This window comes from Paenibacillus sp. Soil787 (assembly GCF_001429545.1).
Taxonomy (GTDB): domain Bacteria; phylum Bacillota; class Bacilli; order Paenibacillales; family NBRC-103111; genus Paenibacillus_E.
Window position 1 is genome coordinate 57,672 of record NZ_LMSP01000047.1, and the last position, 200,875, is coordinate 258,546.

The following is a 200,875-nucleotide window of genomic DNA, read 5'->3' on the forward strand; positions in this document are numbered from 1 at the left end:
TCTGGTACATCTTCGGTCTCACTCAATTGTCACAGTCCGTTCCTGCTCCGAATTCCATGGTACAAAACATCGGTCTGATGCAGTTGTACCGGCGGTTTGTTCCCTCTGGGGGAGCGTTATATCCGAATGAATTATACGTGTATCTGAAGCTAGAGGATTTGCCAGCTGGGGTCTATCATTATGATGTGGCGCACCACCGTTTGGTGTTGCTGCGCGAAGGCAACTTCGATTCCTATTTAGCTCGGGTTCTTGGCAATCGCTGTGACGTGTCGACTTGCTTTGGTGCTGTCTTTGTATCGACTATGTTTTGGAAAAACTTCTTTAAATACAATAACTTTTCCTACCGCCTGCAAGGACTGGATGCGGGTGCGTTGATCGGGCAGCTCTTGGAAGTGGCGAAACGGTTCGGCTTTGCGTCGGGCGTATATTTCCAGTTCCTTGATCGGGCGGTGAATCATCTTCTCGGATTATCGGAACAAGAGGAGAGTGTATATGCGGTGATTCCGCTGTCGGTGGAGCCTGCGCCCCCTTGCTTTGCCAATAGAAATGAGGGAGAGGGGGGAAGCACCGCCACCGAATTATGCCGGGAGTTGAGGGCGGTTCAGCATGATCACTACGTCCGGTCTCGGAGGGTCAAGGAGTATCCGATGCTAATCAAGATGAATGAAGCATCCCTATTGGAATCGTATCGGCCGCTGCGGCGAATTGGGGAAGAGAAGATCGTTTACTGCGAGGATCAAGTGGTGGTTCTGCCCCGCGTGAAGCGGTTATTGTATGATTTAGCGTCAGTAAGCCGAGAGCGCTTTTCGCCGGACGGTGATTTTGTTATGGGCAAGGTAAGCCAAGAGCAGCTGGCCTTGCTGCTGCAGGAGGCAACGGCCTCCTTCAGGTATCGTAATGATTTGGATGGAGTACAGGAGAACCCCGTTTCACGTGTCTCACTATATGGCTGCTTCTATAACGTTGATGGCATTCCGGACGGCGCATATCAGTATGACAGCGCTGCTCATACGCTACGGCGGGTACGTCATGGAAATCATCGGCTCAGGCTGCAGCAGGGAATGCCTTCCGACAACGTGAACCTCTTCCAAGTTCCGCTATGCTTTCATGTGGCAGGGGACAAGGATCATCTCACGGCCGCCCTGGGGCTTAGGGGATACCGCATTCAGCAGATGGAAGCGGGGATGCTGGTGCAGCGTTTACTGTTGGCGGCATCTGCACTCGGGATAGGGGGGCATCCGCTCCTCGGATTTGATGCCAAATTGTGTAATGAGATCTACAAGATGACTTCGCAAGGAGTAACCAGCCTGATCCAAATCCCGGTTGGACCTTATCGTCCTTGTCCCCGATTGGGAGGAGGATTGCACGGCTAGAACAGGCATGAGTGAAAGCTCTTATAAACCAAAAAAGGACCGTCAGGATGAACTTTCCTGACGGTTTTGCGCTTCTTTGGGTACGAAAACTTGGAGGATATATTGTACACTTTTCTTTGTGATATAATTATTCTAGTTGTTGAGCATATAAATAGGAGAGACTATATGGAACTGTACACATCATTTTTATTGCTGAGCCTAACTTCATTCTTCACACTCATTAATCCGCTTGCCATTATGCCAATCTTTATGTCGATGACGGCCGACCTTGAATCCCAGAAGAAAGTCCGTACTGCTCGTAAAGCAGTAGTTGTTTCATTTTTTACATTGCTCATTTTTTCAACAACTGGCGAATGGGTATTTCACTTCTTCAACATTTCAATTAACAGTTTAAAGATTGTCGGTGGGGTTATTTTCATTTTAATGGGACAGGACATGCTTCAGGCACGACTTGTTCGTACAAAGGTTGATAAAGCGGATGTCGATGCCTATGTAAATGATATTTCCATTACACCACTGGCTATTCCCATGATTTGTGGTCCTGGTGCAATTACGAATGGAATTGTTCTTATGGAATCTACGACAAATTTTATGGAAAAGATTGTATTAATCGTTGTAATTGCGTTTGTACTTATGCTTACATACATTGTCCTTGTTAACTCAGCTAAAATTTATCGATGGATTGGCCCAACAGGTAATAATGTGCTAATGCGTTTAATGGGTCTAATTGTTATGGTGATTGCCATTGAGTTTATGGTAAGTGGAATTACCCCGATTATCCGGCAAATTCTGAAAATTTCGCCCTAAAGTCACTGAAAAAATCATTCTCTTTTAAGTCATTGAAACGTAGAAAAGCCCTTTTGAAGAATAGGTCATTCCAAAGGCAGGGATCAGCATGTATTGGTTATTTTTAATAATAATATTGATAATCGTTCTAATTTTTTTGTTCCTGTTTGCACGCAAGACTAGAGATAAACTGGAGACAAGAAAAGTAATTCAATTATCACTTAAACAAAAAAAGAATTCGGTGAATAAACAAACGTGTAGTTTTTGTCGCAAAAAAGCAAAACGGCTTTATTTTTATTCATCAGAAAGCGGTCAGGTACTAGGCGTATGTGATCAATGTAAGCCACAAGCGGAGCGACGAGCTTTAATGAGAATATAATCAATTAAATTTAAAGAACGGGTCGGGAGAGCTTTTTCCTGGCCTGTTCGTTTTGTGTTGAATAAAGAAAATGACTGGACAAGTATAAACTTATCCAGCCATTTGTTGTATACCGACACCATTAAATTTTAAGTTGATGTTTTTGGGGAGCCAGGTGGAATGAAGAACGGCGGTAATTTAATCCACCCGCGTTTCATCATTAATTGTTTTAATTTCCCCCCCAACATCACTTTTTCAGCTTGGAATTGAAGAAATATTAAACCGAAATCGGTCCGGATCGATTCTGCATTGGCACCTGCGGCACGGAGAATCAAACTAACGATTTTAAAGGATAATTCGTTGGCAAGCACTTCATCCGTCATTTTAACACCAAGCGGAATACTGTTAGGATCTGATTGCGGCATATCTTCATGAGCAGGCGGTAAAGTTATTCCTTCCTCGAGCATGAAATCATAGAGACGTTCCCGTTGACTAAGGTTGAGTTCCAAATCTTCCTTGAGCACTGCTCTTAGATCTTCATCATTGGTGGTGTTTATACCCGCTTGAACAGTTACTTTGGCTACTTCAAGACCTGCTAAGTAAATCCAACAAGCCATCACCTCACCTACATGAAGAGGGTGGTGTTTTTCTTCATCTGTCAAAGACTTAATTGTAGTAATTGCTGCTTCCAAAATACCAACCATTTGGAGCCCTCCCGAAATTGTTATTTATTTGCATATTGTTTACTTGGTAGTCTTTTTTATTCATACTAAAAGTGCGCCGCTAATCGGAAGGAGAGACAGATGTGCAAACCATTATGATCGTTCGTTATGTCCTGTGATATGGAGTTCGCGTGCAAATAAACCGAAGCACAAATGACGGATAATTTTTTTTCCAAATGATGGGCCATGTATGTTACTATAAAGCATTAGAATTTAAGTTCATGGGTAGCGGATAAAATTTGACCCTTTAAGTAGGTGCGAATCGAAAGATGCAGAATTTAGTCAAAAACGAAAGCTTGCAAATGATCGTAATCGCTATAGCTACGGCCACCGGCGCACAATTCAAGATCAATCCCTTTAGCAACGACTATTTTCGCATTGGTCTTGGGGTTAGCATCTTTTTGTTTTTTTTATTGCTCATGCCGCATCTGCCCTATGTGAAAACAGGTATCCTAACGGGGATTCTTAGCATGATTGTTCAGGCTGGAGATTGGATCACTCACGTTCATTCCTATACGATCCTGGAGAGCTTGCAGAATAATGTGGCTGCCGGTTGTTATTATGTCGTATTTGCGTTCGGCATGAGTAGGCTTCGACAAAGATTGAAAGAACTTCACCCCCTCATCTTAGGTGGATATATCGCGTTAATTGACTTCGCTTCTAATGAAACGGAGTTATTGTTGCGTGGGGTATTCCTCGGTACGAATACCTTTTATTTTGGAGAATGGTTCCTTATAATGGTCATAGCTGTAGTACGCAGTTATTTTGTAATCGGCCTATACAACAGCATTGTGATTAGTCAGATGCGGTTTCTACACGCGGAGCAGGAAAAACGGATGGAGCAGATGCTGAACATCAATTCTGGTTTGTATGGGGAAGCCTTTTATTTGAAAAAAGCCATGGATACCATCGAGGGGATTACCGCGGATAGCTATGATCTCTACCGGAAATTAAATGAGGATAATCTCAAAGGCTATAGTCAGCGTACGTTAGGAATTGCCCAACAAATCCATGAAGTGAAAAAGGATTCCCAACGTATTTTGGCAGGTTTATTGAAATTATTCGATAGTGAAGTTGTTGTTCAAATGAGTCTTTCGGAGATCATGCACTTTGTCGTAAAGGGAAATCAAGAATATAGTGAAATGCTAAAGAAAAAGATTATCATTGAAAAAGAACTGACATTTAATCAGAACACGACGCACTATGTGCCGTTGTTGACGATCATAAATAATTTAGTTGCCAATGCGGTAGAAGCTATAGCGAAGAATGGAACGATACATATTCGGGTCTTTGAAAAAGAAAATGACGTTTATTTTATTATTATAGATTCTGGGAAAGGAATTCCTGATCATAAGAAGGAACTTATTTTCGAACCTGGTTATACAACCAAATACAATGAAGATGGGATTGCAGCAACCGGGATCGGTCTTTCTCATGTGCGCGATATTGTTCTTTCCTTCGGGGGAAGTATCACAGTAGAATCATTAGAGAATGCAAGCGGTACGGAGTTTGTTGTACGTCTCCCGTTAACAAGTCTAATTAAAGAGGGTAGAGTCGATGGCACTTTCCATTATGATCGTTGATGATGATGTCGTTTGTAGAAGTATGCTGCAAGATATTATTGATGAATGCGGCATTGGCGAGGTTATGGGGACGGCGGAAGGTGGTGTGGAGGGGGCTCGAATGATCCTGAAATCGAAACCGGATGTCGTGTTGATTGATTTATTGATGCCTGATCAGGACGGTATTGAGACAATCACGCAATTAAAAAACAGCGGATATGACGGAAAATTTATTATGATTTCACAAATTGAAAATAAGGACATGGTAGGGGAAGCTTATCAAAAAGGAATCGAGTTCTTTATTCATAAGCCGATTAATCGTGTGGAAGTAGAACACGTCTTGAGCAAAGTCAATGAGCAGTGGAAATATGAGCGGTATGTTTCGGAGATCAAGCAATCGTTAGCTAAATTAGATATCGCTGAACCAACCTCTCCCCGTAAAGAACGAAAAGTTCGTGATGTGGTGAAGACTATTCTAATGGATTTGGGAATCATCGGTGAGATTGGCAGTAAAGACATTATAGCTTTAATGGAGAATGCCATCGAACATAGAGAGGCAACGAGTTTCCCTCCTTTAAAAGAATTGTATGAGTCTGTCGCCCACACCTATAAACAAGGCCAGAAAGATATCGAGAAAGAAAGCAAGGCGATTGAACAACGTATTCGACGGACGATTATGGCTGCTTTAAATAATATGGCTTCCATTGGTTTAACCGATTATAGTAATCCTAAGTTCGAATATTATGCGCCGCTGTACTTTGATTTCCAGGATATTCGGATGAGGATGAAAGTCATGGACGAAGATCTGCAACCCGATAAAGGAAAAGTGAACATCAAGAAGTTTTTACAAGTATTTTATATGGAAACGCTAGAAAAATTAAATAATTGAGCAAGGAATTCATCCTCTCAAGTCTGGAGATAGTAAGGACTAGAGGTTTGGATTCCTTTTTTTTATTTTTGCTGTGATATATCATCACATGAAAAAGAGACCAATACAAAATGTAATCGGATACAAATTTTTCTAGTGGAATTATATATCAATCATGTAAACTTTATTTTCATGCCGTGTAATTATTTTTGTAGGATTCTGTATGTTGCTGTAGAGCAGGAAGTAATATGTAAATATAAAGTGATCCAATCAATCGATCTCAAATTTAATAGAAGAAAAGGGGTTCTTACATGAAAAAAGGTTTATCAGTAGTACTTGGAACGGTTATAGCTTTAACACTTAGTGCTTGTGGAAATGGTGCAACTACGGATAATAAGTCTACGCAGACTACACAACCAGCACAAACAGCTGCAGCAGTTAAGAAATACACGTTCGGTACAGATGCGACGTATCCCCCTTTCGAGTTTCAAAAAGATGGCAAGTACATTGGAATAGATATTGATTTAATCAACGCAATTGCCAAAGAAGAGGGATTTGAAGTTGAATTAAAACCAATGAATTTTAAAGGAATTATACCTGCTATTACAGCAAAACAATTGGATGGCGCTATAGCTGGTATCAGTATTACGGACGAACGTAAACAGGTTGTTAGCCTTTCGGATCCGTATTACAAAGCGGGACTTTCGCTTATCGTTCGGGAAGATAATACAACGATTAAAACACCTGAAGACTTAAAGGGAAAAGTTATTGCCATCAAAAAAGGAACATCAGGAGCTAAGCTTGCGGATGAATATGGCAAAAAATATGACGCGACAGTTAAGTATTTCGATGATAGTCCTGCCATGTATCAGGAAGTTGCAAACAAAAACGCTGATGTAACTTTGGAAGACTTTTCATACAAGATTGCAGTTGATCCTAATTCCAAGCTGAAAATCGTTGGGGATCGTTTGAACGGCGATAACTATGGCATCGCGGTCAGTAAAGATAATGAAGAATTGATGAAAAAAATCAATGATGGAATCAAGAAGCTGAAAGATAATGGAAAATATGATGAAATTATCAGCACTTATATGGGGAAATCCACTAAATAGATAATACAAGCGCTAACCTTTTGTCACCCAATGTTCGATGGGCCTCAGAAGGTTAGCGTCATTATGAATTCCATTAAAAAGGAAGGGTTGGGATCCGGTGACTTCCTCGTTGCAGGTTATTTTAGATGCATTACCCATGTTAATGAAAGGCGCTCTAATCACCTTTAAAATTGTTATCATCTCTTTGCCGATCGCTTTTCTTGTAGGTTTAATTACGGGTTTGATGAATGTTTCTTCCAGTAAACTTCTTCGGGTTATTGCATCTTCTTATGTTGATATCATTCGCGGAACACCGCTGTTAGTTCAGGTCTTCTTTGAGTATTTTGGTATACCCGCTTTCTTAGATATTCGGATACCGGCAGAAACCGCAGGTATTATTGCCATCAGTTTGAATGCTGGTGCGTATATAGCGGAGATTTTCCGTGGGGGTATTAACTCTATTAACAGAGGACAAATGGAAGCCGCGCGCTCATTGGGATTAAGTAAATGGTTGACAATGCGATTGGTCATTTTACCACAAGCCATTCGCCGGATGATACCTGCTTTCGTCAATCAATTCATTGTAAGTATTAAGGATACTTCCCTTTTGTCCGTCATCGGAATTAATGAGTTGACACAAAGCGGGGAGATTATTATCTCTGCCAACTATCGTGCTTTTGAGATATGGGGAGTCGTGGGTGTCATTTACTTTATTATCATCTATGCTTTATCCCGCTTAGCTCGCGTATTTGAGAGGAGGTATGCTTCCAAATGATCGTCGTACAAAACTTGAAAAAGAAATTCGGTACGAACGAAGTGCTGAAAGATATTTCGACTACGATCCAAGAGAAAGAAGTGGTTTGCGTGATTGGACCCTCTGGATCAGGAAAGAGTACATTCCTGCGTTGTCTGAATCTTCTTGAGGATGTGACGTCCGGAAAAGTTGTGATTGGCGATGTCGAAGTGACGTCACCTAACACGAATATCGATCATTTACGCCAAAACGTAGGCATGGTTTTTCAGCTCTTTAATTTATTTCCTCATCTGACCGTATTGGAAAATATCATGCTGGCCCCGAAGCACATTAAAAAGGCCGATAAACAGCAAAATGAACAAAAAGCAATGGAACTGCTGAAAAAAGTCGGCTTGGCTGGGAAGCGGGATGCGTACCCTGATCAGTTGTCTGGTGGACAACAGCAGCGCGTAGCTATTGCCCGTGCGCTGGCTATGAATCCGCGTGTGATGTTATTCGATGAACCAACTTCAGCTTTAGACCCCGAGATGGTCGGTGAGGTGTTGCAAGTCATGAAGGATTTGGCCCATGAAGGGATCACCATGATTGTCGTCACGCATGAAATGGGCTTCGCTCGCGAGGTGGCCGATCGTGTCATCTTCATGGATGGGGGATATATCGTAGAAGAAGGGACACCTTCCGTACTATTCGATTCCCCCAAACACGAACGTACCCAAGCATTTCTTAGCAAAATCCTATAGATGGATTTATAATGGTTATATAAAATCACCTCTAGCAGGTCGCTCATCGTTGAACGGCCTTGATAGAGGTTTTCTACATGTTGTTCTTATATGTAGCCGGAAACCACGCGAAAGGAACGTTTCTATGAAAAAGATACTTTTGTTAGCTACGGGGGGAACGATCGCGTCTGTGGTTGGGGAGGATGGATTGACCCCGGGGATGACGGCCGATGAATTGATCAGCTATTTGCCGGCACACAATCACCTTTATCAAGTAGACAGTAAGGTATTGATGGAAATTGACAGCACGAATATGCAGCCAGAATGTTGGGTTGGCATCGCGGAAGCTGTGTATAAGAATTATGATGAGTATGATGGATTTGTGATCACACATGGAACGGATACGATGAGTTATACATCAGCCGCGCTCTCCTATATGCTGCAAAACTTGAGTAAGCCGGTTGTGATTACAGGTTCTCAGGTTCCAATCCACAACAATCATACAGATGCCATCCATAACATGCGTAACGCTGCCCAGTTTGCGTGTGAAAACATCGGCGGTGTATTTATTGTGTTTGACGGCAAGGTGATTAACGGGACAAGAGCCGTGAAAGTGAGAACCCGCAGTTACGATGCCTTTGAAAGCATTAATCATCCGTATGTGGCTTACTTTGAAGGCGATGAAATCAAGTACACGACGCCTGTAGTACCTGTTTTGAATCAAGAGATGAAGCTGGACATATCGCTATGTCCCGATGTTTTTTTGTTAAAGCTGCATCCTGGTACGAAGCCTGAACTTTTTGACTATTTGAAACAGCACTATAGAGGTGTGATCATTGAAGGCTTTGGTTTAGGAGGGGTTCCCACCCAAGGTCGCAACCTTCTTCCGAAAATCATCGAGCTTATAGAAGCTGGAGTCGCTATTGTCATAACGACACAATGTCTGGAAGAGGGCGGCGATCTGACGCTTTATGAAGTTGGGCGAAGAGTAGGCAGAGAACAAATTATTTCGTCGAAGGATATGAATAAAGAAGCGATTGTTCCGAAATTGATGTGGGCATTAGGCAAGAGCAATGACCTCAAAGAGATCAAGGAACTGATGGAAACGTCGATTGCGGATGATACCACGCTATAAATTCAATTTATATCATACAAGTAAAACACATAGTCACTAGGTACACCTGCATGTCCGAGTTGACGGAGCATCGAAGTGATGTTGCCGCGGTGGTAAGTACCATGATTAACGACGTGGTGAATAAGCTCATCGATACTGGCATGCAGGACACCATAAGTTGGATGCGGAAAGTCTTTAATAACTTGCCAATCGGTATCGCTGTTAAGAAAGGTTTTGTAAGCCTCGGCAAGCTCCGAGAAGGCGGCTTCTAATTGTTTCAAGCTTTTCCCTGTAGTCTTCTCTTCAACAGTTACGAGCAGCTCTTGGATTTGCTCGTAGCTGTTTCCCTTCATGCCGGATAACCAGACAGTATCCACTCGGTATATGTGCACAAGTCCTGCATAGATGGTAGGAAATACATTGCTCATCTCCTGCAGTAAAATCTCCTCCGGCAGTTCCTCTAAACGTGCGAAAACCCGCTTATTCGCCCAAACATGATACTCGTAATTTTTGAGAGTTTGCGTAGACATCGGATCAATCCTCCTTCTTTTTTGCTTGATAGAGTTCTATTAATGTGCCATCTGCATCCCGAAAATGGGCAAGTCGTCCATTCCATGTCGGATGATGAAATGGTTCCTTGACGAATTTGATACCTTTATCTGTTAAACGATGGTAGGTATCATCTATATTTTCAACTTCAATATTTAGTACAAAATTCGTTGTATAGCTGCCGCTTTGTCCCAAATCTTCTCCCAGTGCTTCACCCATGGCTTTGCGGGACAGCAGTTCGATACGAGCAGCTCCCGTATTGAACAACGCGTATTCCATCGACTCCTCATACCAGTCCGCTTTCAACTCTAATAGATCCCTATAAAAAGCTGCGCTTTTGTGAAAATCATCTACCAAAATACGAATTTGTAATAAATTCATGATCTTTCCTCCTTAGGTTTCGCCTAAGACCTATTGTAGTCCATCTTCACTGACAGAAACGGTCAGTCAAGCTGCACCGCCGCATAATAATTGTGTAAGTGTTTAGTTACCTCAATCATTTGGTTTTGTAGCAGCTGCGGCTCTTTAATGCGAAGAGTCCCCCCATAAGAGAGAAGAAAGTATGGAAGATCAGACAGGATGTATCGCTCTTCCAGTTTAAAATGAGCTTCAAGCTGCGATCGTTCTACCAACGCATGGGCCAGATACCAATGACCACATAGATCATCTAACGCTTGCTCTCTTCCTGTAATTTTGACAGAGATGAGCTCATCTGGCTTATCCGAATCGGGCAGCACACCTGAAAGGATAAATTTGCGCGCCGAGAAATCAGCAGGCCGTTCAAACGTCTTCTCCGATGTAGCCAACTTTCGAATACGATCGATACGAAAGCTTCGAATTTCTTTACGAAGATGACAATGACCTACCACATACCATTTGCTTTTCCAGCAAACAAGTCCATAAGGATCCAGATGACGAGCTTCTATAACAGATCCGTAGCCTTTTTGATAATGCATAAACAGCGTTACGCTCTGAGCTACCGCAATTTCCACTTCTTGAAGCAAGGATACTTGCGAAGCATCAGCCTGAGGAAGAATGACGTCAAGACCTTGTTCATGCAGATGGATTTGATGGCGTTGTTCTTGATTGGTATACATTTTCAGCTTGGCGACGGCCTGACTTAATTTCTCTCCAAATGGATACCCCGCCTCCTGGGCAAACGCAGCTGCGTGAATCAACGCTTTTTGCTCATCCAGATCAAATACAAGCGGTGCTTCATTGAACTGACCGAGCAAGCTATAACCGCCATTATGCCCAGAATCGGCAATAATCGGGACTCCACTGGCACATAAAGCATCGATGTATCGATAGACGGTTCGGATGTTTATCTCCAGCTTCTCAGCAAGCTGCTTAGCTGTTATTCGCTTCTGAGATTTGAGCAACCATAGGATAGAAAGCATGTGATCTGCTTTTGACATAACTCATATTCCTTTCCTAGGAAATACTTTCCATATGGCTCCATCATACCATTGATAGACCGATGAAAAAAACACCCAATCTCCAAGAGATAGGGCGCTTGGTTTATAAAAAGTTATCGTTAAAATAACGTTATGCCGTACTCCTCAATTTTACGATATAGCGTCGTTCTTCCGATTTTCAATTGCCCGGCGGCCTTGCTAAGGTTCCATTCCGAGGCCTTCAGCGCATTCTTAATCGCCGTGATTTCCGCGTCCTTCAACGTGAGTGGATGATCTTTGCCTGATCCTGCTTGCACAGCCTCATCGGATTCTTCGAAAGATAGATGCTCAGCGTCAATCTCGTGTCCTCCAGCTAAGAAGACCGCTTGCATAAGAATGCCGCTAAGCTCTCTTATATTGCCCGGCCAGCTGTAGGTTAACAGCTTTTGCTGCGCTGCTTCTGTTATGAATGGACATGGCGAAGCATGCTTCTGGAGTAAATGCACGGCTAATGTCAGAATATCGCTTCTTTCTCGTAAGGACGGCAGCGTAATATGGATCCCTTTCAACCGGTAATATAGATCAGCCCGAAATCGGCCTGCCTTAATCTCCGTGGTCAAATCCTTATTCGTTGCTGCAATGACTCTAATGTCAATTGCTTTGCTCTTCGCGCTGCCTACCGGAGTAATCGTGCTTTCCTGGAGTACTCTTAATAAAGCAGCCTGAGCACGAAGAGGCATGTCGCCAATCTCATCGAGAAAAATAGTACCCTTGTGCGCGGCCTCGAATTTCCCGGCATTGCCGTCTTTGTTCGCTCCCGTGAAAGCGCCGCGAGCATATCCGAACAATTCACTCTCGACCAGGCTGTCCGGGATGGCGCTGCAATTCATTGCAATGAATGGCTCCACCGACCGGGGGCTAGCGGTATGAATGGATTGCGCGAACAATTCTTTCCCCACGCCGCTTTCACCCAATAATAAGACAGGAAAATCAGTCGCAGCTGCCTTCTTGGCCAATTCTTTCTTCTGTATGATGGTCGGACACGTGCCGACAATATCTCTAAACGCATACAAATGCTGCTCGTTTGCCGCCTGCTTCTGAATGGAGACGGATTGCCACAGCTTCTGATGCTCATTATGAATGGTTTCAACCGAAAAGCCATCCAACTTCGTAAACACCTTGCCAATTGCGTCGCTTCCAACAATACGGACGGCGGCATGATTAGCGCGAAGGATGCGATGATCCCGGCTTAGAGAGAGCAGCGGCAAAGGATGATGAAGTGAGGAATGCTCGAGTTCTCTGAGGGTAATGAGATGCTCCTTCTTCGACTCTTCCAGCAGAATTTTGTTCTGCAGGGAATGGGCTGCCATACAGGCAAGTGTAAACGTATAGGCGTGGTAATTCTCTTGTTTGCCGCTAATATTGATGATACCGATCAGCTCGCCGATTGAATTGAAGACGGGTGCCGAGGCGCAGGTTAGGAAGTGATTGGAGTTGAAATAATGCTCTTCGGCATGCACACGTACGGGTTTTTTCTCTGCTAGAGCGACACCAATGGCATTGGTTCCTTTTCTTCTCTCGGCCCAATTTGCTCCTACTTGCAGCTGAACCGCTAACGCCCGGCGGGAGAAATCGATATCTCCGACCGTGTGAATAATGGTTCCCTCTGAATCGATAAGCAGCGCCATCTGGCCAGATTGCTTGATGCCTGTGTGCATTTGCTCGAATATTTGCTCTGTATAATGTATGGTTTGCTCGTTTTGCCTTAACAGAGATTGAATGTTGCTTCCGGTTAAGATGTCATCGTCAATGGGGTCGGTGGGCATTAAACCAAGTTCGTGACAGCGCTTCCAAGATGACGCCGCCGCTTCTGATAAAAAGTTATTTTCCACGGATAGCAAAAATATACACCTCCATTGCTGCAATCGGTTTCCTAACCCGATCATATCATAGTTGCTTTTATTAATGGAGAGCTGAAAGAAAGAATGTCCCAAAATGGAACACTTCCGTTGTTTCAGAGCGGAACAAAAACGAATAAGCGCTCACCATATTGCCTTATTTGGCGGCATTCAATAAGTTGGCACGATCCTTGCTTATATATTTAACGTATTCCATTTTAAGGAGGCTGAGCTAAATGATTTATGCACAACCTGGACAAAACGAATCAAAGGTTACATTTAAAAAACGGTATGAAAATTTTATCGGAGGTCAGTGGACTTCGCCTATTAAGGGCCAATACTTTGACAATCCTTCACCTGTAAATAATCGCGTTTTCTGTGAGGTTCCACGCTCTACCTCAGAGGATATCGAGCTGGCTTTAGATGCTGCGCATGCTGCAAAGGACTCATGGGGGCGCACGTCCGCTGCGGAGCGTGCCGTCATTTTAAATAAAATTGCCGATCGCATGGAAGCGAATTTGGAAATGCTCGCAGTTGCCGAGACCTGGGATAACGGGAAGCCGGTTCGGGAAACGCTTGCCGCCGATCTGCCATTGGCGATCGACCATTTTCGCTATTTTGCGGGATGCATTCGCGCCCAGGAGGGTTCGCTCAGCCAATTGGATGATAATATGGTGGCTTACCATTTTAATGAGCCTCTTGGCGTCGTCGGTCAAATTATTCCGTGGAACTTTCCACTGCTTATGGCAACATGGAAGCTTGCTCCGGCACTTGCGGCCGGAAATGCAGTCGTTCTGAAGCCTGCTGAGCAAACGCCGGCCTCCATATTGGTGCTGATAGAGCTTATCCAAGATTTGCTGCCGCCGGGCGTAATCAATATCGTCAACGGCTTCGGACTTGAAGCCGGCAAACCGCTTGCCTCGAGCAGCCGGATCGCGAAAATCGCCTTTACCGGTGAGACGACGACAGGCCGCTTAATTATGCAGTATGCTTCGCAAAACCTGATACCGGTCACCTTGGAGCTGGGTGGCAAGTCGCCGAATATTTTCTTTGAGGATGTAGTTGCTAGTGATGACGCTTTCTTCTATAAAGCGCTCGAAGGCTTTGCGATGTTCGCCCTGAATCAAGGAGAAGTCTGTACCAGCCCGTCACGCGCATTAATTCAGGAATCGATTTATGATCAATTTATGGAAAGAGCCTTGAAGCGAGTCGCTGCTATCAAACAAGGCAACCCTCTGGATACAGAAACGATGATTGGCGCACAAGCCTCTACCGAGCAGGTTGAGAAAATTATGAGCTATATCCATATCGGTGCAGAGGAAGGTGCTGAATGCCTGATCGGCGGAGGTCGGGCAAAGGTGGATGGAGATATTTCCGAAGGCTACTATATTCAGCCGACAGTTCTGAAGGGGCATAACAAAATGAGAATCTTCCAAGAGGAGATTTTCGGTCCGGTTCTTTCCGTTACGACGTTCAAGGATCAGGAAGAGGCGCTGGCCATCGCGAATGACACGCTCTATGGTCTTGGCTCTGGCGTTTGGACGCGCGACATGAACACGGCCTACCGGATGGGGCGCAGCATTCAAGCCGGCCGCGTATGGACGAATTGCTACCATGCGTATCCTGCCCATGCGGCCTTCGGCGGCTATAAGAGCTCGGGCATTGGCCGTGAGAATCACAAAATGATGCTCTCCCATTACCAGCAAACCAAAAATCTACTCGTCAGCTACAGCCCCGACGCACTGGGCTTCTTCTAAAAGGCCGCACGATGACGATAGAAGTGAGCAAGGTTGTTGCTACCGATGCCGCTCTAGAGCTAATCGAATTCGTAAAGGCCAAGCATGGCCCTGTCATGTTCCATCAATCCGGCGGCTGCTGTGACGGCAGCTCTCCGATGTGTTACGCGCAAGAGGAGTTCCTTATCGGCGACAGCGACGTATGGCTAGGGGATATAGGCGGCGCACCCTTCTATATGAGCAAGTCGCAATACGAATATTGGAAGAATACGATGCTTATCATTGACGTAGTGCCTGGCAGAGGCGGGATGTTTTCGCTAGAGGGGCCGGAAGGGCGACGTTTTCTGACTCGCTCGAGGATGTTCTCGGATGAGGAGCGGCGTGTGTTGGGTCTTTAAGCTTTTTGATAGGATAGGATCAAAAGCCCTGTTCTCTTCCTTGACGAAGAGAGCAGGGTTTTTTGAGTAAAGTATAAGTTTCGAGGTAGAGCTAGAGGTACACCCTTTCTAATTTTTTTTGGGAAACGTAGCAGCTGGCTTTATTTCGGTGTATCAATTGTAATTATCTGTTCTACCCGGCACTACACTATGCTCGCGGAAGTAGAGACCTTATTTTGCTCAAAACCGCTTATTTCCAGTTTTGGCGGAACTAGGGGCCGCTATTTCCTGCATTCGTGCTGTAAAAGCTGTGAAAACACCAAAATAGCGCCGCTACGTTCCGCGTGCCAGCGCCATATCGGCATTTTCGCCGAAATAGAGGATCCTCGTTCCCCGTCAACTTCAATCAGCAGCTTATATCCACTATGCTAGCGAACATAGATTCCTTGTTTTGGAGTAATTTAACCTTTTTAGAGGAGGTAGAGCTACTCTTGTGTTAGAATTGCTGTATTTTTTGTAGAATCCACATTCTTGGTCGAATGATGTTGTATAAAGTGCAACAATTNTATCTTGGAGTAATTTAGCCTTTTTAGAGGAGGTAGAGCTACTCTTGTGTTAGAATTGCTGTATTTTTTGTAGAATCCACATTCTTGGTCGAATGATGTTGTATAAAGTGCAACAATTCTGCCTAGAATCGACCTCATATCCCTTCGATGTTGCATAATGTACAACAATTTAGCCCCAAACAGGAGATTTTGCGACAAATGGGCTCGAATTGTTGTACAAACTACAACTTTTACAAGCAAAATAGCCTTTTGGCATGTGAATTGTTGCAGAATCTACAACATTGACGATAGCTCATCGAAATCGAAGTTGCCAATAATGGAGCCATCTTAGAACAGAAGAGGGGTGGGTGTGAGGGTGGAAAGGCGCTTTGCGGTGGGCCTCCTTTGAAATCTTGTTATACCGCTAAATAAATTTAAAGAAGCACGATTTCAAGAAGCGGTTGGAACCCCACATCCCTCCCTCCCCCTGCTCAAAACGTATGGGTTAACACGAAAAAAGACCGTCAGGGTGATCCCTGACGGTTTGTCTAAGTAGATAAGAAAGTATAAGTTTTATACTTTTGCTTCGCATCTACCTTGACAAACGCGCTCGTCCCTGAAGGACGACGGAGTCGTTTATCCTTGCTGCAGGCAGTGTTTTACAAGAAAGGCTCTTCCCATATTCGGCCTATGAACAAGAAGCAAATCGCAGAAAGGCTGCATGTGCATTAACTTAACAGCAAGAGCTGCCCCGTAAATAATGGCATGTTGTACAGCGTACAACAATTTCCTTGATTTCTTCCTAGCTAGCGGTGTTGTATGTTGTACAACAATTTAGCCTCTTTTTATGCTTTAGAGCTACTTTTGGCTGGAATTGATGTATTTTATGCAACATTCGCGTGAAAATGGTTCTATTTGCTGGCCTAAAGTTGTACAGAATACAACATTCCGCGGACAAGTAAGCAAAAGTCTAGACATCTTGGTGTAACTTTCGTTGCAGCAACATTTACAAAAGGTCAGAATACAAGTTTAAACTTTAAAGTTTAAATCTTAACGTTCAAATCGCACAGTTTAAAAGTTAAATCTTGAATCTTAAACTTTAAACTTTAAAGTTCATTCCAGCTAGCTGCTAAAAATACCAATTACTCCAAATACCCTCTCAATTAGCCCTAGTAGCGCGAATCTTTATATAAACTCAAATATGGCTTACGGAGAGGGGAATAGACTTGACAAAGAACGAAGTCTTAACCACTACCATCACGCTGTCTATTGATAATGGCAGCAGTCACGTTAAAGTGATCTATGACCATTTGGACAATAACTTTATTTTTCCTAATGTACTAGCGCAACCGTTTGGTGAACGATTTCTTTTGATGGAACAAGGTGATCCCCTGGATTTCCTCGACGTTCAGATTACATCGCCCTCGATAGAGAGCGATCAGTACCGGCATGTTTACGTGGGTAACTTAGCGATCGGTGACGAAGGGATCATTCATGAAATTGTAGGGGATAAAGCGGTGCAAAAGAAGGCCCAGAGACCCGAAACGATGGTGACTCTCCTTACGGCTGCGGCGTATGCCATTGCCAAGAAACATGAGGATGCCATCAGGCGGGGGAAAAAGCGGATTAAAGCCGCTGTCAACTTAGGTACAGGTCTTCCGATTCGTGAAATAACGAAATTCCGCGAGGAATTTGCTCATAAGATTACAGGAGGCGTACATACCGTTACTTTCGGGACTACCCCCGTATTTAAAGGGATTACAGTGGAAATGGAATTTTCGCTTCCAACCGATATCAGCATAGACGATGTATCCGGTGTTTACGACCTTGAGGCCACTTCCAAATCGCATCTATCCCACAAAGGCTTTGGCATTGCGGATGTAGGTGGCGTCGATATGGATATCGCGTTCTTCAAACCAGGCCTCGATCTGGATCAACGGCACTCTACCGGCGCTAAGATCTACCTCAATGATGCATTAGAGAGTATCCGCAACGAGGTTAACTCACAAGGCGAGGAATTGATCGCAAGCACGGCAGAATTGACCCTCATGCTGGTGAACAAAGAGTATGAGATTTATGCGGAGGGTAAGGTTGTTTTTGACATGACAAGCCTGATTAACCGGCATATGCGCATTTTAGCGGAAAAAGTGCTGAAATACGCCCGTAACTCTTGGAAGCATGTTCGCTATGCCAATGAATTTTGGTTTATCGGCGGTGGAGCGGTCGTTTTGCAGCCTTGGATTGAGAAGCTAAACGCTGAGCTGGGCTTGCCCATTAAGTTTGATACCGTGGAACACAGCCAATTCCGAAATGTGCGAGGCACTTTTCTCATGCTTGACCATGCGCTGAAACATGAGGACGAAACCGCAGCGGCCAGTGCTGATTCTAAAGGAGTATCCGAGAGCGGGAGCGGTTCGGATTGAAAAAGCGGAGATCCACCGTTTACGTTCGCTCCGGTAAGGATGTTACCCTGTATATCCCATCAGATACGCCGCCGGAGGTTATCGACTATTTAAACCAATTGAAAATGGAAGGCATATTCAGTCAAGGGATCATGGATATTTTGACCAGATATGTTCGTGAGGAGCAATCGAATAAGCGACCGGTAGTAGAATTATTTCCCGGGAAAGAAATGATCTCGGGCATGGATGAGGCCGTTTCTCTCGCAGAGAACAACAGTGACATGGAGTCGGCAGAGCCTAATGAACCTGCTCATGAAGCGATTGATGATTTCAATCAGCGAAAGAAGGAGATCCCGGGTGCCAATGATCAGAAAAAATTCAGCTTGGCGCAAATATTCAAGCAGTCTCGGCACAATTCGGGTAAGCTGGTTCAACCCTCGGATCAGGGGAACCATAATGAGTAGGTGAACTCCATGATTAAGAAAAGGAGGACATCAGATGGACAATGGACAAGCTAAGGACGCAGCGCGTCATTTTAATCTTTCAGATGAAGTTTTTCACCATCCCGGGATGGATATTTATACACAAATGACCTTTATCGTCTTGAAATGTTTTTCTTCAGAATCGAACATTCCAGGATTATCTGATATTGCTAAGCTCGGTCGCATGAATCTCAAGCAGGCGACCAAGGCATTGCAGCAACTCGTGGAGATGAGAATTGTCTCGCACAAAATATTTCGCCGTATGGTGGGAGATTTCCAAGACGATCGGCTTTCCTGGGCTGCTAAGGGCTTGCTAACGTTTTGCAAAGAGAACCCGAACATCAACCTAGACGATCTAGTGGAGCTGTCCAGCGAATCGGGTGAGGATGAACACAGCATACGCAAGGCTCTTAAGGAATTGAACGAATATGGGTACTTGGACGAGTATCCTGTATGGAGCAAAATCGCTAACTAAGGTATAGCAGACATAAGAATCAACTAAAAGGCACCCTGTCTAAGGGTGCCTTTTGATCATTTAAAGCAACGCCCTAAGCTCACGCTGATACTTGTTCAAATGGGAGACTGTCGGAATAATCTCTTTGGCCAAACGAATACCGCCAATCCTAATGTTCCGGACTACATGATAAGGAGCAGACAAAAGTGCATGAAGAAGAGTGAGATCAGAAGAGCTCAATGGACGATATCTCTGATAATAATCGATCCAACGAAGCATCTCCGTACCGTCCCAGAGGCAGTTTCGATGAAGAATATGGGATAAATCCTTCATTCTGGTGTGGAGTGACGTGTTGTCAAAATCAATCAAATGCAGCTTCCGCCGTTTGTCTTTCATCAGATTGGGATAATTATAATCGCCATGGACAAAGGCGGAAGCCGTTTGTTCCATATCGATGGCCTCTATCACTTTGGGCTGATGTAAATGGTCAAGTACCTCCTCGCTAAGTGCTGCTAAATGTTCGGTAATTTTGTAAGAGCTGAGCAAGGTTTTATATTCAGTAATTTCATGATTCAGCCTTGAATATCGAATTCTTGCTTCCGGAGCTTCAGCTATAGGAAATCCTTCAGCTATGGCATGGAATTTGGATAAGGTTCGAATCCCTTTCTTTAAGTCTTTCCTCCTCGTAAAGTCCGGCCTTTCACCGTCAACCCAATTCGTTAAGGTGTAGAAAAGGCCATCATAAGACATGTAGGGGGATTGCTCCACCGTAGGAGAAACCTTTTGACTACGAGTAAAACCGCGCTCATCCATATAGGATAGGATTCGGGTAATAAACCTGACTTCCTCTTCCGGGAAAGCGTAGCTTTTTAAACAATAGGTCGCGTTCGTGGTCCGAATCTTATAAATGTCTTTGATCTTAAGGGTTTCTTTTATTTTTAAGCCATATATTTGTTCAACCTGTGACTTCATGGACATCTTCCTGGACATTTTCATGCTAATTCTCCTTGGGGATTGATTTTGTCCATTCATCTAAAAAATCCATTGCTTTTAATCGGGGATGCCAGGTTTGTTCGAAAATATCGAGCATTTCAAGGCTTCTTGATTGATGAGGGAACCGAGTAGCGTGCCAAGCTTCCCGAGGTAATCGATATAATGCCGAAATTAATTTGCGCTCGGTCTCATCTAAAGGACGACGTTCTTCGTACCCCTTTAACAACGCTAGTATAAAATCGGGATTAAATTGTGTGGTGTTCATCAGGGCTTTCGCTAGATCCGCATAGATAGAACCAACCTTAACGCGGTCCCAATCGATAATGAAAAGCTGACCGGTTTCAGAAATAATGACATTAGGGGAAGTAATATCGTTGTGTATCAATGCGGGATGATCCTCTTCTTTCTTCAAAAGATCTTCGATCTCGGGGCTTTTTAAGTGAGCCCATGTCCGATCGGTAAGACGCTTACAGTACTTTCCGTATTTTTTGTACCATTTGCGGTTCTGTCCATGCGTGCGGATAGCGCTTGCCATTCGTCTACGAAAGAGGCGATCTTGCATTTTCCATAATTCGATTTGTTTATTCGTGAAGGGCTCTTTAGTGTCAAGGAGACTACTGGAAGTAGTATGTAGAGTGGCAAGGGCCCGGCCAAGCTCTTCAAAATCCCCGCTGGTTTCCAGACTTCTTCCATTTATCCATTCCGTCATATAGAAGGGGAGACCGCGGTGCATAGTCCATAACCTTCCAGAACGGGCAGTGAGCCATTTGGGCATGTAACTGAACCCGCTATTCATCAAGAGTTCTACATACGCTGCCGTAAATTTCATTTGATGAATGGTACTCGTGCGGAGGAGTGTGTTTCGAAAAAAGGGCTTCATGGCATAGGTGCCCGATTCCGTTTGTACGTGAATAATCGCGTTTTCTCGGTAAAAGGATGCAACCGTGCTTGATCGGAGCGGCCGTAGGCCGAAACGGCGAGTAATTTTGCGAATTCGGTGTTTCGTATAGGGATTCACCATGTGGCAACCTCGCTTTATTTAAGATGGGTGGAGGAGTAGTTATTAGCTAAACTATTCATTCGTGGGTAGGAATGTATGGTCTAATGCCACGGGTGCAGCAAAAAACTTTCCGTTCGAAAGCGAGGGAAACGAAAAAATGACCGGAAGGCTGGGAGCCTTACTCGGTCATTTCTTGAAAAAATTTTTTAATCTTTAATATCCGTCTGTTCGTTTTCCTGAATTCTCAGCTATTTCAGCGCCATCTCTTTCCGAATCGGAGCCGAGGTGTGCCGAATCGACGTTAGCTTGAGAGAGACCTTCAGAAACACGTCGACCGTAATCAGGATCGGCATTTGTGAAATGTTCAATCATTTTACTCTGGATCATTGGCTTACATATCTTCAGCGCATCGACCAAATTCGCAATCAATTCATCGCGTTCCCAACCTTCAAATTTGCGATAGGTATCTCCGGCTTGCTTGAAGTCGTTGGTTCGGCTGATTTTCTCACGGACTAATCTATCTTTATACATGGGCTGATGTTCTTTACCGGAAGGAACTGCTTCTTGTAACCCGCCAAGAGAGGAAGGCTCATAATTCACATGCGGATTTTGCCCGGGTGCCCGATCAACCATAATGGCCATTTGCCCATCCCGTTGGTTCGTGGCTACGCGTGTTTTGGGGGCGTTAATCGGCAGCTGAAGGTAGTTCGTTCCCACGCGGTATCGCTGGGTATCGGAGTAGGAGAATGTTCGGCCCTGCAGCAGCTTGTCATCGGAGAAATCAAGACCATCGACCAGAACACCCGTACCGAAAGCGGCCTGCTCGACTTCGGCAAAGTAATTCTCGGGGTTTTTATTCAGCACCATTTTGCCCACAGGTAAAAAAGGAAATTGTTCATGATCCCAAAGCTTCGTCGGGTCAAGCGGGTCGAAGTCGAGCTCTGGATGCTCGTCATCACTCAAGATTTGAACACAGAGCTCCCACTCCGGATACTCTCCGTGCTCGATGGCTTCATACAAATCCTGCGTGGCATGACTCACGTTTTTACCCTGAATGCCTTCTGCTTCCTTCTGAGTCAGGTTTTTCATTCCTTGCTTCAGAGGTTCCCAGTGATACTTGACTAATACAGCTTGCCCGTCTTGGTTGACCCACTTGTAGGTATTCACACCAGACCCTTGCATTTGTCTATAATTGGCTGGAATCCCCCAAGGAGAGAAGAGGAATGTGATCATGTGAGTGGCCTCAGGAGAGTTCGATACGAAATCGAACATTTTCTCCGGATTTTGCAGGTTGGTGACGGGGTCTGGTTTGAAGGCATGAACCATGTCCGGGAACTTCAACGGATCGCGAATAAAGAAGATCTTCAAGTTGTTGCCGACTAAGTCCCAGTTGCCGTCCTCGGTATAGAATTTGGTGGCGAACCCTCGCGGATCACGAAAGGTTTCCGGAGAGTAATTACCGTGAACGACTGTAGAAAATCGGACAAATACAGGCGTCTGTTTACCTGCCTCTTGAAAAAGCTTGGCGCGAGTATAGGTGGAAATAGGCTCATTACCCACTTTGCCATAGGCCTCAAAATGTCCATGAGCACCGGCACCCCGTGCATGTACAACACGTTCTGGAATGCGCTCCCGATCAAAATGGGATATTTTCTCGATGTAATGATAGTTTTCGAGCGTTGAAGGTCCTCTATTTCCAATGGTTCGTATGTTTTGATTATCTGAAATCGGATGACCTTGCCGATTCGTTAAGGTCATCTCTTGGTTTTCTTTGTCCATTGTCCCCAAACCATCCTTCCTTAAATTGTCAGTAGTACCTTTTGCCATGTATAGGAAAATTATTCATCATCGAAATACTAAACGTGATTTCCGTTTTATCGGCAGGCTCTGTATAATAAATCTATATTTTTTACTAAACCTAGGGGGTGCTCCATGTCAAATAGGAAGTGGACTGTGGGGCTGATAGTCATACCTCTTGTTTTCTGCTATTTTTTATTCCAGTTTGTATCTTCTACGCTTAAGATTGATCATCTGGTCGGGCAAATGGAACAGAGTAAGGTAGAGGATAAACATATTAAGCACGTTGTGCTTATAGCTCAAGAGATCGACAATCCATTCTGGAGAACGGTGGAACAGGGAGCCAAAGAAGCCGCGGCACAGCTGGGCGCGAAGATTGATTACATGGGGCCGATTCGCATAAATCCTGCTGAACAAATGAATCTTCTGGAGAAATCGATTGCTGCCAAGCCGGATGCCATTATCGTCCAAGGGATAAAGGAGCCGCGCTACGATCTTCTGATCGGGAAGGCTATAGATCAAGGCATACCAGTGATCACAGTAGATGCGGATGAGCCAGAGAGCCGGCGACTTGCCTACGTGGGAACAGACAATTGGGAAGCAGGCAAACGCATGGGAGAGCTGGTGGTGAGAGCTGGTGGCGGGAAAGGCCGTATCGGTGTCATAATTGGGAGCGAACTGGCGGATAATCAACAGCTGCGTCTAGAGGGTTTCCGTTCCATTATTCAAAATACGCCAGGATTTGAAATTGTAGCCGTCCGCTCATCGAATATTTCACGGATTCAAGCCGCTAAGCAGACTGAAGCTATGTTGAATCAATACGCAAGTATTCAGACGATGGTGGGGTTTAGCTCCTTAGATGCTGTTGGTATCGTGGAAGGACTGAAGGTAACGAATAGAACAGATGTAAGCGTATACGGATTTGATGACTTAGATGAAACCAGGCAGGGCATCGCCCAAGGAGCAATACTAGCTGCCATCGTTCAGCAGCCCAAAGAGATTGGATTCAAATCCGTTAATTTGTTAGCGGAAATTTTCAAAGGGGGCTCCATTCCGGTCCAGCACTTCACCGCTACGGATATTCTGGATAAAAACCGCTTGAAGGGAAGTGTGGGCAGCCCATGAATATACGTAGAATGCTATTTATTGTCATTCCGGTGCTTTTTATATTGAACAACGCGGTCGCTTATTTCATCTTTGAAAGTGGAAGAACGGTGCAGCAAAGCTATAATGTGATGCTGGATCGGGTATTATTGTACAAGCAAATCGCCGGACAAACGCAAGGGAATCTTAGTGCTCTGAATGTTTATTTAATGGATCGAACGGAGAACAGCCGCAAGGCCTATATAAGTCAGAGGGATGAGCTCAATCATCTGCGGGAAAGCTTGTCTGCACAGGGGACGACTATTCCAACTACAGATCTTACACTTCGCAGCTATCGCCATATGATCGATACTTTTATAGGGCAAGAAGCGGGTGTCATGGAGGCTTTAAATAACCAAGGTTCTCTGGCTTATGCGGCTTTCTATGAAGAGGCAGAGCAGACAGCGGCGTTCATTCAAACAGAAGGACATCAGCTTATTGACCTGGAACTCAGCTATTATCAGCCTTTCTACAGACAAATACTTATTCAAACGGAAGTTATGAATCATTGGGGAGTCGCTATCTTCATCTTAAATACGCTGATAAGCGTCCTGTTTGCTTATTGGATCTCCCTTGGTATTACCCGACCGATCAAACAGTTGGCCTTAACGGCTCAACAAATTTCTGAGGGGAATTTGCAAGCTCCGCCTCCGCAGATTAGCGAGCGAAATGAGTTTGGTATGTTATCTAATGCTTTTGGGCGTATGCAAGAAAATTTGAAAGATCTGATTATGAAAGAGAAAGAAAGTTTAGAAAAGGACAAGCTGGTCAAGGAATTGGAGCTGGAAGTTTTGCAAAATCAGATCAACCCGCACTTTCTCTTTAATTCCTTGAATGTCATATCCAAGCTTGCACTGCTTGAGGGTGCTGAGAAAACAAGCGATCTTACGGTATCTATGTCAAATCTTCTTCGGTATAATCTTCGAAAATTGGATCGTCCAGTGACGCTCAGGGATGAGGTCGAGCATGCTAAAGAGTACTTTACCATCCAACAGGCACGCTTTCGCGACCGGATTCAGTTCGCAACGGATATTGACGAGAGCGGACTGGACGTGTACGTTCCCATGCTAACCCTGCAACCGTTACTAGAGAACGTCTTTGTCCACGGTATTGAGGGAATGGAAGAAGGGGCGGAGATTAAGCTGGTCATTGCATGCGGGCCTAATGAGGTAAGGGTTGCCATATCGGATAATGGGATCGGTATGAGCGAGGAGGTTCGAGAGTCTCTGCTTCACTTCGAATCGGAACCGCTGCTGGGCCAAGAAAAGGGGCAATCTACGGGGCTGGGGACGCGTAATGTATTTAGACGACTTGAATTATTTTATGGGAAAAAGAATCTTGTAGATATTCACAGTGAGCCGGGCCGAGGGACGACTGTCCTCATCCGGATTCCTGCTGCAGGAAAGGAGGATGGGGATGTATCGCCTACTGATCGCAGATGACGAAGCTTTAGAGAGAGAAGGCATTGAGTGGATTGTTACCCGCATGATGCCGAATACGTTTGAAATTATTCATGCAGAGAATGGTCGCGTGGCTATTCAAAAGGCTGATGAATTTCGGCCGCATATTGTCCTGATGGATATCCGGATGCCCGGCATTCAGGGCCTTGAAGCGTTAAAGGAAATTAAATCTCATAGTCCGCAGATCAAGATGATTTTGGTTACAGCCTATGAACATTTTGAATACGCCAAAGAAGCCCTATCCCTAGGGGTGAAGGAATACCTGATAAAACCAGCTAAACGCGATCAAATCGTTGCACTCCTACAGCGGATGGTAGCAGAAATCGATCAGGACCAAAGAAAGCGCGACGAGGAGTTCGCCATGCGCGATAAGTACTTCCAGCTGCTCCCGCTAGCGGAAACGGAAATGGCTCTGGTCTTTATGTCCGATCAGGTGAATGAAACCGAGGTGGGGTATCTGGCTGATATCCTCGAGCTTTCCATAGATAAAGGATGCGCGCTTGTACTCGCCTTGCCGGAATTCGGGCATACATCTGAGCAGGAAGTAAGCATCGAGAAGAAAAAGCTTTACGAAACTGTAAAAAGCTTCGCCAAAGGATTTATCAAGAATAGGGTCGGTTGTGTGGTCAGTTCGATGGTTCATTGGCACATGGTCATTTTTCTACTCGAGAAGGCAGAAACCAAGGATGAGGTATTGCGGGAAGAGGCTCATTTCCTAGGCAATAAACTGGTCGAGATACTCCACCAACAGCGCAGCATAGCCGCTAATGTAGGCATCGGGTCCGTCCAAGTGGATATGGAGGGAATAAGGAGATCGTATTTTGAAGCTGTCTTCGCATCCACGTATCCTAAAAAATGGGGTAACCTTTGCTCTTTTGAGGATCTGAAAATGCTCTCTCTAGAAGGTGAGCGGGAAACGGCTGATAAGTTTATGGCAGATAATACTTCTGAACGTACTTACGTGGAATTGGCCATCAAACGAATCCGTGCGGAACGTGAACAGCGAACATGGAGTGTCCTAGATAACGCAATTACGTTCATTCAAGATAAATTCCGCGAGGAGCTTTCCCTGGAGGATGTGGCAGAGCATGTCCACTTGAACCCGTATTATTTCAGTAAAGTATTCAAGCAGCAAACGGGAGAAACCTTCATCGATTATGTGACAAGGCTGCGGATCGAAAGGGCCAAGGAGTTCATAAGAGACGGGCAATTCAGCTTAAAGGAAGTCTGTTATATGGTGGGTTATAAAGATCCTAACTATTTCAGCCGAGTATTTAAAAAGGTTACAGGAGTTACGCCTACCGAATACCGCAGTCAAGTTTAAAAGAGGGTTCATGCTAAGCGGCATGGACTTTTTTGTTTTTACGGAGCAAGAATATGCTAATCTGCCGCCCTATATGGGGCGGAGAGCTGCAGGCATCAATATTATGCTTGTAAACAACAAATAAGTGAAGGGAATTGGCCCCTGGCTTGAACAAAACACATGGTATAATGAGTCTCGCATTAGACAGATTTTTGATTTTTTCACGATAAAAGACTCGCATTAAGGTGCAGAAAAGTCAGAAGGGATAATCGCTTATGAGCTCTCATATAAACAATCAAGATCAACAAGTAAGCATGAAATTTGTTACACTAGTTTCGATAGTTGCTGCTTTGGGCGGTTTATTATTTGGATTTGATACAGCAGTTGTGTCGGGTGCAATCGGTTTTATGAAAGAACGTTTCGGCCTCAGCGAGGTGGAAGTGGGCTGGGCGGTATCCAGCTTAATCATCGGGTGTATCATTGGAGCAGCAGGAGCCGGTGTGCTGGGGGACCGATTTGGTCGGAAAAAAGTACTGATTACGGCTGCGATCCTGTTCATTATCGGTTCCATCGGTTCCGCTATTCCAGATACGTTCACTGGTTATATTATTGCCCGTATGATTGGCGGACTTGGGATTGGTATTACCTCAACGCTATGTCCTCTTTATAACGCGGAAATAGCGCCTGCCAAGTATCGCGGCCGTCTTGTTGCCTTGAATCAGTTCGCGACGGTGACCGGTATCTTCCTCGTGTATTTCATTAACATGGGCATTGCGGGGTATGGCGACGCCGCGTGGGATATTTCAACAGCTTGGCGGTGGATGTTTGGTTTCGGGGTTCTACCGGGCTTGCTGTTCTTAGTATTGCTTTTCTTTGTGCCTGAAAGTCCGAGATGGTTGATCAAGCAGGGGAGAGCAGCAGAATCTCTACCGATTTTGCTTAAAATTCACGGCGACAAACTGGCCAGACAGGAAGTACTGGATATCAAGGAGTCGTTCAAGCAGGAAAGCGGATCGATCCGCCAACTGTTCAGTCCCGCTTTGCGGCTTGCTTTAATTGTAGGTGTAGGGCTTGCTGTTCTCCAGCAAGTTACGGGGATTAACGCGATTATGTACTATGCTCCGGAGATTTTCAAGGAAACAGGTGCTGGCACGAATGCTGCGCTGATTCAGACCATTTTGGTGGGCTTGATTAATTTTCTCTTCACCATTCTTGCTATCTGGCTGATCGATAAGGTGGGGCGTAAGGCTCTTTTACTCGTTGGATCTGCCTCGATGACATTGTGCCTAGTTGTTATAGGCGCCGCATTTCACACGGGACAACCCTCAGGACCATTGGTGCTAATCTTTATTTTACTTTATGTAGCTTCCTTTGCTGTATCGCTTGGGCCAGTCGTATGGGTGATTATGTCCGAAATTTTCCCGAACCGCATTCGTGGAAAAGCTACGGCTATAGCTTCTATGGCGCTATGGACAGCGGATTATATCGTCTCGCAGACCTTTCCTCCGATGCTTGGCTCTGCAGGGCCAGCGGTGACATTCTGGATATTCGGTTTCATGTCCTTGGTTACATTCTTGTTCACTTGGCGTCTTGTGCCTGAGACAAAGGGGAAATCGCTGGAGGAGATCGAAGCCTTGTGGTCTTCGAAAAGAGCTTCTCATTTGAATACATCCAAAGAAGAAGCGGGTGTCCCAAATATAATTTTACCCGGCACACCCGAATCCTGATTGCTCGTTGAGGAGCGATTTGGCGGTTGTCGAGCCCCTGTTACAAAGGAAAAGGAACGACGATTCGCTATTTTGAGCAAATGTGTGCTAAATAGGCATCTCGCGGAAAGAGGGTACCTTATTTCTTCAAAAACACGCTGCAGACGCGAAAATGGCTCAATTAACGTCTCCTCGTTCCGCCTGAACCGAAATTTGAGCAATTCTCGGAAAATAACGCATTCTCGTTCCCTTTGGATAGATGGGAATAGGAACAGGTCTTACATATGATGCGAAAAGAACCTCAACTCCACAAAAAGGAGCTCGAGGTTCTTTTTATCTTATTTGGCTAAGCATAAACATCGGGTGAATTGTTTGCTGGGTTTTGAGGAGAATTAGAAGGGCAAGTTGTACGGCATACAACAATTTTGGGCGTCCTTTTTGTATAAGATTACGCGTTAGCAGGTTTACGTTCTGCTAAATAGCAAGCAAATCCTAAGATCAGCGCCAGTCCTACAAGCACGGCTCCGACCCAAGGGAGGGCTGTTATGGCGAGATGTGTAATGACCCATCCCCCGATGAAAGCGCCAGATGCATTTCCAAGATTACCGGCAGAATGACTGGAGGTAGAGGCAAGAGCAGGCGCCGCCTGTGCTAGGCTCATAATTCGTACTTGCAGCCCAGGAAACACAGCGAAAGAAGCGGCTCCCCACAGGAAAATAGTCAATACGGCAGCGGTTGGACTATGAATGGTAAAGGTGAAGAGGGTAAGAAGGATACAAATCGAAAGATAAAGTCCAAGTATGGAAGGCATCAGCTTCCAGTCCGCAAGCTTCCCGCCGACGATATTGCCGATGGTTACTCCACAGCCGAAAAGGACTAGAATCCAAGTTACGCTATGTTCAGCAAAACCTGTGACCTGCACCAGCAGTGGCGTAATATAAGTAAATACGGCGAATAGGCCGGCGTTGCCTAGAGCTCCGATCAGCAGGTACAGAAGGAGTTTGGGCTTAGCGAGAGCTCTAATCTGCTTAACGATACTCGCTGGTTTGTCGTGACGAATTTGCGGAATAAAGATAAGAATGCCGATTAATGCAATGATTCCCATGATCGCAATCGCGCCAAATGAGGATCGCCACCCCATATGTTGACCGATGAATGTCCCCAGAGGAACACCGATAATATTGGCAATGGTTAAACCGGCCATCATAATAGAAACAGCCCCGGCGCGCTTATCGGGACGTACGAGATTGGAGGCAATAACAGCCCCGACGCCAAAGAATGTCCCGTGTGTTAATGCGGTTATCATACGCGCTCCCATCAGAATGGCATAGTTTGGAGCGAAAACAGAGATTCCGTTACCGAGAATGAATAAAACCATAAGCAGACATAACAGTTCCTTTTGCGGGATTCGGTGGGTGAGAACTGTCAGAATCGGCGCGCCGATAGCTACCCCGAGGGCATACATCGTAATGAGTTGTCCTGCGGATGAGATGCTGATAAGCAAATCAGTAGCGACATTAGGCAGAAGCCCCATGATGACAAATTCAGTCATTCCAATGGCAAAGGCGCCAACGGTAAGGGAAAGTATAGAGATGGGGAACGGTTCTTTGGTTACTTGTTCCTTGGTAATACGGTGAGATAACTCCATGATGTCAATGTCAACCTTTCTGTTGTGTAGACTAAAGCTCCAATCGTAATCAACTCGTGCCGATCAAGAAGACCTGTTTCATATTATTTAGTTTTCTAATCGTATAATCAAGACATTTCTTTTAAAAAATATGTAAAAAAAAATGAGATGGCAAGGCTGCCTTCTCATTTTTTTGCCTTTTGTCTATTGCTTAGGAAAGCCACCCGACCACTAGTGAGTGGAATGTAGGAGGTGTTATTTCGGGAAAACGGCCCCTTATTCCATATTAGTAAGCTCGAGCATACTGTTTCGGAACATTATTCGGTTCTTTGCGAAGCGTAATGGCTGCATGGGTAGCCCAATACGGATCACGGAGCATGCCCCGGGCGATCGCCACGAAATCTGCATCTTCACTGCCGATAACGGATTCGGCAAGCGCTGGATCTTCGAGCATACCTACTGCAATGACGGGTACATTCAGCGCCCCGCGGATTTTACGTGCGAACGGTACCTGATAGCCTGGGTAATTGCCTGGTTTTCTCTCTCCAGCGGGACCTTCCCCGCCTGAACTTACATGAAAAGCATCGACGCCTGCTGCTTGGTAGGCTTTGGAGAGCTCGATAGCATGATCAATATCATATCCGCCGTCGGCATACTCCACTGCAGAGATGCGGAAGATGAGCGGCATATCAGCAGGCATTTCTTTTTTGACGGCTTGAATGACTTCTACGCCAAAACGGGTAAGGTCTTGACCATAAATATCATCTCGTTTATTCGTTAGAGGTGATTGGAACTGATGGATCAAATAGCCGTGAGCTCCATGAAGCTCGATCGTATCCACACCCGCTAGTACGGCGCGGCGGGCTGCATCACCGAATTTTTGAACCACGTCTTGGACCTCTTCGGTTGTAAGGGCGCGCGGCATTTTGTAAGCCGAGCCTGGAAACTTTATCGCAGATGGGGCAATGGGGACTGCCGCGTCTTCTGCTTTGCGTCCCGCATGAGCGATCTGAATCCCGATTTTTGCATTATGCGCGTGTACACCGTCAATAATTTTGGCGAAGGCGGGAATGTGCTCGTCTGACCATATGCCTAAGTCCAAATCGGTAATGCGGCCATCGGGATCAACACCCGTCATTTCCATGATAATGAGGCCTGTACCGCCAATAGCGCGGCTAAGATAGTGAACGTAGTGCCATTCATTTGGCTTACCGTCTTTGGCCGTAACCGAATATTGACACATTGGCGCCATGACAATGCGGTTATTTACGTGCAAACCTTTCAGATCATATGAATCAAACAATTTATGAGTCACTTTTGTAACCTCCTATTTTAACGCCTTTATGAAGATAACCCTAACGAGGGTTCCTATTTGCAACTAACAGTCACGCTATTTATTATTAAGGCTATTGCAATTAAAAACAAGTACCTACTTTTAAGTACTATAGTATCAAAAAGTATACTAAAGGAGTCATTTATCATGGGGGATCAATGATTTAAGAGCTCGGTAAATTTGGGGATAAGTGGTTATGCTTCAACGCCCGAAGGGTGATTTTGTTCAGGGTTGCGCGATTAAGAGCGTTTTCCGCGCTTATAGAGTGCGGACGCGTAGGATGGTCAGCTGAGAAGTCGATTTCCGACCTCTCAGACACAGTCGACAGGAAAGAAGTGGAAGCGTGCTTGGTTTTTTCTTGTCCGTTTAGGAGATAATGACTGGGAAGGAGGGATTATAAATATGCATGCCTACGTGGAAATTCTGGTTCGGACCGTTGTAGCTATTTTAGTGCTTCTGTTGATAGCTAGAATATTGGGTAAACAGACGATCTCCAATTTGACGTTTCATGATTTTGTGACTGGTATTACATTAGGGGCTATTGCTGCTAACTTGGCATTCAATGAAGCAATAAAACTTACGCATCTGATTTTATCGCTCATTGTTATTACCATTATGTCTTATTTGTTATCCGTCATTGCATTGAAGAACCGCAAAATGAGGAAATGGATATCAGGTTCTCCAACGGTACTTATGGAAGGCGGGAAAATTCTTGAAGATAACATGAGAAAAGTAAGATATACCCTGGATTCATTAGACCAAGCTTTAAGGGAGAAGGGTATTTTTAATATAGAAGAAGTGGACTATGCCGTGCTTGAGGATAATGGCGAGGTATCGGTGTTAAAAAAAGACGAGTACCAATATGTAACGAAAAAGGATATGAAGCTTCATCCTAACGATCAAGTTTTTCCAGTAGAATTAATTATGGATGGCGTAATGATTGAGAAAAACCTGGAGAATAACGGACTGACCAAGGAATGGTTGGAAAGGGAGGTGAGACGCAAGGGGAAAAAGATATCGGATGTGTTCTACGCGGCAAGAGGTACGAAAAAGCAGCTTGTCTTTGATTTTTATGAAGATGGAATCCATCAAACGATTGATAAAGAATAGAGGCATAACTCCAAATTTCTGACGTTGGGAACGTTGTGAAATTTTACAAGGTGACGGGAGAAGGATTCTCCAGTAACATTATTTCATCTATATAATGTTAGGAGTTTATCAATCATTATGAGTAACGATCAGACATCAGGACAAGCAGCAAGCAAGAAAACAGGAACGGTTGAACGGTTTACGTCTACAGGTTTTATTTTGGCCGCGATTGGCAGCTCGGTAGGGCTAGGCAACATGTGGAAGTTTCCCTATATTACAGGTAAACATGGCGGTGCCGCCTTTTTCCTGTTGTTTATCATTTGTTTAATTGTTGTAGGCTTACCTATTTTGCTTGCAGAAATGACGATTGGCCGCGGCGGTAGAGGGAATGCATCGGTATCCTTCTTTAATCTGACGGGCAAAAAATACTGGGGAGCATTTGGGTTATTATCGATTCTAACCGCTTTTATGATCATGTCCTACTACGCGGTAGTCGCGGGATGGACGCTCCATTATACAGTAGAGTCGTTTACTGGCCTTTTGTTCCAAGAAGGCTCCGACTATAAAGGCAAGTTCCTATCGTTCGCTTCGGGCTACTGGCCTATCTTCTGGCAGGCTGTTGTTATGCTGGTTACGGGATGGGTTATTGCTAAAGGGGTTTCCGGTGGTATCGAAAAATTCAACAAAATTCTGATTCCTGGTTTTCTTATTATCCTACTGATTCTTATGGTCCGTTCTCTTACGCTCCCTGGAGCAGCAGCGGGGGTATCCTTCTTCTTAAAACCTGACTTCTCCAAGCTGGACGCGGAGTCTGCACTAGTTGCTTTGGGACATGCGTTCTTCTCCTTATCTTTAGGGATGGGCTGTATGTTAACCTATGGGTCTTATGTGGAAAAAAGGCAATCACTCGGCACAGCGACGCTCGCCATTGGTTTCGGTGATTTGGTCTATGCTTTCATCGCCGGTCTAGTCATTTTCCCTACGGTATTTTCTTATGGGCTTCAGCCTGGCGAAGGCGTAGGTTTGGCGTTCATGGCGCTGCCTGCAGCGTTCTCACAGATGCCATTTGGTTTCTTTTTTGGCGGTTTATTCTTCTTGCTGCTTGCTATTGCGGCGTTGACTTCAGCGATTTCCATCTTAGAAGTTCCAGTCGCTTATGCTATGCACAAATGGCAGTGGAGCCGCAAAAAATCAGCCATTATCTTATCCGTACTTTGCTTCTTAGTAGGTGTTCCTTCAGGGCTTTCTGTTGGAGGCGTGCTAGGGGACTTCCATCCTGGAGGTAAAAGCATCTTTGATTGGATGGACTTCATTACATCCTATGTTCTGATGCCATTCGGTGGGTTAGTCGTTACCCTGTTTACTGGCTATGCGTGGAAAAAGGCTGGAGAAGAAGCGGGTTTGAAGGGTTTTTGGTATAAAGCCTGGATGTTCTTGCTTCGCGTGGTAGCTCCCGTACTCATCGTTTGTGTATTCTTGCATTCGGTAGGTATCATTAAATTTTCATAACCTGTATCAAAATAGCAGTGCTGAGGATACCGCGAGGTATCCTCTTTCTTTTTTCCTTCTTTTTTCAACTATTCGGCAGTGGACATATCATTTTAACATCTTCCATCTCCACCATTTGAGAGCTCTCGACTAGACTGCTCAAAGGGACGCTTTGCTCGTTTTCCGGTTGATCCAAGGGATAGATTCTGGCGGTTTCATTCTTTTCGTCGACATTTTGAATGTAGATTGGCGTCCCATTATAAGTGACATCAACCATGACAGGTGAAACTGCAATCTCTTGAGCGCGTTGATTGTTCATTTTTTTTGGCCTCCTTGATGTAATAGTTACATTATTTGTGGATATGAATGGATGTATGCATAGAAAGGCGCCCCCGGCAATTTTGAGGTGCCTCATTTTAACGGTAGATAAAGGAACGGGTATGCCCTCTCACTCCTCTTGTGTTCATGAAGGATTTTTGGCACAATAATAAATAGATGGTACGCTTCGGCTGCTTAGTAGAATAGGACTGTATGTGAAAGTCTTGAAAAGAGGATAACGATGAATAAAGAATCCATCTATGGATTAACTTTGGATCAATTAATTGCTTGGCTTGAGGAAAATGGACACAAAAAATCGCGCGCGCTGCAAGTCTGGGATTGGCTATATCGGAAGCGAGTAACTGATTTCTCAGAAATGACGGATGTGAAACAGGATTGTATTCAATGTTTGGAAGAGCATTTCGTCATTCAAACTTTGACTGAACATACGAGGCAAGAATCGGCGGACGGCACGATGAAGTTCCTGTTCAAGCTGCAGGATGGTAATTTGATCGAGACCGTGCTCATGAGACATAAGTTCGGTTTATCTGTATGTGTTACGACGCAGGTCGGCTGTAACATTGGGTGCAGCTTCTGTGCGAGCGGGCTTTTGGCTAAAAGTCGCGATCTATCCAGCGCTGAAGTCGTGGAGCAAATTATGAAGGTTCAGTTTAATTTGGACATAGCGGGCAAAGACGAACGTGTCAGCCACATTGTTGTGATGGGCATTGGCGAGCCATTTGATAATTTTGAAAATATGGTTGATTTCATCCGCGTCGTGAAAGATCAAAAAGGTCTAGACATTGCCGCCAGACATATTACGGTATCCACTAGTGGTCTTGCTAATAAAATTATCGAATTCGCGGACTCGGATTTGAAGGTAAATCTCGCAATTTCTCTGCATGCCCCGACGAACGAGCTTCGTACCCGGATCATGAAAATAAACAAAGCGATTCCGATCGAGAAATTGATGCAGGCGATAGAGTACTATTTGGAGAAAACGAACCGGAGAATTACATTGGAGTACATTCTGCTGAAGGACGTTAATGACGGTAAAGAGCATGCTCTGCAATTAGCAGAGCTCATCCAGCATATTCGCCACCTTGCCAATGTGAACTTGATTCCTTACAATCCTGTGGATGAGCACAGTCAATATCAACGGAGCGAGCGGGAATCCGTGCGGGCTTTCTATGATACCTTGAAAAAGCAGGGCATTAGCTGCAGTGTTCGCCTAGAGCATGGGACGGATATTGATGCCGCTTGTGGACAATTAAGAAGCAAACAGATCAAACAGTCCACAGGGGATAACCCTGGTCAGGATAGTTTGGTTGTAGGCTAATAGAGAAGGCGGGACCCCATCAGATACTGATCGGGTTCTTTTTTTCGCATCTACCTTGACAAATTGCGCTCGTCCCTGAAGGACGACGGAGTCGTTTATCCTTGGTTAAGAATAGCATCTTTGATATAAAGGGGAAAATGACTTAAGATCCAACTGACTTAGGGATAGGAGGCGTAGAATGAATGTCAGATTTCAAAGCCGTTATTCTAGAAGAGGAAATTGCACCTTCTCATGCCATCGCATGCCAGCAATGTGAGCTTTCCAAGCAGCGTCAACGTGTGATTTGGGGGGAAGGTAATCCCGAAGCTCCGATTTTTATTATTATGGATAACCCTGGTGCACGTGAAGACAAGGAGGGACAAGCATTCGTATGCGGTACAAGGGAAACTTTACAGATGGGGATGAGGGAAGCGGGGCTGGATTTGGGCTTGGTTTATGTAAGTTATTTATTGAAGTGCCGTCCAATTCGAGCTTATAACAAGCCCGCAGCCAGAGAGGCATGCTCTTCCCATTTAGAGCTTCAACTTAAAGAAAAGAAACCGAGATTGTTGTTTGGACTCGGAAATGTTGTTGTGGAGTCTATGTTTCCGGATGTTGGAGCCGATGTAAAAAGCTACAGGGGGAGTTGGCACACCTTCCAAGGGTTACCTGCCGCTTTCTCATATCATCCACTCGCTGTACGCCGGAGGCCCGTCCTCATGAAATATTTCGTCCAAGATCTCCAGCTTGTTGCTCAAAGGATCAAAGAAATGACATAAATGGAGGTGAATGTTCTGTCTTCCAAACCCGCACCTGCTGCATTTTTTGGGCAACCTACACTGCTCTTGGCTCGCTCGCTGCTCGGCAAACTACTTGTGAAAGAATCGGGAATAGGCCCATCCGCAGGCTGGATTGTAGAAACAGAAGCGTACATAGGCCCTGGGGATCGTGCCGCTCATAGTTATGGGAATCGCAGGACAGCGAGGACGGAAGTCATGTTTGGTCCTCCAGGCTATGTCTATACCTATGTGATGCATACCCATTGTTTAGTGAACATAGTAAGCGGGGAGCCTGGTCACCCGGAAGCTGTCTTAATTAGAGCTGTGGAGCCATGTATAGGAATTGATCTCATGTATGACCGCCGCGGCTACGATAAAAAGCTAAAGGAGCTCACTAACGGCCCCGGCAAACTAACCAAAGCTCTTGGTATTGTGAAAGAGGATTATGGAAGACCCGTTTTTGAGCGTCCTCTCTACATTGCGGAAGGAAGAGCGGTGGAATCCATTGCTGCTGGACCGAGAATTGGTATCGACAATACTGGGGAGGCCAGAGAATATCCGTGGCGATTCTGGGTCGAAGGGAATCCTTTTGTTTCGAAATAGCTTAGGAACTGCATTTTTCGTGTAATCTGCGTCTCTTTTCAGCAAACATTAAGCCTATCCTAGGCTAAATTTCAGGGAATTACTCCCATTCTCATGCTATTCTAGTTATACAAGAGGATGGAATGGGGGGGCGACAATGGAAGAGAAGCAAACGGAGTTGAAATCATCGAGTACGACAATAACGCGTCGTAAGTTCTTGGTATCCAGTATTCTAATGGTTACTAGTGCAGCTTTAGCAGCCTGCGGCATCAATTTGGGCGGTGGAGCAACGACTGGCGGAACAACGGCTCAGCCGGAAGGAAAAGCGGCGAGCGAATCACCGAAAGCTGCGAATCTGGAGCCGACACCTGCGTGCGGTTCGCCGGAGGAGCTGACCCCAGCTGTCACTGAAGGTCCGTATTTTACACCGAACTCACCGGAGAGAAATTCTCTGCTGGAGCAAGGAATGAAGGGAACAAGGCTTACGATTGTAGGCTACGTTGTATCCACGGCATGTAAACCAGTTGCGCATGCGTTATTGGACTTCTGGCAGGCAGATGACGCCGGTCAATACGATAACAAAGGCTTTACCCTTCGGGGGCATCAATATACGGACGATAAAGGCAAGTTTACGTTGGAAACGATTGTGCCAGGCTTATACCCAGGCCGAACACGCCATATCCATGTGAAGGTGCAGGCGCCGAATGGTCAGGTGCTGACGAGTCAGCTTTTTTTCCCGAATGAAGCGGGTAATGCGAAGGATGGCATCTATAATAAGGCACTGCTGATGGATATGAAAAGCAATGCCGATGGCAGCCAGGCGGGCGCCTATCAATTCGTTGTAAAGGTATAAATAAAGAGGAGCCCATGAGAAATCATGAGGCTTCTTTTGGTTTCAGCCTCGGTCTATATACCCCGTCGAAAAGGGGTTCCGTATCCTTGATAAGATTACATTGATTTCCGACTACGCGTAAACATCATCAAGCCGCCTGCTATGATAAGAATGATCGCAATGATCGGTTGGTTGTGGAAAAAGCTGCCGAAGATGGAGCCAATGGAGAAAATCACGAAGAACAAAAGGGACATGACGGTTAGAATGTTAATCGGGATGAGCAACCATTTATTTCGTCCTCCGAACCAATACAGTTCGAATAAACCGACGGCAACGGCTAGCATAAATCCCGGCCACATAAGGTGCCAAATATGGAAAAGCATAGAGATTTGGCAGATGATGCCGGTCGTTAATAGAATCCCGCCTGGGACAAGCACGCCAACACCCCGCCGCTGCAAGATGAAGAAGTATAACCAGTGGAAAAATATGCCGACAGGTATAACAAACAAAGTAGGCCAGAAATACTCGAAAATGGTACCGGTATTAAAAGTACTATCGCCTTTTAGAAACATAAAAATACCTAAGATAATTAATATAGGGCCGAGAAAGGCGCTGCGATTCATATTCAACATGCTCACTCCTAATCTATATTCGATGAAATTTCATTACTTCAAAGATATCATGTCTTTGGGACAGTGTCTTCCGACCTGGGGGGAGAATAGGTATCGGTCGGAAGACTAATTTCATCCCCTCCAACATATGCATCCTTGCCAACAATAGGAGCTAGCGAATGCCTTCTCATGAATGAAAATATTCCACAAGCACACAATAAAAGGACTGTTAATCATGATCAAAAGGAGAAGATGTTGATGCGTGGCAAATTTCTCAAGTTAATGCTGTTGTCGATGTCCATAGCTTTAAGTGTGGCTCCACTCAGCGCAGAGGCAAAGGTGGACGAACGCCCCGCTGTAAAGATGCAGTGCTACAGTCAATCGATGGTCAAATTGAAAGACGACTTAAGAAAACTGTGGATTGATCATGTTATTTGGACCAGAAGCTACGTTGTAAGCGCCCTTGCTGGCTCAGAAGATCAAGAAAAGGTGCTGGCTAGACTGCTCAAGAATCAGAAGGACATCGGAAATGCGATAAAACCGTATTACGGAGAGGCCGCTGGTAATCAACTAGGTGACCTGTTAACTGAGCATATCGTTCTTGCAGGCAAAGTGATAGCCGCAGTCAAAAGCGGTAATTCAGCTGATTTCGAGAAGTACAACAAAGAGTGGCATCGGAATGCCGATGATATCGCCGCATTTCTCAGCAAAGCGAACCCGAATTGGCCCATGAAAACCGCGCAAGATCTAATGTATGGGCACTTGCATTTGCTCACAAACAATGTGTTAGCTAGGCACAAAAAGGATTGGGAAGCGGACATAGCTACGTTCGAACAATACGAGAACCATATTTTTATGCTGGCCGATTTTCTTTCGGACGGGATCATCAAACAATTCCCTAAGAAGTTTAAGTAGTACGAAACGTAGTGAAACTTGACAAAAAAGCCTCAAAGACATTAGTCTTCGAGGCTTTTTTACATACTATTTTTAGAAAAACTTCACCAACTGATCCTTGATCTCATTGTTCGTACCACTAACGACCGTTTGGAACTGCGGCTTGTCAAACAGTGCTTGAATTTGCTGCGGATACGTCTGCTCAATGCTGCGCAAACGGATCGACTCATCGAATTTAGCCGGATGAGCGGTCGAAAGGGCAACTGTTACTTCACCGTCTACGGCTAACTTGTCAGCAGCAGCTACCCCGCAAGCTGTGTGCGGATCAAGCAAATACGCGTATTTCTCATAGTACTCGCTGATTGTATCCAGGCACTCTTCGTTCTGAACGCCATAGGCAGCAAAGTCAGCTTGCACGGCTTGCAGCTTGTCAGCAGGGATAACAACACGGCCTTCGGCCTTGAACTGATCCATGATCGCCGAGACAGCTTGCGCGTCTTCGCCATAGAGGTAGAACAAGTAGCGCTCGAAGTTGCTAGCCACTTGAATGTCCATGGAAGGACTGTATGTTCCGCGGAACGCACCTGGTTGGTAGACACCATCTTGTACGAAACGCTCAAGAATATTGTTTTCGTTCGTAGCGAGAATGAGCTTATGGATGGGAAGACCCATTTTTTGTGCCAAGTAGCCAGCAAAGATATCGCCGAAGTTGCCAGTCGGCACACTGAAATTGACCTTCTCAGCCTGATTATTGTTCGCTAATTGGAAGTAAGCATAGAAGTAATACACCGTTTGCGCCAAGATGCGGGCAATGTTGATGGAGTTAATCGCTCGCAAATGGTAGCGGTGCTTGAACTCGACGTCGGCGAATAGCTCCTTGATAATACGCTGACAGTCGTCGAAAGTGCCTTCAACGGAAAGGTTCAGCACATTCTCATCATCAACTGTGGTCATTTGCAGCTCTTGAACCTTGCTGACCTTCCCGTGAGGGTGAAGAATACAGATCCGGATACCTTCTTTGCCGCGCACACCTTCGATTGCGGAAGCCCCAGTATCCCCAGAAGTGGCTCCAAGAATATGGATAATCGAATTCGTTTTGCGAGAAACGTACGAGTAGAGATTGCCCAAGAACTGCAGAGCGATGTCTTTGAAAGCAAAAGTAGGTCCGTGGAACAATTCCAGCACATACGTACCGTCGTTCAGACGCTTGACTGGTGTCACTGCATCATCCCGGAAGGTTGCGTAGCTAGCGTCAACCAGCTGCTTCAGCTCATTGCGCGGGATTTCGTTATTCACATATAGCGAGAAGATTTCAAGAGCCAACTCCGAGTAGGAGAGCTTTTGCCACTTCTGTAGCGTGTCTGCCGATAATTGCGGGATATGCTTAGGAACAAGTAAACCGCCGTCGTCTGCCAATCCCATCAAGATGGCATCGATGAAGCCGATGGGTTTTACTTTTCCGCGAGTGCTAATGTATTCCATATGAGTCCCCTTACGATTGAATTTTCAGTTATTGTATCAAAAAACAGACCATTTGGACAGTGTAGATCCTTTACAAATGAGCAAAAAACCCTCCAAAGCTGGAAGGTTTCTTTGATATTTTAAAAGAAATAACCTATTCTTGTTTAGCGTCTACAACGATTTTCCATGCATTGCCGATAGGAGGAAGGCTTTCGTCAATGGGAAGGCGGTAGGGAATGAGATTAAGGGCCGTTAACAGGAAACTGGGTTTTTCGTGAGGGTGTGGAATTAATCGTTAATGCTCAGCAGTTGACTGACACCTGATGCATAATCTTTTTTGAATGCGGCAGCGTCATCTTCGCTGACACTTCCAGCAATCACGAAGGCATTCATATTCTCATTCGCTTGAGCTAACAATTTATAGAGCAAGGAATCGGAATCGGTTTGTGCCGCTTGTGCCAAACTCTGACCTTGTGCTAAACGCTTCGTCAAATCAGCAACCTCGACATTCGAAACGGTAGCGACATCATTAATAATACGGTCCAAGCGTTCTGCCAAGTAGCTTTTCACATCTATCGGGACCTTATAGCCTCGTGTACCGATGGCGTCATTCAGCAATGTATAAGCGTCTTGTTTCGTTGCCTCTTTATCACTGGCATTCAACCAGCCATTTTGAACCGCTTGGCTCAAATAGTTATCAACTCTAGATTGCAGAACCCCAAGCAGCTCGCCGTCCGCGAGGTTTGTTGCTTCTACCAGCGTTTTTCCGGAACCTAACGCGGCTTCCAGGTCACCTACAGAAGAACCGATGTACCCGGCGCTATCGCTGATGATGGAGCGTATACTTTCAGCAGCGATTCCTTTGTTGCTGCTGCCGACAATACTCTGTCCGTATCCATTTTGTGTGATAGCGTCGGCTAGTTGTTTGGCAGCACTTTGCTCGAGCTGGCTCGCCAATTTAGCAGATATATTGCCGGCTTGCCATTCGGTTTCAAACCCTTGGTTTATGTTGCTCGTTAATTGGGAGAGCAAGTCGTCATAGGCCAGACCCGACGCTGAAACCAAATTTTGTCCTGAGCTCAAAGCGCTGACCACATCACTATAATCTTTATTTGCGAAGATAGCTGTTCCTTGAATGGTCCAATCCATTTTATCGGCGAGAACAGATTGCCCGTATTTTTCCATCCAGCTCGTTGTTGTTATATCATAGCCTTTCTCCCTGACAATCTGCCCCACAGCCGCAGCTCCGGTTTGCTCGGCTTTATCGAGAAGATCGGCTTGGAGCCCGCCGGTTGTTACAGCCGCCTGCAAGTCACTATTCAGCAAGGCTGTTAAGGAATCCGTTAATGTACCAGCGTCAATTCCGGTAGCTTCGGCTAAGCTCTGACCATTGCGAAGGGCAGCTCTTAGCTCAGAGGAGTTCATGTCTGTTGCAATACTTGCTGTATCGGAGATGATGTTCTGTAGGCGATGATGAATAATAGCAGCTCCATCGTTATGTATAGACGTTGTAGTATAGTCCGTTTTTTTCCAACTGCCGGAAATAAGATCATTAATCTGAGAAGTGAACAGCTGTTGAAGTTGTGTGGATTCTTTCTGCGAAAGGTCGCCTGTTCTAACCTGATAAGCGAGATCCTGTAAGAAGAAATCGGTGAGCTTAGCAGCCAGATCGGACTGTCCCAGCCCGGAAGCGGCTACTAGGCTTTGATTATTTGCAATTGCGTTAAGAACATCGCTACTATCTTTATCTGCTGCTGCGGCGGTATACTGGTCTAGTTTGCTCAGCCACTTGTTTAATACCAAGGTAGGATAATCTACAGGTATTGATGCAGCCTCGTCTGAAGTTGCTACCTCTGGAGTCTGACTGTCAGGCGTAAGAGCATCACTCGCGTACGCTGAATGTACCGGTAATATAAGGCCGCTAGTCGAGGTGGCTAATACAGCTACCCCCATTAATACTACGAAATGTTTTTTCATAAAATAAGCCATCCTTCCGATATGAATTTTCCAGTTTTTTCTTCTGGTTTCTACAATTTGAAGTATAGAATTCCCACCTGAAACTGAAATGAAGGAACACTGAAAATCAGCTTATTTTCCGCTGAATTATTTCTGAGTAAATGCTGAGGAATGGCTGAATGTGAATTCAACCCTAAACGAGCGGGAAGTTTCATTTTAATTTATTTTGGCGTAGACTTGATCATGGGTAATCTATAGAATCAATATGTGCACACTAAAAATGGAAAGGGGTGGAAATCTTGTCTTTTGTAATGAAATTGCGGTGGTTTTTCAAAGAAAGATGGAAATACTACGTGCTTGCTATCAGCTTAATGATTTGTGTGAATTTATTGGCGACAATTCCGCCTAAAATGATAGGGAATACAATCGATCAGATTGGCAGCGGGAAATTAACAGCATCTAGTCTAAGTCAGACTGTCCTTCTGCTTGTAGGCTTGTCTCTCCTATTATATGTAATTACTTATGTTTGGATCACGACCCTATTCGGCAATTCGGCACTCGTTGAGAAAGTACTCAGAGGGCGTTTACTGGCTCATCTGACGAAAATGACACCTGCTTTCTTCCAACGCAACAGCACGGGTCAGTTAATGGCATTAGCCACGAATGACGTGCTCGCTATTGGCCAGACCGCTGGTTACGGCGTTATGACACTCGTTCACACGTTGGTCGGGGCATCCGTCGTCATTATTACGATGATCTCCCTAATTAGCTTCAAATTAATGATTGCGGCGCTGATTCCTCTGCCTTTTCTAGCCTTAGTGATTAGTAAGCTGGGTCAAAAAGTGAGAGTTCGCTTCCTTGCTGCGCAGGCCTCTTTTGGCCAAATGAATGATCACGCACTCGAGTCCATCTCCGGCATTCGTGTGATTCGTTCTTATGTTCAGGAAGATCATGATCTCGTCGCCTTCGATAAAGTGACATCAGAAGTGATGAACAAGAATAGACGCGTGTCCATGTTGAATGCGCTTTTTCAGCCGCTTACCTCATTAATTGTAGGTCTAAGTTACTCGATAGGTATTGGCTATGGCTCTTATATGGTCTTTCATAATGAGATTACGCTGGGTCAGCTGATTTCATTTAATATTTACCTAGGTATGCTGATCTGGCCGATGATTTCTTTCGGCGAGTTCATTAATGTCCTGCAGCGCGGAAGTGCCTCGGCTGATCGTCTGGATACAGCACTGACGCAGAAAGCAGATATTGTGGATGTCGATGCACCGATTGCAGTGAGTGTACCGGAACGTATCGAGATGAAAGAGTTAACCTTTACGTATCCGACAGCAAATCATCCAAGTCTCGTTAACGTTTCTTTCCAATTAGAAAGAGGGCAGACGCTAGGAATTGTAGGCCGGACGGGTAGCGGCAAAAGCACGCTGCTGAAGCAGCTGCTGCGGCAATTCCCGATTGAACCAGGCAAGCTGCTGGTTGCAGGCGTGTCGATTGAGAGAATCGCCTTAGATCAGGTGAAGCGTTGGGTTGCTTACGTTCCGCAGGAGCATCTGCTGCTGTCCAAATCCATTCGCGACAATGTCGCGCTGGGTAAGCACGGTGCATCGCCGGAAGAGATCGCACGGGCTATTGAGATGGCCTCTTTTACCCAGGATATCGAGCAAATGCCGGAAGGCCTAGCGACAATTGTCGGTGAAAATGGCGTCATGCTGTCCGGTGGACAGAAGCAGCGTTTGGCGATTGCTCGAGCCCTTCTGATCGACTCGGAAATCTTGCTGCTCGATGACTCGTTATCCGCTGTCGATGCGCGGACGGAAAGCCGTATTCTCCAGCATATCCGCAAGGAACGCGCGGGCAGAACGACATTGATCAGCACGCACCGACTCTCGGCTGTGAGCCACGCGAATTGGATCCTCGTCCTAGATGAGGGGCGAATCGTCGAAGAGGGTACCCATGAAGAGCTGATGCTGTTCGGCGGCTGGTACCGTGAGCAGTGGGAACGTCAACAAATGGAAGCGAGTCTGGAAGAATGACAAACAGAAGAAGGGAGGACGACACAATGCAGAAACCGTCCACGACGAGAAGGCTGATTTCGTATGCACTCGTCTATAAGTTCAGGATTCTCGGCGCGCTGCTCATTCTTTGCTGCGCAGTAGGCGCCGAGCTGGGCGGACCTTATATAACCAAAACCATTATCGACCAGCATTTGTCTACAGACACACGTGCGATGGCGCCTGTTCTTAAGCTGCTTGGTCTATACATGGGCTTGCTCCTCATAGCAAGCATTTGTAATTTCTCGCAAGCCTATTTGCTCCAATCTACGGCTCTGCAGATTATTAAAAACATGCGCATGGACTTAATGCAGCACATTCAGCGTATTTCGCTGCGCTATTTTGATAATACGCCGATCGGGCAGGTTGTATCCCGAATTGCCAACGATACCGAGGCTATCCGCGACTTATTCATGAGCTTCATGGCAACATTCGTCGTAAGCATGATGCAGCTAACTGGTATCTTCGTAGCTTTATTCATACTGGATTGGCATTTGGCTCTTTTTTGTTTGGTGCTGCCGCCTATCTTTGCGTTAATTATGGTCGTTCACTTAAAATATTCGAAAATCTTCATCACCATTATGCGTGCTCGGCTGAGTGATATGAACGCGATGATTAATGAATCGATCGTGGTTATGCCTATTATTCAAGCTTTTCGCCGAGAGAAAGTGACGCTTGAGGAATTTGAAGTCCTGAACAAGGATCGCTATGTGAATCAGCTTAAGCAGTTCCGCATTTTTTCATTATCCTCTCGTAATATTGTGGGGACCATCGGCAGCTTGGTGACGGCTATGGTTATTTGGTATTTTGGCCGGGAATCGTTGACAACAGTGATTTCATTCGGGGTGTTTTACGCTTTCATCGATTATCTGGGGCGGATCTTTCAGCCGATTATCGGGATCTTCGATCAGTTGACGAATGCGCAGAGAGCCTTTGTTTCCGCGGATAAGGTGTTCACCATCTTAGACATGGAAGGACAAGAAGTAGAGAAGACGGATAAAGTCAGCCGCCCGGAAGGCGTTGTGAAGTTCGAGGACGTAACCTTTGCTTATAAAGCTGGGGAAAACGTACTGAAGCATATTTCGTTCGAAGCTCGTAAAGGGGAAACCGTAGCCTTGGTCGGTCATACAGGCTCAGGCAAAAGCTCGATCATGAACCTGCTGCTCGGTTTTTACGAGCCGGATGAAGGCAGCATCACGATTGATGGACGCGACATCCGGGGGATGTCCAAGCAAGCGCTGCGCAAGCATATGGGCATTGTTTTGCAGGACCCGTTCTTGTTTGCCGGAGATATCAAATTCAATGTGAGCCTCTATAATGAGGAGATTTCGCTGGAACGCGTGAAAAATGCGCTTAGTGATGTAGGCGCGGCCTCCTTCATCGAGCAGCTTCCTAACGGCTACGATGAACAGGTTGTAGAGCGGGGAAGTACGCTGTCTTCCGGCCAGAGACAGCTGATTTCGTTCGCACGAGCGTTGGCCTTCGACCCGTCGATTCTTATCTTGGATGAAGCGACAGCCAGCATCGACAGTGAGACGGAAGGGCTGATCCAGCGAGCGCTGAAAGTGGTCAGCGAAGGGCGAACGACCTTAGTCATCGCGCACAGGCTATCTACGATTCGCGATGCGGATCAGATTCTCGTGCTGCACCGCGGCGAGATTGCCGAGCGCGGCAATCATGAGACGCTGATGGCGCTGGGTGGCCGATACGCGAAGATGTATCAGCTGCAGAAAGGCGAGTCAGCTGTTGTGGGTTGACCTAGACGTATAAAGCCTAGGCCCTAATTGAAGCTAAGGTCGTGTTGCAAAAAGGATAAGCCTTTTCCGAAAGGGAAGGGCTTCTTTTTGCCATTTTTCCGAGATCGTTCATTTGGGTTGGCTATAAGATGATGCAAAAAGTGCATGTATTTTCCGGGGTTAGAACATATTTAATAAGAGAAGCTGCAAAAAGTGCAGCAAAAAGAACGCTTTTTAACCAGATCGACTTGTTTTGGATAGATTAGCTGTAGTTTTTGCAGCAAAACCTGATGCGCACGTTCATTTGAGCCAAATTTGCTGTACTAAATGCATCAACTTGTTCATATACCTCCCCCTTTCCCCACTCCTCAACAATTTTAACGCTACAAAACATCGCTAACTCACCAGCTAACTAGTCAACTCTCACTTTAGTGATGTAAATCATCGCTAAAGTCGCCGGATGTCCCTTTTCCCCACTCCTCAACAACTTTAACGCTACAAAACATCGCTAACTCACTAGCTAACTAGTCAACTCTCACTTTAGTGATGTAAATCATCGCTGTCGCCGGATGTCCTCTTTATCGAGTCCAACAAAAATAGAATCCATCAAATTATACCACCTTAATACGACACGCTTAGCCAAATAAGGCTTACTCACCAACTTTTCTTTCTATCTCGGACTAATTAAGAGGATACAATCGCACTTTATGCAGCATGATAAAAAGGGGAGCACATTATTTTAAAAATAGCCATTGACATCTTTCTCAATTTGCGGTATCTTTAAATCAAGATATTACAAATTAAGATTTCACAGCGCTTCATGGCAAGCCACAGCGAATAACAATGATCACATCACAGCAAAAAAATAAAAGAAATGAGGTGAACCAAATGAGTGAACAGAGAAATGATTCATTAGATCTCTATATTGCACTTTCCAGAGCAAGTGAATGGGTCAATGCCCATGGGGATCGCGATATTCGGAATCATGGTTTGAATCGAACGGAATTCGGAGTTCTTGAGCTGCTTTATCATAAAGGCGCGCAGCCGATTCAACAGATTGGCGGCAAGGTGCTTATGAGCAGCGGGAACATTACCTATGTTGTAGATAAGTTAGAGAAGAAAGAGTACGTAAAGCGAAAGACATCAACCGAAGACCGCAGGCTCATTTTTGCGGAAATTACGGATAAAGGGAAGCAATTTATTGAAGAGGTATTTCCTAAGCATACCGAGGTCATTGAGAAAGCGGTGGCTGGACTTACGGCAGAAGAGAAGAAGATAGCTAGTCAATTGTTGAAGAAGCTTGGTAAGTTTGCTCAGGATGGTTTTAAGTAGTTTGCCCTCCCATAAGAGGTGTTAACTGCTTAACCTTTTAACCAATATCTTAAAATAGAGATTCTTAAAATGGAGGAGAATGAATATGAGTATCGCATTAGGATTATTAATTATTCGTTTGGTTGTTGGATTAAGCTTTGTGGCGCATGGGGCACAGAAGTTGTTTGGTTGGTTCGGAGGCTATGGTCCGAAAGGAACGGGCGGCTGGATGGAATCCATCGGCATTAAACCCGGTGTTGTTATGGCGGTTATGGCAGGGCTCATGGAGTTCTTAGGCGGGGCATTATTTGCCGCTGGATTAGGTACAGTCATTGCTTCATTACTTATCGTCATGACGATGGTCGTTGCGATTGTCAAAGTACACGGTAAGAACGGTTATTGGGCTACCGCGGGCGGCTATGAATATAACTTGCTGCTGATTGCCATTGCGGTAGGAGTAGCATTAACAGGTGCAGGAGCTTACTCCGTCGATGCTTTATTGAAATAATCTTGGATACTTTTAAATCAGGTCTGGACATAATTAAACTAAACTAAAGGAGTTGGATTTAATGACACAACAACAACAACAACAAACAGCAGGTATTCACCACATAACAGCTTTCGTTCAAAATGCACAGGAAACCGTAGATTTTTATGCAGGGATTCTGGGACTTCGGATGATCAAAAAGACAATTAACTTTGACGCACCTGAAGTGTACCATTTGTACTTTGGTAATGAAATGGGAAGTCCGGGGACAATCATCACTTTCTTCCCATGGGCGCACTCTCGTAAAGGACGTATCGGCGGCGGTCAAGTCGGTATCACAACCTATGCTGTGCCTACAGGCAGTCTGTCATTCTGGGAAGAGCGTCTAACGCAGTTTGAAATTCCTTTTGAAAAAACACAAAGATTCACAGAGACATACCTTCAATTCGAAGATCGGGATGGTCTGAAACTTGAAATCGTAGAGCGCGAGCAAGGAGCGCTTAGCCAATGGTCATTCGGCGGCATTCCAACGGATAAAGCGATCAAAGGCTTCGGCGGCGCTGTTCTCTACAGCACGGCTCCTGACAAAACCTCTCAGCTGCTAGAGCAAGTGATGGGGCTTCAAAAAGTAGGGCAAGAGGGAGCTTACGCTCGATTCAAATCCTTTGGAGATTTGGGGAACATCGTCGATCTTAATGTAACCCCAATGGCCTATGGAGCTGGCGGAGCGGGTACCGTCCATCACATTGCATGGCGCGCCAAAGATGATGCAGAGCATGCACTATGGAGAAGCCATGTACAGTCGAATGGGTTCCAACCTACGCCGATCGTGGATCGTCAATATTTTAATGCGATCTACTTCCGTGAAGAAGGCGGCATACTCTTTGAGATTGCAACAGACCCTCCGGGCTTTGCACGTGATGAACAGCCTGAGGTGCTAGGTGAGAAACTGATGCTGCCGGAATGGTTCGAAGAGAGTCGTGAGCAAATCGAGCGTAATCTTCCGCCGATTCAAGTACGTGTATTGGAGGCGAAAAAACAATGAAGCATATCTTTCAAAAGGGAACGGATATAACGGCTCCGGTACTCGTACTCTTTCATGGCACGGGTGGAACCGAACGTGATCTTCTGCCGTTAGCTCAGGCGATTTCACCGACATCGTCGGTGCTGAGCGTTAGAGGTAATGTGCTTGAGAATGGGATGCCGCGGTTCTTCCGCCGGCTGGCTGAGGGAATCTTCGATGAGGAGGATCTCATCTTCCGTACCAAGGAATTGTATGATTTCCTCGATCAAGCTGCCGTAGAACACGGCTTTGATCGTAACAATCTCGTAGCCATTGGCTATTCCAACGGTGCAAACATTGCCGGAAGCCTTTTATTCCACTATCCGGATGCACTGCGAGGAGCGATTCTCCATCATCCGATGGTGCCGCTGAGAGGCATTCAACTGCCGGATCTCTCGGGTATTCCGGTCTTTATCGGAGCGGGTCGGAACGATCCGATCTGCTCCCCGCAGGAGACAGAGGAATTGCAGAAGCTATTAAGCGAAGCAGGATCACCGGTTGTCGTTCACTGGGAACAGGCAGGGCATCAGTTGACCCGTTCGGAGGTAGAAGCGGCAGGGACTTGGTTTAAGACGAATTTGGCATGAGGCCGAGTCTAGTAAAGGTGGAGATGCTTTGTGAGATCTATTGATCCCTCAAGTCAAAGCGAACGGGAAAACTATAAGCTATTAATAGGCAGCATAATTCCTAGGCCGATTGCATTTGTTACCTCCCTATCCTCGGAGGGTGTGCTCAATGCGGCACCGTTTAGTTATTTTACAATTGTGACGGCGAATCCTCCAATGGTTGCTATCTCGGTGCAGAGGAAGCAGGGCATTCGCAAAGACACATCGCGAAACGCCATCGATACTGGAGCTTTCGTCGTTCATATCTCTGACGAATCGTACATCGACCAGATTAATCAAACCGCTGCTCCGCTAGCGCCGAGTGAAAGCGAAGTTGCTTTAGCCGGACTTACACCCGTTGCGAGTGAAAAGATTGCTGTACCGGGGATCGCCGAAGCGAGCATACGTATGGAGTGTGTTCTTGAGCAAGTCGTAACGCTTGGTGGAACAGACGAGGCTCCTGCAGCCGATTTATTAATCGGGAGAGTCGTACAGTTTCATATCGCTGAGTCTTTATATGAGAACGGTCATATTGACCCGAATGGACTTAAGCCCGTCAGCCGGTTGGCCGGCAGCTCGTATGCGAAATTGGGCGAACAATTTGCGATGGATCGTCCCGTTTGAATCTCAAAAAAATAGGTAAGCCCTCGTGTCCATTATCTTTCTTTTAAAAGAAAAAATGGATTGCGGGGGCTTTTTTATTATAACTGCGGAGCTGGCGATCCGGCATGTTATGATGTTCGGCGAATCAATATCTCTCCTACCGCCAGCATTATTAAGTAAGGAACGCATAAATGGGTCATTAACTAGAGATTGAGGAATGAATCCTTATCTCCTGTTGAATGATGTTGTAGAAAATGCAACAATTTCTGCCTAAATCGCGCCTCGCTCCCTTCGTTGTTGCATAATGTACAACAATTGGGCCCGAAACAGGGCCATTTCCCTAAAAAGGGTTCAAAATGTTGTACAAACTACAACTTCAACTAGCAAATTAGCCTTTGGACGAGTGAATTGTTGTAGAGATTACAACATTGGTAGATAGCTATTGCCTTTCTACCCTTACGAAGCTGTTGAATGACTAAATTATTGTATGTTCTGTTTTTTTTCTACGACTGACAAACAACATACTGCTGTTGAGTAAGGAAGTGGGTGCGAAAATCAACTTCAGATTCATCTTTCYCAGCTAAAGGACTGGAGCGACGYTAATCCCCGAAAAAGATTGAATTTGAAAATCTAATGGACTCGACAGCCCTTAATCTACTTCAAATTATGAAAATAARATAGATTGAAACCGAATAACGGCGCTGAAGTCCGTAAGCTCGAAATCATCGCTCCAAATAGGCAGTTAACGGCATGTAGGAGACTGTCTATTCATTGTACGGTGAATAGACAGCCTCCCAGGTCCGTTAAACGTCTATTTCGGGTTGGTTTCATTAAGCTGTGTGCGTTAATTGGTCCGTCGTAGTTAAAAAAAAGAGATGCAAAAAGCACATCAAAACATGGTTGAATGATCGTTTTTTGTAGAACTGATGCATTTTGTGCATCTAATAAGTCCATATTCGATGGAATTTCAATATATTTGTTCAAATATATGCAATTTTTGCATCTATCTTTCGAATACACCGAAATAGTGGGAAATAGATGCACATTTTACACCAAAATTTATTGTTCCTCAGCATTGCAATGGTTACTTTGAATCCCGCATTTCAAATCAACTCATTTCCCGTATGCATGCTGCATAGCACGAATTTGCTCCCGAATCCAATTCACCATCTCCAAGGGTTCTTCAACTAACGCATCCGCACCCAAACTGAGAAAATACTTTGAAAAGTACGTTAAATTACTTCGATGCATGTCTGTATCTAATAGTCCACTGCCATCGTCATTGAGTCTCACATTTGCGTCCTGTCCATTGCTGCGCTCATAGGTTCTAATCCCAGCTGGAGTCAGCTTCACCCGGAGCTTCATTGACATGAGGCCTGCTTCACGCTCTTGCCCTGCTAACAGCCAGTCGCCAATTGTATAGTGTTTGAAATTTTTGCTTGGATGTTCGGATTCGGCTCGTTCCAAGCTTTGTAAGCGATCTGCGCGAAATAAGAGAAATCCCTCTTTTTGAAAGCAGTAGGAGGGGAAATACCAGAAACCATTGGACGCATAAATGCCAATTGGCTGCACGACTCTTTCTGTAGTTCCTTCTTTGGAGGCGTAAGTAATGCGTAAAGGCATTTCATCAATAGAAGCTTCCAATAGCTGCTCCAAGAAGGGGGAACCTTGCGTTCTCGCAGGCGTCCAGAAGGAGACGCGATCTTTAAGCGCATCGATTCTCGCCCTCGTATCTGTCGGGAGGTAGTGGTAGAACTTATTCAGAGCCGAGGTCGATTCCGCTGCAAAAGGGAGCGCGCCATAATATTGGAGCGACTGAAAGGCGAAGAACATCGCAACAGCCTCTTGTTCGGAGAAGAGAATAGGAGGGAGCATCCGCTTCTTTAATAAGCGAAATCCCCCATGTGGGCCAAATTCGGTATACAGCGGCATACCGAGCTCACTCAACTCTTGTAAATCGCGGTGCATCGTACGTTCCGAGACGCCGAATTCATCGGCCATCTCTTTCGTCGTGAACTGCATACGTTCGTTTACTGCCATCATCAGTTGAATTAACCGTTTCGTTTTGTTCATTGCAGGTTATACCTCCTTATGCTAACCGATTGTTCGCATAACCTCTTTCATTGTGGTAACGAAAGCCTCGGCCGCTTTAGAGATGTATCTGCCTTTCCGATAGGCAATGACGAGTGTGCGAGTAGGTCGGCCTTCAAGGGTGAGGTGAATAGGTGATAACTCACTGAAGCTTCTTTTTGAAATTAAAAAAGGGACGAAACCGATTCCCATGCCTGCTGCGACGAGGGACTGAACCGTTTCCATATTGCTTGATTCGAAGACGATATTGGGAGTAATGCCTGCTTTTTGGCATAGTTCCAGTGTTAGCTTGCGAAATCCTTGTCCTTTTTTCAAAGCGATGAAGGCTTCCTTCTCTAATTGTTCGATTCGAATAGGTTCTTTACTTGCTGCTAATGGATGCGTTGGAGGTACCGCGAGGACGATTTCTTCCTCCAGCAAAGTCTCATAAACGAGAGAATCCTCTCGCAAAGGCAAGGAGAGCAAAGAGATATCGGTTTGTCCATTCATTGTAAGCGTCTCTAAGTTAGAGGAGGTCTCTTCAACGAGTGTAATTTCAATATCCGGATAAGCCGCTTGGAAGACAGGAACAACGAAAGGCAGGATTGTTGAGCCCGTTATCGGCATACTGCCAACGACAAGGCGCCCTTTTTTCATTTGCGAAATGTCTTCCATTTCTTTCTTCAGCTGCTCGACCATGTCGAGGATTTTTTGTGATTTTTCAACAAATAGGGACCCAGCATGAGTAAGCTCTACTGAATTGGTGCTGCGCTGGAAAAGAAGGACGCCGATCTCTTTTTCTAGCTTGGATAGCTGCTGGCTTAGGGAAGGCTGTGCAATATGAAGTTTCTCCGCGGCGCGGGAGAAGTTGCGTTCGATAGCGATTTGAATCGCATATTGAAGTTGACGTAATTCCATTGAGGGTTCATCTCCTGATATGTAATAATCATAGCTTGTTTTATTGATGCAGCCTATAAAGCATACAGATAATATACCAGATTTTAAGCTTTTATATAAAAAAACTCGATCGAGTACAATCAATTCGAATCATTCTATAGGAATAATCTATGAAGCTTATAGTTATTATATCTTGGAGCTATGACGATATCCGTGCTAAACTACGTTATGAGGGTAAGACATTAACAATTAGAGCGGATAATGACAAGAGGTGACTGGATATGAGTAAAAAGACAATGTTTCAGAAGATTTGGGATAATCACGTGATTAACCAGGAAGAAGGCAAGCCCAGCGTAATCTATATTGATTTGCAATTGGTGCATGAAGTAACTTCACCGCAAGCTTTCGAAGGCCTTCGTTTATCGGGGCGCAAAGTTCGCAGACCAGATCTAACGTTTGCAACGATGGATCATAACGTACCAACGAAGGATCGTTTCAACATCACAGATCCTATTTCCAAACAACAAATTGATACACTTTCACAAAACTGCCGTGATTTCGGCGTTACTTTGTTCGACCTAGACAGCCTTGACCAAGGTGTTGTACACGTTATGGGACCTGAGCTAGGACTTACACATCCAGGTAAAACAATCGTTTGTGGCGATAGCCATACATCGACACACGGCGCATTCGGCGCACTTGCTTTCGGTATAGGAACTAGTGAAGTGGAGCACGTTCTTGCAACACAAACACTGCAACAGTCCAGAGCTAAATCATTGGAAGTACGCATTACAGGCAATCTGAAACCAGGCGTAACTGCGAAGGATTTGATTCTTGGCGTTATTGCTAAATACGGGACAGATTTTGCAACGGGTTATGTTATTGAGTATACCGGTGAAGCGATTCGTGGTCTTTCCATGGAAGAGCGTATGACGGTTTGTAACATGTCCATTGAAGGTGGAGCTAGAGCAGGTCTTATTGCACCTGACGAAACAACATTTAACTACCTGCGTGGTCGTGAATACGTTCCACAAGGTGCTGACTTTGATGCTGCAGTGGCGCAGTGGTCTAACCTTGTAACAGACGAAGGCGCTGAGTATGACTGGGTGCTGGAGTTTGATGCTGATTCCTTGATTCCGCAAGTGACCTGGGGAACTAGCCCGGGAATGGGGACGAGTATTACAGCACTAGTTCCGGATCCGCAAAGCTTCGAAACAGAAAATGAACGTAAAGCTGCTGAAAAAGCGCTTGAATATATGGATTTAACACCAGGCACTCCGATGACAGAACTGAAAGTTGATTATGTCTTCATCGGTTCTTGTACAAATGGTCGTATCGAGGATCTTCGTGCAGCTGCCAAAATTGCACAAGGCTATACGGTAGATCCAAGCGTTACAGCTATCGTAGTTCCAGGTTCCGGACGTGTTAAAATTCAAGCTGAGAAAGAAGGCTTGGACAAAATCTTTGAGGGCGCTGGCTTCGAATGGCGCGATGCTGGATGCAGTATGTGTTTGGCCATGAATCCAGACGTGCTTCAACCAGGTCAACGCTGTGCATCAACATCCAACCGTAACTTCGAAGGTCGTCAAGGCCGCGGTGGACGTACACATCTCGTTTCACCAGCGATGGCTGTTGCTGCAGCAATCAAAGGTCATTTCTACGACGTTCGTGATTGGGAAATTAAAGAATACCAACAAGCTTAATTTGGGCTGATTAAGGCAATGCTTACGATGCTAGTTTTGCTAAAGCAAAACTTTAAGGAGAATGAAAACATGGAAGCTTTTAAACAACATACAGGCCTAGTCGGTCCTGTAGATCGCGTGAATGTAGATACAGATGCCATTATTCCTAAGCAATTTCTGAAAAGAATTGAGCGTTCCGGTTTCGGTCAATTCCTCTTCTTCGAATGGAGATGGGATGAAGCGGGCAACGTTATCGAGAACTTCCCACTAAACCAAGATCGTTATCAAGGCGCTTCCGTTCTGCTTTCCAGAGCGAACTTCGGCTGCGGATCTTCCCGTGAGCATGCACCTTGGGCTATTCAAGATTTCGGCTTCCGCGTTATTATTGCACCGTCTTATGCGGATATCTTCTACAACAACTGCTTCAAAAACAGCATTCTGCCAATCAAGCTATCGGAAGAGCAAGTTGATGATTTGTTCGCTCGTACAGCGAAGCATGAAGGCTACAAGCTGAATGTCGATCTTGAGAACAAGACCCTCACTGATGAGTACGGCTTGAAAATTCAGTTTGATTTGGATGAGCACCGTCGTCAATTCCTGCTGCAAGGCTTGGATGACATTGGCTTAACACTTCAACATGAAGAGAAAATCACAGCTTATGAGCAAGCACACCAAAAACGTTTGGCTTATAAATAAAAAATGATAATAGAAGACGCAATCAATGAGCTCTTGCATTGGTTGTGTCTTTTTTTTAAAGTTTCGAGGTAGAGCTTAGGGTTCCCCCTTTCTAATTTTTTCGTCAGCTTCTCAATTCGCCTAATGATGAAAGTCGATAGGGGACAAAATAAAGACTGCTTCGAGCAACGTGTCGGAGAGGGGAAATCGTTCGTCCCGTCTCGACTGGGTCCGCCTATGCAGAATCGCTTGTCCGCTGCGGCCAATTGATGTAGTGACTCATTTAGGCGTCAATCACCGAACGGCTGTTCGAACGCGGCAGTTGCTCTGCACGAAAGGATGGTTTTCCGCTGTCACAAGGGCAGCAGGGAAAAACGACGTGCGATACGAACTTCAACGAAATGCAGATCAGCTTTTGTAGAATGGCTGCATTTTTACATCCTTTTTACCTCTTATTTAGCTCGGCAAATAAAATGCCTGCAAAAATACACTTTTTCGCAGCTACTTCTCAGGTACAAGCAGAAATGCTGCAATAATACTGTATATTTGCAGAAATTCTTCTCTAATCGTCGGACTCGATTGAAAAGACTGCACTTATGCATGCTTTTCGGTAGATAAGAGAGAGAGTATAAGTTTTATACTTTTGGCTCGCATCTACCTTGACAAACGCGCTCGTCCCAGAAGGACGACGGAGTCGTTTATCCTTATATGTTTTGGGTTTGGGTAAATCGAAGCTTCCCCCTTATTTATTGGGTTGCCGTTGAATCGGATGTATTCATTACTAAAGTGAGGGGAACACGTGGAAGTGACTTGATCATGACAAAAACAAGCTTAATATTGGAGTATCCGTTCGGACCTCCGTAATGTTTGCTGATACGATGAAATTTATCTCTAAAGTGGGGGAATGGTGCTAGAGCGCAGTGAGAAGCCGTCTCGGAGGCGCGAATGCATCGAAAGTGGTGCGAGACGTCTGAAAAGGACCTCTCAGCTGCTGAGAGCGGGTGAGCTAGCTATTTTTCGTCTGAGAAGGCAGAAAAGGCTGTCTTGGAGGCGCGAATGCATCGAAAGTGGCGCGAGACGTTAGAAAGGGACCCCTCAGCTGCTGAGAGCGGGCGAGTTAGCTGTTTTTCGTCCGGAGAAGGAGAAAAGGCGGTCTCGGGGTGTTCGCGGATATATATATTGGATTGAAGAGCGGTTAAGGAAAAGAGTGGAAGACAGCCCAATGTAGAACAAAAGAGGGATGGGTGTTAGGTTGGAAAGGTGCTTTGCGGTAAACCCTACATCCATCCCTCCCTCAAGTACAAAGGTATGGGTATGCACGCAAAAGGACCGTCAGGATGCCCTGACGGTTTTTCTTAAGAGTTTCTATGTTCTGGGTTGGAGCGAACTTTAATGAGAAGAAGTGACACGTTTGTGGTAAAACTGCAATAATACATGTTTTTTTTCTTTGAATAGCTCCTATTCATAAATACCTGCAATTGTGCAGGCTTTTCTAGTCTTTTTTAATTTCAGGGTGGAAAAGCTAAAAATCCCTGCATAATAGCAGGAGTTTCCTTTATATCAAACGATTTTAGCAAAATACCTGCACTTTCGCATTTATTGTGGGCCTTAATAATAGTTCTCCTCGTCATTGATGAAGCCCTAAGGGGATTCAGCTGCAAACCGCTAAACTCTTCTTGTACATCAGAGAACAGCGAATAGTCCCTTCTAAAGAAATTTGCCAAGTAATATCCACAACCATCCTTTACACCAAAGACCTGAGGCAGAAGCTGCGGTTTTTTCTTGGTTCAAGTTGCAAGTATTCTCAAATATTCAGACCTAGCTTATGGCTAGGTTTTTTTATTCTTCTTTTTTTGCAACTTTTGGCAGTTTCCCACGTCTAATAGATTACTAGATTGTCGATTGGACGGAGGTTTTGCTGTCGGGCATATGATAATTTTGATACATTAGACACGTTGCTGCCAGTTTTTAGAAGATAGAGTTTAAGAGTTTGAGTTTACAATCCCAATCCCGACATTACATAGAGGTGAATGATGAAATTTCCTGCATTTTATATAATGCTGCTAGTTTGCATGCTGCTTCTTCCTTCCTATGCGATGGGAGCTGAATCCACCAGTGGAATTAAGCTTTACATGAATGAAAAAAAGCTGGTATCTAACGAAGTCCAGCCCCGAATAGTAAATGGCAATACGATTGTACCTGTAAGAATTATCGTTGAAGAAATTGGCGCCAAGGTGAGTTGGGATGAACCAACACGCAAGGTAACGATCGTCAAAGACGATATGAACATTCAATTGGTTATCGACAGTAAAACGGCTCTGATTAAAGGCAAGAAGGAGAATTTGGAAGTAGCGCCAATCATCGAAAAAGGCAACACGATGCTTCCACTACGTTTCATTGGTCAACTTATGGGTATTGAATTTAAATGGGACTCTTTAACCTCATCTGTTCATATGTTTAAAAAAGATGATTCCGATTCCAAACCAGTCACAGGACCCATCGATGTTGTAGAAGACCCCAATCATGGCGAAGTAACGCCTCCAAAACCGTCGGTGCCAGGTACAGGTACAGATCCAGGAACGATAAAACCCGATCCTAATGCCCATTTATTGACTTCGATTGTGCTATCTGAGAAGGAGTTAACCGTAACCGCGAAAGACGGCTCTTTAGTTCCGACAATGATGAAATTATCGAACCCGAATCGCATCGTGTTTGACTTTCCTAACACATCTTTAGATCCTTCTCTTCAAAAATTGCTTGTAAATAATGCAGGTGAGCTGCCATCTAAGCATCCTCTAGTTGAGAAAGTGCGCTTTTCTAACTTTTCTGATAACCCGGCTACAGTGAGAATTATTTTGGATTTGAAAGGTTCAGCTGACTATCGCATTCAACCTTCTAAGAATCCAAATCAATGGTCAGCCGCGATTGTGGAGCATCAGTTAACCGTGGTGATTGATGCAGGGCACGGTGATAATGATCCTGGTGCATTATCCATAACTGGCAAGCATGAGAAGGATTTTACACTTGCTACAGCGAAGAAGGTAGAGAAGCTTCTTGTTCAGGACAAGCGTGTTAACGTCCTTATGACTCGCTCTGATGATACGTTTATTCCACTGGATGGCCGGGTTTCTTTTGCGAACGACATTCAAACAGATCTATTCCTATCGATTCACGGGAATAGCGCCAATGCTACGGTATCGGGAACGGAAACGTATTATAACAGACCGGAAAGCTTAGCTTTTGCTAACGTCATCCACAAAAATGTGGTTGCCGCTGCAGGACTTCCTGATCGCAAAGTACGTCAAGCTGATTTCAGGGTCATCACGAAAACGACTATGCCGGCTGTCCTGGTCGAAGTGGGGTATTTGTCTAATAAGAACGATGAATCTGCCATGTTTAAGGAAGCTTTCCAAGACAAAGTAGCAGCTTCTATCGTTGCTGCCTTCAAAGAATACCTGAACCTCAAATAAGACGAAAGCTTTAAGCATATGCTTTCGAAGTTCGTTTTGCTATGCAAAACGCTAAGGAGTGAGTGAGATGACCAAAACAAGTCGCCTATTCTATGGGGTGGTTCTTGTAAGTGCCATCACGTTGTCTGTAACTGCCTGCGGTCAGAAAGGTCAGCTCGTCGGTGGAGCAACACCGCAAGCTACGATTGTGCCGACCCCTACAAAGATGGTACAAAGTCCTGCACCAACCCCAACGGCAACACCAGAACCTTTAAAGCAAAAAAAGGTCAAAGCCTTTTACAGTGATCAGGACGAGATGAAACTTATAGAAAAAGAAGTAACAGTCAGCTACAAGCAGGACGCTGACGTATATGAAGCCACACTAAATGCACTCAAAAAGAGTGATGATCCTAAAGCGATTCCTTTATTTGATGATCTTACATTCACTAGCACTTCGTTTGATAAAGCGAAGGGTGAATTGAAGATTGATCTCAAATTTGGTCCCAAAACGCAATTAGGCGCTCCGGGTGAGGAGTTGTTCTTACAAGCTTTGAAGAAAACCGTGTTTCAATTTCCAGAAGTGAAGTCTTTATATGTACTTAAAAACGGCAAACAAGTGGATAGCTTAATGGGGCATCTAGAGCTTCCGTATCCAATTAAACGACCTAATTAAATGCAGTAGCAGAGGAGTATAAATCAATAATGAGAAACAAGAAATTAGCAAGTGCAATTGTTAGCTCTTTAATTATGACAAGCCTGGCAGGGATGCCAGTTTTGGCGGCAGAGTCAGTAAATACGACATCAACTAGTAATGTAAGGCTTTCTTTCCCTGACGTAAAATCGGACTATTGGGGTATTCGACATATATCCAAACTTGCTTTGGAAGGCATTATTGAAGGCTACGAGGATGGCGCATACCGGGCAGAGAACTCGGTTTCACAGCAAGATGTTCTTATAATGGCAACTCGAATGATGGGTTTGCAAGGCGATGTAGACGCAATGACAACAGCAACGGTGTTTCCCGATTTCATGCTGGTTGATAATTATGCGCGTAATTATGTAGCAATTGCTCTCCAAAAAGGCTTAATCTCCAACGAGGAAGAGAAAGCGAGAAGCCAAGGCGATAAGTCCAAAGATAAATGGGGACAACGCAAGGCAACAAGAGAATGGGTAGCTGAAGTAGTGATTCGCGCGATCGGTAAGGCTGCAACCGCACAAAGCTTATCGACAACACCGACGGCTTTCAAAGATAATAATGATATTAGCAGCACAACGTTGGGATTTGTTAATGCAGCTGTAGCTTTGAAGGTTGTAGACGGCTTTGAAGATGGCACGTTCCAACCTAAAGGGGCAGTCACGCGTGCTCAAATGGCCGCTTTTTTGAGCCGCTCCCAAAAGGAGCTAGCTACATTGCCTTCACGTGCTGTGAAAGGGTACATGACAAGCTTAACGAGCGGCACTATTGGCCTTATGGATAAAGATGGGAATACGAGTACATATAAACTATCGCCGAACACTGTTTTCTTTGGGAATAAAAATGATACCGCAATTACTGCGAAAACGCTGCAAGAAACGTTTGAAGTCTCTCTCGTTCAAGTGAATGGAACAGCCTATTATGTTGAAATCATTAGTGATGAGCTTCAGCTGGATATCCATGAAGGTAAATTATTGAAATTGAATATGAGCAGCCTCAAGGCAACATTGGATGATTTTGAGAGCTATGATTTAGCGCCGGATGTCGCTGTAACAGATGCAGATGGACGCGGGCTAAGCCTAGGAGATATCGTAAATGGCAGTACAATTCAATTGCGTAAAAGCAAGATCGTCAAAAGTGATAAATATACGTCCATCATCGTTCAACAGGTACCCGTTAATAAAACAGCAGACGGCGCGATTCAAACGCTTAACAAAGATGCCATGCAAATTACGCTTCTTGACACCGTATCAGGGCAGCCTGAGACCTATGGTTTCTCAAGCAATTTGATTGCGACTTTACCAGATAACAGCCTCGTAGATATCAATTCTCTTCATGTAGGAGATTCGGTTGAGTATACGGTTAAGAACAGTGAAATTGTGAAGATCGTTATTAAAAAGCAAGCGGATGTCGGTATAAGTGTTGAGGGGACTTTGAAAGCGCTTGGCGATGACAAAACATTTTTAACAATAACCAAATCTGCTGGCGGGACATTAGCATCCTATGTTCTTAGCGATAACGTGCAAGTGAGAATTAATGGTTTAGCTACGGCTGGTATTTATGATATCGCTTCAGGAGATCAGCTTAAGCTGGATGTTTTGAACAACAAAGTAACTTTAATTACGGTAACCAACCGTTCTATTGAGAACTTATACTTTGCCAAAATTATTTCATACGATCAAGCATCGAAATTATTAACCGTTATCGATAATACAGGTAAACCGCATGCTTATATTTTAAAAGATACAGTTTCCATTTCATATGCAGGAGTGAAGCTTCCTTTTGCAAACTTCAGCAGCACATTTACGGCAGGGAAATATGTAGATTTACTTGTGTCTAAAGATAACGTCACTCAAATTCAAATGTCCTCCCAATTGGATGGCGCACTAACGCAATTAAATTTACAAACGAATGATATTACATTGAAAACGGACAGCGGTCAAAGCTTGACGTTCAAGCTTAATTACGCTCCACAGGTTGAGCTTGCGAATAAGCCTAACAGCACACTGTCTGATTTAAAAGTTGGGGACAATGTTAGCCTATTACTAAGCTTCGATCAGGGAATTGTCACGAAAATTGTGACGAGTAAAACAGCACTTTATAAAACAATTTTAACGAATGTGAACAGCAAGCAAATTACCGTTACGGATGAGGCGAACACTTCTTATGTCCTTTCCCTGGATGGTGTTCCAATCGTCAAAGCGGATCAAAGTGTAGGATCTATTACAGACGTTGCTCTTGATGATTATGTAAAGCTTACGTTCAAAGGTCTAGCTGTTGTGAAAGCAGAGCTCATAAGTCCCGTACGCGGTAAGGTTACAGCTGTGAATGCGGCTAGCGCAAGCTTAACCGTTCAAGATTTTTCAGGTAAAAGTCAAGTGATTAACGCAGGCAGCAACTATGACGTTAAACTTAATGGCGGCGTTCCATGGAGTTTCACCTCCATCAAAGTAGGCGATCGTGTTGAAGTGATGAAAGACGCCAATGACAAGATGATTATTCAAGTAGCTGTAGGATCCAAGCGGGAAGTGGATAACTACAATAACGTTGTGAACCAATTTTACTTCAAAGCTACAAGCTCCGGAGAAAAAACGGCTTATAGTATTTTCCCAAGAGCTTATTTCCATAAAGGAACAGATGTTGTGTCGGCATCCTCTTTTGCAGCTGGAGATCAAGTAACGCTTTATGTGTTAGACGATAAAATTGTTGAGATTGAGAAATAATTTTGAACAAAAATAAAGTTCATCCGTCTGTATATTAGGAGCTTGACTTCTAAGGCAGACGGTTTTTTTCTATTTATAAAAAAAATATGGCAATTATTTAGAAAATGTTCGCATTTTGACGCTTTCAAGCATTGATTCTAACGCCACAATTCGCTACACTGGAGATTATTACGACCCTAAGGAAGTAAAGACATGACACAGAAGCTAGTAAGGCATATTTTGGATACAATCGGTGAGCTCTTTCCGGATGCACATTGCGAGCTGCGCCACAGTAATCCGTTTGAATTAACGATTGCTGTATTATTATCGGCTCAATGCACCGATGAAACCGTGAATAAGGTGACATTGGATTTATTTCAGAAATATAAGCGTCCTGAAGATTACTTGGCCGTTCCACTTTCGGAACTGGAGCAAGACATTCGACGGATTGGATTATTTCGAAATAAGGCAAGCAATATTCAAAAATTGTGTCAATTGCTGCTGGACAAGTTTGAAGGCGAAATTCCAGAGAAGCACGAACACTTGGTCGAACTGCCAGGCGTAGGCCGTAAAACGGCAAATGTCGTCGTATCGAACGCTTTCGGGGTTCCTGCAATAGCAGTAGACACCCATGTTGAGCGAGTCTCCAAAAGACTAGGATTAGTTGGCTGGGACGATTCGGTGCTTGAAGTTGAAAAGAAGCTGATGAAGAAGGTTCCGCGTGAAGAGTGGACTCAAACGCATCATCGTCTTATATTCTTCGGTCGGTATCACTGCAAAGCTCAGAATCCGCAGTGCACGATATGCCCATTGCTCAGCAATTGCCGTGAGGGTAAGAAACGTATGAAACCAAGTGCAACTAGGAAAACTATTACAAACAAATGATATGCAGACAAAGGATGGGATTTGAAATGAAATGCATCGCCGTATACACCAATAGCTTTGAACTGTTCTCTGATATTTATGAGCAAGTGATTAACACGCCCCTAGCCGATAATGAGGAAAAAGTCATTGAAGGTGTAACAGTCAGTGAATCCGGTGAAGTTCCTCAGAATTACATAGACAAGATGAAAACGAAATCCGAAGTCGTTGTTATGAAAGTAAAAGACTCCGACATTACGATTTTGCAGCATCGCGATGTCTTTGAGATTTTCTTGCCGGAAAAAGAAAAAGCAGTAATGTCCTAAAACCTAAATCTCCCTTTGGGAGATTTTTTTCTGTAGATAAGAAAGTATAAGTTTTATACTTTTGCTTCGCATCTACCTTGACAAACGCGCTCGTCCCAGAAGGACGACGGAGTCGTTTGTCCTTGGTTATGTTTGGAGAGAAGAACGGATCATAAGGAGCGGAATGGACGTATGACGCAAATGGTGGATATAAGCATCTCGGTCATGCCGGATGCGATCAGGAACATGCAGATTAATCTGCAAGCAAAAGGGGATTACGACAACGCAAGCAAGCTAGGTCAGCTGCTTGATAAAATAGCCGCTGGACGGATGAATATAGCGTTCTGCGGCCATTTCTCAGCGGGGAAATCGACCCTGATTAATCAGCTTTGTGGGCATGCTTTACTGCCGTCCAGCCCAATACCAACAAGTGCAAACATTGTGAGTATTCGTAATGGAGCACCTGGAGCACATGTAACACATCGTATGAAGGATGGCACAACAAACAACCAGGTAAAACCGAAGACGATTGCGCTTGAAGAATTAGAAGCATATTGCGTCAATGGTACAGATATTGAAACGGTAGAGATTACTTATCCGATTCCATTTCTAGACAGTCACACGGCGCTGCTTGATACGCCTGGAATTGATTCTACGGATGATGCCCATCATCAATCTACGGAGTCGGCCTTACATCTAGCCGATGTAGTTTTCTATGTTATGGATTACAATCATGTTCAATCTGAAGTTAATCTTGCGTTCACAAAGAAGATGAAGGAGTGGGGCAAGCCGCTCTATCTGATTGTGAATATGATTGATAAGCACAAAGAATGGGAGCTTCCTTTTGAACAGTATCAGGAGGGGACGAAGCAAGCTTTCTTGAGCTGGGGCATCGAGCCGGATGATTTGCTGTTCGTGACCATGAAGGAGCCGAGCCATCCGCATAATGAGTATGCGAAGCTGCAATGGCTCCTAAGCCGTTTGATTGAGCGCGGGGATGATCTGCGAAGCTTCAGCATCGACGCATCCGCGCGTTATCTTGCAGATGAGCACGGCAAGTGGTTGGCTGATCAGCATGAGCCGCAGAAAGCGGCGCTTATGGAGCAAATCAGCCAGGAAAGTGACGTGCAAGAGGTTCAGGCGCAAGCTGCTGCGAAGCAGGAAGAGCTTGCAGCGGTGAAGGGACGGCCGGAAGCGTTAACGGCGGCGCTCCGTAAGGAAGTTGGCATGATTATCGAGAATGCCAATATAACACCAGCCTTGACCAGGGACCAGGCTCATGCGTATTTGGAGAGCCGTAAACCCGGGTTCAAGGTAGGTTTTTTCTCCAGAGCTGCGCAAACTGCTCTAGAGACGGAGAAACGCCTGGGCGCGTTTCAGGCGGATTTGGCTGAACAGGTAGAAGCGCAGCTGGATTGGCATCTACGAGATGCTTTGAAGAAGGCTTCTCAGGAGCAAGGGCAGCATGATCCTGCCCTGACAGAGCAAATCGAAGCACTGAAGGTTGATGTGACGACACAGTGGCTCGCAGCACAAGTGAATGCTGGCGCAACCTTTGGCGGCGAATATACGCTCAACTTCATGAAGCAGTTGTCAGCTGATATTAAACAGCAGTACCGAAAGCAGGCTTTTGCGGTGATTGATCTAATCGCGGCAGCAGTCCGCGAAGGGGGGGCGCAAGCGGCTGACGCGCTTGCGGCAGAGCTCGAAGCGCTGGGCGTTCGCCTCAGCGCTTGCCGGGAACTGCAGCGCCTCGAGGAAGCCGAGGCGGAGGCGGTGGCCCAGCTGCTGCGCATGGCCAGCTGGCCTAGACCGTCTGCGCCGGCGCTGCCGGCTGCGCAGCAGTACACGGCCATGGAGGAGACGGCAGCCGTCCCGCTGAGCGGGGGGCTTCACGTGACCTCCATGGGCACAATCCTGCAGGCCGCCGCCACAGCGTCGGCGGCCGCAGGCACTGCAGTTGCCCCAGCGGAGGCAGCTGCATCAGCGCCTACCGCGTTCACCTCGGGTGAACACGGTAAGCGCATGGAGCGCAAGGCCGCCGACTTGCAGGCGGCCTCAAGCCTCATCGAAGGCCTGCCGTCGATGAGGTCGATCGCGCGCTCCATGCGCGAGAAATCGGAACGTCTGCGGCAGCGGACGTTCACGATTGCCCTGTTCGGCGCCTTCAGCGCCGGCAAATCCTCTTTCGCCAATGCGTTGATTGGTGAAAGAGTGCTGCCGGTTTCGCCGAACCCAACGACGGCGGCGATCAATAAGATCATGCCGCCGCAGGAAGGTTGGCCGCATGGCACAGCCAAGGTCAGGATGAAGAAGACGGACGCGATTATGCAGGACGTTCTCTATTCTTTGGACATACTTGGCGTGCAGGCGACAGACATGGCTTCAGCCCTCAAACGCATAAGCGCACTTTCTCCGGCGGACGTTACGGCCAAAGGGAAGCCGCACTATTCCTTCCTGAAAGCAGTAGAGAAGGGCTGGGCGTTAGCACAAGATCATTTAGGCACAGAACTAAAAATCACCAAAGACGAATTCCCAAGCTATGTCGCAGACGAATCCAAGTCCTGTTTTGTTGAATTTATCGAATTATATTATTCCAATCCATTGACGGAACAAGGCATTATATTCGTTGATACGCCAGGGGCTGATTCCATTAATGCCCGCCATACCGGGGTAGCTTTTAACTATATTAAAAATGCGGATGCTATTCTTTTCGTTACTTATTACAATCATGCCTTCTCGCAGGCAGACCGCGAATTTCTTTTGCAGCTCGGTCGTGTGAAGGATAGCTTCGAGATGGATAAAATGTTTTTCATCGTCAATGCGGCTGATCTTGCCGCTAGCTCGGAAGAATTAAATGGCGTTATTAAACATGTGGAAACGAATTTACTGCAGCACGGCATTCGAAATCCGCGTATTTATCCAATTTCCAGTTATTTGGCCGCAGAGGGCAAAATAACAGGTAACGATGCGTTGGTTACCCAATCTGGCATTCAGCCATTTGAGCAAGAATTCGTGAAGTTTACGTTCAATGAGCTTAGCGATGTCGCTATCCATGCTGCTAATTTGGAGCTGAATCGCGCGATTGCTACCATGCAGCAATGGCTGGAGCGAGCGCAGTCTGGGGAGGAAGAGCGTAAGCTTCAGTTAACCAAGCTCGGTCAGGCGGAGCATACCGGAACTGAACTGCTAGAAAATACCCTGTATGACGCGGAGCTTAAAGAATTAAAGAAAGAAATTCAGGAGCTTTTGTACTACGTCAAGCAGCGCACGATGTACCGCTTTGGTGAATTGTACAATTATGCTTTTAATCCATCAACCTTCAGGGATGATGCCAGAGATCCGAAGCAAGCTCTGCAATCCGCATGGGGTGAACTGCAGCGGATGATTGGCTACGATTTATCTCAAGAGGTTTTGGCCACAACGCTTCGGGTCGAAAATCGCATGAATTTGATTAGCAAGAGCCGTGTAAAGCGCTGGGAAGAGCAGCTTGGTGAGTTGCTGGAAGGTTTCGAAAGTGGAACATATGAATCAAATAAGTTTGTGACACCTGAAATTACGTCTAACCTTGATGTTCCAGATGTAACCTTGAAGCTGCTCCAAAGTCATTTCAAAAATGCGAAGCAATTTTTCGAAGGCGATGGCAAAAGCAAGCTCAGAGCAGATTTGGAAAACCGGATGAACACGCCGGTTGCAGAATTTATCGAGCAGCAAACATTGGAGCTTGAACAAGCTTATGCGAACCAGTTGGAAAATTGGCTAGCAACACAGAAAAATCTGATGCTTCAGGAGCTGAATGAACATGCTGAAGGGCTTCGCGATGCTCTCGAAATGAAGATTGATTTGAACGAACTTATATCCAAACAGCATCAATTAAAGGCTTTTGTTTAATGATTAAACAAATGGGTTGGTCAGGTTCTATTGAACTTGGCCAACCCTTTTTTGCGTATTGCCATGTAAGGGCTTACATCGATGGGTATCGGGATGATTTTAAAGAATAGGGGGGATTCCTGCAAGTTTTTGTGAAGTTATGGGCATTTAAGCGTTTAAATCCTCGTATCCTCTGATTGCTCGCTAATAGGGATGGTGTTAAGATTCATTAGGTAATAAAACGCTTTCTAAGCTTTTCCAATTTATCCTTCTTGAGGAGGGGGCCCCAGAGTGGAAGTGTTCAGGCAACTGAAGCCGTATTTTTGGCCAGAGAAAAAATTGTTTTTTGGAGCCATTTTATGTTTAGCAGTGGCAACCGCGCTCGGTCTTGTTTATCCGAATTTACTGCGGTATTTAATCGACGACGTAATCACGAAGAAACAATTTGAGCTAGTTCCCAGATTAGCGCTTGTAGTCGTACTGGTCGTTTCAATGAAGGGAATGTTTCAATTTCTTCACGGCTTATGCGGAGGTCGTCTAGGTAACCGCGTCGCGTATCATTTACGTAATGCGCTGTACAACAAGCTTCAGTACTTATCCTTTCAGTACTATGATCAAGCAAGAACTGGGGACTTAATGTCTAGATTGACTGCTGATTTGGAGGCCATTCGACAGTTTATCGGCTTCGGCTTTGCTCAGCTTTTAAACGTGATGTTGATGCTAGTTTTCGGTATGGGGATGATGTTTTCGATTAACTGGAAGCTAGCTTTACTTACGATGATTACGATGCCATTTCTGGCGTTTACTGCCATTCGGTTTGAAGGTAAAATTCATCCAGCTTTTCGGATGGTACGACAATCTCTCAGTACGATGACAACTGCGGTACAAGAAAATATCACAGGTGTTCGAACGGTGAAATCATTTGCTCGCGAACCTCATGAAGTAACGAAGTTTTCAACACGCAATGAGGATTACAAGGCCATGAATATTGAAACCTCAGGGATCTGGGCAAAGTATTTTCCCATCATGGAGATTTTGGCGAATTTAAGTGTCGTCACTTTGCTCGGAGTTGGCGGGTACATGGTGATCGAGAATACCATTACGTTAGGTGAACTTGTTGCCTGTTTCAGTCTCATTTGGTACATTATTGGACCGATGTGGGGTCTTGGATTTCATATCAATAACTTTACACAAACCAAAGCTTCCGGCGAGAAAATTTTGGAAATTTTGAATCATTATATGCATGTGAAAGATCAACAAAATGCAACTGCTTTGAAGAGTGAAAATATTAAAGGTCATGTACAGTTTGATCATGTGACATTTTCATATCCGGATAAACAGCCTGCACTTTATGATTTCTCGGTTGATGCTCCTCCTGGTTCCGTCATAGGGTTATTAGGCAGCACAGGTTCGGGTAAAACGACAGTAATTTCCTTGCTAATGAGAGCTTATAACGTTAAAGAAGGCAAGGTTATGTTAGATGGTCAAGATATTCGATCTTTGCAAGTAGAAAGCTATCGCAATCAGATCGCTACAGTTTTCCAAGAAACATTCTTGTTTTCCTCTTCAATCCGAAACAATATCTCTTATGGACGTAAAGATGTGACAATGGATGACATTATTCGGGCAGCTAAGCTGTCCAAAGCGCATGATTTCATTATGGAGCTTCCGGAAGGTTACGACACGGTAGTTGGTGAACGCGGATTAGGCTTGTCCGGAGGTCAAAAGCAGCGGATTGCCATCGCTCGGGCACTTATTAAGGATCCTAAAATTCTCGTTCTAGATGACGCGACTAGCGCGGTTGATATGGAAACAGAACATGAGATTCAAGCAGGCTTCGGCGAGGTTATGAATGGCCGTACAACCTTCATCATTGCACACCGGATTTCTTCCTTGAAACATGCCGATGAAATTATTGTTCTGGATAAAGGACGGATTGTACAAAGAGGCACACATCAGGATCTGCTTCAGCAGGAAGGGCTATACCGTCAAACCTATGATATTCAGTATGCGGATGGGCCTGAGAAAACGGCTGCAAGCAGCCAGGCTGCGGCAACGAAGGATACGGAATTGGATTTGGATTTGGATGCATTAAACCATTCTCCATCGCATGAAAGAAGGTTAGCACATTGAGTACTAATTCGACGCAAGCCGAGGCATCTGCCAAAATTGAAGATTCCCAAGCGGGGCAACGATTCGTATATCAAGATGATGAACTGATTGAAAAGCCTTTTGATTGGGGTCAGTTAAAACGATTATTTAGTTATATGAAGCCTTATAAGAAGCAGATGTTGCCTATCATCATTATTATGATGTTGGTAGGAGCAATCACCAAGCTGACCATTCCACTGCTCATTCGTGAAGCCATTGATAATTCCATCATTCCGAAGGATAAGAATCTACTTTTCCTAATCGTTGGCATCATGTTTGCCGTATATGTCATTCAATGGTTAGCCAATACATTCCGTATTAAATATACGAATATGATTGGTCAGCGCGTCATCTACGATCTGCGTCATGATTTATTCAGTCATATTCAGAAGCTGTCGTTTCGTTTCTTCGATACACGTCCGGCTGGCTCTGTGCTCGTTCGAGTCACAAACTATGTGAATTCTTTGCAAGATTTGTTCACGAACGGTGTTGTTAACTTATTAATTGATGTGGTGCAGCTCTGTGGCATTATCATTATTTTATTGACCTTTAATTTCAAATTAGGCGCCGCAATTATCGTGACCGTTCCGATTATGTTTCTTATTTCGACTCAGCTTCGGAAAAAAATTCGTCGTGCTTGGCAGGACGTGACGATGAAGCAATCCCGTCTGAATGCGCATTTAAATGAATGCATACAAGGCATCAAAGTTACACAAGCCTATACACAAGAAAAAGAAAATATTCAATTCTTTACCAAAATGAATATGGTCAATCGGTTGTCTTGGAACCGGGCTTCGATGCTCAACCAATCGTTTGGTCCACTCATTGAAATTACGGGAGCTGTTGGCTATTGTATACTGTTTTGGCTAGGCGCTCATTTAATTCAAACGGAAGAGATATCCGTCGGTTTGTTGGTTGCATTTGCTACCTACATAGGCTATTTCTGGGAACCTATTACGCGGTTAGGTCAAATGTATTCCCAATTGCTCATTGCAATGGCTTCAGCGGAGAGGATCTTCGAGTTTATAGATGAGGAACCAACCGTGGCTGAAATCGAAGGCGCTAAAGATCTGCCGAGCATCCAAGGCAAAGTGAAGTTTGAAAATCTCGTATTTGAGTATGAGCCTGGCAGACCAGCTCTCAACGGTATTAATCTAGATGTACAGGCTGGGCAATCCATCGCGCTTGTTGGTCATACAGGTTCGGGTAAAAGTACGATTATGAATTTACTATGTCGTTTCTATGACCCGAATGAAGGCAAGATACTTATCGATGGTCATGATATTCGAAATGTAACCATTCAGAGTTTGCGCTCTCAAATTGGAGTTGTCCTGCAAGATACGTTTATTTTCTCTGGAACGATTAGGGAAAATATCCGCTTCGGTCGTTTGAATGCTACGAATGAAGAGATTGAATTTGTTGCCAAGGCTGTTCATGCACATGACTTTATCATGAGTTTGCCAAGCGGCTATGATACCGAGGTTCAAGAGCGCGGTAACGTACTCTCGATGGGTCAGCGTCAGTTGCTTTCCTTTGCCAGAGCACTGCTTGCGAACCCGCGTGTTCTTATTTTGGATGAAGCAACGGCTAGTATTGATACGGATACGGAGCTCAAAATCCAGGAAGCTCTCAAAACGCTGCTTGCTGGTCGAACCTCCTTCATCGTCGCGCACCGACTTTCCACCATTCGGAATGCTGATAAAATCGTCGTACTCGATCATGGGCGTATGATGGAGATTGGTAATCATGAGGAACTCATGAAACAACAAAAGATTTACTATGGACTTATTCAAGCCCAATATAAATTTTTGCAGGATGCTGTTTAACGTTCTGAGAAAAAGCTGTTTAGCTGCTTTGGCGGTTAAACGGCTTTTTTCGGTGAATAGAGGAAGTTTAGAGCACGGACGTGAGTTGAATGGGCTGATGGAAAACGGCTTCTCAGCCTACATTTTTCGCAACGATTTTCCCTTACAATAGGCTCCGAAACCGAGCCTATTGTAAGCATCGACAAGTGAGAGCTCGGTTTACGAGCTTATATCATAAGATAAGGCTTCCATGCCTCGTTGCGGCATAACTGATGAATGAAAATTTTTAATTTTCAGGGCAGAATTTATATATGATTTTGGTGACAGAGATGTAACCCTTTAATACAGGTGAGAATATACCTTGCTCCCGCGCTGCGTGCAACTTGTAACGATGTTTTTACAATGTTTTTCATCGTTAAAGTGATAATGTTGAGCGGTATCCCGACTTTAACGATGAAATTGGGGCTGTCGATTAATTGTGGACAGTTTTAAAGTGCACGGACACATACAGAGAATGTATATGATTTTTCGGATACATATACAGAATCAGGGCTCAAATCACGTTTTGTATATGAAATTTCGAATAGAATCGACTGATTCTTTGTGGTCTCCCGCAGAATTTCCGAAGTTATGAACAGTTAATCGACAGGCTCATTTTCAGCGTTGCAGATGAAAACAGTGCTGACATCCGCGCTGCGTGTAGCTTGTAACGCATTTTGTTAAAATACAGCCAACTTCTTTGAAAGCAGCATACTTTTTCAAAATAATTGAAACGGGTAACTCACGCTCTCTTGTGGGCCCGATCCATTTTGCAATGTTTGCAAATTTATTCAAGAAGCTATACTCTTAGAGTGAATTATGCCATTTATTCGCAGGAGGGGACTTCACCTTGAGATCTACTCGTCTTATGTGGGGTGCAATTGGCCTTACAGCTTCGATATCTACGATTGTTTTCGCAGTAGGCTTTGCTTACGCGGCGAATCAAATATGGTTTCCTAAAGCATCCGGAGACCTCAATGTTGTAACGACTACACCTAAGAAAGAAACAATGATTGAGAGCAAAAGTAAGCTTCAGATTGTTGCGCTTGGTGATTCATTAACTGCAGGAACTGGTGATAATACTGGCAAAGGATACGTTGGACGTGTCCGCGAAAAGCTGGAGAAGGAAAGCGGAAAACCGGTATTCGTGCTTAATAATCTGGCGATTCCAGGCTATAAGAGTGATCAACTTCTCTCTGATTTAGCATTGAAAAAGACGCAGGACGCACTCGCTCAGGCGGATATCATTTTACTCACGATTGGTGGCAACGATATTTTTGCTGGTGGGGACGGGCTTTTTACAGGAGAAAATCAGACGGAATTTAACCCAGAGGGTGCACTGAAACGTATAGAACCTGCGCTGGCCAAAATGGAGAAGGTTATTAAAGCGATTAATTTGGCCAATCCGAATGCAACTGTGTTGTATGTTGGCTTATATCATCCTTTTCTTGATTTAGATCCCAAAAAAGAAGGTTCGCTTATTATACAGCGATGGAATAACAGTGTATTTGAGATGATGAATCGTTATCCACATATGGTCATTGTCCCAACCTATGATTTGTTTGAACAAAATTTGATCAAATATTTGTCTTCAGCCGATCATTTTCATCCTAACGGGGACGGCTATGAGCGCATTGCCGATAGGATTGTACAAATTCTGAAGTAGGGGAGGTCATACAGATGGCATTAGAAGCAGTTCCAACCACGGTTTTATCTGTGAAAAATTTAAAAAAACGAATTAAAAATAAAGAGATAATTAAAGGAATTTCATTTGATGTATACGCGGGTGAGATCTTTGGTTTCTTAGGACCCAACGGATCGGGAAAAACAACAACGATTCGCATGCTCGTTGATTTAATACGTCCGACTGAAGGGTCTATTCAGATTTGTGGTCACGATGTTCACAAAGAGCATAATCAAGCGATGCGCCATGTTGGTTGTATCGTCGAGAATCCCGAGCTATACTCCTATTTGACAGGTTGGGAAAATCTTGAGCATTTTGCAAGAATGCTGCCGAATGTCGATGAGAAACGAATCCAAGAGGTTGTGGAGATCGTCTCTATGGACCAACGAATTCACGATAAGGTACGTACTTATTCCCTTGGTATGCGTCAACGACTAGGTATTGCACAGGCACTGCTTGGACGGCCTAGTTTATTGATATTGGACGAGCCGACGAATGGTCTTGATCCACAAGGGATTAAGGAAATGAGGGAGTTCATTCAGCGTTTGGCCGCGGGTGGACTTAGCTTGTTCGTGTCCAGTCACTTGCTTAGCGAAATTCAGCAGATGTGCCATCGTGTAGCCATCATTAGTCATGGTGAAGTCATTCAAGTGGGTGCTGTCGATGAGTTGGTCGCTCAAGGCGGCAAAGTAGTGTGGTCCGTGTCTCCGGTCGAGAAGGCCGAGGGGCTTTTAGAGGCGTCGCCGCTCGTGCTCGGCATTGAGGAAATTTCTCAAGAGAGTCCGATAGGCTTACCCTTGGCGGTGAAACAAATCGTTACTCAAATGGATAAGGAAAACGTCCCGCAGGTAAGTCAGCATTTGATGGAAGCAGGAATTAGCCTCTTTGCTGTAGAAATCAAAAATCCAACACTGGAAGATTTGTTCTTGAGCCTAACCGAGGGTGAAAGAATTGAGTAGGGAAGGTGAAAGAATTGCTTAGTTTATATGCCCTTGTTAAGAATGAATGTATTAAAATGATTAAGAAAAAACGCTTTTATGTTATCCTACTTATACTTCTTGCATTAATCCCTATGTTCACTTATGCTCAAATGCGAGTTGCCCAAAATACACAAAAGCAGTTCGGAACGACTGACTGGAAAGCGGACCAACGGCAGAAAATTGCCGACTGGGAAAAGCGATTAAGCTCGGCTCGAACGCCGGATGAGTGGAAGCAACAGCTTAGAGTGCAAATTCAAATCGCTAACTATTATCTTGAAAAAGATGTGGATCCGAGCACGCCGAATGCGGTTACTTTTACACGCGAGTTTGTGAAAAATGCGGTCGGTTTATTCATTCCGCTCATTATCATGGTCATTTCCGCTGACATCGTATCATCTGAGCATTCTACGGGGACTATTAAATTATTGTTGACAAGACCGGTCCGGCGATGGAAAATCCTATTGAGTAAGTTAATTACGGTTGTCTTCTTTACTTCGCTAACCGTATTGTCCACTGGCGTCTTATGTTATTTGATTTCCGGTGTTGTTTTTGGATATAACGGATGGACGATGCCTGTATTTACAGGTATTAAGCTGACAGGCACGGAAGTGGATTTCAGTCTTGTACGTGCAGTTGATCAATGGTTTTTTCTGATCATGGAGTTTGGATTGGTTTGGTTCTCAGCATTAGTCGTAGCACTCATGTCACTAATGCTATCCGTTCTCATTCGTTCCACAGCAGCAGGTATGGGGGTCATGCTTGCCGTATTAATATCAGGAACCATTCTTTCGAACATGGTGTCGTCTTGGGAAACTGCGAAATATTTGTTTATGGTCAATTTGGACTTAACTAAGTATTTAACAGGTGGCCTTCCGCCAATTAAAGGGATGGACTTGACCTTCTCACTAAGCGTTTTAATTGTGTGGGCGATCGCTTCACTCATCGTTTCATTTACGGTGTTTTCACGAAAAGATGTTTTGAATTAACGGTTATATTAGATAAAGGAGGGCTTCAATGTCCGAGCAGCTAGAATTTGCGAAAGCAATAGCCCCAACATCGAATTATGAGGCTGATGATATACAAGTCCTGGAAGGTCTTGTAGCGGTTCGTAAAAGACCAGGGATGTATATTGGTAGTACAAGTGCATCAGGTCTTCATCATCTGATCTGGGAGATCGTGGACAATGCGGTTGACGAGCATCTTGCCAAACATTGTTCGAAGATTAATGTGACGATACATAAAGATCAGTCCATTACGGTTCAGGATAATGGCAGGGGGATTCCAACCGGTATGCATAAGACCGGCGTGCCAACACCGCAGGTTGTATTTACTATTTTACATGCCGGCGGCAAATTTGGTGGATCAGGCTATAAGAAGTCTGGCGGACTCCATGGTGTTGGCGCATCGGTAACGAATGCTTTATCCGAATGGCTGGAAGTAGAAATTTACCGAGATGGCAAGGTGCACAAAATGCGCTTTGAATATTGGGTCGACGATGCAGGAATCGAGCATGTTGGTGAACCGGTTACAGGACTCGAAGTTGTAGGGAATACGAATCGCACGGGAACGAAAGTTACTTTCAAGCCTGACAAACGCGTATTTCAAGGCGGCACAACGATCAACTACGATACTTTAGCTGAACGTCTGCAAGAAATTGCTTTCCTCAACTCAGGGCTGCTTGTAAACTTGAAAGATGAACGGTCGGATAAGCTGGACACTTTTCAATATGAGGGTGGAGCAAGTCAATTCGTTGAATTCCTGAATGAGGAGAAAACTGTTCTTCATCCTGTGATTCACTTTGCTTCTGAAAAAGATGAAATCGAAGTTGAGGTGGCCCTGCAATACAACGATGGCTACACGGAAACGATCGCTTCCTTCGTAAACTCCATCCCTACTCGCGGGGGCGGTACACATGAGACTGGATTTAAGACAGCTTATACGCGAGTCATGAATGATTATGCCCGTAAAGGGGGCATTATCAAAGAAAAAGAAAAAAACCTGGATGGTACCGACCTTCGGGAAGGTATGATGGTTGTTATCAATATCAAGATGGGCGATGTTGAATTCGTTGGTCAAACCAAAGATCAGCTTGGAAGCGCGAATGCTAGAAGCGCAGTGGATGCGGTTGTTTCTGATAAAATGACTGTTTTCTTGGAGGAAAATCCACAAATCGCGCAAATGATGCTGAAGAAAGCTGTACAAGCTTCTAAAGCACGTGAAGCCGCTCGTAAAGCGCGGGAAGAAATTCGCAGCGGTAAAAAAGGAAAGAGTGAAAGCTCGAACCTGAATGGGAAGCTAACCCCTGCACAATCGAAGGATTTGCAGCGCAATGAGTTGTTCATTGTCGAAGGAGATTCCGCCGGCGGTTCAGCGAAGCAAGGGCGTGACTCCAAGCACCAGGCGATATTGCCGCTCAAAGGAAAACCGATGAATCCCGAGAAGTCCAAGCTTCTCGATATTATGAAAAATGACGAATACAAAGCGATCATCGCAGCTATTGGGGCTGGAGTTGGCTCTGAGTTCGAAGCAGAAGAAATGAATTACGGCAAAATTATTATTATGACAGATGCAGACACAGACGGTGCACACATTCAAGTCCTGCTTTTGACCTTCTTTTACCGCTATATGAAGCCATTGATTGATCAGGGGAAAGTGTACATCGCACAGCCTCCGCTTTATAAAGTGACAAGAAAAGGCAAGAATGGTGGACACAAGTACGCTTGGACGGACGATCAACTACAGGTTGTTGTCAAAGAACTTGGTAAGAATACCGAGCTGCAGCGTTATAAAGGTCTTGGCGAGATGAATCCGGAGCAGTTGTGGGAAACGACGATGAACCCGGAAAGCCGTACCTTGCTGCAGGTTCAGATTGAAGATCCCGCTAAAGCAGAACGGCGAGTAACAACATTAATGGGCGATAAGGTAGATCCACGCAAGCGGTGGATTATCGAGAACGTCGATTTTACCGAATATGTAGAGTAGACCAAAAAGAGTGGTGAATGAAAGATGAGCATATTAGAAGAGTTTTTACCTGCCTATCTGGAGGAGATCGTTGGCGATCGATTCGGGCGTTATTCTAAATATATTATTCAGGATCGCGCGATTCCAGATGTAAGGGATGGTTTGAAGCCAGTACAACGACGTGTATTATACGCGATGTATGACTCTGGTAATACCCCTGATAAGCCTTATCGTAAATCGGCGAAAACCGTCGGTGATGTCATGGGGAATTATCATCCGCACGGAGATGCGTCCATTTATGACGGAATGGTTCGTATGGCGCAGCCTTGGAAGATGGGCCACACGCTCGTGGATGGCCATGGAAACTGGGGATCCATGGATGATGATCCGCCGGCAGCTATGCGTTACACAGAGGCGAGACTTTCTGAGATCGCGATGGAACTTCTGCGTGATATCGAGAAACGTACGGTCATGTTCAAGGATAATTTCGATAATTCCACGAAGGAGCCCGTCGTGCTTCCAGCGCGGTATCCGAACTTACTGGTAAATGGTGTTACCGGGATTTCGGCTGGATTCGCAACGGAAATTCCGCCGCATAATTTGCGTGAAATCATTGATGCTTGCACAGCCATGATCGACAAGCCTGAGATCACTGTCGAAGAATTGATGACAATCGTCAAAGGACCCGATTTTCCTACTTCAGGCATTATCATGGGTGAGGAAGGCATTCGCGAAGCTTATCGCACGGGAAAAGGCCGTATTTACATACGTTCCAAAACGGCGATAGAAGATATGCGCGGCGGCAGACAACAAATTGTAATCACGGAGATTCCTTATCAAGTTGTCAAATCTCGTTTGGTTACGGCCATGGAGAATATTCGTCTTGAGAAGAAAATCGAAGGAATTGCCGAAGTACGCGATGAAAGCGGTCGAAATGGGTTGCGAATTGTCGTGGAGCTTAAGAAGGAAGCTGATGCCCAGGGTATTTTGGCTTACTTACTGAAGAAGACAGACTTGCAAGTGACCTACAATTTCAATATGGTTGCGATTGTGAATAAAGCGCCGCGTCAATTGGGTATTCGTGAAATTCTTGAAGCCTATATTGGTCATCAGAAGGAAGTTGTTACGTTCCGCTCCCAATACGAGCTCGAGAAAGCCGAGGACCGTGCACATGTGTTAGAGGGACTTGTCAAAGCTCTTAACATACTGGACGAAGTTATCGCAACGATTAAAGCTTCTAAGAATCGGCAAGATGCGCAAAACAACCTTGTTGAGAAGTTTGGATTCTCTGAGCGTCAAGCAGATGCTATTCTTGTTTTGCAATTATACCGATTAACGAATTTAGAAATCACAACGCTTGAAAAAGAGTTGAAAGATGTAGAGAAAACGATTGCCTATTTACGTGGTATTCTTGGCAGCTTGAAGAAGCTGTTGGGCGTGATCAAGGATGAAATGGGCGAAATCCGTAAGAAGTATGGCATTGACCGCCGCTCGGATATCCAAGGTGAAGTAGAGGAGCTGAAAGTTAATCTTGAGGTACTCGTGAATGCGGAGGACGTCCTGGTTACGTTGTCCAATGAAGGTTACCTGAAACGGACGAGCAAGCTTTCCTTCACACGTTCAGGCGGAGAACTCGAGAATACAGGGCTGAAGGAAGGCGATTACTTGCGCTTCCTGCTCGACGTGAACACGATCGAAAGCTTGCTGATCTTCACGAAGAAAGGTCAATATTATTTGCTGCCTGTCCATCAAGTACCTGAGTACAAGTGGAAAGAGAACGGCACCGCGATTGTGAATGTCATTCCTATTGCCAAGGAAGATCGCATCGTTAACGTTATTCCGGTGAAGGGCTTTGAGGATCCGACCAAGTCGCTTGTGTTCGTCACACGCAAAGGACAAGTAAAGCGTACAGAGCTTAAAGAATATATGACGAACCGCTCAAACGGAATCGTGGCTTGTAAGCTTGGTGAGAATGACGAAGTCCTTCATGTACACTTAAGTGACAATACGAAGGAAATCTTGCTTGTCACGAAGCAGGGCATGAGCATCCGTTTCCGTGAGGAAGAAGTGAACCCGATGGGCCGTGCGGCCGCGGGTGTACGCGGCATCCAGCTCAAGGAAGACGATGAAGTCGTCTCAGCCGAGTGGATTTATGGAGATGAAGGGGAAGTTCTGGTCATCTCGGACCTCGGGTATGCGAAGCGTTCCCTAGTCGTGGACTACCCGATCCAAGGCCGCGGCGGGAAGGGCATACTTACCTTCGAATTTAAAGAAGGCAAGCGTGTGAGACCTAATGGTTCAGCGTTAATACGCACATTTATCGTGAAAATGGATTATCTCATTACGGCTGTCATGAGTAATGGGGAGAAGCTGCGTTTCTCAACAGAGACAGCACCTCTGGAGGATCGAAAAGCACAAGGTAAACAACTTATTCCTGTTTCCAAAACAGATGCGATCGTAGAGATCCTGAGATTCCCTCAATCATAGCTGACTGTAGGTGGATCCAGCTTCTCAATGAGCATAAAAGCTAACTCCAATAGGACCCACAGGGGCATCGGTTCGTCTAATCGATCCAGCCACTGTGGGTCTTTCATTATGCCAGCCTCAAGTGCCTTTTTACCCAGCTCTATTTTCCAAGCGTCCACCTTAAACCACTCCTTTGAGATTTCTTGAAAACTAGACTCGTTAGACTATTTAGACCGTTGATTCATTCAACCCATTTTTTATATATTGGTGTCTATACATGACCTATGCAGTTTCTCTGGATTTAATTGCATTTAAGCTAAGATACCATCAAAATCATTGGAGAAAATCCAATAGAATACTTGTTCGGACGTGGGAAATCGTTCTTCCATTGTAAAAATCCAATGAAATCCCAAAATCCCTATCCTGATTAACATTTAGAAGCAGTTTCATTGGAAAATATCCAACAGAACGTGTCACCTCAATGCGCAAATGAGTAAAACAGTGGATAAATTCCAATGGGCTAGGTGTATTTCCAGAAATTCAATTCAACTGTACAGGTCATGTCTTATTGGAATCATCTCCATTTAGGCTTAATGAAGTTGTCAGATGAATGAATGAATGAATGAATGAATGAATCCACATTCTCGGCCGAATGATGTTGTAGAAAGTGCAACAATTGCTGCCCAGATCCAGCCTCTCGCCCTTCGATGTTGCATAATGTACAACAATTTGGCCCAATATAGAGCATATCGCAACAAATGTGCTCAATATGTTGTACGAAATGCAACTTCAAGCTGGAAAATAGCCTTTTGGTGTGTGAATTGTTGTAGAAAATACAACATTGGTAACCACGATAGCCCATTTATCTTAACGAAGCTGCTGCAACGACTCTAAGAACGCATATTGGAATTATGAATACCAGTTGTGAATCAATCGAAAGTCTCCTTTTTGTGAGGCTGACGAAGCCATAGAAACTGATTTCGTTCGTAAAAACCGTACATACCTGCATCACAGTATATGTAAGTAGTGGGCGAGGTGTTAAAAGAAGTCGAGAAGCTTGGGCGATTTTCTTGTTAATCGGACAAAGTAATGGAAGGATCGACAGCAAGCCACAGCATGTCTCAAACCGTGCAGCTTTTGTCTGAAAATATTAATGGCATTAACCTTTAAACCAAAGAAAAGGCATGCTATACTTGCCTTAGGAGATGTTGGAAGGCGAGTTGATGAGATTGTATTCCGATGAATTTGGGAAGCTATGGTTGAAATTGTCTAAGGAATTGAAAAACCAGATGGAGGTAGGATTAGCCCCTACTATTACTGAAGGACAGCTTAACGTGTTAGAGCTGCTTATGACGAATGAACGGATGAAGCCTTCTGATTTAATCGAATATTTATCCACAACGCCTGCAGCTGTGACAACACTGTTAGATCGGATGGAGAAAGGTGAATTGATCGTAAGGGAGCGGGATGAGAAGGACCGCCGCATCGTTTGGGTCAACGTCACGGACAAAGGAAAGGCGGAATGCGAGCGAGGTATGAGAATCCGGGAACAACTTTTGGATTCATACCTGAGCCGCGTTTCCGCCCATAATCAGAAATTGCTTATTTATTTGCTGGGGAAGGTCGCCAATTAATAGCGACCCAGGGGCTTCAGGCGAATTTACAACTCTGGGAGTGTAAATTCGCTCCAGGGCCGCTGCATCGGCGGCAGCGACCGAAAGCGCAGCGTCTCTTTGAGCGTTGGATGCTCAAAGGCAAGAGCGGTAGCCCACAGCGCAAGCTGCTGGCCGGGCTTGTTGACCGCGCTGCCGTAGCGCTGGTCGCCGTAGAGCGTGCAGCCGATGGCTGCCAGCTGCACGCGGATTTGATGCGGCCGCCCGGTGTGCAGCTTGATCTGGATCAAGCTGAGCCCGTCTTGGCTGCCGAGCAGCTTATAGTCCAGCACGGCCTCCTTGGCGTCCTGCTGGCCTTCTCTGACCACGCTGACGGTATTCGTACGCGTGTCCTTCCAAAGAAAGTGACGCAGCGTAGCGGACGGTTGTGGCGGCTTACCATGTACGACAGCGACGTACGTCTTGTCGAGCTGCCTCGTTCGTACCGCGTCAGATAGTCGGGACGCGGCTTTTGATGTTTTGGCGAAAACCATCACGCCGCCAACGGGCCGATCAAGCCGGTGTACAAGCCCGAGGTACACATTGCCGGGCTTGTTATGACGGTGCTTCAGATCTGCCTTCAATACATTCAGCAGATCAGGATCGCGTGAATCGTCTTCCTGCGTAGGCATGTTGACGGGCTTCTCAACCACAAGAATGTGATTGTCTTCGAACAGTATCGGAATTTGCGATGCTCCCGAGCCATCTCTAGATACTGCCACTGTTACGCCTCCCAGCGTCCCAGAATACCGCAAGGGAGCATCAAGCCGGAGTGGGTGATCGGCAGGCCGATTTCGCCACTGGAGATCGTGCCGCCATGCTTGGCTTTCATCGCCATGCTTAAAATATTCTGAAGCACAGTTGCCGAGATTCCCGTTGTATAAGAGTTGATCAACAGGAACAACGGATTGTCCGTCAGAATCGATTGGCAGGTCTCAATGAAAGGGAAGAGGTCATCTTCCAATTTCCAAGTCTCGCCATTGGGTCCGCGTCCGTAGGAAGGCGGATCCATGATAATCGCATCGTATTTGCTTCCGCGGCGCTGTTCTCTTTGTACGAATTTGAATACGTCATCCGTGATAAAACGAACAGGACGGCTGCCTAGGCCGCTCAGATGCAGATTTTCCTTAGCCCATTGAACGACACCTTTGGAGGCATCCACATGGCATACTTCGGCACCTGCGTAAGCGCAAGCCAGTGAGGCTCCACCTGTATAAGCAAACAGGTTCAGTACCTTGATGGGGCGTCCGGCTCCTTGGATTTTATCCATCATCCATTTCCAGTTGACTGCTTGCTCTGGGAATAAGCCCGTATGCTTGAAGCTGGTCGGCTTAATATAGAAGGACAATTTCTGGTCATAGTTAATCGTCCAGCGTTCAGGCAGCTCAGCGTGCTGCTGCCATTGTCCGCCGCCGCTTGCGCTGCGGTGATAATGGGCGTCAGCTTGACGCCATGCTGATGTTTCTTTTTGTAACGGCCAAATGATTTGCGGGTCTGGTCTTCTTAGGACGATCGTGCCCCAACGCTCGAGCTTTTCGCCGCCGCCTGTATCGAGGAGCTCATAATCAACCCAGTCTTTTGCATAAAACATGCTGCATTCCATCCTTCAACTTGTATACTTTAACAAACATTCATTGTACACCATTTATTGACCTAAATCGATCTTTTCAATCAAACCAGGCAGTTCTTTTTCTGAAAATTGTTGAAATTGCTGCTGTTCAAGCGAAGTTTTCAGCTGCTCTTTCACAGAATCAAAGGATTTAACGGATCTGGCTTCCACTTTAATAACGTGATAACCAAACTCTGTCGCGATGGGATCACTAATCGTTCCAATTGTCTGCTCGATTGCTGCTTTCTTAAACTCAGGAACCCACTGATTTACATCGGCATCCGCATAAAGACCGCCTGTATCCTTGGAACCTGGGTCATCTGAATATTCTTTGGCCAATTTGGCGAAATCTTCACCGTTCTTAAGCTTCTGTTGAACTTCTTTTGCACGTATGAGTGCTTCCTCTTTTGTACGAAGAGCTTTGTTGTCTGAGCTTGCTGGGTCTTTTAATCCAATCAAAATGTGACGCACGGAGGCAATCGTATAAGCATCTTTATCTGCTTTGAGTGTTTCATCATATTTGGCTTTTAACTGGCTATCTGAAATACTGGACTTGATGTAATTTTGTGCGCCGATGCTGCCCACTAGAAAGTACTGAAGATCAGTTGCCGTCGTGTTCACCTTTTTTAAATCGTCCATAAACTTAGCTTCGCCAAATTGGCTTTTCCAAGCAGCGATTTGTTTAACAGCACCGTCTTTGGCGGCGTTCTGGTCGGCCTCAGATGCTTTACCGAAAAGAATTCGGTTTTGAATGAGCTGTGTGATCATGCTTTTTTGGTAAGCAGGGTCATCTTTAGAGGCTGCATGACCTCCATTGAAGAGCGCTTGCAAAGCAAAGAAGGTATCAAATTCACCTTTGGTCACAGTTCCACCCTTGTAAGTTGCAACCACATGCTTAGGATTGTTGCCGATCCAAATGGTTTCATTTTCTTCGTCCCACTCGACTTTTTTCCCGAGTGCTTCACTTACAAATCTAAGAGGTACATAGGTAGAACCTTCATAAATAAATCCTTTTGCTTCGGAAGGGGCTTTCTCAACACCGTCAAACATATACTTAAGACTTCGGAAAGCTACTTCAATTTGACTGTTTGTTGCGAATGCTGCGGTACCGCTTAATACAGAACCGATCGTTAAACCAACGATAAGACCCTTTACTTTATCTTTCATAATTAATGTTCCACCTCTCGATATAATGTCCCTCAATTAATTCACCAAGGGTTGAGTAATTTCCTTTTTTTTTTAAGGTGAAAATGAAGGATTCTTTGTCTGTTTGTTGTATTTGTAACGTAAGGCAATTATAAGTAAAATCCAGTTTTGACGAAATCAGGTTGATCTAAGGAGGGATAACGTGGGGGCAAATGTTGGTATACCTAGCCCAGAAGATTTATTTCTGCTTCATGAAGGATCCCTTTACCACAGTTATCGCATCTTAGGGGCGCATGTTAGCAAAACAATAGGGCAAGAGGGAGTTCGTTTTGCCGTATGGGCACCTCATGCCAAACAGATTTACTTGCTTGGTGATTTCAACAGTTGGCAATCCGGGACTCATCGTATGGAGAAGTTTAGTACGCTTGGCTTATGGATATTGTTCGTTCCAGAAGCAAGTGAAGGCGACTATTACAAGTTTGAAATTCATAGCGAGACGGGCCAGATTTTGTTGAAAGCAGACCCGTATGCCTTTTATTCGGAATTACGTCCGGGTACCGCATCGCGTGTCGTTGATCTAGAAGGTTACGAATGGAAGGATCAGGTATGGCAGCAGCAGAAAAAGGAAATACCCGCTTACAATAAGCCATTATCTATTTATGAGGTTCATCTGGGTACGTGGCGCAAAAAGGACCGACATAGTGAAGACTTATATACCTATGATCAGCTTGCTGATGAGCTAGTCGATTACGCAGTTGAGATGGGGTATACACACATTGAATTAATGCCGCTCGCAGAACATCCGTTTGACCGTTCTTGGGGCTATCAAGCAACTGGTTATTACTCCGTAACTAGCCGTCACGGTTCCCCGAAGGAATTCATGCATTTCGTTGACCGATGCCATCAGAAGGGTATTGGGGTCATTATGGACTGGGTTCCTGGTCATTTCGTTAAGGACAGTCATGGACTCAGGCAGTTTGATGGGAAGCCGCTGTATGAATACCAAGACCCTCGCAAAGCCGAGAAACAGGAGTGGGGTACTCTTACTTTCGATTTTGGCCGACCGGAGGTTCAAAGCTTCTTAATCTCAAATGCTGTATTTTGGATGGACATGTATCATATTGATGGGATTCGAGTGGATGCTGTGGCTTCCATGCTGCATTTGAATTTTGGCAGATGGAGCGAGGAACCGATCAAGAATCAATGGGGTGGGGATGAGAATCCCGAAGCGATCGCATTCCTGCGTAAGCTGAATCAGGCAATCTTCTCCTTCTACCCTGATGCGCTGATGATGGCTGAGGATTCTACGGATTGGCCGCTCGTTACTGCGCCTGTCCACGATGGAGGACTCGGATTTAATTATAAGTGGAACATGGGCTGGATGAACGATATGCTGCGTTATATGAAATTAGATCCTATTAATCGCAAGTATCATCACAAGCTGATCACGTTCTCATTCATGTATGCTTTTAGTGAAAATTATGTATTGCCGCTTTCGCACGATGAAGTGGTGCATGGCAAACGTTCGCTCCTTCATAAGATGCCAGGCGATTATTGGCAGAAATTTGCTAATCTACGCGTTCTATATGGGTATATGACGGGTCACCCTGGTAAAAAGCTGCTGTTTATGGGCAGTGAATTCGGTCAATTCGACGAATGGAAAGATCTTGAAGAACTCGATTGGTTTTTACTTGAAGGATATGAAAAACATAGTCAAATGCATCATTATGTCAAGGCGCTTAATCAATTTTATTTGGACCAACCAGCGTTGTGGCAGTTGGATCATCATCCAGATGGGTTCCAGTGGATTAACCCTCATGATGAGAGCCAGAGCGTTGTAACTTTTATGCGCAAAGGGAAATTGCCTGAGGATGACTTGATTCTCATATGTAATTTCACTCCTGTGGTACATCCGGATTACCGAATCGGCGTTCCGCAGCATGGTGTGTACGAAGTCGTATTTAACAGCGATGCAGCCGAGTTTGGAGGTTCTGGTCAAGGTAACACAGAGCCAATATCTAGTGAAAAGCGTACATGGCACGGGCTGCCTAATAGTATAGCGTTGTGTATTCCGCCGCTTGCGGCTGTTTATATAAAATGTGTGAGTGAATTCCAAACTGTGATTGACGAAGTTGAAGGGGGAAATCAGATATGCGCAGTAAAGAATGTGTTGCCATGCTCCTCGCTGGAGGAGAAGGACGAAGATTAGGCGTTCTGACGAACAATTTAGCCAAGCCAGCCGTTCATTTTGGCGGGAAGTACCGTATTATTGATTTTACCCTCAGCAATTGTACGAATTCAGGGATCGACACCGTTGGTGTTCTTACCCAGTATCAGCCTCTCGTACTCAATACGTACATTGGGATTGGAAGCTCGTGGGATCTTGACCGCAAATATGGCGGTGTGACGGTCTTGCCGCCGTTCATGGAACAAAAAGGCGGGGATTGGTATAAAGGAACAGCGAATGCCATTTATCGCAATATCGGCTTTATTGAGCAATATGATCCCGAATATGTTCTGGTCATCTCGGGTGATCACATCTATAAAATGGACTACGATTTGATGTTGTCTTACCACAAAGAGAAGAAAGCCGACGCAACGATTGCTGTCATTGAAGTGAAGTGGGAGGAAACGAACCGATTCGGCATCATGAGTGTCAATGACAAACAAGAAATAACTGAATTTGCAGAAAAACCGAAAGAAGCGAACAGTAATTTGGCTTCGATGGGTATTTATATTTTTAATTGGAGTGTATTGAAAGCTTATCTAACCGAGGATGAGGAAAATCCTAACTCGAGTAAAGATTTCGGCAAAGATATTATTCCAATGATGCTGAAAGATGAAGCGAGAATGTTCGCTTATCCATTTGAAGGCTACTGGAAAGATGTCGGTACGATCGATAGTCTGTGGGAAGCGAACATGGACCTGCTGGACGACAATAATGAGCTTAATTTAAATGATAAGGACTGGCGGGTATACTCCCAGAATCCTTACCAACCGGCTCAGTATGTGGCGCCAACTGCGAATATCAAACGTTCACTTGTCAATGAAGGCTGTGCGATATTCGGGGATGTCGATCATTCTGTTTTATTCTTCGGTGTACAGGTTGGCGAAGGAAGCCAGATTCGCGACTCCGTCATTATGCCTAATGCCAAAATTGGTAATAACGTAACGATTAACAAAGCGATTATCGGCGAAAACACGGTCGTTGAAGACGGTGCTGTGGTAGATGGCAAAGGAGAAATTGTACTTATTGGTGGCAATGAACGGATATCAGCGAATGCCAATCAGAAGGGATGATGTCGAGTGAAACATGTAATGGGTGTCATTAATTTAGTGAATGAACCGGATGATTTGGAGGAACTGACCTACTTTCGTTGCCCGGCATCTGTGCCTTTCGGAGGCCGTTATCGATTAATTGATTTTACATTGTCCAATATGGTGAATTCAGATATTGATAATGTTGCTGTATTCACTCAACATAAATATCGTTCGCTCATGGATCATTTGGGTTCTGGGAAGGAATGGGACTTGGACCGGAAGCGGGGGGGCTTGTTCGTGCTCCCGTCTGTGCTGAATGAACCAACAGGCATTTCACGTGGTGATTTATACCAGTTCTATAGCCATAGGGATTATTTCTATCGTGGTAAAGAAGAGCTTGTCATTATTTCACGAAGCCATATGGTATGCAACCTCGATCTGCGTGACGCTGTGCGTTACCATGAGGATACACAAGCAGACATTACGGTTATCTATAAGCAAACAGATGAGGATATTCAAGGGAAATTCCGTCGTCTAGCCGTCAAGGATAGCGGACAAGTGACTCTCATGGAGGATCACACAGGCAGATTGCGCACAAACAACATTTCAATGGAAATGTACATCATGAGCAAAGCGCTGCTGCTGGATATGGTTGAATCTTGCTTAGCGCAAGGTTACGATCATTTGGTCCGCGATGGTATTATGAAAAACATTGATAAGCTGAGTGTGTATGGCTACAAATTTGAAGGCCATGTAGGGATTGTGAATTCGATTCAAGGCTATTACAAGCACAGTATGCAGCTGCTTAACCCGGCAATCTGGAGAGAGCTATTCTTCCAGAAAAACCTGATTTACACGAAGGTAAAGGATGAACCGCCAGCGAAGTACTTGGATACCGCAGCAGCTAAAAACGCACTCATCGCCAACGGCTGTGTCATCGAAGGTAAAGTGGAAAATAGTATTCTGTTCCGTGGTGTTAAAATCCGGAAAGGCGCTTACGTGAAGAACAGCATCATTCTCCAAAACTGTGAGATTGAGGAGAACGTTATCATTGAGAACGCAATCCTGGATAAGGATGTCTTCATTAGTCGTGGACGTGTCTTAACGGGAGATAACAAAGCACCGTTCATTGCTGCGAAAACGAAAGTGATCTAGATCAAATAAAGGAGTAGGAAGATGAAAGTTTTATTTGCTGCATCTGAGGCTGTACCTTTTATTAAAACAGGCGGTCTAGCTGACGTAATTGGCTCGTTACCTAAGGAGCTTATTCGTCAAGGACTGGATGTGCGGGTTATTTTACCTAAGTATGGCGATATCCCTGCTGTATATCGGAATGCAATGACGAAGGTAATCGCTTTTGATGTGTACATCGGTTGGAGAAAGCAATACATCGGGATAGAGATGCTTCAGCATGATGGAGTCACCTTTTATTTCGTGGATAATGAATTTTACTACAAGCGTCCAGGCATTTATGGGTATGGCGACGAGGCGGAGCGTTTTGGGTTCTTCTGCAGAGGTGTAATTGAGGCGCTCCCGTTGCTTGATTTCCAGCCAGATGTGATTCATTGCCATGATTGGCAGACGGGTATGATTCCTGTACTGCTAAAAGCGCATTATCAACATCTCCCTTTCTATAGCGAGATGAAGACGATGTCTACCGTTCATAATTTGAAATACCAAGGTGTGTTTGGTCAATCCCTATTCAAAGATTTGTTCGGTTTAACAGACGATCATTTCACAGGAACTGCCCTTGAATTGCATGGTGGCGCAAGCTTCCTCAAAGGCGGGCTCCTCTATTCGGATCGGATAACAACGGTAAGTCAGACCTATGCGGAGGAAATTCAAACTCCTTTTTATGGTGAGGCTTTGGACAGCCTGCTGCGTCATCGCAAAGATCAGTTAACGGGCATCGTGAATGGCATTGATTATGATGTGTTCGATCCAATGACCGATTCGCATCTGGTTATGAATTATCGAGATTCCTTACCGAAAAAGCAGCAGAATAAGCTAGCTCTGCAAGAGCGCTTGGGACTGCCTGTGAATGCCGATGTACCAATGATTGCGTTGGTCACTCGCTTGGTGCAGCAAAAAGGGCTTGATCTCATCCAGCATGTCCTTTCAGAGATTCTCGCTTTAGACATTCAACTCGTCGTTCTCGGTACGGGCGATTATGGTTATGAGCAAATGTTCCGATATGCGGCTCAGACGCATCCAAATAAGGTATCTGCTCAAATCTACTTCGATGAATCATTAGCCCATCAAATCTATGCCGCATCTGACTTATTCTTGATGCCGTCACAGTTCGAGCCTTGTGGGATTGGACAGTTGGTAGCCCTTCGTTATCGATCTGTACCCATTGTCAGAGAAACTGGCGGACTGAAGGATACGGTGCAGCCTTACAATGAGTTTACGGGTGAAGGAACCGGGTTCACATTCAACAACTATAACGCGCATGACATGCTGCATATCATTCGACGTGCTGTTTTTTTCTACAAGAATGATAGAGAGGCATGGCTGAAAATTCAGCAAAATATGAAAAAAGGCGATTTCAGCTGGAAAAAGTCAGCGCAGCAGTATATCGCACTTTATAAAGCGATGGTTAATACCAACGCTTAAAAGGAGACTGGAGGCATTCCGCTTCCAGTCTCTTCTGTCATTCCTCTTCATTTTATCTTTGATCGTGTCGATAAAGACATTACTGTGCCTAATTAAGAAAATAGCATAAATGGTTAGCTTGTAAATGACCTCTTACTCACGATGTGAATAGGGGGTCTTTTCCTAATTTGTCGAAATTCAGGTATAATAGTGAAGAGCTGATATAAATGGTTTGGAGTGGTGTTATGGACTGGTTATCACATGTACTAACTGTCGTCTTTGTGATCAATATTTTACTCGCCATAACGGTTGTGTTCTTGGAACGTCGAAACGTGGCGGCTACATGGTCATGGCTCATGGTGCTCTTATTCATTCCGATTCTCGGCTTCCTGCTCTATGTGATGCTAGGGCAAAATTTGAGCCGCAGAAAACTGTATAAATGGAATCGCCGTATGCTGGAAAGAGTGCAGACCGTCATTTCAGAACAGCGGGAACAGCTGATCGACGGGACGCTGCCCTATATTGATCCGATGGTAAGTCAGTATCGAGATTTGATTTATCTGAATGTCGCAACGAATGATGCGTTCCTTACGCAGGATAATGGTGTACATATTTTCACAGACGGTGTGGCTAAATTCAATGATTTACTGATGAAAATTGAAGCTGCGGAGTCCCATATACATATGCAATATTATATCGTTAAGAATGATTCGTTGGGTCACAAGATCATAGAAGCTCTCACGAGGAAAGCGGAGCAGGGGGTCCACGTTAAATTCTTATATGACGATATTGGCTCAAGGTCGTTGAAGGATTCCTTTTTTCGAGATTTCCTAAAGGCAGGCGGGCAAAAAGCGGCATTTTTCCCATCGCGAATACCATTTCTGAACTATCGGGTAAATTACCGCAATCATCGTAAATTGGTTATCATTGATGGTCAGATTGGGTACATAGGTGGATTCAATATCGGTAATGAATATCTGGGTTTAGATCCGCGATTTGGGTATTGGCGAGATACGCATCTTCGTTTGACTGGAAGCGTCGTTCGCGCTTTGCAATCGAGATTTATTCTGGACTGGAACTTAGCATCCGTACAGCAAATGGAAGTTGCGCCTGAGTATTTTCCCGATACTATGGTGGAGGCCAATAGCCTGGAACACGTACCTATGCAGATTGTGGCAAGTGGACCTAATGAAGTATGGCCGCATTTCGTCTTTACATTCCTAAAAATGATTCACATGGCCAAGTACAGAATCCTCCTGCAGACTCCTTATTTTATCCCTGAAGAGAGTATGTTGAATGCGCTGCGTATTGCCGCTCTATCGGGCATTGACGTTAGAATCATGATTCCTGAGAAAGCAGACCATATGTTTGTTCATTGGGCTTCCTTGTATTATGTAGGTGAATTGCTGCGAGCTGGCGTGAAATGCTACTTATATGATCAAGGCTTTCTTCATGCGAAAACGATCATCGTCGATGGGCAGGTAGCCTCAGTAGGGACGGCCAACTTCGATATTCGCAGCCTCCGGCTGAATTTCGAGACTAACGCCTTGATGTATCATGCAGAAACGGCGAAGAAGCTGGAAAACACGTTCTGGAAGGATATGGATGGCTGTATGGAACTGACGTTGGAGGAATATGATAAGCGTTCATTAAGGATTCGGTTTCTGGAGTCCATCTCGAAATTGGTTTCTCCGATATTGTAAACAAAAGTATTGTCTATGTAAAAAAGGATATCCAATCCTTTCTTGAGAAAGAAAGATTGAATATCCTTTTTGTTTGGTGAAAAGATTAATTAATAAACCATTTCACCGTTGTCGTAATTAAACTGCCAATGAATACCGAATTTATCTTCTAAGTTGCCGTAGCATTTGCTCCACCATGTACACTTATGTAAGCTCGTGATACAATGGGTTTATAGAGTTCATATGGAGGAAACATGATGAAAAAATCAGTCGCAATTTTTAACCGAAAGTCCCGTTCTGACGGGGATAATGATACAACACTTGCCAACCATAGGACGATAACCAGAGAACTTTGTGCCCGTGCTGATTACCACTATACCGAGTACGAAGAGATATTGTCAGGGGCTACAAAATTCGAAGACAGAACCGAACTCCTCAGAATGCTTGCCGATGTTAAACAAGGTCTCTACTATGGAGTCGTGGTGGTGGAATTGCAAAGGTTGGCGAGATCGGGACAATACTCTCAAATGATCGCTGACACGTTGGAACAATTTGACGTTAAGATTATCACCCCGACAATGGTTTACAATCTCAGGGACAGTACACACAGATTGATGTTCGATATGATGTCCGCGATGGGTGTCAACGAATTGAAAACCACGGACAACCGTATGAGAAACGGGTTGATCACCAAGGCAAAATCTGGTCACTATGTCTCTGCTCAGTCACCCTACGGTTATGATGCACTTTGGGACGATCCTATCAAACGGAAGACCAGAACACTAGTCCCGAATGATAAGGCAGAGTATGCCAAGCTTATGTTCGACCTTGCTGATCAAGGATACTCCCTTAGAGATATTGTACATGAACTGAATCAACGTGGTATAGGTACGATCAACGGGAAAGCGTGGTATATCCGAACAGTACAACACATTTTAAACAACCGAGCCTACACTGGGACACTGATCGTACAGCTTTATGACAAATACACCAAGAAGCCATCCGAGAAAATAGAAGTCCCTGACGCGTTCCCTGCCCTTATAACAGAGAAACAATACCATAGAGTACAGCTTGCCGTTAAAGCCCGTCTTAGTGGCGATATGGAGACAAGAACACGTTCTAGGGGCATGGTACGGACTGTCTTGAAAGATCTTGTTTTCTGTAATGTCTGCAATAGCAAGACAGGCTATACATCGAGTGCGAAACGTCCTGATGTTCTCGTAGTCAAAAAGTGCGAGTGTGGTAACAAGGGTGTGATAGAAGCGACCCTGCGAGAAAGGTTTTTTCAGCAGTTGAAATATACTGAACAATTTTGGAGAGAAGAATGGGAAAGGGTTCTCAGTGGTACAACGCAGAACGCTACAAGTAACCTAGAGGACAAGTTAAACGATTTGGAAGCCAACAAGGGCAAGTACGCCAACCGCTTGAAACGGAGCAGAGAAGCCTTCTTAGATGGTGACGTAACAAGGGAAGAATATCTGGCAGACAAAGCTGACTATGAGGAAAAGATTGCCGATCTGGACAAGTCGATTGCAGATATAAAGTCCCAGATGGTGAAAGTGGACGTCGACTCCATAAACAAACAGATGAAAGATCGGTTCGCGATATTAGAGAAATTACGCAAGTCCAAAGATACCAAAGAGGTCAACCGTCTGCTGAAACTGATCATACAAAAGGTGCTTTACCAGAGAAGTGACGAGGGCATTAAGCTAATGATTCTCCCAAAGTGACGTAAATATGCAAAAGGGTGTATAAGCCTAGTCCAATAGTGGATTGGGCTTTTTTATTTTGGCTCCAGTTAGCATTGAAGTTACTACATAGGATGCGTTGAGCAGGAGTAGAAACTAGAATATAGGTCAACATATATGGGCATATTTGGTGTGGGTGTATCACCACTAGGCAAGTGCTTTACTTTATTTTGAACTAAGGGCAAGGCTATCGTTTTTAAGGGGTATAATTGCCATTCTAAGCCACGCTTATGGGCGTACCGATGTATTTACCATGGTACAGGGTGGCATATTGGTGGGCACAGTGTGGGTGTGTGCGTGGTCTATCATTGTATGTATTGGTACAGTGTGGGTGGTGTGGGTGTGGTGTGGTCTTTGTTTTATCTGGGCACACAGTGGGCAAAGCATGGGCAAGGCAGGGAAATGCATGGGATTTGATGACAATGAGTGCATTTTTTAATACAATATTTCCTTTTTGCAGACTGCTTAACCATACTTTTTCATTGACAACCCCCCCCGCCCATTTTTTTACATTTTTTCGGTTTTTGCTGGACACCGCACTCTGTAATTGATTCAAAAAATGTTCCCTTAATGGTAATTTACATTTTGTTATATACTATAAAATAGTAAGTAATTGAACAAAAAGAAAGCCCCAGTTCGGGGGTACAATGGAGTCCACAGTGTGAGCAGGATCGGAGCGTTACAGACCACCTGCTTCCTTGATAGCTGACACCATTGCACTAATCCAATATAACTCGACGGACGAACAATCTTCGCCATACTTGACATTGTCTTGGGCAATCTGTTCAGCGGTGCGTGGGTTTTGTTCACACCAGTTGACATACCGCTCAAATTCGGTAAGCGACATGTTTGAATACCATGCCAGATACTGTGCTAATACGTTGAAGCTGTCTTTCTCATCTTCTGAACGCTGTTTAACCCATTTAAAGGGGTTGGTTTTACCCATTGATATATTCAGATAACCCTGTAGCGGATAAACATTGCCTTTGACAGTCCCCGAATGTCCCCAACTCAATGGAATGAAGTGCTCAAAGTGTCCTCCTGCTTCTTCAGTCAGCGGGCAAGCACCGTCCTCAAAAAAGTACAGCGTATTTTGCCATTGTTCAACCGTCAACGTTGCAGGGAGTCCAAGTTTTTTTGCTCGGCGGTTATGGCAATTGACAGTATCGGCTATATGGTCACGTTCACGAATCTCAGCATCATAGCGTCTCTGATTCTCCAAGTATTTTTCACGATTCTCTTTATGCCAACGCTTGGCATGTGCATTGTTGCAAGTCTTGCAATAGCTGTGCACTCCGTCTTTACTTGTTGACTGTTTATAGAAGTCTGTTAACGCTTTGGTCTCGCCACATTTGCGACATTGTTTTACTTGAGTCATAATCATTATTTCAGTCTCCTTAAGTTTGTTTTTTACATCGCTTCTGAGTAATCAATCTCGCCAAGAAACTTGTCCAAGCGTTTGATCAAGTATTGAAGTTTGCCCCGAGTGAATCCCAGGTCTTCCTGAATGTGCTTCAGCGTTCCACGGTCACGGTTATTGTCCTCATAGATCAAGATTGCATCGATCTCAAGTTGCGTGAATCCTGCTTCAGAGAATTTGTCATAAAGCATCTGACGTTCTTCCTGAGCAAGGAACAATTCTTCTGGGTTCATGTAGCTACGGTCATTGAACTGCAAACCGTCAGAACGTGCTTTCCGATTCTCTCCACGATTGTACAAATCGGATTTTGGTCTTTGGGCAATGCTCTTATCAATCCAGTCCCCATATGTGTACCCATTGGGGCAATAGACCAGTTCTGCCCCCTTTGTTTTGTTCTTCCCAACATCAGGTGAGAAAGAACGTTTCCTATACGAGTCCACCATGGTCAAAGGTGTTGCCAGATCGTTCCCCATGTGTGCCAAACGAGCATCCCTAGCCTTTGCCACGACCTCATCTGATAAGACTTCGATTGGCTTGAGTAATGCGTCTACGTACATATCCTTCAGTTTATTGGACTTACAGAACCACTCTGAAAACGTCTCGGATGCGGTGGGGTAAGCTTCGCAAAAAGCTTGTTCGAATCGGGCAAGAGATTCTGAAACTCGAACAATGCGAGCCTCTACGCTCATTGGAACTGGGATGTAGTCGGGATGTCTTACTCCTTGGAATGTCTTGCCTGTTAATCGGGAAATCTCCTCTTTGATAAATTTGTTCACGTTGCTTCCCCCTAGTTGTCTCCGTCTCTTTGTATGTCTCTGAAGAATCCCGATAACCATAAAAACGATTGAAAAAAGCGTTGATCTTGAAAACTAGAGCATAGTAAACGCTCATTACAATCAATGTGCAAAACATGTTCACGACAATTGCCATCTTTGATAGCCCCCTCTATAAATTTGGAATTTAGTGGATGATTAAATAGAAAACCCCACCGATGGGCAGGGATTGGTCTAGGCTTTCAGCTCTCCGTACATCTTGGCAATCAGCGTCTCAAGGTATTGTTTCATATTCCTGCGATCCGCTTTTGCCAGAACTTGAAGCTTTGCGTGACTGGCTTTGTCCATGCATACCAACTTCGTGTCGCTCATGTGTTCATCTCCTATAAATAGATTTGGAATATATCCCACCTTTATGGATCTTTGTTACCCACTTTCGTGCATCAGGAGGAATATTTTTAAATTTTTCTCCAAAGCTTTTTCCTTTCGTCTTGAGCTGCACACTGAACAATGCCGTAATTAGATCAAGAAATTCACAAAACCAAACGCAAAAAAGCCCGCTCCAAAGTTTGGAAGCGAGTTGAACAGGATGGGTCAGTGATGGGTCAGGGAACATGCCCTATTTGGCAATCTCGGACAGCTTCCGAGCAATCTGGGACAACTACCTTACCCAACTATCACAGGGGTTCGAAATATGCAATATACGGCGATTTTTGGGGTACAGAACCCGATTCAAAGATGGAGACAAGATCGGAGACAGGAAAACAGGAAGCGAATAGCCAGTTTCGGTTGCTTACTGCAAAATCTAGTGACCATTTGGCAACCGCTGAAGTCCGCGTGGCTCTAAGACAAAAGGCTTCGGTTGCCGAGTTGCCTCTTATACTTTAAAAATTTATATATTATATAGAGACTTAGAAAGAGAGACTGCTATACAGAAAAACTTTGTAGAACGAAAAAGAAACGGTGATTCTGGCAACTTCCGCAACCGTTTTTGCCCCATCCCTGCCCTTGCTCCATTCCTGCCCCGCATCCTGCCCAATGCTTTGCAAGACCCCGATACGAGCCTGTATAAGGCATTTCACAGCATCGAGAAGGGAAGTGTACCAAGTGTACCCAAGGACAACAAACCTCTCTCAGAATGATCCACCATCGTTTCTACCCTCTCAGAAATGTCCCTATATTGCGATCTCAGACCCCCATGGGTTTGTACCTCTTTTGCACAGAACGTTCCCTGATAATTGAAGTAACACGACATTACCAAACTCAAAAAGGTAATGGTATGAAAGAGAAACCGCTGAAACCCTTGCCCCGTTTGCGTTTAACCCTCCCTTACCGAATTACCCTGAAATGCGCCCAAAGTTTTTCTGTATAGGCTATACCTCTTGAAAATGTTTTCAACTTTTTTCTGTTTTTGATGCACAACGGCACATCTAGCGATCTTTATATTATGAGGGGGAGCAAAGGAGTCAGGAACGGTGAGCCTTGGGTGGGAAACGCTTTGGTCAGCAGTAGTCCCATCCCCTATGCTTCTCTCTCAGATTGTACATATTAAACTTTCACATAATGGGGTTGGGGTGCCCGAACTGGCACTGAAAAGGCAAACTGCTTGTAGTAATGGGCAAGTAAGAGGAAACAGCCAACCGTCATATTCGATTCATGTACTGGAAGCGTGAGTCGATCTCAAGGTGTTTGTGTGTAGCTTCTGCTCGTTGACCTTTCTTGGAGAGGGTGGTCAGCGAGTGGACTGGTATACACAAAACTAAGTGTGTACTGTTGTTGCGTCGATGAATGCAACGCGTTTTTCGGTCATTGTCTTTCATTTGTTCTCCTTTGAGGTGCTGATCATTACCTACTTTTGGTCACACCAACTGCCCTCAGTGGACACGCCCCATTGTCAATCGATGGGGTATTTCTTTTTTACAACATTATCAATTATAAAGGAGAGTTTAAATATGGCAGGATGTAGACTAGCACGACCAACCAAGGCGAATTGTACCAATCGGTACGGCAAGCGAGTTCATCTCTCGTCATTTAATCGCTTCGTTATCGAACATAACAAGGATATGGGTCAGGTATGGGAACAAGATCGTGACCGTTCACACAAACCTTTACACTACAAGCCCAAGCCCTTTGACAAACCCAGTAAATTCGTGGACTTTGCTCCACCATCGTTTGATTAAAACGAAAGGAGGTATAACGAATGGAAAAGGAAATTCGCATCATCAACGTTGATGATCAGGAAAAATCGTTTCTGGAGAAGGCACAAACGCTTCGTCAACAGGCGGTCGAGGGTTTGAAGCAATTGGACGAACTGGAAGCAGAAATCGCTTATCTGAAGAGAACGAAAGTAGGTGACAAATGATGCGTAAAGAAACTCGTGTTATGGAGAACAAAATCGTTAAGATAGAAAAGTTTATCGTTAAACGCGATGGCAAGGTTGGTATCAAGACAGTTGAAACAGACGTTAAAGGTCTGACATATACGACTAGCGATTTCTGCAAACCTGCGCAGCTTGAAGCCCGTACTTACTTGAACAAGTCTAGTTCAGAGTCAGAGCGTTGGAAGCGAACAAGAGAACTTGAAGCAGAAATCGCTCGATTGAAGAAATCGAAGTGGAAGTAATAGCAATAGTTTGACAGAAATGTACTACGCTCCTATGAGATGACGGAGCAACCCAAAATCTAAAACTATGGAGCGTGTATATACTATGGCAATATTGAAATCTAAAAAAACGTCTTTCGATGAACTACAATCCAAGACAATTGATCGTATCGTAAATTTCAACAAGAAGAAGTCAGACGCTAATTTTGCTGTATCCGAATTTCAAGTTGAATTGACTGAGATCAACAACCAGATCGCTCAGAAGAAAGCAGAGTACAAAGACACACTTGATTCCCAACTCTTACGAGATATTGCTACTCTCGATGACAAGAAGGCTTCCGTTCAACGATTAATGGAAATTCAACGTCAAGCATTTGGCAACGGTAATACCAAGTACGAAATGACGGACTCAGATCGCAAAGATTTGACCTCCACGTTTGCGCCTTATCGAAAACAGGAGCATGAGTTAACCGAGAAGTTGAACAAGCAGATTGCCGAACTTGAAAAGACGCTTGAAGCCTTGCATGACGTTCGTTCAGAGTACTGGAACGATTTTTATGCACCAATATACGGTCTGGCTTTACAAGTCACTGGAGATCAGTTTGCCGTTCACTTCCTTCGTGCTAACCAACCTCTGGGAGAAGCTAGTCAAAAGCTATTGACACTTGCTCACCACAAAGCATTTCCACAATCGTATATGGACTAAAAACAACAAGGGCATTGGAAGGGATTACTCCCAACCTTTGCCCTTTTATTTTGTCCTGATTTGTCAATGCGATACGCTTCTTCTCTATTCTATACCGACTCCTCATTCCTTGTTCTAGGTGTCACAACTTATAAGTATTGACACCAGTGCGCCAGCAACGTAGAATCAAGGTGTAAAACGGTGTCATAACTTAGGTTCATAATCAAAGGGGAAATTACATATGATTTACGGGTATGCAAGGGTGTCAACTGTGGGGCAAGATCTAGAAGCACAGATCCAACAGCTTGAAGCTAACGGGGCACAGAAGATTTATGCAGAGAAGTTCACGGGTACCAAGAAGGATAGACCCGAATTCACTAGGCTACTGGCTGAACTGAAGTCAGGTGATACGTTGATTATAACGAAACTAGACCGCCTAGCACGTTCTGCAGTTATTGCTATAACGACTGTGAAGGATTTGTATAACCGCGGTGTACGGGTAAATGTCCTGAACATGGGGACGGTAGAAGATACCACTACAGGCAGACTAATGCTGACCATCCTATCAGGCTTTGCTGAGTTTGAGCGGGATATGATTGTGGAACGTACGCAGGAAGGCAAGGCGATTGCTAAACAAAAGGAAGGATTCAAAGAGGGTAGACCAAAAGCCTACACAGAAAAGCAGTTGAACCACGCGGTAGGATTACTAGATAAGCATTCGTATACAGAAGTAGCAGCGATAACTGGAATCAGTAAATCGACATTGATCCGCGAAGTCAAAAGAAGGAAATAGACGAGGAATTGTTTAGACAATACTTTGACTGTCCTTTACCATACATAGTTTAGCATCCCCTATTCCTACAAAAGGGTTAGGTTTTTTTGTTTCCGTGCGTGTGAGTTTTAGTTCCCAATTACGGCAATGTCTGTAGAAGTCAACAAGGGGGAACAGAAGAATGAGCAAGGGAAACGAGATTATACTAAATAGGAATTTTGAGACGATAAACCAGTTGAACCAAACTATACAAGCACTTTGGCAAGATTATCGAGAAGCTGTAAAAGTTCATGGGTACGATTCGGCTGAAACCAAGCAAGTATTGATCAAAATTTACGACTTAGAAGATACGTGGCATAAACACCAAGCCTTGACACTCACTGGTTAGGGCTTTTTCTTTTGCTCAATTTAGAACGCGTGTTTGATGTCTGTAAATTTATTTGCTCCAGAAAGTTTCTTGAAGCTCCATGCCTACTTTGCCGCCTTCTTTCAACTTATGAAAGGCTGACTTCACTTCTTCGATATCCTTACTAACTAAAGAAAGGCTAATGTTGTTACCGGCAACAAAAGGCATGCCTGGGAAAACATCGGAGAACATAACTGTACTTCCAGAAATGCTAAGGCGCGCATGCATAACTAAATCTTTGGCTTCTTCAGGAAGAGGAAAGGATGGGTCTGATGGTGTATCTCCAAAGGTCATGATTTGTGGCTTGTCCAGTCCAAATACTTCTGCGTAATACTCAATGACTTCACGAGTGTTTCCATTAAAATTAAGATATACATCAATAGCCATTAATTTCACTCCTCAGGTTTAATTGTCTATCATTTCCATATTGTATCATTTAACCGTTCTAAAACCAATATACCATCCCATGAACAAATATAAAGGTTATATGAATGTCAGTGATACGTACTCATTCCTATGGAAAATGAACCGACTTGACATATTGCTTTAATTTGGGATAATATAATGATGTATTTTGCGCAATTCAATTTGATGAAATCGAATAAAAGGCATAAAAATTCTAAATGGAAGAGAGGTGGAGATGACAGCCATGTCTATGAATGAATCCAATCGAGCATTTGGTGAAGCACTTGTGAAATCATTAGTAGGAGAGCGTGGGCATATTCCAATATCCAAAGCATTGCTTGGTATTACTGCTGAGCTTTCAGGCACTCGCACCGCGGGTGCGCCATACACCATATATCAGTTGTTGAAGCATATGAGCTACTGGCAGGAATTTTTGTTGACTTACCTTGAGGGAGGCAAGCCTGAATTGCCTTCTAGCGTCATGGACAGTTGGCCTACAGCGGAACGTCCGGAGAGTGAGGAGGAATGGGAGACGATTGTTCAATCTTTTCTGCAAGGAGTTGAGAGAGCTTGTGAGTTTGCTCGAACGTTACAACTGGATGAAACTCTTGAAAAGTTTCCGACTGAGACGAAAGCGGGAATTTTGCGCAACATTGCCTCTCACAATTCCTATCACTTGGGAGAAATTGTTTTGCTCCGCCGAATGAGTGGAGCTTGGCCGCCGCCTGGCGGAGGTTACCCCGCATAACACCGCTTGGAGAGATGCGGGCTTTGATGTTGAATAGTTGAAAATGGATAAATAACCCCCCTTGCAAGGGGGGTTATTTTATTTGTCAAACCGTTATTTCAGGTGTAATCGCCATGTAATAGTTACCGGTGGCCTTATTCCTGGCTGAAAGCCTTATCGTACATCTCTCTGGCCTGTTCAACCAGCGAGTAATTTGCTCTCGTCCATTGCTTCAGTTCTCTCATGGGTCGAAGCAATGTCTCCCCGAGTGGGGTTAGCGAATACTCAACAATTGGGGGAACGGACGGTGTAATATCGCGCTGGACTAATCCGTCCCGTTCCAGCTGCCGCAGCGTTTGGGTCAGCATCTTTTACAAACTCCAGAATGGGATAAGGCTGTTCTTGAACAGACGGATGGCAGTGGAGCGGACCACATCGTCGATCTGGGTGGATCGGCTACATTGAACAGGTCGATCTCGGCACTGCGAGTAGGCGGACAGATCAGTATGGTTGGCGTTCTATCGGGCTTCCGTGTGGAAGGATTCGATATCATCCCTGCGATTCTGAGGAAAGCGCGCCTTCAAGCCATCAACGTCGGTAGTCGCGACATGTTTGAGACGATGAATCATGCCATCGAACAGAGCGGGTTCCGCCCGGTCATTGACCGAGTGTTCCCATTCGAGCGTGCTGTCGATGCGCTGTATCACTTCGCGAAAGGTTCGCATTTTGGTAAGATTTGCATCACGTTCTAATTCGTCATTTGAAGTAATTAAAAATAAACGACTCCGAGCATTAAAAAAGCTCGGAGTCGTTTATTTTTAATTGGATTCGCTTGAATGACCAAGTGAATTCACTTATGCGATGGAGGCTTCATAAATGTCACGAATGGTTTTGGACAGCATCGTGTTGAATTCATCGTCTGTTTGCTCGGCGGTTAGTCCCTGCGATAAGGCACGTGAGAAACTAGCGATCAATCCATGATTATGTGTCAGCTTTTCATTTGCTTCCGCTTGCGTGTAGCCGCCTGATAAAGCCACAACCCGTACAACATGAGGATCCTCCATTAAATCGCGGTAGAAATTGTTTTTCGTCGGTATGGAGAGTTTTAACATGACTTTGACGTCTTTGCCAAGTTTGGTTAATTGATCGAAAATCTCATCTTTTAATAGTTTTTCCGATGTTTCCTTATCTGCGCTGTGGATATCTACTTCCGGTTCAATAATCGGAACCAGCCCCATCTGGGCGATTTGGTTACCGATGGCAAACTGTTGCTCTACGACTTTTTTGATTCCTGCAGGATGGGCTTCCTTAATGAGCGAGCGCATTTTCGTCCCAAAAATGTTTCGCTCAGCCGCCCGCTTCAGAAGGTCGTTTAAACCCGAAATGGGCTTCATGAGCTGAACCCCGTTTTCAAGGTCGGCGAGTCCTTGATCGACTTTTAGAAAAGGCACAACGCCTTTCTTCTCCCAAAGATAATCGGCTGTAAATTGCCCGTCAATGGAACGATCCATTGTGTTCTCGAATAAAATCGCACCCAAAATGTACTGGGAATCAAACGCGGAACTCTTAATAATACGCGTTCTCATCTCATGCACCAATGTATACATCTCTTCTTCATTTGAATAGCTGTCTTGCTTAATGCCATACTGCAGCAGAGCTTTAGGCGTACTTCCGCCGCTTTGATCCAAGGCTGCTATAAAGCCCTTTCCCGTACGGATACGATCTAATTGCATTGTATTCATTAGTGTTTCTCCTTCCCTTTCGTGGACTGAACTACATCTTGAATCTTACTAATTATAGCACTTTTACTTGCAGGGAACATTCTAGGTTGAAACTTGGTTTGACATAATAGGGGAATTATGTATATATTTTTTTTATTCCGACTGTACGGTATAAAAAAATGGATGAACTAGGAGGATAAAAATGTCTAAAGTAGGAATGGAGCCAAAGCGTCACTTATTATTTTAAGAATAAAGATAACTTGATTATTGAAGCTTTTAAGTCGTTCTTAGCCTACTATGGTTTGAAAATCCAATCAGATATTCAGAAAACAATGGCAGCAGAGGAAATGATCGATATCACGTTGAAGCACATCCTCCCGCCATATAGCGATGATAGGCAAAAGAAGGTCAATGTTTCGGAACTTTATGGGATTGATAAGATGTTTATCCCGCATGAAGATCAAGCCAAGCTTTTTCTTCAGTTCTTCTCCAAAGCTGTATTGGATCGCAATTTACAAGATGTTGTATCCAAGAGTTATACGGAAGACCTTCAAGGCATTGCGAGGATCTTTGAGTACGGCAATATGTCAGGGCAAATGAAGGTGGACGATTCTAATAGTGCCGCTTACGGTCTTCTGGCGATGGTGGTTGGACTAAGCTTCTTTAGAGTAGCGAATATTACTCCGTTGAATAATGAGGATAATCGATATATCTGTGAGGATTATGTCAGAAGATTAGTTAAAGGATGAATGACGGATGGAGGACAGCAGTTAACACAAGATAGACTTGGGGGAAGATGGAGTGTCAAATGTATTACAACATCTTGTTGAATATCCGATGGTAAAAGTTCCTGGTGGAGAAATAGATTTGAGGGACGATCGAACAAGCTCTAAATGGAAGGTTAACATACAACCGTTTCTACTTGCCCGGTATCCTGTCATTAAGGAACTTTATTATGCCATTTCACAAAAATCATCTATTTCTTATGAAGGAGATCAAAATCCAGTTGTTAATATATCATGGAACGATGCCATTTCTTTTTGTAATCTACTTTCTCAGAAAGTTGGTTTGAAGGAGTGTTATTCAATAAGTGATGATGGTGAAACTATCATTTGTGATTGGGAATCAGATGGCTATCGCCTCCCTTCCGAGGCGGAATGGCAGTACGCATGTAAAGCAGGAACTATAGGATATAGATACGGAGAGCTCGATGAGATCGCCTGGTATAATGAAAATTCAGCTGGCACGACCCATGAAGTAGGTAGAAAAGAACCGAATTCGTGGGGGCTGTATGATATGTTAGGGAATGTTTGGGAGTGGTGTTGGGATGTATATGATCAGAACGTATACGGCTCCTACCGAATTTTCCGCGGTGGCAGCTGGGCTGAAGAGGCCAGAGGTTGTGGAGCTACGTGTCGTCGTCGCAGTCACCCGACATTTACCATCGATGACCTTGGATTTCGACTTGCCAGGTCAATGTAGGTCAAATGAGGGAGAGCGAGCGAAGGCAGCGATGAGGTCTGAAGATGTCCCAACCCAAGGTACGCCCAAATCGCAACCAAAACAGAAGAGATGGGTTGTTAAGCTCATAATAAAAACTTATGTCAACAGACATGAGTTTTTCATTTTATTGTTGTGTATGCTAAGCTCTTTATATCTTAAAAATCCAGAAACCTAGGAGGTGATGCCTCATGACAAAGAGCAGTAAACCCAATAGATTAATCGCTGAGAAATCACCTTATTTGCTGCAGCATGCTCACAATCCAGTCAACTGGTTCCCTTGGAGCGAAGAAGCATTTGACCAAGCGAGACGAGAAAATAAGCCTATTTTTCTAAGTATCGGATATTCTACCTGTCATTGGTGTCACGTCATGGCACATGAATCATTCGAAGATCAAACGGTCGCGGACATGCTGAATAAGGATTTCATCTCGATCAAGGTAGACCGCGAAGAGCGCCCCGATGTTGACCATATTTACATGGCTGTTTGTCAGGCGATGACAGGGCAGGGTGGCTGGCCTCTTACGGTATTCTTGACGCCTGAGAAGAAGCCTTTCTTCGCTGGGACATATTTCCCGCGCAGCCGGAAGTATAATCGGGCCGGGATGGTGGAGATCGTAGCCCAGATGGCAGCGAAGTGGAAAGAAGACGAGGATCGCATTCGCGAGGTTGGCGAGCAGGTTATCCAAGAAACGACGAGTCGATTGCTTGCGCATCGAACAGGTGGTGAGGTGTCCGAGGAGACTTTGCATGAAGCATTCCGAATCTATGAAAGCATGTTCGATCCTCAATATGGTGGATTCGGTCATTCACCAAAGTTTCCAACCTCTCATAATCTATCTTTCCTATTGAGATACTACCAAAAAACGGGCAATGCGCGTGCGCTCGAAATTGTTGAAAAGACACTGGATGCTATGCACCGCGGTGGCATGTATGACCACATCGGATTCGGTTTTTCTCGCTATTCAGTTGACGAGAAATGGTTAGTGCCGCATTTTGAAAAGATGCTTTACGATAATGCGCTATTAATTATGACTTACATAGAAGCCTATCAAGTGACTGGAAAAGAGAAGTATGCAGAGGTCGCTGAGCAAGTTATTACTTACGTTCTTCGCGATATGACGGACGAGGGCGGAGCTTTCTATTCCGCAGAGGATGCGGATTCAGAAGGGGAGGAAGGCAAGTTCTACGCCTGGACGCCGGATGAAGTGGAGGACGTATTAGGGATAGAAGAAGGCGATCTTTATTCCGAGCTGTACGATATTACGGAGTCGGGCAATTTTGAGGGGCATAATATCCCGAATTTAATTGGAACGACGATGGAATCTTTTGCGAAGCGGAAGCAAATCCCATTGGATGAGCTGAAGCAGCGGATTGAGGCTGCCCGCATCAAGCTGTTCGCGCATCGCGAGCAGCGCATTCATCCGGGCAAGGATGACAAGATTCTGACCGCGTGGAACGGTCTGATGATCGCTGCGCTGTCCAAGGCGGCACGTGCCTTGGACAAGCCCGTTTACGCGGAGGCAGCCGCGAAAGCCGCGGATTTCCTCCTGCGCGAGCTGCGCCGCGAGGACGGGAGGTTGCTCGCCCGCTATCGCGATGGCGAAGCGGCTTTCCTCGGCTACGTGGACGATTACGCGTTCCTCGTGTGGGGCCTCACCCTGCTGTACGAATCCACGTTCGAGCTGCGCTATCTCCGTGAAGCTGTCCAGCTGAACGCAGAGATGCTTCGTCTCTTCGGAGACGAAGAGAAGGGCGGGCTCTTCTTCTACGGCAGCGATGCCGAGCAGCTGCTCACCCGCCCCAAAGAGATCTACGACGGCGCGATGCCGTCGGGGAACGCTGCAGCCGCGCTGAACCTGCTGCGGCTGTCCAGGTTAACTTACGACGCGAAGCTGTCGCAGGCAGCAGATGTACAGCTCCAGGCGTTCGCCGGAGCTGTCAGCCAGTACCCGCCGGGCCACGCGCTCACGCTGGCCGCGCTCGACTTCGCTTATGGCGAAGCCAGCGAAATCGTAATCGCCGGCGACCCGGCGAAGCCAGAGACGCGGCACATGCTGCGCACGGTGCAGCGGCAGTATCTGCCGAATGCGCTGCTGATTCTTCATCCGCCGGGAGCGGCGGGTGAAGAAGTGCGCAAGCTCATTCCGCTTGTGCAAGACAAGCTGCCGCTTGGAGGGCAGGCTACGGCCTACGTGTGCCAGAACTTTGCCTGCCAAGCGCCAACTCAGGATCTCGAGGAGCTCGAAAATCTCTCCGCGAAACACTGATAATAATTATCATTATTGGTTACAATGTGAATAAGGGCATGAAGAAAGAAAAGAGGCCCCGACTGGGCCTCTTTTTACTCTCCGAATTTTCACTCTAACTTTGAAGAGCTAAACACTTACGCTCTAGCACTTACGCTCTTGCAATTCACTCTCTAAGCCCCTAAATCTTAGACTCAAACGTCTTACAATCCGTCTCCTCAGAATTACGAGCTTGGTTTCTGTCGCGGTGACTCACGACGTAAATCGAGCTCGCATTGCATTTGTTTTCAGTTGCCCAATATTTACAGGAATTCACTTCACAAAGAACATCTTTAGCCATGCCTCTTTCACCTCCTATACGAGATATAGGGACCTTTGTTCGGGGAACAAAGTCTCTCCTTATTAGGGTGGGCGAAAGAGGCCTATTTTTATACATAGGCTGGAAGGGTTTGTTATTCACCTCATCTGTGTTTATTCACATATACTTGTAGTAGCTATCAAACTTCAAGGGGTTGAACCTATGGCTAAGGATGAGCTGCAACAATGTGTAAGGTGTAAATTCGTCGCGGATAAAGAAGATAACTACTGCATTCGTTGTGGAGCGCCGCTTAAGAATAAGTGTACTAAAGAAAAAACCTTGCTGCATAAAGGGTGCTACAAAGTTAACAAGCCGGACGCCAAATATTGTTCGGGCTGCGGTACTGAAACCATTTTTAACGAATGGGGACTTATCTGATCTGCAAACTATTATTTGGCGAGTTTCTTTGCAAGGGGCTACTCCCTGCTCGCTGGTGTACAAGAAGACTTTAGCATTTAGTAGTTGCATCCCCTAGGACTTTGCTAGCGTTCATGGTGAACTTTATTCATTCAAAGTCCACAATTAACTGCGAAAGATCAGGTATTTTGTTAAAATCGCTTGAATAGAGGAAATGCCTGCTATTATGCAGGAATTTGTAGCTTTTCCATCCTAAAAATAAAGAATGCCGTAAAAGCCGGTACGATTGCTGGAATTTATCGAATAAGAGCTATTCAAAGAAAAAAGCATGTATAATTGCAGGTTTATCACAATCGTAGTCACTTCTTTGTTAAAATTCGCTCTAACCTAAAACATATAAATTATTTAAAAAAGACCACAACAGGTTAAACTGTTGTGGTCTAATCTTCATTTTCTAATGTCATTTATTCTGCAAAACCAATTTCCATAAGTCCGATTGATCATAACCAAGCCGCCAAGCTGCGACACCAGCAATATCATACTTTTTCGCCATGTCCAGACGAGCTTTCACTGTGGCCTCATCTTCCAACCAGAACACATAGGTGAAACCATCCTCTTGGTACTCAATCCGATATTGTTCATAGGTTGTGTCCCACGTTTGTTTGGTTGATTTGGAAGCCAATAAAGCAGGGATGTCTTTCATCAGCAAGGTTCGATTACTTTGCAAGGCTCCGGCTGCATCCAGCTTCCATTCTCGCACATAGTAGGGGATACCTAGAATGATTTTGTCCCGCGGAATGCCATAAGAAAGGAATTCTTGAATACCGCCATCCGTCCAAGGAAGTCCGGCTACGGACCCTGCAGACGTACTGTCGCGCCAGAACTGATCGTAGGCCATGATGATAACGTAGTCAACTAGGCTCCCTAGCTTCTCATGATCGAATGCAGAAAGATGGTTCCATTTGACACTCCCGCGCGGCAGATCAATGGATACAACTAGGCTGTTCAAGTGAGCGTAGGAGGTTAATTTGGCTATGAAAGCTGTAAAAGCATTACGATCCGAACCAGCAAGGCTTTCGAAATCCACGTTAATACCCGGAACGCCAAGCTGGACAGAGCGGTCTACCAAGGCCTTAACGAATTTGTCTTGGGCAGAACTATCCGCAAGGAATTGAGTCGTCAAGGTTGCATTAAATTGGTTGCTGACTAGCGGATACACGGTGTATCCCTTTTTTTGGAGCCATTTGACCGTATCGGCATTAGATTGATCTTTTAAATTACCAGCTGCATCCGCAAGCTCAAAATAGCTCGGAGAATCAACATCAAGTCCGACCGTATTGTTTACATGCGCTTTAATCGCATCACCACCGGCCATACCGTTCCAGCCCCACACCTGCAGTTTTTTGAAGTTATCCCAAAGAAAGCGATGATCGAGCGTTTGGACAGAAGAATTACTGTACTGCTCGCTGTAACTTAATGCGTCAGGAATCGTTTTGAATTCGCCAATGAGTGCTGTATTCTGAAACACTTGATAAGAGGCGTAGTTGTTCCAAATTTTACGGCCATCCATGAAGATAGAGCTGTGTCCCCATAGGCGTGCATAGTCCGCTGCTTCATTTAAGGAAGCAAAGTCCTGCAAAAACGTGTCATTCTGAAATACTTTATAAACTTTAAGATTGCTATGTACAGTTTTTTGCGTGTTTTTATTGACTACGGTTGAATTTCCCCATTTGAGAGCTTCATTAATAGCGTCCTCCAAGGATGCAAATTCCCAATTGTTTGCTGAAAATGTACCTTGATACACCTTGTAAATAAGCTCGCCATTGCGAAGTGCATTTTTATCCTCATTAGAAATATTGTCCCAAACCCACTTATTACCATTTAGATCAATAATATGGGCGCCGCCCCATTTCTTCGCTTCGGCAACGGCTTCGTTCAGCGTTTGAAACTTCCACGAATCCTGCGTAATCTCATTTTGGTACACTTGGAAATTAGGGTAGTTGTTCCACACCCAACCTGTGGATTGCAGGTCTCGTACACTTGCGTAGCTCCATTTCTTTGCTTCAGCGATGGCAGCGTCGAGTGAGGCAAATTGCCACTCAGGCAGTGATGCATCCAACTGAAAAACTTGATAGCGGGGGAAATTGTTCCACAGCCATTTGCGAGTGCTTATTTCTTCTACATGGCTATTCGAAAAGCCTTTTGCAAATGCTTCTGCTTGCCCATAAGCTGCAAATTCCATGAGTACATGATTGTACTGATAGACGCGGTATTTCGTTGTTTTGTCCGGATTTGATTGAACCGTACCTGCTGCTTGAACAGCATTTGGCACGCTCATTGATAACAGCAGGGTGCCTGTGAGCATCCATTTTCCAATTTTCATCCATCACGCCTCTTTCTAGTAAACTACTTAATTGGACGTAGGATATGCTAGATTGGTTGCGCTGGAAAATGTATGAATATTAACATGGGCCTTTGTTGATGTTGGACGATGGCACAACTTTCGAGTAACATGAGAAGTAGAGGCATTACCGTGATCACAACAAGGTGAGGGGAACGATTCATGAAGCCGTATCCAGAGGCATATATCGATTATTTACTTTATTTCCATGCACAGCGGGATTATTTTGAATGCCATGAAGTGATGGAGGAGTTCTGGAAGGAGCACCCTGGGGATGCACGCAGCAGAACCTATGTAGCTCTTATTCAAATTGCAGTTGGGATGTATCATATTCGGAGAGGTAACCGCAATGGTGCTGTGAAAATGCTGCAGAGTGCGGAAAGGAATGCGGAAGCTCCTCATCTTCTTTCTTTGGGACTAAACCCCGATAAGCTTCAAGAACTTCTTAACCAGGTTTGGTCTTCTATAGAGCGAGATGAATTCCTGTATAAGGATATTAATTTGCCTATTACGGACCCGGAACTTATAGATTTCTGCTTAAAAGAATGTGACAGAAGAGGTCTGAACTGGCAGGCGCCGAGCTTGATGGAAGATGAGCAGCTCATCCAAAAACATACCCGAAGAGATCGTTCAGAGGTCATCGATGAAAGAGCAAGGCAGCAACAGATCCGTAGAGAAAAGGGTGGCGCTAGATGAGTTCGGAAGGCAAAGTTCTAGTTGTAGATGACGAACCGAATATTGCTGAAGTCGTCAGATTGTATTTGGAGCACTCTAACTATGAGGCGATTATTTTGCCGCGAGGCCAGGAAGTGCTTCGTACGATAATGAATGAGAAACCAAACTTGGTTCTACTCGATATCATGCTGCCTGATATATCAGGCTACGAGTTATGTGAGCAAATTCGCAAAATGGAGGCCCCCTTTCATCAAACGCCAATCATTTTCCTCACGGCAAAAGGGGAATCCATCGATAAGCTGAGAGGGTTTAATCTGGGGGTTGACGATTATTTGGTCAAGCCATTCGATCCGAATGAGCTCATTGCCCGTATTAAGGCCGTGCTGCGCCGCTCGATTCAAGTGCCAATGGAGCTGTCTCAAACCCAGAATTCATCCCGCAAATGGCTGGAGATCGGCAATATTGTTATCGATCTTGAGCAGTATCGGGTCACAGTAGGTGGGAAACGGGTTGAGCTTACGCCGAAGGAGATTGAGCTGTTGTATTTCCTGACTAGTCATCCTAGCCGTGTATTTACACGAGAGGATCTTCTCGGTTATGTGTGGAATTTTGATTTTACAGGCGGTACACGCACGGTGGATGCACATGTGAAAAACTTGCGTAAAAAACTAGGACAGCATGAGACGTGGTGCATCCAGACCCTGTGGGGAATTGGCTACTCCTTTGAGGTGGTTCAGCATGTTTAAACGGTGGTTGACGGGAAAGAGCAACAGCTTATATTTGAAAATTTTCCTGTCCTTTCTTGCGACTTGTGTGCTGTTTTTTGCTGGTCTTTTTCTGTTCTGGAACTACTATTTTACGGATTTATTTTATAAAGATAAGATCGAACTGATGGAGAAGCGTAATGTGGAAGTCACTCGTTTAATGAATTCATTGCAGGATGGCACGATTTCAACGCGCGAGCTGAAATATACGGTACGTATTTTGGCTAGAAGCATTAATGGACAAGTTTGGCTTGTTGATGACAAAGGCAACATTCTGAATGGCTCCTCGGATAGTGAAGGGAGAGCAATTCCTAAACAATTGGATGCGCTGTTTATCGATGGTCTTCACGGTCATTCCGGATATGGCATGGTTGGTTTAACGGCACCTGATGGTCAAAACGTAAATCTGTTTACGTATCATGCCCCGTATCAACTAAACGGACAGCCTATGGTTATATTTCTTCAATTACCGGCCGGAGATATCAGTGAGGCTATTTCCGCAGTTCGCGTTAACCTTCTGGTTCCGCTCTTATTTTCATTGGTAGCTGTTGGTTTCATTTTGTATATCATTTCGCGTAAACTCGCAGGTCCTCTTCAACAGATGAATCGAGCCGCGCTTGAGCTCGCGCATGGTGATTTCACTACACGGGTTCCGGTAACCTCACAGGATGAGGTAGGGCAGCTTGCTGCCAGTTTCAATTTCATGGTAGAACAGCTGGAGGAATGGGAAGGAACGAGGCAGGAGTTTTTGACGAATGTATCTCATGAGCTTCGATCTCCGCTAACGACACTTCGCGGTTTTATTGTGGCCATGAATGATAAGGTCATTCCGGAAGAGAAATATTCACATTACTTACGTATTTGTGATCAAGAAGTTCAGCGGCTTCAGCGTCTTGTGACCGATTTATTAGATTTGGCACAGATTCAAAATGGGGTCGATGTGTTCCGACTTAGGCCTGTATCCATCGCAGAAACAATTGAAGATTCGTTGGAACTGCTGAAGGCACCAATAGCTGAGAAGGAAATCAACTTTCACCTCATTCTTCCTGAGCCGAATAGAGTGCCCTCCCAGGTTCAATTAGACCCTGATCGATTTGCCCAAATCGTACAGAATTTAATCTATAATTCGTTGAAATTCACACCAAAGGGCGGAACGATAACGGTAGCTCTGGAAGAGCAGGAGCGCGAGATTCATATGTATGTTCGTGACACAGGGGAAGGGATGACAGATGCCGAATTAGAACGAATTTGGGATCGTTTCTACAAAGCAGATGAAGCAAGAACTTCGCGGTCGGACGTTAAGCCAGGAACGGGTCTTGGACTGACGATTGTGAAGCATTTGGTTACTGGCATGAATGGAACGATACATGTTCGCAGTCGGGTTGGCGAGTGGACCGAATTTCGTGTTACTTTTCCTCGTATTTCGTAGATCTTCACATTTTTTTTACAACTAAGGCAAACTTATTTCATCATTATTTCGTATCCTGTAGCTATTAGACAGGATTTTTTGTTTTGGAGGTGTATGTAAGGTGAAATACACACTGAAATTGGTGCTGCGTTTAACGCTCATTTCCTTTCTGCTAAGTGGTTGCAGTGGGCACATGCCTTTACTTGACCGCAACTCGGCATTGGCTTTGCCTTCTCCATCATCTGGAAAAACTCCACAGGAAGAGCCCCTCGCTGATGATGTACAAAATCTTAGAGAGATGCAGCTCGTTATGCTGTTTCAGGGATTAATTCGAATGGATCGGCTTGACTCTCTAACCATTACAGCCAAGCAGGCTGAGGCTATTCTGCCTTTTGTTCGCAAAAGTATGGATAAAGGAAGCATTACCGAGTCCGAGCAAAAACAAGTCATCAATGGTTTAACGCTGCCTCAGCGAACATTTCTGGATGAACATTCCAAGCAAATGAAGCAGCGTGTTGCGGAGCGGATGGACAATCTTGGTGATGAGGTGTCCTCAGAAGAACGGGAAAAGCGAGTCAATGCGTTTATTCAAAAAAGAAACGCGGAGCATCAGGTTGAGCAAGGCATGACAGACCGTGGTGACGGTGATTTTCAGCTTTTTAACCAAAGAAGTATGGGAATCAGTGTAGAACAGCAGTTACTAGAGTTGCTTACGTCCAAACATAAATAAATTTAAATGGTAAGGATATGCTTAGAAGTTGGCACAATTCTACAAGTCATAGAAAAAGAAGCCCTCAACTCCACATTAAAGTGGGTTAAAAGGCTTCTTTGTTTGGATTTTTTGGTTAGGTCATTCCACTCTTTAAGATACGGAACCGTCTGACTCATAACCAACTTCCACCAAATCGAGTCGGCCTGATTCAGGATCCATGATGAGACCGTGGACAGGTAAATTTTTTGGAAGCAAGGGATGGTTTCGAATAATGTTAACGCTTTTCTCGATGCCTTCGCGCACATGATTAAAGCCTGTTAACCAACGAGACAAATCGATGCCTGAATGTCCAAGTGTCTCAAGGACATCATCGGAGATGCCTCTGTTTTTCGCTTTCGCAATCACACTCTCAGAATTTAATCCCGTCATCCCGCAGTCATAATGACCAATAACGAATATTTCATCCGCTTCTAACTGGTAGACAGCGACGATAATACTACGCATAACACTTCCGAAGGGATGAGAGACAATCGCACCGGCATTTTTAATGATTTTGGCGTCACCATTTTGAAGATTCATGGCTTTGGGCAGCAGTTCGACCAGCCGCGTATCCATACAGGTTAGAACAACCATCCGTTTGTCCGGAAATTTCGTAGTCAGAAACTCTTGATACTGTTTCGTTTCTACGAATTCCTTATTGTAGTTCAAGATTTCGCTAATCAAAGACATGGTTTCCCTCCAGGTAAGTTGATGTGCTGCTTGTCTCTATTCTTAGCAGCTTTATCTTTTGTCGACTAAGCTCATACCCGCGTTATAAATTTGATTATTACTCTTAAGTATATAGGATTTATTTGTTTCATGGTAGTCGATTTTCATGTTTTCTTCAAAAAAGATTTCATCCTTGGCTTTATAAATGAGCTTGAATGTCTCGGTTTCAGCGGTAAGATCGTCGGCATTGGCTTGGGAGACCAGCCAAAGAGTAGGCACTCCGTTCACGGAGCATCCGCAGTCTTCTGTATCAAATACTAGCTTTAAAATAGGTTCATTCTGGTCAGAAATAAATGGTTTCAATCTATGAATAGCTGTATCTGTAAACGTGATTTTCATAAGAGTCATCTCCTTCGAATGTTTGGCGCAACTATGCTTATTGCATAAGCCTGTCATTATTCTATCATACCCCAACATAAATTTGATTCTGAGTAGGCGACGAAGTATGATAAAATAAGAAACTTTTGGGAGGAGATTAGAGCATGAGTGTGCAAGCTGTCCCAGCAAAGCTGGAATCTTTCAAGGCCTATGTCCGCAAAATGAAGCAATATGAGGAGGCCATCGCCTTAATCTATTGGGATATGCGTACTGGCGCTCCAAAAAAAGGAATAGAAACCCGTTCTGAAGTCGTCGGTGAGCTGTCCACTGAAGTTTTTCGTATGTCTACATCCGATGAGATGGGAAGTTATTTGGACTTTTTCATGCAGCCTTCCGAACTGGAGAAGCTAGATGCCATTTCCAAAAAAATGGTCGTAGAATGCAAAAAAGAATATGATCGCAGTAAAAAAATACCGGCCGAGAAATATCAGGCCTATGTCGTCCTAACATCGCAAGCGGAATCCGCATGGGAAGATGCGAAGCATAATTCCGATTGGGCTTCGTTCCAACCCTATTTGGAGAAAATCGTAGCTGTTACTCAAGAATTTATCGAGCTGTGGGGCTACGAAGGCAATAAATACAACACCTTGCTGGATATGTATGAACCGGGAATGACCGTAGAGAAATTAGATGAAGTTTTCGGTGCTCTGCGTGAAAAAGCGGTTCCCTTACTTCAGCGAATTCAAGCATCAGCCAATCAGCCTAATCGATCCTTTTTGGATCAACAATTTGAAATTAGCAAGCAGAAGAAGTTCTCACTTTCCATTTTGAAGCAAATGCAGTATGACTTTGAAGCGGGCCGACTAGATGAGACGGTGCATCCTTTCGCGACGGCGCTGAACCCAGGTGATGTACGGATCACAACACGCTATTTGCCGAATGACATCACGTCCGCTTTGTTCGGAACGATTCATGAGGGTGGACATGCGCTGTATGAGCAAAACATTTCAAAAGACTTAGTTGGCACGAATCTGTGCACAGGCACGTCGATGGGGATTCATGAGTCACAGTCCCGCTTCTGGGAAAATGTCATCGGTCGCAGTAAACAGTTCTGGGATCGTTACTATGGTGAGCTGCAAACGACATTTACTGGGCAAATTGATGATGTGGACGTGGATTCCTTTTATCGCGCCATAAACCATATTGAACCTTCATTAATCCGTATTGAAGCTGATGAATTGACTTACAACTTACATATTATGATTCGCTATGAGCTGGAAAAAGGGTTGTTCAACGGTACGATTACCGTTGCTGATCTGCCTAAAGCTTGGAACGCCAAATACGAAGAGTATTTGGGCGTGGTTCCTGAGAATGACGGTGAAGGTGTACTGCAGGATGTGCACTGGTCTGGTGGCGCATTTGGTTATTTCCCGTCTTATGCACTCGGTAATATGTACGCGGCGCAATTCACGCATACTCTTCGTAAAGAGCTTCCGAATTTCGATAGCTTGATTGCAGAAGGCAATCTGGTACCGATTAAGGAATGGTTAACGGATAAAGTTTACCGGCATGGCAAACTTTTGACGCCGAATGAAATCATTCGCCAAGTGACTGGAGAAGAGTTGAATCCCGATTATTTGGTTCAATACTTGGAAGAGAAGTACCAAACGGTTTACGGTATATAAAAGTGATTTAAGCAGCATCTTGAGGCAGAAATATGGCCTTGGGGTGCTGTTTTTTTGCATGCAAGTGGATAAATATGGAATTTTCATTGCGGATAGGGTACTTGTTCACCCATATTTACAGAAAAACAATATTAACCGACTTCTGGGCTCCTGCATAGGATACATTACTACTTTTATCGGAGGGACGTCTATGAATAATCGGAAAAGATGGGGATTTACTTTATCCGCCGTCCTACTGCTCAGTGTAATCGTATCGGCGTGCGGAACGAAGAGCCAAGAAACAACGAAGGTTCGCATTGGTGAAGTCACACGATCTATCTTTTATGCACCGCAGTATGTGGCTTTATCGCAAGGGTTTTTCAAGGATGAAGGGCTTGACGTTGAATTGACCACCACACCAGGCGGCGACAAGACGATGACAGCCTTATTGTCAAACGCTATTGATGTAGCTTTAGTTGGATCGGAAACTTCGATCTACGTATCTCAACAAGGCTCGGATGATCCGGTTATTAATTTTGCTCAGTTGACGCAAACGGACGGTACTTTCCTGGTTGCTCGTAAGAAAGTGGATAAGTTCGATTGGAACTCGCTTAAGGGTTCTGTTTTCCTCGGTCAACGAAAAGGCGGCATGCCTCAGATGGCAGGGGAGTTCACACTGAAGAAGCACAATATCAACCCGCAAAAGGATCTCCAGCTCATTCAGAATATCGAATTTGCTAATATTGCATCCGCTTATGCTTCGGGTACAGGGGAATATGTACAACTTTTCGAACCACAAGCTTCCATTATTGAAAAAGAAGGCAAGGGCTTCGTTGTGGCATCCTTCGGTGTGGAGAGCGGACATCTGCCTTATACAGTATTTATGGCCAAACAAAGCTTCATGAAAACAAACTCAAGTACTGTTCAGAAGTTCACGAATGCGATACAACGCGCTCAGCTTTGGGTTGCAGCGAAAAGTGTGGATGAAATCACGAATGCGGTTCTGCCTTATTTTAAAGATATCGATGTAGAAATTGTTAAAAGTGTTGTCAAACGGTATAAAGATCAAGGATCATTTGCGACGGATGGCATTGTTGATGAACAAGAATGGAACAATTTGCTGGATGTGATGACTTCAGCGGGTGAGTTGAAAGAAAAGGTAGCTTGGAAAAAGCTTGTGAACAATACCTACGCAGAAAAAGCGAGATCGAACGTAAAACCATAATAATCAACATAAGTCATGTCAATGAATCGAACAAGAGGGGAGTACGAACATGGATACAGCTGTGACTGTAAAAGACGTGACACAAGTTTATGTGACCGAGGAACGAGCTACACTAGCTGTGGAGCAGATTGATTTTGAAATCCAGCGGGGTGAATTCGTTAGTCTGATCGGTCCAAGTGGCTGTGGGAAGACAACTCTCTTATCGATCATTGCCGGGCTCATTCGTCCAACCGTGGGTACAGTGACTGTAGCGGGAGGAGTCGTAAACGGGCCATCGACAAGGGTGGGGTATATGCTTCAGCAGGATTATTTATTCCCATGGCGGTCGATCGAAGACAATGCTTGTATGGGGTTAGAAATTACAGGAACGTTAACCAAAGAGAAGAAACAGGGCGTGCTTCATTTATTGGATGAGATGGGGCTGCTCGGCTTCAAAGATTATTATCCCGCTCAGTTATCCGGGGGCATGCGTCAACGAGTCGCGTTAGTACGAACATTAGCCACAGAGCCAGAACTGCTTCTGCTGGATGAACCGTTCTCCGCGCTTGATTATCAAACGAAGCTTCAGTTGGAGGATTTGGTTGTAGAGACACTTCGTGCGAAGAAGAAGACAGCTCTCCTCGTGACACATGATATCTCTGAGGCGATAGCGATGAGTGATCGTATCATTGTGTTGGATCCTAATCCGGGAAGAATTCGCAAAGAATTTATAATTCCGCAGGAAATTCGGTCTTCCGTGCCTTTCGCTGCGCGTGAATTGCCCAATTTCCATGTACTCTTTCGATTGATATGGCAGGAGTTTGGGGGCGTGCATTATGAGTGATGATCAGCAGCAGGCGCGTCTCAACGAAAATACAGACGATACGCTTAAACAGCAAGTTCATCAGCAGTTTTTGGCTGCAAGGAAAAAGAAAACGAACTATGTAAGGCTTGTTCAACTAGCGATCCTGTTGTTGTTTTTTTTCTTCTGGGAAATAGCAGCCCGATTAAAGTGGATCGATGTGCTGCTTTTTAGTTATCCAACGAAAGTTTTTAAGCTGCTCTGGGATAAACTCCTTGATGGCAGCCTCCTTCCTCATGTGGGTGTAACGGTCTTTGAAACCATTATCGGCTTTGTGTTAGGCACTTTGTTCGGTACGGCGTTAGCCGTTGTGATTTGGTGGTCGCCGTTTCTATCCCGCGTGCTTGATCCTTATATTGTCGTGCTGAATAGTATGCCAAAAGTGGCGCTTGGACCGTTATTTATCGTAGGCTTGGGCCCAGGCTTGCTTTCGATTATTGCGACTACGCTTTCGATAACCGTTATTATTACAACCTTGGTCGTGTACGGGAGCTTCAAAGAGGTGGATCACAACTATGTAAAGGTGGTTACTTTATTTGGGGGTAATCAGCGAAAAGTGTTCTTAAAAGCTATTCTACCCGCTTCATTCCCCGCTATCGTCTCGACGCTGAAAGTGAATGTAGGTTTAGCATGGATCGGTGTGATCGTAGGCGAATTTCTCGTATCGCAAATGGGTCTTGGTTACTTAATTATATATGGTTTTCAAGTGTTTAATTTCACATTGGTTATCTCTACTTTGTTCGTCATTGCCATTGTCGCTACAGTCATGTATCAAATTGTGTCCAATTTGGAAAAAAGAATGACAAAACATCGATAAGGCTTGCCACTTTTTGCCCAAAATGAAATAATGAGCCCATAGTTAAAACCAGCAAAGAGGTGACAAAGCTATGGGCTTTCGTGTGCTCAAAACAGCGCTAGCGGTCGTAATAGCGATGTATCTAGCGCACATACTCGGGTTAAAAACGCCTGCGGCTGCAGGACTTCTTGCCATTCTGGGTATCGAAGTAACGAAGAAAAAAGGGATTCGAAGCGCACTTCATAGGATCGGAGCTTCCATGCTCGCGCTTCTCACAGGATCACTTCTTTTTATGGTATTAGGGTTCCATGTTTGGGTTGTGGGTATATTCATCCTGTTGGTGTTTCCTATCCTGCATCGTCTGCGGATTACGGAGGGTGCTGTGACTGGGGCTGTTGTCATGCTTCATCTCTTCGCCTATGAGTCTGCCGGATGGGTGGCGGTTCTGAATGAAATTTTACTTCTGCTCATAGGATTAGGTACAGCGACACTCATCAATATCACCTATATGCCTAAGGCCGATAAAGCGATCGAGGCGCATAAGCAAAGAATCGAGTCGCTATTCTCGGATATTTTCGTAAACATGGCTAAGCATTTGAGAGACAATACCGTTGTGTGGGATGGCAAGGAGCTTTTGGAAGTAAGTGAAGTGATTAATCAAGGGGCAGGGCTCGCTAAACGAACGATGGAGAATACTCTCATTTTCGGAGGGGACCCCTACTTGCAGGTATATTTCTTTATGAGGGGTGAGCAGTTGGAGTCCATCCATCGCATGATCGATCTGGTGGCCCAAGTGTATCAAACTTTGCCGCAGGGAGAGTGGGTGGCTGCGATTCTTGAAGATATTAGTCAATCCGTTAAGGAAGACTACTATACTGGTGAAGCGGAGAAAGAATTGCAAGCTCTAGATGCTCGTTATAAACAGCTGCCTTTGCCGGAAAGTCGGGAAGAATTCGAGGTGCGATCTGCCATTCTACAGCTTAACAGGGAGCTAATGCAATATTTATCTATAGCCAAAAAGCAAAAAAAACAGCGCCCAGAGGCGGGTTGACTCTTAAAGATATGAGTATTTTTATATCGTAAAAATAATATAAAATAATTGTCACTCTAGACTACTGTCCTGCATACACTTGTAATGAATGATTGTATGGAGGAGGTTGAAAGGATGTCATTAGATAAAGATTTGCAAAGCAGAGAGATCATAACAAAAGCTGTCTGCGGTAAAGGTCGCAAATTTTCGCATGTAAGTCATACCGTGACTCCGCCCTTTTCTCCGACCAGTATATTGGGCGCTTGGATTATTAATAACCAATTCGAGTCGATCCAATCCGGAGATGGCGTAGAGGTAGTTGGTACTTATGATATCAACATCTGGTATTCTTACGATCGTAACACGAAAACAGACGTAGCAAAAGAAACCGTTTCTTATGTAGAAATCGTTGGGCTAAGCTATCTGGACAAAAAACATAAGCCGACGACAGCCGAAGTTTCTGCTGTTGCTACGCAAGAGCCTAACTGTGTGGAAGCTAGTATCTCTTCAAGTGGCAACAGCGTTATCATTCGGGTAGAACGCGAGTTCTCAGTAGAGCTCATTGCCGAAACGAAAGTTTTTGTCATTGTTAGCCCGTATGGTCCAAGTGACTTCGACGACAAGCATGTGGATTTCGATGACGGCGGCGATGGAGATTTCGAGGATCTCGATGCCGATCTGCTTGAGGATGGATTGGATTAAGGAATCTTATACGCCAGTGTATGCGGGTGAAAGAGGTTCGGCAGAGGGCATTCGCCCTCTTTTTTGTTTTATTTCAATAAATGGGCAGTCGGGTCAGATGCACGGACTGTGAGGATGGAATGAGAACGGAGAAGGGGCAAAATGGATGGAAACATTCTTACTGCACGCACAGGAAAAAGAAGCGCTGGAGCTTGCGAATCTCATTCGTATACCCAGTGGAACAAGGCTGCCGGCCGATTGGCGAGGCACGGTCGTTATTCATTGGGGAGCTGCTCATGATGAGTGGCCGCAGAAGCCGGCTCTGCAGCCTATCAGGGCTATTCTTAGGGCTCAGAATCGTTCGAAGCGGGAAGAACTGCTTCAGTTGCACGGCATCAAAACCGTAGCTTGGCATAATAGCCGAAGTGCAAAAGATGAGCGATTGGCATTCACACATAAGTATAAGGTTGCTGTATTTCACTTACAGACATTGATTGTTTATGAGAAGAAGGAAACGCTTCTATTATCGGAGAAAGCGCTCTATGATCAAAGACAATTAAATACCAACCCGGCCTACATAGAAGTTACACCAGATCGTGCCAATTTTCATGTCCGAAGGGCTAGCCGTGAGTCTATAAAAGCTGTCTATGCGCTCGGCCTAGACTATGGCCTTGTCACCATAGGTGTGTTACCTAGCGGGCACACCTTAGTACTAGATGTGGATCCCGTTCCGAAGCTGAACGGGAAGCTGACGCAGTTGTTCGCGCAGGCGATCGATCGCTATGAGATCGCCTGCGCGAAGGAGCTGCGGCGCAAGGAGCGGGCGATGCTCGGCAGCGACCCCGAGTTCCTGCTGCTCAGCCCGCAGGGCAAGGTCGTCTTCGCCGACCGCTTCTTGACGCGGGACGGCGAAGTCGGCTGCGATGCCGTCGTGCTCAGCGGGCATCGCTTGATCCTGCCGCTGGCGGAGCTGCGCCCGCAGCCAAGCACAGACCCGCGCGAGCTGGCGAGGAACCTGCGATCTACGATGCAGCTCGCCGCGCGGAAGATCGACGAGAGCCTCTCGTGGCTCTCGGGGGGTATGCCGATCGGGGGCTACCCCCTCGGCGGACATATCCACTTCAGCCGCTGCTGGCTGAATGGGCATCTCTTGCGCGCGCTCGATAACTACCTCGCGCTGCCCTTGATTTTGATCGAGGGCGATTCGACGCGGGAGCGCCGCCCTCGGTACGGCTTCCTAGGCGACTTCCGCAAGAAGTTGCATGGGGGCTTCGAGTACCGCACCCTGCCGAGTTGGCTGCAGTCGCCTGATATTACGCGCGGTGTGTTCGCGCTATCCTCGCTTATTGCTGACAACTATTGGCTGCTGCCTCGGCAGCCCCTGCAGGATCCGGAGATTCAGGCGGCCTATTATCGTGGGGATAAACAGCGGCTTCAAGCGACAGTTGTGAAGCTTTGGCAGGATCTTGAGCAGTTGAAGGGCTATGACCTATTTGCTGACGTTTTGGAACGTCTTCGAGATAGAATCATGTCGATGGAGCCCTGGAACGAAAGAGCTGATTTTCGCAAAGCTTGGAAAATTGCACCCTACCATCGTAAAGAAGCTATTGAAGAACAAATCATGTTATAATAGTTTATCTATAAGAGATTTGAAATGGTTTTATTCTGTGCAAGGGGATTCGCATTTAAATGCTGTATTTACAGCTGGATAAGAGCCTCCAGAAGCTGCTATTTTACATAAAAGTGATGCAGGTTGATGGTTAGCGGTCTTTAGGGGCTTTTATTTCCGTAATTCATTAGAAGATCAAGCGGTTTGATTAAATAAAAGCCTCCAGAAGCTTCTATTTTGGCAAAAAGTAATAAAAGTGGATCGATAGCGGTCTTTAGAGGCTCTTATATCGAGAAATCATTACAAAATGAAGCAAATCTGATTAAATAAGAGCCTTTTGAAGCTTCTATTTTGGTTAAAAGAGATAAAAGTTGATGGTTAGCAGTCTTTAGAGGCTCTTATTTCAGAAATTTATTGGAAAATGTTTATAAATAGCCGTTTTTAGGGGCTAGCCCTCTGAAATTCTTTTTGCACCCATATGAAAATGAAGTTTAGTAGTTTCATAGAGTTTGACAATGAATATAGTGATTGGTTGGAGGAACGCAAGGTGGCCCAATATACGCCGATGATTCAGCAATACTTGGCCGTGAAGGCGCAAGTCCCGGATGCATTTTTGTTTTTTCGTCTGGGTGATTTCTATGAAATGTTTTTTGATGATGCGATCAATGCTTCACGAGAGCTGGAGATTACGTTAACTGGCAGAGAAGGCGGCGGCGAAGAGAAAATTCCTATGTGCGGTGTTCCTCATCACGCGGCGGACAATTACATGTCTCGGTTAATCGAGAAAGGGTTTAAAGTCGCCATATGCGAGCAAGTTGAAGACCCTGCTGAAGCCAAAGGTGTCGTGCGACGTGAGATTGTTCGTATCGTTACGCCGGGAACCGTCATGGATAGCAAGCTGCTGGGCGAATCGAGCAACAATTACATCGTTTCTCTAGTTAGTCAGGAACAAGGTTATGCCTTTACGGCATGCGATATTTCAACGGGTGAACTATATACAACACGACTTTCTAACTCATGGGAACTCGTCGTTGATGAACTCAATGTATATAATCCTTCGGAGATCATTACGGATAAGGGCTTATTGACAACAATTCGGGAAACAGGCCTCACATGGGGGCGCAGCACAGTGCTGACGGAATGGACGCAAGCGGATGAAAACCTGCTGGATGAGCACTTTGCTGAGGATGCCGCTCTGCCTGCTTTATCAGCTTTGAATCGACAAGGTGTTGCCTTGCTGCTTGCCTATTTGAAAGAAACGCAAAAACGAGCATTGACACACGTGAAGCATATCCGGGTATATGAGCCCGATCAATTCATGACGATGGATCCTTTTACACGTAGAAATCTTGAACTCGTTGAAACGGTGCGTGAACGCGCGAAAAAAGGTTCTTTGCTTTGGCTGCTCGACAAAACAGTGACAGCGATGGGCGCTCGGATGCTGCGCCGTTGGATCGAAAAGCCCCTCATGAGCGTATCACGCATTGAAGAGCGTCTGGAAGCTGTCAATCTGCTCTACAATCAGCTCATTATCAGAGAAGATGTGAAGCAAGCGTTGAAGGAAGTCTACGATTTGGAGCGTTTAGTTGCTCGTATTTCCTACGGGAATGCGAACGCTCGCGATATGATCGCTCTCAAGCACTCCTTGCAGCAGGTTCCGCTTCTTCAAGAAGTTTGTGCAGCTTCCGGTTCCGAGACGCTTCGCAAACTCGTCGAAAATATGGATGCCTGTGAAGATGTGATGTCATGGATTGCTAATGCCATCGAGGATGAGCCACCTGTATCCATTCGGGATGGCGGAATGATCCGCGAAGGCTACCAGCCATACTTAGATCAACTCCGGGAAGCTAGTAAGAACGGGAAGCAGTGGATCGCGGAGCTCGAGCGTCAGGAGCGAGAGGCGACTGGCATCAAGTCGCTCAAAATCGGCTACAACAAAGTGTTCGGTTATTTTATTGAGGTCACCAAAGCGAACATGTCCGCGCTGCAGGAAGGCCGCTACGAACGCAAGCAGACACTTGCGAACGCCGAGCGCTACGTAACGCCGGAGCTCAAAGAGAAAGAAGCGCTCATTCTGGAAGCGCAGGATAAAATGGTTGATCTGGAGTACGAGCTGTTCACGGAGCTTCGCGACCGGATCTCCGGGCATATCTCCAGATTACAGAAGCTGGCGGAAGTGATCGCTACCGCCGACGTTTATCAGTCGCTGGCCACAGTCAGCGCTGCGCATCATTACCGCAAGCCGGAGATCGGCGAAGGCTTCGATCTCGAGATTGAAGAAGGCCGCCACCCTGTCGTGGAGGCGGTCATTCAAGACGGCTCGTTCATCGCGAACGAAACGAGCCTGCTGCTGGAACAGGGCCGCATACTGCTGATTACCGGACCGAACATGGCCGGTAAAAGTACCTATATGCGGCAGGTTGCCGTAATCTGCTTGATGGCGCAGATCGGCTGTTTCGTACCTGCCAGATCTGCGCGCATTCCGGTCACCGACCGAATCTTCACGCGGATCGGCGCTGCCGATGATCTGATCGGCGGCCAGAGTACGTTCATGGTCGAGATGATGGACATCCAAGTGATGACCGAGAAGGCGACGAGCAAAAGCCTCGTCATCATCGATGAGCTTGGCCGCGGCACCTCGACCGGGGAAGGGATGGCGATCGCGCAGGCGGTCATCGAGTTCCTGCATGACCGGATCGGCTGCAAGACGCTCGTTTCGACGCATTTCCACGAGCTTGCGCATCTGGAAGAAAGCCTCGTGCATCTGCGCAACCACTGCATGGCTGTGAAAGAGAGCGGCAGGCAGGTGACCTTCCTGCGCAAGCTCATCCCGGGGGCAGCGAGTACGAGTTACGGCATCTATTGTGCCGAAATCGCAGGGCTGCCCGAGGACATCATTCAGCGCTCCTATGAGCTGCTGAATGGGTTTGAAGAGCGGGCGGCGGGTGCTGCGCAGATCGCCGCAACGACGGCTGCCGTCCCGGTGGCCGCAGCTCCCGTACAACAGCTGTCCCTCTTCGAGGACGACAGCACGGCAAACACGGCTGCCAAGAAAAAGCAGCCTGACGGCAAATCTCAGCTGGTGCTCGACCAGCTGAAGGGGATCGATTTAATCAATATGACGCCGCTGCAGGCGCTCAATTTAGTATACGAATGGAAGCAAAAGCTGCAATAGCTTGCTTCCCACGTTCTTAAGGCCTAATCATATATTTTCGAGGAGAGAAGCACATGAAACAACCAAGAATGAGAACAATGAAGGTTACACTAGCACTGGCGTCGGCTCTTATGACGGTTCTGCCCTTGAATGCTTTGGCACAAGAGGATTTACAAACACAGCAAGTCAGAGAAATCATTGGCAAGCTGCACGTGAGTGGTGTAACGGAAGAAGCGCTTGCTAATCAAAGCATCAAACAAATGGTAGAAGGTCTGAAAGATCCATATACCGTATTTTTCAGCCAAGAAGAGTACGGGCAGTTCTCCAGCTCCTTAGAAAATAATTACGTTGGCATGGGCGCTCGAATCGGAATTGATGACAAAGGTGTGTATTTATCCGAGGTTTTTGCAGGTTCATCTGCTGAATCAGCCGGCTTGCAGCGTGATGACTATGTCCGCGCCGTGGATGGCGTTCCTGCTTCTACAACCTCTATCGATGAAGTCAGAAACAAAATCGTTGGTGTAGCTGGGACGAAAGTTAAAGTTACCGTTCAACGCGGCGACAAAGAGTTAACCGTGGAGATTACTCGCAAAGGGATCAATGTACCTGAAGTGTATAGCAAGAGCTTCACGAATGGTGTTGGTTACATTCAAATAACGGATTTCTCAAGCGATGCGGACGAGGATTTTGGTAAACAACTTACGGATCTGCAGGCAAAAGGTTTGAAATCTTTGATCATTGATGTTCGTAATAATCCAGGAGGTCTTGTGGATACGGCTCAGAACATTGCCAAGCATTTTGTCAAAGAAGGCGTTCTGATTCATACCAGAGACCGCAATGGTGTGGATGATCCGGTGTTGATCACGGGCGGAACGGAATTGTCTATTCCAGTTTATATTTTAGCCAATGAGTATAGCGCTAGCGCTTCGGAAGTGCTGTCAGGCGCACTGCAGGACTACAACGTTGCCAAAGTGATCGGCATGCAAACGTATGGCAAAGGCAGCGTACAACAGCTTTATCAATTGGATAATAACAGTGCGCTGAAAGTGACGGTTGAAGAGTATTTAACGCCGAATAAGCGTAAAGTCAACAAAGTCGGAATTACACCGGACATCAAAGTGGACGGGGCTTCTGCTCAATTGATCACCGCTTTACAGACAGCAGGGATTACAGATATTAACGTCGAGATTTCCAAGCACAGTGTGACTTATAACGGTGTAGAAATAGGAAGCGGATTCGGTAATTTCCGTGAAAATGGCAAATTATATGCATCAACTCGCGGCCTAGCGGCACTTATTGGAGCAACGATTACATGGAACGAGGCGACTCGCACGGTCGATATTTCCGATAGTAAAGGAACGCATTCCATACCTGTAGAAGCTGACAAGCTAATCATTGAAAATGGGACTAGCTACGTCAATGTTGATCTCTTTGATGATTATTTTCCACAGCTGCAAGTGAAGGATCAAGGGGAGAATGTTTCCATTCACGCTGTAAAGGGGAACTAAGAAATATGGGTAAAATCCAGCTCTTAAGCGAACATATTGCGAACCAAATCGCCGCAGGGGAAGTGGTTGAACGGCCTTCTTCTGTAGTGAAAGAACTCGTCGAGAACTCAGTGGATGCCGGCAGTACTCGGATTGATGTGACGATTGAAGAGGGCGGTCTTCAGCTGATTCGGGTGTCCGATAACGGCTCCGGTATGGCTTTTGAAGATTGCGAATTAGCTTTTCAGCGTCATGCGACGAGTAAAATCGCAACAAGTAAAGACTTATTCTCTATACGAACATTAGGCTTTCGTGGCGAGGCTTTGCCGAGTATAGCGTCCGTGTCTAGGCTAGAGTGTGTAACTAGCTCTACGAATGATGGACTGGGGCGGAAAATTTCCATTGAAGGCGGCACGATTCGCAGTGTCGAAGAAACCGCTGCTTCCCGTGGGACTGAAGTGTCGGTGAGGGAATTGTTCTACAACACACCGGCACGGTTGAAATATATGAAAACGATCCAAACTGAGCTTGGCCATATCTCCGATTATTTGTATAGATTAGCGCTGGCTCACCCTGGTATCGCCTTTTCGTTGAAACATAACAGCAATCTCCTGCTTCAAACGTTGGGCAACGGAGACTTGCTTCAGGTCATCGCCGGCATCTACGGTACGGCAATCGGCAAACAAATGCTTCCTCTCCAAGTAGAAAGCTTGGACTATACCATCACGGGCTTCGTGGCGAAGCCCGAAATGACCCGCGCGAACCGCGGCGGCATCTCGACCATCGTGAATGGTCGTTACGTGCGCAACTTCGCGCTGAATCAAGCGCTGCTGCAGGGTTATCATACCCTGCTGCCGATCAACCGCTACCCGGTGGCTGTGCTCCACATCGGGATGGACCCTGCCTTAGTGGATGTGAATGTGCATCCATCTAAGCTTGAGGTTCGCTTCAGTAAAGAAGCGGAGCTAACCGCGTTAATCGAAGCCGAAGTGAAGCGGCTTTTTGGGAGGCAGGTGCTGATCCCGCAAGGGATGAAGCCGGCAGCACCTAAGGGCGCATATGTTCAGGAACAGCTGGATCTTACTAGAACGGTTGAGCCCACAGCTGGATCAAGCTCATCTACGCCAGAAGCTTCATCTGCGATACCTAAACCGAATCCTGATTCTACGATTAAACGTGTATTCGTGGATTCAGACCGCATGGTTTTGCCGCAAGTGAAGGAGGCCGTTACATCGTACCGACCAGAATCGGTGGTAACTTCCCGGCCACCTGCAGATGAGCCGCAAAGAAGCTCGACGGCTTCGACAGCCTCTGGAGCCTCAGGAGCTTCATTTTCGAGTCGTCCATCATCGCCGTCAAACAACAGCTACTCGTCTCCTGCTGGAGGCAATCCCAGAAGTGCGTCGATTCAGCAGCAGCGCCGGACGAATGAAGCGTTCATGGACCTACTGCCCTCTAAACAGGAAGGCGAGGCTCCTATGCTTCCCGCTTTTCCAAGATTGGATCCAATTGGACAAATGCATGGCACTTATTTGGTCGCTCAAAATGAAGAAGGCTTGTTCCTGATTGATCAGCATGCTGCGCATGAACGAATTAATTATGAATATTATTACGAGCGTTTTGGCAATCCTGCTGAGGCAAGCCAAGAATTACTGGTTCCTATTACTTTAGAGTTTACACCGTCTGAAGCAGGTCTTATTGCCGAGAAGCTGTCGCTTTTTGAGCAATCAGGCGTGTATATGGAGGCTTTCGGAGGGAATACGTTTCTTGTCCGTGCGCATCCTCACTGGTTTCCGTCAGGAGAAGAGAAGGGGATCGTCGAGGAAATGTGTGAGTGGGTTCTCAGCGAGAAAAAAGCTGTAGACATCGCCAAACTAAGGGAAAAGGCGGCTATTATGTGCTCTTGCAAAGCATCGATCAAAGCCAATCAAGGACTAAGTGTTCTTGAGATGGAAACGCTGATCGATCGGCTAGCAGGCTGCCGTAATCCTTACACTTGCCCGCATGGACGGCCGATTGTCGTCAGCTTTACGACTTATGAACTGGAAAAAATGTTTAAGAGAGTGATGTAAACCCGTGTTAGTGACAACTTCGTATAATCCGTCCAGCGATTTGTTGGACAAAGCCGTGCGATTGGCTGCTGCTTATGGCGGTCGAGTCGTGCCCCGAAGGAAGTATTCTTTGGAACATCTTAGGAAAAATTATAAAGATGATTCCCTTCTGCTTGTGACAAGAGATGAGATCAGGTACTATGGAGATGACCAACCTGCGTATTTTTTTCATCCAAGTATGGCGCTCGTTCGTGTCAAACGTATGCAGCGAGGCGAAGCCGATTTATTAATTGAGGCTTCTGGTGCAGCATTTGGCGATGATATCGTGGATTGTACAGCAGGTTTAGCGTCGGATTCTATCGTGTTCTCCTTTGCTGTCGGCCCGCAGGGAACCGTCACGGCACTTGAAAGCGAAAAGATTCCAGCTATGCTGATACAAGAGGGTTTAGCCGTTTATGAATCGGAAATTCCCGAGCTTAACGAGGCTATGAGGCGCATCACGGTTAGAAAGACAGATCACCTCGCGTATTTGCAGCAATTGGCACCGCAAAGTGTGGATGTTGTCTATTTTGACCCGATGTTTCGCAGTCCGATTGAGGAATCTCAAGCGATTTCTCATCTTAGACGCAATGCGAACGATGAAGCTGTCAGTATGGCATCTATCGAAGAGGCTAAAAGAGTTGCACGCAAGAGCATTGTGCTCAAAGAAAACAGAGACAGTAGAGAATTTGCCCGGCTCGGGTTCGAGCATGTATTGCGATCGACGACCAAAACAACGTATGGAGTGATTCGACTGTGTTAGTCCCATCAGCCAAGCCGAAATTACTCGTGCTGCTAGGTCCCACGGCAGTTGGCAAGACCAAGTTAAGTTTAGAAATCGCTCAGAAGTTTGGCTGCGAAATTATTTCCGGAGATTCCATGCAGGTGTATCGAGGTATGGATATTGGAACAGCCAAAGCGAGTGAAGCTGAGCAAAAGCTTGTCCCGCATCATTTGATTGATATTCATGATCCTTCTTATCCCTTTTCGGCGGCTGAGTTTCAAGAGCGTGTAAAAGCATTGATTCTGGACATTCATGCGCGTGGGAAGCTTCCATTTATTGTAGGAGGTACAGGCCTTTATATCGAGTCTGTGTGTTACGATTATCAATTCACGGAAGTCAGTATGGATGAAGCTTTCCGCCAAGAACAGGAAGCGTTCGCTACTGAGCATGGGGACGAGGCGCTGCATCAGAAGCTGCGTGATATTGATCCCGAGAGCGCTGACCGACTTCATGCCAATGATCGTAGACGTGTAATACGAGCTCTTGAGATTTACTATATCTCAGGTGAAACGATGACTGCCCATTTGGCGGCCCAGAAAAAAGAGTCTCCTTACGAACTATGTATCATTGGACTGACGATGGATCGTGCACGGCTGTACAAGCGTATTGAGGAACGTATCGACGCGATGATGCAGGAGGGGCTTACCCGGGAAGTTCAATCGATTCTTGCCGCAGGCTGTCCCAAGCAAGCGATTTCCATGCAAGCACTTGGTTACAAAGAAATCGTCAGCTATCTGGAAGGTGAATTGAGTTTAGAGGAAGCTGTAACGCTTCTCAAACGCGACACACGCCGATTTGCTAAGCGCCAATTGTCATGGTTTCGGCATATGAAAGACATTCACTGGGTGGATGTGACGGAATCAGCAAATTTTTCTGCCCATTTCCGAATTATTAATGATATACTAGCAGGAAAGTTTGTACATAAAATTGAATATAATTAACAAATACACCAATAGAAAATAGCGCCTTCTGGCGATAGTTTCATTCCATTGAGGGGGACCACTGATGAATAGATCCATTAATATCCAGGACAATTTTCTTAATCAGCTACGTAAAGAAAGCATTCCCGTTACCGTATATTTAACCAATGGGTTTCAAATCAGAGGACTAATTCGCGCTTTTGACAACTTCACGATCATCATTGACAGTGAAGGCCGTCAACAAATGGTTTACAAACATGCCATCTCCACCTTCACGCCGCAACGGGCTGTTTCTTTAATGGCTGCTGCTGAAGCTTCGGAATAATCCGTACTCGAACGTTTAAGTATGCAACTTTTTTATGGATTAAATCGTCTAACCGAATAGAAACTTGTGGGAGCAACCTTGTTTAAGGTTGTTCTTTTGTTGGTTACTACTAGAGAAATGAACAACGAGGGAGTCGATGGATTTGGAGAAACCTACGAATAAGAAAACAGCTGCGAATACAAAGACGAAACCACAAGGAAGCAACAAAGGCTCTAAGAAAAAGGGATTTAACGCTCGTCAATTTATTATGGGTTCGATTATTGCAGCCATTCTGGCTATTATTTGTGCAATGGGCATTTATATCGTCGTTATTATGAACGGTTTTAAAATTCTCGATAACAACATTGATAAGATCGATACGGCGAGTGAATCAACGCTCATTTATGCGCAAGAAGAAGGAAAAGACAAGACAGCAAAGGAAATTGGCAAAATCTATAAAGGTGAAAATCGAGAAAGTGTGAACATCAAAGATGTTCCAGAGCGTTTAAAGCAAGCCTTCATTGCAACGGAAGATCGTCGGTTTAACGAGCATTCGGGTGTTGATTTTATATCCATTGGGAGAGCGCTCGTTAAAGATATTATTCATATGAGCGCTGTAGAGGGTGGAAGTACAATTACCCAGCAGCTCGCTAAAAATGTGTTCCTGAGTTCCGAGAAAACAGCATTTCGTAAAGGGACGGAAATGTCTATCGCTTTTGCATTAGATGAACGGTTCAGCAAGGATGAAATTCTTGAGAAATATTTAAATCGTATTTTCTTCGGCAGTAACGCTTATGGCATTAAAGCAGCAGCCAAGGTGTATTTCGGTAAATCCAACCTGAACGATTTGAAAATATGGGAAATGGCGACACTGGCTGCTTTGCCAAAAGCGCCTTCGACATATTCGCCACTCGCTCATCCGGACTTATCGAAGGAACGTCGAGCTGTCGTTCTTAGGCTGATGACTGAGCAAGGTTATATTACAGAGGCCGAGCGTGCTGAAGCTGCAGCAGTGGATTATGTTCCGCCTACAACGTCTAGTCAAGGCACCAAGAATTATGCGACTTTTTTGGATTATGTTGTAGATGAAGCCGAAAATGTGTATGGAATCGACGAAGATGAGTTACTGACCAAAGGTTACCACATCTATACGACCATGAATGAGAAAGCGCAACAAGTGATGGAGAAGACTTATGCGAATCCAAGCTTTTTCCAGAACGATGCTGCTGATGGTCAAAAGATTCAAAGTTCAATGGTTATAGTGGATAACAAAACAGGCGGCTTGATGGCGTTGATAGGCGGCCGGGATTACAAACAAAAAGGCTTCAGTCGCGTTTATTCCAAAAGACAACCAGGCTCTTCGTTCAAGCCGATTGCGGCTTACGGTCCTGCACTTGAGAGCGGGAACTATACGCCGTATTCCATTCTCGATGATACACAGACGAGTTTTGGTAACGGGACGTACTCCCCTCGTAACTATGACCGTACTACGCATGGGCAAGTAACAATGTTTGAAGCAGTTAAAAAATCTTATAATTTGGCACCTGTTTGGCTTTTAGATCAAATTAAAGTGCCTAAAGCGATTGAATTTGCGAATAAGATCGGGACTCCGCTCAATAAAGAAAAGGATCAAAACTTGTCCATTGCGCTGGGCGGACTTACGGATGGCGTTTCACCATTGCAAATGGCGACGGCGTACACAGCTTTTGCTAACCAAGGGATGCAAAATAAAACGCATGCGATTCTACGCATTACGGATGCGCATGATAAAGATATCGCTGTTTATAAGCCGGAGAAGAAACAGGTTATTCAACCTAAAACTGCCTATTATATGACGCTGCTGCTTCAGGGTGTTGTAGAACCAGGCGGTACGGGGACCAAAGCGAAATTCAACCGCCCAGTAGCCGGCAAAACGGGAACAGCTGGACTGGACATCAAGGGAATTGAAAAATATGATCGTGATGTGTGGTTTGTCGGCTATACGCCGGAGTGGACAGCGGCCGTTTGGGAAGGCTTCGATAAAGTAGATGCGAAGCACTATGTCACCATCGGCAGCGGAAGCCCGTCGGCTATCTTTAAAGAAGTGATGTCGAAGTCGCTGGATGGTAGACCTATGACGAACTTCGTTAAGCCCGATGGAGTGCCTGATCTAACGGAACCGCCAAAAGGGATTACGGATTTAACGGCTGTGTATGTACCTGAAATGAAGTTGGTTAAATTAACTTGGACATCACTGGGTGAGAAGATCGCTTATCAATTGTATCGCAAAGGTACCAAAGACACAGAGCCGAAGATGCTGACTCAAGCGGCTGTACCTGAGGTGAATGATACTACGATTAGCAGTGAAGAGACGTATCAATATTACGTTGTACCCCTTAATTTGGACTCAAATTTGGAAGGTGCCAAATCGAATGTAGTTTCTGTCGAAATACCGAAGGATGGGACACTACCTGACGGTATCAAGGCGTCACCATCACCACTGGTTTCGCCGTCTACATCACCAGGCAAGAATCCTCTTGAGCCAACGCTGTCACCGGGTGCGAAGCCTACGCCATCGCCCGGAAGCACTAGTAAGCCTGGAACAAGTCCAACGCCAAACAACAACCCAAGTCCAAGTCCTACCCCATTACCGGCTAATAAGCCGGTTGATGGTTCCGAGGAAAAGCCGAAGGATGGCAAGCAAGACGGGGGACAGGTGATTGTGCCGAAGTTATAGTAACTTATCATCCTTAAAGTCCACATGGCTAGCCTATAATCCTATTTAACGATGTAAAAACAGCTTTATAGGGGAACAGCAACTATTTTTTATCTTGCTAAGTAAAAAACGAAACTAGACCCGCGTATCGCGGGTCCCACACTAAACCTACATACTACGGAGGAATTTTCAATGAATTTGCATTTCAACATGCTTAAACCTACTAAGTTATTTCCGCTCACTTTAATCGCGTTAACTCTAATCGCGTCAGCCTGCGGCAACAAACCTACTGAATCTGCCAGCGGCACAGCGACGCCAAAGAGCGGCGCAACGGCACCTGCTGCATCTTCTGCAGCATCCCCAGCGGCATCGCCAACTTCAGCTCCTAAGCAATGGAGCAAAGCGCCGGATATGACGATTGATCCGAACAAAGCCTATCAAGCTGAAGTCACAACTTCAAAGGGATCATTTACCATTGATCTGTTTGCTAAGGAAGCTCCAAATACCGTGAACAATTTTGTGTTTCTGTCCAAAGAAGGCTTTTATAACAATGTGACGTTTCACCGCATTATCAAAACATTTATGATTCAAACCGGAGATCCGCTTGGAACAGGCAGAGGAGGTCCCGGTTACAAGTTTGCTGATGAGTTGAAAACATCGCATAAATATGAACCCGGCATTGTCGCGATGGCGAATTCAGGACCCAATACGAATGGCAGTCAGTTTTTCATTTGTTCGGGAGAAGATTGTGCGAATCTAAATAAAAAGCCTGACTATTCGATTTTCGGCAAAGTAACGCCAGAAGGCATGGCAACAATAACCAAAATCGCCGAAACACCTGTTGAGATGGGTGGCGAATCCACACCAAGCAAGCCAAAAGAAAAAGTAACGATTAACACGATCGTCATTAAAGAAAAATAGAATATCATAAGCTAAAAAGTAAAGGATGGATAGGAGAGAAAACCGCGTGAAACAACCATGTTTATTGTTCCATGGATTCACCGGTGGACCTTATGAGGTTGAGCCATTAGCACGGCATTTACGTGAACATGGGCAGCTTTGTGAGGTCCCGAGACTCCCATGGAACGGAGAATCCAGTCATCACTTAAAAGATTCCCATTGGGAAGATTGGGTACGCGAAGCTGAAAAGCATGCGGAGCGCATGACGGTCCAATATGGATCATTTGATATGGTAGGCTTCTCGATGGGAGGGCTGCTGGCCGCGTACCTATCCGTTCGATATCCGGTTCGCAGACTGATCCTTTTGAACACGGCAGTCATTTATGTCAGTCCTAGAAGAATGCTGGATGTCATTCGAGATGAGTGGAAATATCAACGGAAAATCAGCATTACTAAAGCGAAATCCATACCGCTTCGAGCAACATGGCAGTTTACGCAACTCGTCCGGCATTTGAAACCAGAATTAAGTCAAGTAAGCATCCCAACACTCATCGCGCAGTCTGAACGAGACCATGTTATTCATCCGCAAAGTGCGCGGTACATCTATAGTAAGCTTAAAGGACAGCGCGAGCTCCATTGGCATTCGAGATCTAATCATTTGATTTGTCTGAGTGAGGATGCGGCCACGTTGTTTCGTCAAGTCAGTGCATTTTTGGATAAGGAGTAGCACGGATGACTGCACAGCCAAACATGAATAAGAAACAACGAGCCATCTCTCCAACACCGAAAAAACGCCGACGAACTGGGCAAAAATCTACGTTCAACCGTATGCTTACGAAAGTGTTTCGAATTGTAGTTACCGTGTTCATCTTGCTTGTCGCTTGGATCCTCTACATCCAGTGGAAAGTTCAAATTGCTCCTGATCAAACGCTGCCTAAGCAAGTTGACGTGGGTATTGTTCTAGGTGCTTCCTTGCGCCAAGATATCCCCAGCCCTGGTCTCCAGGAGCGTCTAGATTTGGCTATTGCCCTTTATAAAGAGGGACGGTTCAAACAACTGATCGTCTCCGGAGGTCTGGATCATAACGGTTCCAAACTAACAGAGGCGGAGGGAATGCGTAATTATTTGGTTAAAAAAGGACTTCCAGCCAAAAGCATTTTAATAGAGCCGCGGGCGACAAGTACCTATGAGAATTTACTTTACAGCAAGCAAATTATGGACGAGCAAGGTCTGGTAAGTTCGATTATCATGACCCATCAATTTCATGGTTCTCGTTCACTTGATATCGCGGAAACGATCGGCTTGAAGAAGCCTCTTATTTCATCTACGAAGTCAGAGGTGCTCTTCATGCCTTACCATGAAGTGAGAGAAACGCTAGCTTACACGAAGTGGTATTGGACCAAGCTGTTATTGATGGTAGGCATATGAGACAAGGATAAACGACTCCGTCGTCTTTCAGGGACGAGCGCGTTTGTCAAGACTGATGACGCGAAGTGTAATAAAACTTGTACGCTTATCTACTAACAAAGAAGCATGACCTGTAAGCGGGAATTTCCCACTTGCTAGTCATGCTTTATTTATTCTGCCTTAGTTATCCGTTTACAATGGCCCCGCCGTTCACATGCAAGATTTGACCAGCCATATAGGATGAATCCTCACTTGCAAGGAAAACATAGCTGGCAGCAAGCTCACTTGGCTGACCGGCACGTTTCATGGGTGTCGTCGAGCCGAACGTGGCTACTTCCTCTGCGGTGAACGTAGAAGGAATGAGGGGCGTCCAGATTGGACCTGGAGCTACGCCATTCACGCGTATGCCTTTAGCGTTAAGTTGAAGAGACAGGGAGCGTGTGAAGGTGACGATGGCCCCTTTTGTAGCGGAATAATCGAGCAGCTGCTCATGACCGTGATAAGCGGTAATAGAAGCCGTGTTGATAATTGCACTTCCGGGTTTCAGGTGGGGTAGTGCAGATTTGGTCAAATAAAAGAAAGAGAAGATATTGGTTCGAAACGTCCGTTCCAACTGCTCCGAAGTGATATTCTCGATGCTAGGCTGAGGATGCTGTTCTGCTGCATTATTAACTAAGATATCGAGTTTGCCGAACTTCCCGACAGCTTGTTCAATAATTTGTTTGCAGAAATTTTCGTCGCCAATGTCTCCGGCCACATGCAGACACTTTCGTCCTGCCTTTTCCACATGACGCTGTGTATCCTCCGCATCCGTATGTTCGTTCAAATATACCAATACGACATCAGCGCCCTCTTTGGCATAGGCAATCGCGACCGCGCGGCCAATTCCGCTATCGCCTCCTGTAATCAGAGCGACTTTATCCTTAAGCTTGCCAGCTGCTTTATACCCAGCATGCTCAAAGACAGGTAGAGGATTCATCTTTGCTTCAATGCCTGGCTGCTGGTCCTGATGCTGGGGTGGGAATGTCGGTTTCTTTTGTGTTGCTGTTGCCATTTGTTTTTGCTCCTTTCATCCTAGATAAATTCTTTGTTAGGATGATACAAGGGGCTGCAAATCATACTTAATTCGGTAATGATAGCCATAACTAGCTTGGTAACCCAGCTTTTCATACAAAGTTACCGCTGGTTTATTGGAAGTAACAACCTGTAAATATTGCTTGGCAGCACCGTGCTCCAAACTCCATTCCGTCAGAGCGTGCATGAGGACGTACCCGAGTCCTTTGCCTCGGTGGCCTTCATGGATAACGACGTTTATAAAACCTGCCCATTCGTTTTCCACAATGGCTGTACCTAACGCGATGATCTGGTCGTTTAATTTCAGTTTGAGGAACCCCTTCGAAGTCGGCATTCGTTCAAATAGACTGCTATAGAAACCTCTGCGCTCTTCGGGAAACTGTTCAAGCTTGAGAAAAGCGTCAAGCCATTGATCGTCTGCTGCTTGTGACCATTCCATCTGCATGGACGATTTATTTTGTATCATCTTATGGTGTGCGTTATCGGATACTTGCTGAGTGGCTGCGGTCATCATCAAACATGGCGTTTCTATCGCATATCCTTTTGTTTCAAGAAATTCATCCAGACCTTTGGGGGAAGCATCGCTAATATGAAAAATTGCGGGTAAACCAAGCTCTTGATAGAATTGCTCTATTTTTGCAAGCCAATTTGAATCTTTTGGATATTCGCCAATGGCAAGCACACTGTTTGCACGTTTAGTAACACCTCGGGAGGCCCGTAGGAGCCAATTGTCAAGGGAAGCGGTTGACTCGGCAGGCCACGTGTTTGAAGCCACCGAATCGATGGCGAGATAAAAGTTTGTTTTTTCGTTCATTTCTAGCGATCTCCTCCTCAAGTAAGTTTCCAATATTATAAATAAAATTATAGAGTTATGTATATAAAATAATCGTGCTCCGCCAAAGTGGAAAAATATTATTCTTTGTTGAAAAGTTTTCGCAAACTTGTGACTTTAGTCGTTAGTTAGAAAACTTCGGATAGGGTGTGGCTTTTACCACGTCAACTATCCGACACATGTTTAAAAAACGGATACAAACAATACTTTATAGCGAACATATGTGCTATAATGGATCTATATTCCAAGACGAAAGGAGAACGTTTTCACCATGCTGCATCACAAAGCTTACAAATTTCGCATTTACCCCACGAAAGAACAAGCAACACTCTTTAACAAGACGATTGGATGCAGTCGCTTTGTGTTTAATCGTTTTTTAGCTCTATGGAATGACACATACAAGGAGACAGGTAAAGGTTTAAGTTATGGAGCATGCTCTTCTGAACTCACCAAACTAAAACAAGAAATAGATTGGTTGAACGAACCGGACAAATTTTCTCTACAAAATGCACTAAGGAATTTGAGTGATGCTTACCATCGCTTTTTCAAAAAACAAAACGATGCACCTACGTTTAAGAGCAAGAAGAATCCTGTACAGTCTTACCAAACAAACTACACAAATGGAAACATTGAAATTTTAGACAATCAGATCAAGTTACCTAAACTTGGACTTGTGAAGTTTGCCAAAAGCCGTGAAGTCGAAGGCCGGATCCTGAACGTAACGATTAGACGCAATCCATCAGGTAAATATTTTGTATCTGTACTTACGGAAGTGCAGCGCCATGAGTTGCCCAAAACAGGTAATGAAGTTGGCATCGATGTTGGCTTGAAAGAATTCGCAATTCTATCCAATGGCGAAGTGTTCGGCAACCCTAAATTCTTTCGCATACTGGAAGAAAAATTGGGAAGGGCACAGCGTAAACTATCACGTAGGATGAAAGGCAGCAGCAATTGGAAGAAGCAGCGCATTAAAGTAGCGCGTATTCACGAGAAAATCACGAATGCTCGCACGGACTACTTGCAAAAGATTTCAACGCATATTGTCAAAAACCACGACATCATTGCGGTTGAAGACTTGCAAGTGTCGGGCATGATGAAAAATCATAAATTAGCCAAAGCAATTAGCGAGGTTTCCTGGTCGATGTTTCACTCCATGCTGGCGTACAAAGCGAAGTGGTATGGCCGCATCGTTGTGGCTGTAGGTAAAACATTCGCATCTTCGCAGCTATGCTCCTGCTGTGGTTATAAGAACAAAGACGTTAAAGACCTAAAGTTGCGAGAATGGGACTGTTCCGATTGTGGAGCCCACCATGAGCGAGACTTCAATGCAAGTCTAAATATTCTTGCTGAAGGTAAAAGACTGCTTACCATGTAAACACCTTATACGAACTGTCGGAACGACAGGGTTAGCTTGGTAAATTTCTCTTCGTTAGAAGGGACTACCCAAGAATCTCGTGACTTTAGTCATGAGAGGTTCAAGTAAGCTATGAAACAACAGGAGGGGTGGATTTTCTTGGAACTCATCATTCGTACCGCACAATTAGAAGATTACGAAGCCGTAAATGCCATCATTCGAGTAGGGCAGGAAGAGCATGCGGATGCTTTGCCGGAGCGTTTTGCCAGGTTAGATCATGTTGTTGCTATGGGATGGTACCGAAGCTTCTCAGACCAGCAGAACAAAGTGATTTTGGTCGCGGAGAAAGAGGGCCTGGTCGTTGGGGTAGCTATGCTTGAAATGAAGAAATCTCCCAACTATGAAGCGCTAGTGCCTCGAACCTATGCGTATTTAAATGAACTGGCCGTCTCACCAGATTTTCTGCGTCAGGGCATTGGGACTAAGCTATATGAAGCTTCTTTTGCCTGGGCTAAGGAGCGTTCAGCTGCCTCGCTGGAATTAAATGTATGGGAATTTAATGAGCGTGCCATTGCCTTTTATAAATCCTTAGGGATGGTTACCTTAAATCGCACCATGACATCAAAGATATGATCAACAATGAAGGAGCATGATTATGCTATTTATCGATAATGAAGGAATCACAGATCCTCGGATTAATTTAGCGATAGAGGAATATGCCCTTAGGCAACTCCCTAACGATGAGAGTTACTTACTTTTTTACATCAACGAACCGTCCATTATTATTGGTAAAAATCAAAATACAATTGAAGAAATCAATCCCGAATATGTTAAAGAGAATAACCTTCATGTGGTTCGGAGATTATCGGGTGGCGGAGCTGTGTATCATGATTTGGGCAATCTGAATTTCAGCTTCATTACACAGGATGACGGGAACTCTTTTCACAATTTTCAAAAGTTTACTGAACCCGTTGTTGAAGCACTGCGTAAGCTTGGTGTTGAAGCGGCTTTAACGGGTCGCAATGATATCCAAGTCGGTGAGCGCAAAATTTCGGGCAATGCTCAATTTGCAACCAAAGGCAGGATGTTCAGTCACGGAACACTGCTCTTCAATTCAGAAATCGAAAACGTCGTATCTGCCCTTAAGGTTAATCTTGATAAGATTCAGTCCAAGGGTATTAAATCGATTCGCAGCCGGGTAGCTAACATCATAGAGTTCCTAAGCGAGCCTATTACGTTGGAGGAATTCCGAAGTAAGCTGCTTGCTTCTATTTTCAGTGCCGAGGAGTCGGAAGTTCCCATGTACAAGCTTTCTGAGGAGGACTGGGACCGTATCCACGAGCTATCTGAGGAACGCTATCAGAACTGGGACTGGAACTACGGGAAATCACCTAAAAGTACAGCGCAAAACTCCAAACGCTTCGAAGGTGTTGGTACAGTAGATGTGCGATTAAATATTGAAGAAGGTCATATTCATGATTTGAAAATATATGGAGACTTCTTCGGAGCCAGCGACATAGCAGAACTAGAGGAAACGCTGCGTGGTTCGCGGTATGAAGAGTCATCTGTCCGAGAACGGTTGTCAGGCGTGGAATTGCAGCGTTACTTTGGTGCGCTGGATTTGGAGTCTTTTGTAGCTTTAGTGATGTTATATTAGTGCAAGGAGGGGGATGAAGTCGATGACAAAGCTTTATTTAATCCGACATGGGGAAACGATGTGGAATGTAGAGCGCCGAATGCAAGGTCACTTGGATTCACCGCTTTCAACTTTAGGGGAGCAGCAAGCCTCCTGGTTGTCAAATGCTTTGAAGGATGTTCATTTTGATGTTCTGTTTGCGAGCAGCAGCGGCCGTACTTTGCAAACGGCGGATATCGTGAAAGGCTCACGTGAAATAGCAATACATGCTTCGGATGCGTGGAAAGAAATGAATCTAGGTGCTTGGGAGGGGCGGATTTCGGCGGAAATTGCAGATTTGGATCCTGACAACTTCCATGCATTCTGGCATGCGCCTGAACTGTATAGACCAACGCAAGGTGAGTCTTATGCGGATTTGCAGGCTCGCGTCATCCCAGCAATTGTGCAACTGCTAGAAGAACATGCAGGCAAAACAATAGCCTTAATTTCACATACTGTCACGTTGAAAATGATCATGGCTTACTTCGAGCGAAGAGCTCTAGCAGACTTGTGGATCCCGCCATATTTTCACCCAACTTGTTTAAGTCTTGTCGAAATCATTGATAACGAGCCTCATATCCGGCTTCACGGAGATACGTCCCATTTTCAAGAAGAAGCATTTGGTTTCTAACATACATTATCAACTGGAGGACTTATCTATGATCTTAGAAGTAGCCATCCTTCCTGTAATTGCAGGGAAAAGTGCGGAGTTCGAAGCGGCGTTTCGCCAAGCATCATCTATTATTTCATCGATGAATGGATACATTTCTCATGAGCTGCAGACGTGTATCGAGGATAGCAACAAATACTTGCTGCTCGTTCACTGGGAAACACTGGAGGATCACACCGTAGGCTTCCGTGGCTCTGAAGAGTATCAAGAATGGCGGAAGCTGCTGCACCATTTCTATGACCCCTTCCCGGTGGTCGAGCATTATTGCCTGTCACAAAAGTATCATTAACTGCTGTCGCGGTCTAAAATGCATCAAAGGAGCGTAGGATGGATTGATACGAACCATCAAACCATCCTGTAAACGAGGTGATCCTCATGAGTGGTCGAAGCTTGCCATCCAGACAGATCAACATCGTCTTACGGCAGCCAGAGCCTGGTATGCATAGGCGAGCCGTTGATGGAGCAGGCAGCCAGACTCACGCTTCGCCGCTAGCCGATGCCGAGCCGCAGCTCACAGGAAAGAAGACACCTCTCGAGGGTCCGCTTTCGGAAGTTTTCAAAGAGCTGAATCAACTGATTGGCCTTGATAATGTCAAAGAGTTGGTGCATGAAATCTATGCACTCTTACAAATTTCGCAATTTCGCGCAGAAGCCGGGCTGCTCAGCAATGCGCACGTGTACCATATGATTTTCAAAGGAAGCCCCGGAACTGGTAAAACGACTGTGGCTAGACTAATGGGTCGTATGTTTCATGCCATGGGTGTTCTGAGCAAGGGTCATTTTATTGAAGTGGAGCGTGCAGATCTAGTAGGAGAATACATTGGACATACAGCGCTTAAAACTCGTGAGTTGATGAAAAAGGCGATGGGCGGCATCCTTTTCATTGATGAAGCCTATAGTTTGGCACGTGGAGGAGATAAGGATTTTGGCAAGGAATCCATTGATGCGCTGGTCAAAGGCATGGAGGATAAGAAGAATGAGTTCATCCTTATTCTAGCAGGGTACAGCGACGAAATGGAGCAATTTCTGGCTACGAATCCAGGGCTTCCTTCACGGTTTCCTATTCAAATTGATTTCGAGGACTATCCGATTGAACAGTTGATTCAGATTACCGAGCTCATGGCCAAAGACCGAGAATATGTTCTTCTTCCACAAACGATTGTGAAGCTTAAGCAGCATTTAACCGATGAGAAAGCCGCTACATGGCGTGCATTTAGTAACGCGAGGTATGTTCGAAACATCCTGGAGAAAGCGATGCGTCATCAGGCGGTAAGGTTACTTAGTCAATACGTAAATGCGCCTTCAAAATTAGAATTAATGTCAATAAGGCCAGAAGATATGAAATTTAAATGAAATTTATAAAGCGATTTAACTATTAATAGTTAAATCGCTTTTTTTTCTTGCATAAAACAATTGACAGATTGGTTGAACGTAGTAAAATAGACAGAGTAATTAATTGGTTGATAATGATTATCAATATTAACTTGGTTGAATTTGGGTTTTATTTTCTATAGGGAGTTGTGATTCATGCGTAAAGTCATCTTAATGAGTTGGATATCGCTGCTAATACTGCTTTTTCCTTTAACAGTAGGTGCTAAGGCGGAGGATGATCTGGCCAAGGCTGATGAAGGTATTGTTCGCGCCATTCAAGCTGCAGATAGCGGTAAGTTGGAGGAAGCCACCCAATTATTCGAAACGTTTCAAATCAACTGGTTGTCTTACGAGGAAGGGATAAAGGAGCGCTCATTGGCAGCCTATCAGAAAATTGAGCAAGCGATGGGTGAAGTATCCTTCCAAACGCTCAAGCAGCCAATTGATTCGCTGAAATTAGTTGCGGGATTGAATAATCTTCACAATTTGAATAAGAGTTTTATTGATGGCAACCTAGATGCTTTCGGTAAAGTGGTTCAGGGGAGTAGAGATATTACTGTAGGTTCTTTGGTTGAGTTGCTGGAGAAAGCGGCCGATCAAACGAAGCAGAATGATATCGAAGGTGCTTCCGCAAGTATCCAAAATCTTCGGAATTCCTGGTTGCAAATCGAAGGTATTGTTCTTACACAATCTTCTTCTGTGTACACTTCGATGGAAAGAGACATGGTAACTGCTTACGCACAGCTGACTGCTGTTCCCGCTCAAGTTGGTGAGGCTTCCGCAACCATTGCGCGAATGCACGCTGAATTGCAGCCGTTAGCGGCCAAAACAAGCTACACCATGCTGGATGCAACGACGATTTTGCTCAGAGAAGGTCTGGAAGCTTTGTTAGTCATTATTGCTTTACTAGGTTTCCTGAATAAATCCGGTCATGGTGATAAGAAACAATGGATTTGGTATGGCGTACTCGGTGGCTTGTTTGTAAGTATGGTGCTTGGTATTGTCGTTCAACAGTTGTTTTCCACAAGTGCATTTGGGAACAACAACTTCTTAATTGCTGGATGTACAGGGATTTTCGCCGCTGTCATGCTGCTGTATATGAGCTACTGGCTGCACAGCAAATCAAGTGCCTCCAATTGGCAGAAATACATACGGGATCAGAGCGTCAAAGCTTTGGCTACCGGAAGTTTAGTATCTCTCAGTTTGCTTGCTTTTCTCGCTGTTTTCCGTGAAGGCACAGAAACCGTTCTCTTCATGATCGGTATGGCATCCTCTATCTCCTTAAGCTCACTTCTTGGTGGTATAGGAATTGGAGTGGCCGTCCTACTCATAGTCGCCTTTTTAATCCTAAAAATTGGCCTGCGTATTCCAATGCGTCCATTCTTCCTAGTTTCAAGCTTCTTCGTATTCTATCTTTGCTTTAAATTTGCGGGAATGGGTGTGCATGGGCTTCAATTGGCAGGTTATTTGCCTGCAACGACAGCTTCTTGGCTGCCAAGCTGGGATTTTATTGCGCTGTATCCAACGTTAGAAAGTGCTATACCGCAATTTATTCTCCTGATAACCGCGTTGTTTGCAGTCATCTGGGACCGTCGTAAAACGATTCAAATGAGAAATATGGCATTATCTAAATCATAAATTATAGAAAAGTGGAGGAACAATCCCATGAATAAACGTCAACAACTTATCATTTTAGCAGCTGCAACAACACTTGTACTCGCAGGCTGTGGTAAAACGGAAACAACAACAGAAGTGGCCAAAGTTCCTGTAAAAGAAGGATCTGCTGCGCTTCTGACAAGTCTTGAGCAGTTGAAGGGTCAACTGGACACAAGTAAGGTTAAAGATCCGAAGAAGCAATCCACCCTGCTTGAGAATCAGTGGGCTAGCTTCGAAGATGAAGTAAAACCGAAATTTCCAGAGCTGTATTTTAAAGTCGAGAAATTTCTGACTCCATTAGAAGCAGGATTGAATCAAGACAAGCTGGATTATGCGACATTAACTGCACTCAATACTAATTTAAAAGCAGCAATTACGGAGCTCAGCACCTCCCTTGCTGATAATAAAGGTGCAGTTAATAAAGAGGTTATCGCAGCATCCAAAGAGCTTCAAGAGGCTGCAAAAGCGTACAATAAATACGTACAGGAACAAGGGAAACAATTAGTCACTGGACTCGAACAGCTGGATGCTGCTGTGAAGAGCGGCGATCTGAAAAAGGCACAAGAATCCTATGGACAATCACGGATGCCTTATGAGAGAATTGAACCGATTATTGAGGCTTTTAGCGAGCTGGATGGTGTCATGGATGCACGTGTTGATGATTTTAAGAATGAAACGGATCCTGAGTTCACAGGTTATCATCGTATAGAGTATTTGTTGTTTGTTAAAAAGAATGTGAAGGAAGCTGAAGCTTTCTCTTCACGTTTACTAGAAGACGGCAAGAAAATGCAGCAAGCAATTGCATCCACTACCATTGATCCTGCTGATTTTATCGCTGGTGTCGGTGAATTGATGGAAGAAGCACAAGCGACCAAAATTACGGGCGAAGAAGAACGTTGGAGTGGAGCGACAATACCTGTTATCAGAGCTAACGTAGAAGGCGCGCAAGCCATCTATGATCTCGTTAAAGGTGAGCTGAAGAAGAAAGATGCCGCACTTGATGAGAAAATAAGCAAAAGCTTAGCCACGGTTATCGAAACCATGAACACACTATCACCTATTGGTGTTACCTGGAACGATTTCAACAAAATCGAACAAGCCAAACAAATCGATTTAAAAAATAAACTGGAAGCACTTGCTGAGCCGTTAGTGAAAATGCCAGGAACGTTAAGTAAATAAAGGGGAATGGAAGGAGAAACATCGGTATGGGTGATAAAATGAATCGCCGCGCTTTCTTAGGAATGACTGCGGCTGGTGCTGCAGGCGTTGTTATTGGGGATCTGCTTGAGAAGGCACAGAAAGTGATACCTACCACTTCGAACAAACAACTAGGTACTGCATCCGCAAGCGTAGCGAATGAGACCATCTCATTTTATGGTGCTCATCAAACCGGTGTTGTGACTCCGGCGCAGAACTTTGCGAATGTGGCTGCCTTTGATGTGACCACGAAGGATGTGAAGGAGCTAAAGGAGCTTTTACAGCTTTGGACCGAAATGGCAGCGACTCTCATGGAAGGCAAGCCTCTTGCGGCTGAACCTCAGGAGGGTAAGTTCCCGCCGGTGGATACCGGGGAGCAAATGGGCCTCGATACGGGTAAATTAACGCTTACCTTCGCTGTAGGTGCGTCTTTGTTCGAAAAAGATGGCGTCGATCGCTTCGGGCTTCGTTCTCGTAAACCATCCGGCCTTACAGAAATGCCTATCTTTCATAAAGACTCGCTTCAGGAACAATTGACCCATGGAGACATCATTATTCAGGCTTGTGCTGATGATCCGATCATTTGTTTCCATGCGATTCGTAACTTTTCTAAAGCTGCTCGCGGCGTCGCTCATTTGCGCTGGCAGCAGACCGGACAGTTGGGCGTGAAGTCCCAAGGGACGAAACGGAACTTGTTCGGCTTCAAGGACGGTACGGCTAATCCAGACTTGCAAGATGAACAATTTATGAACAATAATGTTTGGGTCGATGCGGGAGACGGTGCATCTTGGTTTGCTGGAGGCACCTACATGGTTGTTCGCCGTATTCATATGCGCATTGAAACATGGGATCAACAACCATTTTCGGATCAAGAAGAGATTATCGGACGTCAGAAGGTTTCCGGAGCGCCGATGGGTGGACATGGAGAATTCGATAAACCTAATTTTGCTGACGATACCAAAGGTGAAGTCACACCACTAGATTCTCATATCCGTCTTTCAAATCCGCGCACGGGAGAGAATTCAGAGCGTGAGCGGATTTTGCGCCGCGGGTATAATTTCATGGATAACCTCGATAACGTTGGCCGAATCAATGCTGGATTGTTGTTCGTTTGTTTCAATCGGAATATTCAAACGCAGTTTGAATCAATCCAGAAAAGACTGACGAATCCGAAGCTTCCTGACAAAATGCTTTCCTATACGGACACCACGGGTGGAGGCTATTTCGCCGTGCTGCCGGGTGTTCCAGCTAAGGGTTCGTTTTTGGGACAAGGTTTATTTACTTGAAATAGGTGGAAAGCTACCGAGAGGCCTTTGGTCTTTCGGTATTTTTGTGTCTGCAGAAGGGAACACCGTTATAATCGAACTTTCCGTTCCTGCAAATTGACTTTCCCAAGCATTTCCTACACAATGATGAAGGAATACGCCCGCATGGGGCTATTTCGATCGTTTGAATGCAGCGTAAAGGAGACACTTATGAAAACAACTTCACATATGGTTGAGAAAGAAATCGATGACCGCGCGGTACTCGTTAGTCTAGTCACTCAGAAACAGAAGAAAAATGAATTATTAGCGGAATACTCGCTGCAAGAGTTGGTCAAGTTAGCAGAAACAGCAGGTGTGCTTGTTTTGGAGACATTGACACAAAACAAAGAAACTAAGGATTCCAAATGGTTTATTGGTAAAGGGAAAGTTGAAGAGCTCAAAGTTCTATTGGAGGAGCTTGGCGGGAATACGGCTATCTTCGATCAAGAGCTATCGGGTGCTCAAGTCCGTAATCTAGAGGCTGCCTTGGATGTGAAGATTATCGACCGCACGCAGTTGATTCTGGATATTTTTGCTCAGCGTGCCAAAACACGTGAAGGTATTATTCAGGTTGAGCTGGCGCAGCTCAGCTACCTGCTTCCAAGGCTATCGGGACAAGGTAAGAACTTATCCCGACTTGGTGGCGGTATCGGGACGAGAGGTCCCGGGGAATCCAAGCTGGAGACCGATCGTCGGCACATTCGCGGCCGTATTGATGAGCTGAAGGCGCAGCTAGAAGAAGTTGTACGCCATCGGACTTTGCATCGTGAACGCCGTAAGAAGACCGGTGTGTTTCAAGTTGCTCTTGTAGGTTACACGAATGCAGGGAAATCAACTTTATTGAAACAATTGACACAAGCGGACGTCTATATTGAGAATCAGCTGTTTGCAACACTGGATCCTACATCGCGGACGATGGAATTGCCAAGCGGCAAAGAGATTGTTCTAACGGACACCGTAGGCTTCATTCAGAATCTGCCGCATGATCTAGTTGCATCGTTCCGTGCTACACTGGAAGAGGCCAATGAGGCCGATTTGATCCTTCATGTCGTAGACAGCTCAACAGATATGAGAAATGAGCAAATGCGCGTTGTCGCTGAGGTTTTAGAAGAACTGGGTGCACATCAGAAGGAACAGCTGACTATTTTCAATAAAATAGATCTTTGCTTGCAAGAAGATAGGGAGATGCTTTCGACCGAAGGCGAGTTTCTGAAAATAAGTGCGTACAACCCAGATGATCTGGAACGTCTGCGAATCGCTATTCAAGAAAAGCTGATGGGTGAGAGTAAAGAGTTCCGCATTCCGGCTGACAAGGGAGACATCATTTCCTTGATGTACCGAATTGGCGATGTCCTGGAGACGGATGTGGACGGAGAAGATATGCTGTTCAAAGTCCGCGTGAACAAGGATGATTATGTCAAATTGGCCTATCAATTGGTGGCTTATGATCAACATGCTCAGCAAGAGGCTCAAGATATTGAGGGAGAGATTTACTAATTATGCAATTCGGGGATAAAGTTATGGGATTAATGGAGAGCGCAGAACGTCAAATAGAGAGCGCTTTTCGCCAGATTGAGAAAACGATTGATCTTAACCAATGGAAAGTGATTAGCGCTTTCCAAAAACATAAGGTAAGCGATTACCACTTTGCTTCTTCGACAGGCTATGGCTACAATGATCGTGGCAGAGAGGTACTCGATCTTGTCTATGCCGATGCGATGGGGGCAGAAGCAGCACTCGTACGCCCGCATTTTGTCTCTGGTACGCATACGATAGGCACAGCTTTGTTCGGTGTTCTGCGACCAGGCGAACATCTACTTTACATAACAGGTAAGCCCTATGATACGTTGCATAAGGTCATTGGCAAGCCAGGCGATGGCATGGGATCGCTGCAGGACTTTGGCATCGCGTACAGCGAGGTTGCGCTGACAGAGGATGGCGCGCCGGACTGGTCGGCCATTGCGGCTGCTATTCAGCCGAACACGAAGGTGATCGGCATACAGCGTTCGCGCGGCTACTCGTGGCGGCCTTCGTTCACGGTGGAACAAATCGGAGAAATGGTCCGATTCGTCAAGGAAGTGAACCCGTCAATTATCGTCTTCGTCGATAATTGCTATGGGGAGTTCACCGAGCTGCAAGAGCCGACGCAGGTTGGCGTCGATCTCATGGCCGGCTCGCTTATCAAGAACCCCGGCGGCGGTATCGCCCCATCCGGAGGCTACATTGCCGGGCGGCGCGACCTTGTGGAGCTCGCCGCCTACAGACTGACCGCCCCCGGTATCGGGGGCGAGGTCGGAGCCATGCTCGGCGCTACGCGAGCGATGTTTCAAGGGCTTTTCCTTGCCCCTCACCTGGTGGGGCAAGCGGTCAAGGGCTCGGTCTTCGCCGCAGCGGTGTTCGAAGAGCTGGGCTTCGAGAGCCATCCGCGCTGGGAGACGCCGCGCACGGATCTGATCCAAGCGATCCGCTTCACGTCGGCGGATCACTTGATCACGTTCGTGCAGGGCATCCAGAAGGCGGCTGCCGTGGATTCGCACGTTGTGCCTGAGCCGTGGGATATGCCCGGCTATGAGCATCCCGTCATTATGGCGGCCGGGACCTTCATCCAAGGCGGCAGTCTGGAACTGTCCGCGGATGCGCCGATTCGTGAGCCTTATATCGCATATTTACAGGGCGGGCTTACCTACTCACACTGTAAGTTAGGGGTATTAACAGCAATCCAGCATATGGAAGACAAGGGATTGTTATGAAAAATAAGACTGTGAACAAACCTAACACTCCTTGACACGTTTTTGTTACAAAGGTACAATAGTGGAGAGGTACTTACTGACCAGGAGTGATTAGCATGAGTGATGAGATACGTAGAAATATGGCGTTATTCCCAATCGGGATCGTCATGAAGCTGACTGATTTAACCGCTAGACAAATTCGTTACTATGAGCAGCATGAACTTATTATTCCAGCTAGAACAGCTGGTAATCAACGTCTGTATTCGTTTAATGATGTAGAACGACTTCTTGAAATTAAAGATTTAATTGAAAAAGGTGTAAACATCGCTGGGATCAAGCAGGTTCTTATCCCTGTCGATAAAGATTCAGAAGATGCAACGATTTTGAATGAACACACAGAAGTGAAGCGTAAAGAATTAACCGACTCCCAACTGCACAAAATGCTTAAGCAGCAGTTGATTGGCGGAGGAAAACGCCCTGATCAGGTTTCTCTGATTCAAGGTCAGCTTTCCCGATTTTATAAATAGCAATTCCTAATCGCTTGTAAATTGAGAGGAGACTGCACACGTGAGCTACAACAATAATTTTTCCAAAGAAGACATCTTACGCATTGCCAAAGAAGAAAATGTTCGGTTCATTCGTTTGCAATTTACAGACTTGATGGGAAGCATCAAGAACGTAGAAATTCCTTACAGCCAACTCGAAAAAGCGCTCGACAACAAAATGATGTTCGATGGTTCTTCCATTGAGGGTTATGTGCGTATTGAAGAGTCTGATATGTATTTGTATCCTGATTTGAATACATGGGTTATTTTTCCATGGGTAACCGAGAGCAAAGTAGCACGTTTAATCTGTGATATCTATATGCCAGATGGCAGACCGTTCGCAGGAGATCCGCGTGCTATCTTGAAAAAAGCTTTGAAACAAGCCGAAGAAATGGGCTTTACAGCTATGAACGTAGGTCCAGAACCAGAATTCTTCTTGTTCAAAACAGATGAAAAAGGTAATCCAACAACGGAACTGAATGACCAAGGTGGTTATTTCGATTTGGCTCCGATGGATTTGGGCGAAAACTGTCGTCGCGATATCGTGTTGACGCTTGAAGAAATGGGCTTTGAAATCGAAGCATCCCACCACGAAGTGGCGCCAGGTCAACATGAAATCGACTTTAAATACGCAGATGCGATTAAAGCGGCTGACCAAATTCAAACATTTAAGCTCGTCGTCAAAACCGTTGCTAGACAGCATGGTCTGCATGCGACATTCATGCCTAAACCTTTGTTCGGCATGAACGGTTCTGGTATGCACTGTCACCAATCGTTATTCAAAGGTGATGTGAATGCTTTTTATGAAGAGAACGATAAATTAGGTTTAAGTAATGTGGCTAGACATTATATGGCGGGTGTACTTCGCCATGCTCGTTCTTTTGCTGCGATTACGAACCCTACTGTTAACTCTTACAAACGTCTCGTACCTGGTTATGAAGCACCTGTATATGTAGCATGGTCGGCAAGTAACCGTAGTCCGATGATCCGTATTCCAGCATCCCGCGGATTAAGCACTCGCGTTGAAGTTCGTAACCCGGATCCGGCTGCTAATCCTTACTTGGCTCTTGCTGTTATGCTTGCTGCCGGACTGGATGGCATTAAGAACAAAATGCAGCTTCCTCCTCCTACGGATCGTAACATCTATGTGATGACCGAAGAGGAAAGAGAGAGCGATGGCATCCCTACTTTGCCATTGAACTTGAAACAAGCGTTGGACGAGCTGCTTCGCAATGATGTGATTTGCGATACGCTTGGCGAGCATGCTCTGGCTCATTTCTATGAACTTAAAGAAATCGAGTGGGATATGTACCGCACACAAGTTCACCAATGGGAAAGAGATCAATATCTGTCCCTTTATTAATCGCTTGCCAGTTGATATGAATGCAACAACTAGATACGGAAAGCCCGTCAGTCTTCAGGAACGATTCTGAACTGATGGGCTTTTTCACGCGAAGGAGATCATAAATAGGATGGACAACTTTCAAATGAATTTGGAAAAGTACGCTGAACTTGTAGTTAAGGTGGGAGTTAATCTCTGTAAAGGCCAGGATCTGATGATAGAGTCGCCGATAGAATCCCTAGAATTGACTAGACTTATCGTTAAGAAAGCCTACGAAGCAGGGGCGAATTTTGTCCAAGTTCATTGGCAGGATGATGTGATAACCCGCAGTAGATTTGAATACGCTCATGATGAAGCTCTTGATTATTACCCAGGGTGGTATACGAGTATGTTGGAACGTTTTGTGGAAAACGGTGGAGCCTTACTAAATATCAAAGTGCCGGATCCTGATTTGTACGCGGGTATTGATGCAAGCATGATTTCTAGAGCGTCCAAAGCTATGGCTACGGCTAGAGCCAAGTATCAGCACTACGTGAGAACAAGTAAATTCAGTTGGTGCTTAATCAAAGCGCCTACGGTGGCGTGGGCATCCAAAGTATATGCCGATTTGCCTGAAGAACAGCGGATCGATGCGATGTGGGAGGCTATCTTCCGGATAAACCGTGTTTATGAAGATGACCCGGTGGCGGCTTGGCGAGTACACATGGATCAATTGAAGCGCGTTCGCAGCGTTTTGAATGAGAAGCAATACGAAGCGCTGCAGTATCGAGCGGCAGGAACAGATTTGCGTGTCGAACTGCCGGAGGGTCACATTTGGCTTGGCGGTGATACGGAGAACGCAAGTGGAATACGATTCGTAGCGAATATGCCGACCGAGGAAGTTTTCACGATGCCTAAGCGAACGGGAGTTCATGGGACGGTGTCGAGCACCAAGCCATTAAATGTGAATGGGGCGCTCGTGGATCGGTTTTCGTTCAAGTTCGAGGACGGGAAAGTTGTGGATTATCAGGCTGAAGTCGGCTATGAGCATCTGGCAAGGTTACTAGATATGGATGAGGGCGCACGTTATTTGGGAGAAGTTGCTCTCGTACCTTTTGATTCGCCGATCTCTAATCTAGACCGTATTTTCTACAATACGGGCATCGATGAGAATGCATCCAGTCATCTGGCCTTAGGAAGCTGCTACCCGATCAATTTGCAAGATGGCGTATCAATTTCAAGTGAAGAGCTGAAAACTCGAGGTGGGAACACCAGTTTGATTCACGTGGATTTCATGATCGGGACGGCTGATCTTGAGATCGATGGTGTCCTTGGTGATGGTACCGTTGAACCTATTTTCCGTCGTGGGAATTGGGCGCTTGCTTTTTAGTTGATTATTTAGCTGGAATTTTATCTTATTTTTAAAGGTGGAAATATACCTTTGGGTTTAACAATGGGATAGAGAGTAGAAAGTAGAGAGTAGAGAGCAGAGAGTAGGGAGTAGTTGGAAGACGGAAATTGGTATTTGGAATTAGGAGATAGAAAATAGAAGTCTCTAGGGACCGTTAATTTGTCCAAAAGTGTGGTGAATTTTAGAATAGAAGTCTTTAAAGGCTTCTATTCCTTGAAATTGAAGCAAACTGGGGCAAATATTATCGAATAGAAGTCTCTAAAAGCTCCTAATTCCGAAAAATGAGATCTTAAAGACGTAATAGAAGTCTCTAAAGACTCTTATTTGAATCCACAGTTCAGCCTTCTTGGCTATGACGGGATTAAAGCCTATATCATTTTTGAAAATCCATATTTGGGTCGGTTGGCCCACTATCTTATATGCTTCTCCTTCTGATCCATCACTCCATCAAATTTAAGGCTGTTTACATGAGAAAACCTCTACTCTCAGCCATTCAAGGATGAGCAGCCGCGTATAACGAGGAGAGATTTTGGACTACGACCAAAGATCCCTATATTAGGTTTTATCGCCAATAAGAAAGCGGTTTTCGGGAACCGAAAACTTATACTTTCTGGTGTGGCAAGGATAAACGACACTGTCGTACTTCAGGGACGAGCGCGTTTGTCAAGGTTGATGCGAAGCAAAAGTATAAAACTTATAAGCTTATCTACTCGAAAAGAACCGAGGGACGATTGTCCTCTCGGTTCTCTCTCATTGGTATTGTAGGTAGAATAAGGGCTGTAGAGCGATTACATATCCCGGAACAAACCAATGACACGGCCAAGAATCGTAACATGTTTCAAAAGGATAGGCTTCAAAGCCGAGTTCTCCGGTTGAAGACGAATATGATCTTTTTCCTTGTAAAAGCGTTTCACCGTTGCTTCATCATCTTCTGTCATAGCTACAACAATGTCTCCGTTATTAGCGGTTTGCTGCTGCTTAACGATGACATAATCGCCATTATGAATACCGGCTTCGATCATACTGTCACCCATGACACTAAGCATGAACACATTATTATCTCCTACCATGCTGACAGGAAGAGGGAAGTAGTCTTCAATGTTCTCTGTTGCTGTAATAGGTACACCGGCTGTAACTTTACCAACGAGAGGTACACGAGCTACAGAAACTGCAAAATGCGTTTCAGCACCGTCTAGGCCTAGAATTTCAATAGCGCGAGGCTTAGTAGGATCTCGACGAATCATACCTTTCTTCTCAAGACGCTCCAAATGCCCATGTACGGTAGAACTAGAAGCTAGTCCAACAGCTTCGCCGATTTCTCTAACGGAAGGTGGATACCCCTTATCTTTCACTTCATTCTTAATGAATTCCAATATAGCTTGTTGACGCTGCGAAATCTTACTCAATAGTTATCACTCCAATACTGGGAATCATTACCCAAAGTATAACATAGAACCCGAGTTCGTACAAACATAAGTTCGAGAAAATGATTGACTCAAACATGTGTTCGTGTTAATCTAATAACAGAACAAATGTTTGGGAGATGATTATTCATGTATATGGCTTATTCAAACACTAACACAACTCATACACCTCATAGATCCGCTAGCCCATCCAAAGGGATGACTTTTATTCCTAGTCATACAAAAACGTTTGTTCGCTTCATCCTATTAGCAGTTATTCTTGGTACTGTGTTTTCATTCGGTGCTATGGTTCAAGCCTATGCAGGGGATGGGACAGCAACTACAAAGACCCCAGTTTCCGTTACTTCTAGTAACTCTTCTCCGAAAGCTGTCGTTCAAGATCAAGTCGTTATTCAACGCGGAGACACACTTTGGGATATAGCTTCCACTCACAAAAAAGAAAATGAGAACACTCGTTCCTATATAGATAAATTGAAGACAATCAATCATTTAACCACGAGCTCCCTTAAAGAAGGACAAGTTTTATTGCTTCCTTAATTTCACTATGGTTTCTTGATAGACTTTAAATACGATGAGGCTTGGACATGTTCCTATGCCTCTTTTTGTTGTCTCTTGACATTCCTTAATAGGGATGGCAAAGTAGTACTCATATTGAATTTTTGACTGGGAGGATTACTATGAGTGACAACATGGAGCAAAATATCGAACGTATTAATGAGCTTGCTCGCAAAGCGAAAACTGTTGGCTTAACAGATGCGGAAATCGATGAACGCAACGAACTCAGAAAAAAGTATATTGAAGCATTCCGCGGCAATCTTAAAGTTCAGCTTGATTCCATCAAGTTTACGGACGAAGAGTAATCGCTGCTATATAGATACAACATTCAAAAAGGGGAAATGAATGATGACGTTGAAAGCTGTACTTTTTGATTTAGATGATACGCTTCTTTGGGATGATCGCAGTGTAGAAGAAGCTTTCGAAGCGACATGTGCTGAAGCTGCCAAACACGCAGCCGTGAATCCCGAAGAATTGGAAGCTTCTGTTCGCAAAGAAGCGCGTTCTTTATATGAATCTTTTGAAACCTTTGAATTTACGAAAATGATTGGTATTAATCCATTCGAAGGCTTATGGGCGAATTTCACACAAGGTGAGAATGAGAACTTTCGTAAGCTTGAGAAATTAGCGCCAGGATATCGTACGGAGTCTTGGACAAGAGGGCTTGGGGCATTGGGGATAGAGGATCGTGAACTCGGGTATAAGCTTGGAGAACTATTTCCAGCAGAACGCCGACGCCGTCCTTACGTATATGAGGAAACATTCCGCGTATTGGACGCTTTGAAAGGCAGCTATCAATTGCTGTTGTTAACAAATGGCTCGCCGGACCTACAAAAGGAAAAATTGGCAGGTGTCCCCAATATCGCGCCATACTTTGATCATATTGTTATCTCCGGTGAATTCGGTGTAGGTAAGCCAGCAACATCAATTTTCAACCATGCACTGGGACTTCTTGGGATAGAAGCGGAAGAAGGAATCATGATCGGAGATAAATTGACAACCGATATCCTTGGTTCTGGCAGCGTAGGTATGCGCAATATTTGGATTAATCATCATGGTCTTCAAAGTGGGGATGAGATTGTTCCTGCGTTTGAGGTTTCCCGTCTTCAAGATATTTTGCCGATTATTAAGAACGGATAACATGAAAGAAACAAAAACCCAACGGATGCTTAGGACGTTAAGTCCAGCGAAGTTGGGTTTTTGTTCATATCATAGAATTAGGCTTTAATAAATTCTGGATCATCAATGTTATAAGCAACCCAGCCATCTTTTTCGATGAAGAGACGAACGGCAACGATTTCACGATTATCCATGAGTGTGAAGAAATGGTTCGTGTTCTCAGGAACCGAGATCACATCGCCTGGCTCAAGCTCAACGTCAAAATAGCCAACTTCGCTTTCGGATTTGATAATAAAAATTCCGCGTCCAGAAACGATTGCGCGAATTTCATCTTCTGTATGGGTATGCACCTGTTCGAATTTCTTCAGGAGCTCTTCGATGTTAGGTGTTGAATCGGAAAGTGCGATAACATCCCAAATTTCATAACCGCGTCTAGCAGCTAAATCCCGAATTTCTTCTTCATAAGTACTAATAATTTGAGCTTTCTCGTCATCATTAAGAATGAATTTCTCACGCAGTGTTTCCGGAAGTTTGTTGGCATCCCAGTGTTCATAAACAACATTTTGACTATCTAAGAAGGCTTTGACCTGCTCTTCGCCTTCAATACGTTCATTCGTATTGCGAATTCTAATTTGTGCCAAGCTGCATCCCTCTTTCTGAGTAAATATAATATAGGGATCTTTGACTTACGATCAAAGTCTCTCCTTTAAATTATAGTGGAAATACAGCTAGCTGTCGATGGTTGAACATAAGAATTTCCGATAAAACCTATAGGTAATTATGATAATTCAAATTCTTTTCATAGTAGCCGGATTCTGTTACACTAAAGCATAACATAATTTGTCGTTTTTTTGTTCTCTATAGCTTTAGGATAAGTTGAAAGGGAGTCATGTAATGATCAAAACACCGATACAAGAGCAGCTTAAAAAGAAGATCATGATCCTAGATGGTGCCATGGGTACAATGATTCAGCAAGAGAACTTAACAGCTGAAGATTTCGGGAGCGATGATCTGGATGGATGTAATGAAATTCTTTGTGTTACACGACCGGATGTTATTCGCAAAATTCATGAAGCTTACTTCGCCGCGGGCGCTGATATGATAGAAACAAATACGTTCGGGACTACGAGTGTGGTACTAGCGGAGTATGATTTGCAAGACCGCCATCGCGAATTAAATCTTGCGGCAGCCAAACTGGCTATCGAAGCAGCGAATAAATATTCGACACCGGAGTGGCCTCGTTATGTTATCGGAGCCATGGGTCCTACAACAAAAACGTTGTCGGTAACGGGTGGAGTCACATTTGCTCAACTTGAGGATAGCTATTATGAGCAAGCGTTAGCACTCGTTGAAGCGGGCGTAGACGCACTTCTTTTGGAAACTTCCCAAGATACTCTGAACGTAAAAGCAGGAAGTATTGGAATTCGTAGAGCTTATGAAACATTGGGTGTTGAACTTCCGATAATGATCTCGGGTACTATTGAACCGATGGGCACAACATTAGCCGGTCAAAATATTGAATCCTTCTATATTTCTTTGGAACATTTGAAGCCTATTTCAATGGGTTTGAACTGTGCTACTGGTCCTGAATTTATGAGGGATCATATCCGAACGTTGTCAGATATTGCTGAAACAGCGATTAGTTGTTATCCGAATGCCGGTTTGCCGGATGAGAACGGACATTACCATGAGTCTCCAGAATCCTTGGCTAAGAAGATGGCTGGATTTGCGGAGCAAGGCTGGTTGAATATTGCCGGGGGCTGTTGTGGGACAACGCCAGATCATATTCGTGCCATGGCTGAGACACTCTCTCAATATAAGCCAAGAACGCAATATGGTTCGCATTTACCTGCAGTCTCAGGGATTGAAACGTTATTTATTGAGCCGGAAAATCGTCCTATCATGGTTGGCGAACGGACCAATATTTCGGGTTCAAGGAAATTCAAACGCCTTATTAAAGAAGGGAAGTTTGAAGAGGGCTCTGAGATTGCCCGTAATCAAGTTAAGAACGGTGCACACGTTATTGATATTAACCTGCAGGATACAGATATTGACGAAGCTTATGCCGTTGAAGAGTTCATGCAGCAAGTTGTGAAGAAAGTCAAAGTCCCATTAATGATTGACTCGACATATGACCACATCATTGAGCTTGGACTTAAGTACTCCCAAGGTAAGGCGATCATTAACTCCATCAACTTAGAGGATGGCGAAACGAAGTTCGAAGGGATCTTACCTTTAATCAAACGTTACGGGGCTGCCGTTGTTTGTATTCTCATTGATGAGCGAGGTCAAGCCGTTTCGCGAGAAGCGAAGATCGAAGTGGCGACGCGGTCTTACGAGCTTTTGACACAGAAGTACGGCATGAATCCTGAGGATATTATATTTGATCCCAATATGTTCCCAGTAGGCTCTGGAGATCCGCAATATATCGGTTCCGCCGTAGAGACGATTGAGGGCATTAAGCTGATTAAAGCTAAATATCCTGCTGCAAAGACGATTCTTGGCTTAAGTAATATCTCTTTCGGTTTGCCTGACGCAGGTCGTGAAGTGCTGAATTCCGTCTATCTGTACCATTGTACGAAGGCAGGCCTAGATTATGCCATTGTGAATACGGAGAAACTTGAGCGTTACGCTTCCATCCCGGAAACAGAACGTCAATTAGCTGAAGAACTTATTTACAATACGAATGATGAGACACTGGCACAATTCGTTGCCCATTTCCGTGAGAAAAAAGTGGAGAAGAAAGAGAAAATTTCGAATCTGTCTCTGGAAGAAAGACTTGGTTCATATGTCGTAGAGGGGACCAAGGAAGGGCTGATCCCTGATTTGGACCTTGCTTTACAGAAGTATTCGCCGCTTGAAGTCATCAACGGACCGCTTATGAAGGGGATGGAGGAAGTTGGACGCCTCTTTAATGGCAATGAACTGATTGTGGCTGAGGTTTTGCAAAGTGCGGAAGTGATGAAGGCTTCAGTTACTTACTTGGAACCATTCATGGAGAAATCCGAAACTGCCGTTAAGGGTAAAATTATTTTAGCTACAGTCAAAGGTGATGTGCACGATATTGGGAAAAATCTCGTCGAAATCATCCTTTCGAATAATGGCTATAAAATCATTAATCTCGGGATCAAAGTACCACCAGAGCAAATTATTGAAGCCTATCGTAGAGAACTACCGGACGCGATCGGTTTATCTGGATTACTTGTGAAATCGGCTCAGCAAATGGTGATCACGGCTCAAGATTTACGCACGGCAGGTGTGGATGTGCCGATTCTGGTTGGTGGGGCTGCGTTAACACGCAAATTTACCAAAACGCGTATTCAGCCTGAATATGAGGGTGTTGTTCTTTATGCGAAGGATGCGATGGACGGACTGGATATTGCCAACCGACTGAGTGACCCTGAACAACGCCAACGTCTCATTCAGGAGCTCAGAGAAAGTCTGGAATCCGATGTGATGGATACCGGTAAGAAGGAAGAGAAAATGCCGCAGCTCACACGTGTGAGTTCATCTGCCGTATCCAAGGATCTTCCTGTACAAGTGCCGCAGGATACAGATCGCCATATCATGAGAGATTACCCGATTAGTCATCTGATGCCTTATGTCAACATGCAGATGCTGCTTGGACATCACCTTGGTTTGAAAGGCAAAGTTGAGCAGCTGCTTAGCGACAAAGATACGAAAGCTCTTCAGCTTAAGGATACAGTGGATTCAATCCTATATGCTGCACAGCATAATGGCATTATCAAAGCCCACGGGATGTACCGTTTCTTCCCAGCACAATCCAGCGGTAACGATGTCATCGTATATGACCCGCAGGATCACAGTAAAGTGCTTGAAACCTTTACATTCCCGCGTCAGGATAAAGAACCATACCTTTGCTTATCCGACTACCTGAAGTCAGTAGAAAGCGGACAAATGGATTACGTCGGTTTCTTACTTGTTACGGCAGGGCATGATATTAATGATTTAGCTAAAGAATGGCGGGATAAAGGGGATTATTTGAAATCCCATGCTCTGCAGGCAACGGCACTGGAAATGGCTGAAGGATTTGCCGAGCGGATTCATCACATCATGCGAGATGTATGGGGGATTGCCGACCGCGTAGATATGACGATGCAAGAGAGATTTGGGGCCAAATATGTCGGACAACGGTTCTCCTTTGGTTACCCGGCATGTCCGAATCTCGAGGATCAAGCGAAATTGTTTAACCTGCTGAAGCCAGAGGATATTGGCGTGGAGCTAACGGAATCGTTCATGATGGAGCCGGAAGCATCGGTTTCAGCGATCGTATTTGCCCATAAAGAAGCTCGTTACTTCAACGTAGGATAGAAAGTTTATGTATAAAGCGAGGCAGCTTGTACGAACTACATGGTTCGTCGGCGTCCTCGCTTTACATTTTGGCATTGTGATTTTAGATAGAATGGAGTTTAGATCGTGGACTTGTATTTTTTGGGTACGGGGGCGGGTATGCCTTCCAAACAACGAAATGTCACCTCAATCGCTTTAAATTTGCTGGATGAACGTGGAACCTATTGGCTGTTCGACTGTGGAGAAGGGACGCAGCAGCAGATTCTGAACTCTCCAGTGAAATTGGGCCGAACGGAAATGCTTTTCATCACGCATCTGCACGGGGATCACTTGTACGGTTTACCTGGCTTGTTAACAAGTCGTTCCTATTTGGGAGGTGATACACCTCTTAAGCTATTTGGACCGCGGGGTCTAAAGAGTTTTGTTGAGACGGCCCTCTCAGTAAGCGGGGCTCATTTAACGTATGCGCTGCAGATCGTGGAAATCGAGGAAGAAGGTCTGATTTTCGAAGATGAAAGCTTCCAAGTTGAGACGGCACGATTAGAGCATCGTATCGAATGCTTTGGTTTCAGGGTCGTAGAGAAGGATCAACCTGGCAAGCTTATGCAGGAAAAACTAACGGAACTCGGCATACCGGCGGGTCCTGTTTATGGTAAATTGAAGCAAGGTCAATCCGTCCAGTTGGAGGATGGCCGTACGCTTCATGGGACTGATTTTCTAGGTGCACCGATACCCGGACGTATTGTCGTTATTCTTGGTGACACGCGCTATTGCAGCGGGGCTCAGCACTTGGCACGCGGCGCTGATGTGCTTGTGCACGAGGCTACGTTCTCCATGGATAAGCAGGAGCTTGCGTATTCGTTTGATCATGCCACTTCAATCGACGCGGCAAGAACAGCTCAGGAAGCGGGAGTGAATGCGCTGATCATGACGCATATTAGTTCGCGATATCAGGGAGATGCCGTAATGGAGCTTTTGCAGGAGGCTCAGAAGATTCACAGCAATAGCTACATAGCTAAGGATTTCTGGAGCTTTGAAGTACCGCGCAAAGGATAAAAAAGAAGCCTCTTCCAATTATGGAAGGGGCTTCTCGCTTACTTATCTGTTCGTTTCGTCTTTTTTCTCCTCGATGAAGCCGCTAATGCTTTCTTTGCGGCGTTCATTCTTGGATTCGATGCTTTGTTTTTCCTCGGCAGTTATTTCATCCGCATGTTCGTCCAAATAGTCCTCAGCTTCGTGCAGATTGGCTATCGTATGATCGATGGCGTTCTGCAAACGGGCTGGATTATCTTCGCGATTGTCTGGCTTTGCCATAGTATTTCTTCCCTCCCTTTAAGGCGATAGTTTGACATCCTGTTATATAATTCCACAAAGTCAACAAGATTATTCACTGTTTAAGAAGTCAATTTCCCTGATTCTCCTCATACAATAAACATAATCCCACGTCAACCGAGGTGATCATATGGAAATTACACTTGCTGAAGTGCTGCTTTCTATCTTTATGTCCTCGATTTTTTGTGTTATGTTTAGGGAAATACGAAATTATTACAAAGACTCTGGATAGTGCTGCTCACAGCTGGAATGGAGAATTTATGCTCGGTTTTGCTATATTACTAGGCTTTAATTTCTTAGGTTATGTGCTACAGATGAGCCTGCACCTGCCGCTGCCCGGCAACGTGATCGGGCTCATTCTTTTTACCGCGGCTTTGTTCACTAGGCTCATCAAGCTGGCTTGGGTGGAAGAAGCGGCTTCTCTGTTGACGAGGCATATGATGCTCTTTTTTATTCCTTTTACGGTTGGCGTTCTAGCCTTTATTCCGATCATTGGGGCTAATTGGCTTGCCATTTGCGGCGGGACTGTTGGTGCCACGGTGGCTGTTCTTGTGGTAACGGGTTGGGTATCGTCAAAGCTAGGACAGGAGAGTGCCAAATATGGCGAATAGCATGCTGCAGCATCCATTGTTTGGTCTATCACTAAGTGTAATCAGCTATGCGTTAGCCAATTTGTTGTACCAACGATGGCGGTTTATGCATCCTCTTTTTAGTTGTACGGGCTTCATTATCATTGTATTAGTATGTTTTCATATTCCATATGAAGACTTTAAACGAGGAGCAGACGTACTAACGCTTTTATTAGGGCCTGCAACGGTTGCGTTAGGCGTACCTCTTTATAAATACAAAGAATTAATACGTAGTAATTTGGCGCGGGTCTTGATAAGTGTTTTGGCGGGTTCTATTACGGGTATTGCAGCTAGTGCGGCCATCGTAGGGTTATTGGGAGGAAGTCAGTCCATTATCCTAAGTATGCTTCCCAAATCGGTAAGCTCGGCCATCTCCATTGAAATAGCCGCGCGGTTAGGCGCGATTCCTGAATTAACAGCGGTATTAACTACTTTAACTGGGCTGCTGGGCAGTATGTTTGGTACTCGGATCTTGCGTTGGTTTCGAATTAGAGATGATATCTCGATCGGCATTGCAATTGGAACAGCGGCTCATGGCATCGGAACAGCCAAAGTATTCAAGGATTCTGAACAGCAGGGAGGATTTGCTGGATTATCCATGGGGATTTGTGGCATTATGACTTCGATTTTATTTATACCTATTTACATGTGGTTAAAATAGTGCCGTGCATGTTAAGGAACAGAGCTCGTTAAGAGAGCTCTGTTTTTTTGTCTTCAAAAATATGGAAAGTGCAAAGGTGCGTTATTCACGAAATATTACAAAATCTTAATAACACGAAAACGAACACTTAATAATCCTCTGCTAACCTTAAGTTATAAGACTCAAGTTGAAAGGCGTGAGGAAGATGAGTGGACCACTTCTGAGTACGGCGCCCCAGCAAGCCAAGCTGTCGGTTAGGCTGGCAAGCAGCGCACAAGAGATTGAGCAGGCAATGCGACTAAGGTATCAAGTTTTCGTTGAGGAAGAAAAGAACATGAGGATGCTGAATGAGCAGGGGCTTGAGAAAGACGCCTACGATGATTACTGTGATCATCTCATTGTGAAAGATATCGAAACCGAGCAAGTGATCGGTACTTATCGGTTGCTGCCTGGGGACCGTGCTTTGAACGGGATCGGATTTTATTCCGAGACTGAATTTGATCTTACTGCCTACTCAGATTTGAAAAGTCAAACGCTGGAGCTTGGACGGAGCTGTATTGCTCCCGAATATCGTGGTGGAAAAGCGATTCAACTCCTTTGGGAAGGAATTGCTGGTTATATTAGCGAGCGAAATTATACGCATTTAATCGGATGTGCGAGTGTGCATGTGGGCAATTTGGAGGAACTTAATTTGATCTACTCGATGCTGCGCCATAAGCAGGTGATAACAGACCGATTCGGTATTGAACCGCTTGCTACGCATCGTATCCCAGGACTTGCTCAAATAGAAATCGATGGCAACGAAAAAGAGCTATTTCGTAAACTGCCGCCTCTGATGAAAGGCTATCAATGGCTCGGAGCAGAGATTGGCGGAGACCCGGCATATGATGAGCTGTTCGAGACCGTTGATTTCTTTATTATTTTACAAAAAGATCGTGTTACACGTCGTTATAAACGCCACTTTCTGACTACCTAAGCAGGTAAGGAGGACTTACCTTGTACGAATGGATTTCCAAGCTAACATTGAATGAACGCAGGTTACTTCGCATCGAGAGAGTGCTCCGAGTTTTTCCCATATGGATGATGTCGGCTGCTTGTTCTATGTTAGCGTTTGCGCTTTACCAGGTATTCCGAAAAGGGTTTCTGAAGCGAGTGGAACAGAATTTAATAGATTTACTAGGTGCGATGCCTAAGAGTTCATTAAAAGCTATTTCCAAGCATTATGTTCAAAATATCGTGTATACGCTTTATGAAATTCTTTTCCTTTCTGTTCGGTTGAAAAAGCTTCATGCGAGTCACTTTGACGTGCAAGGCGAGGAATATCTAGATGAAGCACAGCTTCAAGCGAAGGGTAAGGGATTCATTGTCTATGCACCGCATGTTGGCAATTTTTTCAACTATTATTGGTATTTGACTCAAAAATTCGATTGTTTAACTGTGGCTTCAGCGGGAAGTCCCGAGCTTAAACCATTGTATATGAAGTTTGCTGCAATGGGTTGTAAAGGCTTAGATTACGATAGTGTCCCCCCCTTGGAGCTATATCGTACCTTGAAAAAGCATGTGCAGAGCGGCGGGGTTATTTTCATCCTCGGTGACTTCTGGAGACATACATTTCCTTTATCCACGCTATTTGGCCGACAAACTCGTACTCCTGAAGGTGCAGCCATGTTGGCGCTTGATCAGCATGTGCCAGTTGTACCTTTTTACGGGTTTCGTGTTAAAGGATTTAAACATAGGTTAGTTTATGGATCCCCCATGCGTTTACACGAACAATTTGAGCATTCTGGACGTATAGAACGTGCAGAGGCTAACTTGCTTTTGAATGCGTTCATGGAGCGGGTTGTCCGTGAGCAGCCTTCGGCATGGTTTTATTGGTTTAATGTTCATGAACGGTGGGAGAAGATCTTATTAGATGCAGAAAACACAAGTAACGATGTGATCGGAAGCAATGATTTGACCACGGCAGCAGCAGGATGATTCACACAACGACCAAAAAGGATTGGTGATCGACACATGGACACAGGAAGCCACTTATTGTTCGGCGTCACGTTAGCGGGATTGGCTTGTTTGGAACCTGCCGTTGCTCAAGAGCCTGCGCTGGCTCATGCCTTACTTGCAGGAACACTCATTGGTTCACATGCCCCTGATTTTGATACCATTGCACGTCTGAGAGGATATGCGAATTATGTTCGCGTTCATCGAGGGATCACACATTCGTTGCCGGCTTTGTTCATATGGCCCATCCTTTTAAGTCTGCCCCTCGCAGCCATCTTTGGTGTATGGGAGCATCTGATTAGTTTATATCTATGGACATTTGCTGCTGTCGTGTTCCACGTATTTCTAGATTTGTTCAATGTGTACGGCGTTCAGTGCTTCCGTCCATTTTCCCAGAAATGGTTCCATCTTGACACGCTCTGTCTCTATGAACCATTCTTATTCGGTCTTCATGTTGTTGGTGTCCTACTTTGGTTGTTTATCTGGCATGGAAATGGTGGCAGCCATATCGGAGAAATGTTCGCGTTGATATATGCGGCAACCTTCCTCTATATTGCTATAAGAGCCTCGCAGCGCAATCGATTCGTTAAGCTCGTAAAAAGGGAATTGAACATCGCAGATGGCATCTGTCATCTCATTCCGAGCCTAAGTTGGTTTGGGTGGCAATTCGTTCTTGAAGGTGACAAGTGTTTCTATCTAGGAGAGATTAGGCATGGCCGTGTAATGATTCAAGAGGAGTACAGCAAAGCGGATTACAATCAGAACGATTCGCATCCAATTGTTCAGGCTACCATGGCCACGGATGGTGTTCGTGCCTTCTTGCACTTCGCGCAACGGATTCACGTGTGTTGGAAAGAGAAGAACGACGGTTATGAAGTGCAGTGGCGCGATGTGCGCTTCTGGCACAAACGCAAGCTCCCTTTCGGCGTTAATGTGATGCTTGACCGGGATATGAACGTGGTCAGTGATACGCTTGGTTGGGATAAGAAGGCTTGGGATCCGCCTTATGTTTGATAGATTTGAAAAGAACACCTCAGACACGATTCACTCGTGATGAAGTGTTCTTTTTTCATAAGATTAAAGCGTCTGTCCAAATTCTCCGCTATATAAAAGCTCGCTTAACTCACGTCTGCCTGATGGGATTTCGCGTTCTTGGAACTTCTCATCGAGAGCGTTGACAGGGCCACGGTAACCAATGGCAATCACGGCATGAATGTCATACTCTTCAGGGATTTGAAGGGCTTCGCGGGCTTGATTCCGATCGAATCCGCCCATAGCGTGAGTGACTAGACCTTGATTGTTGGCTTCTAAAGCGAGGTAGCCCCAAGCAGTACCAGCATCGAACGCGTGACTTGGGTTATCGCCGCCTCTTGCCGTTTTGGTATGTGAAATGACAAGGGTGAGGACGGGAGCTTTTTCGCACCATTCTCGGTTGCCCGGCATAATGAAATTGTGAAATTTAGCTCTTTGCTCGGATGTACGGGCAATAATGAAGCGCCATGGCTGCAAGTTGCTGCTGGATGGTGCCCACCTAGCGGCTTCAAAAAGACTAAGGAGAACATCTTCGGTCACTTCTTGATCGGTAAAGGAGCGTGGCGACCAACGTGTTAGGAATTGAGGGTTGATTTCGTGATCAGGTTGACGATTGGATTCGACTTCAGCAGGTAAAGAAGTTGTCACTATGAATTCCTCCTTATATTTGTAATCTTCCTAATATTACCTGATTTCAAAGTGGATTACGAGTTTCTGGAATTCCCCTTGAATTGTATGGTTATTCATGTTTATGGCAAAACTAGTTGTTATGAAATGAAGGATCAAGAAGAGGTGCGAGAAACCGTGAATTTTACTAGTCATGATGTTATTATCATTGAAAGAGCACTAAGAACAGCGATGAAACATGATAGGGAAGAGCATCGTTCAAGAGATTATCATGAAGTTTTGCTCAAAATGCAAGAAAGTGCGGAACAAGCCCTTCGTGTGAATGCTCAGCTTGCTAGCGCCGATCATGACGGAATTCGGTATGATTATGATGATTCATCCGATCTTATGTAGACATGCGAACGTATATTCTGTAAAATAGAAGAAACGATAATGGTAAGGAGATTCGACTCATGAATCCTTTAACTGGTAAGGTTTCTTCCATGAATGAAATGATTGATTGGTTGCGCAAAGCACCAGAAATCATGTCACAGGTCACCTATTGGCACACCATACCCCCGCGCGATCCCAAGCTGGCTGAATTTCCAGATGGTTTGCATGAGGGTATTCGTGCTGCACTTCTACATAAACACATTCAGCGTCTATACACACACCAAGCGGAGTCGTTCCGTCAGGTGACGGCAGGTCATCATGTTGTTACCGTGACACCAACGGCTTCAGGCAAGACTCTTTGTTACAATCTTCCGGTTGTACAGAAAATTCTCGAAAACGATGCGTCTCGTGCTCTATATTTATTCCCAACAAAAGCGCTAGCGCAGGATCAAGTCGCAGAACTTCAGGAAATGGTCGACTTCATGGAGGTCGATATTAAGACGCATACCTATGATGGAGACACGCCGCCGACAGTGAGACAGGCCATCCGTAATGCTGGACATATTGTCGTTACGAATCCCGACATGCTTCATTCCGCCATACTTCCTCATCATACGAAGTGGGTAAAGCTGTTTGAGAACTTGAATTATATCGTTATTGACGAGGTGCATTCGTATCGCGGGGTTTTCGGCAGTCATGTCGCAAATGTGATTCGCAGGCTAAAGCGTATTTGTCGGTTCTATGGCTCTAACCCGCAATTTATTTGCGCATCGGCGACGATCGATAATCCAAAGGAGCATGCGGAGCGGCTTATTGGCGAAAGCGTTACGCTGATCGACAATAACGGAGCGCCGGCAGGCGAGAAGCACTTTGTATTCTATAATCCGCCAGTGGTGAACCAGCAGCTGGGGATTCGTAAAAGCTCCGTCTTGGAGACGCGCAAGCTAGCAGGAACGCTGCTGCGGAGCGGAATCCAGACGATTGTTTTTGCTCGGAGCCGCGTGCGCGTGGAGATTTTGCTGACCTATCTGCAGGAGCTCGTGACACACGAGCTGGGCAGCAAATCGATTCGCGGCTACCGCGGCGGATATCTCCCGAAGCTTCGCCGGGAGATCGAAAGAGGCTTGCGCAGCGGGGAAATACGCGGCGTTGTAAGCACGAACGCGCTGGAGCTGGGCATCGACATTGGCCAGCTGCAAGCGTGCGTGCTGAATGGCTATCCGGGTACGATAGCCAGCACTTGGCAGCAGTCCGGGCGTGCCGGACGGCGGCAGGAGACCTCGCTGACGATACTCGTCGCGAGCAGTAATCCGCTGGATCAGTACTTGATCCAGAACCCGCGGTATTTCTTTGAGCGGCCGCCAGAGCAGGCGCGCATTCATCCTGACAATCTGATCATTCTCGTGGATCATGTGAAGTGTGCGGCTTATGAGCTGCCCTTTGAAGCGAATGAGAAGTTTGGTGATGAATCTCTCACCGATGTCCTCGAATATTTGACGGAGGAGCAAGTGCTTCATCAGGTGAATGATCGTTGGTACTGGATGGAGCAGTCTTTTCCAGCTCACAACATTTCTTTGCGCTCCGCAGCGCAAGAGAATTTCATTATTATTGATATGACGAATGCCAATAGAGTCATTGGCGAATGCGACCGTTTTAGTGCGCCAACGCTCATTCATGAAGAGGCTATTTATATCCACGAAGGTGTCCAATTCCAAGTGGAGAAGTTGGATTATGAAGAGAAGAAAGCCTATGTTCGTCAAGTGAATGTGGATTATTTTACAGACGCAAGTATGGCTGTACAGCTTAAGGTACTGCATGTGAACCGAGAGGGTCGAGTAGGAGGGCTGCTGCGCCAATTGGGTGAGGTCACGGTGAATGCTCAGCCAACGATCTTCAAGAAAATCCGTTTGAGAACGCATGAGAACATAGGGTCTGGCCCTATTCGTTTGCCTGAAGAAGAGTTACATACTAGCTCTTATTGGTTTACCTTTGACGAGGAGATGTCGGCTGGGCGTTCGGCCAATGATATGCAGCATGCGCTGCTCGGCATTGCGAACGTCCTGTCGCATCTGGCTCCGCTGTATTTGATGTGCGATCCGATGGACATTCGGGTCGTTCCGCAGGTGCGTGCGGTGCATAACAAGCTGCCGACGGTGTTTTTCTACGACCGCTACCCAGGCGGCGTAGGTCTTAGTGACCGGTTGTACGACGTACACGGTCAACTCATGGATCAGGCGCGCAGCCTGATTGAGCGCTGCGGCTGCATCAGCGGCTGTCCGGCCTGCGTTGGGCCGATCGAAGAAGTTGGCCTGCTTGGCAAGAAGCTGGCCCTTGAGCTGCTAGCGCAGCTCGAAGGCGGTGCCCGATGAGCGGGCTCCGTGAGAGGCTGGGCCGCCTGCGGGGACCTGCGGCGGCTCAGGCGATAACGCCGACCCTGCCTGCGGCGGACGGCGAGTGGGCGCAGCTCGGCGCCCATATAGAATCGAGCCCGGCGGGCTCGTTCGTTATGCGGCGCCGTGTGTACGGCGCGGACAGCGTGCACGGCAAGTATCGGCTGCGGGAGCTGGCCGATGTTGCACAGCAGCTGTCCTGCTTTCACGACCGTGACGCCGTTGTCCGGCACGAAGGGCTGCTCTTTTTCGACACCGAAACGACCGGGCTCGGTATAGGTGCAGGCAATGTGCCGTTCATGGTCGGCATCGGCTTTTATACCGGTGAGCTGTTCACGGTAGAACAGCTCTTGATACGCAACCCAGCGGAAGAGCATGCTATGCTTGTTTATTTGCAAGAACTGCTCGCCCGCTTTACGCATATTATTTCCTACAATGGACGAACGTTTGATTGGCCTATTCTCAAGAATCGCTATGTCCTTAATCGACTCCAATTGGACGATGCGAAGCTGCTTCAGCTTGATCTCCTTTACCCATCGCGAAGCTTGTGGCGAAACACGCTCCCATCTTGCCGTTTGAGCAAAGTCGAAGAGAGCCGCCTTGGTTTTGAGCGTGTAGACGATGTGCCGGGGTCCATGGCACCCGCTTTATACTTTCAGTATTTGGCGGAGAAAAATCCTTCCGTACTTGAAGGGGTTTTCGTTCATAATGAGCACGATATCGTTACTCTAGCTGCACTAGCTATACATTTCGGCAAACTGTTGAGTGGGGGTAATGAAGCTGCAGGAAGAATGGCGGGTTTAAAACGTTTCGAACTGCTGGAAACGAAGGGATTGCCTTCGAACGGAAGGCATGAGCTTGGTCTTGAGCCCGAATTCGGATTCGGTCAAGAACAAGAACCCGAATTCGAAACTGAACTTGAACTTCAATCCGAACGTGAACTTCAACCCGAACCCGAACTTGAACTGGAAGAACAGTTTCGAACAGGCCTGTGGCTAGACAAAATGGGCCGCCCTGCAATAGCTGAGAGCTATTTCGATGCATTATTTGCTAGGCTAATGAATGATATAAGGTCATCTAATCCAGCTGATCAAGAATCAGCCATTCTTCAGTTAGCAGCTTTTTATAAGAAAAATGGAAAATATCTTCGTGCTGTTGAACTGTGGAAGCGATGGATTGCTATCAAAAACGCGAGCATTGCGCTTCATCTGGAGCCTTATTTGGAGCTTGCGATGTATTACGAGCACCGAGAGAAGAACTTTGCTCAGGCTATATTTTACGCTGAGGAGGCTTGGGCGAAGCTCTGGCGACGCCGTTCGCTTCACCGTGGGGATAAACGCCAAAACGAAGTCGAGGAAGCACTGGAGAAACGACTCCACCGACTGAAAGGTAAGTTGAGGAAAACCGAAAGTCTCTCGTTTGAAATGACATCTCCTGCTGTGAAGAGTAATAACACATCAAAAGCGAAAACCAAGACTCGTAAAGTAAAGCCGATTTACGTTAGCGAAGGGTTAATTTAATGGGGGATGGATGCCATTCCACAGAATCCTTAAGAGTAGCCTAACTCGTGGGGAGTCTGTTTACGTCTATGTTAATTCTACTCATTTCAACACATTAGATAAGAGCTTCTAGAGACTGCTAAATTTCATTTTTTATCCATGAATCAGGAAATAGAAGCTCCTTGAAGCTCTTAATTTAAACATTTTCTCCAGTATTGATAGTATTCCATAATAATAGAAGTCCATAAAGACTGCTATCTGTCATATTCAGAGTTAATGACTGGTTTAAGAGTCCTTAGGGACTCTTATTTTAAGTGAAACCTGACCGTCAAGTGTGTGTTCCAGTGAGTTTCAATGAGTTATATCCGTTTACTTTCCCAGTCATTTGGATATACAAGGAAGAAAACGGCAAGGAGAGTGTGCCATGCCCGAACTTCCAGAGATGGAAACTTATCGTCAGCAGTTGACGCGATTAATCCAGGGTACGCCAATCACAGGGGCGGAAGTTTCGCGTCCGAAATCATTGAATGTGGAGCCGGATAGTTTCATTCGTAAGCTAACTGGGAACCGTATTGTACGGATAGATCGAAGAGCTAAACATCTTCTGTTTCACTTGGTAACTGGTGAAGTTTTGTTATTGCATTTAATGCTCGGTGGTTGGATGTTCTATGGCATGGAGGATGAGAAGCCGGATCGGACAACGCAAGTTGTGATCCATTTTGGTACGAAGCACTTATATTTCATCGGATTGCGGTTAGGATATTTGCACATGCACACTTTACTTGAGGTTGGTCAACTTTTAGCCAAGCTTGGGCCTGAGCCATTGGATGCCAGTTTTACTTTTACACAATTCAAGAAGGTGCTGAAAAGTAAAAATAGCAACTTGAAAGTAGCGTTTGTCGACCAATCGTTTCTGTCAGGGATTGGGAACTGCTATTCTGATGAGATATGCTTTTATGCGGGAATTCTCCCTCTTCGTAAGCTATCCTCCCTTACTGAAGAAGAGCAAAATCGCTTATTTCAAGCTATGCGCTCGGTTCTTCTCGAAGCTATTCGATTCGGTGGATATATAAACGAGCCTCTTTTTGTTGGGGACCGTTTAACAGGGCAATTCGATGCTAAGTGTCGTGTATATGATCGAGAAGGGGAGCCTTGTTTGCGCTGTGGACATCCACTAATAAAGACAGAAGTTTCGAGTCGCAAATGCTTCTACTGTACTAATTGTCAAGCGTGAAAGGGCGGATTCGTGATGTTTATTGGCGCTCATGTTAGTACGCGTGGCGGCTATTTAGGTGCGGCCAAAACCGCTCTGTCTATAGGGGCAAATGCGTTTCAATACTTTCCCATGAATCCGCGCAGTCTTTCTACCAAATTAGTTAATCAAAAAGATGCAAACGCATGCGCGCTATTTTGCCTGGAACAGGGCATTTTGTCGATTGGACATGCCCCGTATCCCCTAAACCCAGCGGCTGATGAGGTTGAACGCGAGATTATGGTAAAGCTTTTGAGAAATGGCCTAGAAATTACAAATGCCTGCGGTTCGGTAGGATTAGTGGTGCACTTTGGAAAATATATTGGAAAAGACCCGTTACAAGGCTATAAAAATATAATACAATGTTTGAATAACGCTACTCAGGGGTATGAGGGGTCATCTTTGATTTTGCTTGAGAATCAAGCTGGAGAAGGTGCTCAGTTAGGGCTAACTATGGAAGAAATGGTTCAAGTTCGTAAGCTCAGCGAATCTCCAGAGAAGATTGGTTTTTGCTTAGATACGTGTCATGCATTTGCAAGCGGCTTATGGCAGGGGCATAATTGGTTAGAGCTTGAGACCAAGGGTAAACAGCTTGATTACCTTCCGCATCTGAAGGCCGTTCATTTGAATGACTCAGTCCATCCTTATGGTTCCCGCCGAGACCGCCATGCGAATATTGGTGCTGGATACATTGGTCTAGACAATTTTCAGCAGACGCTGGCCTCACCTTTTTTGAAGCAAATTCCAATTGTTCTTGAAACAGGTTCAGGCAGTGACGGTACACATACTCAGGAAATTGCACTGGTGAAATCATTGGTTATAAGTACTTGATTCCTTTAAATCTCTGGTTACTTGATTCATTTCATCATGAACAGGAAAGGAAATCCGATCATGATTCATGTATACTTAGATGACTTGCGACCTTGTCCCCAAGGATTTGCTTTAGCCAAAGATGTCAAAGAATGCCTTTTACTGCTCCAAGAGTTTGAAGTTGATATTTTATCGTTAGATCATGATTTGGGATGGTCTACGATGGAGACTGGCATGGATGTTGTCATTTGGTTGACGCAACAGCGTAAATTTCCCAAAACGATTTATATTCATACTTCCAGTCCTTCGGCTTGTACGGCTATGTACCAAACGCTTTACACGGCCAAACCCGAAGGGATGAGTCTATACCCTCACCGAATTCCTGACGATTTGCTCATGCAGATTGCACAAGGGACTTATAAGAGTGAGCCATAGTCAGAAAGGAATCGACCGCAAATGATCCATTTATCCGGTATTCATTTTATTAGAGGAGAACGTCATATTTTACAGGATGTGAATGTACACATTCAGCCAGGAGAACACTGGGTATTGCTAGGCCGCAATGGCTCAGGAAAGACAACATTGCTCGAAATGATGAATGGATACGAGTTCCCGAGTCGGGGAACGGTAGACGTGCTGGGCAACCGATATGGTCAATGTGATGTGAGGGAAGTTCGCAAGAAAATCGGCTATATTTCACAGTCTTTATTTGAAAAATTGAACCTAAGTGACCCCGTGCTCGAGGTTGTCTCTACAGGCGAGTATGCCTATCTCCGGTTTTATCAGGAAATACCGCAAGAGGTGAAAGATCGTGCTCTAGTCATGTTGAAGCGTGTCCGCATTCCTCATTTGGCTGATCAGCCTTTAGGAAGTCTTTCGCAAGGAGAGCGTAAAAAAGTCATGCTTGCTAGATCGCTCATGATGAAGCCTTCCATTCTCATTATGGATGAACCAGCGGCTGGTCTTGATTTATACGAGAGAGAACGTTTTTTAACAGATGTCAACGATCTTAGCAAGCAAAACATTACGGTCGTATACGTGACGCATCATATCGAAGAAATAATCCCTTTATTTACGCATGTAGCAATTATTGAACAAGGTGAAATCATTGCTGCGGGGCGCAAAGAAGAGGTACTGACGCCGGAAAATATTCATCGAGCTTTTGGAATCGACATCATGTTAGAATGGTTCCAAGATCGACCATGGATTAAGGTTATTGAACCAAGATAGTAGAATACATAAAGGATGCGGCTATGACACACTTAACGACATACATTGGAACCTCGAATCACGGGTTCGCTCAATATGCACAAGATGAAATTCGTAAAATATTTCCCTTAACTAAGTTTACTTTGTTGGTACCGACAGAGGTGTTCATATTCGAAGTGCCTGAAGGTACAGAAGATATGATCACAACGCTTAAGGAGCAGGAACCTATGTTTCTTAGGCATGCTCAGCCTGTGAGTCAACACTGGGACCTGAGCCGAACAGATGCGGATATCGAACATCTCAAGACTTGGCTAAGAGAGGCCATTTATTCAGGGCTTATTGGTTCAGGCGAGAAAATAGCGACCCAAGTTCGCAAAGAAGAGCGGGCAGATGTACCTTATGCGCCTTTCACCATTAAGGCAGCATTAGATGAAATCTTGGTTTCGGAGATTCAGGCTGAACCCGTAGTTCGGTATGCGGATCAAATTATTTCCGTGTATATTAGCGCCAAGAAGTTATTCGTGGGGCTATCCAAGCCTGCCGATAATTTGTCTGATTGGTCAGGCGGTGCGATCCGATTCATGAAGGAAGAGGATCAAATATCCCGTGCTAAATTCAAGCTTTTGGAAGCGGAACAGCGTTTCGGTATTGATTTCAGTGTTGCTCGTACGGCACTAGATATCGGCGCGGCCCCTGGTGGATGGACATCCTTACTTTTGGAGCGTGGCTTGCGAGTTACGGCTATTGACCCTGCATCCATGAGTCCGAGACTTCAAGGCAACCCCCTTCTCACGATTCTTAAGAAAAATGCTGGCGATGTAAAGTTGCGGGAAAATGAGTTTGATTTGCTCGTCTGTGATATGAGCTGGGATCCACGTCAAATGGGTCGTTTAGTCGCTGATTTACTCTATTCCTTACAAAGTGGGGGAACAGCTATCATTACGGTCAAACTCATGCATAAAAAACCGTTCCAAACGGTTCGTGATGTTTTGAAGATTTTGGAGCCGACGCTCTTCTTACTTAAAGCCAAACAATTGTTTCACAATCGGGAAGAATTGACACTTTATTTGCAAAAGACGTAGAATGTGGAAAAAAATGTAGATTTTTAATGATGGCCCTCTTATAATCAAGGTAAATCTTACCTGATAAGGGGGTCATTTATTTATTGATGAATAGACAAAGCTGGATCGGAACATGCATTGGGGGAAGATATCGAATTGAATCCATGCTCGGTCAAGGTGGAATGAGTCACGTTTACTTAGCAGAGGATTTGAAGCTGAAAGGGAAGAAATGGGCAGTGAAAGAATGTTTGCCTTTTGAAGCGGATGATATGACGTTCTTCCTGGAAGAAGCGGAGATGCTCGCTAGGCTCCAGCACCCACAGCTGCCGCAGTTAGTTGATTATTTTACAACCGAGGATGGAAAAGGGTTCTTGGTCATGGATTATATTCAAGGGCCAACATTGCAAGACTTATTTGAAGAGAAGGGTCGCGAGTTACCTGTTGCGAAAATTATGCATATTGCCTTCCAGCTATGCGATATACTTCACTATTTGCACACTTTTCAGCCTCGTCCGATTATTTACCGCGATCTAAAGCCTTCCAATGTGATGTTGAATGAGCAGAACCAAGTTCGATTAATCGATTTTGGCGTTGCCCGACACTTTAAACACGGTAAACAATCCGACACCATGCAAATGGGTACGATTGGCTTTGCGGCTCCCGAGCAATTCTTGGGCTTACAAACCGATGCGCGCACTGATTTATTTACTCTTGGCTCCATGCTGTATTACTTATTATCGGGCGGCCAGTATGCTTATATCACCCAAAAACCTTTGGATCAGATAGGTCCAGATTTACCAGAAGCCATAACCTCCACCGTTCGATTACTCCTTCAAGAGCACCCGCAAAACCGCTGTCAATCTGCCATGGAAGTAAAAATGAGACTTCGTTCCATTTATTCTGAATCAGCTGTGGCCCCTGAAGCGCTTAATCTGCACACCCCATCCATCACCTCGACACCTGATAAATTAATTGTTATTGGCGGTTTATTTGCTGGTGTAGGTGCGACATTCCTGGCAATTACACTCGCGAGAATACTTCATTCTATGTACATTCCGAACGCACTTGTTGAGCAGCCGACCATTGAACCTGATTTGTATATGCTCCTTTACGGCGATAGCAAGGCCCCCAAGGATTACCCATTCGTGTCGAGTCTCATTAGTGACCAAACGTCAACAGCGATTTCGTCATGGACTACCGGTTTTACGACATGGGTACCCCTTCATCCTGAGGGTTTTCAAAGCGCATGGCATCCTGCGGATTCCTTCAAACTTCTTCATACGATAAAAAAACCGATCGTCATTTGGGACGTATCCACGCATTGGGAGGATCCATCCGTTCAAGAGCTTTGTCATAGTGCAGATGGGATCATTGTTGTCGTAGACGCTTCTCCAGGTAAATGCAATCTACCAAGTTCACGAGCACATTTCAAGGGATTTGATAAGTATCAGCAGCGTGGTAAAAAGGTGCATTATGTGGCAAATGGGACGATGCCGGGACATTTCAGGAAAGAGTGGGTAAATTCTCTTCCTGCGATACCGATATGTAACCTGCCTGAAATTCCGCGAACTGAAGTTATGCGTGCCGTTTGGAAAGGGGAATGTATTCAAGATCAAACCGAGATTTTGGCGAAGTTGAAAGATGCTCTGGCCCCTTTACTTAGAGAGATTCTGCCGGCAGATACGCTTAGAAAAAGCAGTTTGAAGGGGAGTAAATCATTATTCTCACGATTCAAAAAGCCTAGTTAGCACCTTTCATAAATTGTAAATAGATTCTCAAGGTATAACCAAACGACCCTAATTGTGTTATGATGAGTCATATTTCATTTTTTAGAAGTAGATAGAGGGGGTCATACATATGGAACAACGATTTGCTAGAGAATCCAGGTGCTTCAAGACGTCAAGAATTTTTCCTACCGATGTAAATAATCACAACACGCTCTTTGGTGGAAAATTGATGTCCTATATTGATGATATTGCATCGATTGCGGCACATAAACATTGCCGGAGGTCTGTCGTGACAGCCTCAACAGATTCTGTTGACTTTTTGTCGCCCATACATACGTCAGACTCGGTTTGCTTAGAGTCATTCGTGACATGGACAGGCAAAAGCTCGATGGAGGTTTTCGTCAAAGTCGTAACTGAAGATTTAAAAACAGGGTCAAGAAAAATTGCCGCAACCTCTTTCCTGACATTCGTTGCACTCGATGATAACAAAGTTCCAGTTGAAGTTCCAGATGTGGTTCCAGAAACAGAAGAAGAAAAGAAGCTGCATGAATCAGCGCCACACCGAGCAGAAATGAGACGCATACGAAGAGTTGAAAGTAAGAAGTTAGCTAGCTTCTTCACCATGAAATACCCTTGGGAATAAGTTTGGGAATAAAAGGGTTGATTTTCCGGTAGAGTGTGGTACAATTTGGATAAATTAAATCGGACATGCGGAAGCACCGCTGATCGTGGAGATCTTATCTCCTCAATCGGCGCGTGCTTTTTTTGTTTTCTCCGAATCGCGAAGGAGGCTGATGAATGAAGGTTGAGACGACAATTCGCATTGCCATAGTACTCACTGTTATTAGCTTAGTGTTAATTGCCAGTGGCGTCTATGCCAAGTTTTCATGACTTAATAGGAAAGGGAGGTAGGAATGAATAAAATTCAACTTTACGTCTTAGATGATGACATCGTTTACGCAGAGCGACTTGCGGCCTTCATCCGAACTTCTGAGTTCGCGGAGAGATTACAGGTGAAGCTTTTTTCGAAAATAGAATTGGTTATCGAGTTGCTTGAGAATCAGCAATTAGAAGGTGTTTTATTGCATTCCGAGGCGTACTATCCTATGTTGATGAATCGGAGTACATCCTTACGCAAAATGATTTTGAGTGAAACAATTGCAAACTCCAAAGAAGCGGAGACGAAGATTCCGTTTTTATATCGTTTTCAATCACTGCACCAATTGATATCGCGCCTTCAGGCTTTTTATACGGAAAAGCAACGATTTGATGCGGGTCCCGGGACGAAAAGAACTAGAGTTCTTTCTGTTTACAGCAGCAGCGGGAATAGTGGGAAAACGATGACCGCCATTCATTTAGCGAAGCAGTTATCTTTTCGTGGGGACCAAGTTTTTTATCTTAGTCTGGAGTTGGTCAGTTCAGCCTCTCAGTGGCTTCAGGGTGATTTAGGACGCTTTTCGCAGCTTTTATACTATATGAAAAGATCACCTGACTTATTGGGACCTAAGCTGCAGCTGCTTAAATCCCACGATTCTAGGCTGCGTATCGATTATCTGACTCCCAAAGATCAAATCAGGGAAATGCAAGAAATGAGCGGTGAGCATGTTCGTTTACTTATTGAATCATTAATCTCGCTAAACGAATATGACTTCATCATTGTTGATTTAGAAACATCTGTGCACCCGAGGATTGTCAAAAGTTTGGATGTCAGTGATCATGTCATCTGGATTGTACGGGACGATTTGAATGATTTGTTTAAAACAGAGGCACTCACGAAGCAAATGGGTTCCTTGCAGAATGTTCATTTTGTCATCAATAAATATACAGGCAAGCAAACGAATGATTTCTCAGGATTAAGCAAGGAAATAACTTATAAGCTTCCGTATATCCCTGAATGGAAAGTTTTAAGCACCCCAGAGCAGATCTGGCAATCTGGCTTATTTTCAGAACAGACGTTTGAGATGTTCACAGCTATTAACACAGGAAAAGGGCATTCTTCTTCGGATAAGGAAGGGGCTGCTGCCTCATGAATCATGAGTTGTTTCTCACATTGAAGCTGCAGATTAAGGAAAGGATTGATCTCTCCAGCACGGTCAGCGACAAGACTTTAATTGAGCTTATTGAGGAGTCCATTTTCATCGAAGCAGGAGAACACGGTTGGACTTCAAGCGAGATGCAGGCTTTAGTAAAGCGAATTTTTGATTCATTCCGGGGCTTGGATATCCTTCAACCATTGATTGATGATCCATCCGTAACTGAGATCATGGTTAATGGGCACGAGTGCATTTTTTTTGAAAGGAAGGGTGCTGTTGAGCGATATCCATATCCTTTGGAAAGTGCTGAGAAGCTAGAGGATCTCATTCAGATGATTGTTTCTAAAGTGAACCGCATTGTGAATCAAGCAACACCAATTGTCGATGCGCGTCTGCCTGATGGTTCGAGGGTCAATATTGTACTTCCGCCAGCCTCTCTGAGTGGGCCGACCTTGACGATTCGTAAGTTTCCGGAAAAGCCCCTGCTTATGGCGGAACTGATTGCTATGGGAAGTATTTCGGAGGAGGCAGCAGAGATCCTGCGAGTGATGGTTGAATCAGGCTTTAATGTCTTTATTGGGGGCGGTACAGGGTCAGGGAAGACAACTTTTCTCAATGCATTAAGTGCATGGATCCCGCCTCATGAGCGTGTAATTACGATCGAAGATTCTGCGGAGCTTCAGATACAAACTGTACCTAACTTGGTGAGAATGGAAACTAGAAATGCCAATACCGAAGGAAAAGGGGAGATCACGATTCGAGACCTTATTCGTTCTTCACTGCGCATGCGTCCCAATCGAATTATTGTTGGGGAGGTTCGTGGAGCGGAAGCACTAGATATGCTATCTGCGATGAATACTGGTCATGATGGAAGTTTAAGTACAGGGCATGCGAATACATCCATGGATATGCTCAGCCGATTAGAGACGATGGTGCTCAGTGGTGCCCTACTTCCAGTAGACGTCATTCGCAAACAAATTGCGTCAGCACTGGATGTTATGGTCCATGTAAGTAGAATTCGTGATCGTACCCGTAGAGTCACAGAAATTCATGAGGTGCTTGGAGTGAAGGACGGTGAGGTTCAACTGCATCCACTTTTCCTATTTGATGAAAAAGGGGAGACGGTGGATCGTAAGGTTATTGGTGGGCTCGCCTATACTGGAAACCGATTGCACAACATGCACAAGATTCGAATGGCAGGCAAGAAGCTGCCAGGATGGTTTACACAGCTGCAGGAAGAGCGTGATGCAGGATGAAGTTAGTACTGCTTCATGTCATTATTGGAGCTTTCAGCTGGTTTTTTCTTTTGTTTTTGGAACGAAGAAAAAGATCATCTAAGAGAACTGAAATTCAGCCCATCCAGCAAACAGCTACAATGAACCATTTGATTGACTATAACCACTATCAGCTAACCTCGAAGGAAAAAGTAAGTGCTATCCTTATGCTTGCCTTGCCAGCGTTCGTTGTAGGTTACATTTTCTACAAAAGCTTCGTTCTTGCTATAGCATTGGCTGCGGTAGGCCTCGCATTTCCTCGTATTCGTAAGCAGCAATTAATTCAATTACGTAAAAACAAACTTTATGTACAGTTCAAACAAGCACTAAGCTGCCTATCCTCCTCCATGACGGTTGGAAAGTCGATTGAAACTGCGTTTAGAGAGGCATTAGAAGATCTTAAAATGCTGTATCCAGATCCCGCTTGCCTGATCGTCGTTGAATTCAGTATTATCTGCCGAAAAGTAGAGAATGGGGAGCCCATTGAAGCTGCTCTGAAAAACTTTGCGGATCGCTGCCATCTTGAAGATGTAAGAAGTTTTACAGACGTATTCTTAACTTGTAAGCGGACGGGTGGCAATCTAGTGGAGGTCATGAAACGAACGGCTACGGTAATTGGCGAAAAGCTTGAAATTTCACAGGATATATCCGTGATGATTGCACAGAAACGATTTGAATCTAGGGTACTGCTCTTTGCGCCGATCGTTATTGTTGCCGTGCTCGCGTTCTCTTCTCCAGAGTACATGGATCCTCTTTATATGGGCAGTGGTGTACTCATCATGTCTGCAAGCTTGGTGCTGCTTGGCGCTTGCTATGTACTCACTCAAAAAATCATGAATATTAAGGTGTAGCATGTGGATTACGATTGTGTTTATTTCTCAGATTGCCGTTTATATCCTGTTATGGCAATTGGGGCGCATGCAATATGCTGAGATTATCAAAGCTCACCCGTATCCGTTCCAGATGAAAATGCTGTTACCTTACAGCTATTTGCTCATCGATAAGCTTAATTTGATGGAAAAATTACCCGATTTTACGGCAAAAGTACATCATAAATTAATTACACTGCATGGGAGAAGCTTCGCTGCACATGGCAGTAAATGGTTTCTTGCTGAGCTTATATCGGTTTCGACTTTATGCTTAGTAATCCTAACTCTGCTATCCGTTCTGGCTGGTGGAGACTCTTCTCTATTTGGATTTGGTTTGTTAGCCGCTGCTATAGTTCCCTTGATCATAGTGCGTGATTTGGATGCTAAAATCCGCAAGAAACAGCAGTTGATGATTCTTGAATTACCAGAAATATTAAGTACAATTGTGCTGCTCGTTAACGCAGGAGAGACTGTGAATCGGGCATGGATACGCTGTGTAGAAGCCCGACCGCATAAAGCACAAACGCCGCTCTATAAAGAACTGGCACAAGCCGTTCATGAGCTGGAGATGAATGTATCCTTTGCAAAAGTAATGGAGGATTTCAGCAAACGCTGCGCACTTCATGAAGTGTCTTTGTTTACTTCTACTCTTCTACTGAACTATAAGCGAGGAGGTAGTGATTTTATTATCGCGCTTCATGCACTTTCGTTAGATCTTTGGCAAAGAAGGAAGTCAGTGTCCCGAACATTAGGTGAAGAAGCTTCATCGAAGCTTGTATTTCCCATGGTACTCATTTTTGTTGTCGTGATGGTTATTGTTGCGGCCCCAGCTTTACTTATGTTGAAACAATAATGGAGGAATGTAGAGATGAAAACGATGTTAGATGGGCTGAAACAGTTTTGGGAAGATGAAGAAGGATTAGGCACTTTGGAGATTTTATTGATCGTCGCTGTGCTTGTAGCTATTGCAATTATTTTCAGAAAATGGGTCGTTTCATGGTTCCAGAAGTTAATTGGGGATGCCAACACTGATTTGAAAGACAACAGCGCGGTTGTTCCTTGTGCGCCTAGTCCAACAACGAGCTGTGCGCCATAGGCGTCTACGGAGTTTCCGTGTTAGTGAGGAAGGAAGTTTTACATTAGAAGCTTCTCTTGTATTTCCGCTGATTCTAATTTGTACGGTTACGCTTCTTTTTGTAGGTATGTATGCGTATCAGAGCGTATTTGTTCAGCAGCTTGCGAGAACAACTGCAGAGCGTCTAGCCTTTACGTGGAATAACAGCCACAAGGATTTGGTAACAGGAAACTTTAACCCCAATGATACAGATGGCCTTTATTGGCGACTTACACATGATAATGTGTCAGATTTATTCGGAATGCTTAGTGGGAGTGGCACAACAGAAGTCAAGATTCCCTCAAGTAATAATAGTGGTCACGTGGAGAATAAGCTTACGAAATCTTCAGCTCTACTACCTCATGGAGTGACGGGATCTGCAAAATACGCCAACTATCTTTTTGATCATCAGATTGAGGTGAAATTGAAAAATTCATTTCTTATGCCAGATCTGTTTAAGAGATGGTTGGATTCTGAGCAAACAACTGGCAGGGCTGTTTCACATGTTGTGGAACCGGTTGAACTCATTCGGTTAACGGATATTACACGTACGTATTTCAAAGCGATCAAAGGTCGAATTTCCCCTCAAAAGGCGAGAGATGCACTCGTAGAACCTACTCAAGATAACTTGTCTGGACCAAGTGTAACGATAAAATCAGAGCGTCAAGCCGCCGCATACTTGAAATCACTTGTTGGGGGTACAGAGGTCATTTTGACAACAACATCTGGAAAAAGCAGAACGGTCGATGCGCTGGATGCTCGAGGAATTGGACATCAAGCTTTTTACAACATGACGGAATTTCAGCTTCGAACCGAGCAGATGCCCAAGGATATAGAGCTCCTCAATGAAGGGGCACAAGTGAAGGGAATCGTGTGGCACTTTTTCAAGAAAGATACAAGCGGCAAGGGAATGCCGTCTAATTCATTTCGTAAGGAGCTAGAGCGCAAAGGGATAGTTGTTGTCATTCACAATTAGAAAGGGGGGAGTTTTTGAGGAATTTTGTACGTTCGGAGAGAGGGGCAGTGTCTGTCTATCTGATTCTCATCATTGTGCCGATTTTCTTATTTCAAGCCGTACTCATTGATTTCGCAAGAATTAAGCTTGCTGAAAAAGAGACGGAGTCAGCGGTCAAAGCGGCAACGCGATCGGTTATGTCAGCATACGATAAAGAGTTGCAAGCGATGGGACTCTATGGTCTTGGTATTCCACAGGATGAAACGGAGGCGTTGTTCCGCAAGGTTTTTGCAAATAATTTGTCAGGTCAAGTATCGGCTGGCGCATTTCATTATGTGGACACAAGACCCGTAGAGAATGGCATGCATGTTACTCCGGTGTACACATTAGCCAGTCATGCGATTTTTGAGCGGCAGGTGCTGGAGGATATGAAGATCAAGGCACCCATTGAGTATACACTTGAGGTTACCGATAAGTTCCGGAAAAGCGGGACAAAAGCCCCTTTCCAGCTTGGGTCTCAGTTTTCGAAAGAAGCGGCAGAGATTGAAAAACTCATGGATCAAAGAGAAAGCGCGCTAGATGAAGCATGGCTGAGCAGCGAGGAGTTGATTGAAAAGATATCGAAGTATCATACTTATTATCAAAAACGCATTTCTGAATTAGACCAATTAGCTGACCAAATCGGCATTCATACAGCCGATGAAATAAGGAATGAAATCGTAAATGTGAAAAATCAACTGCGATCGATTCAAGATTCCATGAGGGATCTGGATATGTCCATAGCAGCACTTAGCCAAGCTGGACCTGACGGAGTGGCTGGCATTCAAGCCCTCGCAGCTTCTAAACACATATTAAGTTCTCAGGCACAAGTCTTCGCCCAGAAGTTAAATGAGCTAGAAGCGTTGTTACAACTGATCATTAAATACGCAGCACTCCTAGCTGCTACAAAGCTAGAGGTTCCGGCTGACGGTAGAGAAATCCAGCTATTACAGCAAACTATTGAACCAGCTCTACGATTAGCAAAGCAGCGAAATGACGAGATACGCACAAAATTAAATGGGATAGCTCAGAGTTCGGGAAGTGGAATACAAGGTGGAACCTCTGGTGCCTATGAAGTGTTTCAAAATGTTCCTGTAATGGGAGATGATTATTTCTACAGGTATCAGACAGCCGTAGCCAGCATTACTTCGTTATTTACTGCGTTCGAAGAAGTTATTAACACCGTATATTTATACACGTCTGATAATACAAGCAGAGCAAACCTGGCGAATAATGCTTATTTTTCTGAATCTAGCGAATTTCATAGGCAGCAAAGTGTTTTGGAGAAGACAAGAATGGACAAATATGAGGCAATGGCGGCGAATAAGCGTCAGCAAAAAAACAAGATACAAGCCATTTTGGATCAAGCGAAACAGTCAATCGGTTCTTGCAGCTTGCCGAATACTCAGAGTACTGATACTGAACTATATAACCGCCTTCAGGGGGATACCGGACAAGCAGCAGGTGAGAGAGGATTGTATCAAAAGTACCGAGAAGTTAATGCTCAAGATACGATGGTCGGCAGCGAGATTGCTTATGATTTAGAGAAACCGGAACCTGTTAGCTTAAAAGCGATGGGGATGCTTGAGGCGTTTAATAACGCGGCGGAATCGATGAGAAATGAGCTATATGTGAATGAATTTGCCCTTACGAAATTTAATTACAGAACATATGGATTGGAAAAAGACCCTGCGGGTCAGCCTAAATTGTCTTATGAGCTGGTGGATCCAAGAAAGCATAAGTTGGCAAATCAAGAGGCGGAGTACCTGTTATATGGGTTTTCTTCCTGCATGGCTAATATATCGTCCGCTTATGCGGAAATGTTTGCATTCCGGATGGCGATCCGCACAGTCGAGGCCCTCCTTGATCCAAAAAAAGAGCTGCTCGGTATTGGCTCACCCTTACTCGTGTTCTTGGCTGCTGCCGCGGAAGGTGCGCTGGAAGCTTTTCAAGACATGAATAAATTAACAAATGGTGAAGCCGTAGAGTTATCTGCGAAAATCACAACATCAGCTTTAAGTTTGACGTACAAAGACTATTTGCGCATTTTTCTGCTTTTACATAGTAATAATTCGAAACTTATGGCTAGAATGCAGGCGCTTATCGAACTGGAAACGGGTAAGGATTTGGTTCAAGAAACGACGTATATTCAGGGAAACGGATCAAGTGAAGTGAGGTTGTGGTTTATCCCGCAAATCATGAAGCTGCTAGATGGAACTGGGTTACTAGGGTGTAAAGTGCAAGGGAATCAGTGTCAATTCAACAGTACTTCAGCTGTAGCTTATTGAAGAAAAGGGGGCTGTTTATGCTTCGAAAATTTCACAATGAGCAGAAAGGCGGCATGGTTTTGGAAGCTTCTTTGGTGCTGCCCTTTTTTTTAGCTTTTGTGATTGGTTTGATCGTATGTATACAGATTGCCGTATTAGAAATGGAGCTGCAAGCCGGGGTGTCAGAGGCAACAAAGTCGGTTGCCGGTCAATTATACCCTGTACGGCTTCTTCTTCAAGAAGCCAAATCCAAATTCGATCAGAGCCATGTTGGCGAATTGATGAGTTCCGTTGTAGATCGCGTACAAACGGCTCGAGATCAAGTGAAAAACACGGAGAATCTGGCTGATGAATACGCTGCGTACATTCCGAATTCACTCCTGGAGCTTATTAAATGGGAAAAAGAAAAGCGTGAGTTAGGTGAGGGGAAGGCTCAAGAAGAGTTGGATGAGCTTTACGAGAGTCAAGTTAAGCCGCGCATTCATGCTGCATTCACACCGGTTGTTTATGCATTTTGTAATCAAACAATCATGAAGAAAGAGAAATTTAAGGTCACTTCTGTGACCCTCCCAAGTATGGAAAGCGGTGGCGATGCCTTTTTTGGAATTGAAGCTCAAATGACTTACAAGCTTCCGCTGCCGTTTATAAGTCACACGATAATATTAAAGAAGAAGGCAGTGGAGCGGGCATGGGTAGGCGCCTAAGAACATTAAGAAACGTTTAGGAGGGACCTTTTTCCTTTGATTCATTTGATCTTATTTTTTCTTATAGCCATTGCATTTGTAATAGATGCACGTAAATCAATAATCCCTAACAAGGTTACTTTCTGCGGAACAATGATTGGCTTCATATTCCACGCATGTATGGAAGGTTGGAGCGGTGTGTTTTTTGCTGTGATTGGTGCAATTACTGGTTTTACGGCTCTTCTTTTACTTTATTTTTTTGGTGCTTTAGGTGCGGGTGATGTGAAGCTTTTTGCTGCAATTGGGGCGATTATGGGGTTTTCATTTGTCCTTCAATCGATGCTTTATGCCATTTTATGTGCTGGCGTTATCGGACTTATTTTGCTTCTTATCCGTAAACAGATGCTAAAAACAGGCCATAAACTTGCCACATGGCTAGTTTCTATTGTTGTATGTCAAGACATGGGCAGTCTGTTAGGTATGAAACATCAAAAAAACATGAAATTTCCGTTTATGTATGCAGTTGTACCGGGCGTTGCATGGACTTGGTATTATTCGTTTTTATGAGAGAGGTGAATCCATGACGCAAGAAGTATTTGGACTTCGTTATGAATTTCTATTTCGCCATGGTCATTATATGGTGTTGTATAAGGAAGATGGATTGGATTCAAAAAATCTCTCGACTTTGCAGGTCAGGATGCTTGAAGCCAACGATGTACCGAACCTTCTGCCGCTAGAAATACAAGAGGTGGATTTTCGCATAAGTTTGCTATATAACTTGTCGGCAAAACGAATGCTGGCCCATGTTCTGAAGGTAGAAGGGTTATCAAAACAGCATTTTGCAAAGCTCATGTATGCGATTGTTTGTGCACTAGGAGAAAGTAAAAATTACATGCTTTTTGAATCGGGATACGTTTTGAAAGATAATTTCATCTTCATTGGCAGTGATTGGTCGGATGTATATCTGACATATGTGCCGCTTGAACCTATCAATGAAGAAGATTCCGTCTTCAAATCGATGGATTGTTTGATGAAACAACTCTCACAGAAATTAAACGATAATGAGAGAAGCAAAGTGATTACATGGCTGGAGTCATTGGCACATATTCAGAGCTTGCAAGGGTATAAAGAGAAGCTATTAGCACTTATGGATGAACAACCGCTCCTGAAAGAAGCTTCTCTGATATCTAATCATAATGATGATGATGAACAAGAAACAGTAAACCCTCTTAACATGCAAATGCCTCCTGTAAAAGAAAATGAACTGCCTAAGCCACTTTGGAAGCGGAATGAAGGTCAGCAGCAAATTCGGAAAAACACCCCTATAGGGGAGCTGCCTCAGCCCAGTAGTGTTACTAAATTGAATGAAGGACAAGGAAATCCGGTATCCTTTGTAGCTATATCGGGGCGTTCACGTACGATTGTCCTTGCTGTTGTTATTCTGCTAATTGCGTTTCTTTGGCAAAATTATTTTACTTACCCTTCTACAGGTACTCTACAAATAACCGCAGGAATCTCGATTTTACTCATGAATGTTTGGTTTGTTATTCGCACCTTAGGATTACCAAGCTTTCAACGATTCGTAAAAGGAAGCAACGGGGTTAACCTACCCTTCTTATCGGTTGCAGGAAAGAAGCTAGAGCCAACCCAAGTAACACCAACACTTGAACCGATAAATATCCAAAATTATTATGAAAATTTACATATGCATACGACCTTGCTCAATCACAAAAAGCCAAACGCTACTGTGTTCCTTGGCAGGCTAATGAATAAATCATTAGGTGCAAGGATTGAATGGCAGTTTGAAGGTACGACTAAATCTGTTCCTCTGAATAATGGTCATTTTACGATGGGCAGAGGCGATGCCAGTTTGAAGGTCGATTATGTTTTGGAAGAAGCGGGAGCTTCCAGAATACATGCTGAAATAAGTAAGGTTGATGAAGGTTATGTGATAAAAGATACAGGTTCAACGAACGGAACCTATTTAAATGGCGAACAATTAGTTACTTATCAGACTTATCCGTTAAAAGATGGAGATGAGATTCGAATTGTGCGGCAGGAGATTAAATTTCGTTTGTGAAATTAAGATAAAATCACTATCTACTGGACTTAACTGCGACGTCCTATGTGGGACGTTTTTCAGCGCAGATAAGAAAGTATAAGTTTTATACTTTTGCTTCGCATCTACCTTGACAAACGCGCTCGTCCCTGAAGGACGACAGAGTCGTTTATCCTTGATAGTTTTGTATAAAAGCCAATGAATACGCTTCCCAGAGGAATTTACCTATTCCTGTCTTGCATGAGCAGTGTTATAATAAGAAGTCGTGAGTAAGAGCGATTATCTTCGAAATAGACAGGAGTTTGGAATTACGAGATGAGTCTTTTGACAATTGAAGATTTGAGCCATAGCTTTGGAGATCGCACACTATTTAAGAATGTATCCTTTCGATTGCTCGCTGGAGAGCGGGTTGGTATCGTTGGAGCTAATGGCGTGGGGAAATCCACGTTAATGAATATATTGACCGGAAAAGTTCTAAAAGATACAGGTAAGGTTGAATGGACGCCGCGCGTTCATTACGGATATTTGGACCAGCATTCCGTGTTAGAAGCGGGCAAAACCATTCGCGATATTCTGCGCGATGCTTTCCTTCCTCTCTTTGAGGAGGAGAAGGAGATGATGGCGATTACCGAGAAAATGGGTGACGCCACACCGGAAGAGCTTGATGTTCTTCTGGAGCAAATGGGCGATATTCAAGAGCGTTTGGAAATCGGCGGTTTCTATATGCTGGATGTCAAAATCGAAGAAATGGGCAACGGTCTTGGCCTTAATGCCATTGGGTTAGACCGTGACGTTACTTCCCTCAGTGGTGGACAACGGACCAAAGTTCTTTTGGCTAAACTACTTTTGGAGAAACCGACTGTTCTTCTCTTAGATGAGCCGACCAACTATTTGGACGTTGAGCATATTGAATGGTTGAAAATGTATCTCAAAGATTACCCGTTTGCCTTTATGTTGATTTCACATGATACGGAATTCATGAATGAAGTAGTGAACGTGGTATATCACTTGGAATTCACGAAACTAACTCGCTATACGGCGAATTATGAGAAATTCCTGGATATGGCTGAAATGAACAAAACACAGCATATTGACGCTTATGAAAAGCAGCAAGAGTACATTAAAAAACAGGAAGATTTCATCGCGCGCAATAAAGCTCGGGCGTCAACTTCGACCCGTGCCAAGAGTAGGGAGAAACAACTTGATAAGATTGACCGAATTGAGCGTCCGGAGACGGCTATGAAGCCGACTTTTGTATTCAAGGAATCACGTTCAAGCAGTAGAGTTGTTTTTGAGGCAGAAAACTTGGAAATCGGTTATGATCGTGCTCTTTTACCAAAGATGAATGTAACGATTGAGCGCGGCGAGAAAATAGCTATTGTCGGATGCAACGGTGTTGGTAAATCCACACTTCTCAAAACGATTCTAGGTAAGCTTGAGCCTTTTAGCGGCAAAACGTACCGTGGTGACTACTTGAGTCCTGCCTATTTTGAACAAGAGGTTAAAGCGCCTAGCATGACACCGATCGATGACGTTTGGAACGAGTTCTCTTCGATGACTCAGAATGAGGTCCGAGGCGCACTTGCCAGGTGTGGGCTCAAAAATGAGCACATTACACGTGCTATGGGTAATCTTAGCGGTGGTGAACAAGCGAAAGTACGTCTTTGTAAACTACTGATGAGAGAAAGTAACTGGTTGTTATTCGATGAGCCTACGAACCATTTGGACGTTGTTGCCAAAGAAGAGCTTCAGAGGTCTTTGAAAGAATATAAAGGTACCGTTCTACTCGTTTGTCACGAACCTGAATTTTATGAAGGTTGGGTAACAAGAGTGTGGGATGTGGAAGAATGGTCTGCAAAAGTAACCAACTAGGGGGAAATCATTCATGTTAACGCACGTTGTTTTTTTTAAGCTCAAGGATCGCAGTCCAGAAGCGGTTGAAGTAACAAAGGCTGTACTTACGAACATGGAAGGTAAAATCCCGGTCCTGCGTCATATTGAGGTTGGAACTGACATTTTGCATCTGGTACGTTCGTATGATATTGCATTGATTACCAAATTTGATTCTTTAGAGGATCTTAAGGCATACGACACGCATCCTATTCATGAAGAAGTGAAGGCCCATATGAAGACAGTCCTTGATGGGACGTCCATTTGCGTTGATTTTGTAAGCTAATCTAGTTTGAAAAACATAGGGGAACAGTGTAGTATCACTAGAGGAGACTTGTTTGTGACTTATGTCATGGGCTTGCTTACGAAATCTAGGCTGCACTGTTTTTTACCACATAAGAAAGAATAAGTTTTCGGATCACGAAAACCGCTTTCTTATTGGCGATAAAACTTACCTCTAAACGCGGTCGCTCATCTTTGAATGGCCGAGGGTAGAGGTTTTCTCAGTAGATAAGAAAGTATAAGTTTTATACTTTTGCTTCGCATCTACCTTGACAAACGCGCTCGTCCCAGAAGGACGACGGAGTCGTTTATCCTTGTGTCTTTAGAGGAAAACTAATAAATAGAAAAGGGAGGAATCCCGAGTGAAAACGAAATTAAATAAAGCTTATATGACAGAAATTCTAGAGCTGCTATTGCGGACTCCGAGCCCTACAGGCTATACGCATCACATTATGCAAAAAGTGGAACAAGAAGTGAATAAGCTCGGATTTGAGCTTACATATACGAAAAAGGGCTGCGGGATTGTAACAATTCCTGGTACCCGCCAAGACCGTGTTATTGGCATTTCAGCACACGTGGATACACTCGGCGCAATGGTGCGTTCGATCAAAGAGAATGGCACATTGAAAATCACTTCATTGGGCGGTTTTATGATGGGCGCTATTGAAAATGAATACGTTCAAATTCATACACGTGATGAACGCGTTTATGATGGGACGATTCTGACTTCGAGGCCATCTGTGCATGTGTATGAAGATGCTAGGGAATATAAACGCGATGAAGCCAATATGGAAGTACGTATTGATGAGCTTGTGAAGTCTAAGAAAGAGGTTCAAGATCTTGGCATTCGAGTGGGAGATTATATTTCATTCGATCCGCGTGTTCAAGTGAAGGAAAACGGCTTCGTGAAGTCGCGTCATTTGGATGATAAAGCAAGTGTAGCTTCCTTATTTGGGCTATTAAAGTTGATTAAAGATGAGGGCTTGAAGCCTGAATTTACGATAAAGCTGTTCTTCTCCAATTATGAAGAGGTTGGTCATGGTTCTTCCTTTATCCCTGATGATATAACGGATTTTATTGCCGTGGATATGGGTGCTCTAGGTGATGATTTGAGCGGAAGCGAGCGCGATGTATCGATTTGCGCGAAGGACTCCTCAGGTCCTTATGATTATCAGATGACTTCGAAAATGATTGAGTTGGCCGAGAAGCTGGAAATCGGCTATGCCGTCGATATTTATCCGCGATACGGTTCAGATGCATCTGCCGCGCTTAGAGGCGGACGCGATATTCGTGCAGCGTTGGTGGGACCAGGTGTTCATGCGTCACATAGCATGGAAAGAACGCATATGGATGCAGTAGTGAATACAGCAGCTCTTCTTGCGGCCTATATCATGGAGCCGGCCCACGCATGAATATACTTAGTGCAGTCAATATAACCAAAACATTCGGCGACAAGGTGCTGTTCGATGATATTTCGTTCACGGTAAACGAGAAGCAGCGCATCGGTCTCATTGGCGTGAACGGAACTGGCAAGTCCACGCTGCTGAAGCTGCTGGCGGGGCTGGAAACTGCGGATCGCGGCAAGCTCGTGCACGCGAACCATTTCCGCGTGGAATACTTGCCGCAGAACCCTGAGTTCGATCCGAACTCTACGGTTCTTGAGCAAGTATTCCACGGCGATACGCCGCTCATGAAGACGCTTCGCGACTATGAGCTTGCGCTTGCTGACTTGGAGCTGGACGCCGCAAGTGAGAAGAAACAAACGCGGCTGTTCAGCGCCCAGTCGCGCATGGATGAGCAAGGTGCCTGGGAAGCCAGCACCTTGGCCAAAACCGTGCTGATGAAGCTCGGCATCAGCGAGTTCGACAAGCCCGTCGGCCAGCTGTCCGGCGGTCAGCGCAAACGCGTTGCCATGGCGCGCGTTCTCATTCAGCCCGCCGACCTGCTCATCCTCGATGAGCCGACGAACCATATTGATAACGAGACGGCCATTTGGCTCGAGGAATTCCTCAGCAAATGGCGCGGAGCCTTGCTTCTCGTTACCCATGACCGGTACTTCCTAGAGCGGGTAACCACCCGCATTCTGGAACTGGACCGGGGGAAGATCTACAGCTACGAGGGGAACTACGAGTGGTTCCTCGAGAAAAAGGCGGAGCGGATGGAGTCCGAAGCATCCAGCGAAGATAAGCGGCAGAATCTCCTCCGCCGCGAACTGGCTTGGCTCCGTCGCGGCGCGAAGGCGCGCACGACGAAACAGAAGGCGCGCATTGGGCGCGCCGAGGAACTGCGGGACCGCAAGGTGGATGGTCCCGGTGAGAAGCTTGACATGGCGCTGGCTGGTAGCCGTCTTGGTAAGAAGGTGATGGAGCTCGAAGACGTCACCAAAGCTTTTGAGAGCGGGAAGCCGCTGCTGAGCGGCTTCAGCTACATCGTGATGCCGAGGGATCGCCTCGGCATCATCGGGCCGAACGGCAGCGGCAAATCGACGCTGTTGAACATGCTTGCCGGGCGTATTCAGCCCGATAGCGGGACGATCGAGACCGGTACGACGGTGAAGCTTGCTTACTACACGCAAGAGAACGCCCGGATGGATGAGAAGATGCGTGTCATCGAGTACATCAAGGAGGCGGCCGAGCAAATTCGGACCTCGGATGGTGAGACGATATCGGCGTCGCAAATGCTCGAGCGCTTCCTCTTTTCGCCGACCCTGCAGTGGTCGCCAATCGGTAAGCTCTCCGGCGGTGAACGGCGCAGACTTTATTTGCTCCGCACGCTTATGGGAGAACCAAACGTACTGCTTCTGGATGAGCCGACCAACGACTTGGATATCCAAACTTTGACCATACTGGAAGATTATCTGGATCAATTTCCTGGGGCTGTTATTACGGTTTCCCATGATCGATACTTTTTGGATAGGACAGTTTCGCATCTATTTGCCTTTGACGGCAAAGGCCAGATCGAGCCTTACATTGGTAACTACTCAGATTACTTGGAAGAGAAGCGCGAACAGGAAGAAGCCGATCAAGCTCGGAAAGAAATGATTCGTAATGCAAGCTCTACCAAGTCTAATGGTGTTTCCAATACAGCTTCAGCTGTAGATACCAGCAATCCTGCGGCAGCAGGTGGCTCATCGAATGCGAACCGTCCCAAGAAGCTAACTTTCAAAGAACAAAAGGAATGGGACGAAATTGAGAATACGATAGCTTCTTTAGAAGACAAAGCGGCGAGCTTGAAAAAGCAAATTGAAGCGGCTGGCAGCAACTTTGACCGTGTTCGCGAGCTGTATGAGCAAGAGCAGCAAACGGCTTTGGATCTGGAAGCGGCGATGGAGAGATGGACTTATTTATCCGAGTTGCTAGAGGAAATAGAACGAAACAAGTAGGAGAGACTTTAATCTCCGATCAAAGATCCCTATATTATGTTATGATAGAACAAACTAATATAAAGGCAGGTATGTACTAAACATGATTAATGTTAATAACGTGACGCTTCGTTACGGCAAGAGAGCCCTATTCGAGGACGCCAATATCAAATTTACACCGGGTAACTGCTACGGATTAATCGGAGCAAATGGTGCCGGTAAATCAACTTTTCTGAAAATTCTTTCCGGTGAGATTGAGCCTAACACAGGCGAAGTCAGCATTACCCCCGGCGAGAGAATGGCTGTATTGAAACAAAACCATTACGAGTTTGACGAAATCGAAGTTTTGAAAACCGTCATGATGGGTCATGCTCGTTTGTTTAAAATTATGGAAGAGAAAGATGCTTTGTATGCCAAAGCTGATTTTACCGAAGAAGATGGCATGAAAGCGGCTGATCTCGAAGGCGAATTCCAAGATCTAGATGGCTGGCAGGCGGAATCAGATGCAGCTGAGCTTCTCATCGGTCTCGGTATCCCGACTTCCATGCATGATACGAAGATGAAAGACCTTGATGGTAACGAGAAAGTACGTGTCCTTTTAGCGCAAGCTTTGTTCGGTAATCCGAATATTTTGCTGCTGGATGAGCCTACCAACCATTTGAACTTAGAGTCCATTCGTTGGCTGGAGAACTTCCTTTCCCGCTTTGAAGGCACTGTTATCGTTGTATCCCATGATCGTCACTTCCTGAACCAAGTATGTACGCATATTGCGGATATTGATTTTGGTAAAATTCAAATGTACGTCGGTAACTACGACTGGTGGTATGAGTCCAGTCAGCTGGCACTTCGTTTGACAAGAGACGCGAACAAGAAAACCGAAGAGAAACGTAAAGAGTTGGAAGCCTTTATCGCACGTTTTAGCGCGAATGCCTCCAAATCGAAGCAAGCTACATCCCGTAAAAAACAACTCGAGAAGCTTACTCTTGAAGATATTCGACCATCGAGCCGTAAATATCCGTTCATTCACTTCAAAGGTGAGCGTGAAGCGGGTAAGCAGCTGCTGGCTGTTGAGAAATTGTCCAAAACGATTGATGGCGTAAAAGTGTTAGACAACATTTCGTTCACCATCAATAAAGGGGATAAAGTTGCCTTTGTTGGCCCGGATGGCATCGCCAAAACAACGCTCTTCAAAATCCTGATGGGTGAAATGGAAGCGGATGAAGGTACGTACACATGGGGGATTACGACTTCCCAAGCCTACTTCCCTAAAGACAGCCAAGACTATTTCAACTCAGATTTAACTTTGGTGGATTGGCTGCGTCAATACTCCAAAGACCAGGATGAATCCTTCTTACGCGGCTTCTTGGGACGTATGCTGTTCTCAGGTGAAGAAGCGCTGAAGAAAGCAAACGTGCTATCGGGTGGAGAGAAAGTACGCTGCATGTTCTCCAAAATGATGCTAAGCGGATCCAATGTCCTCATTCTTGATGAGCCTACAAATCACTTGGATTTGGAGTCCATTACAGCACTTAACAATGGTCTTGTTGACTTCGATGGAACGATTCTATTCGTCTCCCATGACCATCAATTCATCCAAACGATTGCTACACGCATTATGGAAATCACGCCTAAAGGACTCATCGATAAAATGTTCACTTATGATGAATACCTAGAAAGCGAAGATGTGCAAAAACAACGCGAAGCGCAATACGCGTAATGATAAATGAAAAGCGCCCTGACGTGTTACTCTCAGGGCGCTTTTGCCTACGCAAAGCGATGTTTAGCTGCCGCCAGTACGACGGCGTTGATTGTTTACTTTTTTGGTCATTTGACTTTTGCCGCTTTGATTATTGTTTCCAGCTTGTTTCGGGTTTGCGCGTGCTGCGGCTTGATCCGCTTTCTTCTGGGCAAGTTTCTGCTTAATCGCGTCAGCTAAACTAACTTTTTTGGGGCCTTGTTGTTCATCCAGTTGATCTTCAGGCTTGTCTGACATAGGAACACCTTCTTTACGTGGTATGCTTTTAGTATAATCGAATCTAAGAAAAGATGAAAGAAGGTGCTGGGGATGTTTGATCCAACGATATATGACAATATTAAGGTTGTGCTTGAGGGAGCCGTCTATGACTTGGATTTGGACGGTAAAATTATTATCACGCGGCGTCAAGATCAAGTTGATCTATCCTCGATGTCACGTACTTATGCGATTGAATTTGCCCGAAAGATCGATAAACCAAGCAAAGCCGAAATTAACCTGCATGTTCATTTGAGTGATTTAGCAGCTGAAATTTTAGAAAATCCAACAGCCAAGCCAGGATGTACGTTAACCATTAAGCTTTTTACCAAAGTTAAGGACCCAGATATCGAGTGCCCTTATATCGAAGAGCAATTAGGTGCCATTTGGGAGCATCGTCCGCAAATCATTCAGCTGCTTTCTTATGAATACGGTCTACATCCAATTTCCTATCATAATCAAATTACATTATCATTTGGCCGCAAAGTAGATGAAAGTCAAATTGATGATTTCCCTCATCTCATCGCGTATGCGGTAGAGAGTTTAGCTTGGTTGGATGAAAGAGGGAGCTAGTATGCAGGAATTAAGTGAGCAGGAACTGCTAGAGCGAGTAAGCAGAACGCAGGAAGGTTCGTTTGCTGTTTTTATGTATACACCTTTTTGCGGGACATGCAAAGTGACGGAACGGATGTTAGACATCATTATGACTATGCTGCCTGCCTTACCGCTTGTAAAGTGCAATATTAACTTTCTTCCGCAAATTACTCGTGAATGGCAAATTAGTAGCGTACCGTGTATAGTCATCTTAAAACAGGGAAAAGAGAAAGAATTTATGTACCGCATGCAATCGGTGGATGAGCTGTATCGTAAACTGCTGCCGCTTAATCGCATGTGAATTAGAGGAGAATGGAGTTGTTGACGAATGAGTAGTTTTCAAATAGGAGATCGCGTAACGGCTGAGTATAAAACAGGTGCTTATTTTGGTGAGGTTGTGGAAGTAAGCAATTCGATGAAAGCGGCAGTTCGCATTCTGGCTGTAAAGGAGCACCCGACACAGGGGGATTTACATAACCCGATGGATCCAAGCGTAGCTTTTTTTCATCAACGACGAGCGTTGTCTTATCAAGAAATTGCCTTAATGCCTATATCCACGATACGTCCTTATGAGGGTCAGATTCCGGATTACCAAGATTCTCTGAAGAGAGCGCTAATGGCGCAAATCAGTAAGCTGTCGGAAATGGAAGCGTGGGCCCGACGCTCTCTGCAGGAGCTTGATCAGTTACAGAAAGAATATTTCTGAGCGAAAGATTAAGAAACTTCCAGATACAATTTCGTGCCGTCGTTATATTTGAAAATGGCGACATCACCAATGATCTCGATCATCGAGATCATTTTTAATTTTTTGCGAAATTCAAAATTCATCTCAAGTTCCTTTAGTTTACTGGACAACAGTTCCATATGGGATCGTTTATGTGTGAAATTAAGCACAGGGATGGTTTTGTTTTTGAATTTAATGGTTAATGCTTGCATGTCAAGCCCTCCTTCGAGTTTTCCATTGGGAAAACGAACTTCTTTCGCATTCATCACGAATGGTCTTCATAGTAAGGATACATTTCAAATGTTAGATATGTTAGGGTCAAACTATTAAAAAAGTTTGAGCAATTTATTATATGTAAAAAATAGCTCTAGAGGGCCAGTTCCTCAAAGATTAATTTGAGCACAAGAGATTGGTTGTTGCGGGGAAGGATAACCACATTTATAATAAGAAAGATTGAAATCTAACACGTTCTGGGGGATAAAGAAATGACAGCTGGAAAGCCAATTCGTATAGGTATTATTGGTTCCGGAAATATCGGAAATGTACATATGGAAGTGCTGAAAAAAGTGCCTGAGGCCGAAATCACTGCTGTGACGGATGCTTATTTGCCGCTTGCTGAAGCTAGAGCCAAAGAACATAACATTGAACGTGTTTATGAGAGTACGGACAAGCTGCTCTCGGACCCATCTATAGATGCAGTAATTGTCGCGGTATCCAATGAATGGCATGCGCCTATCGCGGTACAAGCGCTAGAGGCCGGTAAGCATGTTATGCTCGAGAAACCGATGGCATTAAATCTTGCTTCGGCTAAACAAATTGTTGAAGCGGAACGCAAAGCAGGTAAAGTTCTGATGATTCCGCACCAATTGCGTTGGGATGCCTTATCATTAGCTCTGAAACAGCAGGTTGAGAAAGGTGCGCTTGGCCACATTTATCATGCAAAGGCAGGCTGGATGAGACGCAAAGGAATTCCGGGCTGGGGAACCTGGTTCACCCAAATGGGGAAATCCGGCGGCGGACCTTTGATTGATCTTGGTGTGCATATGCTGGATTTATCTTTATACTTGATGGGGAATCCGAAACCTGTTTCGGTCTATGGAGCGACTTACGCTGAATTCGGACCACGTAAAAAAGGGATTGGATCCTGGGGAGCACCCAATTGGGATGGTCAATATGATGTAGAGGATCTGGCAACGGCTCTGATTAAATTTGACAATGGAGCTACGTTATCTCTGGATGTCAGTTGGGCAGCTCTCATTGAAACAGATAACCAACCTTATGTTCAGCTGCTTGGAAGCGAAGGCGGGGCCTCGATTCGTGGAACGAAAGGGAAGCTGTTCGCAGAAATGTTCGATCGCGAAGCTGATATTGACCTTTCAGTGCCTGAATTCGATGAAGGACCTCGTGTCCGTATGGCGAAACATTTCTTATCGTGTATTGAGAGCGGCTTACAGCCGTTGACATCTGTCATGACGGGTTATACGAATAATTTAATCTTGGATGCGATCTACCGTTCGTCGCAAACGGGTAATGAAGTGAAATTGGACTGGGACATCGAGTAGATAGGGGCTGCAGGAAGTGAATTGGGAGTTATTTAGTATCATCGGGACGATTGCCTTCGCGGTAAGTGGAGCCATAGTTGCCATGGAAGAAGAATATGATATATTAGGCGTCTATGTACTCGGACTTGTTACGGCTTTCGGCGGCGGAGTCATACGTAATTTATTGATAGGTAAACCGATCGTCCTGCTTTGGGAGCAGGGTATATATTTTCAAATTGCCTTGTTTGCCATGACACTAGTGTTCTTTATGCCAGTTCGATACATCCGATTATGGAAAACTTGGGAAGCTTTCTTTGATGCGATCGGTTTGGCTGCTTTTTCCATCCAAGGTGCGCTGTATGCAACGAATATGGGACATCCGCTTAGTGCCATTATTGTTGCTGCTGTACTGACGGGAATTGGCGGAGGGATGGTTCGGGATGTTTTAGCGGGACGCAAGCCGCTAGTGCTCAAGGATGAAATTTATGCCGTCTGGGGCATGCTGGCTGGTGCTTTAGTCGGACTTGGTTGGACACAAGGCGTTTGGCATTTAGCTGTACTATTTTCGCTAATCGTGGTTCTAAGAATGTTATCAGTCTTTTATAAATGGAAACTGCCCAAACGTTCCTTGCGTGGTTCCATAGGTGAGACAACACGTAGAGCTGATTTATAGTATCCTGTTATCTAAAGTTTGAAAGGAGGATGGTTAAGATGGAAACTTCATTGTTACAGCAGCAAAAGATTTCGGCAGAGACGATTGCTTCAAGAATAATTTCCGTAAAAGAGTTAGTACAAACAGAGCTTGACATGTACGAGGTATCTAAGGATGTAGAAACAGGAGAGCATTATCTTCATTATGCTTACATGCATAGGGATTTTACGAACACCGGCGAGCCGGAATCGTTTCATTATTTGCTGCCCATAGACAGCGATGATGTGCTCGGATTGATATTTGGGGAGCAGGGCTACGCCTATCCAGAGCATTGGCAGAAATCATTTTTGCGAAATGGTCCAGAGGGATTTTACATTTGGTTTGATCCATCGCATGAAGCGCAGCAAACAGAGGATGATGCGATTGCACAGGATCTATTAAATAAGCTGAGAGTTTTTCGTGAAAATGGGAATGTAGATCCGGAAGCGGTTCGTAAGTTACTTGAAGAACTGGATGAAACACGCAATAAAAAGGAATAGCTTTAATGGAGTATCTTTATTATATTTTTCTACAGGAGCCAGCTTGCCGATGTTTCGGCGGCGGGCTTTTTTTTGTTGTATAGGAAAGGAAATTATGAAAGATGCCGATCTGTGGATAAGTTTTGTCAAATGTACTGGGGGATAGGAGATGAACTAGTGATATCTTACAAAAAGAAAAGGACGGTCAGCTGAAAAGTCGATTTCCGACCTCTCCGACACTGTCGACGAGCTTCGGCTCGCAAAGCTCTCGCTGCAAGCGCGTTATTCGCGCTTATTTGTTCGAGGCAGTGCGATTAAGAGCGTTAACGCACTTATTTGGTGAGCCAGAGGGAACTACGATTTGCTAATATGCCTCTTTTGGCTAAAATGCTGCTCTTGAAGGGGAAATAAGTGATTGTAGTTCCGTCTAGGCAGCTATACAGGCTAATTTAGCATAAATAGTTATAATGAACGAAACCGACTGCCACTTTGCGTAACGTAGATTAATTTTGTGAAGAATGGATGTATCAAGAAAACAACCCAATCTTTCAAA

176 protein-coding genes and 4 pseudogenes (1 of these 180 running past the window's edge) are annotated in these 200,875 nt (G+C 45.0%); 142 read left to right on the forward strand and 38 right to left on the reverse strand.

All coding sequences use genetic code 11. From position 1 onward, the window contains the following. From ASG93_RS31585 to ASG93_RS37360, 3 genes are all read left to right on the forward strand, one after another. Window positions 1–1,373: the 3' portion of a SagB family peptide dehydrogenase gene (locus ASG93_RS31585; protein WP_056838782.1), read on the forward strand. 208 nt of this gene lie to the left of the window's left edge; 1,373 of the gene's 1,581 nt are visible here — the last part of the coding sequence; its start codon lies off the left edge, out of view; it ends in the stop codon at window positions 1,371–1,373. 165 nt (window positions 1,374–1,538) lie between these two features. Next, window positions 1,539–2,180 carry a MarC family protein gene (locus ASG93_RS31590; protein WP_056838784.1) on the forward strand — a complete coding sequence of 214 codons (642 nt, stop codon included), beginning with the start codon at window positions 1,539–1,541 and terminating at the stop codon, window positions 2,178–2,180. A gap of 67 nt (window positions 2,181–2,247) precedes the next feature. Further along, window positions 2,248–2,538 carry an LPXTG cell wall anchor domain-containing protein gene (locus ASG93_RS37360; protein ID WP_414858905.1) on the forward strand — a complete coding sequence of 97 codons (291 nt, stop codon included), beginning with the start codon at window positions 2,248–2,250 and terminating at the stop codon, window positions 2,536–2,538. 128 nt (window positions 2,539–2,666) lie between these two features. Here ASG93_RS37360 and ASG93_RS31595 read toward each other — a convergent pair whose 3' ends face one another. After that, window positions 2,667–3,221, reverse strand: coding sequence for a DUF3231 family protein (locus ASG93_RS31595; RefSeq protein ID WP_056838786.1), 555 nt, complete (start codon window positions 3,219–3,221; stop codon window positions 2,667–2,669). A 287-nt stretch (window positions 3,222–3,508) separates the two neighbouring features. On the opposite strand from ASG93_RS31595, the gene ASG93_RS31600 reads away from it, so the two are divergent. The 6 genes from ASG93_RS31600 (at window position 3,509) to ASG93_RS31625 (ending at window position 9,368) form a co-directional block, all read left to right on the forward strand. Then, a complete protein-coding gene (locus tag ASG93_RS31600) occupies window positions 3,509–4,822 on the forward strand; it encodes an ATP-binding protein (RefSeq protein WP_056838789.1) in 1,314 nt (437 codons plus the stop codon). Then, complete coding sequence (locus ASG93_RS31605; protein ID WP_056838791.1) at window positions 4,797–5,690, forward strand: response regulator; 894 nt, start codon at window positions 4,797–4,799, stop codon at window positions 5,688–5,690. The genes ASG93_RS31600 and ASG93_RS31605 overlap by 26 nt, the downstream gene beginning before the upstream one ends. A 290-nt stretch (window positions 5,691–5,980) precedes the next feature. Continuing rightward, window positions 5,981–6,781: a transporter substrate-binding domain-containing protein gene (locus ASG93_RS31610; RefSeq protein WP_056838793.1), complete on the forward strand. Its 801-nt coding sequence runs from the start codon at window positions 5,981–5,983 to the stop codon at window positions 6,779–6,781. Window positions 6,782–6,878: 97 nt separating this feature from the next. Further along, entirely contained in the window at window positions 6,879–7,535 is a 657-nt protein-coding gene (locus ASG93_RS31615; RefSeq protein ID WP_056838794.1) for an amino acid ABC transporter permease, read from the forward strand. Then, on the forward strand, window positions 7,532–8,254 hold the full coding sequence (locus ASG93_RS31620) for an amino acid ABC transporter ATP-binding protein (RefSeq protein WP_056838796.1): 723 nt from the start codon (window positions 7,532–7,534) through the stop codon (window positions 8,252–8,254). The genes ASG93_RS31615 and ASG93_RS31620 overlap by 4 nt, the downstream gene beginning before the upstream one ends. 124 nt (window positions 8,255–8,378) lie before the next feature. After that, window positions 8,379–9,368 (forward strand): asparaginase, encoded by a 990-nt coding sequence (locus ASG93_RS31625; RefSeq protein WP_056838798.1) that lies wholly within the window; start codon window positions 8,379–8,381, stop codon window positions 9,366–9,368. 2 nt (window positions 9,369–9,370) lie between these two features. Here ASG93_RS31625 and ASG93_RS31630 read toward each other — a convergent pair whose 3' ends face one another. From ASG93_RS31630 to ASG93_RS31645, 4 genes are all read right to left on the reverse strand, one after another. Beyond that, the gene (locus ASG93_RS31630) at window positions 9,371–9,877 is read right to left on the reverse strand and encodes a DinB family protein (RefSeq protein WP_056838800.1); all 507 of its coding nucleotides are present in this window, start codon (window positions 9,875–9,877) and stop codon (window positions 9,371–9,373) included. Between the two features lie 4 nt (window positions 9,878–9,881). Next, complete coding sequence (locus tag ASG93_RS31635; protein ID WP_056838802.1) at window positions 9,882–10,277, reverse strand: VOC family protein; 396 nt, start codon at window positions 10,275–10,277, stop codon at window positions 9,882–9,884. 62 nt (window positions 10,278–10,339) lie between these two features. Beyond that, window positions 10,340–11,314, reverse strand: coding sequence for a helix-turn-helix transcriptional regulator (locus ASG93_RS31640; RefSeq protein WP_056838804.1), 975 nt, complete (start codon window positions 11,312–11,314; stop codon window positions 10,340–10,342). 119 nt (window positions 11,315–11,433) lie between these two features. Further along, complete coding sequence (locus ASG93_RS31645; protein WP_235551037.1) at window positions 11,434–13,185, reverse strand: sigma-54-dependent Fis family transcriptional regulator; 1,752 nt, start codon at window positions 13,183–13,185, stop codon at window positions 11,434–11,436. Between the two features lie 242 nt (window positions 13,186–13,427). Here ASG93_RS31645 and adh point away from each other — a divergent pair, with 242 nt between their 5' ends. The 5 genes from adh to ASG93_RS31670 all read left to right on the forward strand — a co-directional run bounded on the left by adh (window position 13,428) and on the right by ASG93_RS31670 (window position 19,208). Then, window positions 13,428–14,948: an aldehyde dehydrogenase gene (adh, locus tag ASG93_RS31650; RefSeq protein ID WP_056838806.1), complete on the forward strand. Its 1,521-nt coding sequence runs from the start codon at window positions 13,428–13,430 to the stop codon at window positions 14,946–14,948. Window positions 14,949–14,959: 11 nt separating this feature from the next. Further along, window positions 14,960–15,325 (forward strand): DUF779 domain-containing protein, encoded by a 366-nt coding sequence (locus ASG93_RS31655; RefSeq protein ID WP_056838808.1) that lies wholly within the window; start codon window positions 14,960–14,962, stop codon window positions 15,323–15,325. Between the two features lie 1,750 nt (window positions 15,326–17,075). Next, window positions 17,076–18,272, forward strand: a complete 1,197-nt coding sequence (locus ASG93_RS31660; RefSeq protein WP_056838811.1) for a ParM/StbA family protein — start codon at window positions 17,076–17,078, stop codon at window positions 18,270–18,272. Continuing rightward, a complete protein-coding gene (locus ASG93_RS31665; protein WP_056838813.1) occupies window positions 18,269–18,715 on the forward strand; it encodes a hypothetical protein in 447 nt (148 codons plus the stop codon). The genes ASG93_RS31660 and ASG93_RS31665 overlap by 4 nt, the downstream gene beginning before the upstream one ends. Window positions 18,716–18,749: 34 nt before the next feature. Further along, entirely contained in the window at window positions 18,750–19,208 is a 459-nt protein-coding gene (locus ASG93_RS31670; RefSeq protein WP_056838815.1) for a hypothetical protein, read from the forward strand. Between the two features lie 60 nt (window positions 19,209–19,268). Here the strand turns inward: ASG93_RS31670 and ASG93_RS31675 are convergent, their stop codons facing one another. The 3 genes and pseudogenes from ASG93_RS31675 to ASG93_RS31685 form a co-directional block, all read right to left on the reverse strand. Next, entirely contained in the window at window positions 19,269–20,183 is a 915-nt protein-coding gene (locus tag ASG93_RS31675) for a phosphotransferase (protein WP_235551032.1), read from the reverse strand. 1 nt (window position 20,184) lies between these two features. Further along, window positions 20,185–21,201: a phosphotransferase gene (locus tag ASG93_RS31680; protein ID WP_056838817.1), complete on the reverse strand. Its 1,017-nt coding sequence runs from the start codon at window positions 21,199–21,201 to the stop codon at window positions 20,185–20,187. Window positions 21,202–21,393: 192 nt separating this feature from the next. Further along, window positions 21,394–22,944, reverse strand: a pseudogene (locus tag ASG93_RS31685) (catalase); the annotation flags it as partial. Window positions 22,945–23,112: 168 nt separating this feature from the next. Between ASG93_RS31685 and ASG93_RS31690 the strand changes: the two are divergent. The 4 genes from ASG93_RS31690 to ASG93_RS31705 all read left to right on the forward strand — a co-directional run bounded on the left by ASG93_RS31690 (window position 23,113) and on the right by ASG93_RS31705 (window position 28,610). Continuing rightward, window positions 23,113–24,102 (forward strand): substrate-binding domain-containing protein, encoded by a 990-nt coding sequence (locus ASG93_RS31690; protein WP_056838820.1) that lies wholly within the window; start codon window positions 23,113–23,115, stop codon window positions 24,100–24,102. After that, window positions 24,099–25,562, forward strand: a complete 1,464-nt coding sequence (locus ASG93_RS31695; RefSeq protein WP_056838822.1) for a sensor histidine kinase — start codon at window positions 24,099–24,101, stop codon at window positions 25,560–25,562. Before ASG93_RS31690 ends, ASG93_RS31695 begins: the two co-directional genes overlap by 4 nt. Next, on the forward strand, window positions 25,537–26,904 hold the full coding sequence (locus tag ASG93_RS31700; RefSeq protein WP_200984554.1) for an AraC family transcriptional regulator: 1,368 nt from the start codon (window positions 25,537–25,539) through the stop codon (window positions 26,902–26,904). The genes ASG93_RS31695 and ASG93_RS31700 overlap by 26 nt, the downstream gene beginning before the upstream one ends. 254 nt (window positions 26,905–27,158) lie before the next feature. After that, window positions 27,159–28,610 (forward strand): sugar porter family MFS transporter, encoded by a 1,452-nt coding sequence (locus tag ASG93_RS31705; RefSeq protein WP_082615212.1) that lies wholly within the window; start codon window positions 27,159–27,161, stop codon window positions 28,608–28,610. Between the two features lie 427 nt (window positions 28,611–29,037). Here the strand turns inward: ASG93_RS31705 and ASG93_RS31710 are convergent, their stop codons facing one another. After that, complete coding sequence (locus tag ASG93_RS31710) at window positions 29,038–30,237, reverse strand: MFS transporter (RefSeq protein ID WP_056838826.1); 1,200 nt, start codon at window positions 30,235–30,237, stop codon at window positions 29,038–29,040. A gap of 265 nt (window positions 30,238–30,502) precedes the next feature. Further along, entirely contained in the window at window positions 30,503–31,531 is a 1,029-nt protein-coding gene (locus tag ASG93_RS31715; RefSeq protein ID WP_056838827.1) for an NADH:flavin oxidoreductase/NADH oxidase, read from the reverse strand. 420 nt (window positions 31,532–31,951) lie between these two features. Here ASG93_RS31715 and ASG93_RS31720 point away from each other — a divergent pair, with 420 nt between their 5' ends. Further along, complete coding sequence (locus tag ASG93_RS31720; RefSeq protein ID WP_056838829.1) at window positions 31,952–32,659, forward strand: DUF421 domain-containing protein; 708 nt, start codon at window positions 31,952–31,954, stop codon at window positions 32,657–32,659. Window positions 32,660–32,776: 117 nt separating this feature from the next. After that, complete coding sequence (locus ASG93_RS31725) at window positions 32,777–34,147, forward strand: sodium-dependent transporter (RefSeq protein WP_056838831.1); 1,371 nt, start codon at window positions 32,777–32,779, stop codon at window positions 34,145–34,147. A 124-nt stretch (window positions 34,148–34,271) separates the two neighbouring features. Here the strand turns inward: ASG93_RS31725 and ASG93_RS31730 are convergent. Next, window positions 34,272–34,445 (reverse strand): annotated as a pseudogene (locus ASG93_RS31730) (small acid-soluble spore protein H); the annotation flags it as partial. Window positions 34,446–34,685: 240 nt separating this feature from the next. On the opposite strand from ASG93_RS31730, the gene rlmN reads away from it, so the two are divergent. The 4 genes from rlmN to ASG93_RS31750 all read left to right on the forward strand — a co-directional run bounded on the left by rlmN (window position 34,686) and on the right by ASG93_RS31750 (window position 37,976). After that, window positions 34,686–35,783: a 23S rRNA (adenine(2503)-C(2))-methyltransferase RlmN gene (gene rlmN, locus ASG93_RS31735; protein WP_056838834.1), complete on the forward strand. Its 1,098-nt coding sequence runs from the start codon at window positions 34,686–34,688 to the stop codon at window positions 35,781–35,783. Window positions 35,784–35,965: 182 nt separating this feature from the next. Further along, window positions 35,966–36,541 carry a uracil-DNA glycosylase gene (locus tag ASG93_RS31740; RefSeq protein WP_056838837.1) on the forward strand — a complete coding sequence of 192 codons (576 nt, stop codon included), beginning with the start codon at window positions 35,966–35,968 and terminating at the stop codon, window positions 36,539–36,541. Beyond that, the gene (locus ASG93_RS31745) at window positions 36,542–37,144 is read left to right on the forward strand and encodes a DNA-3-methyladenine glycosylase (protein ID WP_056838839.1); all 603 of its coding nucleotides are present in this window, start codon (window positions 36,542–36,544) and stop codon (window positions 37,142–37,144) included. A gap of 136 nt (window positions 37,145–37,280) precedes the next feature. Continuing rightward, the gene (locus tag ASG93_RS31750; RefSeq protein ID WP_056838841.1) at window positions 37,281–37,976 is read left to right on the forward strand and encodes a hypothetical protein; all 696 of its coding nucleotides are present in this window, start codon (window positions 37,281–37,283) and stop codon (window positions 37,974–37,976) included. Window positions 37,977–38,071: 95 nt separating this feature from the next. Here ASG93_RS31750 and ASG93_RS31755 read toward each other — a convergent pair whose 3' ends face one another. Next, a complete protein-coding gene (locus ASG93_RS31755; RefSeq protein ID WP_056839096.1) occupies window positions 38,072–38,578 on the reverse strand; it encodes a hypothetical protein in 507 nt (168 codons plus the stop codon). A gap of 246 nt (window positions 38,579–38,824) precedes the next feature. On the opposite strand from ASG93_RS31755, the gene ASG93_RS31760 reads away from it, so the two are divergent. Then, window positions 38,825–39,481 carry a hypothetical protein gene (locus ASG93_RS31760; protein WP_056839098.1) on the forward strand — a complete coding sequence of 219 codons (657 nt, stop codon included), beginning with the start codon at window positions 38,825–38,827 and terminating at the stop codon, window positions 39,479–39,481. A 72-nt stretch (window positions 39,482–39,553) separates the two neighbouring features. Here ASG93_RS31760 and thrC read toward each other — a convergent pair whose 3' ends face one another. Both thrC and ASG93_RS31770 read right to left on the reverse strand, forming a co-directional pair. Continuing rightward, window positions 39,554–40,942, reverse strand: coding sequence for a threonine synthase (gene thrC, locus ASG93_RS31765; RefSeq protein WP_056838843.1), 1,389 nt, complete (start codon window positions 40,940–40,942; stop codon window positions 39,554–39,556). 267 nt (window positions 40,943–41,209) lie between these two features. Next, window positions 41,210–42,898, reverse strand: coding sequence for a hypothetical protein (locus tag ASG93_RS31770; RefSeq protein WP_056838844.1), 1,689 nt, complete (start codon window positions 42,896–42,898; stop codon window positions 41,210–41,212). 275 nt (window positions 42,899–43,173) lie between these two features. Between ASG93_RS31770 and ASG93_RS31775 the strand changes: the two genes are divergently transcribed. The 7 genes from ASG93_RS31775 (at window position 43,174) to ASG93_RS31805 (ending at window position 50,763) form a co-directional block, all read left to right on the forward strand. Next, a complete protein-coding gene (locus ASG93_RS31775) occupies window positions 43,174–44,919 on the forward strand; it encodes an ABC transporter ATP-binding protein (protein WP_056839099.1) in 1,746 nt (581 codons plus the stop codon). 26 nt (window positions 44,920–44,945) lie between these two features. Continuing rightward, window positions 44,946–46,694, forward strand: a complete 1,749-nt coding sequence (locus ASG93_RS31780; protein WP_056838846.1) for an ABC transporter ATP-binding protein — start codon at window positions 44,946–44,948, stop codon at window positions 46,692–46,694. An 867-nt stretch (window positions 46,695–47,561) separates the two neighbouring features. Continuing rightward, a complete protein-coding gene (locus tag ASG93_RS31785) occupies window positions 47,562–48,005 on the forward strand; it encodes a MarR family winged helix-turn-helix transcriptional regulator (protein WP_056838848.1) in 444 nt (147 codons plus the stop codon). 85 nt (window positions 48,006–48,090) lie between these two features. Continuing rightward, entirely contained in the window at window positions 48,091–48,492 is a 402-nt protein-coding gene (locus tag ASG93_RS31790; RefSeq protein ID WP_056838850.1) for a DoxX family protein, read from the forward strand. Between the two features lie 61 nt (window positions 48,493–48,553). Then, the gene (locus ASG93_RS31795) at window positions 48,554–49,516 is read left to right on the forward strand and encodes a ring-cleaving dioxygenase (RefSeq protein WP_056838852.1); all 963 of its coding nucleotides are present in this window, start codon (window positions 48,554–48,556) and stop codon (window positions 49,514–49,516) included. Beyond that, window positions 49,513–50,121, forward strand: coding sequence for an alpha/beta hydrolase (locus tag ASG93_RS31800; protein WP_056838854.1), 609 nt, complete (start codon window positions 49,513–49,515; stop codon window positions 50,119–50,121). The genes ASG93_RS31795 and ASG93_RS31800 overlap by 4 nt, the downstream gene beginning before the upstream one ends. A 30-nt stretch (window positions 50,122–50,151) precedes the next feature. Then, window positions 50,152–50,763 carry a flavin reductase family protein gene (locus ASG93_RS31805; RefSeq protein WP_056838856.1) on the forward strand — a complete coding sequence of 204 codons (612 nt, stop codon included), beginning with the start codon at window positions 50,152–50,154 and terminating at the stop codon, window positions 50,761–50,763. A 1,092-nt stretch (window positions 50,764–51,855) separates the two neighbouring features. Here ASG93_RS31805 and ASG93_RS31810 read toward each other — a convergent pair. Beyond that, on the reverse strand, window positions 51,856–52,815 hold the full coding sequence (locus tag ASG93_RS31810; protein WP_056838858.1) for a helix-turn-helix transcriptional regulator: 960 nt from the start codon (window positions 52,813–52,815) through the stop codon (window positions 51,856–51,858). 21 nt (window positions 52,816–52,836) lie between these two features. Beyond that, window positions 52,837–53,730 (reverse strand): LysR family transcriptional regulator, encoded by an 894-nt coding sequence (locus ASG93_RS31815; protein WP_056838861.1) that lies wholly within the window; start codon window positions 53,728–53,730, stop codon window positions 52,837–52,839. Between the two features lie 260 nt (window positions 53,731–53,990). Between ASG93_RS31815 and leuC the strand changes: the two genes are divergently transcribed. The 15 genes from leuC (at window position 53,991) to gyrA (ending at window position 80,054) form a co-directional block, all read left to right on the forward strand. Further along, on the forward strand, window positions 53,991–55,412 hold the full coding sequence (leuC, locus tag ASG93_RS31820) for a 3-isopropylmalate dehydratase large subunit (RefSeq protein ID WP_056838863.1): 1,422 nt from the start codon (window positions 53,991–53,993) through the stop codon (window positions 55,410–55,412). Between the two features lie 69 nt (window positions 55,413–55,481). After that, the gene (leuD, locus tag ASG93_RS31825) at window positions 55,482–56,087 is read left to right on the forward strand and encodes a 3-isopropylmalate dehydratase small subunit (RefSeq protein ID WP_056838865.1); all 606 of its coding nucleotides are present in this window, start codon (window positions 55,482–55,484) and stop codon (window positions 56,085–56,087) included. 2,009 nt (window positions 56,088–58,096) lie between these two features. Continuing rightward, on the forward strand, window positions 58,097–59,536 hold the full coding sequence (locus ASG93_RS31830; RefSeq protein WP_082615214.1) for an N-acetylmuramoyl-L-alanine amidase family protein: 1,440 nt from the start codon (window positions 58,097–58,099) through the stop codon (window positions 59,534–59,536). Window positions 59,537–59,603: 67 nt separating this feature from the next. Further along, the gene (locus tag ASG93_RS31835) at window positions 59,604–60,188 is read left to right on the forward strand and encodes a GerMN domain-containing protein (protein ID WP_056838869.1); all 585 of its coding nucleotides are present in this window, start codon (window positions 59,604–59,606) and stop codon (window positions 60,186–60,188) included. 29 nt (window positions 60,189–60,217) lie between these two features. Continuing rightward, window positions 60,218–62,932 carry an S-layer homology domain-containing protein gene (locus ASG93_RS31840; RefSeq protein ID WP_056838872.1) on the forward strand — a complete coding sequence of 905 codons (2,715 nt, stop codon included), beginning with the start codon at window positions 60,218–60,220 and terminating at the stop codon, window positions 62,930–62,932. Window positions 62,933–63,124: 192 nt separating this feature from the next. After that, entirely contained in the window at window positions 63,125–63,796 is a 672-nt protein-coding gene (gene nth / locus ASG93_RS31845; protein ID WP_056838874.1) for an endonuclease III, read from the forward strand. A gap of 26 nt (window positions 63,797–63,822) precedes the next feature. Beyond that, on the forward strand, window positions 63,823–64,098 hold the full coding sequence (locus ASG93_RS31850) for a hypothetical protein (RefSeq protein ID WP_029193089.1): 276 nt from the start codon (window positions 63,823–63,825) through the stop codon (window positions 64,096–64,098). Window positions 64,099–64,269: 171 nt separating this feature from the next. Beyond that, complete coding sequence (locus ASG93_RS31855) at window positions 64,270–67,968, forward strand: dynamin family protein (protein WP_056838876.1); 3,699 nt, start codon at window positions 64,270–64,272, stop codon at window positions 67,966–67,968. A 270-nt stretch (window positions 67,969–68,238) separates the two neighbouring features. Continuing rightward, entirely contained in the window at window positions 68,239–70,080 is a 1,842-nt protein-coding gene (locus ASG93_RS31860; RefSeq protein WP_056838879.1) for an ABC transporter ATP-binding protein, read from the forward strand. Next, entirely contained in the window at window positions 70,077–71,924 is a 1,848-nt protein-coding gene (locus ASG93_RS31865; protein WP_414858903.1) for an ABC transporter ATP-binding protein, read from the forward strand. The genes ASG93_RS31860 and ASG93_RS31865 overlap by 4 nt, the downstream gene beginning before the upstream one ends. Window positions 71,925–72,792: 868 nt before the next feature. Beyond that, a complete protein-coding gene (locus tag ASG93_RS31870; protein ID WP_200984555.1) occupies window positions 72,793–73,608 on the forward strand; it encodes a GDSL-type esterase/lipase family protein in 816 nt (271 codons plus the stop codon). Between the two features lie 14 nt (window positions 73,609–73,622). Next, window positions 73,623–74,585 carry an ABC transporter ATP-binding protein gene (locus ASG93_RS31875; protein WP_056838884.1) on the forward strand — a complete coding sequence of 321 codons (963 nt, stop codon included), beginning with the start codon at window positions 73,623–73,625 and terminating at the stop codon, window positions 74,583–74,585. A gap of 14 nt (window positions 74,586–74,599) precedes the next feature. Then, the gene (locus ASG93_RS31880; RefSeq protein WP_056838885.1) at window positions 74,600–75,592 is read left to right on the forward strand and encodes an ABC transporter permease; all 993 of its coding nucleotides are present in this window, start codon (window positions 74,600–74,602) and stop codon (window positions 75,590–75,592) included. Window positions 75,593–75,620: 28 nt separating this feature from the next. Beyond that, entirely contained in the window at window positions 75,621–77,588 is a 1,968-nt protein-coding gene (gene parE, locus ASG93_RS31885; RefSeq protein WP_056838887.1) for a DNA topoisomerase IV subunit B, read from the forward strand. Window positions 77,589–77,612: 24 nt separating this feature from the next. Then, window positions 77,613–80,054 (forward strand): DNA gyrase subunit A, encoded by a 2,442-nt coding sequence (gene gyrA, locus ASG93_RS31890; RefSeq protein ID WP_056838890.1) that lies wholly within the window; start codon window positions 77,613–77,615, stop codon window positions 80,052–80,054. On the opposite strand, the gene ASG93_RS35595 is transcribed toward gyrA, so the two are convergent. Further along, window positions 80,045–80,212: a hypothetical protein gene (locus ASG93_RS35595; RefSeq protein ID WP_156411112.1), complete on the reverse strand. Its 168-nt coding sequence runs from the start codon at window positions 80,210–80,212 to the stop codon at window positions 80,045–80,047. The two genes, gyrA and ASG93_RS35595, sit on opposite strands and share 10 nt — an antisense overlap. A gap of 1,050 nt (window positions 80,213–81,262) precedes the next feature. Here ASG93_RS35595 and ASG93_RS31895 point away from each other — a divergent pair. After that, complete coding sequence (locus ASG93_RS31895; RefSeq protein WP_056839103.1) at window positions 81,263–81,667, forward strand: MarR family winged helix-turn-helix transcriptional regulator; 405 nt, start codon at window positions 81,263–81,265, stop codon at window positions 81,665–81,667. Between the two features lie 26 nt (window positions 81,668–81,693). Here the strand turns inward: ASG93_RS31895 and ASG93_RS31900 are convergent, their stop codons facing one another. From ASG93_RS31900 to ASG93_RS31910, 3 genes are read right to left on the reverse strand one after another with little or no spacing between them, the layout of a single operon-like run. Then, window positions 81,694–82,407 (reverse strand): RluA family pseudouridine synthase, encoded by a 714-nt coding sequence (locus ASG93_RS31900; RefSeq protein WP_056838892.1) that lies wholly within the window; start codon window positions 82,405–82,407, stop codon window positions 81,694–81,696. A gap of 2 nt (window positions 82,408–82,409) precedes the next feature. Then, a complete protein-coding gene (locus tag ASG93_RS31905; RefSeq protein WP_056838894.1) occupies window positions 82,410–83,276 on the reverse strand; it encodes a class I SAM-dependent methyltransferase in 867 nt (288 codons plus the stop codon). A 54-nt stretch (window positions 83,277–83,330) separates the two neighbouring features. Beyond that, on the reverse strand, window positions 83,331–84,461 hold the full coding sequence (locus ASG93_RS31910; protein ID WP_056838896.1) for a peptidylprolyl isomerase: 1,131 nt from the start codon (window positions 84,459–84,461) through the stop codon (window positions 83,331–83,333). A gap of 181 nt (window positions 84,462–84,642) precedes the next feature. Here ASG93_RS31910 and glgB point away from each other — a divergent pair, with 181 nt between their 5' ends. From glgB to ASG93_RS31940, 6 genes are all read left to right on the forward strand, one after another. Continuing rightward, window positions 84,643–86,649 carry a 1,4-alpha-glucan branching protein GlgB gene (gene glgB, locus ASG93_RS31915; protein WP_063892010.1) on the forward strand — a complete coding sequence of 669 codons (2,007 nt, stop codon included), beginning with the start codon at window positions 84,643–84,645 and terminating at the stop codon, window positions 86,647–86,649. Then, the gene (locus ASG93_RS31920; protein WP_056838897.1) at window positions 86,592–87,740 is read left to right on the forward strand and encodes a glucose-1-phosphate adenylyltransferase; all 1,149 of its coding nucleotides are present in this window, start codon (window positions 86,592–86,594) and stop codon (window positions 87,738–87,740) included. The genes glgB and ASG93_RS31920 overlap by 58 nt, the downstream gene beginning before the upstream one ends. 6 nt (window positions 87,741–87,746) lie before the next feature. Continuing rightward, a complete protein-coding gene (glgD, locus tag ASG93_RS31925) occupies window positions 87,747–88,856 on the forward strand; it encodes a glucose-1-phosphate adenylyltransferase subunit GlgD (RefSeq protein ID WP_056838899.1) in 1,110 nt (369 codons plus the stop codon). Between the two features lie 21 nt (window positions 88,857–88,877). Beyond that, window positions 88,878–90,317 (forward strand): glycogen synthase GlgA, encoded by a 1,440-nt coding sequence (gene glgA, locus ASG93_RS31930; RefSeq protein WP_056838901.1) that lies wholly within the window; start codon window positions 88,878–88,880, stop codon window positions 90,315–90,317. A 224-nt stretch (window positions 90,318–90,541) separates the two neighbouring features. Continuing rightward, entirely contained in the window at window positions 90,542–91,999 is a 1,458-nt protein-coding gene (gene cls, locus ASG93_RS31935) for a cardiolipin synthase (protein WP_056839107.1), read from the forward strand. A gap of 233 nt (window positions 92,000–92,232) precedes the next feature. Continuing rightward, window positions 92,233–93,708, forward strand: a complete 1,476-nt coding sequence (locus tag ASG93_RS31940) for a recombinase family protein (protein ID WP_082615215.1) — start codon at window positions 92,233–92,235, stop codon at window positions 93,706–93,708. 697 nt (window positions 93,709–94,405) lie between these two features. On the opposite strand, the gene ASG93_RS31945 is transcribed toward ASG93_RS31940, so the two are convergent. The 3 genes from ASG93_RS31945 to ASG93_RS35600 all read right to left on the reverse strand — a co-directional run bounded on the left by ASG93_RS31945 (window position 94,406) and on the right by ASG93_RS35600 (window position 96,291). Continuing rightward, on the reverse strand, window positions 94,406–95,110 hold the full coding sequence (locus ASG93_RS31945; RefSeq protein WP_056838905.1) for a hypothetical protein: 705 nt from the start codon (window positions 95,108–95,110) through the stop codon (window positions 94,406–94,408). Window positions 95,111–95,136: 26 nt separating this feature from the next. Next, entirely contained in the window at window positions 95,137–95,922 is a 786-nt protein-coding gene (locus tag ASG93_RS31950) for a hypothetical protein (RefSeq protein ID WP_056838907.1), read from the reverse strand. A 231-nt stretch (window positions 95,923–96,153) separates the two neighbouring features. Then, window positions 96,154–96,291 carry a hypothetical protein gene (locus ASG93_RS35600; RefSeq protein WP_156411114.1) on the reverse strand — a complete coding sequence of 46 codons (138 nt, stop codon included), beginning with the start codon at window positions 96,289–96,291 and terminating at the stop codon, window positions 96,154–96,156. A gap of 1,580 nt (window positions 96,292–97,871) precedes the next feature. Between ASG93_RS35600 and ASG93_RS31965 the strand changes: the two genes are divergently transcribed. From ASG93_RS31965 to ASG93_RS31985, 6 genes are all read left to right on the forward strand, one after another. Next, a complete protein-coding gene (locus tag ASG93_RS31965; protein WP_056838913.1) occupies window positions 97,872–98,099 on the forward strand; it encodes a hypothetical protein in 228 nt (75 codons plus the stop codon). 20 nt (window positions 98,100–98,119) lie between these two features. Beyond that, window positions 98,120–98,281, forward strand: coding sequence for a hypothetical protein (locus ASG93_RS35605; protein ID WP_156411115.1), 162 nt, complete (start codon window positions 98,120–98,122; stop codon window positions 98,279–98,281). Next, complete coding sequence (locus tag ASG93_RS31970; RefSeq protein ID WP_156411116.1) at window positions 98,278–98,541, forward strand: hypothetical protein; 264 nt, start codon at window positions 98,278–98,280, stop codon at window positions 98,539–98,541. The genes ASG93_RS35605 and ASG93_RS31970 overlap by 4 nt, the downstream gene beginning before the upstream one ends. 85 nt (window positions 98,542–98,626) lie before the next feature. Continuing rightward, the gene (locus ASG93_RS31975; RefSeq protein WP_056838917.1) at window positions 98,627–99,226 is read left to right on the forward strand and encodes a hypothetical protein; all 600 of its coding nucleotides are present in this window, start codon (window positions 98,627–98,629) and stop codon (window positions 99,224–99,226) included. Between the two features lie 220 nt (window positions 99,227–99,446). Further along, window positions 99,447–99,998 carry a recombinase family protein gene (locus ASG93_RS31980; protein WP_056838920.1) on the forward strand — a complete coding sequence of 184 codons (552 nt, stop codon included), beginning with the start codon at window positions 99,447–99,449 and terminating at the stop codon, window positions 99,996–99,998. 160 nt (window positions 99,999–100,158) lie between these two features. Then, window positions 100,159–100,365 carry a hypothetical protein gene (locus tag ASG93_RS31985; RefSeq protein WP_056838922.1) on the forward strand — a complete coding sequence of 69 codons (207 nt, stop codon included), beginning with the start codon at window positions 100,159–100,161 and terminating at the stop codon, window positions 100,363–100,365. A 51-nt stretch (window positions 100,366–100,416) separates the two neighbouring features. On the opposite strand, the pseudogene ASG93_RS31990 reads toward ASG93_RS31985, so the two are convergent. After that, window positions 100,417–100,770: pseudogene (locus tag ASG93_RS31990) on the reverse strand (VOC family protein); the annotation flags it as partial. Window positions 100,771–101,038: 268 nt separating this feature from the next. Between ASG93_RS31990 and ASG93_RS31995 the strand changes: the two are divergent. Continuing rightward, window positions 101,039–101,536, forward strand: coding sequence for a DinB family protein (locus tag ASG93_RS31995; RefSeq protein ID WP_056839108.1), 498 nt, complete (start codon window positions 101,039–101,041; stop codon window positions 101,534–101,536). Between the two features lie 134 nt (window positions 101,537–101,670). Here ASG93_RS31995 and ASG93_RS32000 read toward each other — a convergent pair whose 3' ends face one another. Further along, window positions 101,671–101,883, reverse strand: a complete 213-nt coding sequence (locus ASG93_RS32000; protein WP_082615227.1) for a winged helix-turn-helix transcriptional regulator — start codon at window positions 101,881–101,883, stop codon at window positions 101,671–101,673. Here ASG93_RS32000 and ASG93_RS34670 point away from each other — a divergent pair. Then, window positions 101,872–102,267, forward strand: a complete 396-nt coding sequence (locus tag ASG93_RS34670) for a zinc-binding dehydrogenase (protein WP_235551033.1) — start codon at window positions 101,872–101,874, stop codon at window positions 102,265–102,267. The genes ASG93_RS32000 and ASG93_RS34670 overlap by 12 nt on opposite strands. 102 nt (window positions 102,268–102,369) lie before the next feature. Here ASG93_RS34670 and ASG93_RS32010 read toward each other — a convergent pair whose 3' ends face one another. After that, window positions 102,370–103,257, reverse strand: coding sequence for a fructose bisphosphate aldolase (locus ASG93_RS32010; RefSeq protein WP_056838929.1), 888 nt, complete (start codon window positions 103,255–103,257; stop codon window positions 102,370–102,372). A gap of 209 nt (window positions 103,258–103,466) precedes the next feature. On the opposite strand from ASG93_RS32010, the pseudogene ASG93_RS32015 reads away from it, so the two are divergent. The 3 genes and pseudogenes from ASG93_RS32015 to ASG93_RS32025 form a co-directional block, all read left to right on the forward strand. Continuing rightward, window positions 103,467–103,985 (forward strand): annotated as a pseudogene (locus ASG93_RS32015) (TetR family transcriptional regulator C-terminal domain-containing protein); the annotation flags it as partial. 88 nt (window positions 103,986–104,073) lie between these two features. After that, entirely contained in the window at window positions 104,074–104,718 is a 645-nt protein-coding gene (locus tag ASG93_RS32020) for a formylglycine-generating enzyme family protein (protein ID WP_200984556.1), read from the forward strand. A gap of 209 nt (window positions 104,719–104,927) precedes the next feature. Beyond that, window positions 104,928–107,006, forward strand: a complete 2,079-nt coding sequence (locus ASG93_RS32025; protein WP_056838933.1) for a thioredoxin domain-containing protein — start codon at window positions 104,928–104,930, stop codon at window positions 107,004–107,006. A 160-nt stretch (window positions 107,007–107,166) separates the two neighbouring features. Here ASG93_RS32025 and ASG93_RS34675 read toward each other — a convergent pair whose 3' ends face one another. Further along, window positions 107,167–107,325 carry a DUF1540 domain-containing protein gene (locus tag ASG93_RS34675; RefSeq protein ID WP_082615217.1) on the reverse strand — a complete coding sequence of 53 codons (159 nt, stop codon included), beginning with the start codon at window positions 107,323–107,325 and terminating at the stop codon, window positions 107,167–107,169. A 180-nt stretch (window positions 107,326–107,505) separates the two neighbouring features. Here ASG93_RS34675 and ASG93_RS32030 point away from each other — a divergent pair, with 180 nt between their 5' ends. Continuing rightward, window positions 107,506–107,721 carry a hypothetical protein gene (locus ASG93_RS32030; RefSeq protein WP_056838935.1) on the forward strand — a complete coding sequence of 72 codons (216 nt, stop codon included), beginning with the start codon at window positions 107,506–107,508 and terminating at the stop codon, window positions 107,719–107,721. A 439-nt stretch (window positions 107,722–108,160) separates the two neighbouring features. Here ASG93_RS32030 and ASG93_RS32035 read toward each other — a convergent pair whose 3' ends face one another. Beyond that, on the reverse strand, window positions 108,161–110,083 hold the full coding sequence (locus tag ASG93_RS32035; RefSeq protein ID WP_056838936.1) for a glycosyl hydrolase family 18 protein: 1,923 nt from the start codon (window positions 110,081–110,083) through the stop codon (window positions 108,161–108,163). A 180-nt stretch (window positions 110,084–110,263) separates the two neighbouring features. On the opposite strand from ASG93_RS32035, the gene ASG93_RS32040 reads away from it, so the two are divergent. From ASG93_RS32040 to ASG93_RS32055, 4 genes are all read left to right on the forward strand, one after another. Then, complete coding sequence (locus ASG93_RS32040) at window positions 110,264–110,797, forward strand: DUF309 domain-containing protein (protein WP_056838938.1); 534 nt, start codon at window positions 110,264–110,266, stop codon at window positions 110,795–110,797. Continuing rightward, a complete protein-coding gene (locus ASG93_RS32045) occupies window positions 110,794–111,522 on the forward strand; it encodes a response regulator transcription factor (protein WP_056838941.1) in 729 nt (242 codons plus the stop codon). The genes ASG93_RS32040 and ASG93_RS32045 overlap by 4 nt, the downstream gene beginning before the upstream one ends. Next, window positions 111,515–112,969, forward strand: coding sequence for a sensor histidine kinase (locus ASG93_RS32050; protein ID WP_056838943.1), 1,455 nt, complete (start codon window positions 111,515–111,517; stop codon window positions 112,967–112,969). The genes ASG93_RS32045 and ASG93_RS32050 overlap by 8 nt, the downstream gene beginning before the upstream one ends. A 100-nt stretch (window positions 112,970–113,069) precedes the next feature. Then, complete coding sequence (locus ASG93_RS32055) at window positions 113,070–113,678, forward strand: hypothetical protein (RefSeq protein WP_056838945.1); 609 nt, start codon at window positions 113,070–113,072, stop codon at window positions 113,676–113,678. 132 nt (window positions 113,679–113,810) lie between these two features. On the opposite strand, the gene ASG93_RS32060 is transcribed toward ASG93_RS32055, so the two are convergent. Continuing rightward, window positions 113,811–114,389 carry a beta-class carbonic anhydrase gene (locus ASG93_RS32060; protein ID WP_056838947.1) on the reverse strand — a complete coding sequence of 193 codons (579 nt, stop codon included), beginning with the start codon at window positions 114,387–114,389 and terminating at the stop codon, window positions 113,811–113,813. Window positions 114,390–114,440: 51 nt separating this feature from the next. After that, entirely contained in the window at window positions 114,441–114,767 is a 327-nt protein-coding gene (locus ASG93_RS32065) for an iron-sulfur cluster biosynthesis family protein (protein ID WP_056838949.1), read from the reverse strand. Window positions 114,768–114,910: 143 nt separating this feature from the next. Between ASG93_RS32065 and ASG93_RS32070 the strand changes: the two genes are divergently transcribed. From ASG93_RS32070 to ASG93_RS32150, 17 genes are all read left to right on the forward strand, one after another. Next, window positions 114,911–116,431: a carboxypeptidase M32 gene (locus ASG93_RS32070; protein WP_056838950.1), complete on the forward strand. Its 1,521-nt coding sequence runs from the start codon at window positions 114,911–114,913 to the stop codon at window positions 116,429–116,431. A gap of 190 nt (window positions 116,432–116,621) precedes the next feature. After that, a complete protein-coding gene (locus tag ASG93_RS32075) occupies window positions 116,622–117,635 on the forward strand; it encodes an ABC transporter substrate-binding protein (RefSeq protein ID WP_056838952.1) in 1,014 nt (337 codons plus the stop codon). Window positions 117,636–117,684: 49 nt separating this feature from the next. Continuing rightward, window positions 117,685–118,458, forward strand: a complete 774-nt coding sequence (locus ASG93_RS32080) for an ABC transporter ATP-binding protein (RefSeq protein WP_056838954.1) — start codon at window positions 117,685–117,687, stop codon at window positions 118,456–118,458. Beyond that, a complete protein-coding gene (locus ASG93_RS32085) occupies window positions 118,451–119,293 on the forward strand; it encodes an ABC transporter permease (protein ID WP_056838956.1) in 843 nt (280 codons plus the stop codon). The genes ASG93_RS32080 and ASG93_RS32085 overlap by 8 nt, the downstream gene beginning before the upstream one ends. Before the next feature lie 70 nt (window positions 119,294–119,363). Continuing rightward, complete coding sequence (locus ASG93_RS32090; RefSeq protein WP_056838958.1) at window positions 119,364–120,323, forward strand: aromatic acid exporter family protein; 960 nt, start codon at window positions 119,364–119,366, stop codon at window positions 120,321–120,323. Window positions 120,324–120,437: 114 nt separating this feature from the next. Continuing rightward, window positions 120,438–121,004, forward strand: coding sequence for an outer spore coat protein CotE (gene cotE, locus ASG93_RS32095; protein WP_056838960.1), 567 nt, complete (start codon window positions 120,438–120,440; stop codon window positions 121,002–121,004). 145 nt (window positions 121,005–121,149) lie between these two features. Next, on the forward strand, window positions 121,150–122,613 hold the full coding sequence (locus tag ASG93_RS32100; RefSeq protein ID WP_056838962.1) for a putative amidoligase domain-containing protein: 1,464 nt from the start codon (window positions 121,150–121,152) through the stop codon (window positions 122,611–122,613). Between the two features lie 526 nt (window positions 122,614–123,139). Then, window positions 123,140–125,767: a DNA mismatch repair protein MutS gene (gene mutS, locus ASG93_RS32105; RefSeq protein WP_056838964.1), complete on the forward strand. Its 2,628-nt coding sequence runs from the start codon at window positions 123,140–123,142 to the stop codon at window positions 125,765–125,767. 53 nt (window positions 125,768–125,820) lie between these two features. Next, window positions 125,821–127,254 (forward strand): S41 family peptidase, encoded by a 1,434-nt coding sequence (locus tag ASG93_RS32110; protein WP_056838966.1) that lies wholly within the window; start codon window positions 125,821–125,823, stop codon window positions 127,252–127,254. A 5-nt stretch (window positions 127,255–127,259) separates the two neighbouring features. Continuing rightward, complete coding sequence (mutL, locus tag ASG93_RS32115) at window positions 127,260–129,305, forward strand: DNA mismatch repair endonuclease MutL (protein ID WP_056838969.1); 2,046 nt, start codon at window positions 127,260–127,262, stop codon at window positions 129,303–129,305. Window positions 129,306–129,309: 4 nt separating this feature from the next. Beyond that, window positions 129,310–130,086 carry a class I SAM-dependent methyltransferase gene (locus tag ASG93_RS32120; RefSeq protein ID WP_056838971.1) on the forward strand — a complete coding sequence of 259 codons (777 nt, stop codon included), beginning with the start codon at window positions 129,310–129,312 and terminating at the stop codon, window positions 130,084–130,086. Continuing rightward, complete coding sequence (gene miaA / locus ASG93_RS32125; protein ID WP_056838973.1) at window positions 130,080–131,048, forward strand: tRNA (adenosine(37)-N6)-dimethylallyltransferase MiaA; 969 nt, start codon at window positions 130,080–130,082, stop codon at window positions 131,046–131,048. The genes ASG93_RS32120 and miaA overlap by 7 nt, the downstream gene beginning before the upstream one ends. 64 nt (window positions 131,049–131,112) lie before the next feature. Continuing rightward, on the forward strand, window positions 131,113–131,352 hold the full coding sequence (gene hfq / locus ASG93_RS32130) for an RNA chaperone Hfq (protein WP_029193229.1): 240 nt from the start codon (window positions 131,113–131,115) through the stop codon (window positions 131,350–131,352). 136 nt (window positions 131,353–131,488) lie between these two features. Continuing rightward, complete coding sequence (locus ASG93_RS32135; protein ID WP_056838975.1) at window positions 131,489–134,047, forward strand: PBP1A family penicillin-binding protein; 2,559 nt, start codon at window positions 131,489–131,491, stop codon at window positions 134,045–134,047. Between the two features lie 171 nt (window positions 134,048–134,218). Next, entirely contained in the window at window positions 134,219–134,947 is a 729-nt protein-coding gene (locus tag ASG93_RS32140; protein WP_321166715.1) for a peptidylprolyl isomerase, read from the forward strand. 46 nt (window positions 134,948–134,993) lie between these two features. Next, on the forward strand, window positions 134,994–135,653 hold the full coding sequence (locus ASG93_RS32145) for an alpha/beta hydrolase (RefSeq protein ID WP_235551034.1): 660 nt from the start codon (window positions 134,994–134,996) through the stop codon (window positions 135,651–135,653). Between the two features lie 5 nt (window positions 135,654–135,658). Next, the gene (locus tag ASG93_RS32150) at window positions 135,659–136,354 is read left to right on the forward strand and encodes a YdcF family protein (protein ID WP_056838979.1); all 696 of its coding nucleotides are present in this window, start codon (window positions 135,659–135,661) and stop codon (window positions 136,352–136,354) included. 163 nt (window positions 136,355–136,517) lie between these two features. Here ASG93_RS32150 and ASG93_RS32155 read toward each other — a convergent pair whose 3' ends face one another. Together ASG93_RS32155 and ASG93_RS32160 are read right to left on the reverse strand one after the other, a co-directional pair. Next, complete coding sequence (locus ASG93_RS32155) at window positions 136,518–137,387, reverse strand: SDR family oxidoreductase (protein WP_056838981.1); 870 nt, start codon at window positions 137,385–137,387, stop codon at window positions 136,518–136,520. Between the two features lie 36 nt (window positions 137,388–137,423). Then, complete coding sequence (locus tag ASG93_RS32160; protein ID WP_056838983.1) at window positions 137,424–138,221, reverse strand: GNAT family N-acetyltransferase; 798 nt, start codon at window positions 138,219–138,221, stop codon at window positions 137,424–137,426. 289 nt (window positions 138,222–138,510) lie between these two features. Here ASG93_RS32160 and tnpB point away from each other — a divergent pair, with 289 nt between their 5' ends. The 14 genes from tnpB (at window position 138,511) to ASG93_RS32230 (ending at window position 153,451) form a co-directional block, all read left to right on the forward strand. Then, complete coding sequence (gene tnpB, locus ASG93_RS32165) at window positions 138,511–139,614, forward strand: IS200/IS605 family element RNA-guided endonuclease TnpB (RefSeq protein ID WP_056838985.1); 1,104 nt, start codon at window positions 138,511–138,513, stop codon at window positions 139,612–139,614. 111 nt (window positions 139,615–139,725) lie between these two features. Next, entirely contained in the window at window positions 139,726–140,226 is a 501-nt protein-coding gene (locus tag ASG93_RS32170) for a GNAT family N-acetyltransferase (RefSeq protein ID WP_082615219.1), read from the forward strand. A 22-nt stretch (window positions 140,227–140,248) separates the two neighbouring features. Further along, window positions 140,249–141,250 carry a lipoate--protein ligase gene (locus tag ASG93_RS32175; RefSeq protein WP_056838989.1) on the forward strand — a complete coding sequence of 334 codons (1,002 nt, stop codon included), beginning with the start codon at window positions 140,249–140,251 and terminating at the stop codon, window positions 141,248–141,250. 22 nt (window positions 141,251–141,272) lie between these two features. Continuing rightward, entirely contained in the window at window positions 141,273–141,899 is a 627-nt protein-coding gene (locus ASG93_RS32180; RefSeq protein ID WP_056838991.1) for a histidine phosphatase family protein, read from the forward strand. A gap of 28 nt (window positions 141,900–141,927) precedes the next feature. Further along, window positions 141,928–142,227, forward strand: coding sequence for an antibiotic biosynthesis monooxygenase family protein (locus ASG93_RS32185; protein ID WP_056838993.1), 300 nt, complete (start codon window positions 141,928–141,930; stop codon window positions 142,225–142,227). Between the two features lie 86 nt (window positions 142,228–142,313). After that, entirely contained in the window at window positions 142,314–143,291 is a 978-nt protein-coding gene (locus ASG93_RS32190) for an AAA family ATPase (protein WP_056838995.1), read from the forward strand. 174 nt (window positions 143,292–143,465) lie between these two features. Continuing rightward, window positions 143,466–144,947: an FTR1 family iron permease gene (locus ASG93_RS32195; protein WP_056838997.1), complete on the forward strand. Its 1,482-nt coding sequence runs from the start codon at window positions 143,466–143,468 to the stop codon at window positions 144,945–144,947. Between the two features lie 27 nt (window positions 144,948–144,974). Then, window positions 144,975–146,144: an EfeM/EfeO family lipoprotein gene (locus ASG93_RS32200; RefSeq protein ID WP_056838999.1), complete on the forward strand. Its 1,170-nt coding sequence runs from the start codon at window positions 144,975–144,977 to the stop codon at window positions 146,142–146,144. A 26-nt stretch (window positions 146,145–146,170) separates the two neighbouring features. Continuing rightward, window positions 146,171–147,448, forward strand: a complete 1,278-nt coding sequence (gene efeB / locus ASG93_RS32205) for an iron uptake transporter deferrochelatase/peroxidase subunit (protein ID WP_056839000.1) — start codon at window positions 146,171–146,173, stop codon at window positions 147,446–147,448. A 189-nt stretch (window positions 147,449–147,637) separates the two neighbouring features. Beyond that, a complete protein-coding gene (hflX, locus tag ASG93_RS32210; RefSeq protein WP_056839002.1) occupies window positions 147,638–148,963 on the forward strand; it encodes a GTPase HflX in 1,326 nt (441 codons plus the stop codon). Window positions 148,964–148,995: 32 nt separating this feature from the next. Next, entirely contained in the window at window positions 148,996–150,216 is a 1,221-nt protein-coding gene (locus tag ASG93_RS32215) for an aminotransferase class I/II-fold pyridoxal phosphate-dependent enzyme (protein WP_414858906.1), read from the forward strand. 95 nt (window positions 150,217–150,311) lie between these two features. Next, entirely contained in the window at window positions 150,312–150,722 is a 411-nt protein-coding gene (locus ASG93_RS32220) for a MerR family transcriptional regulator (RefSeq protein WP_047676992.1), read from the forward strand. 40 nt (window positions 150,723–150,762) lie between these two features. After that, window positions 150,763–152,103 carry a type I glutamate--ammonia ligase gene (gene glnA, locus ASG93_RS32225; RefSeq protein ID WP_056839005.1) on the forward strand — a complete coding sequence of 447 codons (1,341 nt, stop codon included), beginning with the start codon at window positions 150,763–150,765 and terminating at the stop codon, window positions 152,101–152,103. Window positions 152,104–152,212: 109 nt separating this feature from the next. Further along, a complete protein-coding gene (locus tag ASG93_RS32230) occupies window positions 152,213–153,451 on the forward strand; it encodes an aminopeptidase (RefSeq protein WP_056839007.1) in 1,239 nt (412 codons plus the stop codon). A gap of 809 nt (window positions 153,452–154,260) precedes the next feature. Here ASG93_RS32230 and lexA read toward each other — a convergent pair. Further along, window positions 154,261–154,878, reverse strand: coding sequence for a transcriptional repressor LexA (gene lexA / locus ASG93_RS32235; protein WP_029195983.1), 618 nt, complete (start codon window positions 154,876–154,878; stop codon window positions 154,261–154,263). A gap of 147 nt (window positions 154,879–155,025) precedes the next feature. On the opposite strand from lexA, the gene ASG93_RS32240 reads away from it, so the two are divergent. The 3 genes from ASG93_RS32240 to ASG93_RS32250 all read left to right on the forward strand — a co-directional run bounded on the left by ASG93_RS32240 (window position 155,026) and on the right by ASG93_RS32250 (window position 156,591). Further along, window positions 155,026–155,433 carry a LysM peptidoglycan-binding domain-containing protein gene (locus tag ASG93_RS32240; RefSeq protein ID WP_056839009.1) on the forward strand — a complete coding sequence of 136 codons (408 nt, stop codon included), beginning with the start codon at window positions 155,026–155,028 and terminating at the stop codon, window positions 155,431–155,433. 140 nt (window positions 155,434–155,573) lie between these two features. Further along, a complete protein-coding gene (locus ASG93_RS32245) occupies window positions 155,574–155,756 on the forward strand; it encodes a DUF896 domain-containing protein (protein WP_047677001.1) in 183 nt (60 codons plus the stop codon). Between the two features lie 43 nt (window positions 155,757–155,799). Beyond that, on the forward strand, window positions 155,800–156,591 hold the full coding sequence (locus ASG93_RS32250) for an HAD family hydrolase (RefSeq protein ID WP_056839012.1): 792 nt from the start codon (window positions 155,800–155,802) through the stop codon (window positions 156,589–156,591). A gap of 77 nt (window positions 156,592–156,668) precedes the next feature. On the opposite strand, the gene ASG93_RS32255 is transcribed toward ASG93_RS32250, so the two are convergent. Beyond that, entirely contained in the window at window positions 156,669–157,211 is a 543-nt protein-coding gene (locus tag ASG93_RS32255; protein ID WP_056839013.1) for a 1,2-dihydroxy-3-keto-5-methylthiopentene dioxygenase, read from the reverse strand. Between the two features lie 253 nt (window positions 157,212–157,464). Between ASG93_RS32255 and metH the strand changes: the two genes are divergently transcribed. Continuing rightward, a complete protein-coding gene (gene metH / locus ASG93_RS32260; RefSeq protein ID WP_056839015.1) occupies window positions 157,465–160,902 on the forward strand; it encodes a methionine synthase in 3,438 nt (1,145 codons plus the stop codon). A 105-nt stretch (window positions 160,903–161,007) separates the two neighbouring features. Continuing rightward, window positions 161,008–161,937, forward strand: a complete 930-nt coding sequence (rnz, locus tag ASG93_RS32265) for a ribonuclease Z (RefSeq protein WP_056839017.1) — start codon at window positions 161,008–161,010, stop codon at window positions 161,935–161,937. A gap of 42 nt (window positions 161,938–161,979) precedes the next feature. Here rnz and tlp read toward each other — a convergent pair whose 3' ends face one another. Then, window positions 161,980–162,195 (reverse strand): small acid-soluble spore protein Tlp, encoded by a 216-nt coding sequence (tlp, locus tag ASG93_RS32270; RefSeq protein ID WP_047677018.1) that lies wholly within the window; start codon window positions 162,193–162,195, stop codon window positions 161,980–161,982. Window positions 162,196–162,473: 278 nt separating this feature from the next. On the opposite strand from tlp, the gene ASG93_RS32275 reads away from it, so the two are divergent. The 5 genes from ASG93_RS32275 (at window position 162,474) to ASG93_RS32295 (ending at window position 166,491) form a co-directional block, all read left to right on the forward strand. After that, entirely contained in the window at window positions 162,474–162,824 is a 351-nt protein-coding gene (locus ASG93_RS32275) for a CidA/LrgA family protein (RefSeq protein WP_056839018.1), read from the forward strand. Continuing rightward, entirely contained in the window at window positions 162,814–163,503 is a 690-nt protein-coding gene (locus ASG93_RS32280) for an LrgB family protein (RefSeq protein WP_056839021.1), read from the forward strand. The genes ASG93_RS32275 and ASG93_RS32280 overlap by 11 nt, the downstream gene beginning before the upstream one ends. Before the next feature lie 184 nt (window positions 163,504–163,687). After that, window positions 163,688–164,458: a GNAT family N-acetyltransferase gene (locus ASG93_RS32285; RefSeq protein ID WP_056839023.1), complete on the forward strand. Its 771-nt coding sequence runs from the start codon at window positions 163,688–163,690 to the stop codon at window positions 164,456–164,458. A gap of 20 nt (window positions 164,459–164,478) precedes the next feature. After that, complete coding sequence (locus tag ASG93_RS32290; RefSeq protein WP_056839025.1) at window positions 164,479–165,459, forward strand: lysophospholipid acyltransferase family protein; 981 nt, start codon at window positions 164,479–164,481, stop codon at window positions 165,457–165,459. 36 nt (window positions 165,460–165,495) lie between these two features. After that, window positions 165,496–166,491 carry a metal-dependent hydrolase gene (locus ASG93_RS32295; RefSeq protein WP_056839027.1) on the forward strand — a complete coding sequence of 332 codons (996 nt, stop codon included), beginning with the start codon at window positions 165,496–165,498 and terminating at the stop codon, window positions 166,489–166,491. Between the two features lie 63 nt (window positions 166,492–166,554). Here ASG93_RS32295 and ASG93_RS32300 read toward each other — a convergent pair whose 3' ends face one another. After that, on the reverse strand, window positions 166,555–167,157 hold the full coding sequence (locus tag ASG93_RS32300) for a nitroreductase family protein (RefSeq protein WP_056839029.1): 603 nt from the start codon (window positions 167,155–167,157) through the stop codon (window positions 166,555–166,557). Between the two features lie 156 nt (window positions 167,158–167,313). On the opposite strand from ASG93_RS32300, the gene ASG93_RS32305 reads away from it, so the two are divergent. From ASG93_RS32305 to ASG93_RS32425, 25 genes are all read left to right on the forward strand, one after another. Continuing rightward, window positions 167,314–167,529 carry a hypothetical protein gene (locus ASG93_RS32305; protein ID WP_063892015.1) on the forward strand — a complete coding sequence of 72 codons (216 nt, stop codon included), beginning with the start codon at window positions 167,314–167,316 and terminating at the stop codon, window positions 167,527–167,529. A 59-nt stretch (window positions 167,530–167,588) separates the two neighbouring features. Beyond that, window positions 167,589–169,877, forward strand: coding sequence for a DEAD/DEAH box helicase (locus ASG93_RS32310; protein WP_056839032.1), 2,289 nt, complete (start codon window positions 167,589–167,591; stop codon window positions 169,875–169,877). Further along, window positions 169,874–171,418 carry a ribonuclease H-like domain-containing protein gene (locus ASG93_RS36065; RefSeq protein ID WP_056839034.1) on the forward strand — a complete coding sequence of 515 codons (1,545 nt, stop codon included), beginning with the start codon at window positions 169,874–169,876 and terminating at the stop codon, window positions 171,416–171,418. The genes ASG93_RS32310 and ASG93_RS36065 overlap by 4 nt, the downstream gene beginning before the upstream one ends. Before the next feature lie 403 nt (window positions 171,419–171,821). Then, window positions 171,822–172,631: an Fpg/Nei family DNA glycosylase gene (locus ASG93_RS32320; RefSeq protein WP_056839035.1), complete on the forward strand. Its 810-nt coding sequence runs from the start codon at window positions 171,822–171,824 to the stop codon at window positions 172,629–172,631. A gap of 15 nt (window positions 172,632–172,646) precedes the next feature. Continuing rightward, window positions 172,647–173,480, forward strand: a complete 834-nt coding sequence (locus ASG93_RS32325; protein WP_056839037.1) for a deoxyribonuclease IV — start codon at window positions 172,647–172,649, stop codon at window positions 173,478–173,480. 60 nt (window positions 173,481–173,540) lie between these two features. Continuing rightward, window positions 173,541–173,894 (forward strand): cyclic-phosphate processing receiver domain-containing protein, encoded by a 354-nt coding sequence (locus ASG93_RS32330; RefSeq protein ID WP_056839039.1) that lies wholly within the window; start codon window positions 173,541–173,543, stop codon window positions 173,892–173,894. A 21-nt stretch (window positions 173,895–173,915) separates the two neighbouring features. Continuing rightward, entirely contained in the window at window positions 173,916–174,689 is a 774-nt protein-coding gene (locus ASG93_RS32335) for an ABC transporter ATP-binding protein (RefSeq protein WP_056839040.1), read from the forward strand. A gap of 23 nt (window positions 174,690–174,712) precedes the next feature. Beyond that, on the forward strand, window positions 174,713–175,750 hold the full coding sequence (locus ASG93_RS32340; protein WP_056839042.1) for an SAM-dependent methyltransferase: 1,038 nt from the start codon (window positions 174,713–174,715) through the stop codon (window positions 175,748–175,750). 86 nt (window positions 175,751–175,836) lie between these two features. Next, window positions 175,837–177,477 carry a serine/threonine protein kinase gene (locus ASG93_RS32345; RefSeq protein WP_235551041.1) on the forward strand — a complete coding sequence of 547 codons (1,641 nt, stop codon included), beginning with the start codon at window positions 175,837–175,839 and terminating at the stop codon, window positions 177,475–177,477. A gap of 109 nt (window positions 177,478–177,586) precedes the next feature. Continuing rightward, window positions 177,587–178,099 carry an acyl-CoA thioesterase gene (locus tag ASG93_RS32350; protein ID WP_029195955.1) on the forward strand — a complete coding sequence of 171 codons (513 nt, stop codon included), beginning with the start codon at window positions 177,587–177,589 and terminating at the stop codon, window positions 178,097–178,099. A 271-nt stretch (window positions 178,100–178,370) separates the two neighbouring features. Next, a complete protein-coding gene (locus ASG93_RS32355) occupies window positions 178,371–179,486 on the forward strand; it encodes a hypothetical protein (protein WP_056839046.1) in 1,116 nt (371 codons plus the stop codon). After that, window positions 179,483–180,745, forward strand: coding sequence for a CpaF family protein (locus ASG93_RS32360; protein WP_056839049.1), 1,263 nt, complete (start codon window positions 179,483–179,485; stop codon window positions 180,743–180,745). The genes ASG93_RS32355 and ASG93_RS32360 overlap by 4 nt, the downstream gene beginning before the upstream one ends. Next, window positions 180,742–181,614 (forward strand): type II secretion system F family protein, encoded by an 873-nt coding sequence (locus tag ASG93_RS32365; RefSeq protein WP_082615220.1) that lies wholly within the window; start codon window positions 180,742–180,744, stop codon window positions 181,612–181,614. The genes ASG93_RS32360 and ASG93_RS32365 overlap by 4 nt, the downstream gene beginning before the upstream one ends. Before the next feature lies 1 nt (window position 181,615). Continuing rightward, the gene (locus ASG93_RS32370) at window positions 181,616–182,485 is read left to right on the forward strand and encodes a type II secretion system F family protein (RefSeq protein ID WP_056839051.1); all 870 of its coding nucleotides are present in this window, start codon (window positions 181,616–181,618) and stop codon (window positions 182,483–182,485) included. A 15-nt stretch (window positions 182,486–182,500) separates the two neighbouring features. Beyond that, window positions 182,501–182,728 carry a Flp1 family type IVb pilin gene (locus tag ASG93_RS32375; protein ID WP_056839052.1) on the forward strand — a complete coding sequence of 76 codons (228 nt, stop codon included), beginning with the start codon at window positions 182,501–182,503 and terminating at the stop codon, window positions 182,726–182,728. After that, complete coding sequence (locus ASG93_RS32380; protein WP_156411118.1) at window positions 182,694–183,722, forward strand: TadE/TadG family type IV pilus assembly protein; 1,029 nt, start codon at window positions 182,694–182,696, stop codon at window positions 183,720–183,722. Before ASG93_RS32375 ends, ASG93_RS32380 begins: the two co-directional genes overlap by 35 nt. 14 nt (window positions 183,723–183,736) lie before the next feature. Further along, the gene (locus ASG93_RS32385) at window positions 183,737–186,028 is read left to right on the forward strand and encodes a hypothetical protein (RefSeq protein ID WP_056839055.1); all 2,292 of its coding nucleotides are present in this window, start codon (window positions 183,737–183,739) and stop codon (window positions 186,026–186,028) included. A gap of 17 nt (window positions 186,029–186,045) precedes the next feature. Continuing rightward, the gene (locus ASG93_RS32390; RefSeq protein ID WP_056839058.1) at window positions 186,046–186,711 is read left to right on the forward strand and encodes a TadE/TadG family type IV pilus assembly protein; all 666 of its coding nucleotides are present in this window, start codon (window positions 186,046–186,048) and stop codon (window positions 186,709–186,711) included. Window positions 186,712–186,747: 36 nt separating this feature from the next. Then, the gene (locus tag ASG93_RS32395; RefSeq protein ID WP_056839060.1) at window positions 186,748–187,257 is read left to right on the forward strand and encodes a prepilin peptidase; all 510 of its coding nucleotides are present in this window, start codon (window positions 186,748–186,750) and stop codon (window positions 187,255–187,257) included. Window positions 187,258–187,270: 13 nt separating this feature from the next. Continuing rightward, window positions 187,271–188,770 carry a DUF6382 domain-containing protein gene (locus ASG93_RS32400; RefSeq protein ID WP_056839062.1) on the forward strand — a complete coding sequence of 500 codons (1,500 nt, stop codon included), beginning with the start codon at window positions 187,271–187,273 and terminating at the stop codon, window positions 188,768–188,770. A 294-nt stretch (window positions 188,771–189,064) separates the two neighbouring features. Next, window positions 189,065–190,621, forward strand: a complete 1,557-nt coding sequence (locus ASG93_RS32405) for an ABC-F family ATP-binding cassette domain-containing protein (RefSeq protein WP_056839064.1) — start codon at window positions 189,065–189,067, stop codon at window positions 190,619–190,621. Between the two features lie 13 nt (window positions 190,622–190,634). Further along, complete coding sequence (locus ASG93_RS32410; RefSeq protein WP_056839066.1) at window positions 190,635–190,925, forward strand: Dabb family protein; 291 nt, start codon at window positions 190,635–190,637, stop codon at window positions 190,923–190,925. 358 nt (window positions 190,926–191,283) lie between these two features. Next, window positions 191,284–192,333: a M42 family metallopeptidase gene (locus tag ASG93_RS32415; protein ID WP_235551036.1), complete on the forward strand. Its 1,050-nt coding sequence runs from the start codon at window positions 191,284–191,286 to the stop codon at window positions 192,331–192,333. After that, the gene (locus ASG93_RS32420; protein ID WP_056839068.1) at window positions 192,330–194,303 is read left to right on the forward strand and encodes an ABC-F family ATP-binding cassette domain-containing protein; all 1,974 of its coding nucleotides are present in this window, start codon (window positions 192,330–192,332) and stop codon (window positions 194,301–194,303) included. The genes ASG93_RS32415 and ASG93_RS32420 overlap by 4 nt, the downstream gene beginning before the upstream one ends. 82 nt (window positions 194,304–194,385) lie before the next feature. Next, window positions 194,386–195,999, forward strand: coding sequence for an ABC-F family ATP-binding cassette domain-containing protein (locus ASG93_RS32425; RefSeq protein WP_056839070.1), 1,614 nt, complete (start codon window positions 194,386–194,388; stop codon window positions 195,997–195,999). Between the two features lie 63 nt (window positions 196,000–196,062). On the opposite strand, the gene ASG93_RS32430 is transcribed toward ASG93_RS32425, so the two are convergent. Continuing rightward, window positions 196,063–196,275 carry a hypothetical protein gene (locus ASG93_RS32430; RefSeq protein WP_056839072.1) on the reverse strand — a complete coding sequence of 71 codons (213 nt, stop codon included), beginning with the start codon at window positions 196,273–196,275 and terminating at the stop codon, window positions 196,063–196,065. Window positions 196,276–196,347: 72 nt separating this feature from the next. Here ASG93_RS32430 and ASG93_RS32435 point away from each other — a divergent pair, with 72 nt between their 5' ends. Genes ASG93_RS32435 through ASG93_RS32445 form a run of 3 tightly spaced genes read left to right on the forward strand, consistent with a single transcriptional unit; the run spans window position 196,348 to window position 197,593 of the window. Further along, window positions 196,348–196,866 (forward strand): hypothetical protein, encoded by a 519-nt coding sequence (locus ASG93_RS32435; RefSeq protein ID WP_056839074.1) that lies wholly within the window; start codon window positions 196,348–196,350, stop codon window positions 196,864–196,866. A 1-nt stretch (window position 196,867) separates the two neighbouring features. After that, window positions 196,868–197,188 (forward strand): thioredoxin family protein, encoded by a 321-nt coding sequence (locus ASG93_RS32440; RefSeq protein WP_056839075.1) that lies wholly within the window; start codon window positions 196,868–196,870, stop codon window positions 197,186–197,188. Window positions 197,189–197,215: 27 nt separating this feature from the next. Continuing rightward, window positions 197,216–197,593 (forward strand): kinase-associated lipoprotein B, encoded by a 378-nt coding sequence (locus ASG93_RS32445; protein ID WP_056839077.1) that lies wholly within the window; start codon window positions 197,216–197,218, stop codon window positions 197,591–197,593. A gap of 8 nt (window positions 197,594–197,601) precedes the next feature. On the opposite strand, the gene ASG93_RS32450 is transcribed toward ASG93_RS32445, so the two are convergent. Next, entirely contained in the window at window positions 197,602–197,823 is a 222-nt protein-coding gene (locus ASG93_RS32450) for a hypothetical protein (protein ID WP_056839079.1), read from the reverse strand. Window positions 197,824–198,096: 273 nt separating this feature from the next. Here ASG93_RS32450 and ASG93_RS32455 point away from each other — a divergent pair, with 273 nt between their 5' ends. Genes ASG93_RS32455 through ASG93_RS32465 form a run of 3 tightly spaced genes read left to right on the forward strand, consistent with a single transcriptional unit; the run spans window position 198,097 to window position 200,343 of the window. Continuing rightward, window positions 198,097–199,173 (forward strand): Gfo/Idh/MocA family protein, encoded by a 1,077-nt coding sequence (locus tag ASG93_RS32455; RefSeq protein WP_056839082.1) that lies wholly within the window; start codon window positions 198,097–198,099, stop codon window positions 199,171–199,173. A gap of 16 nt (window positions 199,174–199,189) precedes the next feature. Continuing rightward, window positions 199,190–199,825, forward strand: a complete 636-nt coding sequence (locus ASG93_RS32460; protein WP_056839084.1) for a trimeric intracellular cation channel family protein — start codon at window positions 199,190–199,192, stop codon at window positions 199,823–199,825. A gap of 38 nt (window positions 199,826–199,863) precedes the next feature. Beyond that, complete coding sequence (locus ASG93_RS32465; protein WP_056839086.1) at window positions 199,864–200,343, forward strand: hypothetical protein; 480 nt, start codon at window positions 199,864–199,866, stop codon at window positions 200,341–200,343. The last annotated feature ends 532 nt before the right edge of the window (window positions 200,344–200,875 follow it).

Bases quoted from the DNA above. Each gene is read 5' to 3' on its own strand.
- ASG93_RS31590 (WP_056838784.1), top strand. From the start codon at position 1,539: ATGGAACTGTACACATCATTTTTATTGCTGAGCCTAACTTCATTCTTC.
- ASG93_RS31595 (WP_056838786.1), bottom strand. From the start codon at position 3,221: ATGGTTGGTATTTTGGAAGCAGCAATTACTACAATTAAGTCTTTGACA.
- ASG93_RS31600 (WP_056838789.1), top strand. From the start codon at position 3,509: ATGCAGAATTTAGTCAAAAACGAAAGCTTGCAAATGATCGTAATCGCT.
- ASG93_RS31605 (WP_056838791.1), top strand. From the start codon at position 4,797: ATGGCACTTTCCATTATGATCGTTGATGATGATGTCGTTTGTAGAAGT.
- ASG93_RS31610 (WP_056838793.1), top strand. From the start codon at position 5,981: ATGAAAAAAGGTTTATCAGTAGTACTTGGAACGGTTATAGCTTTAACA.
- ASG93_RS31620 (WP_056838796.1), top strand. From the start codon at position 7,532: ATGATCGTCGTACAAAACTTGAAAAAGAAATTCGGTACGAACGAAGTG.
- ASG93_RS31625 (WP_056838798.1), top strand. From the start codon at position 8,379: ATGAAAAAGATACTTTTGTTAGCTACGGGGGGAACGATCGCGTCTGTG.
- ASG93_RS31630 (WP_056838800.1), bottom strand. From the start codon at position 9,877: ATGTCTACGCAAACTCTCAAAAATTACGAGTATCATGTTTGGGCGAAT.
- ASG93_RS31635 (WP_056838802.1), bottom strand. From the start codon at position 10,277: ATGAATTTATTACAAATTCGTATTTTGGTAGATGATTTTCACAAAAGC.
- ASG93_RS31640 (WP_056838804.1), bottom strand. From the start codon at position 11,314: ATGTCAAAAGCAGATCACATGCTTTCTATCCTATGGTTGCTCAAATCT.
- adh (WP_056838806.1), top strand. From the start codon at position 13,428: ATGATTTATGCACAACCTGGACAAAACGAATCAAAGGTTACATTTAAA.
- ASG93_RS31655 (WP_056838808.1), top strand. From the start codon at position 14,960: ATGACGATAGAAGTGAGCAAGGTTGTTGCTACCGATGCCGCTCTAGAG.
- ASG93_RS31670 (WP_056838815.1), top strand. From the start codon at position 18,750: ATGGACAATGGACAAGCTAAGGACGCAGCGCGTCATTTTAATCTTTCA.
- ASG93_RS31675 (WP_235551032.1), bottom strand. From the start codon at position 20,183: ATGAAAATGTCCAGGAAGATGTCCATGAAGTCACAGGTTGAACAAATA.
- ASG93_RS31680 (WP_056838817.1), bottom strand. From the start codon at position 21,201: ATGGTGAATCCCTATACGAAACACCGAATTCGCAAAATTACTCGCCGT.
- ASG93_RS31690 (WP_056838820.1), top strand. From the start codon at position 23,113: ATGTCAAATAGGAAGTGGACTGTGGGGCTGATAGTCATACCTCTTGTT.
- ASG93_RS31695 (WP_056838822.1), top strand. From the start codon at position 24,099: ATGAATATACGTAGAATGCTATTTATTGTCATTCCGGTGCTTTTTATA.
- ASG93_RS31700 (WP_200984554.1), top strand. From the start codon at position 25,537: ATGTATCGCCTACTGATCGCAGATGACGAAGCTTTAGAGAGAGAAGGC.
- ASG93_RS31705 (WP_082615212.1), top strand. From the start codon at position 27,159: ATGAGCTCTCATATAAACAATCAAGATCAACAAGTAAGCATGAAATTT.
- ASG93_RS31710 (WP_056838826.1), bottom strand. From the start codon at position 30,237: ATGGAGTTATCTCACCGTATTACCAAGGAACAAGTAACCAAAGAACCG.
- ASG93_RS31720 (WP_056838829.1), top strand. From the start codon at position 31,952: ATGCATGCCTACGTGGAAATTCTGGTTCGGACCGTTGTAGCTATTTTA.
- ASG93_RS31725 (WP_056838831.1), top strand. From the start codon at position 32,777: ATGAGTAACGATCAGACATCAGGACAAGCAGCAAGCAAGAAAACAGGA.
- rlmN (WP_056838834.1), top strand. From the start codon at position 34,686: ATGAATAAAGAATCCATCTATGGATTAACTTTGGATCAATTAATTGCT.
- ASG93_RS31740 (WP_056838837.1), top strand. From the start codon at position 35,966: ATGTCAGATTTCAAAGCCGTTATTCTAGAAGAGGAAATTGCACCTTCT.
- ASG93_RS31745 (WP_056838839.1), top strand. From the start codon at position 36,542: ATGGAGGTGAATGTTCTGTCTTCCAAACCCGCACCTGCTGCATTTTTT.
- ASG93_RS31750 (WP_056838841.1), top strand. From the start codon at position 37,281: ATGGAAGAGAAGCAAACGGAGTTGAAATCATCGAGTACGACAATAACG.
- ASG93_RS31755 (WP_056839096.1), bottom strand. From the start codon at position 38,578: ATGAATCGCAGCGCCTTTCTCGGCCCTATATTAATTATCTTAGGTATT.
- ASG93_RS31760 (WP_056839098.1), top strand. From the start codon at position 38,825: ATGCGTGGCAAATTTCTCAAGTTAATGCTGTTGTCGATGTCCATAGCT.
- thrC (WP_056838843.1), bottom strand. From the start codon at position 40,942: ATGGAATACATTAGCACTCGCGGAAAAGTAAAACCCATCGGCTTCATC.
- ASG93_RS31770 (WP_056838844.1), bottom strand. From the start codon at position 42,898: ATGAAAAAACATTTCGTAGTATTAATGGGGGTAGCTGTATTAGCCACC.
- ASG93_RS31780 (WP_056838846.1), top strand. From the start codon at position 44,946: ATGCAGAAACCGTCCACGACGAGAAGGCTGATTTCGTATGCACTCGTC.
- ASG93_RS31785 (WP_056838848.1), top strand. From the start codon at position 47,562: ATGAGTGAACAGAGAAATGATTCATTAGATCTCTATATTGCACTTTCC.
- ASG93_RS31790 (WP_056838850.1), top strand. From the start codon at position 48,091: ATGAGTATCGCATTAGGATTATTAATTATTCGTTTGGTTGTTGGATTA.
- ASG93_RS31795 (WP_056838852.1), top strand. From the start codon at position 48,554: ATGACACAACAACAACAACAACAAACAGCAGGTATTCACCACATAACA.
- ASG93_RS31800 (WP_056838854.1), top strand. From the start codon at position 49,513: ATGAAGCATATCTTTCAAAAGGGAACGGATATAACGGCTCCGGTACTC.
- ASG93_RS31810 (WP_056838858.1), bottom strand. From the start codon at position 52,815: ATGAACAAAACGAAACGGTTAATTCAACTGATGATGGCAGTAAACGAA.
- ASG93_RS31815 (WP_056838861.1), bottom strand. From the start codon at position 53,730: ATGGAATTACGTCAACTTCAATATGCGATTCAAATCGCTATCGAACGC.
- leuC (WP_056838863.1), top strand. From the start codon at position 53,991: ATGAGTAAAAAGACAATGTTTCAGAAGATTTGGGATAATCACGTGATT.
- leuD (WP_056838865.1), top strand. From the start codon at position 55,482: ATGGAAGCTTTTAAACAACATACAGGCCTAGTCGGTCCTGTAGATCGC.
- ASG93_RS31830 (WP_082615214.1), top strand. From the start codon at position 58,097: ATGATGAAATTTCCTGCATTTTATATAATGCTGCTAGTTTGCATGCTG.
- ASG93_RS31835 (WP_056838869.1), top strand. From the start codon at position 59,604: ATGACCAAAACAAGTCGCCTATTCTATGGGGTGGTTCTTGTAAGTGCC.
- ASG93_RS31840 (WP_056838872.1), top strand. From the start codon at position 60,218: ATGAGAAACAAGAAATTAGCAAGTGCAATTGTTAGCTCTTTAATTATG.
- nth (WP_056838874.1), top strand. From the start codon at position 63,125: ATGACACAGAAGCTAGTAAGGCATATTTTGGATACAATCGGTGAGCTC.
- ASG93_RS31850 (WP_029193089.1), top strand. From the start codon at position 63,823: ATGAAATGCATCGCCGTATACACCAATAGCTTTGAACTGTTCTCTGAT.
- ASG93_RS31855 (WP_056838876.1), top strand. From the start codon at position 64,270: ATGACGCAAATGGTGGATATAAGCATCTCGGTCATGCCGGATGCGATC.
- ASG93_RS31875 (WP_056838884.1), top strand. From the start codon at position 73,623: ATGGCATTAGAAGCAGTTCCAACCACGGTTTTATCTGTGAAAAATTTA.
- parE (WP_056838887.1), top strand. From the start codon at position 75,621: ATGTCCGAGCAGCTAGAATTTGCGAAAGCAATAGCCCCAACATCGAAT.
- gyrA (WP_056838890.1), top strand. From the start codon at position 77,613: ATGAGCATATTAGAAGAGTTTTTACCTGCCTATCTGGAGGAGATCGTT.
- ASG93_RS31905 (WP_056838894.1), bottom strand. From the start codon at position 83,276: ATGTTTTATGCAAAAGACTGGGTTGATTATGAGCTCCTCGATACAGGC.
- ASG93_RS31910 (WP_056838896.1), bottom strand. From the start codon at position 84,461: ATGAAAGATAAAGTAAAGGGTCTTATCGTTGGTTTAACGATCGGTTCT.
- ASG93_RS31920 (WP_056838897.1), top strand. From the start codon at position 86,592: ATGCGCAGTAAAGAATGTGTTGCCATGCTCCTCGCTGGAGGAGAAGGA.
- glgA (WP_056838901.1), top strand. From the start codon at position 88,878: ATGAAAGTTTTATTTGCTGCATCTGAGGCTGTACCTTTTATTAAAACA.
- cls (WP_056839107.1), top strand. From the start codon at position 90,542: ATGGACTGGTTATCACATGTACTAACTGTCGTCTTTGTGATCAATATT.
- ASG93_RS31940 (WP_082615215.1), top strand. From the start codon at position 92,233: ATGATGAAAAAATCAGTCGCAATTTTTAACCGAAAGTCCCGTTCTGAC.
- ASG93_RS31945 (WP_056838905.1), bottom strand. From the start codon at position 95,110: ATGATTATGACTCAAGTAAAACAATGTCGCAAATGTGGCGAGACCAAA.
- ASG93_RS35600 (WP_156411114.1), bottom strand. From the start codon at position 96,291: ATGAGCGACACGAAGTTGGTATGCATGGACAAAGCCAGTCACGCAAAG.
- ASG93_RS31965 (WP_056838913.1), top strand. From the start codon at position 97,872: ATGGCAGGATGTAGACTAGCACGACCAACCAAGGCGAATTGTACCAAT.
- ASG93_RS35605 (WP_156411115.1), top strand. From the start codon at position 98,120: ATGGAAAAGGAAATTCGCATCATCAACGTTGATGATCAGGAAAAATCG.
- ASG93_RS31970 (WP_156411116.1), top strand. From the start codon at position 98,278: ATGATGCGTAAAGAAACTCGTGTTATGGAGAACAAAATCGTTAAGATA.
- ASG93_RS31975 (WP_056838917.1), top strand. From the start codon at position 98,627: ATGGCAATATTGAAATCTAAAAAAACGTCTTTCGATGAACTACAATCC.
- ASG93_RS31980 (WP_056838920.1), top strand. From the start codon at position 99,447: ATGATTTACGGGTATGCAAGGGTGTCAACTGTGGGGCAAGATCTAGAA.
- ASG93_RS31985 (WP_056838922.1), top strand. From the start codon at position 100,159: ATGAGCAAGGGAAACGAGATTATACTAAATAGGAATTTTGAGACGATA.
- ASG93_RS31995 (WP_056839108.1), top strand. From the start codon at position 101,039: ATGAATGAATCCAATCGAGCATTTGGTGAAGCACTTGTGAAATCATTA.
- ASG93_RS32000 (WP_082615227.1), bottom strand. From the start codon at position 101,883: ATGCTGACCCAAACGCTGCGGCAGCTGGAACGGGACGGATTAGTCCAG.
- ASG93_RS32010 (WP_056838929.1), bottom strand. From the start codon at position 103,257: ATGAATACAATGCAATTAGATCGTATCCGTACGGGAAAGGGCTTTATA.
- ASG93_RS32020 (WP_200984556.1), top strand. From the start codon at position 104,074: ATGGTAAAAGTTCCTGGTGGAGAAATAGATTTGAGGGACGATCGAACA.
- ASG93_RS32025 (WP_056838933.1), top strand. From the start codon at position 104,928: ATGACAAAGAGCAGTAAACCCAATAGATTAATCGCTGAGAAATCACCT.
- ASG93_RS34675 (WP_082615217.1), bottom strand. From the start codon at position 107,325: ATGGCTAAAGATGTTCTTTGTGAAGTGAATTCCTGTAAATATTGGGCA.
- ASG93_RS32030 (WP_056838935.1), top strand. From the start codon at position 107,506: ATGGCTAAGGATGAGCTGCAACAATGTGTAAGGTGTAAATTCGTCGCG.
- ASG93_RS32035 (WP_056838936.1), bottom strand. From the start codon at position 110,083: ATGAAAATTGGAAAATGGATGCTCACAGGCACCCTGCTGTTATCAATG.
- ASG93_RS32040 (WP_056838938.1), top strand. From the start codon at position 110,264: ATGAAGCCGTATCCAGAGGCATATATCGATTATTTACTTTATTTCCAT.
- ASG93_RS32045 (WP_056838941.1), top strand. From the start codon at position 110,794: ATGAGTTCGGAAGGCAAAGTTCTAGTTGTAGATGACGAACCGAATATT.
- ASG93_RS32050 (WP_056838943.1), top strand. From the start codon at position 111,515: ATGTTTAAACGGTGGTTGACGGGAAAGAGCAACAGCTTATATTTGAAA.
- ASG93_RS32060 (WP_056838947.1), bottom strand. From the start codon at position 114,389: ATGTCTTTGATTAGCGAAATCTTGAACTACAATAAGGAATTCGTAGAA.
- ASG93_RS32065 (WP_056838949.1), bottom strand. From the start codon at position 114,767: ATGAAAATCACGTTTACAGATACAGCTATTCATAGATTGAAACCATTT.
- ASG93_RS32070 (WP_056838950.1), top strand. From the start codon at position 114,911: ATGAGTGTGCAAGCTGTCCCAGCAAAGCTGGAATCTTTCAAGGCCTAT.
- ASG93_RS32075 (WP_056838952.1), top strand. From the start codon at position 116,622: ATGAATAATCGGAAAAGATGGGGATTTACTTTATCCGCCGTCCTACTG.
- ASG93_RS32080 (WP_056838954.1), top strand. From the start codon at position 117,685: ATGGATACAGCTGTGACTGTAAAAGACGTGACACAAGTTTATGTGACC.
- ASG93_RS32085 (WP_056838956.1), top strand. From the start codon at position 118,451: ATGAGTGATGATCAGCAGCAGGCGCGTCTCAACGAAAATACAGACGAT.
- ASG93_RS32090 (WP_056838958.1), top strand. From the start codon at position 119,364: ATGGGCTTTCGTGTGCTCAAAACAGCGCTAGCGGTCGTAATAGCGATG.
- cotE (WP_056838960.1), top strand. From the start codon at position 120,438: ATGTCATTAGATAAAGATTTGCAAAGCAGAGAGATCATAACAAAAGCT.
- ASG93_RS32100 (WP_056838962.1), top strand. From the start codon at position 121,150: ATGGAAACATTCTTACTGCACGCACAGGAAAAAGAAGCGCTGGAGCTT.
- ASG93_RS32110 (WP_056838966.1), top strand. From the start codon at position 125,821: ATGAAACAACCAAGAATGAGAACAATGAAGGTTACACTAGCACTGGCG.
- mutL (WP_056838969.1), top strand. From the start codon at position 127,260: ATGGGTAAAATCCAGCTCTTAAGCGAACATATTGCGAACCAAATCGCC.
- hfq (WP_029193229.1), top strand. From the start codon at position 131,113: ATGAATAGATCCATTAATATCCAGGACAATTTTCTTAATCAGCTACGT.
- ASG93_RS32135 (WP_056838975.1), top strand. From the start codon at position 131,489: ATGGATTTGGAGAAACCTACGAATAAGAAAACAGCTGCGAATACAAAG.
- ASG93_RS32140 (WP_321166715.1), top strand. From the start codon at position 134,219: ATGAATTTGCATTTCAACATGCTTAAACCTACTAAGTTATTTCCGCTC.
- ASG93_RS32150 (WP_056838979.1), top strand. From the start codon at position 135,659: ATGACTGCACAGCCAAACATGAATAAGAAACAACGAGCCATCTCTCCA.
- ASG93_RS32155 (WP_056838981.1), bottom strand. From the start codon at position 137,387: ATGGCAACAGCAACACAAAAGAAACCGACATTCCCACCCCAGCATCAG.
- ASG93_RS32160 (WP_056838983.1), bottom strand. From the start codon at position 138,221: ATGAACGAAAAAACAAACTTTTATCTCGCCATCGATTCGGTGGCTTCA.
- tnpB (WP_056838985.1), top strand. From the start codon at position 138,511: ATGCTGCATCACAAAGCTTACAAATTTCGCATTTACCCCACGAAAGAA.
- ASG93_RS32170 (WP_082615219.1), top strand. From the start codon at position 139,726: ATGAAACAACAGGAGGGGTGGATTTTCTTGGAACTCATCATTCGTACC.
- ASG93_RS32175 (WP_056838989.1), top strand. From the start codon at position 140,249: ATGCTATTTATCGATAATGAAGGAATCACAGATCCTCGGATTAATTTA.
- ASG93_RS32180 (WP_056838991.1), top strand. From the start codon at position 141,273: ATGACAAAGCTTTATTTAATCCGACATGGGGAAACGATGTGGAATGTA.
- ASG93_RS32185 (WP_056838993.1), top strand. From the start codon at position 141,928: ATGATCTTAGAAGTAGCCATCCTTCCTGTAATTGCAGGGAAAAGTGCG.
- ASG93_RS32190 (WP_056838995.1), top strand. From the start codon at position 142,314: ATGAGTGGTCGAAGCTTGCCATCCAGACAGATCAACATCGTCTTACGG.
- ASG93_RS32195 (WP_056838997.1), top strand. From the start codon at position 143,466: ATGCGTAAAGTCATCTTAATGAGTTGGATATCGCTGCTAATACTGCTT.
- ASG93_RS32200 (WP_056838999.1), top strand. From the start codon at position 144,975: ATGAATAAACGTCAACAACTTATCATTTTAGCAGCTGCAACAACACTT.
- efeB (WP_056839000.1), top strand. From the start codon at position 146,171: ATGGGTGATAAAATGAATCGCCGCGCTTTCTTAGGAATGACTGCGGCT.
- hflX (WP_056839002.1), top strand. From the start codon at position 147,638: ATGAAAACAACTTCACATATGGTTGAGAAAGAAATCGATGACCGCGCG.
- ASG93_RS32215 (WP_414858906.1), top strand. From the start codon at position 148,996: ATGGAGAGCGCAGAACGTCAAATAGAGAGCGCTTTTCGCCAGATTGAG.
- ASG93_RS32220 (WP_047676992.1), top strand. From the start codon at position 150,312: ATGAGTGATGAGATACGTAGAAATATGGCGTTATTCCCAATCGGGATC.
- ASG93_RS32230 (WP_056839007.1), top strand. From the start codon at position 152,213: ATGGACAACTTTCAAATGAATTTGGAAAAGTACGCTGAACTTGTAGTT.
- ASG93_RS32240 (WP_056839009.1), top strand. From the start codon at position 155,026: ATGTATATGGCTTATTCAAACACTAACACAACTCATACACCTCATAGA.
- ASG93_RS32245 (WP_047677001.1), top strand. From the start codon at position 155,574: ATGAGTGACAACATGGAGCAAAATATCGAACGTATTAATGAGCTTGCT.
- ASG93_RS32250 (WP_056839012.1), top strand. From the start codon at position 155,800: ATGACGTTGAAAGCTGTACTTTTTGATTTAGATGATACGCTTCTTTGG.
- metH (WP_056839015.1), top strand. From the start codon at position 157,465: ATGATCAAAACACCGATACAAGAGCAGCTTAAAAAGAAGATCATGATC.
- tlp (WP_047677018.1), bottom strand. From the start codon at position 162,195: ATGGCAAAGCCAGACAATCGCGAAGATAATCCAGCCCGTTTGCAGAAC.
- ASG93_RS32275 (WP_056839018.1), top strand. From the start codon at position 162,474: ATGCTCGGTTTTGCTATATTACTAGGCTTTAATTTCTTAGGTTATGTG.
- ASG93_RS32280 (WP_056839021.1), top strand. From the start codon at position 162,814: ATGGCGAATAGCATGCTGCAGCATCCATTGTTTGGTCTATCACTAAGT.
- ASG93_RS32285 (WP_056839023.1), top strand. From the start codon at position 163,688: ATGAGTGGACCACTTCTGAGTACGGCGCCCCAGCAAGCCAAGCTGTCG.
- ASG93_RS32295 (WP_056839027.1), top strand. From the start codon at position 165,496: ATGGACACAGGAAGCCACTTATTGTTCGGCGTCACGTTAGCGGGATTG.
- ASG93_RS32310 (WP_056839032.1), top strand. From the start codon at position 167,589: ATGAATCCTTTAACTGGTAAGGTTTCTTCCATGAATGAAATGATTGAT.
- ASG93_RS36065 (WP_056839034.1), top strand. From the start codon at position 169,874: ATGAGCGGGCTCCGTGAGAGGCTGGGCCGCCTGCGGGGACCTGCGGCG.
- ASG93_RS32320 (WP_056839035.1), top strand. From the start codon at position 171,822: ATGCCCGAACTTCCAGAGATGGAAACTTATCGTCAGCAGTTGACGCGA.
- ASG93_RS32325 (WP_056839037.1), top strand. From the start codon at position 172,647: ATGTTTATTGGCGCTCATGTTAGTACGCGTGGCGGCTATTTAGGTGCG.
- ASG93_RS32330 (WP_056839039.1), top strand. From the start codon at position 173,541: ATGATTCATGTATACTTAGATGACTTGCGACCTTGTCCCCAAGGATTT.
- ASG93_RS32335 (WP_056839040.1), top strand. From the start codon at position 173,916: ATGATCCATTTATCCGGTATTCATTTTATTAGAGGAGAACGTCATATT.
- ASG93_RS32340 (WP_056839042.1), top strand. From the start codon at position 174,713: ATGACACACTTAACGACATACATTGGAACCTCGAATCACGGGTTCGCT.
- ASG93_RS32345 (WP_235551041.1), top strand. From the start codon at position 175,837: ATGAATAGACAAAGCTGGATCGGAACATGCATTGGGGGAAGATATCGA.
- ASG93_RS32350 (WP_029195955.1), top strand. From the start codon at position 177,587: ATGGAACAACGATTTGCTAGAGAATCCAGGTGCTTCAAGACGTCAAGA.
- ASG93_RS32355 (WP_056839046.1), top strand. From the start codon at position 178,371: ATGAATAAAATTCAACTTTACGTCTTAGATGATGACATCGTTTACGCA.
- ASG93_RS32360 (WP_056839049.1), top strand. From the start codon at position 179,483: ATGAATCATGAGTTGTTTCTCACATTGAAGCTGCAGATTAAGGAAAGG.
- ASG93_RS32365 (WP_082615220.1), top strand. From the start codon at position 180,742: ATGAAGTTAGTACTGCTTCATGTCATTATTGGAGCTTTCAGCTGGTTT.
- ASG93_RS32370 (WP_056839051.1), top strand. From the start codon at position 181,616: ATGTGGATTACGATTGTGTTTATTTCTCAGATTGCCGTTTATATCCTG.
- ASG93_RS32375 (WP_056839052.1), top strand. From the start codon at position 182,501: ATGAAAACGATGTTAGATGGGCTGAAACAGTTTTGGGAAGATGAAGAA.
- ASG93_RS32390 (WP_056839058.1), top strand. From the start codon at position 186,046: ATGCTTCGAAAATTTCACAATGAGCAGAAAGGCGGCATGGTTTTGGAA.
- ASG93_RS32400 (WP_056839062.1), top strand. From the start codon at position 187,271: ATGACGCAAGAAGTATTTGGACTTCGTTATGAATTTCTATTTCGCCAT.
- ASG93_RS32405 (WP_056839064.1), top strand. From the start codon at position 189,065: ATGAGTCTTTTGACAATTGAAGATTTGAGCCATAGCTTTGGAGATCGC.
- ASG93_RS32410 (WP_056839066.1), top strand. From the start codon at position 190,635: ATGTTAACGCACGTTGTTTTTTTTAAGCTCAAGGATCGCAGTCCAGAA.
- ASG93_RS32420 (WP_056839068.1), top strand. From the start codon at position 192,330: ATGAATATACTTAGTGCAGTCAATATAACCAAAACATTCGGCGACAAG.
- ASG93_RS32425 (WP_056839070.1), top strand. From the start codon at position 194,386: ATGATTAATGTTAATAACGTGACGCTTCGTTACGGCAAGAGAGCCCTA.
- ASG93_RS32430 (WP_056839072.1), bottom strand. From the start codon at position 196,275: ATGTCAGACAAGCCTGAAGATCAACTGGATGAACAACAAGGCCCCAAA.
- ASG93_RS32435 (WP_056839074.1), top strand. From the start codon at position 196,348: ATGTTTGATCCAACGATATATGACAATATTAAGGTTGTGCTTGAGGGA.
- ASG93_RS32440 (WP_056839075.1), top strand. From the start codon at position 196,868: ATGCAGGAATTAAGTGAGCAGGAACTGCTAGAGCGAGTAAGCAGAACG.
- ASG93_RS32445 (WP_056839077.1), top strand. From the start codon at position 197,216: ATGAGTAGTTTTCAAATAGGAGATCGCGTAACGGCTGAGTATAAAACA.
- ASG93_RS32450 (WP_056839079.1), bottom strand. From the start codon at position 197,823: ATGCAAGCATTAACCATTAAATTCAAAAACAAAACCATCCCTGTGCTT.
- ASG93_RS32455 (WP_056839082.1), top strand. From the start codon at position 198,097: ATGACAGCTGGAAAGCCAATTCGTATAGGTATTATTGGTTCCGGAAAT.
- ASG93_RS32465 (WP_056839086.1), top strand. From the start codon at position 199,864: ATGGAAACTTCATTGTTACAGCAGCAAAAGATTTCGGCAGAGACGATT.